Source organism: Streptomyces sp. IMTB 2501 (genome assembly GCF_001953885.1).
In the GTDB taxonomy this organism is placed as follows: Bacteria; Actinomycetota; Actinomycetes; order Streptomycetales; family Streptomycetaceae; genus Streptomyces.
The window spans coordinates 164320-383408 of the sequence record NZ_MQUS01000005.1; the positions used below are offsets into that span (position 1 = coordinate 164320).

The 219089-nt window shown below is 71.6% G+C and carries 201 protein-coding genes and 5 pseudogenes (1 of these 206 running past the window's edge); 112 read left to right on the forward strand and 94 right to left on the reverse strand.

The window, feature by feature from the left end:
- On the forward strand, positions 1-613 hold the 3' end of the coding sequence (locus tag AV521_RS11155) for a carboxylesterase/lipase family protein (RefSeq protein WP_076087097.1). 938 nt of this gene lie to the left of the window's left edge; the window shows 613 of its 1551 coding nt (coding positions 939-1551); its start codon lies beyond the left edge, outside the window; its stop codon occupies positions 611-613.
- 26 nt (positions 614-639) lie between these two features.
- On the opposite strand, the gene AV521_RS11160 is transcribed toward AV521_RS11155, so the two are convergent.
- Positions 640-1218: a hypothetical protein gene (locus AV521_RS11160; protein ID WP_076087099.1), complete on the reverse strand. Its 579-nt coding sequence runs from the start codon at positions 1216-1218 to the stop codon at positions 640-642.
- An 84-nt stretch (positions 1219-1302) separates the two neighbouring features.
- Here AV521_RS11160 and AV521_RS11165 point away from each other — a divergent pair, with 84 nt between their 5' ends.
- Entirely contained in the window at positions 1303-1980 is a 678-nt protein-coding gene (locus AV521_RS11165) for a bifunctional 2-polyprenyl-6-hydroxyphenol methylase/3-demethylubiquinol 3-O-methyltransferase UbiG (RefSeq protein ID WP_076087101.1), read from the forward strand.
- 18 nt (positions 1981-1998) lie between these two features.
- Here AV521_RS11165 and AV521_RS11170 read toward each other — a convergent pair whose 3' ends face one another.
- Genes AV521_RS11170 through AV521_RS11185 form a run of 4 tightly spaced genes read right to left on the reverse strand, consistent with a single transcriptional unit; the run spans position 1999 to position 5581 of the window.
- Entirely contained in the window at positions 1999-2229 is a 231-nt protein-coding gene (locus AV521_RS11170) for a hypothetical protein (protein ID WP_076087103.1), read from the reverse strand.
- A gap of 29 nt (positions 2230-2258) precedes the next feature.
- Positions 2259-3689: a PTS transporter subunit EIIC gene (locus AV521_RS11175; protein WP_076087457.1), complete on the reverse strand. Its 1431-nt coding sequence runs from the start codon at positions 3687-3689 to the stop codon at positions 2259-2261.
- Between the two features lie 16 nt (positions 3690-3705).
- Positions 3706-4629 carry an N-acetylmuramic acid 6-phosphate etherase gene (gene murQ, locus AV521_RS11180; protein ID WP_076087105.1) on the reverse strand — a complete coding sequence of 308 codons (924 nt, stop codon included), beginning with the start codon at positions 4627-4629 and terminating at the stop codon, positions 3706-3708.
- A gap of 46 nt (positions 4630-4675) precedes the next feature.
- On the reverse strand, positions 4676-5581 hold the full coding sequence (locus AV521_RS11185; protein WP_076087107.1) for a MurR/RpiR family transcriptional regulator: 906 nt from the start codon (positions 5579-5581) through the stop codon (positions 4676-4678).
- A 56-nt stretch (positions 5582-5637) separates the two neighbouring features.
- On the opposite strand from AV521_RS11185, the gene AV521_RS11190 reads away from it, so the two are divergent.
- Both AV521_RS11190 and AV521_RS11195 read left to right on the forward strand, forming a co-directional pair.
- The gene (locus tag AV521_RS11190; RefSeq protein ID WP_076087459.1) at positions 5638-6021 is read left to right on the forward strand and encodes a hypothetical protein; all 384 of its coding nucleotides are present in this window, start codon (positions 5638-5640) and stop codon (positions 6019-6021) included.
- On the forward strand, positions 6018-6296 hold the full coding sequence (locus tag AV521_RS11195; RefSeq protein ID WP_076087108.1) for a DUF4031 domain-containing protein: 279 nt from the start codon (positions 6018-6020) through the stop codon (positions 6294-6296). The genes AV521_RS11190 and AV521_RS11195 overlap by 4 nt, the downstream gene beginning before the upstream one ends.
- An 8-nt stretch (positions 6297-6304) precedes the next feature.
- Here the strand turns inward: AV521_RS11195 and AV521_RS11200 are convergent, their stop codons facing one another.
- Positions 6305-7372 (reverse strand): GNAT family N-acetyltransferase, encoded by a 1068-nt coding sequence (locus tag AV521_RS11200; protein ID WP_076087110.1) that lies wholly within the window; start codon positions 7370-7372, stop codon positions 6305-6307.
- A gap of 28 nt (positions 7373-7400) precedes the next feature.
- Complete coding sequence (locus tag AV521_RS11205) at positions 7401-8048, reverse strand: hypothetical protein (RefSeq protein ID WP_076087112.1); 648 nt, start codon at positions 8046-8048, stop codon at positions 7401-7403.
- Positions 8049-8094: 46 nt separating this feature from the next.
- On the opposite strand from AV521_RS11205, the pseudogene AV521_RS11210 reads away from it, so the two are divergent.
- Together AV521_RS11210 and AV521_RS11215 are read left to right on the forward strand one after the other, a co-directional pair.
- Positions 8095-8844 (forward strand): annotated as a pseudogene (locus AV521_RS11210) (maleylpyruvate isomerase family mycothiol-dependent enzyme).
- A 96-nt stretch (positions 8845-8940) separates the two neighbouring features.
- Positions 8941-9636 carry a copper homeostasis protein CutC gene (locus tag AV521_RS11215; RefSeq protein WP_076087114.1) on the forward strand — a complete coding sequence of 232 codons (696 nt, stop codon included), beginning with the start codon at positions 8941-8943 and terminating at the stop codon, positions 9634-9636.
- A gap of 17 nt (positions 9637-9653) precedes the next feature.
- On the opposite strand, the gene AV521_RS11220 is transcribed toward AV521_RS11215, so the two are convergent.
- Both AV521_RS11220 and AV521_RS11225 read right to left on the reverse strand, forming a co-directional pair.
- Positions 9654-10298, reverse strand: a complete 645-nt coding sequence (locus AV521_RS11220) for a hypothetical protein (RefSeq protein ID WP_076087116.1) — start codon at positions 10296-10298, stop codon at positions 9654-9656.
- Between the two features lie 50 nt (positions 10299-10348).
- Positions 10349-12421: a UvrD-helicase domain-containing protein gene (locus tag AV521_RS11225; RefSeq protein WP_076087118.1), complete on the reverse strand. Its 2073-nt coding sequence runs from the start codon at positions 12419-12421 to the stop codon at positions 10349-10351.
- A gap of 294 nt (positions 12422-12715) precedes the next feature.
- Between AV521_RS11225 and AV521_RS11230 the strand changes: the two genes are divergently transcribed.
- Positions 12716-12901, forward strand: coding sequence for a hypothetical protein (locus tag AV521_RS11230; protein ID WP_076087120.1), 186 nt, complete (start codon positions 12716-12718; stop codon positions 12899-12901).
- A gap of 124 nt (positions 12902-13025) precedes the next feature.
- Here the strand turns inward: AV521_RS11230 and AV521_RS11235 are convergent, their stop codons facing one another.
- Both AV521_RS11235 and AV521_RS11240 read right to left on the reverse strand, forming a co-directional pair.
- Positions 13026-14669: a DNA repair helicase XPB gene (locus AV521_RS11235; RefSeq protein ID WP_076087122.1), complete on the reverse strand. Its 1644-nt coding sequence runs from the start codon at positions 14667-14669 to the stop codon at positions 13026-13028.
- A 62-nt stretch (positions 14670-14731) separates the two neighbouring features.
- Positions 14732-17326: a helicase C-terminal domain-containing protein gene (locus AV521_RS11240; protein WP_076087124.1), complete on the reverse strand. Its 2595-nt coding sequence runs from the start codon at positions 17324-17326 to the stop codon at positions 14732-14734.
- Positions 17327-17487: 161 nt separating this feature from the next.
- On the opposite strand from AV521_RS11240, the gene AV521_RS11245 reads away from it, so the two are divergent.
- Positions 17488-18546 carry a hypothetical protein gene (locus AV521_RS11245; RefSeq protein ID WP_076087125.1) on the forward strand — a complete coding sequence of 353 codons (1059 nt, stop codon included), beginning with the start codon at positions 17488-17490 and terminating at the stop codon, positions 18544-18546.
- A gap of 445 nt (positions 18547-18991) precedes the next feature.
- Positions 18992-19603 carry an HAD family hydrolase gene (locus AV521_RS11250; protein WP_076087127.1) on the forward strand — a complete coding sequence of 204 codons (612 nt, stop codon included), beginning with the start codon at positions 18992-18994 and terminating at the stop codon, positions 19601-19603.
- 4 nt (positions 19604-19607) lie between these two features.
- On the opposite strand, the gene AV521_RS11255 is transcribed toward AV521_RS11250, so the two are convergent.
- Entirely contained in the window at positions 19608-19859 is a 252-nt protein-coding gene (locus AV521_RS11255) for a hypothetical protein (RefSeq protein WP_076087128.1), read from the reverse strand.
- 179 nt (positions 19860-20038) lie between these two features.
- Here AV521_RS11255 and AV521_RS52240 point away from each other — a divergent pair, with 179 nt between their 5' ends.
- Positions 20039-20422, forward strand: coding sequence for a cold-shock protein (locus tag AV521_RS52240; RefSeq protein WP_076087130.1), 384 nt, complete (start codon positions 20039-20041; stop codon positions 20420-20422).
- A 6-nt stretch (positions 20423-20428) separates the two neighbouring features.
- Here the strand turns inward: AV521_RS52240 and AV521_RS11265 are convergent, their stop codons facing one another.
- The 4 genes from AV521_RS11265 to AV521_RS11280 all read right to left on the reverse strand — a co-directional run bounded on the left by AV521_RS11265 (position 20429) and on the right by AV521_RS11280 (position 24567).
- The gene (locus tag AV521_RS11265; protein WP_076087132.1) at positions 20429-21280 is read right to left on the reverse strand and encodes a 1,4-dihydroxy-6-naphthoate synthase; all 852 of its coding nucleotides are present in this window, start codon (positions 21278-21280) and stop codon (positions 20429-20431) included.
- Positions 21270-21965 (reverse strand): futalosine hydrolase, encoded by a 696-nt coding sequence (locus AV521_RS11270; RefSeq protein ID WP_076087461.1) that lies wholly within the window; start codon positions 21963-21965, stop codon positions 21270-21272. The genes AV521_RS11265 and AV521_RS11270 overlap by 11 nt, the downstream gene beginning before the upstream one ends.
- Before the next feature lie 23 nt (positions 21966-21988).
- Positions 21989-22486 carry a DUF2771 domain-containing protein gene (locus AV521_RS11275; protein WP_076087134.1) on the reverse strand — a complete coding sequence of 166 codons (498 nt, stop codon included), beginning with the start codon at positions 22484-22486 and terminating at the stop codon, positions 21989-21991.
- 674 nt (positions 22487-23160) lie between these two features.
- Positions 23161-24567, reverse strand: a complete 1407-nt coding sequence (locus AV521_RS11280) for an MFS transporter (RefSeq protein WP_076087135.1) — start codon at positions 24565-24567, stop codon at positions 23161-23163.
- 259 nt (positions 24568-24826) lie between these two features.
- Between AV521_RS11280 and AV521_RS11285 the strand changes: the two genes are divergently transcribed.
- A complete protein-coding gene (locus AV521_RS11285; RefSeq protein ID WP_076087137.1) occupies positions 24827-25753 on the forward strand; it encodes a DUF3027 domain-containing protein in 927 nt (308 codons plus the stop codon).
- Between the two features lie 48 nt (positions 25754-25801).
- Here the strand turns inward: AV521_RS11285 and AV521_RS11290 are convergent, their stop codons facing one another.
- The 3 genes from AV521_RS11290 to AV521_RS11300 form a co-directional block, all read right to left on the reverse strand.
- Positions 25802-26428: a Uma2 family endonuclease gene (locus AV521_RS11290; RefSeq protein ID WP_023549370.1), complete on the reverse strand. Its 627-nt coding sequence runs from the start codon at positions 26426-26428 to the stop codon at positions 25802-25804.
- A 52-nt stretch (positions 26429-26480) separates the two neighbouring features.
- Positions 26481-27335: a helix-turn-helix domain-containing protein gene (locus AV521_RS11295; RefSeq protein ID WP_076087138.1), complete on the reverse strand. Its 855-nt coding sequence runs from the start codon at positions 27333-27335 to the stop codon at positions 26481-26483.
- Positions 27336-27474: 139 nt separating this feature from the next.
- Positions 27475-27999, reverse strand: a complete 525-nt coding sequence (locus AV521_RS11300) for an ATP-binding protein (protein ID WP_076087139.1) — start codon at positions 27997-27999, stop codon at positions 27475-27477.
- 111 nt (positions 28000-28110) lie between these two features.
- On the opposite strand from AV521_RS11300, the gene AV521_RS11305 reads away from it, so the two are divergent.
- From AV521_RS11305 to AV521_RS11320, 4 genes are all read left to right on the forward strand, one after another.
- Positions 28111-28956, forward strand: a complete 846-nt coding sequence (locus AV521_RS11305) for a helix-turn-helix transcriptional regulator (RefSeq protein ID WP_076087141.1) — start codon at positions 28111-28113, stop codon at positions 28954-28956.
- The gene (locus AV521_RS11310) at positions 28953-29153 is read left to right on the forward strand and encodes a DUF397 domain-containing protein (RefSeq protein WP_076087143.1); all 201 of its coding nucleotides are present in this window, start codon (positions 28953-28955) and stop codon (positions 29151-29153) included. Before AV521_RS11305 ends, AV521_RS11310 begins: the two co-directional genes overlap by 4 nt.
- A gap of 139 nt (positions 29154-29292) precedes the next feature.
- Positions 29293-30300, forward strand: a complete 1008-nt coding sequence (locus AV521_RS11315; protein ID WP_076087145.1) for a triacylglycerol lipase — start codon at positions 29293-29295, stop codon at positions 30298-30300.
- 202 nt (positions 30301-30502) lie between these two features.
- Positions 30503-33637 (forward strand): sacsin N-terminal ATP-binding-like domain-containing protein, encoded by a 3135-nt coding sequence (locus tag AV521_RS11320; protein WP_076087147.1) that lies wholly within the window; start codon positions 30503-30505, stop codon positions 33635-33637.
- A 288-nt stretch (positions 33638-33925) separates the two neighbouring features.
- Here AV521_RS11320 and AV521_RS11325 read toward each other — a convergent pair whose 3' ends face one another.
- Positions 33926-36322, reverse strand: a complete 2397-nt coding sequence (locus AV521_RS11325) for a cation-translocating P-type ATPase (RefSeq protein ID WP_076087149.1) — start codon at positions 36320-36322, stop codon at positions 33926-33928.
- A 109-nt stretch (positions 36323-36431) separates the two neighbouring features.
- On the reverse strand, positions 36432-36698 hold the full coding sequence (locus AV521_RS11330) for a DUF2530 domain-containing protein (protein ID WP_076087151.1): 267 nt from the start codon (positions 36696-36698) through the stop codon (positions 36432-36434).
- A 169-nt stretch (positions 36699-36867) separates the two neighbouring features.
- Here AV521_RS11330 and AV521_RS11335 point away from each other — a divergent pair, with 169 nt between their 5' ends.
- Positions 36868-38319, forward strand: a complete 1452-nt coding sequence (locus AV521_RS11335) for an NCS2 family permease (protein ID WP_076087153.1) — start codon at positions 36868-36870, stop codon at positions 38317-38319.
- 4 nt (positions 38320-38323) lie between these two features.
- Here AV521_RS11335 and AV521_RS11340 read toward each other — a convergent pair whose 3' ends face one another.
- Positions 38324-38506, reverse strand: coding sequence for a ribbon-helix-helix protein, CopG family (locus AV521_RS11340; protein ID WP_031225504.1), 183 nt, complete (start codon positions 38504-38506; stop codon positions 38324-38326).
- Positions 38507-38660: 154 nt separating this feature from the next.
- Between AV521_RS11340 and AV521_RS11345 the strand changes: the two genes are divergently transcribed.
- The 3 genes from AV521_RS11345 (at position 38661) to AV521_RS11355 (ending at position 41794) form a co-directional block, all read left to right on the forward strand.
- Positions 38661-39098, forward strand: coding sequence for a MarR family winged helix-turn-helix transcriptional regulator (locus AV521_RS11345; protein WP_076087155.1), 438 nt, complete (start codon positions 38661-38663; stop codon positions 39096-39098).
- Between the two features lie 27 nt (positions 39099-39125).
- Positions 39126-40475 (forward strand): MFS transporter, encoded by a 1350-nt coding sequence (locus AV521_RS11350; RefSeq protein ID WP_107480874.1) that lies wholly within the window; start codon positions 39126-39128, stop codon positions 40473-40475.
- Between the two features lie 134 nt (positions 40476-40609).
- A complete protein-coding gene (locus AV521_RS11355) occupies positions 40610-41794 on the forward strand; it encodes a TIGR03118 family protein (protein ID WP_076087158.1) in 1185 nt (394 codons plus the stop codon).
- 33 nt (positions 41795-41827) lie between these two features.
- Here the strand turns inward: AV521_RS11355 and AV521_RS46495 are convergent.
- Positions 41828-42074, reverse strand: a pseudogene (locus tag AV521_RS46495) (GNAT family N-acetyltransferase); the annotation flags it as partial.
- A 65-nt stretch (positions 42075-42139) separates the two neighbouring features.
- On the opposite strand from AV521_RS46495, the gene thpR reads away from it, so the two are divergent.
- Entirely contained in the window at positions 42140-42712 is a 573-nt protein-coding gene (gene thpR, locus AV521_RS11360) for an RNA 2',3'-cyclic phosphodiesterase (protein WP_076087463.1), read from the forward strand.
- 230 nt (positions 42713-42942) lie between these two features.
- Here the strand turns inward: thpR and AV521_RS11365 are convergent, their stop codons facing one another.
- Genes AV521_RS11365 through AV521_RS11375 form a run of 3 tightly spaced genes read right to left on the reverse strand, consistent with a single transcriptional unit; the run spans position 42943 to position 44954 of the window.
- Positions 42943-43938 carry an aldo/keto reductase gene (locus AV521_RS11365; RefSeq protein WP_076087160.1) on the reverse strand — a complete coding sequence of 332 codons (996 nt, stop codon included), beginning with the start codon at positions 43936-43938 and terminating at the stop codon, positions 42943-42945.
- A gap of 30 nt (positions 43939-43968) precedes the next feature.
- Positions 43969-44148: a DUF397 domain-containing protein gene (locus AV521_RS11370; protein WP_076087162.1), complete on the reverse strand. Its 180-nt coding sequence runs from the start codon at positions 44146-44148 to the stop codon at positions 43969-43971.
- Entirely contained in the window at positions 44145-44954 is an 810-nt protein-coding gene (locus tag AV521_RS11375; RefSeq protein ID WP_256725507.1) for a helix-turn-helix transcriptional regulator, read from the reverse strand. Before AV521_RS11375 ends, AV521_RS11370 begins: the two co-directional genes overlap by 4 nt.
- 83 nt (positions 44955-45037) lie before the next feature.
- Between AV521_RS11375 and AV521_RS11380 the strand changes: the two genes are divergently transcribed.
- Positions 45038-45469 (forward strand): hypothetical protein, encoded by a 432-nt coding sequence (locus tag AV521_RS11380; RefSeq protein ID WP_076087166.1) that lies wholly within the window; start codon positions 45038-45040, stop codon positions 45467-45469.
- 61 nt (positions 45470-45530) lie between these two features.
- Here the strand turns inward: AV521_RS11380 and AV521_RS11385 are convergent, their stop codons facing one another.
- Complete coding sequence (locus AV521_RS11385) at positions 45531-45725, reverse strand: hypothetical protein (protein ID WP_076087168.1); 195 nt, start codon at positions 45723-45725, stop codon at positions 45531-45533.
- 224 nt (positions 45726-45949) lie between these two features.
- Between AV521_RS11385 and AV521_RS11390 the strand changes: the two genes are divergently transcribed.
- Both AV521_RS11390 and AV521_RS11395 read left to right on the forward strand, forming a co-directional pair.
- Positions 45950-46906 carry a helix-turn-helix domain-containing protein gene (locus AV521_RS11390; RefSeq protein WP_305965158.1) on the forward strand — a complete coding sequence of 319 codons (957 nt, stop codon included), beginning with the start codon at positions 45950-45952 and terminating at the stop codon, positions 46904-46906.
- A gap of 97 nt (positions 46907-47003) precedes the next feature.
- On the forward strand, positions 47004-48794 hold the full coding sequence (locus tag AV521_RS11395) for an RICIN domain-containing protein (protein WP_079249206.1): 1791 nt from the start codon (positions 47004-47006) through the stop codon (positions 48792-48794).
- Between the two features lie 67 nt (positions 48795-48861).
- On the opposite strand, the gene AV521_RS11400 is transcribed toward AV521_RS11395, so the two are convergent.
- Together AV521_RS11400 and AV521_RS11405 are read right to left on the reverse strand one after the other, a co-directional pair.
- Positions 48862-49452 (reverse strand): Uma2 family endonuclease, encoded by a 591-nt coding sequence (locus tag AV521_RS11400; protein WP_076087173.1) that lies wholly within the window; start codon positions 49450-49452, stop codon positions 48862-48864.
- 88 nt (positions 49453-49540) lie between these two features.
- Entirely contained in the window at positions 49541-50224 is a 684-nt protein-coding gene (locus AV521_RS11405; protein ID WP_076087175.1) for a GDSL-type esterase/lipase family protein, read from the reverse strand.
- A gap of 133 nt (positions 50225-50357) precedes the next feature.
- Here AV521_RS11405 and AV521_RS11410 point away from each other — a divergent pair, with 133 nt between their 5' ends.
- A complete protein-coding gene (locus AV521_RS11410) occupies positions 50358-51350 on the forward strand; it encodes a hypothetical protein (RefSeq protein ID WP_076087177.1) in 993 nt (330 codons plus the stop codon).
- 86 nt (positions 51351-51436) lie between these two features.
- Here the strand turns inward: AV521_RS11410 and AV521_RS49235 are convergent, their stop codons facing one another.
- On the reverse strand, positions 51437-51796 hold the full coding sequence (locus AV521_RS49235) for a hypothetical protein (RefSeq protein WP_076087179.1): 360 nt from the start codon (positions 51794-51796) through the stop codon (positions 51437-51439).
- Positions 51797-52780: 984 nt separating this feature from the next.
- Entirely contained in the window at positions 52781-53899 is a 1119-nt protein-coding gene (serC, locus tag AV521_RS11420) for a phosphoserine transaminase (protein ID WP_076087181.1), read from the reverse strand.
- Positions 53900-54046: 147 nt separating this feature from the next.
- Here serC and AV521_RS11425 point away from each other — a divergent pair, with 147 nt between their 5' ends.
- The 15 genes and pseudogenes from AV521_RS11425 (at position 54047) to AV521_RS11495 (ending at position 73482) form a co-directional block, all read left to right on the forward strand.
- Positions 54047-57220, forward strand: coding sequence for an FAD-binding and (Fe-S)-binding domain-containing protein (locus AV521_RS11425; protein WP_076087183.1), 3174 nt, complete (start codon positions 54047-54049; stop codon positions 57218-57220).
- Between the two features lie 107 nt (positions 57221-57327).
- Positions 57328-57528 (forward strand): SCO3870 family protein, encoded by a 201-nt coding sequence (locus tag AV521_RS11430; protein ID WP_076087185.1) that lies wholly within the window; start codon positions 57328-57330, stop codon positions 57526-57528.
- 137 nt (positions 57529-57665) lie between these two features.
- Positions 57666-58445, forward strand: a complete 780-nt coding sequence (locus tag AV521_RS11435) for a metallophosphoesterase (RefSeq protein WP_076087187.1) — start codon at positions 57666-57668, stop codon at positions 58443-58445.
- A pseudogene (locus AV521_RS11440) lies at positions 58405-59169 on the forward strand (ATP-binding cassette domain-containing protein); the annotation flags it as partial. The gene AV521_RS11435 and the pseudogene AV521_RS11440, both read left to right, overlap by 41 nt.
- Before the next feature lie 79 nt (positions 59170-59248).
- On the forward strand, positions 59249-60214 hold the full coding sequence (locus AV521_RS11445; RefSeq protein ID WP_076087189.1) for a DMT family transporter: 966 nt from the start codon (positions 59249-59251) through the stop codon (positions 60212-60214).
- Positions 60215-60274: 60 nt separating this feature from the next.
- Positions 60275-62005 carry an NAD-dependent malic enzyme gene (locus tag AV521_RS11450; protein WP_076087190.1) on the forward strand — a complete coding sequence of 577 codons (1731 nt, stop codon included), beginning with the start codon at positions 60275-60277 and terminating at the stop codon, positions 62003-62005.
- Between the two features lie 91 nt (positions 62006-62096).
- Positions 62097-62891, forward strand: coding sequence for a TIGR03084 family metal-binding protein (locus AV521_RS11455; RefSeq protein WP_076087192.1), 795 nt, complete (start codon positions 62097-62099; stop codon positions 62889-62891).
- Complete coding sequence (locus AV521_RS11460) at positions 62888-64567, forward strand: acyclic terpene utilization AtuA family protein (protein WP_076087194.1); 1680 nt, start codon at positions 62888-62890, stop codon at positions 64565-64567. Before AV521_RS11455 ends, AV521_RS11460 begins: the two co-directional genes overlap by 4 nt.
- Positions 64564-66171, forward strand: coding sequence for an acyl-CoA carboxylase subunit beta (locus AV521_RS11465; protein ID WP_076087197.1), 1608 nt, complete (start codon positions 64564-64566; stop codon positions 66169-66171). Before AV521_RS11460 ends, AV521_RS11465 begins: the two co-directional genes overlap by 4 nt.
- A gap of 5 nt (positions 66172-66176) precedes the next feature.
- Complete coding sequence (locus tag AV521_RS11470; protein ID WP_076087199.1) at positions 66177-68024, forward strand: biotin carboxylase N-terminal domain-containing protein; 1848 nt, start codon at positions 66177-66179, stop codon at positions 68022-68024.
- A gap of 7 nt (positions 68025-68031) precedes the next feature.
- Positions 68032-69192 (forward strand): acyl-CoA dehydrogenase family protein, encoded by a 1161-nt coding sequence (locus AV521_RS11475; protein WP_076087200.1) that lies wholly within the window; start codon positions 68032-68034, stop codon positions 69190-69192.
- A gap of 29 nt (positions 69193-69221) precedes the next feature.
- Positions 69222-70793, forward strand: a complete 1572-nt coding sequence (locus tag AV521_RS11480; protein ID WP_076087202.1) for a 4-coumarate--CoA ligase family protein — start codon at positions 69222-69224, stop codon at positions 70791-70793.
- 28 nt (positions 70794-70821) lie between these two features.
- Positions 70822-71559 carry an enoyl-CoA hydratase family protein gene (locus tag AV521_RS11485; RefSeq protein WP_076087204.1) on the forward strand — a complete coding sequence of 246 codons (738 nt, stop codon included), beginning with the start codon at positions 70822-70824 and terminating at the stop codon, positions 71557-71559.
- A 4-nt stretch (positions 71560-71563) separates the two neighbouring features.
- Entirely contained in the window at positions 71564-72205 is a 642-nt protein-coding gene (locus AV521_RS11490) for a TetR/AcrR family transcriptional regulator (RefSeq protein WP_076087206.1), read from the forward strand.
- Between the two features lie 239 nt (positions 72206-72444).
- A complete protein-coding gene (locus AV521_RS11495; RefSeq protein WP_076087208.1) occupies positions 72445-73482 on the forward strand; it encodes an isopenicillin N synthase family oxygenase in 1038 nt (345 codons plus the stop codon).
- A gap of 98 nt (positions 73483-73580) precedes the next feature.
- On the opposite strand, the gene AV521_RS11500 is transcribed toward AV521_RS11495, so the two are convergent.
- Positions 73581-74681 (reverse strand): citrate synthase 2, encoded by a 1101-nt coding sequence (locus tag AV521_RS11500; protein WP_179023011.1) that lies wholly within the window; start codon positions 74679-74681, stop codon positions 73581-73583.
- Between the two features lie 219 nt (positions 74682-74900).
- Between AV521_RS11500 and pdxH the strand changes: the two genes are divergently transcribed.
- The 3 genes from pdxH (at position 74901) to AV521_RS11515 (ending at position 77932) form a co-directional block, all read left to right on the forward strand.
- The gene (gene pdxH, locus AV521_RS11505) at positions 74901-75587 is read left to right on the forward strand and encodes a pyridoxamine 5'-phosphate oxidase (RefSeq protein ID WP_076087210.1); all 687 of its coding nucleotides are present in this window, start codon (positions 74901-74903) and stop codon (positions 75585-75587) included.
- A 321-nt stretch (positions 75588-75908) separates the two neighbouring features.
- Positions 75909-76367, forward strand: coding sequence for a GNAT family N-acetyltransferase (locus tag AV521_RS11510; RefSeq protein ID WP_076087212.1), 459 nt, complete (start codon positions 75909-75911; stop codon positions 76365-76367).
- 125 nt (positions 76368-76492) lie between these two features.
- Positions 76493-77932 (forward strand): PAS domain-containing protein, encoded by a 1440-nt coding sequence (locus AV521_RS11515; protein WP_076087466.1) that lies wholly within the window; start codon positions 76493-76495, stop codon positions 77930-77932.
- 101 nt (positions 77933-78033) lie between these two features.
- Here AV521_RS11515 and AV521_RS11520 read toward each other — a convergent pair whose 3' ends face one another.
- The gene (locus AV521_RS11520) at positions 78034-78789 is read right to left on the reverse strand and encodes an SIS domain-containing protein (protein ID WP_076087214.1); all 756 of its coding nucleotides are present in this window, start codon (positions 78787-78789) and stop codon (positions 78034-78036) included.
- Positions 78790-78992: 203 nt separating this feature from the next.
- Between AV521_RS11520 and AV521_RS11525 the strand changes: the two genes are divergently transcribed.
- The gene (locus tag AV521_RS11525) at positions 78993-79685 is read left to right on the forward strand and encodes a metal-dependent transcriptional regulator (protein WP_076087216.1); all 693 of its coding nucleotides are present in this window, start codon (positions 78993-78995) and stop codon (positions 79683-79685) included.
- Between the two features lie 320 nt (positions 79686-80005).
- Positions 80006-80893 carry an alpha/beta fold hydrolase gene (locus AV521_RS11530; RefSeq protein WP_076087218.1) on the forward strand — a complete coding sequence of 296 codons (888 nt, stop codon included), beginning with the start codon at positions 80006-80008 and terminating at the stop codon, positions 80891-80893.
- Positions 80894-81017: 124 nt separating this feature from the next.
- Here the strand turns inward: AV521_RS11530 and AV521_RS11535 are convergent, their stop codons facing one another.
- From AV521_RS11535 to AV521_RS11545, 3 genes are all read right to left on the reverse strand, one after another.
- The gene (locus AV521_RS11535; RefSeq protein WP_076087220.1) at positions 81018-82604 is read right to left on the reverse strand and encodes a transporter; all 1587 of its coding nucleotides are present in this window, start codon (positions 82602-82604) and stop codon (positions 81018-81020) included.
- Positions 82601-83377, reverse strand: a complete 777-nt coding sequence (locus AV521_RS11540) for an ABC transporter ATP-binding protein (protein WP_076087222.1) — start codon at positions 83375-83377, stop codon at positions 82601-82603. The genes AV521_RS11535 and AV521_RS11540 overlap by 4 nt, the downstream gene beginning before the upstream one ends.
- A gap of 74 nt (positions 83378-83451) precedes the next feature.
- A complete protein-coding gene (locus AV521_RS11545; protein ID WP_076087224.1) occupies positions 83452-84117 on the reverse strand; it encodes a bifunctional DNA primase/polymerase in 666 nt (221 codons plus the stop codon).
- A gap of 266 nt (positions 84118-84383) precedes the next feature.
- On the opposite strand from AV521_RS11545, the gene AV521_RS11550 reads away from it, so the two are divergent.
- Both AV521_RS11550 and AV521_RS11555 read left to right on the forward strand, forming a co-directional pair.
- Positions 84384-85769: a transcriptional regulator gene (locus AV521_RS11550; protein ID WP_076087226.1), complete on the forward strand. Its 1386-nt coding sequence runs from the start codon at positions 84384-84386 to the stop codon at positions 85767-85769.
- Between the two features lie 210 nt (positions 85770-85979).
- A complete protein-coding gene (locus tag AV521_RS11555) occupies positions 85980-87671 on the forward strand; it encodes a hypothetical protein (protein ID WP_076087227.1) in 1692 nt (563 codons plus the stop codon).
- Positions 87672-87686: 15 nt separating this feature from the next.
- Here the strand turns inward: AV521_RS11555 and AV521_RS11560 are convergent, their stop codons facing one another.
- Positions 87687-89012, reverse strand: coding sequence for an ABC transporter substrate-binding protein (locus AV521_RS11560; protein ID WP_079249207.1), 1326 nt, complete (start codon positions 89010-89012; stop codon positions 87687-87689).
- A 117-nt stretch (positions 89013-89129) separates the two neighbouring features.
- On the opposite strand from AV521_RS11560, the gene AV521_RS11565 reads away from it, so the two are divergent.
- Entirely contained in the window at positions 89130-89630 is a 501-nt protein-coding gene (locus tag AV521_RS11565) for a hypothetical protein (RefSeq protein WP_076087228.1), read from the forward strand.
- A gap of 88 nt (positions 89631-89718) precedes the next feature.
- Complete coding sequence (gene purU / locus AV521_RS11570; RefSeq protein WP_076087229.1) at positions 89719-90600, forward strand: formyltetrahydrofolate deformylase; 882 nt, start codon at positions 89719-89721, stop codon at positions 90598-90600.
- Positions 90601-90620: 20 nt separating this feature from the next.
- On the opposite strand, the gene AV521_RS11575 is transcribed toward purU, so the two are convergent.
- Complete coding sequence (locus tag AV521_RS11575; RefSeq protein ID WP_076087231.1) at positions 90621-91133, reverse strand: EF-hand domain-containing protein; 513 nt, start codon at positions 91131-91133, stop codon at positions 90621-90623.
- Between the two features lie 191 nt (positions 91134-91324).
- The gene (locus AV521_RS11580) at positions 91325-91705 is read right to left on the reverse strand and encodes an STAS domain-containing protein (RefSeq protein ID WP_076087233.1); all 381 of its coding nucleotides are present in this window, start codon (positions 91703-91705) and stop codon (positions 91325-91327) included.
- 336 nt (positions 91706-92041) lie between these two features.
- Here AV521_RS11580 and AV521_RS11585 point away from each other — a divergent pair, with 336 nt between their 5' ends.
- Positions 92042-92611, forward strand: a complete 570-nt coding sequence (locus tag AV521_RS11585; RefSeq protein WP_076087235.1) for a sigma-70 family RNA polymerase sigma factor — start codon at positions 92042-92044, stop codon at positions 92609-92611.
- Entirely contained in the window at positions 92608-94062 is a 1455-nt protein-coding gene (locus AV521_RS11590; RefSeq protein ID WP_179023013.1) for a zf-HC2 domain-containing protein, read from the forward strand. The genes AV521_RS11585 and AV521_RS11590 overlap by 4 nt, the downstream gene beginning before the upstream one ends.
- A 42-nt stretch (positions 94063-94104) precedes the next feature.
- Here AV521_RS11590 and AV521_RS11595 read toward each other — a convergent pair whose 3' ends face one another.
- Positions 94105-94737 (reverse strand): acetoacetate decarboxylase family protein, encoded by a 633-nt coding sequence (locus AV521_RS11595; RefSeq protein ID WP_076087237.1) that lies wholly within the window; start codon positions 94735-94737, stop codon positions 94105-94107.
- Positions 94734-95672 carry an SDR family NAD(P)-dependent oxidoreductase gene (locus AV521_RS11600; protein WP_079249208.1) on the reverse strand — a complete coding sequence of 313 codons (939 nt, stop codon included), beginning with the start codon at positions 95670-95672 and terminating at the stop codon, positions 94734-94736. The genes AV521_RS11595 and AV521_RS11600 overlap by 4 nt, the downstream gene beginning before the upstream one ends.
- A 137-nt stretch (positions 95673-95809) precedes the next feature.
- Here AV521_RS11600 and AV521_RS11605 point away from each other — a divergent pair, with 137 nt between their 5' ends.
- From AV521_RS11605 to uppS, 3 genes are read left to right on the forward strand one after another with little or no spacing between them, the layout of a single operon-like run.
- The gene (locus tag AV521_RS11605; RefSeq protein ID WP_076087239.1) at positions 95810-96397 is read left to right on the forward strand and encodes a DUF6230 family protein; all 588 of its coding nucleotides are present in this window, start codon (positions 95810-95812) and stop codon (positions 96395-96397) included.
- Complete coding sequence (locus AV521_RS11610) at positions 96394-96855, forward strand: DUF6114 domain-containing protein (protein ID WP_076087241.1); 462 nt, start codon at positions 96394-96396, stop codon at positions 96853-96855. Before AV521_RS11605 ends, AV521_RS11610 begins: the two co-directional genes overlap by 4 nt.
- 1 nt (position 96856) lies before the next feature.
- Positions 96857-98806, forward strand: coding sequence for a polyprenyl diphosphate synthase (gene uppS, locus AV521_RS11615; protein WP_076087243.1), 1950 nt, complete (start codon positions 96857-96859; stop codon positions 98804-98806).
- Positions 98807-98895: 89 nt separating this feature from the next.
- On the opposite strand, the pseudogene AV521_RS11620 reads toward uppS, so the two are convergent.
- Positions 98896-99219 (reverse strand): annotated as a pseudogene (locus tag AV521_RS11620) (alkene reductase); the annotation flags it as partial.
- On the opposite strand from AV521_RS11620, the pseudogene AV521_RS11625 reads away from it, so the two are divergent.
- Positions 99204-99590, forward strand: a pseudogene (locus AV521_RS11625) (MarR family winged helix-turn-helix transcriptional regulator); the annotation flags it as partial. The pseudogenes AV521_RS11620 and AV521_RS11625 sit on opposite strands and share 16 nt — an antisense overlap.
- Here the strand turns inward: AV521_RS11625 and AV521_RS11630 are convergent.
- Positions 99573-101081 carry a class I adenylate-forming enzyme family protein gene (locus tag AV521_RS11630; protein ID WP_076087245.1) on the reverse strand — a complete coding sequence of 503 codons (1509 nt, stop codon included), beginning with the start codon at positions 101079-101081 and terminating at the stop codon, positions 99573-99575. The pseudogene AV521_RS11625 and the gene AV521_RS11630 overlap by 18 nt on opposite strands.
- A 102-nt stretch (positions 101082-101183) precedes the next feature.
- Between AV521_RS11630 and AV521_RS11635 the strand changes: the two genes are divergently transcribed.
- The 4 genes from AV521_RS11635 to AV521_RS11655 all read left to right on the forward strand — a co-directional run bounded on the left by AV521_RS11635 (position 101184) and on the right by AV521_RS11655 (position 105617).
- The gene (locus AV521_RS11635) at positions 101184-102377 is read left to right on the forward strand and encodes an amidohydrolase family protein (RefSeq protein ID WP_076087247.1); all 1194 of its coding nucleotides are present in this window, start codon (positions 101184-101186) and stop codon (positions 102375-102377) included.
- Positions 102377-103510, forward strand: coding sequence for an acyl-CoA dehydrogenase (locus tag AV521_RS11640; protein ID WP_076087249.1), 1134 nt, complete (start codon positions 102377-102379; stop codon positions 103508-103510). Before AV521_RS11635 ends, AV521_RS11640 begins: the two co-directional genes overlap by 1 nt.
- Before the next feature lie 120 nt (positions 103511-103630).
- Positions 103631-104506 (forward strand): acyl-CoA dehydrogenase family protein, encoded by an 876-nt coding sequence (locus AV521_RS11645; protein WP_076087474.1) that lies wholly within the window; start codon positions 103631-103633, stop codon positions 104504-104506.
- Between the two features lie 550 nt (positions 104507-105056).
- Positions 105057-105617: an ATP-binding protein gene (locus tag AV521_RS11655; RefSeq protein WP_076087253.1), complete on the forward strand. Its 561-nt coding sequence runs from the start codon at positions 105057-105059 to the stop codon at positions 105615-105617.
- 282 nt (positions 105618-105899) lie between these two features.
- Here AV521_RS11655 and AV521_RS11660 read toward each other — a convergent pair whose 3' ends face one another.
- Entirely contained in the window at positions 105900-106826 is a 927-nt protein-coding gene (locus tag AV521_RS11660; RefSeq protein WP_076087255.1) for a cyclase family protein, read from the reverse strand.
- Between the two features lie 86 nt (positions 106827-106912).
- Here AV521_RS11660 and AV521_RS11665 point away from each other — a divergent pair, with 86 nt between their 5' ends.
- The 3 genes from AV521_RS11665 to AV521_RS11675 all read left to right on the forward strand — a co-directional run bounded on the left by AV521_RS11665 (position 106913) and on the right by AV521_RS11675 (position 110200).
- Positions 106913-107827, forward strand: a complete 915-nt coding sequence (locus AV521_RS11665; RefSeq protein WP_076087257.1) for an SDR family NAD(P)-dependent oxidoreductase — start codon at positions 106913-106915, stop codon at positions 107825-107827.
- A 175-nt stretch (positions 107828-108002) separates the two neighbouring features.
- Complete coding sequence (locus AV521_RS11670) at positions 108003-109151, forward strand: acyl-CoA dehydrogenase family protein (RefSeq protein WP_076087258.1); 1149 nt, start codon at positions 108003-108005, stop codon at positions 109149-109151.
- Positions 109151-110200, forward strand: a complete 1050-nt coding sequence (locus AV521_RS11675; protein WP_076087259.1) for a Zn-dependent alcohol dehydrogenase — start codon at positions 109151-109153, stop codon at positions 110198-110200. Before AV521_RS11670 ends, AV521_RS11675 begins: the two co-directional genes overlap by 1 nt.
- Here AV521_RS11675 and AV521_RS11680 read toward each other — a convergent pair.
- Entirely contained in the window at positions 110122-111225 is a 1104-nt protein-coding gene (locus AV521_RS11680; protein ID WP_076087261.1) for a GlxA family transcriptional regulator, read from the reverse strand. The genes AV521_RS11675 and AV521_RS11680 overlap by 79 nt on opposite strands.
- 71 nt (positions 111226-111296) lie before the next feature.
- On the opposite strand from AV521_RS11680, the gene AV521_RS11685 reads away from it, so the two are divergent.
- Both AV521_RS11685 and AV521_RS11695 read left to right on the forward strand, forming a co-directional pair.
- Positions 111297-112616, forward strand: a complete 1320-nt coding sequence (locus AV521_RS11685) for an MFS transporter (RefSeq protein ID WP_179023015.1) — start codon at positions 111297-111299, stop codon at positions 112614-112616.
- 148 nt (positions 112617-112764) lie between these two features.
- Positions 112765-112947, forward strand: a complete 183-nt coding sequence (locus AV521_RS11695; protein ID WP_371917017.1) for a DUF397 domain-containing protein — start codon at positions 112765-112767, stop codon at positions 112945-112947.
- Positions 112948-112974: 27 nt separating this feature from the next.
- Here the strand turns inward: AV521_RS11695 and AV521_RS11700 are convergent, their stop codons facing one another.
- The 5 genes from AV521_RS11700 to AV521_RS46505 all read right to left on the reverse strand — a co-directional run bounded on the left by AV521_RS11700 (position 112975) and on the right by AV521_RS46505 (position 118485).
- On the reverse strand, positions 112975-113574 hold the full coding sequence (locus tag AV521_RS11700) for a flavin reductase family protein (protein WP_076087478.1): 600 nt from the start codon (positions 113572-113574) through the stop codon (positions 112975-112977).
- Between the two features lie 58 nt (positions 113575-113632).
- The gene (locus AV521_RS11705) at positions 113633-114424 is read right to left on the reverse strand and encodes an enoyl-CoA hydratase/isomerase family protein (protein WP_076087265.1); all 792 of its coding nucleotides are present in this window, start codon (positions 114422-114424) and stop codon (positions 113633-113635) included.
- Positions 114415-116637 carry an acetate--CoA ligase family protein gene (locus AV521_RS11710; protein ID WP_076087267.1) on the reverse strand — a complete coding sequence of 741 codons (2223 nt, stop codon included), beginning with the start codon at positions 116635-116637 and terminating at the stop codon, positions 114415-114417. The genes AV521_RS11705 and AV521_RS11710 overlap by 10 nt, the downstream gene beginning before the upstream one ends.
- Positions 116638-116770: 133 nt before the next feature.
- A complete protein-coding gene (locus AV521_RS11715) occupies positions 116771-117967 on the reverse strand; it encodes an NAD(P)/FAD-dependent oxidoreductase (protein ID WP_076087269.1) in 1197 nt (398 codons plus the stop codon).
- Between the two features lie 14 nt (positions 117968-117981).
- On the reverse strand, positions 117982-118485 hold the full coding sequence (locus tag AV521_RS46505) for a hypothetical protein (protein WP_179023017.1): 504 nt from the start codon (positions 118483-118485) through the stop codon (positions 117982-117984).
- A gap of 135 nt (positions 118486-118620) precedes the next feature.
- On the opposite strand from AV521_RS46505, the gene AV521_RS11725 reads away from it, so the two are divergent.
- Genes AV521_RS11725 through AV521_RS11735 form a run of 3 tightly spaced genes read left to right on the forward strand, consistent with a single transcriptional unit; the run spans position 118621 to position 120345 of the window.
- Positions 118621-119070 carry a DoxX family membrane protein gene (locus AV521_RS11725; protein ID WP_076087273.1) on the forward strand — a complete coding sequence of 150 codons (450 nt, stop codon included), beginning with the start codon at positions 118621-118623 and terminating at the stop codon, positions 119068-119070.
- On the forward strand, positions 119070-119465 hold the full coding sequence (locus AV521_RS11730) for a Zn-ribbon domain-containing OB-fold protein (protein ID WP_076087275.1): 396 nt from the start codon (positions 119070-119072) through the stop codon (positions 119463-119465). The genes AV521_RS11725 and AV521_RS11730 overlap by 1 nt, the downstream gene beginning before the upstream one ends.
- A 16-nt stretch (positions 119466-119481) precedes the next feature.
- Complete coding sequence (locus AV521_RS11735) at positions 119482-120345, forward strand: GNAT family N-acetyltransferase (protein ID WP_076087277.1); 864 nt, start codon at positions 119482-119484, stop codon at positions 120343-120345.
- Positions 120346-120591: 246 nt separating this feature from the next.
- Here AV521_RS11735 and AV521_RS11740 read toward each other — a convergent pair whose 3' ends face one another.
- The 3 genes from AV521_RS11740 to AV521_RS11750 all read right to left on the reverse strand — a co-directional run bounded on the left by AV521_RS11740 (position 120592) and on the right by AV521_RS11750 (position 123030).
- On the reverse strand, positions 120592-121257 hold the full coding sequence (locus AV521_RS11740) for a pyridoxal 5'-phosphate synthase (RefSeq protein ID WP_076087279.1): 666 nt from the start codon (positions 121255-121257) through the stop codon (positions 120592-120594).
- Positions 121258-121348: 91 nt separating this feature from the next.
- On the reverse strand, positions 121349-121774 hold the full coding sequence (locus AV521_RS11745) for a pyridoxamine 5'-phosphate oxidase family protein (protein ID WP_076087480.1): 426 nt from the start codon (positions 121772-121774) through the stop codon (positions 121349-121351).
- An 83-nt stretch (positions 121775-121857) separates the two neighbouring features.
- Positions 121858-123030 carry an acetyl-CoA acetyltransferase gene (locus tag AV521_RS11750; RefSeq protein ID WP_076087281.1) on the reverse strand — a complete coding sequence of 391 codons (1173 nt, stop codon included), beginning with the start codon at positions 123028-123030 and terminating at the stop codon, positions 121858-121860.
- Between the two features lie 76 nt (positions 123031-123106).
- Between AV521_RS11750 and AV521_RS11755 the strand changes: the two genes are divergently transcribed.
- Positions 123107-124360, forward strand: a complete 1254-nt coding sequence (locus AV521_RS11755; protein WP_076087283.1) for an acyl-CoA dehydrogenase family protein — start codon at positions 123107-123109, stop codon at positions 124358-124360.
- The gene (locus AV521_RS11760) at positions 124360-124842 is read left to right on the forward strand and encodes a nitroreductase family deazaflavin-dependent oxidoreductase (protein WP_076087285.1); all 483 of its coding nucleotides are present in this window, start codon (positions 124360-124362) and stop codon (positions 124840-124842) included. The genes AV521_RS11755 and AV521_RS11760 overlap by 1 nt, the downstream gene beginning before the upstream one ends.
- Before the next feature lie 650 nt (positions 124843-125492).
- Here AV521_RS11760 and AV521_RS11765 read toward each other — a convergent pair.
- Complete coding sequence (locus AV521_RS11765; protein WP_076087287.1) at positions 125493-125777, reverse strand: hypothetical protein; 285 nt, start codon at positions 125775-125777, stop codon at positions 125493-125495.
- Positions 125778-125844: 67 nt separating this feature from the next.
- Positions 125845-126465 carry a LysE family translocator gene (locus tag AV521_RS11770; protein ID WP_076087289.1) on the reverse strand — a complete coding sequence of 207 codons (621 nt, stop codon included), beginning with the start codon at positions 126463-126465 and terminating at the stop codon, positions 125845-125847.
- A gap of 82 nt (positions 126466-126547) precedes the next feature.
- Between AV521_RS11770 and AV521_RS11775 the strand changes: the two genes are divergently transcribed.
- Positions 126548-127000: an Lrp/AsnC family transcriptional regulator gene (locus tag AV521_RS11775; protein WP_023549490.1), complete on the forward strand. Its 453-nt coding sequence runs from the start codon at positions 126548-126550 to the stop codon at positions 126998-127000.
- Positions 127001-127121: 121 nt separating this feature from the next.
- On the opposite strand, the gene AV521_RS11780 is transcribed toward AV521_RS11775, so the two are convergent.
- The gene (locus tag AV521_RS11780) at positions 127122-127769 is read right to left on the reverse strand and encodes a TetR family transcriptional regulator (protein WP_076087290.1); all 648 of its coding nucleotides are present in this window, start codon (positions 127767-127769) and stop codon (positions 127122-127124) included.
- A 272-nt stretch (positions 127770-128041) separates the two neighbouring features.
- Here AV521_RS11780 and AV521_RS11785 point away from each other — a divergent pair, with 272 nt between their 5' ends.
- Entirely contained in the window at positions 128042-128716 is a 675-nt protein-coding gene (locus tag AV521_RS11785) for a VOC family protein (protein ID WP_076087482.1), read from the forward strand.
- 211 nt (positions 128717-128927) lie between these two features.
- Complete coding sequence (locus tag AV521_RS11790; protein WP_076087292.1) at positions 128928-131276, forward strand: serine/threonine-protein kinase; 2349 nt, start codon at positions 128928-128930, stop codon at positions 131274-131276.
- 116 nt (positions 131277-131392) lie between these two features.
- Here AV521_RS11790 and AV521_RS11795 read toward each other — a convergent pair whose 3' ends face one another.
- Genes AV521_RS11795 through AV521_RS11805 form a run of 3 tightly spaced genes read right to left on the reverse strand, consistent with a single transcriptional unit; the run spans position 131393 to position 133760 of the window.
- The gene (locus tag AV521_RS11795) at positions 131393-132181 is read right to left on the reverse strand and encodes an enoyl-CoA hydratase/isomerase family protein (RefSeq protein ID WP_076087294.1); all 789 of its coding nucleotides are present in this window, start codon (positions 132179-132181) and stop codon (positions 131393-131395) included.
- Positions 132166-132576: a Zn-ribbon domain-containing OB-fold protein gene (locus tag AV521_RS11800; RefSeq protein ID WP_076087296.1), complete on the reverse strand. Its 411-nt coding sequence runs from the start codon at positions 132574-132576 to the stop codon at positions 132166-132168. Before AV521_RS11800 ends, AV521_RS11795 begins: the two co-directional genes overlap by 16 nt.
- Positions 132577-132605: 29 nt before the next feature.
- Positions 132606-133760, reverse strand: a complete 1155-nt coding sequence (locus AV521_RS11805) for a lipid-transfer protein (RefSeq protein WP_076087298.1) — start codon at positions 133758-133760, stop codon at positions 132606-132608.
- An 87-nt stretch (positions 133761-133847) separates the two neighbouring features.
- Here AV521_RS11805 and AV521_RS11810 point away from each other — a divergent pair, with 87 nt between their 5' ends.
- Entirely contained in the window at positions 133848-135464 is a 1617-nt protein-coding gene (locus AV521_RS11810) for a FadD3 family acyl-CoA ligase (protein ID WP_179023021.1), read from the forward strand.
- A 129-nt stretch (positions 135465-135593) separates the two neighbouring features.
- Here the strand turns inward: AV521_RS11810 and AV521_RS11815 are convergent, their stop codons facing one another.
- Both AV521_RS11815 and AV521_RS11820 read right to left on the reverse strand, forming a co-directional pair.
- Entirely contained in the window at positions 135594-135818 is a 225-nt protein-coding gene (locus AV521_RS11815; protein WP_076087302.1) for a hypothetical protein, read from the reverse strand.
- 215 nt (positions 135819-136033) lie between these two features.
- Positions 136034-139000 (reverse strand): BTAD domain-containing putative transcriptional regulator, encoded by a 2967-nt coding sequence (locus AV521_RS11820; protein ID WP_076087304.1) that lies wholly within the window; start codon positions 138998-139000, stop codon positions 136034-136036.
- A gap of 212 nt (positions 139001-139212) precedes the next feature.
- On the opposite strand from AV521_RS11820, the gene AV521_RS11825 reads away from it, so the two are divergent.
- The 7 genes from AV521_RS11825 to AV521_RS11855 all read left to right on the forward strand — a co-directional run bounded on the left by AV521_RS11825 (position 139213) and on the right by AV521_RS11855 (position 147346).
- Positions 139213-140445 carry an amidohydrolase family protein gene (locus AV521_RS11825; RefSeq protein ID WP_179023023.1) on the forward strand — a complete coding sequence of 411 codons (1233 nt, stop codon included), beginning with the start codon at positions 139213-139215 and terminating at the stop codon, positions 140443-140445.
- The gene (locus AV521_RS11830) at positions 140427-141365 is read left to right on the forward strand and encodes an LLM class F420-dependent oxidoreductase (protein ID WP_076087308.1); all 939 of its coding nucleotides are present in this window, start codon (positions 140427-140429) and stop codon (positions 141363-141365) included. The genes AV521_RS11825 and AV521_RS11830 overlap by 19 nt, the downstream gene beginning before the upstream one ends.
- A gap of 10 nt (positions 141366-141375) precedes the next feature.
- On the forward strand, positions 141376-142146 hold the full coding sequence (locus AV521_RS11835) for an SDR family NAD(P)-dependent oxidoreductase (protein WP_076087310.1): 771 nt from the start codon (positions 141376-141378) through the stop codon (positions 142144-142146).
- A gap of 92 nt (positions 142147-142238) precedes the next feature.
- A complete protein-coding gene (locus AV521_RS11840) occupies positions 142239-143357 on the forward strand; it encodes an LLM class flavin-dependent oxidoreductase (protein WP_076087312.1) in 1119 nt (372 codons plus the stop codon).
- A 13-nt stretch (positions 143358-143370) separates the two neighbouring features.
- Positions 143371-145101, forward strand: a complete 1731-nt coding sequence (locus tag AV521_RS11845) for an amidohydrolase family protein (protein ID WP_076087314.1) — start codon at positions 143371-143373, stop codon at positions 145099-145101.
- Positions 145098-146549: an aldehyde dehydrogenase family protein gene (locus AV521_RS11850; protein ID WP_076087316.1), complete on the forward strand. Its 1452-nt coding sequence runs from the start codon at positions 145098-145100 to the stop codon at positions 146547-146549. The genes AV521_RS11845 and AV521_RS11850 overlap by 4 nt, the downstream gene beginning before the upstream one ends.
- 20 nt (positions 146550-146569) lie before the next feature.
- The gene (locus tag AV521_RS11855) at positions 146570-147346 is read left to right on the forward strand and encodes an alpha/beta fold hydrolase (RefSeq protein ID WP_076087483.1); all 777 of its coding nucleotides are present in this window, start codon (positions 146570-146572) and stop codon (positions 147344-147346) included.
- Between the two features lie 32 nt (positions 147347-147378).
- Here AV521_RS11855 and AV521_RS11860 read toward each other — a convergent pair whose 3' ends face one another.
- The 4 genes from AV521_RS11860 to AV521_RS11870 all read right to left on the reverse strand — a co-directional run bounded on the left by AV521_RS11860 (position 147379) and on the right by AV521_RS11870 (position 148988).
- Complete coding sequence (locus AV521_RS11860; RefSeq protein ID WP_076087318.1) at positions 147379-147774, reverse strand: nitroreductase/quinone reductase family protein; 396 nt, start codon at positions 147772-147774, stop codon at positions 147379-147381.
- 61 nt (positions 147775-147835) lie between these two features.
- Entirely contained in the window at positions 147836-148246 is a 411-nt protein-coding gene (locus tag AV521_RS11865) for a carotenoid oxygenase family protein (protein WP_305965162.1), read from the reverse strand.
- A complete protein-coding gene (locus AV521_RS50700) occupies positions 148150-148386 on the reverse strand; it encodes a hypothetical protein (RefSeq protein WP_256725510.1) in 237 nt (78 codons plus the stop codon). Before AV521_RS50700 ends, AV521_RS11865 begins: the two co-directional genes overlap by 97 nt.
- On the reverse strand, positions 148383-148988 hold the full coding sequence (locus tag AV521_RS11870) for a hypothetical protein (RefSeq protein WP_256725511.1): 606 nt from the start codon (positions 148986-148988) through the stop codon (positions 148383-148385). Before AV521_RS11870 ends, AV521_RS50700 begins: the two co-directional genes overlap by 4 nt.
- Before the next feature lie 57 nt (positions 148989-149045).
- Here AV521_RS11870 and AV521_RS11875 point away from each other — a divergent pair, with 57 nt between their 5' ends.
- Complete coding sequence (locus tag AV521_RS11875; protein ID WP_076087322.1) at positions 149046-149567, forward strand: PadR family transcriptional regulator; 522 nt, start codon at positions 149046-149048, stop codon at positions 149565-149567.
- Here the strand turns inward: AV521_RS11875 and AV521_RS11880 are convergent.
- Positions 149551-151077, reverse strand: coding sequence for a CehA/McbA family metallohydrolase (locus AV521_RS11880; RefSeq protein WP_076087324.1), 1527 nt, complete (start codon positions 151075-151077; stop codon positions 149551-149553). The two genes, AV521_RS11875 and AV521_RS11880, sit on opposite strands and share 17 nt — an antisense overlap.
- A 169-nt stretch (positions 151078-151246) precedes the next feature.
- On the opposite strand from AV521_RS11880, the gene AV521_RS11885 reads away from it, so the two are divergent.
- From AV521_RS11885 to AV521_RS11895, 3 genes are all read left to right on the forward strand, one after another.
- A complete protein-coding gene (locus tag AV521_RS11885; protein WP_076087326.1) occupies positions 151247-152092 on the forward strand; it encodes a TIGR03619 family F420-dependent LLM class oxidoreductase in 846 nt (281 codons plus the stop codon).
- A 157-nt stretch (positions 152093-152249) separates the two neighbouring features.
- On the forward strand, positions 152250-154835 hold the full coding sequence (locus tag AV521_RS11890) for a bifunctional FO biosynthesis protein CofGH (RefSeq protein WP_076087327.1): 2586 nt from the start codon (positions 152250-152252) through the stop codon (positions 154833-154835).
- Between the two features lie 145 nt (positions 154836-154980).
- Positions 154981-155550, forward strand: a complete 570-nt coding sequence (locus tag AV521_RS11895; protein WP_076087329.1) for a hypothetical protein — start codon at positions 154981-154983, stop codon at positions 155548-155550.
- Here AV521_RS11895 and AV521_RS11900 read toward each other — a convergent pair.
- Positions 155543-156061, reverse strand: a complete 519-nt coding sequence (locus tag AV521_RS11900) for a DUF2165 domain-containing protein (RefSeq protein WP_076087331.1) — start codon at positions 156059-156061, stop codon at positions 155543-155545. The two genes, AV521_RS11895 and AV521_RS11900, sit on opposite strands and share 8 nt — an antisense overlap.
- An 84-nt stretch (positions 156062-156145) precedes the next feature.
- Here AV521_RS11900 and AV521_RS11905 point away from each other — a divergent pair, with 84 nt between their 5' ends.
- Complete coding sequence (locus AV521_RS11905; protein WP_076087333.1) at positions 156146-159472, forward strand: ATP-binding protein; 3327 nt, start codon at positions 156146-156148, stop codon at positions 159470-159472.
- On the opposite strand, the gene AV521_RS11910 is transcribed toward AV521_RS11905, so the two are convergent.
- The 7 genes from AV521_RS11910 to AV521_RS47605 form a co-directional block, all read right to left on the reverse strand.
- Positions 159460-159648: a DUF397 domain-containing protein gene (locus AV521_RS11910; RefSeq protein WP_076087335.1), complete on the reverse strand. Its 189-nt coding sequence runs from the start codon at positions 159646-159648 to the stop codon at positions 159460-159462. The genes AV521_RS11905 and AV521_RS11910 overlap by 13 nt on opposite strands.
- The gene (locus tag AV521_RS11915; protein ID WP_076087337.1) at positions 159645-160457 is read right to left on the reverse strand and encodes a helix-turn-helix transcriptional regulator; all 813 of its coding nucleotides are present in this window, start codon (positions 160455-160457) and stop codon (positions 159645-159647) included. Before AV521_RS11915 ends, AV521_RS11910 begins: the two co-directional genes overlap by 4 nt.
- Positions 160458-160553: 96 nt before the next feature.
- Positions 160554-162428, reverse strand: coding sequence for an ABC transporter ATP-binding protein (locus AV521_RS11920; protein WP_076087339.1), 1875 nt, complete (start codon positions 162426-162428; stop codon positions 160554-160556).
- A complete protein-coding gene (locus AV521_RS11925) occupies positions 162425-162862 on the reverse strand; it encodes a lasso peptide biosynthesis B2 protein (protein ID WP_076087341.1) in 438 nt (145 codons plus the stop codon). The genes AV521_RS11920 and AV521_RS11925 overlap by 4 nt, the downstream gene beginning before the upstream one ends.
- Positions 162859-163113: a lasso peptide biosynthesis PqqD family chaperone gene (locus AV521_RS11930; protein WP_076087343.1), complete on the reverse strand. Its 255-nt coding sequence runs from the start codon at positions 163111-163113 to the stop codon at positions 162859-162861. Before AV521_RS11930 ends, AV521_RS11925 begins: the two co-directional genes overlap by 4 nt.
- 29 nt (positions 163114-163142) lie before the next feature.
- Positions 163143-164993, reverse strand: coding sequence for a lasso peptide isopeptide bond-forming cyclase (locus AV521_RS11935; RefSeq protein WP_076087345.1), 1851 nt, complete (start codon positions 164991-164993; stop codon positions 163143-163145).
- A 22-nt stretch (positions 164994-165015) separates the two neighbouring features.
- Entirely contained in the window at positions 165016-165129 is a 114-nt protein-coding gene (locus tag AV521_RS47605; RefSeq protein WP_107480877.1) for a keywimysin-related RiPP, read from the reverse strand.
- A gap of 613 nt (positions 165130-165742) precedes the next feature.
- Here AV521_RS47605 and AV521_RS11940 point away from each other — a divergent pair.
- Positions 165743-166855 carry an ADP-ribosylglycohydrolase family protein gene (locus AV521_RS11940; protein ID WP_076087347.1) on the forward strand — a complete coding sequence of 371 codons (1113 nt, stop codon included), beginning with the start codon at positions 165743-165745 and terminating at the stop codon, positions 166853-166855.
- Between the two features lie 182 nt (positions 166856-167037).
- Here the strand turns inward: AV521_RS11940 and AV521_RS11945 are convergent, their stop codons facing one another.
- Entirely contained in the window at positions 167038-168606 is a 1569-nt protein-coding gene (locus AV521_RS11945; protein ID WP_076087485.1) for a sodium:solute symporter family protein, read from the reverse strand.
- A 126-nt stretch (positions 168607-168732) separates the two neighbouring features.
- On the reverse strand, positions 168733-169521 hold the full coding sequence (locus AV521_RS11950) for an SDR family oxidoreductase (RefSeq protein ID WP_076087348.1): 789 nt from the start codon (positions 169519-169521) through the stop codon (positions 168733-168735).
- A 74-nt stretch (positions 169522-169595) separates the two neighbouring features.
- On the opposite strand from AV521_RS11950, the gene AV521_RS11955 reads away from it, so the two are divergent.
- Complete coding sequence (locus AV521_RS11955) at positions 169596-170435, forward strand: hypothetical protein (protein ID WP_076087349.1); 840 nt, start codon at positions 169596-169598, stop codon at positions 170433-170435.
- 11 nt (positions 170436-170446) lie between these two features.
- Here the strand turns inward: AV521_RS11955 and AV521_RS11960 are convergent, their stop codons facing one another.
- Together AV521_RS11960 and AV521_RS11965 are read right to left on the reverse strand one after the other, a co-directional pair.
- Positions 170447-172330 (reverse strand): MFS transporter, encoded by a 1884-nt coding sequence (locus AV521_RS11960; RefSeq protein WP_179023025.1) that lies wholly within the window; start codon positions 172328-172330, stop codon positions 170447-170449.
- A 198-nt stretch (positions 172331-172528) separates the two neighbouring features.
- The gene (locus AV521_RS11965; protein ID WP_256725512.1) at positions 172529-174976 is read right to left on the reverse strand and encodes a D-alanyl-D-alanine carboxypeptidase; all 2448 of its coding nucleotides are present in this window, start codon (positions 174974-174976) and stop codon (positions 172529-172531) included.
- 196 nt (positions 174977-175172) lie between these two features.
- Here AV521_RS11965 and AV521_RS11970 point away from each other — a divergent pair, with 196 nt between their 5' ends.
- The 3 genes from AV521_RS11970 to AV521_RS11980 all read left to right on the forward strand — a co-directional run bounded on the left by AV521_RS11970 (position 175173) and on the right by AV521_RS11980 (position 177441).
- Positions 175173-175928, forward strand: coding sequence for a GPP34 family phosphoprotein (locus tag AV521_RS11970; RefSeq protein ID WP_076087351.1), 756 nt, complete (start codon positions 175173-175175; stop codon positions 175926-175928).
- 274 nt (positions 175929-176202) lie between these two features.
- Positions 176203-177060: a helix-turn-helix transcriptional regulator gene (locus tag AV521_RS11975; RefSeq protein WP_076087353.1), complete on the forward strand. Its 858-nt coding sequence runs from the start codon at positions 176203-176205 to the stop codon at positions 177058-177060.
- A gap of 189 nt (positions 177061-177249) precedes the next feature.
- Positions 177250-177441, forward strand: coding sequence for a DUF397 domain-containing protein (locus AV521_RS11980; RefSeq protein ID WP_023549528.1), 192 nt, complete (start codon positions 177250-177252; stop codon positions 177439-177441).
- Between the two features lie 121 nt (positions 177442-177562).
- Here AV521_RS11980 and AV521_RS11985 read toward each other — a convergent pair whose 3' ends face one another.
- A complete protein-coding gene (locus AV521_RS11985; protein WP_076087355.1) occupies positions 177563-178429 on the reverse strand; it encodes a MerR family transcriptional regulator in 867 nt (288 codons plus the stop codon).
- A gap of 70 nt (positions 178430-178499) precedes the next feature.
- Positions 178500-178988 (reverse strand): glutathione peroxidase, encoded by a 489-nt coding sequence (locus AV521_RS11990; RefSeq protein WP_076087357.1) that lies wholly within the window; start codon positions 178986-178988, stop codon positions 178500-178502.
- A gap of 148 nt (positions 178989-179136) precedes the next feature.
- Between AV521_RS11990 and AV521_RS11995 the strand changes: the two genes are divergently transcribed.
- Positions 179137-179601, forward strand: a complete 465-nt coding sequence (locus AV521_RS11995; protein ID WP_256725513.1) for a nuclear transport factor 2 family protein — start codon at positions 179137-179139, stop codon at positions 179599-179601.
- A gap of 81 nt (positions 179602-179682) precedes the next feature.
- Here the strand turns inward: AV521_RS11995 and AV521_RS12000 are convergent, their stop codons facing one another.
- From AV521_RS12000 to AV521_RS12005, 3 genes are read right to left on the reverse strand one after another with little or no spacing between them, the layout of a single operon-like run.
- Positions 179683-180600, reverse strand: coding sequence for an MBL fold metallo-hydrolase (locus AV521_RS12000; RefSeq protein ID WP_076087361.1), 918 nt, complete (start codon positions 180598-180600; stop codon positions 179683-179685).
- A complete protein-coding gene (locus AV521_RS49240) occupies positions 180597-180752 on the reverse strand; it encodes a hypothetical protein (RefSeq protein ID WP_179023027.1) in 156 nt (51 codons plus the stop codon). Before AV521_RS49240 ends, AV521_RS12000 begins: the two co-directional genes overlap by 4 nt.
- 48 nt (positions 180753-180800) lie before the next feature.
- Entirely contained in the window at positions 180801-181586 is a 786-nt protein-coding gene (locus AV521_RS12005) for an SDR family NAD(P)-dependent oxidoreductase (RefSeq protein WP_076087363.1), read from the reverse strand.
- 268 nt (positions 181587-181854) lie between these two features.
- Between AV521_RS12005 and AV521_RS12010 the strand changes: the two genes are divergently transcribed.
- From AV521_RS12010 to AV521_RS12035, 6 genes are all read left to right on the forward strand, one after another.
- Positions 181855-182340, forward strand: a complete 486-nt coding sequence (locus AV521_RS12010; RefSeq protein ID WP_218639345.1) for an SRPBCC family protein — start codon at positions 181855-181857, stop codon at positions 182338-182340.
- Positions 182341-182659: 319 nt separating this feature from the next.
- Positions 182660-183571: a glucose-1-phosphate thymidylyltransferase RfbA gene (rfbA, locus tag AV521_RS12015; RefSeq protein WP_076087365.1), complete on the forward strand. Its 912-nt coding sequence runs from the start codon at positions 182660-182662 to the stop codon at positions 183569-183571.
- A 12-nt stretch (positions 183572-183583) separates the two neighbouring features.
- Entirely contained in the window at positions 183584-184186 is a 603-nt protein-coding gene (locus tag AV521_RS12020; protein ID WP_076087366.1) for a dTDP-4-dehydrorhamnose 3,5-epimerase family protein, read from the forward strand.
- Between the two features lie 68 nt (positions 184187-184254).
- Positions 184255-185430: a macrolide family glycosyltransferase gene (locus AV521_RS12025; protein ID WP_076087368.1), complete on the forward strand. Its 1176-nt coding sequence runs from the start codon at positions 184255-184257 to the stop codon at positions 185428-185430.
- A gap of 25 nt (positions 185431-185455) precedes the next feature.
- Positions 185456-185908, forward strand: a complete 453-nt coding sequence (locus tag AV521_RS12030; protein WP_076087370.1) for a nuclear transport factor 2 family protein — start codon at positions 185456-185458, stop codon at positions 185906-185908.
- Between the two features lie 38 nt (positions 185909-185946).
- Positions 185947-187035, forward strand: coding sequence for a DegT/DnrJ/EryC1/StrS aminotransferase family protein (locus AV521_RS12035; RefSeq protein ID WP_218639346.1), 1089 nt, complete (start codon positions 185947-185949; stop codon positions 187033-187035).
- Between the two features lie 86 nt (positions 187036-187121).
- Here AV521_RS12035 and AV521_RS12040 read toward each other — a convergent pair whose 3' ends face one another.
- Together AV521_RS12040 and rfbB are read right to left on the reverse strand one after the other, a co-directional pair.
- The gene (locus tag AV521_RS12040) at positions 187122-187436 is read right to left on the reverse strand and encodes an antibiotic biosynthesis monooxygenase (RefSeq protein WP_076087374.1); all 315 of its coding nucleotides are present in this window, start codon (positions 187434-187436) and stop codon (positions 187122-187124) included.
- A gap of 92 nt (positions 187437-187528) precedes the next feature.
- Positions 187529-188509 (reverse strand): dTDP-glucose 4,6-dehydratase, encoded by a 981-nt coding sequence (gene rfbB, locus AV521_RS12045; RefSeq protein WP_076087376.1) that lies wholly within the window; start codon positions 188507-188509, stop codon positions 187529-187531.
- 190 nt (positions 188510-188699) lie between these two features.
- On the opposite strand from rfbB, the gene AV521_RS12050 reads away from it, so the two are divergent.
- The 3 genes from AV521_RS12050 (at position 188700) to AV521_RS12060 (ending at position 192720) form a co-directional block, all read left to right on the forward strand.
- Positions 188700-189728 (forward strand): NADP-dependent oxidoreductase, encoded by a 1029-nt coding sequence (locus AV521_RS12050; protein WP_076087378.1) that lies wholly within the window; start codon positions 188700-188702, stop codon positions 189726-189728.
- Between the two features lie 72 nt (positions 189729-189800).
- Positions 189801-191273, forward strand: coding sequence for an alpha/beta fold hydrolase (locus tag AV521_RS12055; protein WP_218639347.1), 1473 nt, complete (start codon positions 189801-189803; stop codon positions 191271-191273).
- Between the two features lies 1 nt (position 191274).
- Positions 191275-192720 carry an MFS transporter gene (locus tag AV521_RS12060; protein WP_076087380.1) on the forward strand — a complete coding sequence of 482 codons (1446 nt, stop codon included), beginning with the start codon at positions 191275-191277 and terminating at the stop codon, positions 192718-192720.
- A gap of 95 nt (positions 192721-192815) precedes the next feature.
- Here AV521_RS12060 and AV521_RS12065 read toward each other — a convergent pair whose 3' ends face one another.
- Both AV521_RS12065 and AV521_RS12070 read right to left on the reverse strand, forming a co-directional pair.
- Positions 192816-193943 carry a winged helix DNA-binding domain-containing protein gene (locus tag AV521_RS12065; protein ID WP_076087382.1) on the reverse strand — a complete coding sequence of 376 codons (1128 nt, stop codon included), beginning with the start codon at positions 193941-193943 and terminating at the stop codon, positions 192816-192818.
- An 8-nt stretch (positions 193944-193951) separates the two neighbouring features.
- Positions 193952-195073 (reverse strand): epoxide hydrolase family protein, encoded by a 1122-nt coding sequence (locus AV521_RS12070; protein ID WP_076087384.1) that lies wholly within the window; start codon positions 195071-195073, stop codon positions 193952-193954.
- Positions 195074-195223: 150 nt separating this feature from the next.
- Between AV521_RS12070 and AV521_RS12075 the strand changes: the two genes are divergently transcribed.
- Complete coding sequence (locus AV521_RS12075; protein ID WP_143658598.1) at positions 195224-195682, forward strand: hypothetical protein; 459 nt, start codon at positions 195224-195226, stop codon at positions 195680-195682.
- 133 nt (positions 195683-195815) lie between these two features.
- Here the strand turns inward: AV521_RS12075 and AV521_RS12080 are convergent, their stop codons facing one another.
- Positions 195816-197111: an NAD(P)/FAD-dependent oxidoreductase gene (locus AV521_RS12080; protein ID WP_076087387.1), complete on the reverse strand. Its 1296-nt coding sequence runs from the start codon at positions 197109-197111 to the stop codon at positions 195816-195818.
- Positions 197111-197434, reverse strand: coding sequence for a 2Fe-2S iron-sulfur cluster-binding protein (locus AV521_RS12085; RefSeq protein ID WP_076087388.1), 324 nt, complete (start codon positions 197432-197434; stop codon positions 197111-197113). Before AV521_RS12085 ends, AV521_RS12080 begins: the two co-directional genes overlap by 1 nt.
- Before the next feature lie 180 nt (positions 197435-197614).
- Here AV521_RS12085 and AV521_RS12090 point away from each other — a divergent pair, with 180 nt between their 5' ends.
- The gene (locus AV521_RS12090) at positions 197615-199111 is read left to right on the forward strand and encodes an MFS transporter (RefSeq protein WP_079249215.1); all 1497 of its coding nucleotides are present in this window, start codon (positions 197615-197617) and stop codon (positions 199109-199111) included.
- A gap of 263 nt (positions 199112-199374) precedes the next feature.
- On the opposite strand, the gene AV521_RS12095 is transcribed toward AV521_RS12090, so the two are convergent.
- Entirely contained in the window at positions 199375-200598 is a 1224-nt protein-coding gene (locus AV521_RS12095; RefSeq protein WP_076087391.1) for a cytochrome P450, read from the reverse strand.
- 267 nt (positions 200599-200865) lie between these two features.
- Here AV521_RS12095 and AV521_RS12100 point away from each other — a divergent pair, with 267 nt between their 5' ends.
- The 10 genes from AV521_RS12100 (at position 200866) to AV521_RS12145 (ending at position 213223) form a co-directional block, all read left to right on the forward strand.
- Positions 200866-201888 (forward strand): CaiB/BaiF CoA-transferase family protein, encoded by a 1023-nt coding sequence (locus AV521_RS12100; RefSeq protein ID WP_107480887.1) that lies wholly within the window; start codon positions 200866-200868, stop codon positions 201886-201888.
- A gap of 798 nt (positions 201889-202686) precedes the next feature.
- Complete coding sequence (gene cimA / locus AV521_RS12105; protein WP_076087395.1) at positions 202687-204297, forward strand: citramalate synthase; 1611 nt, start codon at positions 202687-202689, stop codon at positions 204295-204297.
- Between the two features lie 31 nt (positions 204298-204328).
- Positions 204329-205381 (forward strand): ketoacyl-ACP synthase III family protein, encoded by a 1053-nt coding sequence (locus AV521_RS12110; protein ID WP_256725514.1) that lies wholly within the window; start codon positions 204329-204331, stop codon positions 205379-205381.
- Positions 205382-205497: 116 nt separating this feature from the next.
- Positions 205498-206511, forward strand: coding sequence for an aromatase/cyclase (locus tag AV521_RS12115; RefSeq protein ID WP_079249216.1), 1014 nt, complete (start codon positions 205498-205500; stop codon positions 206509-206511).
- Positions 206498-207127 (forward strand): antibiotic biosynthesis monooxygenase, encoded by a 630-nt coding sequence (locus tag AV521_RS12120; RefSeq protein WP_076087399.1) that lies wholly within the window; start codon positions 206498-206500, stop codon positions 207125-207127. The genes AV521_RS12115 and AV521_RS12120 overlap by 14 nt, the downstream gene beginning before the upstream one ends.
- Positions 207128-207244: 117 nt before the next feature.
- On the forward strand, positions 207245-207433 hold the full coding sequence (locus AV521_RS12125) for an acyl-CoA carboxylase subunit epsilon (RefSeq protein WP_076087401.1): 189 nt from the start codon (positions 207245-207247) through the stop codon (positions 207431-207433).
- Positions 207434-207531: 98 nt separating this feature from the next.
- Entirely contained in the window at positions 207532-209253 is a 1722-nt protein-coding gene (locus tag AV521_RS12130; RefSeq protein WP_256725515.1) for a fatty acyl-AMP ligase, read from the forward strand.
- Positions 209250-211016 carry an acyl-CoA dehydrogenase gene (locus tag AV521_RS12135; RefSeq protein ID WP_076087404.1) on the forward strand — a complete coding sequence of 589 codons (1767 nt, stop codon included), beginning with the start codon at positions 209250-209252 and terminating at the stop codon, positions 211014-211016. The genes AV521_RS12130 and AV521_RS12135 overlap by 4 nt, the downstream gene beginning before the upstream one ends.
- A gap of 46 nt (positions 211017-211062) precedes the next feature.
- Positions 211063-212322: an acyltransferase domain-containing protein gene (locus AV521_RS12140; RefSeq protein WP_076087406.1), complete on the forward strand. Its 1260-nt coding sequence runs from the start codon at positions 211063-211065 to the stop codon at positions 212320-212322.
- A 4-nt stretch (positions 212323-212326) separates the two neighbouring features.
- Positions 212327-213223 (forward strand): 4'-phosphopantetheinyl transferase superfamily protein, encoded by an 897-nt coding sequence (locus AV521_RS12145; protein WP_076087408.1) that lies wholly within the window; start codon positions 212327-212329, stop codon positions 213221-213223.
- On the opposite strand, the gene AV521_RS12150 is transcribed toward AV521_RS12145, so the two are convergent.
- From AV521_RS12150 to AV521_RS12165, 4 genes are all read right to left on the reverse strand, one after another.
- Positions 213161-213772: a DNA-binding response regulator gene (locus tag AV521_RS12150; RefSeq protein WP_076087497.1), complete on the reverse strand. Its 612-nt coding sequence runs from the start codon at positions 213770-213772 to the stop codon at positions 213161-213163. The genes AV521_RS12145 and AV521_RS12150 overlap by 63 nt on opposite strands.
- 48 nt (positions 213773-213820) lie before the next feature.
- Positions 213821-215062, reverse strand: coding sequence for a sensor histidine kinase (locus AV521_RS12155; RefSeq protein ID WP_076087410.1), 1242 nt, complete (start codon positions 215060-215062; stop codon positions 213821-213823).
- A gap of 87 nt (positions 215063-215149) precedes the next feature.
- Positions 215150-217441 carry a TOMM precursor leader peptide-binding protein gene (locus AV521_RS12160; protein ID WP_076087412.1) on the reverse strand — a complete coding sequence of 764 codons (2292 nt, stop codon included), beginning with the start codon at positions 217439-217441 and terminating at the stop codon, positions 215150-215152.
- Positions 217438-217743 carry a hypothetical protein gene (locus AV521_RS12165; protein ID WP_143658599.1) on the reverse strand — a complete coding sequence of 102 codons (306 nt, stop codon included), beginning with the start codon at positions 217741-217743 and terminating at the stop codon, positions 217438-217440. Before AV521_RS12165 ends, AV521_RS12160 begins: the two co-directional genes overlap by 4 nt.
- Before the next feature lie 292 nt (positions 217744-218035).
- Between AV521_RS12165 and AV521_RS12170 the strand changes: the two genes are divergently transcribed.
- Positions 218036-218848 carry an AfsR/SARP family transcriptional regulator gene (locus AV521_RS12170; RefSeq protein WP_076087416.1) on the forward strand — a complete coding sequence of 271 codons (813 nt, stop codon included), beginning with the start codon at positions 218036-218038 and terminating at the stop codon, positions 218846-218848.
- The last annotated feature ends 241 nt before the right edge of the window (positions 218849-219089 follow it).

A 219089-nucleotide genomic window follows, 5' to 3' on the forward strand; every position in this document is an offset into this window, starting at 1 on the left:
CGACATCGACCTCCTCGTCGGCCACAACCGCGACGAGTACCGTCTGTTCCTGGTCATGGCGGGCCTGTACGGCAAGGTCACGGACGACCTGGCGACGGCGGCCCTGCGGATGTACGCGCCGGGCGGCGAGACGGGCGAGAAGGCCTACCGCGCCGCCTTCCCGGACGCCTCCGCCGAGCAGCTCTTCGCACGCGTCCAGACCGACTGGCTGTTCGCGCTGCCGACCCTGCGCCTCGCGGAGGCCCAGCACGCGGGCGGCGGCCGCGCCCATGTCTACGAACTGACCTGGCCGGCCCCCGACAGCGGCGGCGAGCTGGGCGCCTGCCACGCCCTGGACATCCCGCTCCTCTTCGGCACGTACGGCGCGGACCTCGGCGCCCTTCTCTTCCCCGGCGGCAGACCCACACCGGAGGCGGAGCGGCTCACGTCCTTCTTCCACCGTGCCTGGCCGGCGTTCGCCCGGACCGGCGACCCCGGCTGGCCGGCCTACGACCCGCACTCCCGCCTGGTCCAGGTCCTGGACGCGGAGCCGGAGGTGGCGCCGTACCCGGAGGAGAAGAACAGACTCCTGTGGGAGGGGTACGACTTCCCGCCCTTGCCCCTGCTGGGCTGACGGCGGGGGAGAGGGACGGCGGGGCGCTACATGTTCCCCATGTTCCCCATGGGCTCGATGTCGACGTGCACCGGTGTGCCCCACACCCGCAGCACCTCGTAGTCGGTGAACTCGTGCACGAGCCGGTAGGCCATCGCGGGCCGGGACGAGCGCCGCTGGGCGGCGAGATACGCCTCGGCCTCGCGCCGGTCCCGCCGGGGCGTGCCGCACAGCTGCCACTCCTGCCCGCTCCACGCCTCCGGCAGCCAGCGCTGCTGCGGCTGGGGCCGGTCGGCGCGGACGCCGTACCGGGAGGGCGCGGTGGCGACGGGCGCGGGCTCGGCCCGCCCGCCCTGGAACTCGGAGCGGCGGGCGGCCCGCCGCCGGGTCTCGCAGAGCAGGCACAGATCGGGCGCGCTCTCGTCCACGGGCCCCTGCGGATGCTCGGCACACCGGGTGGCGGGCGCGCTGCTCCCGGCGCTCTCCTCCACCAGGTCGAGCGCCCGGCGCAGATCCGCCTTGATCTCGTGCAGCCGGGCGTCCGGGGTGTCGGCGGTGAGGGCCTCCCCGTGCTCCCCGAGGAGCCGGAGCGCCCTTCCGAGGGCGGCGAGCTGGGCGTGGTTCATGGTCAGCCTGCGTACACCCTTCCTGCCCCGGTGTCCAGCGGAGACCGTGGTGGCGCAGTCCCCGCTCGTGGTCGACTGGGCCGCGTGACGACACTGCCGAGCCCACTGGTGCAGGCCCTCCACCGCTTCAACGCCGCCCACCCCTGGGACCACAACGCGCACTATCACCCTTGGCTGCTACGGCAGTTGCCGCGCCGGTTCGGCAGCGCCCTGGACGTGGGGTGCGGCAGCGGGGACCTGGTGCGGCGGCTGGCCGGGCGCGCGGAGTCGGTCGTCGGCGTGGACGCGGACCCCCGGATTCTGGACAGGGCACGGGAGCTGACGGACGCATCGGCCCCGGTCACCTACGCCCGTGCCACCGCCCCCCACGGACTTCCCGCCGGCCCCTACGACGTCATCACCTGCGTCGCCGTCCTGCACCACCTCCCCTGTGCCGGCACCCTCACCCGCCTCCGGCGCGAACTCGCCCCCGGCGGCACCCTGGTGGTCGTCGGCTGCGCCCGCCCCCGGGGCGCCCTCGACCACGCGATCGGGCTGGCGGCCATACCGCTCAACCTGCTGATGGGGTGGGCGAAGAACCGGGGGCGGGCCACGGCGCACCGGCCGGTCTCCATGACCGCGCTCACGCATGACCCGGAGCTGACGCTCGACGAGATCGGCCGCGAGGCGGCCCGGCTGCTTCCCGGTGCCCGGCTACGACGCCGGTTGTTCTGGCGTTACACCCTCGTCTGGCGTGCCCCTGCCGCCCCGCGAGGCCGCTGAACAACCGGCGCCGGGTCGTCAGCCGTGGAGCTGGCTGAGGGTGCTGCCCGCCCCGCACACGGGGACGGCCGCGATGGCACCGGCCGCCAGCGCCAGCGGTGAGGTGGGCTGGAGAACGGGAAGTACGTTGAGGTTGCCGGTACAGGTCACGGAGTCGGTGTCCAACTCGCGGTCGTCGGCGTGGGCGGGGGCGGCCAGGGCGGCGACGGACAGGGCGAGGACGGCCGTGGCCAGGAGCTTCTTCATCATGCCCGGGGAACGACCGGTCGGGCGGGATGTCACGCGGGTGCGGCCACACGGGGACGGCGCGGGAAACCGAAGACGTAGGTCGCCGCGAAACCGACCGCGTACCCGGTGAGCAGCCCGCCCGCGTAGACCGCCACCGCCACCGCCGGGCCCCGGTTCCCGGTCAGCAGCGGGAACAGTGCCCAGCCCGACGGGCCGATCGCCGTCGCGCCCACCTTGGTGCCGAGCATCGCGAAGAAACCGACGAAGCCTCCGCCCGCCGCCCCGCCCGCGCAGGCGGTCAGGAACGGCCGGCCGAGTGGCAGCGAGACGCCGTAGATCAGCGGTTCGCCGACACCGAGCAGGCCGGCCGGGAGGGCCGAGCGGATCGTCGTACGCAGGGAGTCGTGGGAGACGTCGTGGCGCAGCCGGACGTACACCGCGAGCGCCGCGCCCACCTGGCCCGCGCCCGCCATGGCCAGCAGGGGCAGCAGCACGGTGTAGCCCTGCTGCTCGATGAGGGTGGTGTGGATGGGGATGAGGGCCTGGTGCAGGCCCAGCATGACCAGGGGCAGGAAGAGACCGCCGAGAAGCAGTCCGGCGGCCGCCCCGGCGGTGGCCAGCAGCCAGTCGGCCGCCGTGCCGATCGCGGTGGCCGCCGCACCGGCCGCGTACATCAGGCCGTACAGCGTCACCAGGCCGGACACGAGGACGGTGACCGTGGGCGTGAGCAGGACGTCCAGCGCGCCCGGCACCCGGCCCCGTACCCACCTCTCCACCCGGGTCGCGAGCAGCGCCGCGGCCAGCGCGCCGAGCACCCCGCCCTGTCCTGGCGCGAGGTGCGTCCCGAACACCGTCACCTTCGCCACGCCCGGGTAGACCACGACGGCCGCGACCGCGCCGCCCAGTACGGGGGTGCCGCCGAACTCCTTCGCCGCGTTGACGCCGACGAACACCGCGATCAGCGCCAGGAAGGCCGACGCGACGGCCGACAGGGCCGGGGTGAGGCCGGGCAGCCAACCGGTGTTCAGCAGCATCCCGTTGACGCCGGACAGGATGCCGCAGCCGATCAGGGCGGGGATGAGCGGCACGAAGACGTTCGCGATACGGCGCAGGGCGGTCTTGAACGGGGTGGCGTTACGGCGCCGCAGGGCTTCCCGTACGTCGGTGCTGTCGCGCATGACGGTGGCGTTTCCGAACTCGGTGCCGTGGGGGCCCTGTTGACCGGCCGCGACCCGTGTCGTCACCTCTGCCGTGACCTCGTCGACCACCCCGGGGCCGAGCACGATCTGCCAGGCGGGCCCGTCGGCCACCACCCCCACCACACCGGGCAGGGCCCGCAGCCCCGCCTCGTCCGCAGCCGCCGGATCGGCGAGGGACAGCCGGAGGCGGGTCATGCAGTGGGCCACGGAGGTGACGTTGGCCGGGCCGCCGACCCGGTCGAGGACGGCGGCCGCGGTGGCGGCGGGGTGGTCGTTGCGCACGCCCCGAGCGTGCGGGTCAGCGGGGCGCGTGCGCCAGCGCGGCACGCAGATGCCCGCCGGACTCCTCCAGAAGGCGGGCGGCCGTCGGGCCGTCGACGCCGGTGAGGAGGGCGAGGATGGCGTTCTTCACTTCCCCTCCGGACTCGGTGAGGGCCTTCTCGATCTCCGCGTCCGAGGCGCCCGTGGCCAGGGACACGATCCGGCGGGAGCGGGCCCGGAGCTTGTCGTTCGACGCCCGTACGTCGACCATCAGATTCCCGTAGGTCTTGCCGAGCCGGATCATCGTGATCGTCGAGAGCATGTTGAGGACCAGCTTCTGGGCCGTACCGGCCTTCAGCCGCGTGGACCCGGTGATCAGCTCGGGCCCCACGACGACCTCGATACCGTGCTCGGCTGCGGCCGCGAGCGCGCTGTCCGCGTTGCAGGACAGGCCGACGGTCAGGGCGCCCAGGGCGCGGGCGTGCTCGACGGCGCCGATCGCGTAGGGGGTGCGCCCAGAGGCGGAGATGCCTACGACGGTGTCGGCGGGGGCGAGTTTCAGGGCGTCCAGGTCCTGCCGGGCCAGCTCCCCGGAGTCCTCGGCACCCTCCACCGAGGTGACCATGGCCGTGGGTCCGCCCGCGATCAGGCCGACGACCTGCCCGGGATCGGTGTTGAAGGTCGGCGGGCACTCGGAGGCGTCCAGCACCCCCAGCCGCCCGGCGGTACCGGCACCGGCGTAGATCAGCCGACCGCCGTTCGCCATGCGTTCGGCCACGGCGTCGATGGCGGCGGCGATCCGGGGCAACTGGGCCGCCACGGCGGTGGGCACGGCGGCGTCCTCGCCGTTCATCAGGCGGGCGATGTCGAGGGTGGACAGACGGTCGATGTCGGAGAGTTCGGGACGGAAGGCTTCGGTGGTCAGGGAAGCCAGCTGACTGCGCAGCTCATGCGAGGTCATGGGGGGTGGCTCTCTCAGGTCCGGGTGCTGTTGTGCGTGCTGATGCTCACCTGCGGTCGGTGCGATGCCGGTGAGCCAGCGCCTCGTACGACGCGGCCAGCGCGGGCGCAGCCGTCTCGTACGTCCGCTGGGCCACTCCCACGAACAAACAGTCCACCACGAGCAGTTGACTCGTCCGCGAGGACATCGCGGCCGGTCGCAGCTCGCTCTCCCGTGAGGTGGACGTGGTCAGTACGTGGTCGGCGTACTGGGTGACCGGTGAGTCGGGCCGGCCGGTGATGGCCACGGTCGTGGCCCCGTGCTCGAACGCGACCCGCAGCGGCTCGATGACGTCCCCCGTCGAACCGGAGTGGGTGATCGCGATCGCCACGTCGCCCGACCGGAGCTGCACCGCGTTGGTCACCGCCAGGTGCGGATCGCTGTGGGCGTGGGCTATGAGCCCTATCCGCAGCAGCTTCTGCGTGAGGTCCTGGGCGACGAGCCCGGACGCGCCGATGCCGTACACATCGGTACGCCGGGCCCCGGCCAGCGCGGCCACGGCGGCGCCGAGCTGGCCGGTGTCGAGCCCGGCCGCCGTGTCGGCGAGGGTCTGCTGCTCCTCGTAGGCGAGCTTGGCGACGACGTCGGCGATGGGGTCGTCCACCGCGATGTCGGTGGTGATCGCGGGCGCGCGGCCCGACTGCTGCTGCGCGGCGAGCCCGGCGAGGGCGAGCCGCAGATCGCGGTAGCCGGGGTAGCCGAGGAGCCGGGCGGTGCGGACGACGGTGGCCTCGCTGGTGCCGGTGAGCTCGGCGAGGCCGGTGACCGTGAGGGCGGCGCAGCCGGCCGGGTCGTTCGCCACGGCCTCGGCGACGCGTTGCATGGACCGGGTCATGGAAGGGGCGAGGGTGCGCACCTTGGCGGCGAGCGAGCCGCCCGGACTGCCGAAAATTTCCTTCACGTCCTGGGTCACAGATGAAAGATATTTTCGGTTCGGTGTGGTGGTCAAGAGTGCGCACAATGGGTTCCATGGATCCCATCAGTCCCCTTGAGCAGGCCTTGCACGCTGCCCGGGCCCTCGTGCTCGCCGATCTGGTCGCGGGTGAGGTCGCGGAGGCGGACGTGGTCTCGCTGGTCGAGGACTCCGTCATGGAGCGGCGCTGGTGGGTCGAGCAGTGGCCGGAAGGCGTCGCCTTTGTCGCCGGGCTGATCGCCCAGGACGTCCAGGACGCACTGCTGGATCGGTACGGCCGCTGGCCGCTGTGCCCGGTGTGCGGCACCGGCGACCCGCACGCGCTGGACGTGGAGCCCGAGCTGGGCCCCGACCCGCAGTGGGTGTGCCACAAGGCGGGGGTGAGGGTCGCGGCGGTGGGCTCGCTGGGCTCGGCCACCGGCGGAATGACCTCGTCGTGACGCTGTACATCGACCCGCCCGCCTGGCCCGGCCACGGCCGTATGTGGTCGCACCTGGTGAGCGATGTGTCGTACGACGAACTGCACGCGTTCGCCGAGCGGTTGGGCGTGCCGAGGCGCGCCTTCGAGCGCGACCACTACGACCTTCCGGCGCACCGGTACGCGGACGCGGTGGCGGCCGGGGCGGTGGAGGTACGCAGCCGCGAAGTGGTGCGGCTGCTCAGGGAGTCGGGGCTGCGCAGGCCCAAGGGACTTGCGCGGCGGCCCGGTTCGTAGCCGCCGGCTCAGCGGTTCAGTTCGTAGGCCACGAGCTTGTCGTCGGCGCTGACCTGCTGGAATCCCGCGCGCGAGACCACGGCGCGGGACGCGGCGTTGTCCGGGTCGATCTTCGCCAGCAGCGTCCGTACGTCGTCGCGGGCCAGCGCCCACCGCGACAGGGCGCGCAGGGCCTCGGTGGCGTACCCCTGGCCACGGGCGGTCTCGGCGAGGTCGTAGCCGATCTCGACGCGTCCGTCCGCGCCCGGGGCGCCGTGGAAGCCCATGGCGCCGACGGCGCGGCCGTCCTCCGTGCGGACCAGGACGAAGACGTTGAACTCGGGCCGGTGCACGCCCGCCTCGTACGCCTTGAGCAGCAGACCGGCGGCGTCCCGGGTGCCCTCGTACGGCCCGCCCTCGACCCAGTCGAAGCCGCCGTCGCCGCCCAGGCGCAGCTGGTGGGCGGCGGCCGGGCGCAGGCCGGTGAGGGTGAGGCGTCCGGCGGGGATGACGAGGTTGTTGTGCCAGCGCCACTCGGTGACCGGGGCGCGGCCGGGCAGCTCGCCGCGGCCGGTGGCCCACAGCAGGGTCGGCCAGGGGGCGGGGCCGGGCTGGACGTGCGGGAAGAGGCAGGCCAGGACGGACTCGGCGAGGTCGGCCGGCGGCTCGTAGGGGATGCCCAGGCCCTCCGCCATGTCATGGGTGTGGAGCAGCACCTCGGCGACGCCCATCGCGGCGAAGCCCACCCGGTCGGCGCTGCGGAAGGGGTAGGGGTGGAAGGCGCGGACGCCGGGCGGGGCGGTGCGGACGGCGGCGGCGAGCAGGGCGCCGGTCGTCTCGATGACGTGCAGCAGGCTCGCGTTGTCGGTGCCCTCGTCGAGGGTCAGCTCGAAGGGGACGTAGGCGTCCTGTGCGCGTCCGGCCAGGTTGGCGGCGTAGGCGACGAGGTCGTCGGCGACATGGACCGCGGTGGTGTGGCAGTCCCACTCCAGCCGTCCGGCCGGGACGGCCCTCCAGTCCCGGTCCACCGCCGCGCGCAGCACCGTGGTGCAGCCGGTCACGGCCTCGATCACGTCATCCCCGTTTGTCGCTCGCATGGGGCGAACCCTAAGGGGGTCTCTTCCCTCAGGTCGACAGCATTTCCAGCTCGGCCGAGAGGTTGTAGCGGGCGGTGGCCTCCCAGTGCTCCTGTCCGTACGGGGTGCGGAACAGCCTTGGCAGGCCGAGGAGTTGACGCAGAACCGCCGCACGTCCCTCCCGGAAGGCGTCGTTGGGCACGAAGTGGTACTCCTCGCGCACTTCCGCCGTGTAGGCGGCGTACGCCGACGGGGGCGCGGCCAGGATCGCCAGGTCGGCGTCACACAGCACCTGGCCGTCGCGGTCGTCGTCGGCCGGGTCGTGCGTGACGGTGAGCCGCACCAGCCGGGCCACCTCGGCGGTCCTGTCCGGCGAGACCCCGGCCTCGGGCAGCGCACGCTCGGCGAGCCGGGCGGACCGCTCCTCGTTCGTCGACCGCTCGGGCAGATACACGGCGTCGTGGAACCAGGCGGCCAGCCGCACGACGTCCGGATCGGCGGCGTACTCCGCCAGCACGTCGACACGGCCGAGCACGGCCGCCAGGTGCTCCACGGTGTGGTACCGCCGCTGCGGCTCCTGCCAGCGGCGCAGCAGGGCGTCGGCGTACCGGTACGGGTCCGGGGCGCAGGAGTCGTCGTCCCGTACCGCGAGCAGAGCACGCAGCCAGCGGGAACGCAGGTCGTCAAGATCGGCCATGCCACCATTCTCCCGCCGGGCCACCCGATGCACCTGGCGTGGCCCCATGACTGACGTACAGGACGTACGGGATCCCCAACTCCCCGGTCGGCTGCTCGCCGTCGAGCGGGACGTGTTGATACCGCTGCTGCGGTCGCGTCCGGACACGGACTTCGCCCTGCCGACCGGTGCGTGTCCCGGATGGTCGGTGCAGGATGTGCCGGCGCACCGCTCGGCCGCGTTGACACGGGTGGTGCAGGGCCGCTTCGAGAAGGGCGTGTTCTCGCCGGAGTCCAACGACCGGGACATCGCCGAGCGGGCCGCGTGGCCGAACGCGCGGGTCGTGGACGAGCTGGAGCGCGGGACGACCGAGGCCGGGCCGGTGATCGCCGAGGCGGGCGGGGTGCTGGACATGATCGCGCTGGGGATGGGGGTCCCCCCACGCCTTTAGGGCAGTGGGGGAGGGTGCACGCGGGTGATGTGCGCGAGGTCTTCGGGGAGCCGGGGGCGTACGCGGGGGGGGGGGGGGGGGGGGGGGGGGGGGGGGGGGGGGGGGGGGGGGGGGGGGGGGGGGGCTGCCGGACGCGCTGACGCTGCTGGTCCGGGTCACCCGCGAGAAGGAGCACCTGCCGCTGCACGCCGACCTGGACGACGTGGACGAGCCGCTGCGGCTCGGCGCGGCGGTGGCGGCGGCCCGCCCGCGCGGTACATCGGCGACGCGGCCACGCTCGTACGGCTCTACGCGGGGCGGCCGGTCGGTGCGGGCGGGTACGAGCTGGCCGGCGCCCGGGAGGCGGAACTCAACATCTTCGGATGAGGGCGCCCCCGTACAGGCGTAGTCTTGGAATTGGACTAGACCTGTAGCCGCCGGCGGTACGCGTACGCGCCGGGGAACGCCGAGGAATGGGGTGCCATGAGCAAGCGTGCAGTCCTGGAGGTGATCGCGCTCGACGCCGAGGACGCGGTCGCCGCCCAGGCCGGAGGCGCGGACCGCCTGGAGCTGGTCACCGACATGGCGGCCGACGGGCTGACCCCGTCGGTGGCCGTCTTCGCCGGGATCCGTGCCGCCGTCGACATCGACCTGCGCGTGATGCTCCGCCTCGCGGACGGGTTCGCGGCCGGTGACGTGGAGCGGCTCGTGGGGGTGGCAGGAGAGCTGCGGGCGGCCGGCGCCGACCAGTTCGTGCTCGGGTTCCTCGACGCGGACGGCGGGGTGGACCTGGCGGCGGTGGAGCGGGTGGTCGACGCGCTGGACGGCTGCGCGTGGACCTTCCACCGGGCGATCGACCGGGCCGCCGACCGCGACGCCCTGCGCAAGCAGCTCGCCGACCTGCCGGGACTGGACACCTACCTGACCGCGGGTGCCGCCGACGGCGTGGACGAGGGGCTGCCCACGCTGGTCGCGGAGGCGGGACGGCGCGGGGAGCCGGGCTACGACCAGACGCTCCTCGTCGGCGGCGGCCTGCGCCTGGAGCATGTGAGGCCGCTGCGCAGCGCCGGGATCGACGCGTTCCACATCGGCGGTGCGGCGCGCCCCTCCGGGTGGGAGGGGCCGGTTTCCGAGCGGTTCGTGGCCGAGTGGCGGAGGGTGTTGGACGGGGAGCAGTAAGGCCTCGTCCGGTGTTCTCACGCCGTCGCGAGCACGACCAGGACGAACAGGAACACGATCCCGAAGCCCGTGAGCGGGAGCAGGCCGAACATTCCGGCCGGGCGGCGGAACACAGGGAGGCCCGGGTCCAGGCCGGGGCCCAGGGCGGCCGTCGGTGCGGGGAGCTTGCGGATCCTGGACAGGGTGAAGAGGTTGATCAGCAGCGTGACGGGCGTGATGAGCACCGACATCGGACCCCACCAGCCCTGCGCCAGCGTGTCCGACTGCATCTTCCGGAAGACGGCGAGCCCGCAGGTGTGGCAGAAGGTGCCCTTCCGCCACAGGTTCCTCATCACGATCAACATGCCCTGGTGGCCACGGACGGTCACCCGCGCGGCGGGCCCGGCGCCGCACACGTCGCACCCGGGACCGGCGGGCGCCTGCTGGGGCGCGACGGGCCGGCTGTGGTCGACGGGTGCCTGCTGGTACGGAGCCTGAGGACGACCGTAGCCGCCGGGCGCCTGCTGGGGCGGGTACGGCGCGGGCGCCGTCTGCTGATACGGCCCCGGCGCCGGTGCCGGCTGCTGGTACGTCCCGGGCGTCTGCGCGTACGGCCCGGGAGCCTGCTGGTACGGCCCGGGTGTCTGCTGGTAGCCGGGATACGGGGACGGCGGTGTGCTCAACGGAGGCCTTTCCATGGGGACGTGACGAAACCGGAGAGCACCTTAGGCCGTCAGGCCAACTGGGCCGGTACCGGGGCCGAGTGCGTCACGATCAGCCCCGACACCGCACGCGTCAGCGCCACATACAGCCGCCGCAGACCCGTCCGTTCGTCCGGCTCACCGTCCACCACCTCCTGCGGCTCGTCCAGGACCACGTAGTCGTACTCCAGACCCTTGGCGAGCGACGCCGGGACCAGGGTGAGGCGGGTCTCGCGGGTGGTCTCCTCACCGGGGGCGAGGTAGGTGATCCCCGCCGCCGTCAGAGCCTCGGACAGGGCCGGGATGCGGGCGTCGGCGGCGATCAGCCCCGTCGAGCCCTCGTTGCCCAGCAACTCCTCGCACGCGGCGATGACTTCGGCCGTCCCCGCGGTCGTACGGACCTCGAAGAAACCGGGGTTCTCACGGACGGAGGCCACCGGGGTGAGGCCGGGCGCGATGTGCGGGAGGAGCCGGGAGGCGTATGTGATGACGTCCGTGGGGACGCGGAAACCGGCCGTCAGCTCCTCGATCACGCCCTCGCGCTTGCCGAGATGGGCCAGCGCCTCGTCCCAGCTGCGGGTCGCCCACGGTGTCGTACCCTGCGCCAGGTCGCCGAGGACGGTCGCGCTGCCCGTGGTGCAGCGACGCCCGACGGCCCGGTACTGCATGGGGGAGAGGTCCTGCGCCTCGTCGAGGACGACATGGCCCAGCGAGTGCGTGCGCTGGACCAGATCCGCCGCCTCGTCGATCAACACCGCGTCCGCGGGCGACCACTTGGCCGACTTCACACCGCGCACCGGCTTGGCCCACAGGATCGTCCGCTGCTCGTCCTCGTCCAGGATCCCGGCGGCGTGCTCGGCGAGGAACCCGGCGTCCGTCAGCAGCCGCAGGACCAGCTTCGCCGGGTCCACCACCGGCCAGCTCGCCTTCACGGCCGCCTTCACCGCGCTGTTGCGGGCGACGGCGTCCTGCACCCGGTCGTCCGGGGCCTCCCCGGCCCGCTCCATCTGCACCAGCACCGCGTGCGCGATCCGCTGCGGCAGGGCCTCGCGGGCGGCGCCGTAACGGATGTCCCGCTGCAGCAACTCCCGGACGATGTCCTCCAGTTCGTACGACGGCACCCGCCAGCGGCGCGAGCCGCGCACCACCACGACCCCCTCCGTCGGCAGGGTCACATGGGAGTACAGGGCCCGGCGCAGCACCTCGGCCATCCGGGCGTCGCCCTTGATCACGGCCGCGGCCGCGTCGTCCGTGCCGCGCACCTCCACCTGCGCGACCAGGTCGTCCACGGTGGCCTGCTGCACGGCCAACTCGCCCAGTGCCGGAAGGACTTGCTCGATGTAGTGCAGGAAGGAGCGGTTCGGTCCGATGACGAGCGTGCCGGTGCGGGCGAGCCGCTCCCGGTGGGCGTAGAGGAGATAGGCGACCCGGTGCAGGCCGACGGCGGTCTTCCCGGTCCCCGGGCCTCCCTGCACGCACACGGTCCCGCCCAGCCCGCTGCGGACGATCTCGTCCTGCTCGGGCTGGATGGTGGCGACGATGTCCCGCATGGGGCCGACGCGCGGCCGCTCGATCTCCTGCTGGAGCAGCTTGCTGGCCTTCGCGGTCTCCTCCGGGTCGGACAGGTGCTCGTCCTCGTAGGCCGTGAGATCGCCGCCGGTGTAGCCGAAGCGGCGGCGCAGCCCGATGTCCATCGGGTCCTTCTTGGACGCCCGGTAGAACGGCTGCGAGACCGGGGCACGCCAGTCGATGACCATGGGGTCGCCGTCGGCGTCGTGCACATGCCGGCGCCCGATGTAGAACTGCTCGCCCTCCGCTCCCTCCGCCTGGTCCGCACCCGGTGCGTGCAGATAGTTCAGCCGGCCGAAGAACAGCGGGGTGTCGCTGAGATCGGCCAGCGCCTTGATCCGCTCGTCGATCTGGCGGGACAGCACCTCGGCGTTGACCCAGTTCGCGGTGACGTCCCGGATGTCCAGCGACTCCACGTCCTCACGCATGGCACGCAGCGCGGCACGGGAGGAGGCGAGGTGGGAACGCTCTCGGGAGAGGGGGTCGGCGAGGTCGCCGGCGGGGCCTTCGAGGGGTTCGTGGGCGGGCGCGGACAAGGGGGTGCCTCCGGATCTGCTCTCGCATGACGCGTGACTGGGCGTGGGGTGCACGACTGGGCATGGCTGGGGCCGTCCGGTTTCCGTGCGGACGGCGGCACTCCGTGGGGAGGCGGGCAAGAGCGGAGATTTTAGGCGAGTGGGCGGGACGGAGGCCAATGGATTTTCCGACCCCTAGGGGATACGAGGCCCCGAAGTAGGGGCCGCGGTCCACCCGGGGGCCTACACGGAACTGCCGGGAATTGGCTCCGGAGACCGATGCGGGTCTTATGCCCGGCGAGCCACCATGGAGGCATGAGCGCAGCAACCATCTCCCCCTCCTCCCCCGTCCGGCCTCCGTCCGGTGCCACGGCGACGGACGGCCCCCATCACCACCCGCTGGGCAACGCCCTGCGTGCCATCAAGGTGTTCGCGGAGGCCGCGTTCAGCGTGGTCATCCTCGGCGAGTACGGCGAGGAAGCAGGCATACGCCATAAGTGACGGCCCACCCGTGGCCGATCTGCTCGTCCACCGGGCCGAAGGCGCGGCCGTGGGCCACGGCACACCGCGGCCTTCCTCGCGGGCAACGCGCTCCTGCCCGCGACCCTCGTCGGGAGCCGTCGGCTCAGCTCTCCGTCAGGATGTCGTCGGCGTCCATGATCCGGTAGGCGTAGCCCTGTTCGGCCAGGAAGCGCTGGCGGTGGGCGGCGAAGTCCTGGTCGATGGTGTCGCGGGCGACGACCGAGTAGAAGTGCGCCTGGTGGCCGTCCGCCTTCGGGCGCAGGACCCGGCCGAGCCGCTGGGCCTCCTCCTGGCGTGAGCCGAAGGTGCCGGACACCTGGATGGCGACGGTGGCCTCCGGCAGGTCGATGGAGAAGTTGGCGACCTTGGAGACGACGAGCACACTGATCTCGCCCTCCCTGAACGCGTCGAAGAGCTTCTCGCGCTGGGCGTTGGAGGTCTCGCCCTTGATGACGGGGGCGTTCAAGTGCTCGCCCAGTTCGTCGAGTTGGTCGATGTACTGGCCGATGACGAGGATCTGCTGCCCGGCGAACCGGCGCACGATCGCCTCCGTCACCTTCCGCTTCGTGTCCGTCGTCGCACAGTAGCGGTACTTCTCCTCCGTCTCGGCGGTGGCGTACGCCAGCCGCTCGGAGTCGGTGAGGTTCACCCGGACCTCGACACAGTCCGCCGGCGCGATGTACCCCTGCGCCTCGATCTCCTTCCACGGCGCGTCGAACCGCTTCGGCCCGATGAGGGAGAACACGTCCGACTCGCGGCCGTCCTCACGGACGAGGGTGGCGGTCAGTCCGAGCCTGCGCCGTGCCTGCAGATCCGCGGTGAACTTGAAGACGGGAGCCGGCAGCAGATGCACCTCGTCGTAGACGATCAGCCCCCAGTCCCGGGAGTCGAACAGCTCCAGGTGCGGGTAGACGCCCTTCCGCTTGGTCGTCAGCACCTGGTAGGTGGCGATGGTGACCGGGCGGATCTCCTTCCGCGTCCCGCTGTACTCGCCGATCTCGTCCTCGGTCAGCGAGGTCCGTTTCACCAGCTCGTGCTTCCACTGCCGGGCGGAGACGGTGTTGGTGACGAGGATGAGGGTGGTGGACTTCGCCTGGGCCATCGAACCGGCGCCGACCAGCGTCTTCCCGGCGCCGCACGGGAGCACGACCACCCCGCTGCCGCCGTGCCAGAAGTTCTCCACGGCCTGCTTCTGGTACGGCCGGAGCGCCCAGCCGTCCTCCAGCAGCTCGATCGGATGCGCCTCACCGTCGACGTACCCGGCGAGATCCTCGGCCGGCCAGCCCAGCTTCAGCAGCACCTGCTTGATCTGCCCGCGCTCGGAGGGATGCACGACGATCGAGTCCGGGTCGATCCGCGCCCCCACCAGCGGGGCGATCCGCTTGGACTTCAGCACCTCCTCCAGCACCGGCCGGTCGGTGGTGGTGAGCACGAGCCCGTGCGCGGGGTGCTTGGACAGGGTCAGGCGGCCGTAGCGGTCCATGGTCTCGGCGATGTCGACCAGCAGCGCGTGCGGCACCGGATACCGGCTGTACTGCACCAGCGCGTCCACCACCTGCTCGGCGTCATGCCCGGCGGCGCGCGCGTTCCACAGCCCGAGCGGTGTGACCCGGTAGGTGTGGATGTGCTCGGGCGCCCGCTCCAGCTCGGCGAACGGCGCGATGGCCCGACGACAGTCGTCGGCCCGCTCGTGGTCGACTTCCAGGAGCAGGGTCTTGTCGGACTGGACGATCAGTGGACCATTCACGCGCGGTACACCCTTTCCCTACGGCCAAACGTCCAGTGTGCCCTATTGGCCGATGATCAGGGTCAGTCCTCCGCCAGCTCCGCGACCCCCGTGATCCGGTGCAGGGGATAGGTGCGGACCTCGTCCGCCGTGTGGTCGTAGGCCGTGACGAAGCCGCCCTCGACGCGGACCGGGGCGATGACGCGCTGGCTGGCGGTGCCCTCGGCGTTGACGTAGCCGATCCAGAGGGACTCGCCGGTCAGGACGGCGGCCTGCATGGTGGCCAGGGTCTCGGCGGAGGAGGTGCGCGGCAGTTCGCCGCCCGCGAGCGGGGCCCCGGGCCCGGCGGGCTTGCGCGGGGCGGTGGCGGCCAGGTCGCCCGCCCGGATCGCGCGGATCGCCGCCCCGAGCAGTGTGGCGTCGGGTGCCGGCGGTCCGTCGGGGACCGGTTCGGGGGCGGCGCGCGGCGGGGTGCGGTGGGCGTGTGCGCGGGCGATCAGGACGTCGCCCTCGGCGGACTCGGCGGCCGGTGCGTAGCCCATCGCGCGCAGGCCCTCCAGCAGCGCGGCCGGGTCGGTCTGGGCGGCCAGCACGGTCGGGGCGAGGCGGCGCAGCCGCAGGGCCGCGGCGCGCTTGTCGGCCAGGATCTCGTTCAGCAGGGTGTCGTCGTCGCAGCGGACGTACGCCGAGGCCGCGCCGACCCGGAGGTGACCGTGCTTGCGGGCCACGTCGTCGATCAGATAGGCGAGCGGCTGCGGGACCGGCGTACGGGAGTGCTCGGTGAGGAAGGCGTGCAGGTCGGTGGCGGTCCGGCCGGCGTCCAGGGCGCGCCGTACCGAGGCCGGGGTGAAGCGGTACACCGTGGCGCCGCCCTTGGACTCGACGTCCGCGAGTACGCCCAGCAGATCGGCGAGCGGCCGCCGCAGCGGTCCCGGTGCCACCGCCGTCAGGTCGGCCTGGAGCAGCACGTGGCCCAGCGGCTCGGGCAGCAGCGGCGCCAGCAGCCGCCCGGCGGCGGCCGTCGCCACGGCCTGCTCGGCCGGGGAGAGCGGAGCGGGGACGGCGGCCGGCCGATGGTGGTGGTGCACGGGCAGCTTGTCACCGGGGCCGACAGGCTCGGCCGGCACGTCCGACACGGCCGGCACAGACGTGGCCGACACGGCCGACGTGGCCGAGGAGCTTGAGGTGCCCAGCAGTGCCCGCCCGTGCTCCGACAGCGCGCCGCGCCCCGTGACGCCCAGCAGTTCGGCCTCGGACAGGGTCCAGCGGGCGAGCCTTGAGCGCAGATCCTCCTCGCCGGTCCCGTCCGTGTCCCGCTGGGGCCCGCGCAGCGGCCGTTCCCAGCGCAGCCGGGCCAGCACCGACTCGGCGTCGGGGGCCGCGCCCGCCGGCAGCCCGGACAGCAGGGTCAGCACCCGGTGCCGTACCTCGGGCGCGGCGGACCGGTCGAGTCCCGGGCCCAGCGCGGACAACGTACGGTCCTTCGCGTCCCGCCCGCCGACCAGCCCCGGCGTCCGCGTGGCCGCCAGCCAGGCCTCCGCGAGCTGGGCCCAGCGCTCGGCGGGGGGCCGCTCCAGCCACTCGTCGTAGGCGGGCGTGGCCGCGTACCGCTCGTCGGCCTCGCCGTCGGAGGCGACCAGACCGGCGGCGTACGCCAGCTCCACCCAGAACGCGGCGACCGGTTCCGACACGTCCAGGGCGACGGCTGTCCGTTTCAGATCGCGCACGCTCAGGCCGCCGGCCCGCAGCACGGCCGGGCCGCCCTCGTCCCAGTCCTTCAGCAGTTCCTCGACGGTGGCCAGCGCGGTGTACGCCTGCCCGGCCGCCGTCGCGTCCACCACCTGCGGACTGTGCGTCGTGGCGGGTTCGACGGCGGGCGGCAGCGGCTCGGGCGCGCGGTGGGCCCGGCCCTCGCGCAGATGCAGGGCCACCTCGCGCGGCAGGACGACCGTGCCGGGCGCGGCCGGCAGCAGCAGACCGCGGTCCAGCAGCCAGCGCAGATGCGCCGCCGGGTCCGCGGTGACCTGCCCGTACGGCGGCCCCCACACCAGCCGGGACAGCACCTCGCGGGACGGCTGCGGGGCGCCGTCGAGCAGTTCGGCCATCGCCTTCCGGTCGGCGAACAGCGCGGTGAGCGCGGCCATGGCCGACACCGAGTCATGGGTCGAGGGCAGCCCGGCCGCCGTGACGATCTCCTGGATACGGCCCGGAGACATGCCCGAGGCGGCCTCCTGCACGCAGGGCCCGAGCCCGGTCGGGGACGGGTGCTGCGGGGACGGCGCAAGGAGTTCACGAGCCGTGCGCACCAGCCGGAGCCGCTCGTCGTCGCCCCACACCAGCGCCTGCTCGCGCAGGGTGGCGAGGGCCCGCGGCAGCGCGGCGGTGACCGTCTCGTCCCCGGCGTCGCCCGCCATCAGCCCGAGCAGCGTGTCGTACGACGCCGGGTCCGGGGCCACGGCCAGCGCCTCCGCCGCCTGCAGCGCGAACCGGTCCAGCCGCTCCAGCGCGCGCAGCACCGAGGCGCGGGTGCCGGCGCGGGTGGCGAGCTGGGTGAGGTCGGTCGGGACGGGCGTGATGAGGTCGGGGCGGCTGCGCAGCAGCGCGGCCAGGGAGACGTCGTCCCGTGCGCGGAGCGCTTCCGCGAGGGAACGGGGGGCTGGGCGGGCCGCATGGCTCATCTGACCCACGTTAGCGGGTGAGTACGTTCCAGCCGAGTGAGTCGGGATGGGGGTCCCCCCGCGCGAGCGAAGCCGAGCGTGGGGGAGGGCGGGCAAGGACGCGGTACCGTCCTCACCGGGGTTTCATCGCCGTCATCGCCGTAGCCCCGGAGGGGTTTCCGTTGGGGATCGAGAGCGACCAGGTCGTCTACGAGTACCTGAGCCGTGTCGGGGACATCGCTCAGCAGCGGCAGCTGCCGTCGGGCACGCGGATGCGGCTCGTGTCGGAGCTGCGGGGCGAGATCGACCGGCACCGGGCCGGGGCGGCCGCCGACAGCCCCGCCGCGGTCCGCCGCATCCTGGACCGCCTGGGCACTCCTGACGAGGTGGTCGCGGCGGCGGGCGGTACGTCAGGTCCGTCCGGTACGTCCGGCACGGGCTGGGGTGCGCAGTCGTCCGCGGCCGCCGTGCCGGCACAGCCTGCGCCGCGCGAGCGGAAGCCGGATCCGGTTGACGGAGAAGGGGCGAAGGGCAGGGGCCTGCGCCGGGTCGTCCCCCGTTCCCGACCCCGCCCGCGCGCCGCCGGGCCCGAGCCCGCCGCCCCGCGCGACGCCCCGTCCCCGCCGCACCTCGCCGGGGCGCACGAACTCGGGGACAGCGCCGTACGGCCCGACTGGTGGCGGGTCGCCGGCAACCCCTTCGGCGGCGCCGCGGAGACGACCGACTCGGTGCCGGGGTTCGTCGGCGGCGTGGAGATCCCGGAGCTGCTCAAGCGGCCACCGCTGCCGGGGGAGGAACCGGCGAAGCCGGCCCCGGACACGGCCGAGCCGATCGCGGACGCCACGGAGGCCGCCGCCGAACCCGAACCCGCCCGGCGTCGCCGCCTGATGCCCCGTCCCGCCGCGGGCTGGACCAACCCCCTCCTGCTGCTGGCGGCCGCCGCGCTGGTCGCCGGTGCGGTGCTCGGGAACTGGTTCGCCCTGCTGCTCGGCTGGGTGATCGCCTACGGCTCCCGGCGGCTGACCCCCGCGGAAACCAGGCTGGCCGTCATGGTCCTGCCCGGCACCGCGGTCGCCGCCGGACTGGTCTGGCTGTGGGGCCGGGACAACGGCCGCTGGGGCACCCCGATCGCCCAGGGCCACATGAGCGACGCGATCGCCGGGACATGGCCATGGGTGGTCCGGGGCGCCGCGGTGGCCTCGGCGCTGTACCTGGTCTGGCGCTCCCAACGCCGCAGGTAGATCCCCCGGGTGACTCCGCTCGCCCCGCGGTTACGGCGCGATGCGACTGCGCCGGCTGCAACCCCCCAGGGGCGCGGGGAACCGCGCGCCCAGCCACCCCGCCCCCGCACCTGGCAGACAACAGTCCCCCACGGCGCATCCTCGCCCAGCCCTGGCCGCCGGAGGCACCCGCGCCCGGCAACGGAGAGGCCCCCCACGGCGCATCCCCGCCCAGCCCCCGGCCGCCCATGTACCCGCACTGGGCAACGCAGAGGCCCTCCACGGCGCATCCTCGCCCAGCCCTGGCCGCCGGAGGCACCCGCGCCCGGCAACGCAGAGGCCCTCCACGGCGCATCCTCGCCCAGCCCCCGGCCGCCCATGCGCCCGTACCCGGCAACGCAGAGGCTCCCCACGGCGCGTCCCCGCCCAGCCCTGGCCGCCGGAGGCAACCGGCACAATTGGGCATATGACTTTGACCGTCGGCTTCGACCTCGACATGACCCTCATCGACTCCCGGCCAGGGATCCGCGCCTGCTACGTGGCCCTGGCGGAGCGGACCGGGACGTACATCGACGCCGATCTGGCGGTGACCCGGCTGGGCCCGCCGCTCGTGGACGAGCTGAGCCACTGGTTCCCGGAGGAGGAGGTCCCCGCGATGGTCGGCCTGTACCGGGAGATGTACCCGTCGATCGCCATCGCCGCGACGCCCGCCATGGACGGCGCCCGGGAGGCGATAGCCGCGGTGCACGCGGCGGGCGGCCGGACCCTCGTGGTCACGGCGAAGTACGAGCCCAGCGCCAAGCTGCACCTGTCCCACCTCGGTATCGAGCCGGACGTGGTGGTGGGCGACCTGTGGGCCGAGCAGAAGGCGGAGGCGCTGCGCGAGCACGGCGCGGGCGTGTACGTCGGCGACCATGTCGGGGACGTGCGCGGTGCGCGTACGGCCGGCGCGCTGTCGCTCGCCGTGGCGACCGGCCCCTGCACCGCCGATGAACTGCGCGCCGCCGGGGCGGACGTGGTTCTCGACGGCCTCTCCGCCTTCCCGGACTGGCTGACCGGCTACCGGACGACCGGCTGACCGCCTACTCGGCCGCGGCGCGCGCCTGACGTCGGCCGGCGGCCACCGAGCGCAGCACCCCCGCACCGGCCAGCAGAAAACCGACGCCCATGAGCATGCTCAGGCAGTACATGTACGTCGGAAAAGCCTTCGCGCCCAGGAACAGCGGCGCCACCGTGACGAGCGTCGCCACGGCGCCGACGAAGAAGACGATCGCACCGGCACGGATCAGGTGGTCACCGGGCGCGGCGGAATTCGTTTGGGTTTTGTCACGCACCGGACCAGGGTAGTTCCCAGCGCGAGAGAACAACCGGGGGACGTCTTGTCAGCCGCCCCGAGACCATTACGCTTGGTAGCGGCGGGTCACGGTCGACCCGCCCCAGTGCTATCAAGAGCACTTTCCGAGCAGCAGAAGCAGTGGCAGTTCCCCAACTAGCACGAGGACGAGGACAGACGGTGCCGACCGGGCGTGTCAAATGGTTCAACAGCGAGAAGGGCTTCGGCTTTCTCTCCCGCGACGACGGCGGCGACGTCTTCGTCCATTCCTCTGTTCTCCCCGAGGGAGTCGATGCGCTCAAGCCGGGACAGCGCGTGGAGTTCGGCGTCGTGGCCGGTCAGCGTGGTGACCAGGCGTTGTCGGTGACCGTGCTGGAGCCGGCGCCGTCGGTCGCGGCCGCCCAGCGAAAGAAGCCCGACGAGCTGGCCTCCATCGTGCAGGACCTGACGACCCTTCTTGAGAACATCACGCCGATGCTCGAGAAGGGCCGTTACCCGGACAAGGCCTCCGGCAAGAAGATCGCCGGCCTGCTGCGGGCGGTCGCCGACCAGCTGGACGTCTAGGACCCGTCAGGGAAAAGCGAGCGCATCCGGGCCGAGGGGCGGCAGCAGTCCCTCGGCCGCCGCACGTGTGAGCAGCCCGCGGATCGCCGCGTAGCCGTCCTCGCCGAGGTCGGCGGTGAACTCGTTGACGTACAGCCCGATGTGCTGGTCGGCGACGGCCGGGTCCATCTCCTGGGCGTGGGCCATGACGTACGGCCGGGACGCCTCGGGGTCGTCCCAGGCGGCCCGTACGGAGTCGCGGATGGCGTCGGCGAGCCGCGTCAGCGCGTCCGCGCCCAGCGAGCGCTTGGCGACGATCGCGCCGAGCGGGATCGGCAGCCCCGTGGTCCGCTCCCAGTGCTCACCCATGTCGGCGAGCTTGTGCAGGCCGTAGTTCTGGTACGTGAACCGGGCCTCGTGGATGACGAGTCCGGCGTCCACCTTGCCGTCCCGCACGGCGGGCATGATCTCGTGGAACGGCATCACCACGATCTCACCCACCCCGTTGCCCGGCAGCGTGTCCGCCGCCCACAGCCGGAACAGCAGGTACGCCGTGGACTTCTCGCTCGGCACCGCGACCGTACGGCCCGTCAGATCGAGACCGGCCTCCCGCGTGAGCACCAGCGGCCCGCAGCCCCGCCCTAGCGCACCGCCGCACGGCAGCAGCGCGTACTCGCCGAGGATGTACGGCAGGACGGCGTACGACACCTTCAGCACGTCGAACTCGCCGCGCTCGGCCATGCCGTTGGTGATGTCGATGTCGGCGAAGGTCACGTCCAGCGCGGGGGCGCCGGGGACGCGGCCGTGGGCGAGGGCGTCGAAGACGAAGGTGTCGTTGGGACAGGGCGAGTACGCGATCTGCAGAGGCTCAGTGGTCATACGGTGTCCAACTCTCCAATGCGGGGGCGAGCTTCCCGACTGCCTCGGTGAGGGCGGTGAGGGCGTCGCCGATGCGCCAGGCGGCGCGGTCGCGCGGGCCGACCGGGTTGGAGACCGCGCGGATCTCCAGCACCGGCACCCCGTGCGCGGCGGCCGCCTCCGCCACCCCGAAGCCCTCCATGCCCTCGGCGAGCGCGTCGGGGTGCCGCGCGCGCAGGGCGGCGGCGCGGGCGGCGGTGCCGGTGACGGTGGAGACGGTGAGGATCGTGCCGGTACGGGCGCCGGCCGCCTCGGACACGGCGCGTACGGCCGATTCGGGCGGTCGGTGGGTGACGGCGCCGAAGCCGAGTTCGGTGACCGGGAGGAAACCGTCGGCGGTCTCGGCGCCCAGGTCGGCGACGGTGATCGCGTCGGCGACGACGAGCGAGCCGATGGGCGCGTCAGGCTGGAAGCCACCGCCGATCCCGGCGCAGACGACCAGGTCGTAGGGGGCGCCGTCGAGGGCGGCGGCGGTCAGTGCGGTGGCGGTGGAGGCGGCGGCGCGGGCCGGGCCGACACCGGCGGCGAGCAGGTCCCAGCCGGTGGCGGTACGGCACAGCGGTGCGCCGGGGAGCCGTACCTCGGTCACGGCGCCGGGGAACGCCCGTGCCACCGCGTCCCGTTCGGGCGGGACCGCGGTGGCCAGGAGAATGCGGACGGAGGGCGTGATCAGGCCTTCTTCAGCTTGAACGACCACATGCCCTGGTTGGACTTGTCGCCCATGCGGATCGTGACCGTGTTGGTGTCGCCCTGGGTGCCGTACTGCTGGTTGAAGAACGCGCTGCCCGGGATGGTGCGGTAGGTCTTCTTGCTGACGTCGGTGAACTGCTGGCCGTTCACCAGGAGGAACCAGCCGGCGTCCGCGATCTTCGGGTCGACACCGATTCGGACCGTCTCGTCCTGGTCGACCTTGATGGACTTGGACTTGTCGACGTTCTTGATGCAGTTCGTCAGCGACTTGGCGTCCAGCGCGTTGCCGTCGTTGTAGCACATGGCCTCGGAGTTGACCGAGCTCGTGCCGACGGAGACCGTCGCGACGGGCGTCGGCTTCTCACAGGCCGTCAGGACGAGCAGTCCGGCGGTAACGGCGCCGGCGGCGGCGACGGCGCGGCGGCGTCGCACAGCACGTGGTACATCAGCGGCTTCGCCGCGGGGCAGCGTGGTCATGGCCGAAGGCTATCGGGCGCCCGGAGCCGTCCGCCCACGTGGGGTGCGGCGTGCCCGGTTCGTTACGCCAGCCGTGCCCGCGTCCGGGAAAACGTGTCCGGTTCGTTACGCCAGGCCAAGCCAGGCCACCGCCGAGCCGACCGGGATGCCTGGGTTGGCGGGGATGCCGGGTTGGCCGGGGCGCCTGGGGCGGTGTGACGCCGGGTTGGCCGGGGCGCCGGGGTCGGCGGGATGTCGGGTTGGTCGGGATGCCGGGTTGGCCGGGGCGCCGGGGTTGGCGGGGTGTCGGGGTTGGCGGGGCGCCCGGGTCGGCGGGGTCGGCGGGGATGCCGGGTCGGTCGGGATGCCGGGGTCGGCAGGGCACCAGGTCGGCGGGGATGCCGGGGTTGGTCGGGATGCTGGGTCGGTCGGGATGCCGGGGTCGGCAGGGCACCCGGTTGGCTCGGATGCCGGGGTCGGCAGGGGGCCGGGTCGGTCGGGATGTCGCGTTGGCGGGGATGCCGGGGTCGGTCGGGGTGCCGAGGTCGGCGGGGCGCCAGGTTGGTCGGGATGCCGGGGTCGGCAAGGATGCCGGGTTGGCCGGGGCGCCTGGGGCGCCTGGGGCGGTGTGACGCCGGGTTGGCCGGGGTGTCGGGTTGGTCGGGGTGTCGGGTTCGGTCGGGGAGGCAGGTTCGTCAGGCCACGCGCGGGTGGGCGCGGCCGCCGTGGCGGGCCGAGGCGAGCAGGCCCTTCAGCGTGGTCAGCCAGCCGACGGCCACGAACGCCGCGCCGATCAGCAGGCCGACGGTCCCGTTGAGCGGCAGCACGATGCCGACGGCGCCGCCGAACACCCACGCCATCTGCAGCAGCGTCTCCGAGCGGGCGAACGCCGAGGTGCGCACCAGCTCCGGCACGTCCCGCTGGATCAGCGCGTCCAGCGCCAGCTTGGCCAGCGCCTGGGCGAACCCGGCGACGGCGGCCAGACAGGCCACCAGGAACGCCCCGAAGAACAGGGCGGCGACGATCGCCGTACCGAGCACCACCGCGACGACCGTCACGATGATGATCTCCGGGGCGCGTGATCTCAGCCAGGCCCCGACCGCCGTGCCCAGCGCGTTGCCCACCCCGGCGGCGACACCCACGATCCCGAGCGAGACCGCCGCGCTCTCCCCGGTCAGCGGATGCTCGCGCAGCAGGAAGGCCAGGAAGAAGATCAGGAAGCCGGACAGACAGCGCAGGGCCGCGTTGGCGCCGAGCGCGTGAGTGACGGCGGGCCCCACGGTCCGTAGCCCCGGCCGCCTCACCTGCTCCTTCCGCCGCTGCGACCCGTGCAGATGCTGCTCGTCGGCCGCGAGCAGTGCCCTGTCCTCGCCCTTGGCCGAGTCCACCTTGGGCGGCAGGGAGAACGACAGGAGCGTTCCCCCGACGAAGATCACGAAAGCGCCGTACAGCGGCCAGGGATCGCCGGCCTTGTGCAGCCCGGCCGCGACCGGCGCGGCGACACCGGTGGCCAGCAGCCCGGCCAGGGTGACCCGCGAGTTGGCCTTCACCAGCGAGAACCGGGGCGGCAGCAGCCGCGGTACGACCGCGCTGCGGACCACCCCGTACGCCTTCGACGCGACCAGCACCCCCAGCGCGGCGGGATACAGCTCCAGGCCGCCGCTCGCCACGGCGCCCGAGATCACGAGTGCGAGCAGGGCACGGGCCAGCATGGCCGCGGCCATCGCGGCGCGCCGCCCGTGCGGCAGCCGGTCGAGCAGGGGGCCGATCACGGGCGCGAGGACGGTGAAGGGCGCCATCGTGATGGCGAGGTACAGCGCGACCCGGCCGCGCGCCTCGTCCGTCGGCACCGAGAAGAACACCGTGGAGGCGAGCGCCACGGTGATCATGACATCGCCTGCGCCGTTCACCGCGTGCAGCTCGATCAGCTTGCCCAGCCCCGACTCGCCCGCGCCATGCGCGTGCGTGGCCTTGCGGATGCCCCGCGCGGTCCCGGTGACCGGAAAGTGCAGGGCACGCCCGACGGAGCGGACGGCGCCGCCGACCCGGCTCGTACCGCCACCCCGAACACCACGCCTGTCCGCGGTCACCACGTGCTTCATAGTGCCCCGAGAAGGCGGTGGATAGTGCGGTACGGCACGTACGTCATGGGTGCGCGGGTGCGAGAGAATGCCGAGTGGCGGTGACGAATCTCGTTCGGTGTAGCGTGCGTATCTCAGCCATAACGCAGAATGGATGGCAGAGGTGCGCCCGAGCGCGATCGGGAGCAGACGTCGATGCGGCCCCAAGGTCCGCTCCGTCCGCTTCACCGCTTTCAGGCAGCCGCACTCGACGAGACGGCGTAGGAGAGAAGCGATACCTGTGAGCGCAGCGACAACGCGAAGCCGCACCCCCGACCGTCTGTGCGCCGAGGCGGTCGATCTCGCCCGCGGTGCCGCCGAGGAGGCCGCCGCGCCCGGCGTGGTCGGCGAGCATGCCGGCCTGGTGTCCGAGGGCGACCGCGTTGTGACGCACTTCTTCGAGTGCAAGGAGCCGGGTTACCGCGGCTGGCGCTGGGCGGTGACCGTGGCCCGCGCCTCCCGCGCCAAGATCGTCACGCTCGACGAGGTGGTCCTCCTCCCCGGCCCCGACGCCCTGCTCGCCCCCGAGTGGGTCCCGTGGAGCGAGCGGTTGCGCCCCGGCGACCTCGGCCCCGGTGATCTGCTCCCCACCGACCAGGAGGACCTGCGCCTGGAGCCCGGCTACAGCGGCGAGGAGGAGCCGCTGCCGACCTCGGCGGTCTCGCACGAGATGGCGGAGCTGGCGGAGGCGGAGGACGCCGACGTCACCCCGGGCGCCCCGGCCGCCCAGCCCATGGTCCCCTCCCGGGGCTCGATCGCCTCCGTCGCCGAGGAACTGGGCATGCGCCGCGCCAGGGTGCTGTCCCGCTACGGCCTCCATGTCGCGGCGGACCGCTGGGAGGAGTCGTACGGCCCCAAGACCGCGATGGCCCAGGCCGCCCCGGCGACCTGTCTGACCTGTGGCTTCCTGAGCCCCATCGGCGGCTCCCTCGGCCAGGCCTTCGGCGTGTGCGCCAACGAGTTCTCCCCGGCCGACGGCCGGGTGGTCTCCCTGGCCTACGGCTGCGGCGGTCACTCGGAGGCCGCGGTCATGCCGAAGCCCCCGCAGCCGGCCCAGCCGGTCATCGACGAGACGCGGGTCGACCCCTTCCCCCTCCGCCCCGCCCGCGGCGCGGGCTCGGTCCCGGAGGCGGGCGACGAGGAGACCGCGGAACTGGGGCACTCGTAGTCGGCCACTCCAAAGCGACCGGCGACTGTCAACAGCGACCGGCGACTGTCAACGCTCGGATTGTGTGCCGCTCTGGTCCTTCTGGTCCTTGTAGAGCGGCAGGTTGTCCGTGGAGATCGTCCAGTCGCCGATCGTGACGTCCTCGCCGTAGACGAAGTCCTTGCGGGTCGCGTAGCGCGGACCGCCGGGGGTGGAGTGGATGTCGGTGAGGACGGCTCCGGTGCCGGTGCGGGGGTCGAAGACCGCGTAGACGGGGATACCCATGAGGGGGTAGTCGCGCATCTTGGTGACCCAGTCGTTGTCGGGGTTGGACTTGGAGACCACTTCGATGGCGGCAATGAGCGCGTGAGGGTCGATGGAGCCCTCGACGTCGAGGTCGGTCCACGCGATCACCATCACGTCGGGATGGCGCATGATGCCCTCTGGCTCGTCTTCCACATCGGGTGTACCGGTGTGGGCCAGCAACTCGTCCGGCATGATCCGTTCCAGACGGCGGCTGACGTGTGCTGCCGTGACCTCATGGGGCCCTCCCGGCGACATCATGTCGTGAACGATCCCTTCCTTGGTGATCTCGAACTTCCCGGGCAGGGCGTCGTCCATGGACTGAACGAAGTCCCGCAGGGTCCGGTACAGGTGGGAGCTGCCCTGCCGTGCGTTGTCCGGGGCGATGGTCATGGCGCTCGCTCCTCGTCGTCTGTGCCCAGGGGCAAGGATCGTCACGTTCATGCTAGGCGGGCGCCGGGAGACCGGATCGGCAGGCGAGGCACAGGCCGGGCTCGGGTGAGCGGAAGGCGCGGTCACAGCCTTCGCAGTTCCGGAGGGGGTGCCGGACCGTAGGCGGAGGTGCCGGGGCACGGAACGGGGGCAGAGGAGGCAGCTGCTCCGCCAGGCGGTGGGCCAGCAAGGCTGCCGGGCGGCACAGGGGCTCGGCTGGCAGGCCCGTGGTCAGGGCCCGGCGTACGGCCGTGGGCGTCACGTCCCGTTCCAGCCAGGCGGCGACGCCGGGCGCCAGGTGGGCCGTGTCGCGGACCGAGAGCAGGAGGCGGGAGTCGTGGCGGCGGAGGTCCGCGAGGAGGTCCGTGGCCTGCTGGATCAGGGCCGGGGAGGGGCAGGCCGGGCGCGGTAAGGGCGGGAGTGCCTTGCGGGGCGCCTTCTTCGGCCGCGCGGGCTTGGGCGCATGGTTGTCGGTACGGCGGCCCGGCTGGTTGCAGGAGACCGTGCGCGTGACGATACGGCCGCCGGGTCCGCGTTGGCGCTCGCGGCGCAGATAGCCGTACGTCTCCAGCTCCCGCAGGGCCGCCGCGATACGGGTCGCGCCCTCGGGGAAGCGGGCGGTGAGGGTCTTGATGTCGACGCGGGCGCCGGGCGGGAGGGACTGGATGTGCACGCCGAGCCCGATGGCGAGCGCCGACATTTTCGGGTGCTGGGCCAGGTGGTTGCCGACCACCGTGAAGTGGGAGGTGTGCCGGGCGTTGTCGTGGATCAGGCCGCCGGAGCCGGATTCACACCGCCGGTTCGGGTGGTTGTTGGCGACAATGCGGGACTGGGCGTGCACGGGCGCGCTAGGGTTCTGGGCATCCATCGGGAAGGGTTCGTCTTCCTAGGTGGTCAGGCCCTCGATCGGGATCGCTACTCCCGGCCGGGGGCCGTCGCTTTTCTGCGGTGGTCGCGCCGAGCGTAGAGCGCGGAACCAGGCACCACGCCAGCCGAGTTGGCGATGTTCACCCTCGTGAGTGAGTTTGCGCCGTGGGCGGGAGGGGTGGGGCTTGGTGAGGTGTTTTCTCCCTCGTGGTCCTTTGGCAAAGAGCGCCCCTTGGACCGCAGCACGGGTTTCCGCGTTGCGGTGGCAGAGCGACCTCGGCCCACACCGTCTTGCGCGGCGTCCGCCCCGGCGCGGTGCCCCAGCGGTCGGCCAGCGCCTCGACGAGGAGCAGCCCGCGCCCTGAGTCGGCGTCAGGGGCGGGTCGTCCGGTCCGGGGGAGTCGGTCACCCCTCGTGTCGGTCACCTCGATACGGAGGGTGTCGGCGACGACGTAGAGGGTCAGCCGGAAATCCCGTCCCGCCACCCGCCCGTGCGTGGCGGCGTTGGCCGCCAGTTCGGCGACGATCAGCTCCGCCGGGTCCAACGGGAAGCCCCAGGTGCGGAGTTGTTCCGTGGCGAGCAGACGGGCGAGGCGGGCGCCGCGTGGCGTGGCGGACAGCTGCGCGGTGAAGTTCGGGATGGGGGTGGAGATTTGCTGGTTCACATCACCGAGGGTGGCTGGGCGTGCGTACCGTGAACAGTGACGGAGTCGATACGTAGAGTGACTGTCTGAGTCTGTCCGGTCGTGTCCGGACTGTCGGGGCGGAGGTGTGCTGTGAACGAGGAAGAAGAGCCGGGCTGGGAGGTCGACCCGGACGACGAGTGGGGGCTCGCCGTTCTCGCGACGGTGGGGCGCCAGTTGAGGCTTAGGCGGGAGGCCGTGGGCATGCGCGCGGCCGACTTCGCCAAGGTCATCGGCTATAGCGAGGACATGGTCTATAAGGCGGAGGGCGGCAAGCGGATCCCTCGGCCCGAGTACCTGGACAAGGCGGACAGGGTCTTGAAGGCGGGCGGATTGATCGCCGCGATGAAGGAGGACGTGGAGAAGGTCCGGTATCCGAAGAAGGTTCGGGCGCTGGCGGGGCTGGAGGCGAAGGCGGTTGAGCTTCAGCTCTACGATCCGCTGAGCGTGCACGGGCTGTTGCAGACACCCGAGTACACCCGCGCGCTGCTCCTGATGCGGCGCCCTTCGTACAGCGACCAAGAAGTGGAGCGGTTCCTCGCCGCACGTGTAGCCCGTAAGGCCGTCTTCGAGCGGGACCCGGCGCCCGAGATCAGCTTCGTCCTGGAGGAGACGACGTTGCGACGACCGCTCGGCGGAAGGGCAGTACTGCACCGCCAGCTGGAACACATGCTTGAGGCGGGCGAATTGCGCAACGTCGAGCTTCAGGTAATGCCGATGGACCGCGAGGAGCACGCCGGAGTGGACGGGAGCATTGAGGTGCTGAAGTTCTCAGACGGCTCGGCGATCGGGCGTTCGCCCGCAGTTGCCAACGGCCGACCGGTCGACGAGCCCAGGCAGCTTCGTATCCTTGAGCTGCGGTACGGCATCATCCGGGCTCAGGCGCTCACTCCCCGTGAGTCGGCGTCCTTTATCAAGCAACTGCTGGGGGCAACATGATCCGCTGGTTCAAGAGCAGCTACAGCAGCGGCAGCGAAGGCGACTCCTGCGTCGAAGTTGCCCTGCACTGGGACATGGCCCCCACGCCCACCCCCGCCACCATCCACATCCGCGACTCCAAGCAATCCGACGGCCCCCGTCTCCACGTCGCCCCCGGCGCCTGGACGGAGTTCCTGGGCTACGCCGCCGGGCACTGAGTACAGATAACAGGCTGGACGGATGAACCGCACTGCTCCATAAGGGGGCCCGCGCCCAGTCGTTGAGCCCCGCAGGGACCCCGCTCCTCGATCATCGCCGCGTCGGCGCACGGCCGGCCTTGAGGCGAGGAGCGGCTCAATGGCGGATCGGAATGTCTCCCGGAAGCAGTCGAACCGGCGGCGCACCACGTGGGCCAGGGTCTGTGCGGGGGCCGCGGGCCTGGCACTGACCCTGGGGTTCCAGGGCACGGCAGCCGCGTCCGACAGACCCGCGCCTCCGCCGCCGAAGGGTGGGATCCTCGCCTTGCCCCTGGCGGGGGTCGGCGGGCTCCTCCACCCGGACGCGCCGCCGGCCGGGGCCGACGACTGGAGCTGCAAGCCCACGCGTGAGCATCCGCGCCCGGTCGTACTGCTGCACGGGACCTTCGCGAACGCCTACGACAACTGGGGCTTGATGTCCCCGTACCTGAAGCAGCTGGGCTACTGCGTCTTCGCTCCCGACTACGGCGGGGCGCCCGGCAACCCGGTCAAGGCCACCGCACACGTCCCGGTGTCCGCACAGCAGATCTCCGAGTACGTCGACCGCGTGCTCAAGGCCACCGGTGCCCGCCAGGTCGACCTCGTCGGGCATTCCCAGGGCGGCGGTCCCACGCCCCGCTGGTATCTGCGGTTCGACGGCGGCACGGATTCCGCGCACCCGGAGCGGAACAAGGTGCACAGCCTCATCGGTCTGGCGCCGTCCAACCACGGCACGACCGCCGACGGCGTCGGCACACTGGTCACCAAGCTGGGGCTCCGTGATCCCATGGGCCTCCTCCTCGGCCAGGCGGCCAAGGATCAGCTGGTCGGCTCCGAAGTGAACACGACGCTGGACCGGGACGGGGACACTCAGCCCGGGGTCGACTACACCGTCATCGCCACCCGGTACGACGAGGTCGCCACCCCCTACACGAACCAGTTCCTGAAGGCGGGACCGGGCGCGACCGTCAAGAACATCACGATCCAGGACATCTGCCCTCGGGACCTCGCCGAACACGTCGCGATGGCGTACGACTCCAACGCCGCCCAACTCGTCCGCAACGCCCTCGACCCCACCCACGCCCAGCCCGTCGACTGCAACCTGACCCTGCCGGTCCTCGGCGGCTGACCGGGCTCCGTCACCTCGGTTCCGTCTCGGTTCCGTCCTTGAAGGGGCTCGGTACACCCGGCCCGGCCAGGCGTACTGCCATGGTCGCCCTCGTCGCTGGTCATCGATCGACCCGCGGTCACTCCACCCGCCGCGCACCCGTCCAGGTTGCGGGCCTCCCCCGGCGCGGTACCTTCAGTCGTCGTCGACGAGGAGAGTGAACGTGAGCAAGTTCGTGCGGCCGGCGGCCGAGGGCGCCGACCCTTTCGGTACCGCCCGTCTGCGCCGTGGCGTGCTCGACGCCTGGGCGACCAGCCCTGCCCGGTTCCGTGAGGACGCCAACGCCGAGGAGGACCTGGTCCTCGGCGGCTACCGGGACCGGCTCGTCGTCGAGCTGGCCCAGAACGCCGCCGACGCCGCCGCGCGGGCGCGGGTGCCGGGGCAGCTGCGGCTCACCCTTCGCGACGGCGTGCTCGTGGCCGCCAACACCGGTGCCCCGCTGGACGCGGCCGGCGTCGAGTCGCTGTCCACGCTGCGGGCCTCCGCCAAGCGGGACACCGAGGTCGCCCAGGGTGCCGTCGGGCGGTTCGGGGTCGGGTTCGCCGCCGTACTCGCGGTGACGGACGAGCCGGCGATCGTGGGGCGGCACGGCGGTGTGCGCTGGTCCCTCGCCGAGGCGCGGGAGCTGGCCGCCGACACCGCCCGGCACAGCCCGGGGCTGGGGGACGAGGTCCGGCGCCGGGACGGGCATGTGCCGCTGCTCCGGCTGCCGTTCGCCGCCGAGGGCACCGCGCCGGACCCGTACGACACCGCGGTGATCCTGCCGCTGCGGGACACGGCCGCCGCCGATCTCGTCGAGCGGCTCCTCAACGCCGTCGACGACGCCCTGCTTCTCGCCCTTCCCGGCCTGCGGGAGGTCGTGGTGGAGGTCGGTGACGAGGCGCCGCGTACCCTCAGCCGCCGTACCGACGGCGCCTTCACGGTCGTGGAGGACTCCCGGAACGGCATCACGAACTGGCGTACCGCGTCCGGGCAGGGGCCGCTCACCCCCGATCTGCTCGCCGACCGCCCGGTGGAGGAGCGGCTGCGCCCGCACTGGACGGTGACCTGGGCCGTGCCCGTCGACGCCTACGGCGCCCCGGCCCGGCCCCGTACGGCCCCGGTCGTGCACGCGCCCACCCCCAGTGACGAGCACCTCGGCGTGCCCGCCCTCCTCATCGCCTCCTTCCCCCTCGACACCACCCGCCGGCACACGGCTCCCGGCCCGCTCACCGACTTCCTGGTGCAGCGCGCGGCCGACGCCTACGCCGGACTGCTCGCCGACTGGCGGCCGGTGAGCGAGGGGATCATCGACCTCGTGCCCGGGCCGCTCGGCAAGGGCGCGCTGGACGGGGCGCTGCGCCAGGCCGTGCTGGAGCGGCTGCCGAGAACCGCCTTTCTGCCGCCCGCCGTTCAGGGGCCGGGCGGCCCGGACGAGCTGCCGGAGGCCGTCCGGCCCCGGGACGCCGAGGTCGTGGAGGGCGCGGGGGCGGACACCGTACGCGTGCTCGCCGAGGTGTTGCCGACGCTGCTGCCCGCCGGTCTTGAGCGGCGGGCAGAGCTGCGCACCCTCGGGGTCGCCCGGCTGCCGCTCGCCGACGCCATCGACCGGCTCGCCGGGCTGGAGAAGGACCCCGAGTGGTGGTGGCGGCTCTACGACAGCCTCGCCGGGGTCGACCCGGACCGGCTGTCGGGGCTGCCGGTGCCGCTCGCCGACGGCCGGACCACCATCGGGCCCCGGCAGGTGCTGCTGCCCGCCCCGGACGCCGCCCGTATCGACCCGGACGTGCTCGGGCGGCTCGGGCTGAAGGTCGCCCACGAGGAGGCCGCGCATCCGCTGCTGGAGAAGCTGGGCGCGCTGCCCGCCACCCCGCGCGCGGTGCTCACCACCCCGCAGGTGCGGGCCGCCGTCGCCGTCTCGCTGGACGAGGAGGGCGCGATCGGGGGGTGGGAGGAGGACGCTCCGGACGCCGAAGAGCTGGCCGACACGGTCCTCGGGCTGGTGCGGGACGCGGGTCTGGAGCCCGGTGAGGAGCCCTGGCTGGGCGCCCTGGCCCTGCCCGACGAGGACGGGGAACTGGCCCCCGCGGGTGAACTCGTGCTTCCCGGCAGCCCCTTCGCCCGGGTGATCCGCGAGGACGAACTGGCCGCCGTGGACCACGACCTGGCCGAGAAGTGGGGCGAGCAGCCGCTGGCCGCCTGTGGTGTGCTCGCGAACTTCGCGCTCGTCCGCGCTACCGACGTCGTCCTCGACCCGGACGAACTGGAGCCCCGCGAGGGCGACTTCGCCGAGCCTGACGACGCCGGGCTGCTGGACGCCGTCGACGTGTGGAGCGAGGACCTCCTCGACCGCTTCCCGGACAGCCCGGTGCCGCCGGTCGCCACCGAGCTGGTCGCCGTACGCGATCTGGATCTGGTGGACGACGAGCAGTGGCCGCAGGCACTCGCGCTGCTCGCGCAGCCGCCGCTGCGGGACGCCCTCACCCAGCCCGTGCGGATCCTGCTGCCCGACGGCACCCACGAGGTCGTACGCCCCTACACGGCCTGGTGGCTGCGCGGGCACCCGGTGCTCGACGGGCGCCGGCCCGCCGGTCTCCTCGCGGCCGGCGGCGACCCGCTGCTGCGCGGTCTGTACGACGAGGCCGACGCGACCGGCTTCGAGGACGAGCAGGTGCTGCGGGCGCTGGGCGTACGGACCTCGGTGGCGGCCCTGCTGGACGAGCCCGGCGGCGCCGCCGAGCTGCTGGACCGGCTGGCCGACCCCGAGCGGCCGGTCACCCCGGCCCAACTGCACGGGCTCTACGGGGCGTTGGCGGAGCTGGACCCGGATCAGGTGACGCTGCCGGACGAGCTGCGGGCCGTGGTCGACGGGCGGGTGGAGGTCGTGGACGCGAGCGAGGCCGTCGTGGTCGACTCGCCGGACCTGCTGCCCTTCACCTCGGGAGTGCCGCTGCTGCCGGTCCGTCCGGCCCGCGCGGCTGAGCTGGCGGAGCTGTTCCAGGTGCGGCGGCTCAGCGAGTCCGTCACCGGCGAGGTGCACTCCGAGGGGACCGAGCACGAGGTGCCGGAGCCGGTACGGGCGCTGCTCGGGGCGCGCACGCCCCAGACGTACGTCGAGCACGAGGAACTCGTTGTCGACGCCGTGGAGATCGACTGGCGGCTCACCGACGACGGGGTGCTGCACGCGGCCACGCTGGAGGGTGTGGCGGCGGGGCTGGCGTGGTCGGCTGGTCAGTGGCCGCGGCGCTTCGAGGTGGCGGCCCTGCTGGAGGACCCGTCACGGACGGAGGAACTGGCCCGCGACCGCTGGTTCGACTGACGGCACGCCGCGGCCCCCGCCCAAGCGGGGCGCAACCTTCACGGTCTCGGGCAAGCTGACCCGCGCCGACTGGGAGAAGCACACGTACAGCCCGGTCGGCGGCCAGTCCGTCACGCTTCAGTTCCGCGAGGCGGGCAGCGGTTACTGGCGCTACAGCTACGCCGGTATCTCGACCGCCCCGGGCGTCAGCGCCACGGGTGTCTACGCCGGCGTGAAGTGATCTGACACCCCAAGGGGCGTGGGGAACTGCGCGGCCAGCCACAACGCACGCGCGGTTCCCCACCGGCCTCAGCCGGGAAACCGCCGGTCCACCCACTTCCACAGAAACTCCAGCGCGGCCGACCCCACCACCGCGATGCCGACGGCAGTCCACGGCATAGTGACCCCCACCAGCTTCAGCGCGAAGAAGCTCTGCAGCGCCGGCACGGCGAGGATGAACACGAACGCCAGGCCCATCGACGCCACCAGCAGCACCCGCCACCATGTGTAGGGCCGGGCGATGATCGCCAGGATCCACATGGAGATCAGGAAGAGCGTCAGGGTGGCCGCGCTCGTCTCGGCGCTCAACCGGACCGGCCCGGTGTAGTAGTCACGGGCGATCAGGTACGTCACGAAGGTCGCTGCTCCGGCCACCACGCCGCCCGGGATCGAGTACCGCATGACCCTGCGCACGAAGTGGGGTTTCGCCCGCTCCTTGTTGGGCGCGAGGGCCAGGAAGAACGCGGGGACGCCGATGGTGAGGGTGGACAGAAGGGTCAAGTGCCTCGGCAGGAAGGGATATTCGACCTGCCAGCAGACCACCAGCACCGCCAGCAGCACCGAGTAGACCGTCTTCACCAGGAACAGCGTCGCCACGCGCGTGATGTTGCCGATCACCCGGCGCCCCTCGCCGACCACCGACGGCAGGCTCGCGAAGCTGTTGTTCAGCAGCACGATCTGCGCCACCGCCCGTGTCGCCTCCGAGCCGGAGCCCATGGCGACCCCGATGTCGGCGTCCTTCAGCGCGAGCACGTCGTTCACACCGTCGCCGGTCATCGCGACCGTGTGCCCGTACGACTGCAGCGCCCCGACCATGTCCCTCTTCTGCTGCGGGGTGACCCGCCCGAAGACGGTCCCTTCGTCCAGCGCTTCCGCCATTCCGGCCGGGTCGGCGGGCAGCCGCCGCGCGTCCACCGTCGTACCTTCGAGGCCCAGCTTGGCGGCGACCGCGCCGACCGAGACCGCGTTGTCGCCGGAGATGACCTTGGCGCGCACGTTCTGGTCCGCGAAGTAGCGCAGCGTTTCCGCCGCGTCGGGCCGCAGCCGCTGCTCCAGGACGACGAGGGCGGTGGGGTGGGCGCCGTGCGCGGGTTCGGTGTCGTCCAGGTCGCGGCTCGCGCGGGCCAGCAGCAGGACCCGCAGCCCCTGCTCGTTGAGGCGCTCGGTTTCGGCCAGTGCCGGGTCGCGGTCGGCGAGGAGGACGTCCGGGGCGCCGAGCAGCCAGGTGCTGATCTCGCCGTCGGCCTCGCTGAACGCGGCCCCGCTGTACTTGCGGGCCGAGGAGAACGGCAGCGACTCGACACAGCGCCAGTCCTCGCTGTCCGGGTAGGCGTCGATGATCGCCTGGAGGGAGGCGTTGGGGCGTGGATCGGACTCGCCGAGCGCGCCGAGCACCTTGCGTACGTGCGTCTCGTCCGCCCCGTCCAGCATCCGCAGCTCGCTGACGTCCATGCCGCCCTCGGTGAGCGTGCCGGTCTTGTCCAGGCAGACGGTGTCGACGCGGGCCAGCCCCTCGATCGCCGGCAGCTCCTGGACCAGGCACTGTTTACGGCCGAGCCGGATGACGCCGATCGCGAAGGCGACGGAGGTGAGCAGCACCAGTCCCTCCGGGACCATCGGTACGACTCCGCCGACGGTCCGCGCCACCGCGTCCTTGAGTCCGTTGCTCTTGACGACGAGCTGGGTGATGACGAGTCCTACGGCCGCCGGGACCATCATCCAGGTGACGTACTTGAGGATCGTGGAGATGCCGGTGCGCAGCTCGGAGTGGACCAACGTGAAGCGGGAGGCCTCCTCGGCGAGCTGGGCCGCGTAGGCCTCGCGGCCGACCTTGGCCGCCTGGAAGGCGCCGCCGCCCGCGACCACGAAGCTGCCGGACATGACCTGGTCGCCGGGGCGTTTGACGACGGGATCGGCCTCACCGGTCAGCAGCGACTCGTCGATCTCCAGCCCGTCGGCCTCGGCGCACACACCGTCTACGACGATCTTGTCCCCGGGTCCGATCTCGATGAGATCGTCGAGCACGATCTCACTGGTGGCGACTTCGACGGCGGCCCCGTCCCTGCGCACCGTCGGCCGGGCCTCCCCGATGACCGCGAGCGAGTCGAGGGTCTGCTTGGCCCGCCACTCCTGGACGATGCCGATCCCGGTGTTGGCGAGGATCACGAAGCCGAACAGGCTGTCCTGGATCGGCGCGACGAACAGCATGATCACCCAGAGCACGCCGATGATCGCGTTGAACCGGGTGAAGACGTTCGCCCGGACGATCTCCCCGAGCGACCGGCTGCTGCGCACGGGCACGTCGTTGACCTGGCCGCGCTGGACGCGGTCCGCTACTTCAGCACCGGTCAGCCCTGCCGACCCGCTCGCCGGCAGGGCCACCGGATGAACGGGGTCGAGTTCCGCGCCCGCGTCTATGTGGGTCATGTAATCGACGGTACGTGCGGACTTACCGACCCGCCCACCCGACTCGGTCGGCGGGAAAGGGAACGTTCGGGGGGCGGAGCCCCGAGGGGCCCAACCGCAGCTGACCGCGCTATTCGGCCGACGTCGACCGAAGCTCCGCCGCCCTCTTGAGCGCGGCGTCCCGCTTCCTGACGTACCAGATGCCGATCAGCCCCAGCCCGCCCCCGGCCAGGCAGGTCCACAGCCACCACAGATGGCCGTGGTCGTCGAACCACCCGTAGAAGGGGAGCTGGATCAGGAAGAGGGCGAACCACCCGATCGTGCCGCCGGTGATCGTGGCGACCACGGGCCCTTCCAGGGGCTCCGGCGCCTCGTGCTTGGGGGTCCACTTAGCCATGCGCACAGCTTAAGCGCCCCGGTTCGCCCGCTGAGGAGCCGTTGTCTACGCGCGGAGATAGCGAACTCACAGTCATACCTTCATACTGAAACCGTTTGTCTTTGACCACTTCTGCTCGTATGAAACTCCAACAGGGCTCGGGGGAACCCCATTGGTGATGAGGTCCCGCATGTCCACCTCGGCCCCCGCCAAGGTCCCCACCCCCGAAGTGCCGGGCGGTACGCCGGCCCAGGGCGCGCTCGACCGCTACTTCAAGATCTCCGAGCGCGGCAGCTCCGTCGCCCGCGAGATCCGCGGCGGTTTCGCCACCTTCTTCGCGATGGCGTACATCATCGTGCTGAACCCGATCATCCTCGGCAGTGCGAAGGACATGTACGGGCACCACCTGGACAACGGTCAGCTGGTGACGGCGACCGTGCTGACGGCCGCGTTCGCCACGCTCCTGATGGGCGTCATCGGCAACGTCCCGATCGCGCTCGCCGCCGGCCTCGGTGTGAACTCGGTCGTGGCGCTCCAGCTGGCGCCCCGGATGTCCTGGCCGGACGCCATGGGCATGGTGGTTCTGGCCGGTTTCGTGGTCATGCTGCTGGTCGCCACGGGTCTGCGCGAGCGCGTGATGAACGCCGTGCCGTTCGGACTGCGCAAGGCGATCTCGATCGGTATCGGCCTGTTCATCATGCTGATCGGCCTGGTCGACTCCGGTTTTGTCTCCCGTATCCCGGACAAGGCGGACACCACCGTCCCGCTGCAACTCGGCGTGGGCGGTCATCTGCACGGCTGGCCGGTGCTCGTGTTCATCCTCGGCGCGCTGCTCACCTTCGTGCTGATCGTCCGCAGGACACCGGGCGCGATCCTGATCTCGATCGTCGGCATGACCGTCCTCGCGCTGGTCATCAACGCCGTCACCACGGTCCCGTCCTGGGGCCTGACGGTCCCGAAGTGGCCGGGCAACCCGGTCTCCACCCCCGACTTCGGCCTGGTCGGCCACGTCAGCCTGTTCGGCGGCTTCTCCAAGGTCGGCCTGCTGACCGGCATCCTCTTCGTCTTCACGGTCCTGCTGTCGTGCTTCTTCGACGCGATGGGCACGATCATGGGCGTCAGTGACGAGGCCAAGCTGACCGACGCCCAGGGCTATATGCCGGGCATCAACCGGGTCCTGTTCATCGACGGCCTCGCGGTCGCGGCGGGCGGCGCCAGCTCCTCCTCGGCCACGACCGCGTTCGTCGAGTCCACGGCCGGCGTCGGCGAGGGCGCCCGGACGGGCCTCGCGAACGTCGTCACCGGTGGTCTCTTCGCCGTCGCCCTCTTTCTCACCCCGGTCGCCACGATGGTCCCCTCGCAGGCGGCCACCCCGGCGCTGATCGCGGTCGGCTTCCTGATCCTGTCGAACTCGATCAAGGAGATCGACTGGGCCGACTACACCATCGCGATCCCGGCGTTCGTGACGATGCTGATGATGCCGTTCACGTACTCGATCACCAACGGCATCGGCATGGGCTTCATCACCTTCGTGGTGCTGCGCCTCGCGGCCGGCCGGTTCCGGGAGATCCCGGTCCCGATGTACCTCGTCTCGGCGGTCTTCGCCTTCTACTACCTGATGCCGGCCCTGGGCCTGACGTGAGGTCTCAGTTGACGCCGTAGAACTTTTCCGTCTCCTCGACGGCGGTCTGGAACCGCTGGTCGAAGTCGTCCCGAATGAGCGTGCGGACCACATAGTCCTGCACGCTCATTCCTCTTTTCGCCGCGTGATGGCGGAGCCGTTCGAGCAGCTCTCCGTCCATGCGCAGGCTGAGCACGCTGGTCCCCATGGACACGAGGGTCTCTGTACTTATCCGGCCAGTGCGTCACGTTCCGCGCATCGATCACCCATATGAGTGATATCCGGGTTCAGTGGCCAGGGTCACGGGCATACGGCGTGTTTTCCGTGGTCTTTAGGGAGAGTAATGAGTTACTCTAAACAACATGCCGGACCTTACCCATGGCGACGACGCTGCCGCCGTGAACTCCCTCCGCTCCGCCGTGATGCGGTTGTCCCGTCGGCTCAAGCACCAGCGGGTCGACGAGTCCCTGAGTCCCACCGAGATGTCGGTGCTCGGCACCCTCTTCCGCTGCGGCTCGGCCACACCGGGCGAGCTCGCTCGCAAGGAGCACGTCCAGCCGCCGTCGATGACCCGTATCGTCGCGCTGCTCGAAGCCAAGGGGCTGGTCCGGCTGGAGCCGCACCCCGAGGACCGGCGCCAGAAGGTCGTCACCCAGACCGAGCAGGCCGAGGCGATGCTTGAGGAGAGCCGCCGCAAGCGCAACGCTTTCCTGGCCGGCCTGGTCGAGGGCCTCGACGAGGACGAGTGGGCCGCACTGCGCGCCGCCGCCCCCGTGCTGGAGAAGCTCGCACACCTGTAAACCCCGCAACGAGGAGGCGAACCCACTTTGAGTACGGGACCCGGAGCACCTTCCGCCCCCGCACCGACCGCACCTACGACCCCCGCTTCCCGCAAGTCCTCGATGTTCAGCTCGCTGAAGGTCAGGAACTACCGGCTGTTCTTCATAGGCCAGGTCGTCTCCAACACCGGCACCTGGATGCAGCGCATCGCCCAGGACTGGCTCGTCCTCAGCCTCACCGGCTCCTCCGCGGCCGTGGGCATCACGACGGCCCTGCAGTTCCTGCCGATGCTCCTCTTCGGTCTCTACGGCGGTGTCCTGGTCGACCGCCTCCCCAAGCGCCCCACCCTGCTGATCACGCAGGCCTCGATGGCCGTCGCCGGCCTCGCGCTGGCCGCGCTGACCCTCACCGGCCAGGTCCAGGTCTGGCACGTCTACGTCGCCGCGTTCGCCGTCGGCCTCGCCACGGTGCTCGACAACCCGGCCCGTCAGTCCTTCGTCTCCGAGATGGTCGGCCCCGAGCAGTTGCAGAACGCGGTCAGCCTGAACTCGGCGAACTTCCAGTCCGCCCGCCTGGTCGGCCCCGCCGTCGCAGGGCTGATGATCACCAGTGTGGGCACCGGCTGGGCGTTCCTCGCCAACGGCCTGTCCTTCGCGGCGCCCATCGCCGGCCTGCTCCTGATGCGCTCCCGTGAGCTGCACGTCGTCCGGCGCGCCCCGCGCGGCAAGGGCCAGCTGCGGGAAGGCCTGCAGTACGTGGCCGGCCGCCCGGAGCTGATCTGGCCGATCGTCCTGGTCGGTTTCATCGGCACCTTCGGCTTCAACTTCCCGGTGTGGCTGTCGGCCTACGCCGAGCACGTCTTCCATGCCGGCGCGAGCGGCTACAGCCTCTTCAACACCCTGACGGCCGCGGGCTCCCTGGCCGGCGCCCTGCTGGCCGCCCGGCGCGGCACGGCCCGGCTGCGCATCCTGATCGCCGCCGCGCTGGCCTTCGGCGCGCTGGAGACCGTGGCCGCGCTGGCACCGTCGTACTGGCTGTTCGCGCTGCTCATGGTCCCGATCGGGATCTTCGGCCTCACGGTCAACGTCACGGCGAACACCGCGGTCCAGATGGCCACCGACCCGGCCATGCGCGGCCGGGTGATGGCCCTGTTCATGATGGTGTTCATGGGTGGTACGCCGCTGGGCGCGCCGGTCGTCGGCTGGATCACCGACACCTACGGCGCACGGGTCGGCTTCGCTGTCGGCGGCGTCGTGTCGGCCGCGGCGGCGGGCGTGATCGGTCTGGTCCTGGCCCGCATCGGCGGACTGCGGCTGGCGGTGGGCTGGCATCACGGCCACCCGCGGGTCCGGTTCGTCCCGCGCGGAGAGCGGGAGGAGTTGGCCACGGCGGCCTAGGAGCCACAGGAGAGGCGGTGGCGCATCCCCGTAGGGACGCGTGTCTGCGTGTCGATCGTGGGTGCGATTGACATCTTATGAGATGACTTCTGCGTATACGTCCCATTTGGAACGCGCGCAACAGGAGCATCCGCATGACATCGCAGGCATCACCGGCATCGCCCCCAAGACCCCGCTCCCGTGTACGACTGCTGGCGGCGGCCGCACTGACCCTGGGCGTGGTCGGTGCGCTCGCCGTCGCCGCGCCGTCCGGGGCCGTGGACGGGCCGCGCGGGCTCGACCACGGCTTCCGGGAGCGCGACCTCGTCTCCGACCTCCAGAACCGAGCGGAACGGCAGGACCCGAACCTGGTGAACCCCTGGGGGCTGGTGCGCACGTCGGACGGCGCGATCAGGGTCTCCAACAACGGAACCAGCACGTCCACGGTGTACGCGGGCGCCCGGGACGACCGGCCGGTCACCTTCCTCTCGCCCGTCGTGCAGCTCCCCGCCAACGCCGACCCGACCGGGGTCGTACGCAACGACACCGACGACTTCCGCTTCACCGCCTCCGGAAGATCCGGCCCCGCGCGCTTCATCTACGCCGGGGAGAACGGCGGCCTCTTCGCCTTCAACCCGCGGGTGCTCCCGACGACCGGCGTCCAGGTCGCCCAGGAGGACAACGCCGTCTTCAAGGGCCTGACGCTCGTGGACTGCGCGGACAGGGACACGAAGAAGGACCGGCGCGGCAAGGACGACGCGGGGGAGCGGCGGCACTCGCGCATCCTCGTCGCGAACTTCCGCGACGCGCGCATCGACGCCTTCGACACCCACTTCACCCTGGTGAGGCAGCCCGCCGGCGCGTTCCGGGACCCGAGCATCCCCGCGGGCTTCGCGCCCTTCGACGTCAAGAACATCGACGACAGGATCTTCGTCACCTACGCCCTCCAGAACGCGGAGAAGCACGACGACGTCGCCGGACCGGGCAACGGCTTCATCGACGTGTTCAGCACCCGGGGCAAGCTGCTCCAGCACTTCGCGCGCCGGGGCGTGCTCAACTCACCGTGGGGCCTGGAGGTGGCGCCCAAGGGGTTCGGGAAGTTCGCCGGCGACCTCCTCGTCGGCAACTTCGGCGACGGCCACATCAACGTGTTCGACCTGCGAACCGGCCGGTTCGCAGGAACCCTGGACCAGCCCAACGGGCAGCCGATCGTGATCAACGGCCTGTGGGGGCTGCAACGGGGCACCGCCAGGTCCGGCGGCGAGGACAGCGTCTGGTTCGCCGCGGGCATCAACGACGAGAACAACGGGCTGCTCGGCACCCTGCGCGCCGCGCGCTGACCCCTCACCCCACCCCGGGTGCTCGCCGGGCGGTCACACCCGCCGGGCGAGCACCCGGCCCGGCCAGTCGTTCTGCTCGCCGGAGGCGTACGTCTGCGTCGGAGCGAAGCCGTTGGCCTCGTAGAAGGCGACCAGCTTGCGGTCGTCACCGGCGTAACAGTCCACGCGCAGCAGACCGACCCCGGCCCGCCGGGTCACCTCGGCCGCGTGCGCGAGCAGGGGACAGGTAGTCGCCGGGCGCGTCGCTGAGGGTGAGGGTGGCGGCCGGTACGCCGTCGACCCACCTGCCATTCCCTGAGCGTCATGAAGGTCATCATGCCCACCGGTGTCTGCGAAGGTGAAGGCATGAGACTCTTCGCCGCGGTGCTCCCTCCGGAGAACGTCGTCCATGAGCTCGCCGTCGAGGTCGCCAAGCTGAAGAGGCTGCCCGACTCGGAAAGGCTGCGCTGGACCAACCGCCCCGGCTGGCACTTCACGCTGGCCTTCTACGGCGAGGTCGCCGACGACGTCGTACCGGACCTGTCGGACCGCCTGGCCCGCGCGGCCCACCGCACCACCCCCTTCGACCTGGCCCTCTCCGGCGGCGGCCAGTTCGGACACGGCAAGGCCCTGTGGACGGGCGGCTACGGCGACGTACAGGCGCTGCGGCTGCTGGCCGACCGGGCGGAGTCGGCGGGGCGGAAGGCGGGCGTACGGATGGGGGAGCACCGGCAGTACAAGGCCCACCTGACGGTGGCGCGGAGCCGGGACGGCGTCGACACCCGGCCCTACGTCCACGCGCTCGCGGAGTTCACCAGCAGTACCTGGACCGTGGGCGAGCTGGTACTGGTGCGCAGCAATCTGCCGCGGTCCGGGGTGGCGGGGGAGCAGCCGCGGTACGAGGCGGTTGCCTGCTGGCAGCTTGGCGCCGGCCGCTAGGCTCGACGGCGTGGAACCTAAGACTCGGAACCGGATCATGGCCGGTGTGCTTGTGCTGATGTTTGTGGTGGTGGCTGTTTCGGCGGCTGTCAGGTAGAGGTTTGTCGCCTCAGGGGCGGGGGACTGCGGCCGTCAGGCGGCTGCGGGCTGTCAGTGGCTTGTCGCGCCCCGCGGCGGGGCCGCATATTGAATGCGGCCCCGCGCCCCTGGGCGGGTCCGCCCCTCCGGCGTTACCAGGCGAAGGCCTCCGGGGACGGGCCCGGGCCCGGGAAGACCTCGTTCAAGCCGCTCAGCAGGTCCTCGTTCAGGTCCAGCTCGATCGCCCTGAGCGCGGAGTCCAGCTGGTCGGCCGTGCGCGGACCGACGATGGGGCCGGTCACACCCGGGCGGGTCAGCAGCCAGGCCAGGGCCACCTCGCCGGGCTGCAGGCCGTGCTTGTCGACCAGGTCCTCGTACGCCTGGACCTGGGCGCGGGCGACGGGGTCCTTCAGGGTGTCGGCGGCCCGGCCGGAGGCTCGGCGACCGCCCTGGACCTCCTTCTTGATGATTCCGCCGAGCAGTCCGCCGTGCAGCGGCGACCACGGGATGACACCGAGGCCGTACTCCTGCGCGGCCGGGATGACCTCCATCTCGGCGCGCCGCTCGGCGAGGTTGTACAGGCACTGCTCGCTGACCAGGCCGATGGTGCCGCCGCGGCGGGCCGCGATCTCGTTGGCCTGGGCGATCTTGTAGCCGGGGAAGTTGCTGGACCCCGCGTAGAGGATCTTGCCCTGCTGGACCAGGGTGTCGATCGCCTGCCAGATCTCCTCGAACGGGGTGTCCCGGTCGATGTGGTGGAACTGGTAGAGGTCGATGTGGTCGGTCTGCAGCCGCTTCAGGCTGGCGTCCACGGCCCGGCGGATGTTCAGCGCGGAGAGCTTGTCGTGGTTGGGCCAGGCGGCCTGGCCGTCGGGGGCCATGTTGGCGTAGACCTTGGTGGCGAGGACCACCTTGTCGCGGCGCTCGCCTCCCTTGGCGAACCAGTTGCCGATGATGGTCTCGGTCCGCCCCTTGTTCTCACCCCAGCCGTACACGTTGGCGGTGTCGAAGAAGTTGATGCCTGAGTCCAGCGCCGCGTCCATGATGGCGTGGCTGTCGGCTTCGTCGGTCTGCGGCCCGAAGTTCATCGTCCCGAGGACGAGCCGACTGACCTTGAGTCCCGTGCGTCCTAGCTGCGTGTACTTCATGGTCCACTAGCCAACGGCTTCAAGTGCGCTCTATGCAAGCGACGCGAGGGTCGTTATGAACGCCGTCCAGGTGGTGGGGGTGACTTCGAGGGTGGGGGCCGGGGCCTTTGAGTCGCGGATGTGGATGGTGGCGGGGGTGGGGGCGACTTCCAGACATTCGCCCTCGCCGTCGCTGTAGCTGCTCTTGCTCCAGTGGAGGTCCGTGGTCATAGCTCCCGTGCCACCTTTTCGATCAGCGTCGCGGACTCCTCGGGGGTGAGGGCCTGCGCTCGGAGAATGCCATATTTGCCGAACAGGTCACCTACGTCGGGCTGTTCGCTTACGAAGTAGCCGCCACGGTGGCCTTCGACGTAGGCGAGCCGGTGTCGATCGGCGGTCTCCAGCAGGCTCATGCGGCCGGCGAGCCCGGCGTGGTCCTGCCGGTCGTGCGGCATGACCTGAACCTCGACGTTCCTGAGCTCACCGATCGCGAGGACGTGGTGCAGTTGCTCCTTGAGCGTGTCGCTGCCGCCCAACGGGCGCGTGAGGATGCTCTCTTCGAGTACATAGCTGACGGTGGGTGGGGGTTTCCGCGTGTAGAGCTGCTGCCGCTCCTGACGGGATACGACCCGCCTCTCGATCTCTTCGTCCTCCAAGGTCGGGCACCGATTGGAGCTGAAGACCGCCCGCGAGTAAGCCGCAGTTTGAAGCGAGCCAGGAATCAGGTTGGTCTGGTACACGTGCAGCGCGGCGGCCTTCTTCTCCTCCACCAGGTAGTCCTCGGTCCACGGCGGAAGCCCGTCCTTCTTGAACTCTGTTTCCGCCACAACGAGCAGTGCACCTTGTGCACCCAGCACCTGGTCAGCGATCTCGACGAACTGCCCCCTCGGGGACCGCTCGCCCCGCTCCACCATCGCCACCTGCGACTTGGAGTAGCCGACGTGATTGCCCAGGCCTTCCTGCGTCATCCCGGCTCGCTCGCGATGGAACCGCAGCAACCCACCGAAGACCTTCGAGCCACGATCACCAGGACGCACACCGACCTCCCCAACTGCACATCCCCGCACCAACATTGCCTGACCCTGGTCACAGTATGTGAGCGGCCGGAAACATCACGTGCATGAACGACAGAATCTCCACCCCCTGGATCCCGGCCTGGATCCCCCACTCCGGTCACGCTCTTCGCCACGCAGGGATCCACTTCGACGCCGTACGTATCAAGGGCGCCGCAGGCAGCCGCGTAGCCTCGGAGCTGATGGTGCGGACCGGCTTCGAGGCGGGAGCCATCGTGCAGGGGGCGACAGGGGAGCGGTACATGTACTTTCTGCTGCCCCCGGAGACGGTGGGAACGTACGAATGGCCGCCCGGCGTACGGGTGTTGACGCGAGGCAGAGGCGACCGCACCTTGTCCTACGTGGGCGTACCCGCGCTGACCGGGGTCACCTGGCCGCTGGGCTGGAGGTCGGTGCCGACGGAGGAGAGGCTGTTCGTGGTGGGGAAGTTGCTGGAGGAGGTGGCGGGGCGGGTCCTGGTGGCCGGAGCCGTGAAGTGACGGGAACACCGGCAGGCACCACCCTCTGCCCGACGGGTGGTGCCTGCGGTGCTGTCGAGGCTCAGGCCTTCTTGACGCCCGTCGCGTGTCCGGGCTGGTCTACCTCGAACTGGACCTTGTCCCCTTGACGCAGGTTCCCGCGCTCGGCGGGGTTCTGGAGGTCACTCTGGGAGAATGCCAGCCTCTGACCCTTTTCGTCCTTGATCATGCCCTCGCCCGGGCCGGCGATCCACTGCTCAACCTTGCCTGTAGACATGCCTGCGTCTCTTTCGCTCGATGGGGGGTACGAGACCCGGTCACAAGCCGGGCTCCCTCCCATCGAAACCGGACCCGAGTACGACAGCGACCGCTGTGGGCCGAACGGGTGAGGGAACCGGGCTGTTCAGTTGCCCCGTCATCCCCCCGGGGGGCCTTTGACCAGCGGCTTAAGAAGTGGTGAAGAGACAGTTGTTGGACGAGATGGTGTTCCGGAGCGAAGACGTGTCCGCCGCGGACCGGTTCGACTACTGGACCGAGCTCCTGGGCCGTACCCACGCGCCCATGGACCTGCGCAGCGACCACACCGACGACTTCCGGGCCTCCCAGCGGGTGCTGGACCTCGGTGCCGTCACCGTGTGGTCCGCCACGTTCCAGCCGCTGGTGTTCCAGCGCACGCCGAAGCTGATCCGGCAGTCCGACCCCGAGGCGTACCACCTGTCACTCGTCGTTCGCGGGACCGGGGCGGGCGTGTGGCGGCACCGGGAGACCGCGTACAAGCCGTACGACCTGTTCATCAACTCGTCCTCGCTGCCGAACGACGTCTACAGCACCGGGGAGATGGTCCAGACAGTGGCGCTGGAGGTTCCCAAGGCCCTGCTGCCGCTGCCCCGTGACATGGCCGCCCGGATCGTCGGGGCGCCGGTGTCGGCCCGGGAAGGCATGGGAGCCCTACTGGCCCAGTTCCTCACCCAGTTGATAGCGGACCCGGCCGCGTACCAGCCCTCCGACCGGCCGCGGCTGGCCGCCATCGCGACCCCGCTGGTCGCCGCGCTCTTCGCCCACCTGATCGAAGCCGGTGACTGCCTGCCCCCGGAGACCCACCAGCGGGCCCTCACCCTGCGCATCCAGGCGTTCATCCGGGAGCACCTGCACGACCCGCAGCTCACCCCGAGCACCATCGCCGCCGCGCACCACATCTCCACCAGCTATCTGCACCGCCTCTTCCAGCACGAAGACGCCACAGTCGCCGCGTGGATACGCCGCCTGCGCCTGGAGGCGGCCCGCCGCGACCTCGCCGACCCGGCGCTCCGCACCCTCCCCATCCACGCCATCGCCGCCCGCTGGGGATTCCCCCGCGCCGCCGACTTCAGCCGCGCCCACCGCGCGGCCTACGGCACCACGCCCAAGGACCACCGGCACCAGGCTCTGGGACTCATTGCGAAGGGGAGTGTGGACTGATTGCTAACGACTCTTCGGTGGGATTCCGAGATCCTCCACCCATACGGCTGGTGCTTCGCGGGGGACAGCGCGAGCCACCGAACGAGAACGGGGAGACATGACTGCGAAGCAACGGGGCCGTCGCAGAGGACGGATCACAGCGGCGCTGGTCGCTCTGACGTCATTGGCGGCGCTGGTGTCGGGTACTCAGCAGGCGATCGCCGACAACACGCCCGTCCACGACAAGGACAAACCGTTCACGAGCGAGGACGCATCCCGCTTCGTTCTCCATCCGCGGGAGATGCCAGGTGTTGACGAGGGCGAGACAGCACGGTCGGTGATCGAGGGGGCCGAGGCGAAGGGCGTCGTGTCGAGGGTGTCGCCGCTGAGCGTGGCCCAGTCGCGGCAGCATGTCGGCCGCCCCCTGTGCCACACGACCGGGATCAACGGCACGCTCAAGTACAACGGCTTCTGCTGGGACGAGACGGACGACTGGACCAGCGCCTATGACCCGGCCGGGGGCTGGCACCCGCAGGGGTTCACCGCCTCGCACGACGCGGACCCGAGCGGCACGATCGACGGTCACCACCTGTACATGGCGACCTGGTACTACGGGCACGGCTCCTCGCAGAATGAGGAGGAAGACGCGAAACTGCGCAACCTAAAGGCTCGTATCTCCATCCTGGAGTCGACCGGCACGGACTGGAGTTACGGGCACGTGCTGCTCGTGAAGCCGACCGGCAGCCGGGCCAACCCCAACTTCACCTCGGTCAACGACGTACACGCCGACGGGATGGTCTGGTACGGGAACAGGCTGTTCGTGGCCAACGGCGGCGAGTTGCAGATCTACGACCTCAACCACCTGTGGATGGTGAACTCCATCTCCAAGGAGTCGGGCATCTCGGGCGGCACATCCTCGGCCGAGTACCACCAGTGGGCCCTGCCCATGGTCGCCCGCTACTCGAACCGCACCAAGGCAGAGCAGGACAACGCCAAGCCCAAAGAGCGCAGCAACATGTACTGCACGGGGCCCATCGCCTGCCTGAGTTCCTTGAGCCTGGACCGCAGTGTGTCACCGCCGCGCCTGGTCTCCGGACGCCACGGGGATGCCGATCGCACCACCCCTGTGGACGTGATCCGCTGGCCGATCGAAGACCTCGGCGAGGGCGGCACGTCCCCCGTCACGGCGACGGCGGCCTACCAAGCTCCTGTCCACGGCTTGCAGGGCGTGGCCACCGACGGCACGTACTACTACATGTCGGCCATGTGCGAAACGGACTACATGGGAGTCACCAACCCCACGGACCCGGACGCCTACTCCTGCATCTGGCGGGCCAAGCCGAACGGCACCGTGTCGATCCTCACCCGCGATTCGCCCCTCACCCAGAACCTGTCCTACTCGTTCTCCTCGGGCCGCCTGTGGGGCATGAACGAGCGCACCGGCAAGCGCGTCGTCTTCTCCCTGCTGCCGCGGAGAATCGATGATGCCCAGTACCTGTACAACGACTACAGCAAGCTGTGCGCGGGCGCCGGCAACAAGATCGAGAACAGCACACCGGTCATCCAGTGGGGCTGCACCAGCGCCCAGGACGAGCGCTGGGTGTTCGAGGAGACCAAGGACAACAACGGCAACCCCGCCTACATCGTCCAGAACGCGTACTCCGGCAAGTGCATGGGCCCGGCCTCCAGCCTGGCCAACGGGGCGGGCATGATCCAGTACACCTGCAACGGCGCGGTGGACGAGAAGTGGTGGTACGACCAGGACACCCACGAGCTGCGGAACGTCTACTCGGGCAAGTGCCTGGGCCTGGGCTCCGCCGCCACAAAGGGCTCTCAGCTCATCCAGTGGCCGTGCAACGGCGCCCAGGACGAGCGCTGGACCATCTCCAAGACCGCCCCCAACGTGTGACCTGAACACCCGCCTCCGACGGCCCGCCGGGAAAACCGGCGGGCCGTCGTCGCGTTCCGGACAGGCCCTAGTCGCGCGGGAACACGTCGGTCTTGAGGACGAGGTCGACGGCGGTGCCGGTGAGGTCGACGTCGGTGCCGAAGTCCACCGATGTCGTCATGGCGTAGTCGTCGCCCTTCGGGTGGGTGTAGATGTGGCACCGTCCCTGGTAGGGGTCGGCGATGAGGTAGACGGGGACCTCGGCGGCGGCGTAGGCGGTCTTCTTCGGGCCGTAGTCGTTGGCGGCCGTCCCCTGAGAGATGACCTCGGCGACGAACTCGACGTCCTCGTAGCGCCAGTGGCCCTTGTCGTCTTTCTTCGCCGACTCCTTGAGCATGGCGACGTCCGGGCAGAAGCCGTTGTCATGGCCCGGGAAGTCGATCCGGACGTCCGAGAACACCTTGTCCATCCCGAACTTGGCCGCGACAGCCGCCGCGATCCGGAAGATGATGTTCCAGTGAGTGTCCCGCTGTGGCGTCACATAGACGTAGCCCCCGACGATCTCGACCCTGAATCCTTCGGGGACGGGCATCCGCTCAAGGCGCTCGAACCACTCGTCCAAGCCCATGGTGTCGGCGTCGGCGTCGGCCATCTCGATCCTGTCTTCAAGGACGGTCATCGTGGCGCTCCTCCCCGGCTGCCCCACGGACAGGTGCAGCCGCGCAGTACAACGATACGCACCGTAACCGGGAGGCGCCGGAATCAAGTCAAGCTGTTCCAGCCGCGTACGCCTGACCGACCCCCCACGCCTCCCGCATCGCCCCCGCGAACGCCTCCGCGATCCGGTGCTCCCCGTTCGCGTTGGGGTGCGTGCCGTCGTAGGTGTCGACGTGGATGTCGTACGACTCGGGCGGCGAGGCCAGCAGCAGTGGCGAGCGGGGTTCGTCCAGGTCTGTGGCTGTTTTCGCCAGCAGGACGTTGAAGAGGTCCACCTGGTCGGCGAAAGACGCGTCCGCCTCGGCGCGGATGTTCGGGATCACCGGGAGCAGGACCATGCGGAGGTGGGGGTTGGCCTCCCGTGCGCCCGTCACGAACGCCCTCACGTTCTCCGCCGTCTGTTCGGCGTCGGTGTAGAAGCCCAGGTCGATCAGGCCGAGGGAGACGAGGAGCACGTCCGCGCGGTGTGTGCGTACCGCCTCGCCGATCAGCGGAGCCATGTGCAGCCAGCCCTCGCCCCAGCCCGCCAGGTGGCGGCGGGGGAAGGCGGGGTCGGCGTAGGCGTAGGACGTCGGGGCGTCGGCCGACTTGTCGTACAGCTCCTCGCGCGGGCCGACGAAGGTGAACGGGCTGTCGTACGTGTCCCGCAGATGCTGCCACAGCCGGTAGCGCCATGTGTGCTCGCCGGCGCTCCCGATCGTCATGGAGTCACCTACGGGCATGAACCTGAGCATCCGCTCATGATGGACGATCACGCGCCGTGGTGGGGTGTGAGGCCCGCCACGTCCGGTGCGGCCTCCCTGGGGCGCTCCCTGTGTACCCCTGCGCACTCCGGTGAACCCCCGGAGGGAGTGGCAGGCTTGGGGCATGCGTCGATCGTTCGCCGTCCTCGCCGGGGTGCTGCTCGTCGGCGCCTGCGCGCTTCCCGCCTCCGCCTCCGCCGCCGACGGCGACGGTGACGGCGACCAGGGGTTCACCCTCAAGGACCCGCGGATCACCGAGTCCAGCGGGCTCGCCGCCTCCCGTCTCCACCCCGGTGTCTACTGGACGCACAACGACAGCGGTGACGGTCCGTACGTCTACGCCGTGGACAGCCGGACCGGGAGGACCGTCGCCCGGATCACCCTGCGCGGCATCGGGTCCCCGCGCGACGTCGAGGCCGTCTCCATCGGGCCGGACAACGAGATCTACCTGGGTGACATCGGCGACAACCTCGGCGGTAAATGGCCGTATGTCTGGATCTATCGGCTGCCCGAGCCGAAGGAGTTGAAGGACCAGACGGTCACCGCCGCGCAGTACGTCGTGAAGTACGCGAACGGACCGCGCGACGCCGAGTCGCTGATCGTCCACCCGAAGACCGGGCGGGTCTACATCATCGACAAGAAGGAGGACGGCGGGCATCTGTACGAGGGCCCGGCCACCCTCTCCGGCTCCGGCGCGAACATCTTCAAGCCGATCGCCCCTGTCGACCTCTGGGCCACGGACGCGGCCTTCTCGCCGGACGGCCGACAGCTCGCCGTGCGCGGCTACTTCGGCGGGATCTCCTACGACTGGAACGGCGGCCGCATCAAACGCGCGGGCCAGCTCGACGTACCCCTGCAGGATCAGGGCGAGGGGGTCAGCTACTCCGCCGACGGGACCAAGCTGCTGTACAGCAGCGAGGGCGCCGACAGCGAGGTCGTGGCGAAGGACGTGCCCGGCCTGCCGCCCGCGTCCAAGTCGCCGTCCGCCAGGGGGAGTTCGGGTTCCGGGGGTTCCCTGGGTGTTTTGGGCGGCGGGAGCCTGAAGGCCGGCGCCGTCATCGTCGCCGCCGGGGCGCTCGCCCTCTTCGGGGTGCGACGGCTGCGGCGCCGGGGCTGAGCGGTCACTGGCCGGCGTGCCCCGCCCACCCCTTTTTTGGCGGGCGGGGCACGCCCGAGACGGGGCGCACGTTGCCTGTTGGGGCACTAGGTAACCGGTGTCACGTCGATGACGACCGCCCCGTTCCCGCCGGCGTTCCCGGCCGTGCCGTCTGCTCCGGCACTCCCGGCGGAGCCGTTCGTGGCGGAAGCGCCGCCGCTGGTGGCGCCGGTACCGCCGGTACCACCGTCGCCCCCCTTACCGCCGGCGCCACCACTGCCGCCCGCGCCGTAGGTGAGGCTGTCGGCGGTGATGGCTGTACCACCGGCCCCGCCGCTGCCGCCGTCGCCGCCCGTGCCGCCGCCTCCGCCCGCGCCGCCCGTGCCGCCCGACCGGCTCGCGCCACTGGTGCCGGCCCCGCCGGTGTTGCCTACAGCGCCGGCGCCGCCGTTGTCGCCGTTCGTCATGGCCTCCGGGACACCGGGAGCGAGTAGGCAGCGCGATGTTCCGCCACCCGAACCACCAGGACCGGTGATGGTGCCTCCGCCTCCGCCGCTGCCGCCGCCCCCGCCGGCTCCGCCGACCGGACTACCGGCAGCGCCGCCTCCGCCTCCCGCCCCGCCTGCCGCGCCTCTGCCGCCGGCGGTGCCTCCCGGAGCAAACGCCAGGTCCACGCCCGTAGTGACGGTCACCCTGCTGTCCGCACCCGCGCCACCGGGTGCGCCGGAGGTGCCTGCGCTGCCGAGACCGCCGCCCAAGGGACCGCCGGCGCTGCCGCCGCCCCCGCCGCCTCCGCCGGTCCCCGCGACGCCGCCGGTTCCCCCCGCTCCCACCACGACGGTCAGGGTCTCGCCGGCGAGAGCCACCTCGGTGCACTTCACGAAGCTTCCGGAGCCCCCGCCCCCGCCGGCGGCTCCTCCTCCGCCGCCCCCGCCCCCGCCTCCGCCTCCGCCGCCCGCCCCTAGAAGGGCGTTGCCTCCGCCTCCTCCGCCGCCCCCGCCGTCGGCACCGGCTCCACCGCCACCGCCTGCCCCGGAAGCCCAGACCCTGATGGTCAGGATGTTCAGCTCGCCCGAAGCGGGGTTGCCGGGAACCGTGAAGGTGGACTGGCCCGGAGACGTGAAGGTGAACCGAGGGTCCGGCCAGGCCGCGGCGCTGTCGGCTCCCAGCATCGGCGGGAGCAGCCCGCCCACCAGTGCTGCCACACCTACGCCGACCCATCTGCCCCGGCCCGAGTGTTTCTGCCGCTTCATCCGCCGTTTCATCTGCCGGCTCATCACCATGCGCTGCCTCCCCTGGCTCGTACGTGCACTCCCATGGGGATTGTTGGCGCGGCCGAATGACGCCAAATGCCGCGAGGAGGGGCGTGAAAGAGCAAACGAAGGGCGTCCGGTGGCCACCGGACGCCCTTCGTTGTCGTAGCCGGGACGGCTACGTCGTAGACGAGACGACTACAGCTTCTCGATGACGTAGTCGATGCACTTCGTCAGCGCCTCGACGTCCGCCGGGGCGATCGCCGGGAACATCGCGATGCGGAGCTGGTTGCGGCCGAGCTTGCGGTACGGCTCGGTGTCGACGATGCCGTTGGCGCGCAGGACCTTGGCGACGGCGGCCGCGTCGATGTCGTCGGCGAAGTCGATGGTGCCGATGACCTGGGAGCGCTTGGCCGGGTCGGTGACGAAGGGGGTGGCGTACTTGGATTCCTCGGCCCAGGTGTAGAGGCGGGTGGAGGAGTCCTTCGTGCGGGCCGTGGACCAGGCCAGGCCGCCCTGGCCGTTGAGCCACTTCAGCTGCTCGTTGAGCAGGAAGAGGGTGGCGAGGGCCGGGGTGTTGTAGGTCTGGTTCTTGCGGGAGTTGTCGATCGCCGTGGGGAGGCTGAAGAACTCCGGGACGTGGCGGCCGGACGCGTGGACGCGCTCGGCGCGCTCGATCGCGGCCGGGGAGAAGACGCCGAGCCACAGGCCGCCGTCGGAGGCGAAGGACTTCTGCGGGGCGAAGTAGTAGACGTCCGTCTCGGACACGTCGACCGGGAGGCCGCCGGCGCCACTCGTCGCGTCCACGAGGACGAGGGCGCCCTCGTCGGCCCCGGTCACCCGCTTGATCGGCATGGCGACGCCGGTGGAGGTCTCGTTGTGGGTGAAGGCGTAGACGTCGACGCCCGCCTCCGCCCGGGCCTCGGGGTGGGTGCCGGGGTCGGTGCTGATGACGGTGGGTTCGGCCAGCCAGGGGGCGAGCCCTGCGGCCTTGGCGAACTTGGAGGAGAACTCGCCGAAGCTGAGGTGCTGGGACTTGTTCTCGATCAGGCCGTGGGTGGCGATGTCCCAGAAGGCGGTGGAGCCGCCGTTGCCGAGGACGACCTCGTAGCCCTCGGGGAGCTGGAACAGTTCGGAGATGCCCTTACGGACCTCGCCGACCAGGTTCTTGACGGGCGCCTGGCGGTGGGAGGTGCCCAGCAGGGACGTACCGGTGGCGGCGAGGGCGTCCAGCGCCTCGGTGCGCACCTTGGAGGGGCCCGCGCCGAATCGTCCGTCGGCGGGCTTGATGTCAGCGGGAATCTGGATGTCGGCCACGGAAGGGAGGTTAGCCGGTGGGGGAAACCGGGGCGAAACCTCGTCCGTCGGGTGAGACGGGGTTCGTGTCGCCGTCCCAGGAGCCTCCGCCCCCCGGGATCTTTGCCCAGCTGCCCGCCGTCCCCGGATGGCTGGTTTGCTGGACGTATGACAGATCTTGCGGGCGAGCTTCGTAAGGTCGTCCGGGGTGACGTCGCTTTCGACGTCACCTCCCGGGCGCTGGTCACCATGGACGCCTCCAACTACCGGCGTGTCCCAGCGGGCGTGGTCGCCCCCAGAGATGCCGACGACGTGGCCGCCGTACTGGAGGTGTGCCGGGCGCGCGGGGTGCCGGTCGTGCCGCGCGGCGGGGGGACGTCGATCGCCGGGCAGGCGACCGGTGCCGGCGTGGTGCTGGACTTCACCCGCCATATGAACGGGCTGCTGTCGGTCGACCCCGAGGCCCGCACGGCCGTCGTACAGCCGGGGCTGGTCCTCGACCGGCTCCAGGAGGCCGCCGCCCCGCACGGCCTGCGCTTCGGCCCGGATCCGTCCACGCACAGCCGGTGCACGCTCGGCGGAATGATCGGCAACAACTCCTGCGGCTCGCACTCGGTGGCCTGGGGCACGACCGCGGACAGCGTGCTGGAGCTGTCCGTCCTCACCGCGCGCGGGCGCCGGCTGCGGCTCGGGCCGAACTGGGCGGGCGCGCCCGAGGGGCTGCGCGAGCTGGTGACGGGGGACCTGGCCCGGCTGCGTACCGGCTTCCCGGACCTGCCCCGCCGTATCTCCGGGTACGCGCTGGACGCGCTGCTGCCCGAGAAGGGCGCGGACGTCGCCCGTTCCTTCTGCGGCTCGGAGGGCACGCTGGGGGTGCTGACCGAGGCGGTCGTGCGGCTGGTGGAGGCCCCACGCGCGCGTGCCTTGGCCGTGCTGGGGTACGGCGACGAGAGCGCCGCCGCCGAGGCCGCCGCCGGTCTGCTGCCGTACGGTCCGCTGACCGTGGAGGGCATGGCGGCCGACCTGGTGCGCTCACCGGCCGGACTGCCCAAGGGGGGTGCCTGGCTGTTCGTGGAGACGGGAGGGGACTCCGCCGCCGAGGCACGCGCGCGTGCGGAGGACGTCGTCCGCGCGGCCGACGTGGTCGGTTCGCTGGTGGTGACGGACGCAGCCGCCCAGCGGGCCCTGTGGCGCATCCGCGAGGACGCGAGCGGTACGGCGACCCGTATGCCGGACGGCTCCGAGGCCTGGCCCGGCTGGGAGGACTGCGCGGTGCCGCCCGCCCGGCTCGGCGCCTATCTGCGGGACTTCCGCGCGCTGCTGTCGGCGCACGGCCTGCGCGGCACGCCGTACGGCCACTTCGGCGACGGCTGTATCCACGTCCGCATCGACTTCGACCTGCTCACCGAGGCCGGCATCGGCCGTTTCCGCCGTTTCTCCGAGCAACTGGCCGGCCTGGTGGTGGCGCACGGCGGCTCGCTGTCCGGGGAACACGGCGACGGACAGGCCCGTGCGGAGCTGCTGCCACGTATGTACGGCACGGAGACGGTCCGGCTCTTCGAGCGGGCCAAGGCGGTCTGGGATCCGGACGACCTGTTGAACCCGGGGATGCTGGTCCGTCCGGCGCGGCTGGACGAGAACCTCCGCTTCGCCGTACTGCCCCGTGAGCCGGTCGAGGTGGCCTTCGGCTACCCGGCGGACGACGGCGACTTCCGCGCCGCCGTGCGCCGCTGCGTGGGCGTCGCCAAATGCCGTACGACGACCGTGTCCGGCCCGGCCGTGATGTGCCCGTCCTTCCGGGCGACCGGCGAGGAGGAGCACTCCACGCGGGGCCGGGCCCGGCTGCTGCACGAGATGCTCGCGGGTGAACTGGTCACCGACGGCTGGCGTTCGACGGAGGTCCGCGACGCCCTCGATCTGTGCCTGTCCTGCAAGGGCTGCCGCTCCGACTGCCCGGTCGGCGTCGACATGGCCACCTACAAGGCGGAGTTCCTCCACCACCACTACGCCGGCCGCCGCCGCCCAGCCGCACACCTCAGCATGGGCCGCCTGCCGCAGTGGCTGCGCTGGATCGCCCTCACCCGCACGGCTCCACTGCTCAACGCCCTTGCGCGGGTGGGGCCGTTGGCGCGTGCGGGCAAGCGCCTGGGCGGGATCGCGGCCGAGCGGGAGATTCCTTCGCTGGCGACGCAGACGTTCACCACTTGGTGGCGCACCAGGAAGCCTGTCCGGGGTACCGGGGCACCGGGAGCCGACGGCTCGGGCCGGAGCGGCTCGGGTCCGGGCGGACTCGGGTCGGAGGGTTCGGGTCCGGGTGGACTCGGGTCGGAGGGTTCGGGTCCGGGTGGACTCGGGTCGGACGGTTCGGGTCCGGGTGGTTCGGGTGTGGGTGGTTCTGGGGCGGGTGGTTCGGGGGTGGGTGGTTCGGTCTCCGGTGGTTCGGGTTCGGATGGTTCGGGCTGCGGCGGGTCGGGAACGGATCGCTCGGGTTTGGATGGTTCGGGCTCCGACACGGATGGTTCGGGCTTCGGCGGCTCGGGGACCGGGGGCCTGGTCGTGCTCTGGCCCGACACCTTTACCGAGTATCTGTCCCCGGCCGTCGGCCGGGCCGCCGTCCGGGTGCTGGAGACCGCCGGGCTGCGGGTGGCCCTGCCACCGACGCTGCTGCTCCGCGGGGGAGGGATCGGCGCCGGGCGGACCAGGTCGGCCGCCGCGCTGCTCACCGCTCGCCGAGCCCGCGTCTGCTGCGGCCTCACCTATGTCTCCACCGGCCAACTCGACCAGGCCCGCGTGGTCCTGCGCCGCACACTGGACCTGATGGAGCCGGTGCTGCGGGCCCAGGTCCCCGTCGTCGTGCTGGAACCGAGCTGCGCGGCGGCCCTCCGTACCGACCTGCCCGAGCTGCTGCACGACGACCCGCGAGCCGCCCAACTCGCCTCGGCCGTCCTCACCTTCGCCGAGGCCCTGCGGCGGCACGCCCCGCACTGGACCCCGCCCGCCCTGAACCGCCCGGTCGCCGGCCAGACCCACTGCCACCAGCACGCGGTGCTCGGCGACACCGACGACCGGCGGCTGCGCGAGGCCGCGGGCCTCACCGGCGAGCTGAGCGGCGGCTGCTGCGGACTCGCGGGCAACTTCGGCTTCGAAAAAGGCCACTTCGAGGTGTCGAGGGCCTGCGCGGAAGAACACCTCCTGCCCTCGGTCCGTAAAGCATCGGAGGAGACCGTGATCCTGGCCGACGGCTTCTCCTGCCGCACCCAGCTCGACCAACTGGCCGGCGTACGGGGACGGCATCTGGCCGAGGTACTGGCGCAGGCGCTGGAGAAGGAATCGGGGAGTTGAGAGGTGTTCGCGGATGCGAAAAGGGAGTTGGCAGCGAACACATGGACCGGCAGCGCATACGTAGACTCGGTAGCGACCAGTCGTCTCGCAGCTCGGGGGTACTACCCATGGCAAAGGTCCCGTTCGTCTCCTTGTCCGCCGCGATCGCGGCGCTCGGCACGGTTCTCGCGTTCCTCGCGGTCCAGCTCCGCGCGGACGGCTATGAGCCGTACGTCGAATCCGTGGCCACCGCCAGCGTCGTGATGTTCGTCACCGCGGCTCTCGTTGTCGTGACGTGGGTCCGTGACGGTCGGCGGCACTCGAACTGAGCACGCCGACGAAAGCGGCTGCGGGCGTCAGGGGTGCCTCTGACGCCCGCAGCCGCTTTCGGAGCGGGCCGGGGCACGTCGCGGGCCCGGGGGGGATGCCGGCGCAGGCGCTGGAAAAATAAGCAGGGGGTGCTGAAGTGACGGTGGAACACACGCGCTTGGCGGTCCTGTCCGACATTCACGGGGTGCTGCCCGCCCTGGAGGCGGTCCTCGCGGAGCCGGAGGTGGCCGCCGCCGACCGGATCGTCCTCACCGGCGACATCACGGCGGGCCCCCAGCCGGCCGAGGTGCTGGACCTGCTGCGGAACCAGGGCGAGAAGGTGCTGTGGCTGGCGGGGAACGCCGACCGGGAGCTGGTGGAGTACCGGCGTGGCGGGCGGACCGGGATCCCCGACCCCATCGGCCCGTTCGCGGCCCGGCAACTCCGCGACGACCAGGTGGACTTCCTCGCCGGCCTGCCCCGCACGCTCACCCTGCGCGTCCGCGGCCTCGGCACGGTCCTGTTCTGCCACGCCACCCCGCGCGACGACGAAGAACTGGTCCTCGTGGACTCCCGCCCCGACCGCTGGGCGGAGGTCTTCACCGGCCTCGACCCCGGCATCGGCACGGTCGTCTGCGGCCACACCCACATGCCCTACGTCCGCCTCGCGCACGGCCGCCTGGTGGTCAACCCGGGCAGCGTCGGCATGCCCTACGGCCGCCCCGGCGCCCACTGGTGTCTCCTCGGTCCCGGCGCCGACCTGCGCATGACGCCGTACGACATACCGGCGGCCGTCGCCCGGCTCACCGCGGAGTGCGCCTACCCGGACATCGCCGAGTGGGCCGACTATTTCTTGTACGCCCGGGCGACGGACGCCGAGGTGCTGGCGGCGTGGGGGCCGAAGGCTGCGGGACTACCCGCTGGCCCGCCTGCGTGAGTACGTCACACTGCTTCCCCAGGAAACCCTGGTGCTGCACGACACAGTGCGCGCCAACATCGCCTGCGGCCGGCCCGGCGCCAGCGACCAGGCGATCGAGGAGGCGGCGCGGGCGGCCGACGCCCACGACTTCATCGTCCGCCTCCCCGACGGCTACGACACCAGGGTCGACCCCAACTCGGCCCGCCTGTCCGGCGGTCAGCTGCAGCGCCTGGCCATCGCCCGCGCCATCCTGCGCGACGCCCCCGTCCTCGTCCTGGACGAGCCGACGACCGGCCTGGACGCGATGGCCGCCCGCCGCGTCGTCAAACCCCTGCGCCGTCTGATGACGGGCCGTACGACCATCATGATCACTCATCATCTCAACCTCGCCCCCGACGCCGACCGCATCGTCGTCGTGGACCGGGGCCGGATCGTGGAGACCGGCCGCCATGACGAACTCCTCGCCCGGGGCGGCGCGTACGCACGGCTGCACCGCTCGCAGAACAACGCCGTGACGGACACGGGTGAGCTGCGCATGCCGCTGTGGGAGGAGGCACAGGTGCCGGCGCCGGTCCCGGCTCCCGCGTACGGCCACGGACCGGGATCCGGGCCGTACACACCCGGGGAGACCTGGGCCCGGCCCGCCTACGGGCCCGCCTACGAGTCGTTCGGGGACGTGCCCTCCTACCTCCCTGACGGCCGCCCCCTGTTCCGTGACGAGGAAGTCTGGCCGGGGATCTGATCCCACCATGCGGGACAGCTGTCTAAAGGGTTCACGCTCCTGTCGAAGTCCATTACCCTGGACCTGGTAGTCCATCGAGATGAACGAACCCGATCAAGCACCAGGACCGCCCGTGACCGTCACCCCCAGCACCGCCACGCCGCCCCAGGTCACGCCCGCAGGAGGGCAGCACCGCCTCGGCTCACTCGGCCCGGTGGGCCTGGTGCTGGCCGGCGGTATCTCGGTCCAGTTCGGTGGCGCCCTCGCGGTGACCCTGATCCCCCGGGCCGGCGCCCTGGGTGTCGTCGCCCTCCGCCTCCTCGCGGCGGCCCTGGTCCTCCTCCTGGTCTGCCGCCCCCGGCTGCGCGGCCACTCGCGCGCCGACTGGGGCACGGTGCTCGCCTTCGGCGTCGCGATGGGCGCGATGAACGGCCTCTTCTACTCGGCGGTCGCCCGTATCCCGCTGGGCCCGGCGGTCACCCTGGAGGTCCTCGGTCCGCTGGCCCTGTCCGTCCTGGCCTCCCGCCGTGCGGTCAACGCGGTGTGGGCGGGTCTGGCCCTGCTCGGTGTGTTCCTGCTGGGCGGCGGAGGCTTCGGCAACCTCGACCCCACAGGTGTCGCATTCGCCCTGGGCGCCGGCGCCATGTGGGCCATCTACATAGTCTTCAGCGCCCGTACGGGTCGCCGCTTCCCGCAGGCGGACGGCCTGGCCCTCGCCATGGCGGTGGCGGCGCTGCTGTTCCTCCCCATCGGCATGGCCTCGGCAGGCACCCGCCTTCTGAACCCCACCACCCTCGCCCTCGGTTCGGCGGTGGCCCTGCTCTCCTCGGTCCTGCCCTACACCCTTGAACTCCTCGCCCTGCGCCGCCTCCCCGCCTCCACCTTCGCCATCCTGATGAGCCTCGAACCGGCGGTGGCGGCAACAGCCGGCTTCCTCGTCCTCGGCCAGTCCCTGTCCCCGACGGAGGCCGCCGCGATCGCCCTGGTCATCGCGGCGAGTATCGGCGCGGTACGCACCCAGGTGGGCCGGGGCAAGGCCCGGGTGGAACCGGCACCGGAGGCCTGACGGTCCCGGCCCGCGGTCTCACGCCGAGAACCCGTACGGGGTTTGTGGAAGTCTGGTCCCGTGACCGGCAACAGGGACACCACCCCCCGTCCGCTGAAGATCACCGCCCGGGGCCGGGCCGTACTCGCCGACCCCCGGATCAATCGCGGTACGGCGTTCACCGAGGTCCAGCGCCGCGAGCTGGACCTCGTCGGCCTCATCCCGCCGCGCGTGCTCACCCAGGACGAGCAGGCCGAGCGCGCCTACGGGCAGTTCCGGCAGCAGCCGAGCGATCTGGCCAAGAGCGTGTATCTGACCGCCCTGCACGACCGCAACGAGGTGCTGTTCTACCGGCTGGTCGGCGATCACCTCGAAGAGATGCTGCCCATCGTCTACACGCCCACCGTGGGCACCGCGATCCGCCGCTACAGCACCGAGTTCCGCCGCCCGCGCGGCGTCTATCTCTCCGTGGACGCCCCCGAGGACATCGAGCGCTCCCTGCGCGCGAGCGGCCTCGGCGCCGACGACGTCGACCTGATCGTGGCCACCGACGGCGAGGGCATCCTCGGCATCGGCGACTGGGGCGTGGGCGGCATCGACATCGCCGTCGGCAAGCTCGCCGTCTACACGGCCGCCGCCGGCATCGACCCGCGCCGCACGCTGCCGGTCATGCTCGACGTCGGCACCAACCGCGAGGAACTCCTCGACAACCCGCTCTACCTCGGCAACCGTCACCCCCGCGCCGACCGCGAGAGGTACGACGCCTTCCTCGACGCCTACGTCACCACCGCGACCCGGCTCTTCCCGGACGCCCTGCTGCACTGGGAGGACTTCGGCCCCGGCAACGCCCGCCGCGTCCTCAACCGGTACCGCGACCGGGTGTGCACCTTCAACGACGACATCCAGGGCACGGGCGCCGTCAATCTCGCCGCCGTGCTGTCGGGTGTGCTGGCCGCCGGTGTGCCGCTGCCCGAACACCGGATCGTGGTCTTCGGCGCGGGCACGGCCGGTATCGGCGTCGCCGACCAGCTGCGGGACGCCCTGGTGGCCGAAGGTCTCACCACCGAACAGGCCACCGCGCGCTTCTGGTGCGTCGACCGCTACGGGCTGCTCACCACCGACCAGGGCGACAGGCTCCGCGACTTCCAGCAGCCCTATGCCCGCCCCGCCGCCGAGGCCGACGGCTGGGCCCGCGACGACGGCCTGCCGGGCATCCCCCTCGACGAGGTGGTCCGGAGGGTCCGTCCGAGCATCCTCATCGGCACCTCCGGCCAGGGCGGCGCCTTCACCGAGAGCATCGTCCGCGAGATGGCCGGGCACACCGCGCGCCCGATCATCCTGCCCATGTCCAATCCCACCGACCTCGCCGAGGCCACCCCCGCCGACCTGCTCGACTGGACGGACGGGAAGGCGCTCGTGGCCACCGGCAGCCCCTTCGCACCGGTCGAGCGGGACGGTACGACGTACGAGATCGGACAGGCCAACAACGCCCTGGTCTTCCCCGGTCTCGGCCTCGGCGCGATCGTCGCCCGTGCCTCCCGCGTCACCGACCGCATGCTCCGCGCGGCGGCGGACGCGGTGGCCCGTCGCACCGGTGACCGGACCGGCGACGGGGACGACATCGCCCGGCCGAACACGCCGGTCCTCCCACCGATCCGCGATCTGCGCGACACGTCGCAGGCGGTCGCCGTGGCCGTGGCCCGCGCGGCGGCGGAGGACGGCGTCGCCCGCGCCGCCGGCCTGGACGATGCCGAGGCGGCGGTGTGTGCGGCGCGCTGGGAGCCGGTGTATCCGCCGGTGGAAGCGGTGTGACGGACGGCGAGGGCGCCGCCGTGACCCTGATGTCTGCCAAATTAATGCAAGCACGCTTGATTGTTTCTGGCCCCGCTGCCATGCTCCCCCCATGGCCGACCCGACGCCCGTCATCGACGACCTGCGTGCCGAGAGCGAGGAACTCGCCCTGTTCGTGGCTGAGTTGAGCCCCGAACAGTGGGCATTGCCCACCCCCGCGCCCGGCTGGACCGTAGCCCACCAGATCGCGCACCTCGCCTGGACCGACCGCTCGGCCCTGCTCGCCGTCACCGACGCGGACGCCTTCCGGGTGCTGGTCGAGAAGGCGCTCACCGCCCCCGACTCGTTCGTGGACGAGGGCGCGGCGGACGGCGCCCGGCTTGCGCCCGCCGAGTTGCTGCGGACATGGCGTGAAGGACGCGAAGCCCTCGACCGGGCACTGCGTGCCGCACCGCCCGGTGCCCGTTTCCCCTGGTACGGACCGCCCATGTCCGCCGCCTCCATGGCCACCGCTCGCCTTATGGAGACCTGGGCCCACGGCTTGGACATCGCCGATGCGCTGAGTGCGGTCCGCGCACCCACCGACCGGCTCAAGCATGTGGCCCGGCTCGGGGTCCGTACCCGCGACTTCGCCTACACCGTCCACGGGAGCACACCCCCCGCCGAAGAGTTCCGTGTGGAACTCACCTCTCCCTCCGGTGAGTTGTGGGTGTACGGCCCCGAAGGCGCCGCGCAGCGCGTCACCGGCCCCGCCCTCGACTTCTGCCTCCTCGTCACCCAGCGCGCCCATCGCGTCGACCTCGCCCTGACCGCCGTCGGCCCGGACGCCGACCACTGGCTGGACATCGCGCAGGCCTTCGCGGGCCCGCCCGGTGCCGGCCGCGCGCCGCAAGGGGCCGAGCGGTGAGAGCGGCGCTGCGCATCGGCAACTTCTCCGGCTTCTACGGCGACCGCTTCGACGCCCTGCGCGAGATGCTCACCGGCGGCGAACTCGACGTCCTCACCGGCGACTACCTCGCCGAACTCACCATGCTGATCCTCGCCCGCGACCGGCTGAAGGACCCCCGCGCCGGATACGCCCGCACCTTCCTGCGCCAGCTGGAGGACTGCCTCGGCCTCGCCCACGAGCGCGGGGTGAAGATCGTCACCAATGCCGGAGGGCTCAATCCGGCCGGACTGGCCACCGGTGTGAGGGAGTTGGCCGACCGGCTCGGCATCCCGGTCGAGGTCGCGCACGTCGAGGGCGGCGACCTCACCGCCGCCCATCCCGGCGCGCTCGCCGCCCACGCCTACCTCGGCGGCTTCGGCATCGCCGAGTGCCTGCGCGCCGGTGCGGACGTCGTCGTCACCGGGCGTGTGACCGACGCGGCCCTCGTCACCGGGCCGGCCGCCGCCCACTTCGGCTGGCGGCCCAGGGAGTACGGCCGGCTCGCCGGCGCCGTCGTCGCCGGACATGTGCTGGAGTGCGGGACGCAGGCCACCGGCGGGAACTACGCGTTCTTCCGGGAGGGCGACGTGCGCCGGCCTGGTTTCCCGCTCGCCGAGATCCACGCCGACGGCAGCAGCGTCATCACCAAGCATCCCGGCACGGGCGGCCTGGTCGACGTCGGCACGGTCACCGCGCAGCTGCTCTACGAGACCGGCGGCGGCCGGTACGCCGGGCCCGACGTCACCGCCCGGCTGGACACCGTACGACTGAGTCAGGACGGGCCGGACCGGGTGCGGATCGAGGGGGTGCGCGGCGAGGCGCCGCCGCCGACGCTGAAGGTCGGTCTCAACCGGCTCGGCGGCTTCCGCAACGAGGTCGCCTTCGTCCTCACCGGACTCGACATCGAGGCCAAGGCCGGCCTCGTGCAGGCACAGCTGACCGACGCGCTCGCCAAGTCACGGCCCGCCGAGGTCCGTTGGGAGCTGGTCCGTACCGACCGGGCGGACGCCGACACCGAGGAGACCGCGAGCGCCCTGCTGCGGCTCGTCGTACGGGACGCGGACGAACGGCTCGTCGGACGCGCGCTGAGCGGAGCGGCCGTGGAGCTGGCGCTGGCCAGCTACCCGGGCTTCCATGTGCTGTCCCCACCCGGAAAGGGCGCCCCCTATGGGGTCTTCGAGGATGTGTACGTCCCCCATGGCGACGTAGACCATATGGCCGTCCTCCACGACGGACGCCGTATCCCTATGGAGCCGCCCCAGGACACCCGGCCCCTGGACGCCGTACCGGAACCGGCCCTCCCGGACCCGCTCCCCTCCGGCCCGACCCGGCGCGCGCCCCTCGGGCTGGTCGCCGGGGCCCGCAGCGGGGACAAGGGCGGGAACGCCAACGTCGGCGTGTGGGCTCGTACCGACGAGGCCTGGCGGTGGCTCGCGCAGGCGCTGACCGCCGAAAGGTTCCGCCAGCTGATCCCCGAGAGCCGGGACCTGCCCGTCACCCGGCACCTGTTGCCGAACCTGCGCGCGGTCAACTTCGTCGTCCAGGGCATCCTCGGCGCGGGCGTCGCCGCGCAGGCCCGCTTCGACCCGCAGGCCAAGGCCCTCGGCGAATGGCTGCGCTCCCGCCACCTGGACATCCCGGAGGCCCTGCTGTGACCACCCTGACCTCGGCCCTGGATCCGGGCAGCCCCGACCACCGCGCTCACCGCGAGGCCATGCTCGCCAAGCTCGCCGAACTCGACGCCGAACACGCCAAGGCACTCGCGGGCGGCGGCGAGAAGTACGTCCAACGGCACCGCGAGCGCGGCAAGTTGCTCGCCCGCGAGCGGATCGAGCTGCTCCTCGACCCGGACACGCCGTTCCTTGAGCTGTCCCCGCTCGCCGCCTGGGGCAGCGACTACACCGTCGGCGCCTCGCTCGTCACCGGCATCGGGGTGGTCGAGGGCGTGGAGTGCCTGATCACGGCCAACGACCCAACCGTACGCGGCGGCGCGAGCAACCCGTGGAGCCTGAAGAAGGCCCTGCGCGCCAACGACATCGCCCTCGCCAACCGCCTCCCCTGCATCAGCCTGGTGGAGTCCGGCGGCGCCGACCTGCCGTCCCAGAAGGAGATCTTCATCCCGGGCGGCGCCATCTTCCGCGACCTCACCCGCCTCTCCGCCGCCGGCATCCCCACCATCGCCGTCGTCTTCGGCAACTCCACCGCCGGCGGCGCCTACATCCCCGGCATGTCCGACCACGTGATCATGGTCAAGGAGCGCGCGAAGGTGTTCCTCGGCGGGCCGCCGCTCGTGAAGATGGCCACCGGCGAGGAGAGCGACGACGAGTCCCTGGGCGGCGCGGAGATGCACGCGCGCGTGTCGGGCCTCGCCGACTACTTCGCCGTCGACGAGCCGGACGCGCTACGGCAGGCGCGCCGGGTGGTCGCCCGCCTCAACCACCGCAAGGCGTACGACGATCCGGGCCCGGCGGCCCCGCCCAAGTACGACCCGGAGGAACTGCTCGGCATCGTCCCGGGCGATCTGAAGATCCCCTTCGACCCCCGCGAGGTCGTCGCCCGGATCGTGGACGCCTCCGACTTCGACGAGTTCAAGCCGCTGTACGGGACCAGCCTGGTGACCGGCTGGGCGCGCCTGCACGGCTACCCGGTCGGCATCCTGGCGAACGCCCAGGGGGTGCTCTTCAGCGCCGAGTCGCAGAAGGCCGCCCAGTTCATCCAGCTCGCCAACCAGCGCGACATCCCGCTGCTCTTCCTGCACAACACCACCGGTTACATGGTCGGCAAGGAGTACGAGCAGGGCGGGATCATCAAGCACGGCTCGATGATGATCAACGCGGTCGGCAACAGCCGGGTGCCGCATCTGTCGGTGCTGATGGGCGCGTCGTACGGCGCCGGGCACTACGGCATGTGCGGCCGCGCCTACGACCCCCGCTTCCTGTTCGCCTGGCCCAGCGCCAAGTCCGCCGTCATGGGCCCGCAGCAGCTCGCCGGGGTGCTGTCCATCGTCGCCCGCCAGTCGGCGGCGGCGAAGGGACAGCCGTACGACGAAAAGGCTGCGGACGCGGACGCCGCCCTGCGCGCCATGGTGGAGCAGCAGATCGAGTCCGAGTCGCTGCCGATGTTCCTGTCCGGGCGGCTGTACGACGACGGCGTCATCGACCCCCGCGACACCCGCACCGTCCTCGGCCTGTGCCTGTCCGCGATCCACACCGCGCCCTACGAAGGCGCGCGCGGTGGCTTCGGCGTCTTCCGGATGTGAGGTCCATGATCCAGACTCTGTTGGTCGCCAACCGCGGCGAGATCGCCTGCCGGATCATCCGCACCTGCCGTGAGTTGGGAATCCGGACGGTCGCCGTGCGCTCGGACGCGGACGAGAACGTGCTCCACGCGCGCGTGGCCGACACGGCGGTACGGCTGCCGGGCGTGGCGCCCGCCGAGACGTATCTGCGCGGCGACCTGATCGTGAAGGCGGCCCTGGCCGCCGGCGCGGACGCCGTGCACCCCGGGTACGGCTTCCTCTCCGAGAACCCCGACTTCGCCCGTGCCGTCCTCGACGCCGGTCTGATCTGGATCGGCCCGCCTCCGGAGGCCATCGAGGCGATGGCGTCCAAGACCCACGCGAAGGACCTGTTGGGGATCGCGCCCCTCACGGACGTCACCGAGGCCGACCTGCCGGTGCTGGTGAAGGCGGCCGCGGGCGGCGGGGGGCGCGGAATGCGGATCGTGCGCCGCATGGAGGAGCTGAGCCCCGCGCTGAAGAGCGCGCGCGCCGAGGCCGCGAGTGCCTTCGGCGACGGCGAGGTCTTCGTGGAGCGGTATCTGGAGCACGGCCGCCATGTCGAGGTGCAGGTCCTCGCCGACACCCACGGCACGATCTGGACGCTCGGCACCCGCGACTGCTCCCTCCAGCGCCGCCACCAGAAGGTCATCGAGGAGGCCCCGGCGCCCGGAATCTCCGAGGCGCTCACGAGCGACATGCTCGCGCTGGCCGTACAGGCCGTGTGCGCCGTCGCCTACGAGGGCGCCGGCACCGTCGAGTTCCTGGTCGCCGACGGCCGCGCGCACTTCCTGGAGATGAACACCAGGCTCCAGGTCGAACACCCCGTCACGGAGGCGGTGTTCGGCATCGACCTGGTCGCCGAACAGATCCGCGTCGCCGAGGGCCACGCCCTCGAAAAGGACCCGCCACGCGCGCGTGGCCACGCGATCGAGGCCCGCCTGTACGCCGAGGACCCCGCCCACGACTGGGCCCCGCAGGCCGGCACCCTGCACCACCTCGCCGTACCGGACGGCGTGCGCCTCGACACCGGCTACACCGGCGGCGACCCCGTCGGCGTCCACTACGACCCGATGCTGGCCAAGGTCGTCGCCCACGCGCCGACCCGCGCGGAGGCGCTCCGCAAGCTGGCGGGCGCCCTGGAACGAGCGGAACTGCGCGGCCCGCTCACCAACCGGGACCTGCTCGTGCGCTCCCTGCGCCACGAGGAGTTCACAAGCGGCCGTATGGACACCGGCTTCTACGACCGCCACCTCGACGAACTCACCGAGTCCGCCCCCGACCCCCTCGCCCCGCTGGCCGCCGCCCTCGCCGACGCCCACGGCCGCTCCCGCTTCGGCGGCTGGCGCAACCTGCCCGCGCGGCCGCAGGTCAAGCGGTACGAGCTGGCGGGGGAGGAGCACGAGGTGCGCTACCGGCACACGCGCACCGGGCTCAGCGCCGAGGGGGTCCGGGTCGTACACGCCGACGCGCATCTGGTCGTAGTCGAAGTGGACGGTGTGGAACGGAAGTTCGCGGTCGCACGCCACGGTGACCAGGTCTACGTCAACTCAGCCCGCCTCACCGCCCTGCCCCGCTTCCCCGACCCCACCGCCCAGCACGCCCCTGGCTCGCTGCTCGCACCGATGCCGGGCACGGTCGTACGCGTCGCCGAGGACCTGACGGAAGGGGCGACGGTTCAGGCCGGCCAGGGACTCATATGGCTGGAGGCGATGAAGATGCAGCACCAGATCTCAGCGCCGGTCACCGGAACGCTCAGCGCCTTGCATGCCAAGGCGGGGCAGCAGGTCGAACCGGGCATGTTGCTCGCCGTAGTGCAGGAAACCTCTTCCTAGGAGCCCCATGACCGCCGTCATCGAATCCGAAGAGCACAAAGCCCTCCGCACCGCCGTAGCCGCCCTCGGCAAACGCTTCGGCCGCGACTACCTGACGCGAACCGTCGCCGAAGGAAGGCCCCTCACCGAACTCTGGTCCGAGGCGGGCAAACTCGGCTACCTCGGCGTCAACCTCCCGGAGGAACACGGAGGCGGAGGCGGCGGCATCACCGAACTCTCCATCGTCCTGGAGGAGTTGGGTGCGGCGGGCTCCCCCCTCCTCATGCTCGTCGTGTCCCCGGCCATCTGCGGCACCGTGATCTCCCGCTTCGGCACAGAGGCCCAAAAGCAGACGTGGCTCCCCGGCATCGCCGACGGCACCCGCCTCATGGCCTTCGGTATCACCGAACCCGACGCGGGCTCCAACAGCCACCGCATCACCACCACAGCCCGCCGCGACGGCACCGACTGGCTCCTCACCGGCCGCAAGGTCTTCATCTCCGGTGTCGACATCGCGGACGCCGTCCTCGTCGTCGGCCGTACCGAGGACGCCCGCACCGGACGCCTCAAGCCCTGCCTGTTCATCGTCCCGACGGACGCCGAGGGCTTCCAGAAGCGCCCCATCGACATGGAACTCAACGCCGCCGAGAAGCAGTTCGAGCTGGTCCTGGACGACGTACGGCTGCCCGCCGACGCGCTGGTCGGCGACGAGGACGCCGGTCTGCTGCAGCTGTTCGCCGGACTGAACCCCGAGCGCATCATGACGGCGGCCTTCGCGATCGGCATGGGCCGCTACGCGCTGTCCAAGGCGATCGAGTACGCCCGCGACCGCACCGTCTGGAAGACGCCCATCGGCGCCCACCAGGCGATAGCCCACCCCCTGGCGCAGGCGCACATCGACCTCGAACTGGCCCGGCTGATGATGCAGAAGGCCGCCCATCTCTACGACGCCGGCGACGACATCGGCGCGGGCGAGGCCGCCAACATGGCCAAGTACGCGGCCGGAGAGGCCTGCGTGAAGGCCGTCGACCAGGCCGTGCACACCCTCGGCGGCAACGGGCTCACGCGCGAGTTCGGGCTCGCCTCGTTGATAACGGCGGCGCGTGTGGCTCGTATTGCTCCGGTGAGCCGGGAGATGATTCTCAACTACGTCTCCCACCAGACCCTGGGCCTGCCCAAGTCGTACTAGGCCACCACCGGCAGCCGCTTGGAGGAACCGTGTTCCGCAGCGAGTACGCAGATGTCCCGCCCGTAGAACTCCCCATCCACGAGGCCGTCCTGGGCCACGCCGCCGACTTCGGCGAGCGCCCGGCCCTGATCGACGGCACGGACGGCACCACACTCACGTACGCGCAGGTGAACCGGTTCCACCGGCGCATCTCCGCCGGTCTCGCCGACGCGGGCGTCCGCAAGGGCGACGTCCTCGCCCTGCACAGCCCCAACACGATCGCCTTTCCGGCCGCGTTCTACGCGGCCACGCGCGCGGGTGCCTCGGTCACCACGGTCCACCCGCTCGCCACGCCCGAGGAGTTCGCCAAACAGCTGGGCGACAGCGGCGCCCGCTGGATCGTCACCGTCTCACCCCTGCTGGGGACGGCCCGCCGCGCCGCCGAACTCGCGGGCGGGGTGAAGGAGATATTCGTCTGCGACAGCGCGTCCGGGCACCGGTCGCTGATCGACATGCTCGCCACCACCGCGCCCGAGCCGCAGCACGCCTTCGACCCGGCCGAGGACATCGCCGCGCTGCCGTACTCCTCCGGCACCACCGGCGTCCCCAAGGGCGTGATGCTCACCCACCGGCAGATCGCCACCAATCTCGCCCAGCTGGAGCCCGCCGTCACCATGGCACCCGGCGAGCGCATCCTGGCCGTGCTGCCGTTCTTCCACATCTACGGTCTGACCGCGCTGATGAACGCGCCGCTGCGCAAGGGCGCCACGATCGTCGTCCTGCCCCGCTTCGACCTGGAGACCTTCCTCGCGTCCATCGAGAACCACCGCATCACCGGCCTGTACGTCGCACCGCCGATCGTCCTCGCCCTCGCCAAACACCCGGCGGTCACCCGCTACGACCTCTCCTCCCTGAAGTACGTCCTCAGCGCCGCCGCCCCGCTGGACGCCCAGCTCGCCCGGGCCTGCGCCGAGCGGCTCGGCCTGCCCCCGATCGGCCAGGCCTACGGCATGACGGAACTGTCCCCCGGCACCCATGTCGTCCCCCTCGACCGCTTGCACGACGCCCCCGCCGGCACCGTCGGCAGGCTCGTCGCCGGCACCGAGATGCGGATCGTGTCCCTGGACGACCCCGGCAAGGACCTCGGCACCGGTGAGTCCGGCGAGATCCTGATCCGCGGCCCCCAGGTGATGAAGGGCTACCTCGGCCGCCCCGACGCCACCGCCGCCATGATCGACGCCGACGGCTGGCTGCACACGGGCGACGTCGGGCACGTGGACGCCGACGGCTGGCTGTTCGTCGTGGACCGGGTGAAGGAACTCATCAAGTACAAGGGCTTCCAGGTGGCCCCCGCCGAGCTGGAGGCCCTGCTGCTCACCCACCCCGGCATCGCCGACGCCGCCGTCATCGGCAGCTACAACGAAGACGGCAACGAAGTCCCGCACGCCTTCGTCGTCCGCCGGCGCGAGGCCGCCGACGACCTCACCGAGAACGAGATCCTCCTCTACGTCGCCGAGCGGGTCGCCCCCTACAAGCGCGTCCGCCGGATCACCTTCATCGACACCGTCCCGCGCGCCGCCTCCGGCAAGATCCTGCGCCGCCGGCTCAGGGAGCGCGCATGACCGTACCGACGCCGCTCAGGGAGCACACGTGAGCACACTGATCGGCCGCACACGCGCGCGTGCCGTCGAAACCCTCAGCCTCGACGCGACCGACACCCGCAACGCGCTCTCGGCGGCCCTCGTCGGCGACCTCGCCAAGGCCCTGGCCGACTGCGCCGAGGACCCGGAGGTCCGGGCCGTCGTCCTCACCCACACCGGCACCACCTTCAGCGCGGGCGCCGACCTGCGCGACCCTCCCGACCCGGACGTGCTGGTTGCCCTGCTCCGGCAGATCGTGGAGCTGCCCAAACCGGTCGTCGCCCGGGTCACCGGCCACGTCCGCGCCGGCGGCCTGGGCCTCCTGGCGGCCTGCGACATGGCGGCCGCCTCCACCGCGGCCACCTTCGCCTTCACCGAGGTCCGCATCGGGGTCGCCCCGGCGGTGATCTCCCTGCCGCTCCTCCCGCGCACCGACCCCCGCGCCCTGGCCCGCTACTACCTCACCGGCGAACGCTTCGCCCCGGCGGAAGCCGTACGGCTCGGCCTGCTCACGACGACCGCCGACGATGTGGACGAGGCCCTCGCCCCGATCCTCGACGGACTGCGCCGCTCCTCCCCACAGGCCCTGGCCGAGACGAAACGGCTGCTCACGGCTAGGGTGCTGGAAACATTCGACCGGGACGCGGCGGACCTGACCGCCCTCTCGGCCCGGCTGTTCGCCTCCGGCCAGGCCCGGGAGGGGATGACGGCCTTCCTGGAGAGACGGGACGCGGCATGGGTGGTGTGACCGGATGAGCACGACGGCGGAACGCGGCCGCGCGGCCGAGGAACGTGACCGTGCGCCCAGGGAGCGGGACCGCGCGCCCAAGCAGGACCGCAGCCGGGCCACCCGGCAGCGGCTCCTGGAGGCCGCCGTGGCCTGCCTGGCCGAACACGGCTGGGCGGGCTCCACCGTCGCCGTCGTCGCCGAACGCGCCGGGGTCTCGCGCGGCGCCGCCCAGCACCACTTCCCGACCCGCGAGGACCTGTTCACGGCCGCCGTCGAGTACGTCGCCGAGGAGCGCTCCACCGCGCTTCGGGCGCTCTTCCCGGGCGGCCCCGCCGACCGCCGGGCCGTCGTCGCGGCCCTCGTCGACCTCTACACCGGCCCCCTCTTCCGCGCCGCCCTGCACCTGTGGGTCGCCGCCTCCAACGAGGACCAGCTCCGCGCGCGTGTCACCGAGCTGGAGGCGCGCGTCGGCCGCGAGACCCACCGCATCGCCGTCGACCTCCTCGGCGCCGACGAGTCCCGCCCCGGCGTCCGCGAGACCGTCCAGGGCCTGCTCGACATGGCCCGCGGCCTCGGCCTCGCCAACCTGCTCACCGACGACACCGCCCGCCGCGCACGAGTCGTCGCCCAGTGGGCCGACCTGCTGGACCAGACGCTCGGCTGAGGGCGGGTTCTGAGCCGGTGGAGCGGGCCACATCCGTATCCGGTGGGGCGCAGTACCCTTGCCGCATGCTTCCGATGCTCGTTCGCCGCCGCCACGTGGACTACGTGCGCGTCACGAGCATGGGCTGTCGGCTTTCGGCCTGATTCAGCCCCCTTTTTCTCCCCCTTCTTACGGCATCCTGGGCGCCGCCCTACCCTCGGCGGCCTGCCCGTGGCCCACACACCCCTGTGGACGCACCCATGACTTCGCACACCCCGACGGCGACCCCGTCGTACGACCAGCTCCCCATCATCGACCTGTCGGCCGCCGACCGCGGCCCCCAGGCCCGCTCCCTGCTCCACGCCCAGCTGCACAGCGCCGCGCACGACGTCGGCTTCTTCCAGCTCGTCGGACACGGCGTGACCCCGGCCGAGACCGACGCGCTGCTCACCGCCATGCGCGCCTTCTTCGCCCTCCCCGAGGCCGAGCGGCTCGCCCTCGACAACGTGAACTCCCCGCACTTCCGCGGCTACACGCGTACCGGCGACGAACGCACCGCCGGTGCCCGCGACTGGCGCGACCAGCTCGACATAGGCGCCGAACGCCCTGCGCGCGTGCCCGGCCCCGGCGAGCCCCCGTACTGGTGGCTGCAGGGCCCCAACCAGTGGCCCGCCGCCCTCCCCGAGCTGCGCACCGCGGCCCTGACCTGGATCGACAGACTCAGCGCGGTCGCAGAGCGCCTCCTGCGCGAACTCCTGACCGCGATCGGCGCCCCCGCCGACTTCTACGCCCCGATCTTCGGCGACCGGGCCCATCCGCACCTCAAGCTCGTCCGCTACCCCGGCAGCGCGGGCGACGGCACCGACCAGGGTGTGGGCGCCCACAAGGACTACGGCTTCCTGACCCTGCTGCTTCAGGACACGGTCGGCGGCCTCCAGGTGCACCGCGAGGACGGCCGCTTCCACGACGTCCCGCCCCTCGACGGCGCCTTCGTGGTCAACCTCGGCGAACTCCTGGAGGTCGCCACCGACGGCTACCTCCTCGCCACCAACCACCGCGTGGTCAGCCCAGCCGGAGCGACGGAACGCTTCTCGGTCCCGTTCTTCTACAACCCCCGCCTGGACGCCCGCATAGCCCCCCTGCCCTTCCCCCACGCCGGCGAGGCTCCCGGCATCACGACCGACCCGGCGAACCCCCTGTACGCCGAGTACGGCTACAACGAACTCAAGGGCAAGCTCAGGGCGCACCCGCTGGTGGCGGAGAGGCACCACGGCAACCTGCTGACACCGGCGGCGTGAAATCCCGAGGGGCGCGGGGCCGGATCGACATGCGGCTCCGCCGCCTGGGCGCGAGAAGCCACATCGCCCGCAGCCGCCCGCGCTCCTCAGACACCCCTTCAGTGGGCGATATCGGCATACCCCTCGACGTCCTGCGGACCGCGCACCCCCGGCCCCACATACCGAGCCGACGGCCGCACCAGCCTTCCCGTCCGCTTCTGCTCAAGAATGTGCGCCGACCACCCAGCGGTACGCGCACACGTGAACATCGAAGTGAACATGTGCGCCGGCACCTCAGCGAAGTCCAGCATGATCGCCGCCCAGAACTCCACGTTCGTGGCAAGCACCCGATCCGGCCGACGGTTGTGCAGCTCCTCCAGCGCGGCCTTCTCCAACGCCTCGGCGATCTCGAAGCGAGGCGCCCCCAGCTCACGCGCCGTACGCCGCAGCACCCGCGCCCGCGGATCCTCGGCCCGGTACACCCGGTGCCCGAACCCCATCAGCCGCTCACCCCGGTCCAGGGCCTGCCTGACGTACGCCTCCGCGTCCCCGGTCCGCTCGATCTCCTCGATCATCCCGAGCACCCGCGACGGCGCACCCCCGTGCAGCGGTCCGGACATGGCCCCCACCGCGCCCGACAGCGCGGCGGCGACATCGGCGCCGGTGGAGGCGATGACCCGCGCCGTGAACGTCGACGCGTTCATGCCGTGCTCGGCGGCGGACGTCCAGTACGCGTCCACGGCCGCGACATGCTTGGGGTCCGGCTCCCCCCGCCACCGGATCATGAACCGCTCGACGACCGACTTCGCCTTGTCGATCTCCCGCTGCGGCACCATCGGCATCGCCTGCCCGCGCGCGGACTGGGCGACGTACGACAGCGCCATCACGGCGGCCCGCGCGAGATCGTCCCGCGCCTGGCGCTCGTCGATGTCGAGCAGCGGCTTCAGCCCCCACACCGGCGCCAGCATGGCGAGCGCCGACTGCACGTCCACCCGGATGTCCCCGGAGTGCACCGGGATCGGGAACGGCTCGGCGGGCGGCAGACCGGGGTTGAAGGCGCCGTCGACCAGCAGCCCCCACACGTTCCCGAACGAGACGTGCCCGACCAGGTCCTCGATGTCGACGCCCCGGTAGCGCAGGGCGCCGCCCTCCTTGTCCGGCTCGGCGATCTCCGTCTCGAACGCGACGACTCCCTCGAGTCCGGGTACGAAATCGGACATCAGGCGGCTCCTAGTGATGTGGTGGGGGCGGTCACCCCGGTGATGCCCCGATCGGCCGGTGGTCACCCAAATCGCAGGGGAACCAGCACGATAACCCCCGGTGCCAGACCTGGGGAGCCCCCACGGCACTGAGTGCCAGCCCTGTTCGTACGCTGTGCGACGTCGCTTCGGCCGATATGACCTGCACGGGAGGGGTGGCCGGTACGGCAAGATGACCGCGTGACCGACCGCGACCCGCTCCTGGACCCCGAACTCGATCCCGCCGCCATGCGCAAGCAGTACCGGGCGGAGGGCCTCGCCGAACAGGACCTCGCCAGCCACCCCATGGACCAGTTCGCCCGCTGGTTCGAGGACGCCGCCCGGGCGGCGCTGCACGGCACGGTGTACGAACCCAACGCGATGGTCGTCTCCACGGCGGACGCGGCCGGCCGCCCCAGCTCGCGCACCGTCCTGATGAAGCAGTTCGACACCGACGGCTTCGTCTTCTTCACCAACTACGGCTCCCGCAAGGCCCGTGACCTCGCCGAGAACCCGCACGTCGCCCTGCTCTTCCCCTGGCACCCGCTCGCCCGCCAGGTCATCGTCACCGGCACCGCCCGCCGCACCGGCCGCGACGAGACCGCCGCCTACTTCCGCATCCGCCCGCACGGCTCCCAGCTGGGCGCCTGGGCCAGCGCCCAGTCCTCGGTGATCGCCTCCCGCGCCGAACTCGACGCGGCCTACGCCGACCTGGAGGCCCGCTATCCCGAGGGCGAACAGGTCCCGGTCCCACCGCACTGGGGCGGCTTCCGCATCACCCCGGAGACCGTCGAGTTCTGGCAGGGCCGCGAGAACCGGCTCCACGACCGGCTGCGCTACGTCACCCAGCCGGGCGGCCGCTGGAAGGCGGAGCGCCTGAGCCCCTGAGCCCCTTGAGCTCCCTGAACCCGTTGAGACCCCTGAGACGCAGACGACCCGCGAGCTCGGGTCCTCCGCCTGTCGGCGGAGAAGCCGGCCGGACGTGCCGGCGAGCTCGCGGGTCGGGTGACTGCTTGGGATTGGGCCGGCTGCACGCGTCTGTCACGTGCTGGTCCGGCACCGCACTGGATGTGGTGGCGGACCGCTAGCCCGCAGCCACCTCACGCGTCCGGTATTCATACATCTGCCGAACCACCTCCCTTCTCGTGTACCCCACACCCTAGGAAGCCGACGGAAGCGGCTCAACTGTTTTTCGATACGTTTCCCGGCATGACCGAACTCAGGATCGTGACCGTCGACGGCGAGGCGATGCTGGAGCAGTGGCGGTACGTCCACAACGTGACCGTTCCGCCGGCGGCCATGTCCCCGGCCGAGGCGAGGGAGCGCAGTGCGCGGTACCGGCTGCGGAACGCCTATCTGGGGGACGTGCTCGTCGGATGTTCCACCGTGCGGCCGCCGGCCGGCGAGGAGGGCGTGGCGACCGTCATCGCGCGCGTGCTGCCCGGGTTCCGGGGCCGGGGGTTCGGGACCGCGCTCTACGAGAACGGGCTGTCGCACGCGCGCGTGCTGGGTGCCGAGGTGATCGAGACGTGTGTGCTGGCGGTGAACGAGGACGGGCTGCGGTTCGCCGAGCGGCGGGGGTTCAGGGAGATCGACCGGTATGTGCTGGGCGGGGAGCGGGACGAGTGGGTGGACCTGCGGCTCGCGCCGGCCGCTACGGGGCATTGATTCCTGCAATCTTGTGGGAACAGGATGTGGGCTGGGTCACGTTCCAGTTGAATGAAGGCCAGTGAGAGGCCAATGAGCGAGCCGTGCGCCGGATGCGCGGCCGACGCAGCCTGCAGGGGGTCCAGGTGAGTGCTTCCCGGCGGAGTGGGACCACTGAAGAGCTGGGGCCGGACGATCCCGGTGAACCCAGTGAATCCGGGGGGTCCGATCTGCTCGCCGCGCTGCTCGACGGCATGGACGCGGCTTTGTGCGCGTTCGACGCCGACGGGGTCGTCACGCACTGGAACCGGGAGGCCGAGCGGATCCTCGGCTGGACGGCCGCCGAGGCGGTCGGGCGGCACGGGTTCGCGGGGTGGGCGGTGCGCAGCGCCGACGCCGAGGAGGTGCAGTCCCGGCTGATGTCGGCGATGCACGCGACCGGCCGGCAGGTGCACGAGTTCGCGCTGGTCACGAAGGACGGCGGCCGGGTGCTCGTGCGCACCCAGTCCGCCGCCGTACGAGGCCCCGACGGCAAGCCCGCCGGGCTCTACTGCGCGTTCAGCGAGGTGCACGCGCAGATCGATCTGGAGCGGTCGATCGCGCTGAGCGAGGCGCTGTTCGAGGACGCCGCCTGGGGCGTCGTCCTCATCGACGCCGATCTGCGGCCCGCCGTCGTCAACGCGCACGCGGCCCGGGTCCTCGGCATCGGGCGTACGTCCGCGCTGGGCCGGCCGCTCGGCGAGCTGCTCGCGCAGGGCGTGGAGGAGCTGGAGGCCGCGCTCACCCATGTGCTGGCCGAGGGCGCGCCGCCCGCGCCCGCCGAGATGTGGGTGAGCCTGCGCACCGCGGAGGGCGAGAAACGGCGCTGCTGGCGGAGCGGGTTCGTACGGCTGGCCTCGCCGCTCGCGGAGGAACCGGTGCCGCTCGGCGTCGGCTGGCTGTTCCAGGACGTCACCGAGGCCAAGCAGACCGAGCAGGAGGCGGCCCTGCTGCGGTTCCGCACCAACCAGCTGCACCGTGCCGCGCGGGCCGCCGCCGAGTGCGAGGACCCGGCCGAGGCGGCCACCGTCCACCTGGACTTCGCGCTCGCCGGCTTCGCCGACCACGCGTTGATCGACCGGCTGGTGCCCGCCCCGAGGGCACAGGCACGCGAAGACGAGCGCGAGGAGCGGGCCGAGGCCACCGTACGGCTCGTCCGGCTGGCCGCGACGCCCGCAGGCGCGCCCGGGCCGAGCCTGCTCACGGGGGCGGCCGGGCTGCCCGTGCGCTACGAGACGGGGCATCCGGCGCTGCAGTGCGTCGAGCGGGCCGGTGCCGTGCGCGCGGACGCCGGGTCGGTCCCGGCGGAACAGGCGCGGGAGTGGGCGCTCGCCCGGCAGTGGCCCGGCGACGCGGTGCACGCCCTGTGCGCGGTGCTGCGCAGCCGGGGGCGGACGCTGGGCGTGGTGACCTTTCTGCGCGGTTCCGGCCGGCACCGCTTCGAGCGGATCGACACGGCCTACGCGGAGGACGTGGCGGTCCGCATCGCCGCGGCGATGGACCTGGCGGCCGCGGTTCGAGACGACAACGGGCCCAGGGGAGCCTAGGGCCTGCACGCTCGCCGCGTTGCCGAATCGCCTACGTGCTCCCGCGCTCGGCTCCGCTGGGCCCGCCCTCCGGGCGGACGACGGGAACCGGCGGACAGGCCCTAGTGCCGGTAGAAGATCCGGTCGCCGTACTCCCGCAGCACGCGGTCGTTCCACTCGTGGCCGCCGTCGACGTTGCCGGAGCGCAGCAGCGGGGGTTCGATGCCGCGGTCGGCGAGGGTGGCGGCGGTGGTCGCCATGACGGCCTGCAGCAGGGCGGTGGTGACGACCGTGGAGGCGGGCGCGAAGGGCGCCGGGATGGTGTCGAGGGTGAGCTCGGCGTCGCCGACCGCGATCTTCGAGTCCAGCACGATGTCGCAGTGGTCCTTCAGGAAGGTGCCGGAGGAGTGCCGGGACCTGGTCTGCGAGGCGTAGGCCACCGAGGTGACGCCGATGACCTTCAGGCCGAGGGCGCGGGCGCCCCGGGCCATCTCCACGGGCAGGGCGTTGCGGCCGGACAGGGAGATGATCACGAGGGCGTCGCCGGAGCGGACCGGTGAGGTGTCCAGGACGGCGCTCGCGAGGCCGTCGACGCGTTCGAGGGCGGAGCCGAGGGTGGCCGGAATGACGTCGACGCCGAGGACGCCCGGGACGGCGAGCAGGTTCATCAGGGCGAGGCCGCCGGCCCGGTAGACGACGTCCTGTGCGGCCAGCGAGGAGTGCCCGGCGCCGAAGGCGAACAGGCGGCCACCGTCGGCGACGGTGTCGGCGAGCAGGGTGCCGGCCGCGGCGATCGCCTCGGCCTCCTCCTCACGGACCCGCCGCAGCAGGTCGATGGCGGCGTCGAAGAACAGGTCGGCAGGCGTGCCGTCGCTCATGCGGTGCCCCTTCGCAACGTCTGTGTCGCGGATCACCGTGCGGTCTGGACCAGTGCGGTGTCAATACGGCGCCCAGCCGGCCGACGGCGCTGCAGTTGCCTCCATTTCTTCCGCGGCCCCCGCTTGTCGGTGGGATCCGGCAGAATTGGTGCCAGGGCCAGCGCACGCGCCGGGCTGCCGGCAGAGGTAATCGAGGGGCACGTATGTCCGGACTGATCGACACCACGGAGATGTATCTCCGCACCATCCTCGAACTCGAAGAGGAAGGCGTCGTGCCCATGCGCGCCCGCATCGCGGAGCGGCTGGACCAGAGCGGGCCGACGGTGAGCCAGACGGTGGCGCGCATGGAGCGCGACGGCCTGGTGTCCGTGGCCAGCGACCGCCATCTGGAGCTGACCGACGAGGGCCGCAGGCTCGCCACGCGGGTGATGCGCAAGCACCGGCTGGCCGAGTGTCTCCTGGTCGACGTGATCGGCCTGGAGTGGGAGCAGGTGCACGCGGAGGCCTGCCGGTGGGAGCACGTGATGAGCGAGGCCGTGGAGCGCCGCGTCCTGGAGCTGCTGCGGCACCCCACCGAGTCGCCGTACGGCAACCCCATCCCCGGCCTGGAGGAACTGGGCGAGAAGGACGGCGCCAATCCGTTCCTGGACGAGGGCATGGTCTCGCTGGCCGACCTCGACCCGGGCTCGGACGGCAAGACGGTCGTCGTCCGCCGGATCGGCGAGCCGATCCAGACGGACGCGCAGCTGATGTACACACTGCGGCGCGCGGGTGTGCAGCCCGGCTCCGTGGTGAGCGTGACGGAGTCGCCCGGCGGTGTCCTGGTGGGCAGCGGCGGTGAGGCGGCCGAGCTGGAGGCGGACGTCGCCTCGCACGTCTTCGTCGCCAAGCGCTGACAGCGAGAAGCCCCGGCGCCTTGCGGCGCCGGGGCCTGTCCTCCCCTGTGCTGACCCGGAGCCCCGAGCTCTCAGGGTCATCCCCTCGGACCGTTTTTCCCCGAGCGGTCCGCCTCCCGCCAGTACAGATCCCCTGCGCGGCGGCGATCATGCCTTGAGGGGTGTCACTCGAATGAGGGGTGTTGTCCGCAGAGGCAGCGTTTTCGAATAGACATTCGATAGTCTGCGGCGGCAAGACGAGCACGACAGCGACAGCAGCGAGTACGAGCGAGTACGGCAGTACACCGGTACGAGGCAGGCGGAGCTGGGGGTGCAGGCCCATGGCGCGGCGGATCGACGTGACGGGAGCGGACGGGGTGCGCCTGGCCGCCTGGGAGTTCGCCGACCCTCCCAAGACGGGTCTCGACCCGGCGGAGGGCCGGACGGGCCCGGCGGCCGGCCCACCGGGCGTGCTGTTACTGCACGGCCTGATGGGCCGCGCCTCCCACTGGGCCTCGACGGCCCGCTGGCTCGCCGCACGCCACCGCGCCGTAGCCCTCGACCAGCGCGGGCACGGCCAGAGCGAGAAGTCCGCCCGGGCCGCCTACACCCGTGAGGCCTACGTCGAGGACGCCGAGGCCGCCCTCGAACAGCTCGGCCTCGCACCTGCCATCCTCGTCGGCCACGCCATGGGCGCGCTGACCGCCTGGCAGCTCGCCGCGAAGCGTTCCGACCTCGTCCGGGGTCTGATCATCTGCGACATGCGGGCCTCCGCGCTGGGGGCCGCCTCGCAGCGGGAGTGGGCGGAGTGGTTCAAGGCCTGGCCCGCCCCCTTCGCCACGCTGGCCGACGTACGCAAGTGGTTCGGCGAGGACGACCCCTGGGTGGAGCGGCCGAGCCCGGCCCGCGGCGCGTTCTACGCCGAGGTCATGCACGAGTCCGCCGACGGCTGGCGTCCCGTCTTCGAGCCGGAGCAGATGCTCCGGACCCGGGAGAGCTGGGTGTACGACGCGCACTGGGAGGAGCTGGCGCAGGTGCGCTGCCCGACGCTGGTGGTGCGCGGGGTGGACGGTGAGCTGGGGCGGGCGGAGGCGCAGGAGATGGTGCGGGTGCTTCCGGCGGGGGAGTACGCGGAGGTCGCTGATGCCGGGCACCTCGCACACTATGAGCTGCCGCTGGCTTGGCGGGCTTCTGTCCTGCCGTTTCTTGATGGGTTGCTCGGGGATTGAGCGCCTTTTCGTCTGCCGGGTTCCCTGTGCGTCGGCGGGTGCGGGGTGTGTGTGGTTGATCGCGCCCACGCGGCGGAGCCGCATACCGATACAGCCCCGCGCCCCTCAGGGGGTTGCAGACCACCTACCCCTTACTCACCGCCGTCAGGATCTCCGGCAGTCGTGCTGCCGTTCTCGGAGCTGCCAGGCGCAGGCCCAGGAAGGTCACGCACGCGCCGTACACGGCGCCCACGGGGAGCAGGAGCCAGGTCCAGCCCTTCCCGTTCCCGCTCACGTGGAGCCAGATGGTGAGGGTGAGGACCGGGGCACAGAGCAGGGCCGCGGAGATCATGCCGCCGAAGATGGCGATCCAGGCGAGGCCCGCCTGGCCGGGGGCGACGTTCTTGTGTCCCTCCTGGGGGATGGAGTACGGGAAGCGGGCCGACGTCCAGGCGCCGGTCGCGAGCATCGCGCCGAGCAGGGCGAAGGACAGCCCCAGCACCTCCGGCAACTGCGACCACGCGCCCAGCACGCCCGCCGTCACCGCCGTCACGAGCGCCGCGTAGGGCAGGGTGACCAGCAGCAGGGCCAGGGCCCGGCCGCGCAGTTCGGCGTAGGCGTCCCGGGGCGCGGAGATGGTGGTGGCCACCATCCAGAACGCGGAGGTGTCCTGCCCGAACTGGTTGTACATCTGGACGCCGAGCATCCCGGCGGCGAAGCATGCGAAGTAGATCGACCCGGTGCCCTGCGCCGCGTTGAACACCGGCACGATCAGCCCGATCGCCAGCGAGGTCACCCAGGCGGCCTTGGTCTTCGGATCCCGCCATATGTAGCGCAGGCTGCGCTCCATGACCGTACCCGTACGACCGCCCGGCAGCAGCCGTCCCAGCCCGCCCGGGGCGCGATCCCGTACCCCGGCGTCGGCGGCCTGCAGCGTGGACCCGTCGGGCGCGGTCATCAGCCGGGTCAGGCTGCGCGCCCATACGGCGACCAGTGTCCCCAACCCGGCCACGGTGAGGGCGAGTTGAGCGACGGCCGTGCCGTACGACCCCTCGGTCGCCGACCGCACCGCCGCCACCGCCGAAGCGGGCGGCACCCACCCCAGGGCGTCCGCGACCGGCTGCAACTGCCCAAGCCCCGCCGAACCCAGCTGCCGGGCAGCGAAGTTGACCAGCTGCGCCCCGATCGCGATCACCAGCCCGCTCAGCACCGCCAGATCGCGGCCCTTCCTGCTGGTCAGCAGCCGTACGTTGGCGGCGGCCACGGCCCGTGCGAGCGCCACACAGACCAGTAGCGCGAGGGCGACGGCGAGCACCGCGACGGCGTACCCCGCGGCCCCGTGCGCCACGGCCAGTGCGCACCCCACCAGTACCAGCAGCGTGTACAGCGGGCCGATGCCGACCAGGGAGGCCGCGAGCAGTGCCCGGACCAGCGGCCGGGGCCGCAGCGGAACCAGCACCAGCCGGGTCGGGTCCAGCGTCTCGTCGCCGGTCGGGAAGAACAGCGGCAGCACCGCCCAGCCCAGCGCCAGCACGGCCGTACCCGGCACGACGACGGCGTCGGCATGCGCGTGCCCGCGCAGCGCGATCAGCCCCAGCAGCTGCAGCAGCGCGAACAGGACCGCGATGACGGCCGAGACGACGAACGCGGCCCGCCGGCCCCCGGACTGCCGCAGCCCGTTCCGCAGCAGTGACAGTTTCAGCCGTACGACGGTGGAGGTGAGGTTCGTCATCGGGCCGCCCCGCCGCCCAGCCAGTCCAGATCGGACCCGGCGTCCCGCCCGCTCGCCCCGACCAGCTCCAGGAACGCCCCCTGGAGAGTCGGATGAGTGCCGCGCACCTCGGTCAGCGTCCCGGTCGCCCGGATCCGGCCCGCCGCCAGCACCGCGACCCAGTCGCACAGAGACTCGACCAGCTCCATGACGTGCGAGGAGAAGACGACCGTGGCACCGGAGGCGGTGTACCGCTCCAGGACGCCCCGGATGGTCTGCGCGGACACCGGGTCGACGCCCTCGAACGGCTCGTCCAGGAAGAGCACCTCGGGGTTGTGCAGCAGCGCGGCCGCGAGCCCGATCTTCTTGCGCATACCCGTCGAGTAGTCGACGACGAGCTTGTGCTGCGCCCCGGCCAGGTCGAGCACGTCCAGCAGCTGAGTGGCCCGCTTGTCGACCTCGGCCCCCGGCAGCCCGCGCAGCCGCCCCGAGTAACCGAGCAACTCCCGCCCCGACAGCCGCTCGAACAGCCGAAGTCCCTCGGGCAGCACCCCGATGCGCGCCTTGACGGCCACCGGATCCCGCCACACGTCGTGCCCGACGACCTCCACGGTGCCCTCGTCGGGCCGCAGCAGCCCGGTGACCATGGAGAGGGTGGTGGTCTTCCCGGCCCCGTTCGGCCCGACCAGTCCTATGAACTTCCCGGCGGGCAGCTCAAGATCGATCCCCCCGACAGCGACTTGCTGCCCGAACCGCTTCCAGAGCCCACGCACGCGTACTGCAGCTTCGGTCATGCATGCACAGTAGGTCCTCAGTGGCGCGGGACTGCGCCCGATGTGCGGCTGACGCCGCGTGGGCGCAGGTCAGGTCACCGGTCCCGGCCGCACGCATAAGCGAGCGCGGAGATCAATTCCTCCGCATCCGGCAACCACCGATTCGCCGGCGTCGGCCGGCAGGCCCACTGCACAGCCCCACGAGACCCGAACCGGGTCGGAGGAGCGGCCACATACGCCCCCTCACCCAGAGCCACGAGATCGAGAGACGCGAGCGACCACCCGAGCTTCCGCACCAGGTCCGGCACCTTCGCGGAACCTCCCGGCAGCACGAAGAACTGCATACGTCGGTCGGGAGCCAACGTCACAGGCCCGAGCGTCAGCTCCATCCGCTCCATACGGGCGAGCGCCAGGAACCCGGCACTCTCCGGGACGGACAGCGCGTCGAAGGTCCGCCCCGTCGGCAGCAGGATCGACGCCGTCGGCTGCTTCTGCCACATCCGGCGCGCGACGGTCGCGCTGCCCGTCGCCTGCGTCGCCCAGTCGGGGCGCGCGGGGTGCGCACCCGGCGCAGGGCAGGAGGCATCGCCGCACGAGCAGCGCTGCATGCCGGCGACCGCTTCCAGCCAGGTGCCCGGGAACACGTCCCAGTGCCGCTCCTCGGCGTAGCGTACGGCGGTCTCCAGCAGCGATTCCCCGCGCTGCTGCGGAATCTGACCGGCAATCTGAGTGTTTCGGGCGCCCGCGATCGTCTCTTCCACGCTCCACTCAACTCCCGCGCCCACCTGGAGTTACGGCTATAGCGTGCGCGGGGGAGGAGCATCGGTTCGGCAGCCGGGGCGCATGGGTGCACGTCCGGGGGCGCGCAGGGGGAAGCACGGCGTGAGGTGGGTAGCCAGGGATGGGGTGGGCATCCGTTGTTACCCCGGCAAACGGCACATGTCGCGCATTGGCGGTATCTCAGCTGGGCAGTGATCTTCCTGAACTGATCGTCTGCTCCAGGGGATCGCAACGCAGGGGGTAGCACATGGCCGCAAGGCCTCTCGTGGCGAGGCAGCCGAACGAACGGCTGCAGGCACTCATCCAGGAAGCGGGGTGCTCGAACGCCGGGCTGGCCCGGCGGGTCAACATGTGCGGCGCCGAGCACGGACTCGACCTGCGCTACGACAAGACGTCCGTGGCCCGCTGGCTGCGCGGACAGCAGCCGCGGGGCCGGGCCCCGGCGATCATCGCGGAGGCGCTCGGGCGCAAGCTCGGCCGTACGGTCACGATCGACGAGATCGGCATGGCCAACGGCAAGAACCTCGCCTCGGGGGTCGGTCTCCAGTTCTCGCCGACGGTACTGGGGGCCATCGAGCAGGTCTGCGAGCTGTGGCGCAGCGACGTGGGCCGCCGGGACTTCCTGTCCGGCTCCTCCGTCGCCGCCTCCGCGCTGGTCGAGCCCAGCCGCGACTGGCTGATCTCGGCGCCGGACGCCCAGGTGGCCCGGCAGGCGGGCCCGCGCGTGGGGCAGGCCGACGTGGCGGCCGTACGGTCCATGACGCAGGCGCTGACCGAGCTCGACCACCAATACGGCAGCGGGCATGTCCGCCCGGTGGTCGTGCACTACCTCAACAGTGTCGTCTCCGGGCTGCTCGCGGGCTCGTACCGGGAGACGGTCGGGCGGGAACTCTTCGCCGCGGTCGCCCGGTTGACCGAGCTGGCGGGCTACATGGCCGTGGACACCGGGCAACCGGGGCTGGCCCAGCGGTACTACATCCAGTCGCTGCGGCTCGCCCAGGCCGCAGGGGACCGCGGATACGGCGGGTACGTCCTCGCCGCGTCCATGAGTCACCTCGCCGCACAGCTCGGAAACCCGCGCGAGATCGCCCAGTTGGCGCGGGCGGCGCAGGAGGGGGCGCGTGGACAGGTGACCCCGCGCGTGGACGCGATGTTCCACGCGGCGGAAGCGCGCGGGCACGCCCTGCTCGGCGACGTACGCGCCGCGCAGGCGTCCACCGGGCGGGCGGTGACGGCGATGGAGGGGGCGGACGACTCCTCCGGGGACGACCCGGTGTGGATCCGGCACTTCGACGAGGCCTATCTGGCCGACGAGTTGGCGCACTGCCACCGCGATCTCGGGCAGCCCGAGCAGGCGGCAAGGTACGCCGAGCAGTCGCTGGCCGGGCATCCCGAGACCCGGGCCCGCCGGCGCGCCATCGGCTATGTGCTGCTCGCCACGGCCCAGGTGCAGCAGCGGGAGGTCGAACAGGCCTGCAGCACCGGCCTGAAGGCGGTGGAGCTGCTGGAGACGCTCCGCTCCAACCGCGGCGCCGAATATCTGGAGGACCTTCAGCAGCGCCTGGAACCGTTCCGGGAGGAGGCGGTGGTACGGGAGTTCGGGGCGCGCCTCGAACTCCAGCAGGCAGCCTGAACACCGGCCCCGCGGTTGCGTGAACGTGCGGCGAACGGCATCTGGAGGCGCGAGGGGCGCGCGAGGATGCCATAGAACAGCGCGCCGCGGGACGGTTTTGTTAGCCCTGTCACAGGCGAGAAAATCGCGCCCTGAGCTGCCTCGCACCCGGCTCGGGGGACCCGGTAGCGTGAGCGCGATTCACAAGGTCCCCCATTAGTAGGAGTCCCGGTGACGCAGAGTGGACAGGGCGAGGAGCCCTCGGCGCAGCCCGCGCGCGAAGGCATCGTGCTGCCCTCCGACGGAGGCGAGCCCTTGCTGCCGGGCATGAGCGGCGCGCCCGCCCCCGCCGCCCCGGCCGGCGGGCAGGCCTGGGGCGGTTCGTGGGGGCCCGATCAGCAGCCGCCCGAGGCGGGCCAGGGCTGGCCCCCGGCGGCGGCCCAGCAGTGGCACACCCCGGACGCCCCGAGCCGTCCGCCGTCCGCCGCGAACCCGGGCCCGCTGCCTCCTGAGGGCGCCCCGGCGGCCCCGTCGTACGGCCCGGCCCCGTCGTACGACCAGCCCGGCGGCCAGAGCGCGGTCCAGGGCGGCGGCTACGGCGCCGGGCAGCAGCCCGGGTACGGCGCGGGACCCGACCCGTACCAGCAGCACCACCAGTCACACCAGCATCCCGGCTCCGCCGCGCCGCTTCCGCCCGCGCTGCCGGAGGCGTATCCGGCCGCCGGTGCCCCGCTGCCCCCGGCGGCCGACGGCGTCGCCCCGTACGTCCCGGCGGTCCCAGCGGTCCCGGCCGCCCCCGCCGACGAGGGTGCGACGCAGTACATACCGCCCATACCGGCGGCCTCCGCCGACGGCGCCACCCAGTACATCCCGCCCGTGCCGGCCGCCCCCGCCGCGGCCGAGGGTGCGACGCAGTACATCCCGCCGGTGGCGTCCGGCGCGCTGCCGCCCGAGTCGGCCGGCGAGGAGACGCGGTACCTCGGCCAGGCGCCCCAGCAGCAGGCGCCGGCGCCCGCGTCGTCCGACGCGGAGGCCACCCAGTACATCCCGCCGTACGCCGCGCAGGCCCAGGCGCAGGGAGGAGACCGGCAGCCGCCGGCCGAGTTCGACAACCTCTTCCGCGGCGGCCCGGCGGGCGGTGACGGCCCGGCCGGGGCCACCCAGCAGATGCCGCGCGTCCCGCAGCCGGACGCCTACCCCGGCGCCGCGCAGCCGACGTACGGCCGCCAGCAGCAGCCCGCGTACGGCGCGCCGCAGCCGAAGTACGAGCCCACTTACGACGACGACCCGCCCCGCGGCAAGTCGCGGGTGCCGCTGATCGCCGCCGTCGGGGTCGGCATCGTCGTCGTCGGGGTGGGCGCCGGCGTGCTGCTCAGCGACGGTGGCGGCAACGACCAGGGCAACGACAACAAGACCGTCGCGGCCACGTCCCCGGTGCCGGGCTCGTCCTCGCAGGGCGCCGATGCGGCCCGGGCGCAGGCCGTCGAGCTGGACAAGCTGCTCTCCGACAGCGGCGGCAGCCGCGCCTCGGTGATCAAGGCCGTGGCCGACGTCAAGCAGTGCGCCAACCTCGACGGGGCCGCCTCCGACCTGCGCGCGGCGGCCAAGCAGCGGGGCGAGCTGGTCACCCGGCTCGGCCAGCTGAGCGTCGACAAGCTGCCGAACAACGGCGACCTCACCGATGCGCTGACCAAGGCCTGGCAGGCGTCCGCCGCGGCCGACAACCACTACGCGGCCTGGGCCGACCAGGCCAAGGGGCACGACAAGGTCTGCCGCAAGGGCCACGCCCGCAGCACGAACGAGGCCCAGGCCGGCAATCAGGAGAGCGGCATCGCCAGCGCGCAGAAGGTGAAGGCCGCGGCGCTGTGGAACGCGATCGCCCGGAAGTACGGCCTGACCGAGCGCCAGCCCGTGCAGCTGTGACCGGCGGCGCCGGCGTCACTGCACGTCGGCGCCGTCCAGTGTGTCGGTCATGTCGCTGATGCCCCTCCGGCCGCCGATGCCCGTGCGGGCCGCGACCAGCTGGCCGTCCTGCACCACCTGGAGGGTGACGTCGGCGTTGACCATCCGCGGGAAGCCGACCGAGGCGAGCTTGCCCTCGTAGGGCCACTGCAGGGTCGGGGTGAGACCGCCGGTGGAGACCCGCAGACCGCCGTCGAGGGCGTGCCGCACGCTGTCGGCGGTCACGTCGCCGTCGCCGATCTTCTCCAGGACGGCCTTGAGCACGGTGTAGGCGATCCAGGTCGTCTGCACTCCGGCGTCCGCGGGGTCGATGCGGTTGTCGCCGAAGGCCTCCTCGTTGATCACCTTCTTCATCGTGTCCCAGCGGGCGTCGGACGCCGGCGGATACCAGCCGGTGATGTACGCGCCCTCGTACGGCCCGCCCGCGCCGCCCGTGGCGTTGATCACCGTCTGGTCGACACTGCCGAGCACGGTCCCGAGCCGTACGGCGGGGTAGGTCTCGCGGGCCCGGCGGAAGGAGTCCATGAAGGTGTCGGTGCGGTCCCCGAGCGCGGGCACCACACAGCCCTTCTTGAGCGCGCTCTTGGTGGCGTCCGCCAGCGCGTGATCGGACGGGTCGCTGTACTCGGTGGCGTCCTCGGCGGCGAGGTGGTCGTCCGCGGTCGCGTGCCCGGCCGCCTTCAGTCCGGAGTCGAGCAGCACCGGCAGCTCGTCGCCGGCGATGCTGTCCGGGCGGACCAGGGAGACGGTGCCGCAGGCGGCGCCGAGGGCCTTGCCGAGACCGGCGAGCAGGGCGGGCTGGCCGCCGTTGACCGGGTACGACATCTGGCCGGTGAACTCGGCGTTGGTGACGCCGTAGCCGCCTATGTAGGGGATGCCGGCGCCCTCCAGCGGGGCGAGGTAGGAGTCGCCGAACTGGCTGTAGGAGCCGACGACCGCGACCACGTTCTCGTCGGCCGCGCGCCGGGCGCACTTGGCTGCGTCCACGGCGTCGTTGCGGTCGTTGCAGGTCAGGACCTGGAGCTTGTGGCCGTTGATGCCGCCGTGCGCGTTGATCCACTTGGCATAGGCGAGGGCCATCGCCGGCATGCCGGGCTTGTTGGTGGAGTTGGTGTCCTCCGGGGCCCACGTCATGACCTTGACCGCGTCATCCCCGGAGCCCCCCGTGGCACCGGGGATGACGCCGCATCCGGCGGTGAGCGACGCACAGAGAGCCACGGCGCCCGCGGCCAGGGCGGTGGCTCTGCCGGGGCGGGAGGTGGGATGGAGGAAGGTACTAATGGTGCGTCGCCTGCCGGTCATGCTCCCGCACGATTCCCTCACACCGCGAACCGAGGAGTGACCTAGGATCAACTAAAGGTGACACCCGGGTGAATTACGGGGGTCGGTGAGGCCGGTGTGACGGGGAACGTACGATCGATGACTGTGCAAGGTTCGGAGAACTCTTCCCGTCGCGGCCGTCGCTCCTCCACCATGGGCGGCATGCCTCTAAGCGACATGCCGTGGTGGCGCTGGCGCAGCAATGTGCGCTCGGCGCTGCACATGCTCTCCGACCAGGACTTCCAGCGGAACGTCTGGCTGGCCGGCGTGGACGGGTACGGCGACGTCACCGACGCCGTCTACCGGCTGGTGGAGGACACCTGGCTGGACAACTGGTCCGCCGAGAAGTACGTCGGCACGATCTTCCGCGACTCGCAGGAGGCGGCGCTCGTGGACACCGCCGTGCTGCGGGTGCTGCGGATCATGCACCAGGTCGGCCCCGACGCACCGGTCGCCGCGTACCTTGAGCACCAGGGGTGGCCGGATGCGGTGCGGGCGGCGCGGGACGCGCACATGCGCCTCGCGGCGAGTGACGGCGACGATCCCGACACACCGCCGCGCAGTCTGGAAGTACTGCAGATCATGACGCGGACCGCGTAGGCGGGGCCCTTCCGGGGGCCGTGGCGGCCCGTCCCGCCCTGCGGGACGATCGCCCACGGCGGGCGGTCGCCATGAGAACCTGTAGTGCATGAACGAGCAGTCCGCGGCCGCCGCCGCACCGGCCGACCAGTACGTCCTCACCCTCTCCTGCCCGGACAAGAAGGGGATCGTGCATGCCGTGTCGAGCTACCTCTTCATGACCGGCTGCAACATCGAGGACAGTCAGCAGTTCGGCGACCACGACACGGGTCTGTTCTTCATGCGCGTCCACTTCTCGGCCGAGGCGCCGGTGACGCTGGACAAGCTCCGGGCGAGCTTCGCGGCGATCGGCGACTCCTTCCACATGGACTGGCAGCTCAACCGGGCCGACGCGAAGATGCGGATCGTGCTGATGGTCAGCAAGTTCGGGCACTGCCTGAACGACCTGCTGTTCCGGGCCCGGATCGGCGCGCTGCCGGTGGAGATCGTGGGCGTGGTCTCGAACCACACCGAATTCGAGGAGCTGGTGGGCTCCTACAACATCCCCTTCCATCACATCCCGGTGACGAAGGACACGAAGGCGGACGCCGAGGCCCAGTTGCTGGAGCTCGTCCGCGAGGAGGGCGTCGAACTGGTCGTCCTGGCCCGCTACATGCAGGTCCTCTCGGACGATCTGTGCAAGCAGCTCAGCGGCCGGATCATCAACATCCACCACTCCTTCCTGCCGAGCTTCAAGGGCGCGAAGCCGTATCACCAGGCGCACGCGCGCGGTGTGAAGCTGATCGGTGCCACGGCCCACTATGTGACGGCCGACCTCGACGAGGGGCCGATCATCGAGCAGGAGGTCGAGCGGGTGGGGCACGGCGTGACTCCCGACCAGCTGGTGGCCATCGGGCGCGACGTGGAGTGCCAGGCGCTGGCGCGGGCCGTCAAGTGGCATGCGGAGCGGCGGATTCTGCTCAACGGCCGCCGTACGGTCGTTTTCGCCTGAGAGCAGCTGCGCGGTCGCGGCTACTCGGCGATGGTGAAGTAGCGGGCGATGGCCGGGACCAGGTCCGCTTCCGTGATCGTGCCGTCGGTGTCCGCGTCCAGGGACTCGGCCGCGCTGCGAGCGATGTCCGCCTGGACGTGAAGGGCGCGGAGGACGCGGGCCGTGTCGGCGACGCCGATCCGGCCGTCCCCGTCCTCGTCCGCCACCGCCAGTGCCGCGTGCAGGAACGGGCGGGCGATCTCGGCGAAGCGGCCCGGGTTGTCGCGCAGCCGCTTGACCGCGCCGCTGACGAACTCCTCGCGGGTGATCCGCTGGTCGCCGTCCCGGTCCGCGATCCCGGCCATGCCCTGCCAGAACGCCTCCGCGCCGGCGTACAGCGCCTGCCCCTTGTCGGAACGGGCGGTCACGGCGAACTCGGCGAGGAGTGCCTTGGCCGCCGCGCTGAAGTCCTCGCGGTCGATCCAGCCGTTGCCGTCCTGGTCGAAGGTGGCGAACCGGGCGGCGATCCTGCGCTCGTACTCGGTGCTGACCATGTGTGTTCGGACCGCCTTACGTATGCGTCGTACGGGTGTGGCCTACGTGTGCGTGACTCACCTGGCAGGGAGCGTATGACGCGGGTGGCCGTCCGACGGCGGAAATCCGGCGGTTGTGCCAAGACCGGGGGAATTCTGCGACAACAATGTGGCCTTGTCGCGAAGGCGCGGGCTCCGGTCGGGCGCCGCGGTCAGGCGGAGAGCGGGCCCGCCTCGTCGGCCGTCGCGGCCTCGACGTCGGGGCGGACGTCGAAGAGCCGGCGTACGCCGAGCGCGCCGAGGACCCGGTTGACGTGCGAGCCGTCGTCGGCGCCCCGGTCGGGCAGGATGAGCCGGAGCCGGCCCTGACAGGAGCGGATCAGCCGGCGGGCGGCGACGAGGACGCCGACTCCGCTGGAGTCGCAGAAGAACACGTCCGAGAGGTCCACGACGAGGCTGTGGTGCCCCTCGGCGACGACGTCGTGCACACGTTGACGCAATATCGGCGAGGTCATCAGGTCCAGTTCCCCGGACACCCGGAGCACGGCCCACTCGCCCTGTTCGACGCCGGTCACGTTGAATGCCACGGCCATGCCCCTCCGCTCGCCGGAACTCACGGAACCGCCAGGAAACGGAAGCGGTTCCTACGTTTGCTTTCGCGCGGCTGCCCAGCGGCGGTTCCCTGAAACGTCGGGCAGCAAACTGGACGTGATCGACAAGGGGCTTGTTTCGGTCACTACCGATCCTGTTCGATCAGACCTGCACACTCCTTATGTGCAGGTTATGTAAAGGGGGCACTATCACCTGCGGCGCATCGGGGAGCGCACATTGACACAAAGGGGCGTGCACTGTCAGAGGTGCCGACTACATTCGAGAAGACGGTGCAGACAGGCTGGACGGACCGGACACGGGTGAGGGGAGGGGACCGCATGGCCAAGAAGGACGTACCGCCCCGCTGGGACCGCAAGATGCAGCAGCGGCTCGCCCGTGGCGAGGCAGCCGCCCTGGGCGAGCTGTACGACCGGTTCGCCTCGCTCGTGCACGGCCTCGCCCATCGCGTCCTCGGTGAGGAGAAGGCCGCCGACACCCTCACCCGCGAGGTCTTCGCCCACGTCTGGGAACACCCCGAGAGCTACGACCCGAAGCAGGGCCCGCTGCGCACCTGGGTGGCCGGGGTCACCCACCGGCTCGCCGTGGAGCGGCTGCGCGCCAGCGAGACCGCCGCGCTGCCGGCGGGCGGCGGCTCCCTGGCTGACCTGGAGCGCAAGGTGCGCCACGCCTCGGTCGCCGCCCGCGCCGACTACATCGTCCACTCCATGCCCGCCCCGCTGCGTGCCGCCCTCGACCTCGCCTACTTCCAGCGCCGGGACTACCGCCAGACCGCCGTCGACCTCGGTGTGACCGAGGACGAGGCCCGCCGCCGGCTCCGCCTCGGCCTGCAACTGCTCTCCACCGCCCACGACGCCGCGGCACCGCCGGAACCCGGAGGTGCGGTGTGAGCGGAGCGGGACGGTTCGAGGCATCCGACGAACACGAGGGGCAGGGAGAAGGGCACGGAGAAGGGCACGGAGAAGGGCACAGGGACGGACCCGGAGACGAGGGGCGCGAGGGGCCGCCGCACGAGGACAGCGAGCGGCACGCGGGTCCCGGCGGCCGCAGTGGATACGGCCGCTTCGGCGACGGTGGCGGCGACGGCTCGGGGCGGACGCCGGCCGGGACCGGCGGGCCCGAGCCGGACCGGCCGGCGCGCATACCGACGCCCCGCGCCTCCGTCGAGGACACCGGGCTTCCGCTGCCCGACCTCGCCGACCTCCCGCCCGTGCCGCTCGACCTACCGCACGACGTCCTGAAGTCGCTGCTCGGCGCCTGGGCGCTGGCCGCCTGTTCGTCGGCCGAGACGGCGGCCGTCGAGGAGCACCTGGGCACCTGCGGAAGCTGCGCCGACGAGGCCCGCCGGCTGCGCGAGGCGGTCGGCCTGCTGCACCAGCCGGAGAGCCTCGACCTGGACCCGGGACTGCGCAACCGCGTCCTGGAGAACTGTCTGGAGCGTCGGCCGCCACGCATCCCGGTCCCGGAGTGGGCGGCGGCGTACGACGCCGAGACCGCGCGACTGGACGCCCTGCTCCAGGACTTCGGGGACGCCGAGTGGCATGCGCCGGTGCGGCTGCGGTGGTTCGAGGCCGACGAGGCGAGAAGCCGGCGTACGACCGTGGCCGGCGTGATCGCGCATCTGCTGTCCGTGGACGGGCTGATCGCGGTCGCACTCGGCCTGGAGGACCCGCTGGCCGAGGTCACCGGGGCGGCGAAACAGCAGGCGGCGGGCCCGGCCGGGCGCACCGAGGCCTTCTGGAGCACCTCCCACTTCCCGCCGACCCGCTCGGTGCGCGGGCCCTGGCGGGAACAGAGCCACAGCCTGGTGCGCACGGTGTCCTTCACGGGCGGCCACGCGGGCGGACTCGCGGTGTCGTACGGCGACTTCGAACTGCCGCTGCACGACGCGATGCTGGACCGGGCCTTCGCCTGCTGGGCGCACGCCGAGGACATCGCGGAGGCGGTCGACTATCCGTACCGGCCACCCGCGCCGCGGCATCTGAACAAGATGATCGACCTCACGGCCCGTATGCTTCCCGCCGCGCTCGCCAGACGCCGGCAGTCCGGGCTGGCGTCACCGGCGCGCGGCCGCCACCTCAGCCTGGCCGGCGAGCCCGGCCGCAGCCTGCGCCTGGAGATCGAGGGCGCGGCGGGCGGCGAGTGGCTGATCCCGCTGGACTCACCGGCGGCGGTCGCCTCCGCGGACCTTGAGGTGGCCCATGTGGCCCTCGACGACACGGAGTTCTGCCGGCTGGCCGCGGGCCACATCCCTCCGGAGGAGGCCGCGGCGGGACAGGTCGGCGACCGTGAGGCGATCCGGGATGTCCTGTTCGCCACGGCCGGGTTGAGCCGGATGTAGGGGCGGGCTCGGACGCGGCGCACGGCCGACTGCGTGTCGTCGTCACGGGCGGCCGACGGTGCCGCGGAAGCCGCGCATGGTCAGGGACACAAGGGGCCGGTGGCCGTCGAGAAAGGACACCGGCGTCGACGGCCCGGTCGTCAGCCTGGTGCGACCGATACCGGGCCGCCCGCTGATCCGCAGGGGCACCCGGCAGGCGGCCCCGCCGGGCAGTTGCTGGACCAGATGAGCGCGAGCCGGGATGCGGACCGGCAGCTGGAGTGCGGTGCGGTGGACGGCGCGGACGGGTGGGGCGTCCGTGAGCAGCAGCTCGGCGTGTGTCCGACCGGTGCCGGCGCGCAGGTTGATGGTGCCGAGCTGTTTGGGGATGCCCCACAGGGCGCGTCCACCGTGGAGGGCCTGTTCGTCGTCGACCCAGGCGGCGACGGTGCTGGCCGCTGTCCGGCGCCCATGCCGTACGGCCTGGGCGATCAGGAACTCACGGTAGGAGAGGACGCTTTCGCCCCGGTAGTCGACCCAGAAGGTGACCAGGGTGCTGCGTCGCCGGGTGATCCACGGGCGGCTGCCGGGCGGGAGCGGCCAGGGCGGCAGTTCGGCGGCGGGGATGCGCCACACAGAGATGATCATGTCGCCGGTCAGATACCAGGGCGCAGGAGGGAAGACGGGGGCGGTCACCGTGCGCCCGCCCGGCGGTGCAGTTCGGCGTCGTAGCGGCTACGGGCGGTGCTGTCGGCGCGCAGGGCGATCTCGTCCACTTTCAGGAGGCGGTCGGCAAGGTCCTGGGCCCACTGCGGGGCGAGCGTCATCCAGGACAGCAGACGCCCGGCCCGCGGGACGAAGACGCGTGGCCGGGGATGACGGATGACCTGTGCGACCGCGTCGGCCACGTGCTCGGGGCGCAGCGCGGGCAGCAGGCGGGGCCGCAGACCGGCGGCCGCCGGGGTGTCGGCCATGTAGGGCAGCACGGTGGTGATGTGGATGTCCCGGCCGCGCAGTTCGCGGCGCAGGCCGTCCGACAAGGCCAGCACACCGGCTTTGGTGGCGCTGTAGGCGGCAAGGCCCGCCAAGGGCTTTACGGCGACGAGGCTCGCGATGTTGACGATGTGGCCGCGGTGCCGGGGGCGCATCCGGGCGAGGGCGGCTCGGCAGCCGTGCATGACACCGGTGAGGTTGACACCGCAGGCGTAGGCCAGTTCGTCGTCGGTCAGTTCGCCGAAGGGGCCCAGTGGTACGACTCCGGCGTTGTTCACCCAGACGTCGAGCCGCCCGAAACGGCTGACCGCGGCCGTGGCCAGGGCATCCGCCGAATCCGGGCGTGTGACGTCGGCTTCCAGGGCGAGGTGGTGCGGGGCGAGGTGGTGCGGGGCGAGCGCGGCCGCGGTCTCCCGCACGGCGGAGCCGTCGATGTCGCCGAGTACGAGGCGGTAACCGCCTTGGGCGAGACGGTCGGCGATGGCCCGTCCCAGACCGCGCCCCGCCCCGGTGACGACGGCGACCGGCGCCGCCGGGACAGGAGCAGCGACTGCTCGTGTGTCCCGCGGCCGGGGCAGGCCCGCCGGGCCGACAGCGGGAAGAGGACGTGGGTCGGCGGGCGATCCGGGTACGCGCACGGTTGATCAACGAGGCCGGGGTGTGAACGTCACCTCAGCTGAAAGTGGGCTCGCCGGGTGGGGTTATCCGGTGGGCGGGTTGTCCGATACTTCTGCCGCAGACGGTCGTTGGGCCGCGTGTGATCGATGACGAGCCCGTGACGACGCGTGAGGGGCGGACCAGCAAGACGCGGTTCGCGCTGGCTTTGCTGTCCTTGCTGGCGGGCGGCTCCGTGCTGCTGGCCGGCAGCGCCGTGGGGGCGGTCGCCGTGGCGTTCGCGGGGGAGGTACCGATCACGGTGCATGCCGCGCGGGTGTCCGGATCCGGTGTGTCCGTCGCGCCGGGGACCTCGGGCCGCGGCGGGCTGATCCCGGCGCTGGCCACCCGGCTGGACAGGGCCGGTGTGCAGGACGCGTGCACCACCGCCACCGCCGACCTGCCGGGAGCCGGTGCGGTGACCGTCGTGGTGCGCGTCGCGCGGGCCTCGGCCACCGGGCTGACCGTGGAGGCGGGGAAGGCGACGGCCGAGTCGGTGACGGTCTCGGGGGCGAGCCTGACCGTCCCGCAGGCCTCGCTGAGCCGGCCCACCGGGTTGTTCCGCGTCGGCGCGGACAAGGTCAGCGGACGGGAGGTGACCACACAGCCCCACGCGTTCACGGCCGGCACGGTCACCTACCAGGGCGTGAGCATCGACGTGCACGGCGGCTCCGGCGGCTGCGCGACCGAGACCGAGGGGCGCCGGTGAGCGCGCTGCCCGGTGTGGGAGAACAGGTGCCGGTGCGCGTACCGCCCGCGGTCGGCGCAGCACCAGTGAACGCGCCGTCCCTGGCGGGAAGCTGGCGCGCGTGGCGGCGCAGCCGCCCGTTCGCGGCGGGGGTGTTGCTGACCCTCGGCGGGCTGGAGCTGATCGGCGTCTCCTGGGTCGGCCTGGGGTTCCTGCGGCTGACGGGAACCGCGGGGGCCGCCTCCTGGGGGCTGGGAAGCCTGCTGGTGGTGGCGGGGGCGACCACCTGGCGCAATCCGCCGCTGCGCCACTTCTGCGGTGTCCTGGCCGCGGTGGCCTCCCTGGTCAGCCTGGTCGCCGCCAACCTCGGCGGCCTGCTGCTGGGATTCCTGCTCGCTGCGACGGGCAGTGCCCTGGCGCTGGCCTGGATCCCGCGGCCCGCTCCCCTTGCCGGATTCTCAGACCGCACGGAGGTGTGAAGTGCGGCCCCGATTCCTGTCGTTCGCCACCGCTCTGCCGTACGCCACCGCCAGCATGTCCCGGGCCGGCTTCTACCGTCGTAGCGGCCTGCACGATCCGGGGCTGCGCCGGGGCTTCGAGACGTGCCGGCGGGCCACCCGCGCCACCGGAGAGATCGAGTACGCGGTTTCCCTGCTGCTGCCGCCACCGCTGCGGATCGCGGCCTGGGCGTTGTACGGCGCGGTCCGGGCGGTCGACGACCTCGCCGACGACCCGGGGGTGAGCGAGGCGGAGCGGGCCGGGCGCCTGGAGGAATGGGCCGACGCGTTCGACGCCGAGCTGCGCGACGGAGCCAGCGCCGACCCCGTGCGGCAGGCACTCCTCCACACCCTGCACACCTGGAGCATCCCCCACGGCTTCCTGTACACGCTGTTCGAAGAACTCCGCCGCGATGTGCACGGCCGCCGGTTCACCAGCTGGCAGGAATGGCGGCACTACAACAGCCTGATCAACACGCCGCTCGTACTGCGCACCGCCTCACTGCTCCTCAAGGCCACAGGCGTGTCCACCGAGCCGGAAACCCTCGCCGCGGGCCTGCCGGAGACGGCCCTCGCCTGGCAGACCATGGTCGAGGCGATCTACCTCACCGACGCCCTGGTCGATCTCGCCGACGACCTCGCCCGCGGACACGTCCCGCTCCCCCAGGAGGCCCTGGACGAGGCAGAGGTGCGGCAGGCCGACCTGCTGGCCCGCCGCGGCACCCCGGAGTTCGAGGCCATGGTGCGCCGCCTGGCCGGCCGGGCGCGTGCCGGGTTCGACGCGGCGGCCGTTCCGGGCGTCGTACATCCGGTGATCGGCATTGCCCTGGACGCCTGTGCGGGCCTGTACCGGCTCCGGCTGGAGGCCGTCGACGGCGACCCGGCCGCGCTGCTGCACCGCCGGCCGGCGCTGCCGCGGAGCGCGCGCCTCCGGCTGCTCGCACCCGCACGGGCCCGGGCCGCCCTGGCCTGCACGCTGTTCCCCTTTCCCCTCCAGCCCGGTGCGCCCGCCGCTTCGAGCAGTCCCACGCGGACCGATGCGGTGAGCCTCGCCGACGACGTACGCACGCATGTCAGCAAGGCGATCGCGCGCCCCACGCCCCATCCGTCCGGTGCGCGGCCGCCCCGACTGCCCGACCGGGCCATGCCGCGCCATGTGGCCGTCATCATGGATGGCAACGGCCGCTGGGCCACTGCCCGGGGCCTGCCCCGCACCGAAGGCCACCGGGCCGGCGCCGACGCCCTGATCGACATGGTCCACGGCGCCCTGGAGATCGGCCTCAAGTACCTGACCGTGTACGCGTTCTCCACCGAGAACTGGAAACGCCCCGCCGACGAACTGCACTCCTTGATGTACGAGATCCCCCGGCTCCTGCGCACCCTGCTGGACCAGTGCCGGCCGCTGAACGTACGGGTGCGGTGGGCCGGTTCGCCCTCGGGGCTGCCGCCCGACGTCGTCGACACCCTGACGGCGGCGGAAGAGAGCACCCGTGACTGCACGGGCCTCACCGTGACCGCGTGTGTGAACTACGGCGGCCGTGCGGAGATCACCGCCGCCGCCATGCGCCTGGCCCAGGAAGCGGCCGCGGGCAGGATCAGCCCCGGTTCGGTCTCCGAGCACACCTTCGCCCGCTACCTGCACGTCCCGGAGCTGCCCGACGTGGACCTGCTGCTGCGCACCGGAGGAGACCAGCGCACCTCCAACTTCCTTCCCTGGCAGGCCACTTACGCCGAACTCGTCTTCCTGGACACCCCCTGGCCGGAGGCGGACCGCCGGGATCTGTGGCGCGCCGTGCGGCAGTTCGCGTCCCGCAACCGCCGCTACGGCGCCGTACCACGCGAGCCGCTCACGCGACCCACGGAAACGCCCCACGAGTCCGTGGACGTCCAGTGGCCCGGATCACGGATGAGCTCTGCGGTCCGGGCCGAGTGACGACCGGTGTCAGGCGCTGTGCCGGTCGAGGAAGGTGGTGATGACCTTCTGCCGTTCCTGGTGTACGGCCGTCTCGGCGGCCTCGCCGCTCAGGCGGTGAGGGTGGGGTAGTCGGTGTAGCCGCGGTGATCGCCGCCGTAGAAGGTGGACGGGTCCGGGGTGTTGAACGGACCGCCGGCGGCGAGGCGGCGCGGCAGGTCGGGGTTGGCCAGGAACAGGGCCCCGTAGGCGATCATGTCCGTGCTGCCGTCCTCGATCAGCTTCAGCGCGTCGGGGCCGGTGGCGTCGGGGTGCGTGAACGGGTTGAGGACGAACGTGCCGGGCCACGCCTTGCGCAGCGAAGCGGTCAGGCCGCGGTCCGGCCCTTCCAGCAGGTGCAGATAGGCAAGCTCCAGGCCGGCGAGCCGGCCCAGCGCTGCATCCGGGCCAGGAGCTGGTCATGATGCATCTGTGGGAGCTGGGTCCCCAGCGGCAGGCTGCCCTGGTGCGCCTGTTGGACTCCGACGCGGCCACCATGACCCGCACCGTCCGGCGCCTGGAACAGGCCGGCTTCGTCCGCCGCCGCCCCGACCCCACCGACAAGCGCGCCTCGCTCATCGAGCCCACAGCGGCGAGCCACGCCCTGCGCCGCGAGGTCGAGCGGGTCTGGAGCCAACTTGAGGACCTCTCGACGGCGGGCCTCTCGGACGACGAGCGCACCGCGGCCCTGCTCACTCTGGAACGCCTGGAGCAGAACCTCGTACGGGCCGCCGCCACTCCGGGCGGCCTAAGCGAACGGTCGTGAAAACCGCTCCCTCAGCTCGTACTTGAGCACCTTGCGCAGCGTGTCGTTGCGCGGCAGCGCCTCCACCACCTCCAGCCGCTCCGGCAGCTTGTGGACGGACAGGCCCGCCGAGCGTAGGTAGGAGACGATCTCCGGCAGCGTCAACTCGCCCGCACCAGGCGGCTGTTCCAGCACCGCGCAGACCAGTTCCCCTCGGTCGGCGTCCGGCAGGCCGATGACCGCCGCGTCCGCTATCGCGGGATGCGCGGCGAGCAGGTCCTCGATCTCCTTGGCCGAGATGTTCTCGCCCTTGCGGATGATCACGTCCTTCAGCCGGCCGGTGAGGAGCAGATGCCCGGACTCCGTCACCCGGCCCAGGTCACCGGTGCGCAGGAAGCCGTCCGCGTCGAAGGCGGCGGCCGTCTGGGCGGGGTCCAGATAGCCCTGGCAGACGGCCTCCCCGCGCAGGCGTATCTCGCCGTCGACGATCCGGATCTCCATGCCGGCGGGCGGGCGGCCCTCGGTCGTCGCCAGGTTCTCCGGGGTGTCCTGCGGATCACCCATGGTGATCATCGGGACCTCGGTCATGCCGTAGCCGTGGGTGAGCTGGACGCCCATCTCGCGGACCACGGAGTGGTAGACCTCCGGTGGCTTGGGCGCGCCGCCCCCGGCGAGCAGGCGGAGGGACGGGATCACCTTCTCGCCCCGCCGTTTGCGCTGCTCGGCCAGGAACAGGGAGTAGAAGGCCGTGGAGCCGCCGGCGACCGTCACCCGGTGCCGCCGGTACTCCGGCAGCGCGTCCGGCAGCGCGAAGTGCTCGAACATCACCGCCGGGAAGCCGTACAGCAGGAGCATCACCAGGTAGTCGGGGCCGCCTATGTGGGCGTACGGGAAGGCGATCGAGCCGACGTCGTCGGCCGTCAGTCTCAGCGCATGCGCCAGGCAGGAGCCGCCGGCGATCAGGGAGCGGTCGGTGTGCAGTACGCCCTTGGGGTCAGAGGTGGTGCCCGAGGTCCAGTAGATCCAGCGGACCGAGGTGCCCTCGGCGGGCGGGGCGGGGAGCGTCGACGGATCGCCGTCCGGCAGGGTGTCGTACGCCTCGAAGATCCCCTTGGCGCCCAGGCGGCGGGCCATCTCCGTGTGGTCGTGGCCGCGCCACACGCCCGGTACCGCGAAGAACTCCGCCTTCGACTCCCGGAGTGCGAAGCCGGCCTCCCGGTCCCGGTAGAAGGGGATCACCGGGGACTGTACGGCGCCCAGCCGGGCCAGCGCGAAGGACAGCAGGGCCGTCTCGATGCGGGTGGGCAGCTGCCAGGCGACCACCGTGCCGGGGCGCACGCCCATGCCGTACAGGCCGGCCGCCACCCGCTCGGCGTGCGCGCGCAGTTCGCCGAAGGTGAGCCGACGGTCGCCCTGGAGGAGGACCGGGCGGTCGGGGGTCAGGGCGGCGCGACGGACGACCAGATCCCACAACGTGCGGGCGGAACTCAGGGAATGCGGGGTCTCGTTCACGTATGCCCCCTGCTGGCTTGGCTGACGAACCGTCAGGTGCCATGCTATCTGACGGGTCATCAGATAAGTACTGTCCGGCGGCAGGGAACGCGGAGGGGAACCATGACCGAACTGCCCCGCATCATCAGCGTCGACGACCATGTGATCGAGCCCGCCCACCTCTTCGAGACCTGGCTCCCGGCCAGGTACCGGGACCGTGGGCCCAAGCCGCTGACCGCCGGTATCGGGGAGCTGGCCTACGTCGGTGGCAAGTACCAGATCACCATGGACCCGGCGGGCCAGCCGACGGACTGGTGGATCTACGAGGACCTGAAGTTCCCGTACAAGCGCAACATCGCCGCCGTCGGCTTCGACCGGGACGAGATGACGCTGGAGGGGATCACCCGGGAGCAGATGCGGCGCGGCTGCTGGGATCCCGTCGAGCGTCTCAAGGACATGGATCTCAACCATGTCGAGGCGAGCCTCTGCTTCCCGACCTTCCCGCGTTTCTGCGGGCAGACCTTCGCCGAGGCGCACGACAAGGAGGTCGCCCTCGCCTGCGTACGCGCCTACAACGACTGGATGGTGGAGGAGTGGTGCGGGGGCAGCGGCGGCCGGCTGATCCCGCTGTGCCTGATCCCGCTCTGGGACGTGGAGTTGGCCGTCGCCGAGATCCGGCGCAACGCCGAGCGCGGGGTGCGGGCCGTGACCTTCTCGGAGATCCCCACCTACCTCGGGCTGCCCTCCATCCACTCCGGCTACTGGGACCCGTTCTTCGCCGTCTGTCAGGAGACGGGCACGGTCGTCAACATGCACATCGGCAGCAGCTCGCAGATGCCGGCCGCCTCCCCGGACGCCCCGCCCGCCGTCCAGGCCTCCCTCAGCTTCAACAATGCGATGGCCTCGATGATGGACTACCTCTTCAGCGGGGTCCTGGTGAAGTTCCCGCGGCTCAAACTCGCCTACTCCGAAGGCCAGATGGGCTGGGTGCCGTACGCCCTGGAGCGTGCCGACGACGTGTGGGAGGAGCACCGGGCCTGGGGCGGGGTCAGGGACCTGATCCCCGAGCCGCCCTCGACGTACTACTACCGGCAGGTCTTCTGCTGCTTCTTCCGTGACAAGCACGGAGTCGCCTCGATCGACGTCGTCGGCCGTGACAACGCCACTTTCGAGACCGACTATCCGCACGTCGACTCGACCTTCCCGCACACCAAGGAGGTCGCCCTCGACCATGTGAAGGGCCTGGACGACGAGACCGTGTACAAGCTGATGCGGGGCAACGCCATCCGCATGCTCGGCCTGGACCTCGACAAGTGATGGACCTCTCCTGCACGCCCGAGGAGGAGGAGTTCCGGGGTCGGCTGCGGGAGTGGCTCGCCAAGGTGCTGCCCACTCTGCCCGCGGGGCCGTCCCCGGACGACTGGCCCGGCCGCCGCGCCTACGACCTCGGCTGGCAGCGGATGCTGTACGACGCCGGGTACGCCGACGTCCACTGGGACGCCTCGCCGACCACCCGGCTGATCTTCCTGGAGGAGACCGAGAGGGCGGGCGCTCCCTATGTGGGCGCGGGCTTCGTCGGGCTGCTGCACGCCGGGCCGACCATCGCCGCCGAGGGCACCGCCGGGCAGCGGGCACGCTGGCTGCCGCCGATCCTGCGCGGCGAGGAGGTGTGGTGCCAGGGGTTCAGCGAGCCCGGTGCGGGCTCCGACCTCGCCGCGCTGCGCACGCGCGCGTGGCGCGACGGCGACGACTACGTGGTGAGCGGGTCCAAGATCTGGACCTCGCACGCCGAGGTCGCCGACTGGTGCGAACTGCTGGTCCGCACCGACCCGGACGCGCCCAAGCACAAGGGCATCACCTGGCTGGCCATGCCCATGGACGCCGACGGCATCACCGTACGGCCGCTGCGCACGCTCGCCGGGTCGGCGGAGTTCGCCGAGGTGTTCCTGGACGAGGTCCGGGTGCCGGTCGGCAATCGGGTCGGCGCGGAGAACGACGGGTGGCGCGTGACCATGGTGACCCTGTCCTTCGAGCGCGGCACGGCCTTCGTCGGCGAGGTCGTCGCCTGCCGCCGGGTACTGGGTGAACTCGCCCGCGCCGCACGGGACAACGGCCGCTGGGACGATCCCGTGCTGCGGCGCAGGCTCGGGCGGCTGGAGGCGGAGTTCCGGGCGCTGTGGCGGCTGACGCAGTGGAACGTGAGCGAGGCGGAGGCGAGCGGCGGGGTGCCGGGTACCGGGGGTTCGGTTTTCAAACTCCGCTACTCGCAGGCCCGTCAGGAGCTGTACGACACCGCAGCCGACGTACTCGGCCCGGGCGCCCTCGACCTGGACCGGCCGTGGGTCCTCGACCGCCTGTCCGCTCTGTCGTACACGATCGCCGCCGGCACCTCCCAGATCCAGCGCAACATCGTGGCCGAGCGGATTCTGGGCCTGCCGAAGGGGAGATGAACGCGTGCGCCGGCCGTTCGCGGTGTGGTCGGCCGGGGGCGCGCCGCGGACGGGGCGCCGATCCGGTCCGATGACGTCATGGCCGGGCGTGTTCTCGGCCTGCCCGAAGGGGAGATGAGTGTGCGGTTCCAACTCAGCGAGGATCAGCGGGCGTTGCGGGCGGGCGTACGGGAGTTGCTGGAGCGGCGGTTCGGGCGGGAGGCGTTGCGGGCGGCCGTCGACGCGCCGGGGCGGCTCGACCGGGAGCTGTGGCGGGCGCTCGGGGACGCCGGGTTCTTCGCCCTGCGGCTGCCCGAGGCGGACGGTGGGGTCGGGCTGGGGCTGCCCGAAGCGGTGCTGGCCTTCGAGGAGGCGGGGCGTGCCCTGCTGCCCGGACCGCTCGTGGCGACCCACCTCGCCGCCGGGACCGTACCGGGCGCGGCCACCGGGGAGACGGTCGTGGCGGCGGCCGACGGGGAACTGGTGGAGTGGCTGGAGGCGGCGGACGTCGTCCTCGGGGACACCGGGGGCGCCGTACCGCTGCGTTCACTGGACCCGCTGACGCCGCTGCACCGCATCCCCGCCGCGCGCGATGCCTCCGCCGCGGCCCCCTTGGCCGGCCTGCTCACCGCCGCCGAGCAGCTGGGTACCGCCGTACGCGTAGGCGAGCTGGCCGTGCAACACTCCCGGACACGAGAGCAGTTCGGGCAGCCGATCGGCGCCTTCCAGGCCGTCAAGCATCTCTGCGCGGACCTCCTCGTGCGCACCGAGACCGCGCGTGTCGCCGTCTACGCGGCCGCCGTCACCGCCGACCCCGCCGACATCGCCGCCGCCCGCCTGCTCGCCGACGAGGCCGCCGTGCGCGGCGCCCGGGACTGCCTCCAGGTGCACGGCGGCATGGGTTTCACCTGGGAGGCGGACGTACACCTGCATCTGAAACGGGCCTGGGTGCGAGCCCGTCGTGGTGGCGGGAGCACGGAGAGTGAGGAACTCCTCGCGGCGCGGCTGGCCGTCTGAGACGCCGGCAACCCCCTGGGCTGCGGTGGCGGCAAAGCCCTGGCCCAAGATGTCGCGGATCGTGGCATGCCGGTATCACTTTGCGTCGATACCCGGTTGTGTCCTTCGCGAGACTCGTCACGGCCCGGAGTCGGCGGTCCCCTCCGGTACCTTGTGTGGGATGCGAGTGGCTGCGAGCGCGGGCCGGGCCGGCGATGCCCCTGGGGCGGTGCCGGGTCGTGCGGTGCGCGGCGCTGCTCGCGGTGCGGGGGCGGCCCCGGCCGTCGCCTGTTCGATGTCCCGGCACGAGCGTCGCACAGTATGCCTCACGCGTACTCCTTCGCGCTGGAATATGCCCGAAGCCCTTGTTGGGGTGACTGTACGTCAACCATGCTGGCTCCAAAGGGAATCACGTTCCGTGACCCTTGCTCTGGCTGTTGTTCTGGCCATGCAGAAAATGGCTACGATCGTGGCTCTCGTGATCGTCGTCGCGGCTTCGGCCGTGGCGGCCTGGTGGCGTGGGGTCATGTGTCCGCCGGTTCGGATGGTGTGAGCGGTGCAGGTGCTTCAAGTGCAGCTGGAGATCCGGCCCGACCCCACGGAGGTGGGGCGAGCGAGGAGGTGGGCCCTCTCGCGACTCGCCGGGCTCGGGATAGCGGCCGACGAGCCGCTGGCCGAGACCCTGATCCTGCTCGTCTCCGAGCTGGTGACCAACGCGGTGGTGCACACCGGCCGTACGGCCGTGCTGCGGCTTTCCCTGCCGGGCGCGGAAGCGGAGGTGTCGGCGGAGGCGGAGGCGGAGGCGTTCGAGAGAGCCGAGGCTCTTGAGAGGGCCGAGCGGGCCGAGGCGGTCGAGGAGGCCGACCCGCCCGTGGCCGCCACGGTGCGCGTCGAGGTGGCCGACTGCAGCTCCCGCGCCCCCGTGCCGCGCTGCGCCGGCGGTGACGCCACCGGCGGCCGTGGCCTGGCCCTCGTCGACTGCCTGGCCGATCGCTGGGGCTGGAGCCCGGAGGGCGCCGGCAAGAGCATCTGGTGTGAACTGGACCGCTGTTCGAAGCCCCGGGAGAGCGCAACGATGGCGTACGGGAGCGGACTGTCCGCGTACGAGGGGCTCGCCTTCGAGGCGGTGTAGCGCCCGGCGCGGTGGTGCGCCGGGGATGCCTCCGTGCGCGGGTGCCCCGAACAGGGTGTACGTAACAAATCCCCGTACCGGCGTTGACGACCCGTGACCGCCTGAACACGCTTGTGGGCGACGATTCGCCGCGAGGGGACGGCGAGGGCCCGGGCGACGGCGGTCCTCGCCGAGTGTGGGTCGCACCCGGTGGGCGGCGCGTGCGCGTGACGGTGGGGGAGGGCGCGCCGCCGGCCGGCCGACGCCCCCGGGCGGGGCCCTCGGGAAACGGCGACGGGGCCCTCAGAGGATGGCCACGGGGGCCACCGGGCTGCCCGTCGCGCCGACGAACGGTTCGGGCGTCGCCGACAGCAGGAACGCGTACCGCCCCGTTTCTCCACAGGCTGTGGACAACTCTTCGAGATTCCAGTTCTGGCCCTGCGGCATCCCCATCTCCACCAGGTCCAGGGCATGTACGGGCAGCCAGAGATTCTCCGACTCGGGTGGAAATATCTCAAAAGTGAGCGTGTCGTTCGCGACCGCCGCGACATCGCGCGCATGGAACCACTCCGGTGTACGGATGGACAGCCCCGGCGACGGATAGCCGTACCCGTGCCTGTCCCCGGCCAGATACGCCTGCACCTGCCCGGTCCGGATCAGTGCGACGTCACCGGCCCGGACCCGGACTCCGCCGAACTCCTCGGCCTCCTCCAGGTCCTCCGGGGTGACCGCGTGCTCGCCGCCCAGCCGGTCCGCGCCACGCGCGCGTGCCACGTCCAGCAGGACCCCGCGCGAGACGATGTGCCGCGCCTTGTCGATCCCGCCGAACTCCGCGCCGCCGTGCGCGGTGACCGTGTGCGCCGGGCGGCCGTTGTAGAGCTTCCCCGAGTGCGAGACATGGGTGAGCGCGTCCCAGTGCGTGCCGGCCTGCAGGCCCATGGTCACCATGTCGTCGCTGCACGCCACCGTCCCCGACCCGAAAAGCTCCTGGTTGATCTGGACCATGGCGTGGAGGGGGTTGACCCGGCCGGGGATCACACCGGTCTGTATGCCGTCCTGCCGGAGCGGCAGGGCCAGCGGGATCCGGCGCCCGGTACGGACCTCGGCGGCGGCCGCGCGTACGACCTCGTCGGTGATGAGATTCAGGGTCCCGATCTCGTCGTCCGCTCCCCAGCGCCCCCAGTTGTTCACGCGCCCCGCGATCTCGTGGAACTCCTCCGGCAGTGCCATCCGGTGCCTCCCCGGGGCTTGTGTCCGCGCATCCGACGCGCCATAGAATCTAACGGACCGTCAGAAACCGCGGGAAGGGGCCGGGCGTGGGGAACTTCTTGGCAGGAAAGGTCGTCGCCGTGACCGGTGCCGGACGCGGTATCGGCCGGGCGGTCGCGCGGGCGGCGGCCGCCGAGGGGGCGAAGGTCGTCGTCAACGACTACGGCGTCGCCATGGACGGCGCCTCGCCCACCAGCGAGGTCGCCGAGGCCGTCGTCAAGGAGATCGAGGCGGCGGGCGGCGAGGCGGTCGCGGTGGCCGACGACATCTCCACGATGGCGGGCGGTCAGCGGGTCGTCGATGTCGCCCTGTCGTCGTACGGCCGGCTCGACGGGGTCGTGTGCGTGGCTGGGATCCTGCGCGAGCGGATGCTGTTCAACATGACCGAGGAGGAGTGGGATCCGGTGATCGCCACCCACCTCAAGGGCACGTTCACCGTCTTCCGGGCGGCGTCCGCGGTGATGCGGGGGCAGCGCTCCGGCACGCTGATCGGTTTCACCAGCGGCAACCACCAGGGATCGGTGTCCCAGGCCAACTACAGTGCGGCGAAGGGCGGGATCATCTCGCTCGTCCGCAGCGCCGCGCTGGGCCTGCACAAGTACGGGGTGACCGCGAACGCGGTGGCACCGGTTGCTCGTACGCGGATGTCGGCGAACGTGCCCATGGAGCTGGCGGAGATCGGCGAGCCGGAGGATGTGGCGGCGCTCGTGGTGTACCTGCTGTCCGACCGGGCTGCCGCGCAGGGCATCACCGGGCAGGTGTACACCGTCGCCGGGCCGAAGATCGCGGTGTGGGCCCAGCCGCGGGAACTCCGTTCGGTTCAGGGGGAGGGGGCCTGGACGCCGGAGCGGATTGCCGAGGTTCTGCCGGGCGAGGTGGGGGTGGATCCGATGCCGATGCTGTCCCAGCTCTCGGCGATGGAATCGGCGGCGCGGGCTGGTTCTCGGCCGAACGCCCAATAGCTCAGGGCGCGTTGTGGTGCTGCGGCTGCGGCTGCGGCTGCGTGGTGGGCTGATCGCGCAGTTCCCCGCGCCCCTGGGGGGTGCGGTGCCGTCGGCTTCGCAGTGCACGCGCGGACAAGTGTCCCCGCCCCCGGCCAGCGACAGCACCGGGCACCGAATCGGAGGTGGTCCCACCGTGGACTTCGGGTTCAGCGAAGAGGATGAGGCGTTCCGGGCAGAAGCCCGCTCCTGGCTGGCGGCGCACGCCAACCCCGCGACGGACAGACGCACTTGGGAGCGCGCCCTCGGCAAGGCCGGCTGGATAGGGCTCGGCTGGCCGGAGTCCGGACACGGCAACCGGACCGCCACGCTCACCCAGCAGGTCGCCTGGGCCGAGGAGTACGCCCGTTCGCCCGCGCCCCCGCGTTCCGGGCACATCGGTGAGAACCTGCTCGCCCCCACGCTCATCGCGCATGGCACCGATGAGCAGAAGTCGCGCTTCCTGCCCCCGATCGCGGCCGGTGAGGAGTTGTGGTGCCAGGGCTACAGCGAGCCCGGAGCCGGTTCGGACCTGGCCGGGGTGCGGACGGCGGCGGTGCGGGAGGGGGAGGGATACCGGATCAGCGGCCAGAAGATCTGGACCTCGCTCGCCCACGAGGCCGACTGGTGCTTCGTACTGGCCCGCACCGACCCAGGCTCTCGCCGCCACCACGGGCTCAGCTTCCTGCTCGTCCCCATGGACCAGCCCGGCCGTATCGAGGTCCGCCCCATCCGGCAGATGACCGGCACCAGTGACTTCAACGAGGTCTTCTTCGACGGGGCGTACGCGCGCGCGGAGCACGTGGTCGGGGGAGAGGGGCGGGGGTGGCGCGTGGCCATGGGCCTGCTCGGGTTCGAGCGGGGGGTGTCGACTCTTGCCCAACAGGTCGGGTTCGCCGAGGAGTTGGCGAGTGTGGTGCGGGTCGCCGTGGAGACGGGGGCGGTGGGCGATCCCGTCGTACGGGAGCGGCTCGTACGGCAGTGGGCCGAGCTGCGCACCATGCGCCGGCATGCCCTGCGCACCCTCGGCGGCTCGGCCGACCCCGGCGCGCCCAGCGTGGCCAAGCTGCTGTGGGCGGGGTGGCACCAGCGGCTGGGGGAGCTCGCGATGCAGGTCCGGGGCGCGGCGGCGACCGTCGGCCCCATGGACTGGTCGCCCTCGGCGCCGTACGAACTCGACGCCGGCCAGCACCTGTTCCTCTTCTCTCGGGCCGACACCGTCTACGGCGGCTCGGACCAGGTCCAGCGCACGATCATCGCCGAGCGCGTGCTCGGTCTGCCCAGAGAGCCCAAGGGGGCCGTGTGATGCGTGGTGTGGTGTTCGACGGCAAGCAGGTCCAGGTGGTGGAGGACCTGGCGGTGCGCGAGCCGGGGCCCGGCGAGGTGCAGGTGGCGATCGCGGCGGCCGGGCTGTGCCACAGCGATCTGTCCGTGGTGGACGGCACCATCCCCTTCCCGGTACCGGTGGTGCTGGGACACGAGGGGGCCGGGGTCGTCGAGGCGGTCGGCGCGGGGGTCACCCATGTCGCGCCCGGCGACCATGTCGCGCTGTCCACGCTCGCCAACTGCGGCACATGCCCGGAGTGCGACCGGGGCCGGCCGACGATGTGCCGGCAGGCGATCGGGCGCCCGGGGAAGCCGTTCACGCGGGGCGCGGGGCTGGTCCATCAGTTCGCCTCCAACTCGGCGTTCGCGGAACACACGGTCGTGAAGGCCGTGCAGGCGGTACCCATCCCGAAGGACATCCCCCTGGAGTCCGCCGCGCTGATCGGCTGCGGGGTGCTCACGGGGGTGGGCGCGGTGCTGAACCGGGCCCGGGTGGACCGCGGGGACAGCGTCGTCGTCATCGGTACCGGCGGCATCGGACTGAACGTGCTGCAGGGGGCCCGGCTCGCCGGCGCGCTCAGGATCGTCGCCGTGGACGCCAATCCGGCCAAGGAGGAGGCGGCCCGGCAGTTCGGTGCCACCGACTTCCTGACCTCGGCGGAGGGGGTGCGGGACCTCCTGCCCACGGGAGCCGACCACGCCTTCGAGTGCGTCGGCCGGGTGGAGCTGATCCGGCAGGCCGTCGACCTCCTCGACCGGCACGGCCAGGCGATCCTGCTGGGCGTCCCGCCGGCCACGGCGGAGGCGTCCTTCCAGGTCTCCTCCCTCTACCTGGACAAGTCGATCCTCGGCTGCCGCTACGGCTCCGCACGCCCGCAGCGGGACATCGCCCTGTACGCCGAGCTGTACCGTCAAGGGCGCCTGCTGCTCGACGAGTTGGTGACGGCCGTCTACCCGGTCGAGGACTTCGCCAAGGCCCGCGCGGACGCGGAGGCGGGCAGGGTGGCGCGGGCGGTGCTCACGTTCTGACCGCCGGGCCTCATGTCCTTACTCCTTACACCCGCCCGGAAGGTCCGCCGGTACGCCGTCGGCGTCACCCCGAGCGCCTGCTGGAGGTGCTGGCGCATCGACTGGGCCGTGCCGAAGCCCGTCTCGCGGGCCACCTGGTCGATGGACAGGTCGGTGGTCTCCAGCAGATGGCGGGCGCGTTCGACGCGCTGCTGGGTGAGCCACTGGCCGGGGCTGACCCCGACCTCCTCGCGGAAGCGGCGGGTGAAGGTGCGTACCGACATGGCCTCCTGCTCGGCCATGTGCCGCAGCTGGATGGGCTCGTGCAGCCGGCCCAGCGCCCAGGCGCGGGCCGCGGTCGTCGTGGCCAGCTGCGGGTCCGGGACCGGGCGGTGGATGTACTGGGCCTGGCCGCCGTCGCGGTGCGGGGGTACGACCGTGAGCCGGGCGACCTCGTTGGCGACCGCCGTACCGAAGTCGCGGCGCACCATGTGCAGGCACAGGTCGAGCCCGGCGGCCACGCCGGCCGAGGTGAGCACGTCGCCGTCGTCGATGAACAGCACGTCCGCGTCCACCTTGATCTTCGGGAACATGCGCTGGAACCGCTCGGCGTCCCGCCAGTGCGTGGTCGCCGGGCGGCCGTCGAGGTATCCGGCGGCGGCCAGGACGTAGGCGCCGGTGCAGATGGAGGCGAGCCGGGTGCCGGGGCGGATCCGGGCGAGGGCGGTGGCCAGTTCGCCAGTGAGCCGGCCCTCCTCGAAGACCGGGCCCAGCTCGTACGACGCCGGGACGATCACCGTGTCGGCCTCCGCCAGCGCCTCCGGGCCGTGCGGGACGTGCACGGCGAAGTCGGCGTCTGTCTCGACCGGGCCGGGCGGCCGTACCGAGCAGGTCACGACCTCGTACAGCAGTCGCCCCCGCTCGTCCTTCGGCCGGCCGAAGATGCGGTGCGGGATGCCCAGTTCGAAGGGGAGCAGGCCGTCGAGGGCGAGGACGACGACCCGATGCGGCCGGAAGTCCTCGGATCCTTCAGCTACGACACTCATGGCCCGATCCTAGCGAATACTGTCCCTCGGGCCACTCGATGCGCGGGACTGGAAAACGGACGCTTGATGACGTGACTCAGACAAGCCCAGCCGCAGCCTCGTCCGCAGCCCCCGTCCAGGCCGCCCCGCCCGCCCGGCGTCACCGCGTGCACCGCGCCTGGTTCGTCGCCGCCGTCACCTTCGTCACGATCATCGGCGCGGCGGCCTTCCGCTCCCTGCCCGGCCTGCTCATCGACCCCCTGCACCAGGAGTTCGGCTGGTCGCGCGGCACGATCGGCGCGGCCGTCTCCATCAACCTCGCGCTCTACGGCCTGACCGCACCCTTCGCCGCCGCGCTGATGGACCGCTTCGGCATCCGCCGGGTGGTCGCGGTCGCGCTGATCGTGATCGCGGCCGGTTCGGGCCTGACCGTGTGGATGACGGCGGCCTGGCAGCTGTGGCTGTGCTGGGGTCTGCTGGTGGGCCTGGGCTCCGGTTCGATGGCGTTGGCCTTCGCGGCGACGGTCACCAACCGCTGGTTCACCGAGCGGCGCGGGCTGGTGAGCGGCATCCTCACCGCCGCGTCCGCCTCCGGCCAGCTGATCTTCCTGCCGCTGCTGTCCTGGATGGTCGAGCACCACGGCTGGCGCCCGGCGGCCGTGACGGTGTCCCTGGCCGCCCTCGCGGTGGTCCCCTTCGTCTGGATCCTGCTGCGGGACCATCCGGCGGACATCGGCCAGAAGCCGTACGGCGCGCGGGAGTTCATACCCAAGCCGCCGCCGGTGACGGGCGCCGCCCGCCGCACGCTGAAGATCCTCTCGACCTCCGTCCGCACCGGCACGTTCTGGCTGCTCGCCGGCACCTTCGCGATCTGCGGCGCCTCCACCAACGGGCTGATCCAGACCCACTTCGTGCCCGCCGAGCACGACCACGGCATGCCCGTCACGACGGCGGCCTCGCTGCTCGCGGTCATCGGCGTGTTCGACGTCGTCGGCACGATCGCCTCCGGCTGGTTCACCGACCGCTTCGAACCCCGTCGCCTGCTGGCGGTGTACTACGCCCTGCGAGGCCTCTCCCTGCTCTTCCTCCCGATGCTGCTGGGCCCCGCCGTACACCCCCCGATGCTCTTCTTCATCGTCTTCTACGGCCTCGACTGGGTGGCCACGGTCCCGCCCACGCTGGCCCTGTGCCGGGAGCAGTTCGGCGAGGACAGTGCCATCGTCTTCGGCTGGGTACTCGCCTCCCACCAGGTCGGCGCGGCCCTCGTCGCCTACCTCGGCGGCCTCGCCCGCGACGTCTTCGGCTCCTACGACCTCGTCTGGTACGCCTCCGGCACCCTGTGCGCGGCAGCGGCCCTGATGTCCCTGGTGATCAGGCGACGACCGGTGGTTCCCGTGCCGGCGGCGGCCTGAAAGGGGAGCGAGGGGCGTCGGTCCTCGAAGGCCCTGAAGACCTCACCGCTTACGCCAATATGTACGACCTACTACGATCGTCGGCACTGGCACCGGACGCGAGCGCGAATCTCATCCGTGGCGTACAGCGGAGCTTGAAGGAAGACCCATGGTGACCGAGGTTGTAGGCCCCTTCCGAAAGTCGTCGTACTCAGGAGCCGAGAGCAACTGCGTAGCGGTCGCCGACACCGCCGACAACGGCCGAGCCGTCCGCGACAGCAAGCGGCCCGCCGGTCCCCTCCTCGCCGTCTCCCGCGACAGCTGGCAGGCCTTCCTCCAGCAGTTCGCGTAGGCCACGCACGCGGCAGTGAAGGGCGCCTCACGCCTGGGGAGCAAGCCGGGCGAACCGCCCCCGGTGGAAGAGGAGCGGATCGGCCGGCTCCTCCGTGCCGAGGGCGGTCACCCGGCCCACGACGATGAGGTGGTCGCCGCCGGTGTGTACGGCGTGGATCGTGCAGTCGATCCAGGCGGCAGCGCCGGTCAGGCGCGGGGAGCCGGAGACCGGCGCCGCGTCGTACGGCACGCCCGCGAACTTGTCCGCGCCGCTCACCGCGAAGGCCCGGCACAGTTCGCCCTGGCCGGCGCCGAGGACGTTGACGCAGAAGACGCCCGCGCGGGCGATGCGGGGCCAGGTGGCCGACGTACGGCCGACCATGAAGCAGACCAGGGGCGGGTCGAGGGAGAGGGAGGCGAAGGACTGGCAGGCGAAGCCGGCGGGGCCCGGTTCGCCCTCGGCGGCCGGGGCGGTGACGACCGTGACCCCGGTCGCGAAGTTCCCCAGCACCCGCCGGAACTCGGCCGGGTCGACCGGGGCTCGCTCGTCCTGCCGTACGCATCGCAACTCCGGCCGCGGCAAAGGCTCCACGGCCCTCGGCCTCAGATACCGGACGGCGGCGGCCGCCGCCCCTGCGTGTCCCATCACGTCTCCCATTGAACCTGACGGTATGTCAGATTGGAAGCCCGGCGACCGGTGCCCCTCACCGGCCCCGGAACTCCGGCCCGCGCCGTTCCGTGAACGCCCCCAGGCCCTCCTGGGCGTCCTCGGTCGTCATGTTGATCTCCTGGGCCCAGGCCTCCGCCGCGAAGGCGGTGGCGCGGTCCGTTTCCAGGGAGGTGTTCAGCAAGTGCTTGGTCAGGGCGAGGGCACGGGTGGGGCCGGAGGCCAGGCGGGTTGCCCATGCGTGGGCCGTTTTCCGCAACTCGCCGTCCGGGACGGCCCGGTTGACCAGGCCCAGGCGTTCCGCCTCCGGCGCCGGCAGGGCGTCGCCGAAGAACATCAGCTCCTTCGCCCGGTGCGGGCCCAGCAGCCGGGGGAGGAGGTAGGCGCCGCCGGCGTCCGGTACCAGGCCCCGCCGTACGAACACCTCGATGAAGCGGGCCGACTCGGCGGCCAGGACCAGATCGCAGGCGAACGCCAGATGCGCGCCCAGGCCCGCCGCCGTGCCGTTCACCGCGGCGAGCACCGGCTTCTCGCAGTCCAGGACGGCCGCGATCAGGCGTTGGGCGCCGAGGCGCAGCATCCGTGCCACATCGCCGGGGATCCGCTCGCCGGAGCCCGCTCCACCGCGCAGGTCCGCGCCCGCGCAGAAGCCGCGACCCGTGCCGGTCAGGACCACTGCCCGGATGCCCGGGTCCGCCGACGCCTCCGACAGGCGGTCGACGAGGGCGTCCCGCATGTCCGGGGTGAGGGCGTTGAGGGCGTCCGGGCGGTCCAGCGTCAGGTACGAGACCTGTTCCCGCACCTCATGGCCGATCCCGCTCACCTGCACACCACCAGCGCGTCCAGCGCCACCGCGCCCTGCCCCCGTGGCAGGACCATCAGCGGGTTGATGTCCAACTCGGCGACAGACTCACCTAGTTCGAGGGCCATGCGCTGGACCCGGAGCACGACCTCCACCAGGGCGTCCCGGTCGGCCGGTGGGCGGCCGCGGACGCCGTCCAGCAGGGCCTGGCCGCGTAGTTCGGTGAGCATCGCGCGGGCCTGGTCCTCGCCGAACGGGGGGACGCGGACGGCCGCGTCGTGCAGGACCTCCACCAGGACTCCGCCGAGGCCGACCGTCACGGTCGGGCCGAACAGGTCGTCGTGCGTCATGCCGACGACCATCTCCACGCCCTGTTCGACCATCTGGCACACCAGGATGCCGTCCAGCGAGACTCCCTCGTAGCGGGCGATGTCCGTCAGCTCGCGGTAGGCGTCGCGGACCTGGCTGGCGGAGGTCAGCCCGATCTTCACCAGGCCCAGTTCGGTCTTGTGGGCGATCTGCGCGCCGGAGGCCTTCATCACCACCGGGTATCCGACCTGGGCGGCGGCGCGTACGGCCGCTGCCGCGCTGGTCACCAGCTGTTCGCGCGGGACCCGGATGCCGTAGGCGCGGAGCAGTTGTTTGGCAGCGTGCTCGCTGAGCTGCTGGCCGGGACGCATCAGGGCCTCCGCCTTGCGGAAGGAGGGGGAGGGGGTGCGCGGGGCCTCGTCGAAGGGGGAGTGGTAGTCGCTCACGAACGTGTGGTGGTCCAGCCAGGCCCGGACCGCCGTCAGGCAGTTGCCCACCGTGCGGAAGGTGGCCACCCGGGAGGAGCCGAGCAGGGTCTCGCGGTACGCCGGCTCCGTCCCCACCGGTGAGCCCCACACCACGCACACCAGCTTGTCCGTCTCCTCGGCCGCCGCGACAAGGTCCGCCACGAGCTTGTCGCTCAGAGGCGGGAAGGGTCCGGTGATGGGGCAGATCAGGACCCCGACCGACGGGTCGGCGAGCAGCGCGTCAATGATCTTGCGCCCGCGCCGGTCGCCCACCGGATGGCCGCCGTTGTCCACCGGGTTGGCCACGCTCAGATACTCGGGGATCCACTGGTGCAGCTCCGCCTGCCTGGCCTCGGACAGGCGGGGCAGCCGCAGTCCGGCCGCCGTGGCGAGGTCGGCGGCATGGGCGCCGGTGCCGCCGGAGATCGAGTAGACGGCCACACCGTCCGCCAGGGGAGCCCGGGCCCGCGCCAGCAGGGCTGCGGTGTCCTGGAGTTCGTCGAGGCCGTCGACCCGTACCACCCCGAACTGGCGCATCGCCGCGTCCACCACGTCGTCGGCGCCGGTCAGCTTGCCGGTGTGCGAGGCGGCCGTACGGGCGCCGGCCTCGGTGCGGCCCACCTTCACCGCGACCACCGGCACCCTGCGCCGGGCGGCGCGGTCGGCGGCCAGCAGGAAGGCGCGACCGTCCTTCAGGCCCTCCACGTAACAGGCGATGGCGCCGACCTCGGGCCGCTCGGCGAACCAGGAGAGGAAGTCGGCGGTCTCCAGGTCGGCCTCGTTGCCGGTGGGTGCCCAGTGCGAGAGCCGGATGCCCAGCTCCTGGAGCGAGAACACCGGGCGGCCCTGGTGGCCGGACTGGGTGATCAGGGCGATCGCCGGGCCTTCCAGGTCCTCCCGGAAGTGCTCGAAGGCGTTCAGGTTGGTGTTCGGGCCGAGCAGGCGCAGACCCGAGCGGCGTACGGCCTCCGCGAGCCGCCGCTGGGCCTCCGCGCCCGCCTCGCCGGTCTCGGCGAACCCGGAGGCGAAGGCGACCGCGAACTTCACCTTGGCGTCCGCCAGTTCCTCGATCACCGGCAGCGGGTCGGCCACCAGCAGTACGGCCAGGTCGATCTGTCCGGAGGGCAGGTCGGCGACGGAGGCGGCGCAGGGGATGCCGAAGACCGACGGGCGGGTCGGATGCACCGGGTACACCCGCGCACCCACCCGCTCGGCCCAGTCCAGCAGTTGCCGGGTGATCCCGGTGTTCGGCCGTCCCTCCGCGTCCGAGGCGCCGATCACGGCGACCGACTCGGGCCGGAAGAAGCGGGTCAGGTCCGGTACGTCCCCGTACAGCGGCCGCCCGCTGACGTCCAGGTCGTCGACCTGGTCATGGACGACGGGTCCGGGCCGCTGCTCGCCGCAGGCGATCACGCGGGCCCGGCGGGAGTCGGTGGTGAGGGTGCCGTGGGTTGATCCAAGCATCGGTCCGCCCGCTCCTGTGAGACAGCACAAGTAAACTGACGCACTGTCAGATTACTGAACTGACGCAATGTCAGGAACGGGTCGGACGTCCAAAGTTACCGACGGGTGCGAGCGCCCCCGCGACTGGTGCCGGTCACTTGTGGGTGCGCAGATACCCGGCCGCCGCCTTCGCGATCCTCCCGGCGTCCAGCGCCATCTCCCGGAGCATTCCGCTGATCGGGTTGGTGAAACCGGTGAAGTACAGACCGGGCGCCTCCGTGGCCGTACGGCCGCCGTGCGCCACCGGCCTGCCCCGGTCGTCCAGTATCCCGAGATGCCCGACCAGGCCCTCCAGCGCTCGTACATACCCCGTCGCCGCGATCACGGCGTCCGGCTCGATGCGGCTGCCGTCGGCGAGGACGACCTTTCCGGGGTGCCCGCCCTCGAAGGACTCGACGGCGGCCACGACCTCCACCTTCCCCTTGCGTACGGCGTCGATCAGGCCGACGTCCTGCACTGGGACGGCGCCCTCCAGGACCCTGCTGTACAGGCCGGTGTCCGGGCGGGGCAGGCCCTGGACGGACAGGTCCGGCACGGCGACCTTCGCCTGGATCCGGCACAGCCGGTCCACGAACCGCACCGGCAGCCGTCGTACCAGCACGCCCGAGTACTGCGCGGGCCAGCCGAGCGTCGAGCGGCGCACGAGGTGCGGGACGGTGCGGACGGCCAGCCGCACCCGTGCGGCCCCGCCCTCCACCAGGTCCACGGCGATCTCGGCGCCGGTGTTGCCGACCCCGACGACCAGGACGTCCCGGCCGGCGTACGGCTCGGCGTTGCGGTAGCCACCGGCGTGCAGGAACTCCCCGCCGTAGTCCGCGAGGCCCGGCCAGTCGGGGACGTGAGGGGTGTGGTTGTAGCCGGTGGCGACGACCACCGCGCTGCCGGTCAGCTCGCGCCCGCCGGAGGCGTGCAGCAGCCAGCCGTTGCCGTCCTCGGCGCGCTCGACGCGGAAGACCTCCACGCCGGTGACGATCTCCAGCTCGTGGTGTTCGGCGTACCTCTCCAGATAGCGCACCACGTTGTCCCGGGAGACCCAACGGCCGAACCGCCGGGGGAATGCGAGACCCGGCAGGGCGGACAGCCGCCGGGTGGTGTGCAGTTGCAGGCGGTCGTAGTGCCCGCGCCATGAGGTGCCTACGCGATCGGCTTTCTCCAGCACCACGGCCCGTATGCCCCGTGCCCGCAGCGCGTACGCGGTGGCCAGACCGCCCGGACCGGCGCCTATGACGTAGACCGGGCGGTCGGCGGGCGTGGCGGAGAGATGCACGGAGGCACAGCGAGAGACGGCCATGTTCCGGAGCGTAATCACCCATCCGGTTGATGGGTCTCGGTCAAGACCGGAATTGGTTGCGGATTGATCACGCGTGTGGAGAAGTATGCGCTGCAAGTGACGTAGCCCACGCGGATAAGGCGAAAGTGCGCGCTACTTCTGCTTCCTCGCGCGGTGGCCGCTGATCTCGCCGATCCAGGTGATGAAGGCGCTTCGGAGGCGTCCACGGCGGCGCCGTCGATCTCGACCGGGACGCTGACGATCAGGCTCTGGTACTTCGCGTCGACGGGGTCGGCGACATAGGTGATCGCCTTCCAGAAGTGGTACCTCACCGAGTGCGTGCTGCCGTCGGTGCCCGTGACGCTGGTCGTGAACTCGGTGTACGCGTCTGGGTCGAAGACGAGTGAGGGCGAGGAGAGCGAGGGGGACGAGGGGGACGAGGAGGGCGACCACTCGGGCGCCGCCGAGCCGCTCGACGCCTGCGCGCTCAGGGTGATACCGCCGACCGCGGCGGCACCGGCGGTGGCGCCGATGCCCATGACGACCGTCCTGCGCTCGACTGCCCTGTGCCTCACCTTGCTGCCTCTCGGCCGCCGGGCTCCTGACCTTGCGCTTGCGAACGTATGTGGACCCGCAGGTGGGCTTCATCGGCTATCTGACGTACCGTCAGATCCATGGACTCCATATGGCTCGGCGGCGCGGAATGGCTGGCGGTGCTGCGGATCGGCCTCGGTCTGTGGTGGCTGGAGAGCTGGCGGCACAAGGACAAGAAGGCCTGGTTCGAGCGTGGCAGCGGCATCGCCTGGGCGGCGGGGGTGGCGGAGAAACACCGCTGGGCGCCGGTGCGGACCGGCTTCGAGACGATGGTGAAGCCGCATCCCAGGCTGATGGCGTACATCGTCGCCTACGCCGAACTCTCCCTCGGCCTCGGTCTGATCCTCGGCTTCCTGACCCCGATCGCGCTGCTGGGCGGCCTGCTGCTGAACGCGATCTACTTCGTCCTGATGATCCACGACTGGGCGGAGCAGGGCCAGAACTCGATGATGGCGCTGATCTCGCTGGTCGGGTTTTTCGGGATGGCGTGGCAGTCCTGGTCGCTTGATGCCTGGCTGGGGTGGTTCTGATGGGGGCGGTACGGTACGACGTCCCCGAGCCCGACGCCTTCACGCGTCCCTACTGGGAGGCTGCCGCGCGGGGCCTGCTGCTGATCCGCCGCTGCGGGGCCTGCGGCCGGGCCCACCACTACCCCCGCGAGTTCTGCCCGCACTGCTGGAGCGAGCAGGTGGCCTGGGAGGAGGCGAGCGGCCGGGCCGCGCTCTACACCTGGTCCACCGTCCACCGCAACGATCTGCCGCCCTTCGGGGACCGTACACCCTACGTGGCCGCGGTGGTCGATCTGGCGGAGGGGCCGCGGATGATGACGGAGGTCGTGAACTGCGCGGAGGGATCCCTGGCGGCCGGGATGGCCCTGCGGGTGACGTTCCGGGACGGAAAACCGGTGTTCGAGCCCGGCGGTTGAGCCCGATCATGGGCGAATGCGCCCAGAGAACTGGCACCTCACCGAAGACCTCGACGAGTTCCTCTCCCACGCGGGCGCCTTCCTGCACTCCCAACCGGCCCTGCACACGGTGACGTTGACGGTGACGGACACGCTGCGCCGCCGTGGACTTCACCTCTACGGCGCCGAGGCCCCGCTCTTCGGTGTCCTGGACGACGGCACGGTCCGCGCGGCCCTGCTCCACACGCCGCCGTTCCCCGTCCACGTCGGCCCGCTCGCCCCGCCGGAGGCCGAGGCCCTGGCCGTCCGGCTCACGGAGCTGGGCCGCCCGACGCCCGGGGTCTCCGGCCCGCGGGAGACGGCGGAGGCCTTCGCGACGGCCTGGCAGCGGCTCACCGGTACGGCGGGTACGGTCCACCAGCGGCAACGGCTGTACCGGCTGGGTGAGTTGACCTCCCCTGAACCTGCGCCGCGGGGCCGGGCGCGGAGCGCGGGCCCCGCGGACCGCGAGCTGCTGGAGCGCTGGTATCTCGAATTCAACGAAGGAGCCGGACTCGACGTCGGGCTCGACCCGGCCGAGTGGGCCGACGTCCGCCTCGCACACGGCGGCGTGACCCTCTGGGAGGAGGCCGACGGCACGCCCGTCTCCATGGCAGCGGCCACCCCGGTGGTCGCCGGCCAGGCCCGGATCGCTCCCGTCTACACCCCGGCCGAGCTGCGCGGCCGCGGCTATGCGGGCGCGGCCACGGCTGAGGCGAGCCGGGCCGCGCGCGAGCGGGGCGCCTCGGAGGTGGTCCTCTTCACGGACCTCGCCAACCCGACCAGCAACGGCCTGTACCAGCGGATCGGCTACCGGCCGGTGGCGGACTTCACGGTGTGGCGCTTCGGGGAGCGGCGATGATTCCGGTGACCGGCGCGAGCGGGGGAAGGCCGGCGGGGCTCTCCTGGAGTGTCTTCATGCCGCCGGTGCGGCCACGGGGGCGGCATACCGCGATCCGCGGACCACGTGCCACGGACCGGAACCGGACCCGCCCGGACGACGCTCGGACTCAACATGGTGGACCTCACCGGCCGCGCGCCCCTGGGTCTCGCCGATTCCGTACGACGGAACCGCCACGTCTTCGAGTGACCGAGGGCGTGGCTCGGCTCACGGCCAGAGCAGCCCCCGGCTCCAGCCGAACTCCGTGCTGCGGTACTCCAGGCGTACGTGCCGCCGGTCCGGGTCGCCCTGGAAGAACTCCACCGTCTGCGGGTGCAGCCGGTACAGGGTCCAGGTCGGGGACGGTTCGGCCGGGTTCTCGCGGGCCCGGTCCCAGGCCGTCTCCGACGCCTGCCGCAGCTCGTCCAGCGAGGACAGCTCCTCGCTCTGCCGGCCGGTGAGCGCGGCGGCCAGGGCTCCGGTGGAGCGGGCGCGCAGATCCGCCTGGCTCTCCTCACAGGGCGCGGATGTCACCGGTCCGCGCATCCGTACCTGGCGGCCCAGCGCCGGCCAGTAGAAGGCCAGGGCCGCGTGCGGGTGGGCGGCGAGGGCCCGGCCCTTGCGGCTCGTGGCGTGCGTGGCGAAGGACCAGCCGTCCGCGTCGGCGCCGTGCAGCATCACGATCCGTACGTCCGGCTTCCCCTCCTCGTCCACCGTGGCCAGCGACATCGTGTGCGGCTCCGGCTGCCCGGCCGCCACCGCGTCCGCGAACCAGCTGGTGAACAGGGCCAGCGGGGTCGACGGGGCGGTGTCCGGGGCGAAGACGGGCAGCGTCGTCGTCGCCGCGTCCCACACCCGCAGCGACCTCAGCAGCGCCGGGAGATCAGTTCCCATGCCCCCATGGTCACATCCGCCCCGCAGGCTCACATCCGGCCTCGCACGCACGTACACCTGGCCTCCTATGCTCAGACCCGGCCTCGCGTGCTCACACCTGGCCGAGATCCGACGAGACCCACCTCTCGGGACGCATATGGACCACCACCTGCTCCCCGTGGTTCTTCCAGGCGAAGTCGACGTAGCCGTCCACCTTCTCGGCCGGCAGATAGCGCGCCGAGATCTCCCGCAGCCCTTCGAGCGTCGCCGGAGCCGTGTTCACCACCGGTCCCTCCACCGACACGTACCTGACCGTCGGCTCCACCCGCTCGACCATCAGCGTGAACCGGCCCGCCGCGCTGATCAGGGCGTACTTGCGGGACTCCCGCCCGGTCATGATCCACACGTCGCCGCCGGGCTCGTACCAGTACCAGATGGGCACGGCCAGCGGCGCGCGCCCCGGACCCGCGTCCACCGCCAGCGCGGCGATGTGCGGCTCGGCCAGGAACGCCTCTCGCTCTTCGCGGGTCAACGCCATGTCGGTCTCCTCCGGCGGCTCGTCCGTGGCCGGTGACAACACCGGCCGGTACGAGCCGTCTTCCCGTACGGCTCCCCGGCCGATCAGTTCCGGCCGAGCACCACCGTCCCGGACGAACAGAACCAGCCTCCCGTCCCGGACGCCACGGCCAGCCGTGGCACGTCTCCGTCCCGCCGCCGCACCTGCCGTTCCCCGGCCTCCCCGCGCAGCTGCCGCACCGCCTCGACCAGCAGGAACAGCCCCCGCATTCCCGGGTGTTGGGCCGACAGCCCACCCCCGTCCGTGTTCACCGGCAGGTCCCCACCCCGCACCAGCAGCCGGCCCTTCTCCACGAACGCCCCGCCCTCGCCCTTCCCGCAGAAACCCAGGTCCTCCAGGGTCACCAGGGTCATATAGGTGAAGGCGTCGTAGATCTCGGCGAAGTCGATCTCGGCCGGGCGTACGCCTGCCCTTTCGAAGGCGAGGCGGCCGCTTACCGCCGCCGGGGACACGGTGAAGTCCGGCCACTCGGACATCGCCGCATGTGAGACATGCTCGCCGGTGCCGAGGATCCAGACCGGGGCCGTACGGCAGTCCCGTACGTACTCCTCGGCCGCCAGCAGGACCGCCGCGCCGCCGTCCGAGCGCAGGCAGCAGTGCAGCTTGGTGAAGGGGTCGGCGATCACCGGGCCGGCGAGGACGTCGTCGACCGTGACCGGGTCGCGGAACATCGCCTCCGGGTTCAGTGCCGCGTTGGTCCTGGCCTGGACCGCCACCTCCGCCAGCTGCTCGATGGTCGTACCGTGCTCGATCATGTGCCGGCGGGCGGCCATCGCGTACTTGGCGATCAGGGTGTGGCCGTAGGGGACCTCGAACTGGAGGGGCCCGCGGGCGCCGAAGGACAGGTCGCCGGTCCTCCTGCCCGCCTTGATGTCCGCGCGGGCGGTGGAGCCGTAGACGAGGAGGACGGCGTGGGCATGCCCCGCCGCGATCGCGTCCGCCGCGTGCGCCGCCATGACCTCCCAGGTCGAGCCGCCGACAGAGGTGGAGTCCACCCAGGCGGGGCGCAGGCCCAGATACTCGGCCACCTCCACCGGGGCCAGCGTGCCGAGCCCCGCCGAGGCGAAGCCGTCGACCAGTGCGCGGTCGAGACCGGCGTCCGCGAGGGCGCGGCGGGCCGCCTGCGCGTGCAGGGTGTAGGCGGTGGCGTCGTCGACGCGTCCGCAGTCGGAGAGGGCCACGCCGACCACGGCGACTTTCCGGCTCACGCGCGTCATGAGAGGCCTCCTGCCCCTGGGCATATCGTTCAGGCCCTCCTAATATGACGGATCGTCAGATCTGGAGGGAAGAGCCATGGACACGTGCCTGACCGCCGAGCAGGACGAGATCCGCCGCACCCTGCGCGAGCTGCTGCACAAGCGATGCGGCCCGGTGGAGCTGCGGACCGCCGTCGGCAGCCCGGCCGGGCACGACCCCCTCCTGTGGACCGCCCTCACCGACCAGCTCGGCCTGCCGGGGCTCGCCCTGCCCGAGCGGTACGGCGGTGTCGGCTGCTCGGTCACCGAACTCGCCCTGGCCTGCGAGGAGACCGGCCGGTCCCTCGCCCCTTCCCCCCTGCTCGCCACGTCCGTCCTCACGGCCCCGCTGATCCTCGCCCTCGGGACACGGGCGCAGCGCGCCGAAGTGCTGCCCGGGCTGGCCGCCGGCGCCCGCACCGCCGCGCTTGCCGTCCCCGGTCCGAACCTCGCTACGGCCTTGGCTCTGACCTGCTCAAATGCCGGGTTCGCGGCGGGCGGCGGGCGTGCCGGCGGGGTCCAGGCCCGGCGTGCCGACGGTGACTGGCGGCTGTACGGGCAGGTCGACCAGGTGCTGGACGGGCACAGCGCGGGGCTGCTGCTCGTCGCCGCGCACACCGGTGGCTTCGCCCGGTCCCGGACCCGGCTGTTCCTGGTGGCGGGGGACGCGCCCGGTGTCGTACGGACCCGGCAGACCGCGCTCGACGCCACCCGGCCGCAGGGTCGGGTCCAACTCCGGGATGTCCGGGCCGAGTTGCTCGGTGAGGAGGAGGCGGAGGGCGAGGCCGTGTCGTCGGCGCTGGCCGCCCTCGGGGAGTCGGTCGCCGCCGTGCTCGCCTGTGAGGCCGTCGGGTCGGCCGAGCGGGTGCTGGAGCGGACGGTGGAGTACGTCGGGCAGCGCGAGCAGTTCGGGCGGCCCGTCGGCTCCTTCCAGGCGGTGAAGCATCGGCTGGCCGACGTGTACGTGGGGGTGCAGGCGGCGCGGTCGGCGGCGTACTACGCGGCCTGGGCCTCCGGGGTGGGGGCCGGTTCCGCCTCGGCTTCGCCGTCGGCGTCCGAGCCGTTCTCCCCGGGGCTGGAGGCGCGAGGGGCCGGTGGGCTGGCTCTTGCTCAGGGGCTGGAGGCCTTGCGGGGGGCCGCTGCCGAGGGGATTCAGCTGCACGGTGGGATCGGGTTCACCTGGGAGCACGACGCGCATCTGTACTTCAAGCGGGCGGCCGGGGACGAGTTGCTGTTCGGGCCGGTGCACCGGCTGCGGGACCGGGCCGCCGAGGCTGCCGGTCTCTTCGCGGGCGGCGCGGTGGCCGTCTGATGGCCGGCCCCGGTGTCCGCCTCGTGCAGCGGATGTCGTCCACCCGCGCCTTCGCGAAGGTCGCCCCGCATGTGATCCCGGTGCTCGACCGGACCGTGCACCGGCTCACCCGGGGCCGCTTCCTCCTCAGCGCCCAGATGCTCCCCGGCGTGATCCTCACCTCCACCGGCGCCCGCAGCGGCCTGCCCCGCCGCACCCCGCTGGCCTGCATGCCGGAGGAGGACGGCAAGAGCTGGATCCTGGTCGGCTCCAACTTCGGCCGCGCGGCCCATCCGGCCTGGACACACAACCTCCTCGCCCATCCCGACGCCTCGATCAGCTGGAAGGGCCGGGACATCCCCGTCACGGCCCAACTGCTGGAGGGCCAGGAACGGTCCGCCACCTGGACGGCACTCCTGGCATTCTGGCCGCCGTACGCCACGTACCAGGCGCGGGTGAACCGGGAGATCCGCCTCTTCCGGCTGACGCGCGTGGGGGGCTAGGCCTGTCGGACGGGGCGGCAGCACGTCGGCCGCTGGGCGGGAATACCTCCCCGTGCGGTGCTCCCGATCTGGCGCCGCGCAGGGAGGTGATCCCGGTCCTTTCCCCGGCCGCGATCGCGAAATCCCAGCGGCTGCGTGGAATTTCCTGCTCGTACCCGAGAAGCTTCGTCAGCGTCTTGTGCGCCTCGTCCTCCGTCGCGTCGTGGTCACGCATGTCGGTGTAGCGGCAGGCGGTGACGGTGAGGATGCGCCGAAGCGCTGTCACGTCGTCCTCGCGCGGTTCGCGCAGGGCCACGGACGAAGTCACCATGCGGCGATCTCCCGGGCCGTGGGACGCCTCGGCGCGCAGACGTCGAGGCGGGAGATCAGCAACTCCTCGAACTCCGGCCACGGTCAAGGGCGTACGCGGTCCCGAACCTGGGGTGTGTCCTTCTCCCGCGCGCCCGCGAACGCCTCCCACACCGGCCGTCCCGAAAACCACGCCACCGCCGGCCAGGGGGAGCCTCCGGCATATCCGGATGCGACGGGGGAGGAAGGGTCGAGCGCGCCGGCTGGGGGGAGGAGCGGGCGGCGGCCCGGAAGGTGTGGCTCGCCCTCCGGCCGCCGTACGCCACTCAGGTTCTCCCTGCCAGTCCGCGGTCAGTCCGCGGTCAGTGCGACGAGACCTGGGCGCAGGCCACGTCGTACTGCGAGACCGAGTGGGCATTGGTGGAGTTCTGGGGCTGTTGGCCCGCGTAGTGGGTGCCGGCCGTGCCGGCGGGGTCGAAGGCGGAGCCGGGCGCGGACTCGGCCTGTCCGGGGCGGGAGGGCTGGTCCTCGCAGGACTGGTTCGGTTGGCCGCCGCTCGCGAAGGCGGGGGCTGCGGCGATGCCGCCGGTGGCGGCCACCAGCGCGGCGGAGGCGACGGCGAGCGCGGCACGCTTCAGGATCGTCATGACGGGCTCTCCTTTCATGGCTCACCTGGTGATACGTGCGCGGACCGGGAAAGGATCGCCCGCGCGGTCACAACGTCGCCAGCCGCTCCAGCAACAGGAACGCACCGATTCCGAGCATCGCCGCGCCCGAGGTGCGGGTGACGGCGCGGGCCGCCGCCGGGCGGGCCGCCAGCAGGACGCGGGCCAGTGCCCCGACGCTGAGGTACACCGCCGCGCAGCACGCCATGTGGAGCAGGCCCAGGGTTGCCGTCTGGGCGGATATGGGCAGGTGGGTGCCCTTGAGGGTGAGGAACTGGGGGAGGACGGAGAGGTAGAGCAGCAGGCCCTTGGGGTTCAGGCCGCTGATCGTGGCACCGCGGAGAAACAGCCGTCCCTCACCGGCCGTGGGGGTGTCGTCCGCACCCGGCACCGCCGGGCGGCGCAGGACGCCCCAGCCGAGCCAGAGGAGATATCCCGCGCCCACCGCCGTCAGGGCCGTCAGCAGTCTCGGGGAGCCTGCGACCAGGACCGCCAGGCCCGCTGTCGCGAGGGCCGTGTGCAGGGCGTAGCCGGAGACCAGGCCGGCCACCGCACGGGGCACCGAGCGGCCGCGCAGGGCGGTCGCGATGACGTACGCCCAGTCGGCGCCCGGCACGCACACCAGCAGCAGGTCCACGGCGAGGAAGGAAAAGAGCAGTCCCGAGTCCATGCTGGGGACATTAGGCGGGAATGGCCCGAAAGTGTTCCCGAAGTTTGCCCACAACCGGGCCATCTGGGGGAAGATCTACCCTATGGATGACGTCGACAGAAAAATCCTTGCCGAGCTGCAGCAGGACGGGCGGCTGACCGTGACCGAGCTGGCCGCTCGCGTGCGGCTCAGCGTCTCGCCCTGCCATCGGCGGCTGCGTGAGCTGGAGCGCTCCGGGGCCATCCAGGGATACCGGGCGGTCGTGGACGCGGCCGCGCTCGGGCTGAACTTCGAGGCGCTGGTCTTCGTGTCCATGCGGCAGGAGGACCGGGACACGGTCGCCGAGTTCGAGCGGGCCGTCGGCGAGCTGGAGTACGTCCTCGACGCCCAGCGGCTGTTCGGCGAGCCCGACTATCTGCTCCGGATCGCCACCGCCGACCTCGCGGCCTTCCAGCGGCTGTACGACGAGCGGCTCGCGACCCTGCCCGGAGTGCAGCGGCTGACCTCGACGCTGGTGATGAAGCACGTCGTACGGGACCGGCCGCTGCCCGCATGACAGCGCGTGGCGGCGTGTGACAGCGCATAGCAGCGCAGGCGGTGGCTCTACCGCTGCCGCGGATGAACCACCGCCTGCCAGACAGGACTTGGGGAATGGAGCGCCCGGAAAGGAGCGTCTGTTACTTGGTCGGCTTCTTTCCGGTCACGCCCAGGTGTACCAACAGCGCCAGGTTCGGCTTCAGTTCGGCCTGTTTCACACCCCAGGACTGGAAGCCCTTCTGGTGCGCCGCCACCGCCGCGAGCATCGCGACCAGCGAGCCGGCCACCGCCGCCGGGTTCACGTCCTTGTCCACCCTGCCCTTGGCCTGCAATTGGGCGATGGCGTCTGCCAGGGAGTTGTTCACCGAGTTCAGGATCTTCATACGGAGCTTGTAGAAGCGTTTGTCTCCCTCGGCCGCGCCGAGGTCGACGACTCTGAGGATCGCGTCGTTCTTGCGCCAGAACTCCAGGAAGCCGTCGACCAGTTCCTGGGCGGTCTGCCATCCCGATTTCCCGGCCCAGGATCTGCCTTCGAGCAGTTCGGTCAATCCGGCGCCCTCGGTCGCCATTTGCTCGGCGACCTCCAGGACGGCGCCTTCGACATCTGGGAAGTACTGGTAGAAGGTCGCGGGTGAAGTTCCCGCCTTCCGGGCGACATCGATGACCTTGACGTCCCGGTAGGGGGAGGAGCTGAGCATCTCGCTGAGGCAGTCGAGCAGCTTCTGCCGGGTCGCCTGCCCACGCCGGCCGGCCACGCGGCCGTCGACGGTACGCACTTGTCCTGTCATGCCGTCAGCTTACCGAGGGGTGATCGGAGCGCGATTCGGCCGAGTGCAAATGGGGTGCACGGGTGCTCTGAGGGTGGTGTGCCTGGTCTGCGCGGTGCGCGTGGCGCGGTTACTTTGGCGGCATGGCCGAAAACAGGGCATCCGCGAACGAATACGCGGAAGACGCTGAAGACGCGGAAGCGGCAGAAGAGGCGATAGGGGCTGACGAGGTGGTCGAGGGGGAAGTGGTCGTAGAGGGGGAGGAGGTGTACGGCGAAGGTGTGCCCTGCTGGGTGGACGCCCAGCTGGCCGACGTCGAGGCGGGCAAACGGTTCTACGGTGAGCTCTTCGGGTGGTCCTTCGAGGACGCGTACGGCTCCTCGGTGTGGGCCCTGCTGGGCGGGGCACACGTCGCCTCGCTGGCACCCAAGATGGATGGCCGTATGCCGACCGTCTGGACGGTCTCCTTCGCCACCCCGGACGCCGAGGCCCTCGGCCGGCGGATCACCGCGGCCGGCGGCCGGGTGGTCATGGCCCCGTTCCCGGTGGGCGACCTCGGGGTCGCCGCCCTCGCCACCGACCCGGAGGGTGCGGTGTTCGGGCTGTGGCAGGCCGGCAGCCACCGCGGCTTCGGGCGCCGGCACGAACCCGGCACCTTCGTCTGGGCCCAGCTGTACGCCCGGGACACAGCCACCGCCAACACCTTCTACGGCGGTCTCTTCCACGAAGCCCTGTTCGGCGAGGGTGCCCGGCCCGACTTCGGCCGGGCCGACGTCACCGACGTCTTCCCGGCCGAGATGCCCCCGCACTTCCTCGCCCACTTCCGGGTCGCCGACCTCGACGGCGCCGTGGGGGCCGTACAGAGGCTCGGCGGCCGGGTGCAGGCGCCACCCTTCGAGACGTCGTACGGATTGGTGGCTGTCGTCACCGACAATCAGGGGGCGTCGTTCGCACTGCTGCAGCGCTGATTCGGCACCCATGCGTCGCCCATACGCCAGAGTTTTGTCCACTTTGCGGTGATTGGGTATGAGACACCCCGATCATCACCGGGTTCGCAACCGGGCGCCCGGCCAGGAAGAATCGGGGTGCGTGCCGCCACGGCGGTGCGGTGGTGAGACGCTGCACTTCGGCCGTGTACATAGATGGGTGGCGCGGCTCGTACGGGGAGGTGGCAGGCAAGTGGTGGATCAGCTGACACAGCACGATCCGCGGCGGATCGGGCCGTTCGAGGTGCTGGGCCGGCTGGGCGCCGGCGGCATGGGGCTGGTCTATCTCGCCCGCTCGGCGTCCGGCCGGCGCGTGGCGATCAAGACGGTGCGCACCGAACTCGCCGAGGACCAGCTGTTCCGGGTCCGCTTCACCCGTGAGGTGGAGGCGGCCCGCGCGGTCTCCGGCTTCTACACGGCCGCCGTGGTCGACGCCGACCCGCGCGCCGCCGTGCCGTGGCTCGCGACGGCGTACGTCCCCGCGCCCTCCCTGGAGGAGATAGTGAACGACTGCGGGCCGCTCCCGGCCCCGGCCGTGCGCTGGCTCGCCGCGGGAGTCGCGGAAGCCCTCCAGTCCATCCACGGCGCGGGGCTGGTCCACCGTGACCTCAAGCCGTCCAACGTGCTCGTGGTCGAGGACGGCCCCCGGGTGATCGACTTCGGTATCGCCTCCGGCGTCTCGAACACCCGCCTGACCATGACGAACGTCGCCGTCGGCACCCCCGCCTACATGTCCCCCGAGCAGGCCAAGGACTCCCGCAGCGTCACCGGCGCCAGCGATGTCTTCTCGCTCGGCTCCATGCTGGTCTTCGCGGCCACCGGCCACCCGCCCTTCCACGGCGCCAACCCGGTCGAGACGGTCTTCATGCTGCTGCGCGAGGGCCCCGACCTCACCGGGCTGCCCGACGAGCTGCGCCCGCTCATCGAGGTCTGTATGCAGATGGAGGCCTCCGCCCGGCCCACCCCGGCCGACCTCCAGGCCCAGCTCGCGCCCCATCTCTTCGGCTCCGGCTCGGACGACAGCGGCACCGCCTCCGCCTGGCTGCCCGAGAAGGCGGTCGCCCTCATCGAGGCCCGCCGCGGCGGCCGCCCCGCGGCCAAGCCCGCTCCGGTCACCAGCGGCGGTGGCCCGCGCAGCGGCGGCCGCTCGGCCGTCCCCCCGCCGCCCCCGTACGACCCGCCCGTCCCCGTCGGTGCCCCCGACAACGGCCCGGTCCGGCTGGCCGGCGCCCAGGTGCCCATCGGCCCCGGCCCGCGCGTCGCCGACGCCCGCGCCGCCGCCGTCAAGGCGCCCCCGCCGGAGGCCGGCCTGGTCGCCAGCTGGTCCCGCCCGCGCCCCGGCGTCGCCGGCACAGACCCTGCCGTAGGCCCTGCCGTACCGCCCGTCCCGTCCGCGCCCCCGGAGACGGCGAGCGGCTGGCGGCCCTGGCGGTTCCGCATGTCCAACGAGGTCTGGGGCACCCCGGCCGTCGACGGCGACCTGGTCTACGTCACCTCCTTCGAGGTGCACGCGCTGGACGTGGCCACCGGCCGGCGCCGCTTCAAGACGCGGGACGTCGCCTGGTCGATGGCGGTGGCGGACGGCCGTATCCACGCATCCGACGGCCCGACCCTGTTCGCCCTCGACGCCCGCGAGGGCACCGACCTGTGGCGGCTGTCCACGGACGCCTGGGTGTACTCCCTGAAGGCCGACCACGGCACGGTCGTCACCGGTACCCGTGGCGGCGGTGTGCAGGCCTGGGAGGCCGCGAACGGGCAGAAACTCTGGGAGATCGCCGGCTGCCAGACCGACTTCGAGTCCCCCGAGGCCGGCCCCCTCGTCCACGACGGCACGGTCTACGTCTGGCAGGACGCCCGGCTGCGCGCCCTGGAGGCCCGCACCGGCGAGGAGCGCTGGTCGTACCCGGTCGGTGACGCGGCCTCCTGCGGTGGCGTGCCCGTCCGGCTCGCCCCGGCCCCCGACGGCTATGTCTACGTCTCCGCCGGCACCCGCGTCCTCGCCATCGAGGCGGCGAGTGGGATGGTCCGCTGGCACTTCGAGGCACCGGCGGTCTTCCTGTCCCCGCCCGCCTTCACCCCGGGTCCGGCGGTGACCGGCGGCGGGGTCTACCTGGCGGACTACCTCGGCACGGTCTACGCCCTCGACGCCACCGACGGCCGCGACCGCTGGCGCATCGCCACGGAGGCCCGCTCCTCCATCGAGCCGGTACTGGTGGCGGCCGGCCATGTGCACGTCGGCAGCGGCAAGGGCCTGTACACCCTGGACGCGGTCACCGGCACCCCCAAGTGGCGCTTCCAGGCGGGCGGCGACGTCGTGGGCGCCCCGGCCGTGGCGGAGGGCCGTATCCACTTCGGCTCCACCGACCATCTGCTGTACACCCTGAAGTCCGACGACGGCCGACTGCGCTGGAAGCTGGCGACCGGCGGCGAGATCACCGGTTCCCCGGTGGTCAAGGACGGCGTGGTGTACGCGTGCAGCAAGGACCGGTGCGTGTACGCGCTGGACGCGGAGAAGGGAACGGGCACGGCCCGCACGGCGTGAGGGCGTGAGGAGAGTGTGCGACGGCCGTCGTACCGGTGTGTCACGGAAGGGCTCCAGACGGCGGCCGTCCCAGGGCTGACGCTACCCCCGGTGCGCGTTCCTCGCCACGCGGTCACTCATCGTGTCCGTGGTTCGGTACGGTCCCTGCTCCGGAACAGCTCCGCCTGCCGCCCGGCCGGCAGATTGCCGAGGGCGATGAGCTGCGGGGCCTGCGCGAACGCCTGGGCCCGGCCCGCCTCCTGGGCCGCCCACAGCGCCCGCACGGTCCCCTGCACTCCCTCCGGCGGATACCCGGCTACGACGGCGGCACAGCGTACGGCGCCGGCCAGCGCCCCGCCCTCCTCGGTGACTTCGGAGACGAGCCCGATCTCATGGGCCCGCCGCGCGGAGATCCGCTCGGCGGTTCCCATGAGCATCATCCGGGCCACCTCGCCGTACGGCATCCGCGCCGCCATCAGCATGGACTCATAGGCGCTGACCATGCCGTACGAGGTGTGCGGATCGAAGAAGACGGCCGTCGGATCGGCGACGACGAACTCACACTCCCCCAGCAGATAGAAGGCACCCCCGCAGGCCATCCCGCGCACGGCGGCCACGACGGGCTTCCACAGGTCGTTCGCCTTCGGCCCGACGGTCAGCAGCGGATCGTCCAGCATGTACGGCGACGAGGGCTGCGGTACGACGACGTCCCGGTCGATCCCGGTGCAGAACGCCCGCTCCCCGCTCCCGGTGAGCACCACGGCTCGCACCGAGTCGTCGAACCGCAACGCCCGCCAGATGTCGGTGAGTTCGCGAGCCATGTCCAGGTCGATGGCGTTGAGCCGGTGCGCCCGGTCGAGGGTGACGACGGCGACCCCGCTGTCCTTGTCGGCCTCCAGCCGCACGGTGCTCACGCGAGCACCCACTGCGGCAGCCCGCCGTCACCGAAGACGACATGCACCCGTGCGCCGATCCGCAGACGCCCCGGTTCGAGGGAGCCGAGGGGTGCGCCCGCGTGACGGACCACATTGCCGACGAGCCGGATCCGCGGCGCGTCCTCCAGCTCCACCACGACCACGTTGTACGGCGCCTGTTCGGCGTACTCGGGCAGCAGCGGGGGATGCGGCACGACGTACGACCACACGCGCCCGCGCCCCGACACCGGCCGCCACTCGCTCGCGAAGGACTGGCAGTGCGGGCAGCAGGGCCGGGGCGGGAACCGCGGCTCACCGCAGTCGCCGCAGGCCTGGACGCGCAGTTCACCACGGGTCGCGTACTCCCAGAAGGGGGCGCCGTCGGTGTCGGTGACGGGGTTCAGCATGATCAGCTCCTCCTCAACTCCTTGACTCCTCAACTCCGCAGGAGAAGGGCGGAGGTGGGCACGCCCTCACCGGCGGTGACCAGACAGGTGGCGGCGCCGGGCACCTGGGCGGTGCTGGTCCCGCGCAGCTGCCTGACGCCCTCGTTGATGAGGTTGAAGCCGTGCACATAGGCCTCGCTGAGCCCGCCGCCGCCGGTGTTGACGGGGAGCCGCCCCCCGATCTCCAGCGCCCCGCCCTCGGTGAAGGCACCCCCCTCCCCCCGCCCGCAGAAGCCGTACCCCTCCAGGGAGAGCGGGACGAGGGCGGTGAACGCGTCGTAGATCTGTGCCACGTGCACGTCGTCCGGGGTGAAGTCGGCGTGCTTCCACAGGTGCCGGGCGGCGGTCCAGGCCGGGCCGGTGAGGGGGTCGTCGTTCCAGTAGTTGACCATGCCGTGGTGCTGGGCGGGCAGCCCCTGGGCTGCGGAGTGGACGTAGACGGGTCTACTGCGGCAGTCCCGGGCGCGTTCTGCGGACACGAGGACACATGCGAGAGCCCCGTCCGTCTCCAGGCAGTTGTCGAAGAGGCAGAGCGGCTCGCTGATCCACCGGGAGGTCATGTACATCTCGCGGGTCAGGGGCCGTTCGTACATCACGGCGGCCGGATTCTGGTTGGCCCGGTTGCGGCAGGCGAGGGCGACGTTGAAGAGATGGTCGCGGGTGGCACCGTACTCGTGCATGTACCGCCGGGTCAGCATGGCGATCTCGTCGGCGGGCCGGAGCAGCCCGAAGGGCCGGGTCCACTGGGCGGGAGTGGGCAGTTGGACCGTGGTGTTGGTCCACGGCCGGGCCCCGCTGCCCCGCTTGCGCGACCGCCAGGCGACGCCGACACTCGCTTGCCCCGCGGCGATGGCGGCGGCGAGATGCGCGACGGTGGCACAGGACCCGCCCCCTCCGTACCCGACCTTGCTGAAGAAGGTCAGATCCCCGAACCCGACGGCCTTGGCCAGCTCGACCTCGTCCGTCTCCTCCATGGTGTAGGAGGCGAGGCCGTCGACCTCGCTGGGCGCGATCCCCGCGTCCTCCAGCGCCGCGAGCACGGCCCGGCAGGCGAGCGTCTTCTCGTCCTCCGGAAGGTGCTTGGCGAACGAGGTCTGCCCGATCCCGACGACGGCGGTGGCGTCCTTCAGCCCGGTACCTGCCATGGCCTCCCCCTCTCCTGACAGTACGTCAGATTACAGCTAATCTGACGGTCAGTCAGCTGGGTGTGCTCTGTGTTCGGGAGGTCTGCTGTGGGCGAGTGGAACACCATCCCGGAGCTGGTGCGGTGGTCGGCCGGGCGGTACGCGGACACCGAGGCCGTGGCCGAGGGCCGGACGAGGGTCACGTACGCCGAACTGGGCGCGCGGGTGGAGCGAGCGGCGGCGGCCTGCCTGGCGAGCGGGTTGGAGACCGGTGACCGGGTGGCCGTCTGGGCCCCCAACTCCCTGGACTGGATCGTGTCGGCCCTGGGTGCGGTGACGGCGGGCGCGGTCCTCGTTCCGCTCAACACCCGCTTCAAGGGGGCGGAGGCGGCGGACGTACTGCGCCGCAGCGGAGCCCGGCTGCTCTTCGTCACCGGCACCTTCCTGGGCACGTCGTACGTGGCGGGCTTGCGCCGGGCGGCGGGGGAGGCGGAGTCGGGGTCCCCGGACGGCCGGGGCCCGCTGCCCCGGCTGCCGGACCTGGAACAGGTGGTGGTCCTCTCGGAGGACGCGCCCCCGGACTTCCGCACCTGGAAGGACTTCCTGGCGGGAGGGGAGGGGGTGGCGGAGGCGGAAGTGCGGGACAGGTCGGCCGAGTTGGAAGGCCGGTCCGTGTCGGACATCATCTACACGTCGGGCACGACGGGCCGCCCGAAGGGCGCGGTGATCACGCACGAACAGACCCTGCGCGCCTACGAGATCTGGTCGGACCTGGCAGGCCTGCGTCCCACGGACCGCTACCTCATCGTCAACCCCTTCTTCCACACCTTCGGCTACAAGGCCGGGGTGATCGCCTGCCTGATGCGCGGGGCGACGATGATCCCGCAGCCGGTGTTCAACGTGGACACGGCACTGGCGAACATCGCGGCGGAACGGGTGTCGGTCCTGCCGGGCCCACCGACCCTCCACCAGTCCCTGCTGGACCATCCGTCCCGGGACACGCACGACCTCTCGGCGCTGCGGCTGGTGGTGACGGGAGCGGCGGTGGTCCCGCTGCGGCTGGTGGAACGCCTGCGAGGCGAACTCGGCGTCGACACGGTCCTCACGGCCTACGGCCTCTCGGAGGCGAGCGGCATCGTCACGATGTGCCGGCGCGGCGACGCCCCGACCGTGATCGCGTCGACGTCGGGCCGGGCGATCCCCGGCACGGAGGTGCGCCTGGCCGACGCCTCGGGCACCCCGGTGCCCACCGGCACGCCCGGCGAGGTGCTGGTCCGCGGCTTCAACGTCATGCGGGGCTACTACGACGACGCCGAGGCCACGTCCGAGGTGATCTCCCCGGACGGCTGGCTGAGCACGGGCGACGTGGGCGTCCTGGACGAGGCGGGCGACCTTCGGATCACGGACCGTATCAAGGACATGTTCATAGTCGGCGGCTTCAACGCGTACCCGGCGGAGATAGAGCAACTGCTGGGCGTGCACCCGGATGTGGCCGACGCGGCCGTGATCGGTGTACCGGACCCCCGCCTCGGCGAGGTCGCCAAGGCGTTCGTGGTGCGCAGGCCGGGCGCGACACTGACGTCGGACGACCTGATCGCCTGGTCCCGGCGCGAGATGGCGAACTACAAGGTGCCGAGGTCGGTGGAGTTCGTGGGTGAACTGCCCCGCAACGCGAGCGGGAAGGTGGTGAAGGGGGTTTTGCGGGGGCGGGAGAGGCTCCACTGAGCAGGGAAAACAACCGAGGGCCGTGGAACGGATCTGCCGGTCTCCGGGTCAGGGGTGGCGCGGACGCGCGTCGGCCGCGACGGCTCCCCCTCGGTGCCGTCGCGGCCGGGTCCCCCGTCGGTCTTTGGATCAGGCAGGGTCGGACGTGATGTGGGTGTTGTCCGGGGTCACCGTGCCGTCGGCGGCGGCCGCCGGGGCGTCGGTGATGTGGGTGTTGAGCGGCGTGACGCCGGAGTCGGCCTTGGCGTCGGTGATGTGGGTGTTGAGCGGCGTGACCTCGGTGCCGGCCTTGGCGTCGGTGATGTGCGTGTTGTCCGGCGTGACGACCGGCTCGTCCTTGGTGATGTCGCTCATCAGGTGCTCCCCTTGGAGATTGCGTTACAGCTGTGGTGGGCCCATCCGGACACTCCCCCGAGTGTGGCCGGATGGGCCACTGGAGCCGCCCACTCTAGATCGCGAGTACTGCGGCCTCACCGGCTGGTCCGTCTGCCCCCCGACACGACGGCCCGGTATCGATGAGCGTGGCGCAGGGCGATAAACGATCGATGAACGTCGGGACAGTGCCCGGCTCAGGCCGCGGCGGCCGGCGCCAGGAGCGTCTGGACCTCGGCGGCCTCCGGGGAGTTGAGCCGCTCGTAGATCACCAGCGCCTCTCGCCAGCAGACCTGTGCCCTGCCGGTCTGGCCGATCCCGTTCAGCGCCTTGCCCAGTACGGTCAGCACGTTGCCCCGGCGCCACTCGCCGCCGATCTCCTTGAGCGGTGTCAGGGCCATCTCGGCGTTGGCCGCGGCCTGGGCCGGGCGCTGGGCGAGCAGGTCCACCTCGGCGAGACGGAAGAGGGTCATCCCTTCCCACAGGCGCTGCCGGCTGGCGCGGAACACGTGCAGGGCCTGGCCCAGATGAGCCCCGGCGTCGGCCAGCCGTCCGCTCTTGCCGAGGGCGAGCCCGAGCGCGTAGTGGCCGTTGGCCGCCTTCAGGGAGTGCCCCAACTCCTCGTACATCTCGGTGCCCTGGCGCGCGAGATGCACCGCGCTGTCGGCCCGGTCCGTCTGCAGATGCAGACGCGACAGGTTGCACAGCGCCGCTGCCGCGCCGGAGAGGTCGCCGCGAGCGCGGAAGTCCGCGATGGCACGCTCCAGGAATTCCTCGCCCTCGGCGTACCGGCCCTGGTAGTACGCGAAGACTCCGAGGATGTTCGCGGCCCAGCAGCACGGCAGGGGATCGTGGGCGGCTTCCGACAGGGCAAGGGCCTGTCGTGCCTCGTCGTATGCCTGGGTGAACTGCCCGGACCAGTGCCGTGCGTTGGCGAGTACCAGCATGGCCCGGCCCTCGGCCCGGGTGTCGGACGCGGCGTGCGAGGCGTCGCGCAGGGCGGTGCCGGCCGCCTCGTACTCCCTGAAGTTCGCCCCTGACTCCGCGAGGTCGACCGCCGCCCACAGCAGGTCGACGGCGCGGCGCAGGGTCGCGCCGCGCGACGACTGCCGTACGCAGGCCAGCAGCGGTACGGCCTCGGAGTAGAGCCAGTCCCGGGCGGCGCGGCGGTCGGCGAAGACCAGCCCGGGGACAGCGGTCTTCTCCAGATGGTCCACCAGCCGGTCCCCGGGCCGCTCCATCGCGTACACCTGAGCCGCTGTGGCCAGATAGAAGTCCAGCAGCCGCGACATCGCGGCCTCCCGCTCGCTCGGCGGCTGTTCGTCCCGTTCCGCGCACGCGCGTGCGTAGAGGCGGACCAGGTCGTGGAAGCGGTAGCGGCCGGGCGCCGCGGACTCCAGCAGCGACGTGTCCACCAGGGACTCCAGGAGGTCCTCGGTGTCCTCCGTGGGGAGGTCCAGGACCGCTGCCGCAGCCGCCAGGGAGATGTCCGGGCCGTCGGCCAGGCCCAGCAGACGGAACGCCCTGGCCTGGGCCGGCTCCAGCTGGCCGTAGCCCAGTTCGAAGGTCGCCTTCACGGCCAGGTCCCCGGCCTGCAACTCATCGAGCCGGCGGCGCTCGTCCGCCAGCTTCGCCGCCAGGACCGAGACCGTCCAGGTGCGCCGGGCGGCGAGGCGGGAGGCCGCTATGCGGATCGCCAGCGGCAGGAAGCCGCAGGCCGCGACCACGTCCAGGGCCGCTTCCCGTTCCGACGCCACGCGCTCCTCGCCCACTATCCGCGTGAAGAGCGCGAGGGCCTCCTCCGGCGACATCACGTCCAGGTCGACCAGGTGCGCGCCGGCCAGGTCGACCATGCGGACGCGGGAGGTCACGAGGGCCGCGCAGCCCCCGGTGCCGGGCAGCAGCGGGCGTACCTGGGCCGCGTCCTTCGCGTTGTCCAGCAGGAGCAGGACCCGGCGGCCGTCCAGGACCGAGCGGTAGAGGGCCGCCCGCTCGTCCAGGGAGTCGGGGATCGCGGAGTCCGCCGTGCCCAGCGCCCGCAGGAACGAACCCAGTACCGTCTCCGGCTCCGCCGGGCGGGGGCCCGCTCCCTGCAGGTCGACGTACAGCTGGCCGTCCGGGAAGGCTCTGCGCGCCCGGTGGGCCACATGCACCGCCAGGGTCGTCTTGCCCACGCCGCCGATGCCGGCCAGGGCCGAGACGGCCATGACCCGGCCTGCCGCCTCCGACGCCGACGTCAGCACCTCGCTCAGCTCTTCCACGAAGGCCGAGCGGCCGGTGAAGTCCGGGACCGACGCCGGGAGCTGGGCCGGGCGGACGGCCACCACGGGCGATTCCGTGGCCGGAGACGACGGTTCCGCCAGTGCCGGGTCCGCCTGGAGGATGCGTTGCTGCAGCTCGCGCAGGCCGGGGCGGGGGTCCACGCCCAACTCCTCGGCCAGCAGGCGGCGGGTGTCGGCGTAGACGGCAAGGGCCTCCGCCTGGCGGCCGCTGCGGTACAGCGCCAGCATCAGCAGCTCGCGCAGGCGTTCACGCAGGGGGTGTGCCGCCGTCAGGGCCGTGAGTTCCGAGACGGCCTCCGCGTGGCAGCCCTGCTCCAGGTCCATGTCCAGCCGGGACTCCAGCAGGCCGAGGCGCCATTCCTCCAGGCGGACCCGCTGGGTCTCGGCGTACGGGCCGGGGACGCCGGCCAGCACCTCGCCCTCCCAGAGGGTCAGTGCCCGGGTCAGCAGCGTGCGGGCCCGGCACAGGTCGCCGGCGGCCCGTGCCTTCTCCGCCTGTGCCGCGAGGTCCTGGGCGCCGGCCAGGTCCAGGGCGCCGTCGCGCAGGCCCCGGATCGCGTAGCCGCCGGACTCGCTGACCAGGACACCGGCGTCCAGGATCTTGCGGAGGCGGGACGCGTAGGTGCGCACCGCCGCCAGCGCCTGCGACGGGGGCTCGGCGCCCCACAGGGCGTCGATCAGCTCCGCCGCCGTCGCCGTACGGCCCTCGCGCAGCAGCAGGGCGGCCAGCAGGGCGCGCTGCTGGGGGGAGCCCGTGCTGAGCTGCTCCTCGCCGCGCCAGGCCCGCACCGGACCGAGCACGCCGAACCGCAGCGCCTCCGGTTCCGTGACGGTCACGGAACCGGGACGCCGCTGCTCAGGCACTCGCGGCCCACCGTCCATGCGTTCGTCCCCCTCGGCTTAACGAACAACCCCGTCAGTTTGCCTTGTTCCGGCCGGTTGCGTCAGCCGTGGGAGACGCCGATCACAGGGAGGCGCATTTCAGTACACAAAGCCCTCACACCTCGATCCGCAAATCCCTCACACCTCTTCGCACGCAGTCGTCCGATACGCGATAGCTGACGGACCGTCAGATCGGCGCTACCGTGAGGGCCATGGAGACCACACAGTTCCCGCTGATCATCTCCGTCGACGACCACACCGTGGAGCCCGCCACCGTCTGGCGGGACCGGCTGCCGAGGAAGTACCTGGACGTCGGGCCCCGCATCGTGCGCGCCCCCGTCAAGGAGATGACCTTCCTGGGCGGGCGATTCCGGCCCGTCATGGGCGAACCCGGCAGCACCGACGGCCCCGTCGGCGACTGGTGGGTCTACGGAGACCTCCGCCGCCCCCTCACCCGGCTCGACACCGCCGTCGGGTACGCCAGGGACGAGGTCAAGCTGGAGGTCATCACGTACGAGCAGATGCGGCCGGGGTCGTACGACGTGTCCGCCCGGCTCGCCGACATGGACGTCAACCACGTCCAGTCCGCCGTCTGCTTCCCCACCTTCCCCCGCTTCTGCGGCCAGACCTTCGCCGAGGCCGCCGACAAGGACCTCGCCCTGCTGTGCGTGCGCGCCTACAACGACTGGATGGTGGAGGAGTGGTGCGGGCCCAAGGCGCAGGGCCGGCTGATACCGCTCCCGCTCATACCCCTGTGGGATGCCGAGCTGGCCGCCGCGGAGGTACGGCGCAACGCCGCGCGGGGCGCACGGGCCGTCGCCTTCTCCGAGATACCCCCGCACCTCGGCCTGCCGTCCATCCACGGCGACGACTGGGACCCGTTTCTCGCGGCCTGCGACGAGACCGGCACGGTCGTCGCCATGCACATCGGCTCCAGCAGCAGGATGCCGTCCACCTCCGCCGATGCCCCGCCCGCCGTCGGCTCCACCATCACCTTCGCCAACTGCTGCTTCTCGATGGTCGACTGGCTGATGAGCGGCAAGTTCGAACGCTTCGCGAACCTCAGGGTCATGTACGCCGAGGGCCAGATCGGCTGGATCCCGTACATCCTGGAGCGCGCCGACGTGGTCTGGGAGGAGAACCGGGGCTGGGGCGGGGTCGCCGACAAGGTCACCCGGCCGCCGTCCGAGCTGTTCGCCGAGCACGTCTACGGCTGCTTCTTCGACGACGCCTTCGGCCTCAGGAGCCTCGACTCCATCGGCGTCGGCAACGTCCTGTACGAGACCGACTACCCGCACTCCGACTCCACCTGGCCCGAGTCCCGTGCGGTCGGCGAGCGGCAGATGGGGCATCTGCCGGCGGACGTGGTCGAGCGGATCGTCCGCGGCAACGCCATCGAGCTGCTGGGGCTGACCAAGGACGGCCTGTGGCGGGGGGCGAAGTGAGCCTCGCGTACGGCATCCAGCTGCCCGTCCAGGCGCAGAGCGCCCTGTTCGCGGAAGGCTGGGAGGCGGGCGCCGGGCCGGCGGACCTGGTGGCGCTCGCGCGGGCCGTGGACGGCGCCGGGTTCGACTACCTCGCCGCCTGCGACCACGTGGCGGTCCCGCGCCGGCTCGCCCCGGCGATGAGCACGGTCTGGTACGACCCGGTCGCCACCCTCGCCCACCTCGCCGCCGTCACCGAACGCGTCCGGCTGCTCAGCCATGTGGCCGTCGTGGGGCTGCGGCACCCGCTGCTCACCGCCAAGCAGTACGCCACCCTCGACCACCTCTCCGGCGGCCGGCTGATCCTCGGGGTCGGGGCCGGGCACGTACGGGAGGAGTTCGAGGTGCTCGGGGCCGACTTCGAGCGGCGGGGGGCGGTGCTGGACGAGACGATCGACGCGCTGCGGGCCGCCCTCGGGCCCGAGGAGTTCCCCGAACACCACGGCAAGTTCTACGTCTTCGGCGGGCTGGGCCAGCGGCCGCGGCCCGCACAGCCGGACGTCCCGCTGTGGGTCGGGGGCTCCTCGCCCGCCGCCGTACGCCGGGCCGCGCTGAAGGGCGACGGCTGGCTGCCCCAGGGGGATCCGCGGGAGCGGCTGCCCGCACAGATCGCCCGGCTGCGGCGGCTGCGGGAGGAGGCCGGCGCCGAGGGGCCGTTCACGGTCGGCGCGATCGTCGAGCCGCTGTACGTCGGACGGGCCGGCTGGGAGGTCGGGCGGCGGACCCTCACCGGGTCGCCGGAGGAGATCGCCGAGTCGCTTCGGGCCTACCGGGCCATGGGCGTGGACCAGATCCAGGTGCGGTTCCGCAGCCGGAGCCGGGCCGAACTCATCGAGCAGATCGGGCTGTTCGGGGCGGAGGTCGCACCCCGGCTCCAGTGAGGAGGAAGTCATGGGCAAGCTGGACGGGCGGGTCGTCATCATCACCGGGGCGGCCCGCGGGCAGGGCGAGCAGGAGGCACGGCTCTTCCGGGCGGAGGGCGCCCGGGTGGTCGTCGCCGATGTACTGGACGACCAGGGGGAGGCCCTGGCCAAGGAGATAGGCGCGCTGTACGTCCATCTCGACGTCGGCACCGAGGACGGCTGGCGGGAGGCGGTGGCGGCCGCCAAGGCGGCGTACGGGCATCTCGACGGGCTCGTCAACAACGCGGGGATCCTGCGCTTCAACGCCCTGGTGGACACCCCGCTGGACGAGTTCATGCAGGTCGTGCAGGTCAACCAGGTCGGCTGCTTCCTGGGCATGAAGACGGTGGCACCGGAGCTGGCCGACGGGGGCACGATCGTGAACACCGCCTCCTACACGGCCATGACCGGCATGGCCGCCGTGGGCACGTACGCCGCGACCAAGCACGCCGTGCTGGGGCTGACCCGGGTGGCCGCGCTGGAGCTGGCGGACCGGGGCATCCGGGTCAACGCGATCTGTCCGGGCGCCATCGACACCGCGATGTCCAACCCGGCGCGCCTCGACCCGGACGCCGACCCGGAGGAGATGAGCCGGGCCCTGGACGAGCTGTACCGCAAGCTCGTACCGCTCGGGCGGGTGGGGCAGCCGGAGGAGGTGGCGCGCCTCGCCCTGTTCCTCACCTCGCCGGACTCCTCGTACATCACCGGGCAGCCGTTCGTGATCGACGGCGGGTGGTTGGCGGGGGTCTCGGTCATCTGACGATCCATCAGGTATTGACCCGCCCTGCGGGCGATGCCACAGTCATCAGAACTGACGCTCTGTCAGAAATCTTCAGGGGACGGTGAACCGCCTTGGAATTCGGGCTCTTTGTACAGGGATACGTGGGCAAGCGCGCCGAGACCGACCCGCTCGCCGAGCACAAGGCGCTGATGGAGGAGACCGAGTACGTCATCCAGGCGGACAAGTCCGGCTTCAAGTACGCGTGGGCCTCCGAGCACCACTTCCTGGAGGAGTACTCGCACCTGTCGGCCAACGACGTCTTCCTCGGGTATCTGGCGCACGCGACCGAGCGCATCCACCTGGGCTCCGGGATCTTCAACCCGCTCGCCCAGGTCAACCATCCGGTGAAGGTCGCCGAGAAGGTCGCCATGCTGGACCACCTCAGCGAGGGCCGCTTCGAGTTCGGCAGCGGACGGGGCGCCGGGTCGCACGAGATCCTCGGGTTCATACCGGGTGTGACCGATATGAACTACACCAAGGAGATCTGGGAGGAGACCATCGCAGAGTTCCCGAAGATGTGGCTCCAGGACGAGTACGCGGGCTTCCAGGGCAAGCACTGGCAGCTGCCGCCGCGCAAGGTCCTGCCGAAGCCGTACGGGAAGTCGCATCCGGCGATGTGGTACGCGGCCGGGTCGCCGCCGTCGTACGCCATGGCCGCGAAGAAGGGGCTCGGCGTGCTCGGCTTCAGCATCCAGAAGGTCTCCGACATGGAGTGGGTGCTGGAGCAGTACAAGACGGCGGTCGTGAACGCGGAGCCCGTCGGGGACTTCGTGAACGACAACGTGATGGTGACGACCACGGCGATCTGTGCGCCCACGCATGCCGAGGCGATCGACATCGCCGTGCACGGGGGGCTGCACTATCTGCCCTCGCTGGTGTTCCGGTACCACGACACGTTTCCCCGGCCGGAGGGCTTCCCGGTGTGGCCGGAGACCCTGCCCCAGTACACGCCGGAGTTCGTGGAACTGCTCATCGAGGAGGAACTGCTGATCTGCGGGGATCCGGACGAGGTGCTGCGGCAGTGCAAGCGGTGGGAGCAGGCCGGGGCGGATCAGCTGAGCTTCGGGTTGCCGGTCGGGGTGCCGAAGGCGGAGACGCTGCGGACGATCCGGCTGATCGGTGAGCACGTGATTCCGAAGATCGATACGGATCCCGTTCACCGGACGTCACGGTTCCGTCAGGCTGTCTGAGGAGGTTCCAGGCATGTTGGATCACCTCATCAAGGGCGTCACCGTCGTTGACGGGACCGGGGCGCCCGCCTGCGTCGCCGATGTCGGCATACGCAACGGGCGGATCGCCGTCATCGGCTCCGTCACCGAAGACGCCCGTACGACCGAGGACGCCACCGGGCTCGTCCTCACCCCCGGCTTCGTCGACCCGCACACCCACTACGACGCCCAGCTCTTCTGGGATCCGTACGCCACGCCCTCCCTCAATCACGGGGTGACGACGGTCGCGGGCGGGAACTGCGGGTTCACGCTCGCGCCGCTCAATCCCTCCCGCCCCGACGACGCCGACTACACCCGGCGGATGATGTCCAAGGTGGAGGGGATGTCCCTGGTGGCGCTGGAGGAGGGGGCGCCCTGGAGCTGGAACTCGTTCGGGGACTATCTGGACGCGCTTGACGGGCGGATCGCCGTCAACGCGGGATTCATGGTCGGCCACTGTGCGCTGCGCCGGTATGTGATGGGGCCCGACGCCGTCGGTGGGCAGCCCAGTGAGGAGCAACTGACCGAGATCGTACGGCTGTTGCACGAGGCGATGGACGCCGGGGCGTGGGGGCTGTCCACCACGCAGTCCCGTACCCACTCCGACGGGGACGGGCAGCCGGTCGCCTCCCGGCACGCGCTCCCCGCCGAACTGCTCGCCCTGTCCAGGGCGGTCGGGGAGCACGAGGGGACGCAGATCGAGGGGATCGTCGCCGGGTGTCTGGACCAATTCAGCGACGACGAGATCGATCTGCTGGTGGAGATGAGCGCGGTGGCCGCACGGCCGCTGAACTGGAACGTGCTCACCATCGACGCTGCCGTCCCGGAACGGGTGCCCCGGCAGCTGAGCGCGAGCGAGCGCGCCCGGAAGGCCGGCGGGCGGATCGTGGCGCTCACCATGCCGATCCTCACCCCGATGAACATGTCCCTGGGGACCTTCTGCGCCCTCAACCTCATCCCGGGCTGGGGGCCGGTCCTGGGGCTGCCCGTGCCGGAGCGGATCGCCCGGCTCCGGGACCCGGCCGTCCGGGCGGAGATGCTGCGGCGGGCCCAGTCGAAGGAGGCCGGCGTCTTCAGGCGGCTCGCGAACTTCGGACGGTATGTCATCGGGGACACCTACAGCGAGGCCAACCGGGGGCTCACCGGCCGGGTGGTGCGGGACATCGCCGAGGAGCGGGGGCTCGACCCCTTCGCCTGTCTGGTGGAGATCTGCGCCAACGACGAGCTGCGTACGGTGCTGTGGCCGATGCCCAGCGACAACGACCCGGCGTCCTGGGCGCTGCGCGCCGAGACCTGGCAGCACGAGGACGTGCTGCTCGGCGGGTCCGACGCCGGGGCGCACCTGGACCGGATGTGCGGGGCGCCGTACACGACGCGCTTCCTCGGGGACTGTCTGCGGGGGCGGAAGCTGCTCGGTCTGGAGCAGGCGGTGAAGATGCTGACCGACGATCCGGCCCGGCTCTTCGGGCTGCGCGAGCGCGGGCAGGTGCGGGAGGGGTGGCATGCGGACCTCGTCCTGTTCGACCCGGAGCGGATCGACGCCGGGCAGGCCCGGCTGGTGCACGACCTGCCGGGTGACAGTCCGCGCCTGGACTCCAGGGCGATCGGGGTGCGGGCCGTGTGGGTCAACGGGGTCGAGGCGATCCGGGACGACGTGGTGACCGGGGCCGTACCGGGCAAGGTGCTGCGCTCGGGGACCGACACCCGCACGGTGAGCACGCGGTGAGCGAGGGGCGGCGGCTGTTCGTCGGCGGCGCCTGGGTGGAACCGGACGGCGGGCGCTACCCGGTGACCGACCCGGCCACCGAGGAGACCGTCGGCTGGGCACCGGAGGCCTCGCCGGCGCAGGTGCGGGAGGCCTGCGCGGCGGCACGGGAGGCGTTCACGGCATGGTCGCGGACCCGGCCGGAGGAGCGGGCGGCGGTGCTGGGCCGGGCGGCGGAGATCATCCGGGGGCGGATGGAGCCGTACGCCGAGCTGGCCCGCGCGGAGACCGGTGCGACCACGGGGACCGCCCGAGCGATGCAGGTCGGGGTGGCCGCCGCCCGGTTCCGCCGGTACGCGAGCGTGGAGCCCGCCGAGTGGGCCGTCGCCCCGCAGATCAACGAGGCCGGGCCGATGGGCAGGGCCGGGGTGATGGGCGCCCTGGCGATACGGCAGCCCGTCGGCGTCGTCACCTGCATCACCTCCTACAACAACCCCTGGGCCAACCCGGCCGGCAAGGTCGCACCGGCGCTGGCCATGGGCAACACGGTGGTGGTCAAGCCGGCCCCGCAGGACCCCCTCTCCGTCTACCGGATGGCGGAGGCGCTGGAGGCGGCCGGTGCGCCGCCGGGCGTGGTGAACGTCGTCTCCGGGCGGGACGTGGCCGTGGGCGAGGCGGCGGTGGCGTCCGACGACGTCGACATGGTCAGCTTCACCGGCTCCACGGCCGTCGGCCGGCGGATCGCCGAGGTGTGCGGGCGGGACATGAAACGTCAGCTGATGGAGCTGGGCGGCAAGGGCGCCGCGCTCGTCTTCGACGACGCCGACCTCGCCTCGGCCGTCGCCGGCATCGGCACCACCTTCTCCTTCTACAGCGGGCAGATCTGCACCGCACCGACGCGGGTGCTGGCGCAGCGGGGCGTGTACGACCGCCTGGTCGGGCAACTGGCCGTATACGCGGGCCGGTTGAAGATCGGGGACCCACGGGAGCCGGACACGGTCGTCGGCCCGCTGATCTCGGCGGAGCACCGGGCGCGGGTCGAGTCGTACGTGGAACTGGGCCGCAAGGAGGGTGCGTCGCTGGTCGCGGGCGGTGAACGCCCCCCACTGGAGGCCGGTTTCTACGTCTCGCCCACCCTCCTGGCCGACTGCACCAACGACATGCGGGTGGCACGGGAGGAGATCTTCGGGCCGGTGGTCGTGGTGGTTCCCTTCGACGACGAGGAGGAGGCCGTGACCCTCGCCAACGACTCCGACTACGGCCTCATCGACTACGTCTGGTCCGGTGACGTGGCCAGAGCCTTCCGGGTGGCCCGGCGGCTGCGGGCCGGCGGGGTCGGCATCAACACGGTGGGCCGGAACATGGAAGCGCCGTTCGGGGGATTCAAGAAGAGCGGTGTGGGCCGTGACGTGGGCTCCTATGCCCTGCACGCCTACAGCGAGGTGCAGGCCGTCGTGTGGCCGGGCTGAGTTCTGGCACCGTGGGCTCCATGGAGCAGACGGTGAAGGTCGAGGGCGGCGAGGTCTGGGCGGACGACTCGGGAGGTGAGGGGCTCCCCCTGGTGCTGCTGCACCCGGGGATCGCGGACTCGCGGGTGTGGGAGCCGGTGCTGCCCGAGCTGACCGCGTGGTACCGGGTGATCCGGTACGACGCCCGGGGCTTCGGCAAGTCGCCGGCCCCGGCAGGGCCGTACACGCAGACCGGGGACCTGCGGCGGGTGCTGGATCACTTCGGGGTGGACCGCGCGGTCCTGGTCGGCAGCAGCATGGGCGGCAAGTCCGTGATCGACTTCGCGCTGAGCGATCCGGAACGGGTGGCCGCCCTGGGGCTGCTGGTGCCGGGCATCACCGGTTACCCGAAGCTGGAGTCCCCGGACCTGAGCGCGGAGATCGTCCGGTTGGCACAGGCGGGAGACATGGACGGTCTGCTCGCCCTGTCCCTGCGCACCTTCGCGGCGGCGGGCAGCGCGCCGGACGCCCGGGCCGCCCAACTGGTCCGGGACTCGTTCCGGGGCTGGTTCTCCACCTATGGCTACGAGCAGCCGGAGCAGCCCGCCTTCGAACGGCTTTCCGAACTTCGCGTGCCCTGCGTGCTGTTGCTGGGTGAGCAGGACACACCCCGGCTGGTCGCCTGCAACGAGGCGATGGCCGCCGCCATCCCCGGCTGCCGGCTCGTCCGCGTCCCGCACAGCGACCATCTGCCCACGCTGCGCGCTCCGGAGACGGTGGTGCGGGTGATCAGCGACCTGTTCGAGCGGGTCGGCTGAACCGACTGCGGGTCTCCCGGGGGCGGCAGCCGTCAGTCCTCCAGATCCACCCGGACCGTCAGCAGGTCCGTGCCGAAGGCGCGTACCGCCGTGCTGTTGAAGCGGGGCAGGGAGCGCAGCCGGGTGATCGGGTCGTCGTCGGGGAGGAGGTGGGCGGTGCCGTGGTGCCAGCGGCCGGCGACGCGGACGCGGACCCTCGGGTCGGCCTGGATGTTGCGCACGTACTGCGACTTGTAGCCGAACTCCGAGACCAGCCAGAAGGATTCGCCGGCTCTGCGCCCGCCGACCGGCGTCAGCCGGGGCAGTCCGGAGCGGCGGCCGGTGGTCTCCAGCAGGACCTGGAACGGCAGCCGCCGGTTGAGCGGATTGGCGAGATGCCGTTGGAAACGGGTCACGAGGCGGTGCTTGAGGTCGCTGCGGCCTGCCATGTCTCTCGCTCTCCTGCTCTGCTGTGATCCGACACCCGGCAATCAATGATCCAGCATGACGTCATGCGCCGCCGGTCAGCCAGTCGCCGTGGAAGCCGAAGGGGACCCGGGCCGTCAGGTGGATCGTGGCGACCGGCGGGGCGGCGAGATGGCCGGCGTCCAGGACGCCCAGGTCGCTGCGGTCGGTGGCCGCGTCGTACACGTTGACGAGGAGCCGGCCAGGGCCGCCCGGTGTGCCGTCGGCGGGGGCGAAGGCGGCCTCGCCGGCCCTGCGGCCGGGGCCGAAGCCGTGGGCGGTGGCCGTGTGGGAGGACAGGTCGTAGCGGACCAGTGCGGTGCCGCTCGTCAGGTGCCCGTGGCCGGAGGTGCGGCCGGTCAGCCGGTCGTCGACACGCGGGAACTCGCCGGGGCGGTCGTCGCACTGCTCCTCGCGGACCGTGCCGGTCGCCGGGTCGGTGGTCCACTTCCACAGCGGGGCCTGCTGCGGCCGGGCCTCTTGCGCAGATACCAGCCGGACGGCTCGGGCGGGACCGTGCCGGTCACCGGGAGGTCGTGCGCGGGGAGTTCCTCGGTGACCTGGGCGTAGTCGCCGGAGAGGTGCTTCGGGGTCACCGGGTCACCTGCGCGGCCTTCGCCTGGACGTGGGCGACGTAGCGGACCGTGAAGACCATCGGGACGGCGAAGCCGGCGATCTGCACGACGGCCGCGGGCGTCGAGTGGGCGTTCCCGGAGTGGGCCAGCACGGCGAGGACGACGGCGGTCACCACGAAGGCGGCGGTCCACGCGGCCGTGATGACGACGTTGACCCGGACGAAGGGCTTCAGCTCCCAGTACTCGCGCGGGGTGGTGCGCTTGGCGATGCCCAGGGTGAAGGGGCGGCCGACGGCCAGCGACACTCCGGCGATCACGGCGAGGGTGCCGGAGGAGAGGGCGGCGGAATAGTCGTGCACTCCCGAGTGCGGGTCGGCGAAGGCGATGGCCGCGAGGACCGCGAAGAAGACCGCCGAGCCCGCCTCGATGACCAGCGCGTCGAAGCCGGTCCCGGCCGCCTTCTGCTGGGCGGTGATCGCGACGGCCACCACCAGGGCGGCCAGGGCACCCCACTGCCAGTCCCCGGAGGGGATGACGGCGAAGACGATCCACGGCAAGAACGTGCGCAGGTAGGACATGGGGTTCCCCCGGTCGGTCCGCGTTTCGAATTCCTGTTTTGACATGTCTAAACTAGAAGGTCAATCCTCGACATGTCAACAGTGGAAGGTAGGGTGGAGGGCATGAGCCTCAAACACGCACTGCTCGGCCTGCTCTCGGACCGTCGCGCCAGCGGCTACGACCTGCTGAAGATCTTCGAGACCTCACTGGCCAACGTCTGGCCGGCGACCCAGAGCCAGATCTACACCGAGCTGACCAAGCTGGCGGGCTCCGGGCTGATCACGGTCGCCGCCGAGGGGCCGCGCGGCCGCAAGGAGTACGAGATCACCGACGAGGGCATGGCGGAGCTGCGCCACTGGCTGACCGAGGTCGCGCCCCAGCCCGTCACGCGCAGCGACGTCCTGCTGCGCGTCTTCTTCCTCGGCGTGCTGAGCCCCGAGCAGGCGCGCGGCTATCTGGCTGCCCTGACCGACATGTCCCAGGCGGGCTACGACCAGCTGCGCCGGCTCCACGACTCCATCGACTGGGACGACGGCAACCTCTCGGTCCACGGCCGCATCGCGCTGGAGTACGGCCTGCGCTTCAACGCGATGCGGCGGGAGTGGGCCGAGTGGGCGGCGGAGCAGATCACGCGGAGCGAGTAGCCCCGAGGAAGACCGGGTTGGTGAAGGCGGCCAGCGCCCCCGGTACCGGTCCCGCCGCCGTCTCGTGCCGCACCTCGGCGCGCACGTACGCCGCGTAGGCGGGCGTCGTACGCCACTCGACCGTGCCCGTGCCCGACACCGGCAGCGGATCGCTGGTGAACAGCACGCCCTGGTCGGTGACGAACCGCACCGAGCAGCGCGGCGCCCCCGAGACCTCCAGCCGTACGGTCACCGGAGTGTCGGCGGCCGGCTCCAGCCGCTCCCCGATGCCCGCCTGCTGCCCGCGCCCGCCCGTCACGGTGAAGCCGAGGACGACGTTCTTCGACTCGGCCACGTACGAGCGTCCCGCGCGGATGCCCTCCTGGATCGCCTCCCGGGTCAGGTCGTCGGCGAGGACGACCGTCTGGGGGCTGCCGACCACGTCCGGGTCGCGGTGGGCGTCGCTGTTGCCCATCGCCGGGAGCCAGGCCCGCCCCTGCCGTACGGAGGCGACCAGCCGGTTGTCCCAGTCGGCCAGCGTCACCTCGTCGTCCGGCGTGTACGGGCCGTTCCACACCTCCACGGCGTCCGCCTCGCCGAAGCCGAACTTCCAGCCGCAGCCGACGCAGGTGGCGTGCGGGTGGGCGGGGACGACCAGGCCTCCGGCGCCGCGGATCTCCCGTGCGAAGCGGGCCCAGCGGTTGTCCCGGGCGCGGTAGCGCCAGTCCACGAAGGTGCCGGGCTCGGTGCCGAGCGCCACCACATGGCCGTTGCGGGTGGTGACCTCCTCGCCGAGCATGATCAGCAGGTCGTCGCCCGCCTGGTCGGCCCAGTGGGGGTGGGACGAGTGGGTGTTGTGGTCCGAGGAGTTGATGAAGTCCAGGCCCGCCGCCCGCGCCAGGGCCGCGATCTCGGCCGGGGTGCGGCGGCCGTCGGAGTACCAGGAGTGCAGATGGCAGTCGCCCCGGTACCAGTCGCGGCCCCGGCCCTTCGCCCGGGAGGGCGGATACACCGGGTGCGGGGTCTCGCCCGCTTCGCCGTAGGTCAGCGTGATCGTCAGCGCGTACGTCAGGCCCTGCGGCGCCACCGTGTAGGGGCCCAGCGCGACGTACCAGGTGCCCTCCCGCACCGGGCCGGGGATGTAGCCCGGGGTCGCGTCGTCGGCGCGGACGAAGAACTCCGTGCGGGCGCCGCCCGACCAGCCACGGAAGCCCCGGCCGCCCAGCTCGGTGCCGTGCTCGTCGAAGAGGCCGATGTCGAGGGCGTTGCCCATGGTGCCGGCCGGGACCGCGGGCTTGTCGTAGGTGTAGGAGACCTTGATCTCCTGTACACCGGCGGGGACTTCGACCGGTACGTACACGAAGTCGGGGGAGCCGGGCGGCAGGGTGCCGTTCACCGTCCGGGTCTCCTGATGCTGGCCGTCCGCGGCTGCGAAGCTCACGCTTCCCAACGTAAGGGCAGCGGCGGCGCCCGTCACGAACAGCGCGCGTCTGCCGATTCCCTGGGCTTGACCGTGCGTGTCGTCACACATGGTGGTGATTCTCCCGTCTCGACGTGAACTCCCATGAAAGGCAAGGGGATTGGGAAGCGGGAGTTGGTAAACGGCCGCATGTCGTGCGCGCGACACCATGGCCGGGAGAGTCGGCTGATGCCGACCAGTCGGTATGGACAGTGGAGTTCCGGCCCGGTACAGATGGGACATGCGTATCGCCGTCACCATCTTCCTCACCGACGAGACCGTCGCGCCGGTCCGACTCGCCCGCGAACTGGAGCAGCGCGGCTACGCCGGCCTGTACCTGCCCGAACACACCCACATCCCCGTCGAGCGGACCACCCCGTACCCGGTCGGTGGCGAGTTGCCGCGCGAGTACGGCCGCACCCTCGACCCCTTCGTCGCCCTGGGCCAGGCCGCGGCCGTCACCGAGCGGCTCGGCCTCGGCACCGGCATCACGCTGGTGGCCCAGCACGACCCCGTCGCCCTCGCCAAGCAGATCGCCACCCTGGACCATCTGTCCGGCGGCCGCTTCACGCTCGGCCTCGGCTATGGCTGGAACGTCGAGGAGGCCGCCGACCACGGCGTCACCTGGCGCACCCGCCGGGAGCTGGTCCGGGACCGGGTGCGGCTCATGCAGGCGCTGTGGGCGCGGGAACCGACGGCCTACAAGGGTGAGTTCGCAAGCGTACGGGCCAGCCATGCCCACCCCAAGCCGGTGCCGGGGCCGCGCGGCCCGGTGACCGGCCCGCGCACGCTCGTCGGCGGCGCCGCCGGGCCGAAGCTGTTCGCGCACATCGCCGAGTACGCGGACGGCTGGCTGCCGATCGGCGGCCGCGGCCTCACCGAGTCCCTGCCGGTACTGCGCACGGCATGGACGGACGCGGGCCGCGACCCGGCCGCCCTCCAGATCGTCCCGTACGCGGTCCTGCCGACCCCCGGCAAGCTCGCGCACTATGCCGAGCTGGGCATCGAGGAGGTGGTGCTGCAACTGCCTTCGGCGGGAGAGGCGGAGGTGCTGCGGGTGTTGGACGGATACGCGCCGCTCTTGTAGCCAAGGGCCGGCGCACCTGCCCAAGGGGGCGGGGCTGTGTTGACATGCGGCTCCGCCGCGTGGCGCGGCAAGCCACGACGGACCCGCACCCGGCAACGTACAGCACTTCCCGAGATGCCCCCGACCTGGCTGAACCGGCGGAGCCTATCGTTGAGAGATGACGACTTCCGCGACCTCCGGAACCGGCCCGACCGAGAACTCCATGCGTCGCGCCCTCAAACGTGCCCGGGACGGTGTCGCCCTCGACATCGCCGAGGCGGCGGTGCTGCTCCAGGCCCGCGGCGAGGCCCTGACCGACCTCGCCGCGTCCGCCGCCCGAGTGCGCGACGCGGGCCTGGAACAGGCGGGCCGGCCCGGTGTCATCACGTACTCGAAGAGCGTCTTCATCCCCCTCACCCGGCTGTGCCGGGACAAGTGCCACTACTGCACCTTCGTCACCGTCCCCGGCAAGCTGCGCCGGGCCGGGCACGGGATGTTCATGTCCCCGGACGAGGTGCTGGACATCGCCCGCAAGGGCGCCGCCCTCGGCTGCAAGGAAGCCCTGATCACCCTCGGGGACAAGCCGGAGGACCGCTGGCCGGAGGCGCGCGAGTGGCTCGACGCGCACGGTTACGACGACACCATCGCCTATGTCCGCGCCATCTCCATCCGCATCCTGGAGGAGACGGGGCTGCTGCCCCACCTCAACCCGGGTGTGATGACCTGGACGGACTTCCAGCGGCTCAAGCCCGTCGCGCCGTCCATGGGCATGATGCTGGAGACGACGGCGACCCGGCTGTGGTCCGAACCCGGCGGCCCCCACCACGGCTCCCCGGACAAGGACCCGGCCGTACGCCTGCGGGTGTTGGAGGACGCCGGCCGCTCCTCGGTGCCCTTCACCTCCGGTCTGCTCATCGGTATCGGCGAGACCTACGAGGAGCGGGCCGAGTCGCTCTTCGCGCTGCGCAAGGTCTCCCGGGCGTACCACGGCATCCAGGAACTGATCATCCAGAACTTCCGCGCCAAGCCGGACACGGCGATGCGCGGCATGCCGGACGCCGAACTGGACGACCTCGTCGCCACGGTGGCCGTGGCAAGGCACATCATGGGCCCGTCCGCCTGTCTGCAGGCCCCGCCGAACCTGGTCGACTCGGAGTACGAGCGGCTGATCGGCGCCGGTATCGACGACTGGGGCGGGGTGTCGCCCCTGACCATCGACCACGTCAATCCCGAACGCCCCTGGCCGCAGATCGAGGAACTCACCGAACGCTCCCGGGCGGCCGGTTTCGAGCTGCGTGAACGCCTCTGTGTCTACCCGGAGTTCGTCCGCCGCGGAGAGCCCTGGCTGGACCCGCGGCTGCGCCCGCACGTGGGCGCGCTCGCCGACCCGGAGACCGGGCTGGCGCGCGAGGGCGCGGTGGTCGAGGGCCATCCGTGGCAGGAGCCGGAGGATGCCTTCGTCCCGGCCGGCCGTACGGACCTGCACCGCACGATCGACACCGAGGGCCGCACGGCCGACCGGCGCGACGATTTCGACGAGGTGTACGGCGACTGGGAGGCGCTGCGCGAGGCGGCCGCCCCCGGCATGGCGCCGGAGCGCATCGACACGGACGTCCGGCAGGCGCTGCGCACGGCGGCCGACGACCCGACGCGGCTGACCGACGCCGAGGCCCTCGCCCTGCTGCACGCGGACGGACCGGCGCTGGACGCGCTGTGCCGGGTGGCCGACGACGTACGGAAGGCGGCGGTGGGCGACGACGTCACCTACATCGTCACCCGCAACATCAACTTCACCAACGTCTGTTACACGGGCTGCCGCTTCTGCGCCTTCGCGCAGCGCAGGACGGACGCGGACGCGTACACCCTCTCCCTGGAGCAGGTCGCCGACCGCGCCCAGCAGGCCTGGGACGTGGGCGCGGTCGAGGTGTGCATGCAGGGCGGCATCCACCCCGACCTGCCGGGGACGGCGTACTTCGACATCGCGAAGGCGGTGAAGGAACGGGTCCCGGGCATGCATGTGCACGCCTTCTCGCCGATGGAGGTCGTCAACGGCGCGACCAGGACGGGGATGTCGATCCGGGAGTGGCTGTCCGCCGCCAAGGAGGCCGGCCTGGGCTCCATCCCGGGGACGGCGGCGGAGATCCTCGACGACGAGGTCCGCTGGGTGCTGACCAAGGGCAAGCTGCCGACGGCCACCTGGATCGAGGTGATCAGGACGGCCCACGAGGTGGGCATCCGCTCGTCCTCGACGATGATGTACGGCCATGTCGACCAGCCCCGCCACTGGCTCGGCCATCTGCGCACACTGGCCCGGATCCAGCGCGAGACGGGCGGCTTCACCGAGTTCGTGACGCTGCCGTTCATCCACACGAACGCGCCGGTCTATCTGGCGGGTATCTCCCGCCCGGGTCCGACGACGCGGGACAACCGTGCGGTGACGGCCATGTCCCGTCTCCTCCTGCACCCCTGGATCCCCAACATCCAGACAAGCTGGGTCAAACTGGGCGCGGAGGGTGCGGCGGAGATGCTCCGCTCCGGGGCGAACGACCTGGGCGGCACACTGATGGAGGAAACGATCTCCCGGATGGCGGGCTCGTCGTACGGCTCGTACAAGTCGGTCCGCGACCTGGTGGCCGTGGCGGAGGCGGCCGGCCGTCCGGCGAAGCCGCGCACCACGCTCTACGGCGAGGTCTCCGCCGAGCGGCAGCGGGCGGCCGAGGCCTCCGACGGGCACCTGCCGGAACTGTTGCCGGTCCTCGACTGAGTACGATGATCCGACCCCGGACCGGGAAGGGGCCCCAGGGCCTCTCTTTCGGATCAGGCCGGCTTCAGGCGACGGCGCCTTGCGGCCGACCCCGGCAAGGTCCGAAAGAAGGGCCCAGCGCCCCTAGCGGAGGAGATGCGAACCCGTGGCTGCCCGACTGCCCTCGTGGGCCTGGGTCACCGGTCTGACGGTGGGAGCGACCGCGGCCGTCGTCGCCCTCGCCGTCCAGGCGGACCACGGGCCGCACCCCACGGCCGCGGCCGCCGTGGCGAGCCCCAGCGCATCGGCGTCCGCGGGCGCCCACGCGTCCACGGGCCCGAAGCCCCCGGCCCCGCCCGCGCTGCCGGCCGCGTCGGGCGTGGGGCGCCGGATCGTCTACTCGATCGGCGCGAAGCGGGTGTGGCTGGTCGATGCGACGGGCAGGGCGACACGTACGTTCACGGTGTGGCCGGGCACGGTGAACCCGCAGCCCGGCCGGTACTCGATCATCAAGCGCATCCAGTCCATCAAGGGCTCGGACGGCGTGGAGATCGAGCACGTCATGTACTTCACCGTCGCGTCCGGCGTGAACATAGCCTTCTCCAACGCCCTGGACGGCTCCTCGCCGCCACCGGCGGACGGCAAGAAGCTGGGCGGTATCCGCATGCACAAGGAGGACGGCGCCGCTCTGTGGTCCTTCGGTGATCAGGGCACCGGCGTGGCGGTCGTCAACTAGCGTCCTCGTGGGCCTCTCCCCGGCGGGAGGGAAGCTGGTTGACGATCAGGGCGACCCCGCTGAGGGTGAAGATCCGGGTCGCCGCTTCCAGCCCGTTCCAGGTCTTGGACTGCCACATCGAGAACCACTCACCGCCGATCGCGATGAACCCGGCGCCGAAGAGCAGCAACAGCATCAGCAGGCCGTAGGTGGAGATGCGGCGGGCGAGGTCGTCCTTGCGCCATGCCCACAGCCAGGTCCCCCAGATCAGCACGAGGGCGGACGCGGTCTCCCACACGATGACGAGGACATACGCGGTGTCCTGAAGACCGGTACTGGTGACGGCCCGCCACATCAGATCGTGGTCCTTGAACGTCGTGTCCATCGCCAGCACATGCCGTACGAACTGCTGGTTCGTCCCGAAGTCGGTGATGTTCCCGAAGGCGACGAGGGCGATGTAGAGGGCGAGTATGCCGGTGAGCACACCGGCGGCCAGTCTGAGGCCCGAGTGACGTGTGGGGGTGGTGGTCATGGCTGAATTCTCCCTCACCACAGGCCAGGTCAGCGCGTGGCCATTGCGCCAGAATGGGAACGCCGACTGGGGAGGGGCGTACGGATGGCGCAGGCACGGCCGTCGATGCAGGAGCTGATCGGGCGGCGCAGACGGGCGGGGTTCATCGGGCGCGGCGACGAACGGGCCGCGTTCCGGGCCAACTTGGACCTTCCGCCCGAGGACGAGCGGCACCGCTTCCTCTTCCACATCCACGGCAACGCCGGTGTCGGAAAGACCTTCCTGGTCCGGGAGCTGGAGCAGATCGCGCGGGAGCGCGGGGCGCTGACGGCGTATGTGGACGAGGGTGTGGGGACCGTACCGGAGGCGATGGCGGTGATCGGGCGCGAATGCGCCCGGCAGGGAGTGGAGTTCAAGAGACTCGATCGCGCGCTGGCCTCGTACCGGGAGCGCCGTCATGAGGCCGAGGCGGTGGCTGCCGGGCTGGAGTCCGCACAGGACGGTCCGTCGCCGGTGACTGCCACGGCGGTCCGGGCCGGGCTGGCGGGCCTGGGGCTGATACCCGGCGCCGGCCCGTTCGTCGGCGCGGTCGACCCGGCGCAACTCGCCCAGTACGCGGACCGTTTGCGCCGAGGGCTCAGTGCGAGGTTCAGCAGCCAGGACGATGTGCAACTGGTGCTGTCCCCCGAGCGGGCGCTGACCCCCAAGCTGCTGGAGGAGCTGGCGGACGTGGCGTCCGCCGTGCCGTGGATCAGCCTGTTCTTCGACACGTACGAGCGGACCGGGCCGTTCCTCGACGACTGGCTGCACAGCCTGATGACCACCGACCGCTACGGAGCCCTGCCCGCCAACCTGGTCATCGTCACCGCAGGGCAGCATCAGTTCGACAGGGGGCGCTGGGGCGGTTTCGCGGACTTCATGACGGAGATACCGCTCGGGCCGTTCACGGAAGCGGAGACACGAGGGCTGCTGGCCGAACGCGGCGTGGTGGCCGAACCGGTGGTGGCGGAGATCCTGCGGCTGACCGGGGGACTTCCGGTGCTGGTGTCGACGCTGGCCGAGCAGCGTCCAGCCGACCTGGACGACATCGGTGACCCCAGCGCGACGGCGGTCGAGCGCTTCCTGAAGTGGGAACCGGAATCCGCCCGACGGGCGGTGGCACTCGCCTGCGCGCTGCCCCGGGGGCTGGACATGGACGTGTTCCGGGCGGCCGTGGACAGCCCGGACGAGGAAGCGGACAGCCTCTTCGCCTGGCTGCGGGGGCTGCCGTTCGTGGACGACCGAGGTGACCGGCTGCGCTACCACGACCTGGTGCGGGAGACGATGCTGCGGCTGCTGCGCCGAAGGTCTCCACAGGGGTGGAAGGAACGCCACGAGAGGCTCGGGGCGGTCTACGGCCGCTGGTGCGAGGAGGCGGCCGACGGCATCCGCCCCGCGTACACGTGGGAGCACGAGCGATGGCGCGAGCTGCGGCTGGAGCAGGCGTATCACCTCGTGTGCGCCCGCCCGCGTACGGAGCTGGCCCAGACGTTGATGAGTGTTGTCGAGGCCTGTTGGTGGGACCAGGTGGACGGCCGCCGCTGGGCGCGCATGCTGGAGGAGGCGGGCACCGTGGCGGACGACGCGGATCTGCGGGACTGGGGCCGGCGGCTCCGGGACGCGCTCGCCGACGACCAGCACGGGGTGAGCAGGACCGTGGACCTGCTCCTGTCCCGCCCCGGGCTCGATGTCTCCGGGCGAGCGCTGGCCCACGGGTTGCGGGGAAGGCAGCTGAGGAGAGGCGGTGAGCACCGGCGGGCACTGGCCGAGTACGACAAGGCTGTCGCACTCAGCGAGCGCGCTTCCCTCCCCGAGATGCACCTGGCCTCACTGTATTTCGGTCGTGGCGTCACCTGCCAGATGCTGGATGACTTCCCGGCAGCGATGGCCGACCTGGACCGGGCGGATGCCCTGTGTCCCGACGACGCGGAGATCCTCTACGGGCGTGGGGAGACCCATCGGCTGGCCGGCCGGCTGGAGGAGGCCGTCACCGAGTTCGACCGCGCCCTTGCCGTGGACCCGGCCGACCCCGACTCGCTCTCGTCCAGAGCAGCCTGTCTGCATGCGCTCGGCCGCCTGGACGAGGCGCTCGCCGACTTCGACCGAGCGCTCGGTCTCGCGCAGGGGTTCCTGTGGGCACTGGTCCGCAGGGCACGGCTGCGTCGTGACCGTGGGGAGTGGGAGGAGGCGTTCGCGGATCTCGACAGGGCTGTAACCCTCGCGCCGGAGTCGGCCTGGGTGGCGTCCGAGCGAGGCGACGCCTACCGGCTGGCGGGCCGGTTCGAGGAGGCGGTCACCGAGCTGGGCCGCGCCCTCGAACTGAAACCGGACTACGCCTCGGCCCTGGCAGGCCGTGGTGTGGCCCGCCGTGAGCTGGGCCGGATCGAGGAGGCACTGGCCGACTTCGACCGCGCGGTGGAATTGATACCCGAGTACGCCTGGGCGCTGGGGCACCGCGCCATCTGCAAGCAACAACTCCAGGACGAAGAAGGCGAGTTGACCGACCTGCGCCGGGCCGTCGCGGCGGATCCGGATCTCGGCTGGATCCACACCGCGCTGGGCGATGCGCATTGGCGCGCCGACCAGTACCGGGAAGCACTGCCCTTTCTCCAGCGGGCACTGGAACTGGGTCCCGACGACGCCTGGGCCCTGGCCCTCCTCGGCGCCGCGTACCGCGGTCTGGGGAACCACCCGGAGGCCTTCCGGTGCCTGGACCGGGCGGTGGCCCTGGACTCCGGGTACGGCTGGGCACTGAGCCAACGGGCGATGGCCGCCATGGCGGTCGGCCGCACGGGGCGGGCCCTGGCCGACCTGGACCGGTGCATCGCCCTGGAGACGCGCGTGGACTGGGCCCGGGAGCAGGTCGTGGACCTGCTGATGTGGTGCGGTCGATGGCCGGAGGCCATGGAACGGCTGGCCGAGGCGGACCGCTTGGGGCTTCCCGAGGAAGCCCTGGAGGAGCAGCGCGCGGAAGCGTACCGGCACACCCGTCAGTGGGCGGCGGCCAGACGGCAGGCTGAGCGGATGCGACTGCGGGATCCGGTCAGGGGCGTCTTCCAACTCGCCCTGATCGCCGGCGGATCCGACGGCGCCCGTGCGGCGCAGCCACTATGGCGTGAGGTCGAGCGATGGCTGCCGTCGGCTGACCTGGATGATTCGGCCCGCGCCTTCCTTCAGTGTGTCGTGGGCTGTGCCCTGGGTGATTGGCGCATCGCCGACGCGGCGCTGACCCACCTGCTGGCCGAGGAGCAGGACTGGGACGACCTGGCGTCGCTGGCATCCCTGCTCACCGAACTGATGGCCGCCCCAGGAGCGGACCGAGCCCGCATGGCGCCCCGGCTGGCGGCGGTGGAGGCGGCCCGGGACGGCGTCCAGGCGCGCTATGCGGAGTGAGCGGCGAAGCCGACGAACTCCGTCCACGTGGCGCCGGTGACGGTGAGTTGAGCGCGGTCCTTGTCCTTGGAGTCGCGGATGTGGATGGTGGCGGGGGTCACGGCTATTTCGACGCAGTCGGGGCCCTCGTTGCTGCTGTAGCTGCTCTTGAACCAGTTCAGTGGGGTGGAGGTCATGTCACTTCTCCGATCAGCTTCTCGATAAAGGCCAGCGACTCCCGGGGCGAGAGAGCCTGCGCCCGGATAATCCCATAGCGCATCTCGACGAGTTGTACCTCCCGCGGATCACTGACCACACGGCTGTAGGTCTGTCCCTCTTCGTGGGCCACTGTCTTGCCGTTCCGGAGCTTCAGCAGGCGGATGGGCCCGCCCATTCCCGCGTGATCCTCGCGGTCGTTTGGCATCACCTGGATCTCGACGTGCCTCAACCTCCCGATGGCCAGGAGGTGTTCCAGTTGCCTTTGCAGCACGGGCCAACCGCCGATGGGCCGCCGCAGGGTCACCTCCTCCTGGACGAAGGTGAGAGTCGGACGTGGCACTCGCTCGAAGACTTCCTGCCGTGCCAGGCGTGCACTGACATGGCGGTCGATTTCGTCCTCGGTATACGACGGGCGTCGCATCGTGTACAAGGCCCTTGCGTACTCGGGGGTCTGCAGCAGGCCGTGCACGTAATGGTTGGCGTAGGCCCCGAGTTCGATGGCCTCCGCCTCCAGCTTGGCCAGATCCCGAACCTTCTTCGGATACCGAGCCTTCTCCACGTCGGCCTTCATCGCGGCCAACTTCCCGTCGGCGCCCAGCACTTCATCGGCCGTGTCCAGAAACTCGGGCTGCGGAGTGCGTACCGCGCGTTCAACGGCCGAGATCAGGTCCTCGCTGTATCCGATGGCGGCCCCGAACTCCCCCTGCTTCAGCCCGGCGGCTTCCCGCCACAACTTGATCTGCCGCCCGACCGCCCTGAGTACGGCCTCGGCTTCCTCGTCCTCCACGCTGCCCCCTTGTGACGTACGACAGTCACAGAGTACGTACAGGCAGCCACGCTGGGTGACATGAAAGAACCGAACCCACCCCCACCGCCCCGTCGCTCACTCGCCGGGGTGAATACGCCCAACACCACTGGCGTGGCGGGGAGGTGGTGGGCCTGGCTCGCCCGGACGGAGCATCTGGCTCGCCGCCAGTTCGCGGTAGAGGGCACTGCCGGTGAGCAGCTCCTCGTGGCGTCCGACGGCCGTGGTGCGGCCGTCCTGCAGCACCACGATGTGGTCCGCGTGCTGCACGGTGGACAGACGGTGGGCGATGACGAGCAGGGCGCACTCCTGGGCGACGTCCTTCATGACGGTGGTGAACGCCGCCTCGTTGATCGCGTCGAGGTGGGAGGTGGGTTCGTCCAGCAGGAGCAGTGCGGGTCGGGCCAGCAACGCGCGGGCGAGGGCGACGCGTTGGCGTTCGCCGCCGGAGAGTGTGCTGCCGCGCTCGCCGATGACGGCGGCCAGGCCGCCGGGCAGCCGGTCGACGACCTCGTCCAGCCGGGCCAGTTCGACGACGCGCCGGATCTCCGCTTCCGGGGCGTCGGGCACGGCGTAGGTGATGTTGTCGCGCAGGGTGCCGTGGACGACATGGGTGTTCTGGTCGACGACGGCGATGCCCCGTCGGCATGCGTCACGGGTGAGTCCGGCCGCGGGCCGCCCGTCGAAGAGCACGGCGCCCGCGTCGGGCTCGTAGAACCTCGCGACCAGGGCGAACACGGTGCTCTTGCCGGCTCCGGAGCGGCCCACCAGGGCCACGTGCCGGCGCTGCGGGACGGAGAAGGAGACGCCGCGCAGGACCGGCCGCCGCGGGTCGTAGCCGAAGTGGACGTCGTGCAGGGCGAGGGCGGGCCGTTCGCGGGTGATGGACGGTCCGGTCGGTCGCGGTGCGGGTGTGCGGTCCGCCGGGATGAGGAGCTCGGTGGGCTCCACCGGCAGGCGCAGTGCCTCGTCGACGCGCTGGTAGGCGCCCATCCCGCGCTGGACGAGGCCCACCGCACGGAAGACGGAGGACAGCGGCAGGACGAGGTACGAGGCGTACAACAGGAAGGCGACGAGGTCACCGAGGGAGCCGGCGTGGCCGCTCACGCGCAGGCCGCCGACGACCAGGACGATCAGGAAGGAGCCCTGGACGGCGAGTTCGACGGCGGAGCTCATGACGGAGGCGAGCTTCGCGGCGCGTACGCCCGATCCGTAGGCGGCGTCGACACGGGCGCCGATGCCGGCCGCCTCGCGCTGCTCGGCGCGGTGCACACGGACCATCGGCAGCGCACCGAGGGCCCGTTCCAGATCGGCGGCGACGGCACCGACCGCCTCCTGCATGTGCGTGGACGCGCCCCTGATACCCGTGAGCAGGGAGGCGACGACCACGGCCGCCGCTGCCACGGTGACGGCCACCAGGAGCAGCAGCAGGGGGTCGAGCCACGCCATGAGAATGATCGCCCCGGCGGAGACCACGCTGCCCGTCACCAGATCGACCAGGGCCTGGGACACGACCTCCCGGAGCACGGTGGTGTCGGCCGTCACCCGGGAGATGAGGTCGCCGCCCCGGTGGCGGTCGTACTCCCTCATCTCCAGCCGGAGCAGCCTTCCCACCAGCCCGTGGCGAAGCTGCCGTACGACGCCTTCGCCCATCCGTTCCAGCAGGAAGCGTCCCGCGGCTCCCGCCGCCGCCTCGACGACGAAGAGCGCCCCCAGGAGTCCCAGCAGTGGCCAGATCACCTGTCCGTGGGCGCTCGCGTCCACGACGTCCTTGGCGACGAGCGGCTGGGCCAGGCCCAGGGCGGAGCCCACCAGGGTCAGTACGGTGGCGACGGCGATGGCGCCGCGGTGCCCGGCGGTGAGCCGGTACATCGTGGCCACCGCCGCCAAGGTCGACCCGTCACCCCCGGCGGCATCGGCCCGTTCGGCGTGCGGGGCCGTCGGGCCGGTCATCGGTCCGTCGGCCGGGGCAGCGGGCCGACCGCCACCAGCCGGGCGAAGTAGCCCTCCGGCACACCCTCGCCGACGGGACCGCCCTCCGCCTCGATCCAGGCGTGCGCGGTGAACGGCGGGACGATGCGGACCCCGGTGCACCAGGTCGGCCAGGTTCCGCCGAGCCGGCACAGCAGCGCGGCTCCCAAGGAGCGCGGCAGGCACCCCTTCGGTCCGGCGCAGCGCAGACTGGCGGCGCACATGGCGTCGCGCGCGTTCTGGGCCTCCGCGGCGGTGGCGGGTCTGGCGCCGCGCCGCAGGATGCCGAGTACCGTGCGGATACGGCGGGGCGGCAGCAGGGCGACGGCGAGGGCGGGGAGCAGGACGAGGCGGGCGGCCAGGCGGCGGGGCAGGGGCACACCGGTCGGCCGCTCCAGCGCGCTGGGCGTCGTCATGAGGCGAGCCCCGAGTCGCGCAGCTGCTCTACGAGCGCCTCGACGTCCCGCAGGGCCTGCGCCTCGTCGATGTCGAACTCCCGGACCAGGGCGGCGGCCGCGTCCGACTCCTCGCCGCCGTCGAGCAGGGTCCGCACCACCAGGGTGGCCGTCGGGTTCAACTCCCAGTAGGCGCCGCCCCGTTCGTCCAGCAGCACGGTGCCGTAGTCGGTCTGGGCCGTGGAGACGTTGTCGCCGAACCGCAGAGGCATGTGAGGGCCTTTCTGATGGGGGGATGCGGTCAGGGGTGTGCGGCACGGGTGCGGCTGCGGTCCAGTCCCCGCAGCCACACCTCGGCGGCGATCGTGGAGTACAGAATGGCGTCGGACAGCCCCTTGGAGGCGGGCCGCTGGGCGAGGCGGCGCAGCTCGGCGCCGTCCACCAGGCCCAGCTCCGCCAGCCGTGAGTCCTCCCACAGGGCCAGCAGGTCGGCTCGGTGGTCGCGCAGTCCGTTGGCGGCGTCCATGGCGGCCGTCGCCTTGTTGGCCCGCCGCAGACAGTCCTCGGGCACGATCCCGCGCATCGCGGCGGTCAGGACGGGCTTGTACCGCCAGGGCGTGACGCGCTCGCTCGGGCGTACGGCGAGACACGCCTCGATGACCCGGTCGTCGAGGAAGGGCGAGGCCATCGGCAGGCCCGCGAGCGCCGCCATCCGGTCCCACTGCCGGATGACGCGGGTGCACGAGCGGATCTGCTCCAGGTCGGTGTGGAGTCCACGGTCACTGTGCAGCGGCGAGACCGTCGCCGCGGCGGCGAGCAGTGCCCGGCGGGCTATGTCCTCGGCCTCCGGAGTCACCCAGTCGAACAGGCGCGGGGCCATGCCCCAGCCGAGACCGCTGGCGACGGACGGGGGCAGCGGTCCACGCAGCCGGCCGGCGGCGTCGGCGAGCCACTTCCCGTACGGCCGGGAGTCGGCGAGAGCCCGGACCGTGCCGCCGAGCGGCCAGTGCCACAGCGCCCGGCACCCGCGCAACTGGCGAAGGGCGAACAGCGGACGGGTGCGCAGCAGCCGGTGGTAGTACGCGTCGGAGCACCACGCCACGTGGTCGCCGCCGATGCCGGTCAGGTGCACCCGGCTGCCGCGCGCGGCGAGGCCGGGCAGGTGGTGCAGGGCCCGGGAGCGGTCCATGACGCCGATGGTGGGTTCGTCGAGGAGGTCGTCGATGCCGAGCAGGTCCTCGTAGACCAGCGGCGAGGCGTCGGCGTCCCAGACCACGTGCTCGACGTCCGGGAGGTGCCCGATGGCCCGCTCGGCCCAGTGCAGGTCGGTGTCCGCCGGATCGCGTCCCGGCCAGGTACTGGCCACCACGTGAGCGGGGGAGCGGTCGGCCAGGAAGCAGACGGAGGTCGAGTCCAGGCCGCCTGACAGGTCACAGCTCACCACGCCGCCCTGCCGGGTACGCGCGCCGACGGCCTCCTCCAGCGCCGCCCGGATCAGGGGCGCCGCCTCGGCGAGCGGCCGTACCGGCTCCGGCGGCGTCCACCACCGGGTGTGCCGTACGGTGCGCCCGTCCGCGGCGACGACCACGGCGTCCTGCGGGGCGACGGCGGTGACCGGCCGCCACATCGATGTCTCGAACAGCGGATACGGGGCGGGCCACAGCAGCCGTACGGCCAGTTCCTCGATGTCGGGGTCGAGGCCCAGGGCGGCGGCGAGTGTGTCGGCGCGGGTGGCGGCCACCCGCACTCCGTCGATCTCCGCGTGGAAGACGAGCCGTAGTCCGGAGGCGGTGCCCTGCACCCTGATCCGTCCGTCGAGGGCGCCGACGAGGTGGAAACTGCCGGGGAGGGATCGGGCGAGGGCGTCGAGCTCGGCGAGATCACGCAACCGTGCGGTACGGCGCCGCAGTTCGTCGGCGTCGGCCGGGCAGCAGCCGACGACGGCGACGCGGGCGCCACCGGCGTAAGCCGTGCGGATGTCCTCGTCGTGCCAGTGGCCGACCAGCCAGGGCCGGCCCGACGCATGCGCGAGGGTCCGGCTACCGGGGCGGGCGAAGGAGCGGGCCACGGCGGCCGCGTCCGCACGGTCCGGAAAGACCGCGAAGTGCGCGTCGCCGGAGCCCGTCCCCGCACTTTCGTGCAGTTCAGTCATGACGTCGGGGCAAGGCCGTCGGTCAAGAGTTCTTGCTCAGGATCAGCCGGTCGTTGCCGTGTTCCCCAAGGAGCCCCGTCTGATTCCGGAAGGTACCGAGCCGGACGAGCGTCGGCGCCTCATAGGCCTTCTTCATGACTACTCCTCACATGCGGGTTTCCGCCCACTTCCCCTGAACGACGGCCCGGGCTCGTCGGGAGCCGAGCCAGGAAGTGGACGCAGCACATAGCTAGCTGCAGAGCGTGAGGCGAAGGCAAGAGCCCGGGTGAAGGTCGGATAATAGGCACAATCCGTACGCCTCGGGTTGTGCGCCCCCGCTCGTTCTGGCTGTCGCCTGCGCGGCATTGGCGGGCGGCCTCGGTATGCGCATGCTGAAATAAACGTTTTGACATGCCGCCCGGCAGCTGCTGACGGCACCTGCCGGAGGCACCTGACGGCAGCCGCGGACAGGCGCCGCCGGGCGCACTCCACGCCGGGGCGCACCTCTCGGCGCCGGGATGACGGGGCGAACCGGCAGGAGATCGACTCCAGCAGCGGCTTGCGCTTGGTGTCCTTGAGGTAGCCCCAATGGGCCGGAACGGGAACGTTCCGTTCGAATTCGGGCCCGGTCGGATTCCCGGTGGGGCCGAAGCGCTGACGGCTGGCCGGGAATGACCCGTACCGGGTGATTTGCCCCCGTGAACGCGCCGTTCGCTGTCGATTACAGTGCTGAACGTCGTACGGACGGACGGTGCCGTGAGGAGGTCTGCGTGGGTGCGACATCCGGCGCCGTCTGGGGCCGTGCCGAACAACAGGACTTCCGCAGCAGGGTGCGCGGCACCCTGCTCGGGGCCGCCGTGGGCGATGCGCTCGGCGGGCCCGCCGACCCGCTCTCCCTGGAGGAGATCCGGGCGGCGTACGGCCCCGAGGGGCTGCTCGATCTGGCCTTCGGGCAGGGCCGGCGCGGCACGGTCACCCACCACACCCAGCTGACCCTCTTCACGGTGGACGGGCTGATACGCGCCCAGGTGCGCCGCGACACCGGCGCCTGGCATCCGCCGACCGATCTGCACCGGGCGTATCTGCGCTGGGCGGCCACCCAGCGGGACTGGGGGCCCGACGAGCGCCGCAAGGACGACGGCTGGCTCGCCCGCGAGGAGTGGCTCTACGCCCGCCGCGAGCCGACCCGGGCCCTGCTCGTCGGCTTCGGCGACGACACGCTCGGCACCCTGGAGTCACCGAAGAACCCCGGCGAGCTGGGCCCGGAGGCCGTGGCCCGCTCCGCGCCGTTCGGGCTGCTGGTCGGCTGGGAGCCGCAGCTCGTCGCGCAGCTGGCGGTGGAGTGCGCGGCGCAGAGCCACGGGCACCCCATCGCCTACCTCTCGGCGGGCGCGTACGCCGTGATCGTGCATGCGCTGGCCCGGGGCGAGAGCCTGGACGGTGCCGTGCAGCGGGCCCTCGCCCTGCTCGCCGCCCGCCCCGGCCACCAGCCCGTCTCGGACGCCCTGCAGCATGCGCTCGGGGCGGTGCGGCAGGGGATACCCAGCCCGACCCGGGTGGAGGAGCTGGCCGGGGACGGTACGGCGGACGGGCTGCTGGCGGCGTCCGTGTACTGCGCGCTGGTGGGGGAGGACGTACGGCACGGGCTGTGCCTGGCGGTGAACCAGAGCGGGCCGTCGGCGGCGGCGGGCGCGCTGACCGGCGGGCTGCTCGGCGCCCTGCACGGCGAGACGGCCCTCCCGCCGGGGTGGCTGACAGAGCTGGAGGGCCGGCCGACGATGCTGGAACTCGCCGACGACTTCGCGATGGAAATGACCCAGGGACCGGCGCTGCACGGTCCGGCGGGGTCGTCGCCGGGGTGGCTGGCGAGGTACCCGCGCTAGCAGGCACGGGGCATCCGCCGCGTCCCCTTTTTCTCGACGCGCCAACTCCTGTGCGGGCCAAGGGCTTTATCCGGCTCCGAACACCGAGGAGCACACGACATGGGCAGGAAACGCGATCCGGACGAGGACCCCTTCGACTCCGCCATCGACCCTCTGTCCTGCACTGCCCCGCCGGACACCCCCTACTCCGCTGCCGGTGCTCCGATCACGTCGTCCCCGGCGTTCGCGGGCACCGGCACCGCCGCCACCCCGTCCCCATCGGTGTTGACCTTCTCGATGATCGCCAGCCTCTCCGGTGTCTCCTCCGGCTTCACGTAACCGATGACGATGTACAGGACCAGGGAGACCGCCAGCGGCACCGAGACCTGGTACTGCAGGGGCACTCCGCCGGAGACGTTCCAGTTGATGGGGTAGTTCACCAGCCAGAACGCCAGCAACCCCGCCGCCCAGCTGGTCAGCGCCGCCGTAGGACCGGAGCGGCGGAACGGCCGGAGCAGGCCCAGCATCATCGGGATCGCGATCGGACCCATCAGACCGGCCACCCACTTGATGACGACGGTGATGATGTCCTTGAACGCCGGGGAGTTGACCTGGGTGGCCACAGCCATCGACAGGCCCAGGAAGACGACCGTCGTCACGCGCGCCGCGATCAGACCCGAGCGCGCACCCCAGGCCCGCGCGCGAGCGGACAGCACCGGCGCCACGTCCCGCGTGAACACCGCCGCGATCGCGTTCGCGTCGGAGGAGCACATGGCCATGGTGTGGGAGAAGAAACCGACGATCACCAGGCCCAACAGCCCGTGCGGCAGCAGCTGTTCGGTCATCAGGCCGTAGGAGTCGGAGCCGTCCGGCTTCTGCGCGTGGACCAGGAGCGGGGACATCCACATCGGGAAGAACAGCACCACGGGCCAGATCAGCCACAGGATCGCCGACAGCCGGGCGCCGCGCTCGGCCTCGTGCGCGCTGCCCGTCGCCATGTACCGCTGCGCCTGGTTGAGCATGCCGCCGTTGTATTCGAAGAGCTTGATGAACAGGAACGCGAGGAGGAAGACGGTGCCGTAGGGGCCCACCAGCGGCTTGCCGTGGCCGTGCAGGGCCGGCTGGTTCCAGGCGTCGAAGAAGCCGATGTGCTTGTCGTTCAGCTTCAGTACGACCGCGACGAACATCGAGACCCCGGCGAGCAACTGGATGACGAACTGGCCGAGTTCGGTCAGCGCGTCCGCCCACAGGCCGCCGATCGTGCAGTACACGGCCGTGATCGCGCCGGTGATGAGGATGCCCTGGTTCAGCGACACACCCGTGAACACCGACAACAGGGTGGCGATGGCCGCCCACTTGGCGCCCACGTCCACGATCTTCAGCAGCATGCCGGACCAGGCGAGCGCCTGCTGGGTGGACACGTTGTAACGGTTCTTCAGGTACTCCAGCGGGGAGGCCACATGGAGCCGGGAACGCAGCCGGTTGATCCGGGGCGCGAACAGCTTCGAACCGATGGCGATGCCGAGCGCGATGGGAAAGGACCAGGTCACAAATGAAGTAACGCCATACGTATAGGCGATGCCCGCGTACCCCGTGAACATGACCGCGCTGTAGCCCGACATGTGGTGCGAGATGCCGGACAGCCACCAGGGCATCTTGCCGCCGGCCGTGAAGAAGTCGGAGACGTCGTCCACGCGCTTGTGCGACCAGACGCCGATCGCCACCATCACACCGAAGTAGCCGATGAGTACGGCCCAGTCGAGACTGTTCATGTGCTCGATCGTGAGTGCGGTCACATGAACGCGACAAGCAAGCGTAAGGTCAAAGCGAAGTAAAAATGTTCGTTTGGGTGATCCGAGTTCACTTACCTGAACATGTGCATGGAGGCGCGGACGGGGTCACCGCATCAGTTCCCCCGCGTTGACCAGCAGCGACTGCCCCGTGATGGCCCGCGCCCGGTCCGAGGACAGGAACACCGCCGCGTCCGCCACGTCCCCGTCCGTCGCCAGCTCCGGCAGTGCCATCCGCTCCGTCAGCCGCCCCAGCACCTCCACCTCCGGCACCCCTTCCGTCTGCGCGGTGAACTGCACGTAGGCCTGCACCGGCGGCCCCCACATCCAGCCCGGCAGTACGGTGTTGACCCGGATCCGGTGCGGCCCGAGTTCCCGGGCCAGCGAGTACATCGCGCTGGTCAGCGCCCCTTTCGACGCGGCGTAGGCGGCCTGCTTCACCTGTGAGGGCGCCGCGACGGCCGACTGCGTCCCGATGAAGACCACGGAACCGCCTCCGCCGGCCTTCAGTGACGGCAGGCACGCCCGGGTCATCCGCAGGGTGCCCAGCAGGTTCACGTCGATGACCGACTGCCAGGTCGCGAAGTCCGCGTCCTCCAGCCCGCCGAAACAGGAGTCCCAGGCCGCGACATGGACCACGGCGTCGACGCCGCCGAACCGCTCCCGCGCCAGCTCCGCAAGTGCCGCGCACTGCCCTTCGTCGGTGATGTCCGTCGCCCGGTACGCCGTACGCGTGCCGTCCGGGTCGATCTCGGCCGCGCTCTTGGCGAGGTTCGCCTCGGTGCGCGCCCCGAGCACCGCGTTCCCGCCGTCCCGTACAACGGCCGCGGCGACCTGGTGACCGAGCCCGGCCCCGACTCCCGAGACGACGACGGTCTTGCCGGTGAGCAGAGACATTGCGGCCTCCCTGGCTATGGCACTCCATCTGACGGAGCGTCAGAGTACGGGTGACCGCAGGAAAGGGGAACCGCATGAGCGACGACACCCGCAGCGAGACGTACGCCGAGCTGGCTGCCGTAGGACCGTACGGCGTCCGCCCCGGCCACGCCCTGATCACCATGGTCGAGCCGCACCCCGGCCACGAGTACGCCTACAACCGCTGGTACGAGGACGACCACTACTACGCCGGCGCGATGGCCATGCCCTGGATGTACGCGGGCCGCCGCTGGGTGGCGACCAGGGAACTGCAGCTCCTGCGGTCTCCCGAGAAGTCGGCCGTCGCCCAGCCGGTGACCGCCGGCTGCTACCTCTCCACCTACTGGATCACCGACGGCCGCTACGACGACCACATGAAGTGGACCGTCGCCATCAACAAGCGCCTCAACCGCGACGCCCGCGTCTACCACGACCGCACCCACGTCTTCACCTCGTTCCAGGACCACGAGACGACCGTGTACCGGGACGGCGCGGCGGGCCCCAGGGACTTCCAGGCCCTCGACCACCCGTACGCCGGGCTGGTGCTGGAGGTGATCGACAGCGAGTCGGCCGGGCAGCGGGCGGAGCTGCTGCGGTGGCTGCGCGGCCGGCACCTGCCGAAGCGCCTCGCCGGCTCCCCGGCCGCGCTGGTGACCGTGTTCCGGCCCACCCCGCTGCCCGGCGACCGGATGACCTATGTCAAACAGGTCGAGGGCACGGACACCCGGCTGACCCTGCTGTGGTTCCTGGAGCGGGACCCACGGGAGTGCTGGGAGGAGCACTTCACCGGGCTCGATGCGGACGTCTCGGACTCCGGGCTGGGCAGGGTGGAGCTGGTGGCGCCGTTCATCCCGACGATCCCGGGCACCGACACCTACGTGGACCGGCTCCGCTGAGGGTCACGGCCTCAGTGCTTCTTGAACGCGTCCGGGCAGGGCGTGCCCCGGGGAAGCTGGTACGGGGCCGCCAGCCGGTAGGTGCCCGCCTTCGGCGCCAGCAGCATCGTCCACTTGTCGCCCTTGGCGTCCTGAGGCGTCTCCATCAGGCACCCGTTGGTGTTGACGTACGTCTTCGCCGGCGTCTGCTGCGGAGCCTTCAGGCTCTTGCCGTGCTCGTCGACGATGCTCAGCCACGGCGAGTACGGGATCCTGATCAGGATCCGCCCGGCCTTGCGCACCTGAAGCGTCATCTCGCCCTGCCCGGCGTGCTCCACCACCGCGTCGGGTTCGGCGAGCGGCGTCGCATCGGTGACCTGGAACAGCTGCCAGTTGGCGTCGCCCCAGACCTGCTTCAGATACGGCATCCCGCGCCGCAGCAGCTGCCGCTCGCGCTCTCCGCCGTCGCCGTCCGGGTTGTCCTTCGGCAGGACGACGAAGTGGACGGCCCAGCGCTGGAGCCACTCGTGGTAGTTCGCCGAGTTGAGGGTGTCGTCGTAGAAGAGCGGGTTGCGCTCCATGTCGGCCTGCCGGTTCCAGCCGCGCGCCAGGTTGACGTACGGCGCGAGCGCGGACGCCTCGCGGTGCGAGCGCGCCGGGACGACCTCGACCCGGCCCTTCTCGGCGCCGGCCTTCTGCAGCTGGTGGACGAGCGGGGCGAGTTCACGCGCCCAGGACGCGGCCGGTGTCGTGTGCACGATGTCGTCCACCGACTTGAAGCCGATCCAGCCGGCGAAGCCGAGCAGCGCCAGCACGGTCACGTACCACCTGCGCGACTTCCGCACGGTGAACGGCAGCGCGGCCACCAGCGTCGCACCCGCGAACAGCATCGGCAGCCGGGAGATGTTCGAGCCGATCTGCGAGTTGATCAGCCAGACCAGGACCACGCCCAGGCTGTACACGCCGGCCGTCAGCCGGACCGTCACCCACTCCTTCGGGACCAGGAACAGGCACAGCAGGCCGTAGGCCAGGGGCAGGATCACCGAACCGATCGTCATCGGCTGGGTGCCGGAGAACGGGAAGAGGAAGTACGAGGCGGCGACCACCACCGTCGGGGCGAGCCCCAGCGCCCAGGCGCCGGGCCGTCGTTTCTGCAGGAACAGCGCGGCCGCGACCAGGCCGACGAACAGCCCCGAGACGGGCGAGGCCATGGTGGACAGACCGGCCAGCGGGGCGGCCACCGCCGCCTTCGCCCAGCGTTTGTGCCGCCAGCGGTACGGCCAGCAGAAGACGGCCGCGACGGCGCCGAGCGCGAACATCGTGCCGAGTCCGAAGGTCACCCGGCCAGAGATCGCGTTGCACAGCAGCGCGACGACCCCGGCGAGCGACGCCCACAGCGGGTTCCGTACCGCCCGGCTGCGGATCAGGACCAGCGTCAGCAGGCCCGCCGAGACCGTCCCGGCGATCATCATCGTCGTACGGACGCCGAGGACGGCCATCAGATACGGCGACACCACGCTGTACGACACCGGGTGCATACCGCCGTACCACGCGAGGTTGTACGCCGAGTCCGGGTGCCGGCCGACGAACTCCGCCCAGGCGTCCTGCGCCGCGAGATCGCCACCACTGTTCGCGAACGTGAAGAACCAGAGGATGTGCAGGACCCCCGCGAGGGCCGTTATGGACAGCACGGGGTGCCGCAGCAGCCGTCGGCGCAGAGGCTCGGCGGCGACGAGCAGGCGTGCGACTCGACCCGGGTGTTCACTGTCGGTAGGCCCGTTCGAGGGGCCGGTGGGACCCGTGGGACCGGTGTGACCCGTGTGCCCCTCCGGGCCGGCTTCGGACACGTGTATTCGCGGGCCGGATCCCGGGCCCGGATCGGCGTCGTCAGCGCGTGTCGGCTCCGCTGTGGCCACCTGAAGGCACTCCCCGTGTCCCGTCTTCTGTTCTCGGTCGTGTTCCATGGTGTTCCCGGCCGCTTCCCGTTCAGTTCGCGGCCCAGTCCCGTGACCGGCGACCTGCCCCGATTCGCGACGCTAGCACGCACCCCGCCACGGGGCTCCCGGGTGGGGCCTCCGGCGTCGGGGTGCGTGGGCGGATCAGAGGTGGCGCGGTCAGCCCAGACGGGTCAGCTTGGCGCCGTAGCCGGGCTCGGACAGGTCCTGCTGCAGGGCCACCGGGATCTTGATGGTGCCGCCCGTACCGTCACCCACGGTGAGCGAGCCGACCTTGGTGCCGGCCTTCGCGGTGTGCGGCACCTCACCGGAGGCGAAGGACAGCTTCACGTTCAGCCCCGACCAGCCGACCGCGACGACGTCCTGGGTGACCACGACGGGGGTGTGGCCGCCGAGCTGGTCGTCCACATAGCCGACCACGTCGCCCTTCTTCAGGAGCTTCGACGAGGTGAGCGCGTCCTGGGCGCCGGTCAGCGCGGTCCTGCTGACCGCGTTGACTGTCTCCAGGATCTTCGGCTTGTGCTGGCCGAGGATCGCGCCGACGAGGGTGACCGTCTGCCCGCCGACCTGCTTGCGGGAGGCGAAGAGCAGATTGCCGCCGGCCGCGGTGGTGCTGCCGGTCTTGATGCCGATCGCGCCCATCTTGTACGGCAGCTCGTTGTAGTTGTTCCAGTAGTGGCCGGAGGGATCGGTCCAGCTGGCCGCGCCGGTGATGGCGACCAGGGCCGGGTTCTTGACGACCGCGCGGCCGAGCTTCACCTGGTCCTCGGCCGTGGAGACGGTGCTCTCCTTCAGGCCCGAGGGGTCGGTGTACGTCGTGTCGTTCATCCCCAGCTCCTTGGCGGTGTCGTTCATCTTCTTGACGAACGCCGCCTCCGAGCCCGCGTCCTTCCGCGCGAGCAGCCGGGCGATGTTGTTCGCGGACGGGATCATGACCGCCGACAGGGCCTGCTTCTCGGTGAGGAAGTCACCGGCCTTGACGGTGTTCAGCGTCGACTCGCCGGCCTTGTCGTAGCCGCCCTCGGTCTCCGCCTTCGAGTCGATCTGGATCTTCGGGCCTTCCTCGCCCGGCTTCAGCGGGTGGTCCTTCAGGAAGATGTACGCGGTCATGGTCTTGGCGACCGAGCCGATCGCCACGGGGGTCTGCTTGCCGAAGTGGCCTATCGTGCCGATGCCGTCGACGTCGATCCAGCCCTGGCCTTCGCCCGGCCAGGGCAGGTTCGCCGTGCCGCCGTCGAACGTGTACGTGTCCTTGCCGGACAGCACGAGGGTGGGGGACGGCAGCGGGCGCACCGCCTGTACGACCGCGAAGATGATCACCAGGAGCAGGGCCAGGGGAGTCCAGATCTTGACCCGGCGCACGATCGTGCGGACCGCGGTCTCCGGGGGCGGGGGCGTGTTCGTCAGCTCCGCCAGGAGGTCCAGCGGGGGCTTCGGGGGGAGGGGCTGCTGGGTGGTGCGCTCGGGGCCGACCTGGGGGACGGGGGTGGTGACGTCCGGCTTGGTGGCCGGCTTGGCGTCCGGCTTGGTGGCCGGTGCCATGTCGTTCTTGAGCGCGACGAACTTGCTGGTGCGCTCGGAGTCGGACTCGGGGGTCCTGGGTTTGGGTTTGCCGCCGAGCTTGAGCATGGTCGTCGGCTGATCGACCTGCTTGGGCGTTACGGCCTTGAAGACGGCGGTGGGCTGATCAACGGCCGCCTCGGCTTCGCCTTCGGCGTCCGTGCTCCCACGGGGTGCCTGCGGCGCTTCGGCGCGGGGAGCGTCCGCCTCGGCTTCGCCTTCGGCGTCCGTGCTCCCACCCGCACCACCCGTGCGGCTCTCGTTGTCGGCTGCGGGTGGCCCCTGTGGGGCGTCCCCACCGTCGGCGTCCTCGGATCCGTCCTCGCTCCCCGACCTGACGTCGGCCTTCGGCTCGTCCTTGGCTTCCTCCGCCTCGGCTTCGGCTTTCGCCTCTGCCTCAGCCTTCGGCTCCGCCTTGGCGTCACGGTCCGAGTCGGCCTCAGTCTTCGGCTCCGCGTTGGTGTCATCGTCCGAGTCGGCCTCGGAGTCCGCCTCAGCCCTCGCCTTCGGCGCTGCCGTCTCGTCGGCCGTGTCGGCCTTCGTACCGGCGTCAGCGTCCGCGTCTGCCTTCTCGCCGTCGTTGTCGGCCTTCGCGGCCGCGTCAGCCTGCGCCCCTGCCTTCACTTCGGCGTCCGTCTTCGCGGTCGCGTCCGTCGTGTCGGGCTCGGCCTTCCCCTCCTCGGCCGCGCCGTTCTGCGCCCCGGCCGCCTCCGCCTCGGTCTCCGTGTCGGCGGTGGCCGTCGGATTCGTGGGAGGGGTGTTTGCAGGTGTGTCGGAGCTGTTTGCGGGAGCGGCGGTGCGGACCCAGGCGGAGACCGCCTTGCGGAGGGCCGCGTCCTCCGCCGGGGTTTCCTCGGTGTCCGGCTTCGGCGCGTCAGGTATCGAGAGGATCTTTGTCGCGGTGTCCGCACTCGCCGGCGCGGAATCCTTTTCCCGGGAGACCGCGAGCCGCGGATCGCGCGCCTCGGGAACCGGACCCGCGCTCCCCGACGTCGGTTCTGCCGACGACTCGCGCTGCTTCGACCTGTCGGGGGACTCGCCCGCCACCGATGCCTCCTCCATGCGCCGCACGCCCACGCGCGCGCCCTGTCCGAACCATGTACCAGTGTCCTGTGTGAGGGCTTGGCCCCTGCGGTAGACGAGAACGACATACCTACCGGTTCCCTCACGAACCGGTCACGCACCCTCGACAGACCGATGTGAGAGGGGTCACCCTGTCATTCATCCACGCGGGGAGGCATGGATGGGCAGGAGCCGCAGAACACTTCCGGAGGAGCTTCTGCTGCTGGCACTGGACCCGGCCACGGGTACCACTGCACAGCCGCAGTCGCTCGACCTCGGTCTGGCCGGTGCACAGCTAGTGGAGCTGGCGCTGGCCGGACGGATAGCCCCAGACGGGGATCGTATCGCCGTGGTGGTGCCACGGCCGACAGGAGATCCGACTCTGGACTGTGCCTTGGAGTTGCTGCGAAGGCGCGGCGCTCCGGTACGGGCCGTCCACTGGATCGGCGGGCCCCGGTTGGGGCTCAGGCAGATCTACCTCTCGCATCTGGAGCGGTGCGGCATGGTTGCCGCCGTACCGGGGCAGATGTGTGGGGTGCTGCCGACCACGCGCTATCAGGCGACGGACACCGCCATCAGCCGGGAGATCCGATCCCGGCTGGATTCCGCGATCCGCACCGGCGTACCGCCGGACCCGCGGACCGCGGCGCTCGCCGCCCTGGCGCACGCCGTCGGACTCGGCAAGCACCTGTATCCGGGGAACGAGGGCCGGTCCTCCAGGTCCCGGTTGCGGGATCTGATCCGGCACGACCCCATGGGCGGCCTTGTCGCGCATGCCGTGATGGACGTGCAGAACGGTGCGGTCGCGCAGCCGCGCCGGGGCCCGGCCGCCACCGGCCGGCAGGGCGCGGCCGCCGCCCGGTCCGCGGCGGAACCCGCACGCGGGGTTCCGATGCAGCCGCACCGCGGATCCATGGCACGCGCCGTAGCCCACTGAGTCATAGGGCCGGTCCGACGGGCCCTTGACCCAGGTCCCCCAGACCCGGTTCGGGAGCCGCTGGTCAGAGCGGGGCGGTGAGATCCCTGTGGTCTCGCCGCCCCGCTCGACTGCGTCCACGGCACCCCATCGGGTGGCGTGCCGTGGCGAACTGACGCGTACGCGCCGCATATCCACCATTTCCCAGCGGTAGAAAGCACCTTGGTGGCAGTCTGCTCAACAGCAGATACGGAAAGTGTTAAGCAACAGGCAGGCAGCCGGAGGTGCACGTCCCGTGGCGTCCAATGTCAATCCCACCGTCAGGCGACGCCGGCTGGGCCAGGAGCTGCGCAGGCTCCGCGAGCTCAAGGGCATGACGGCCGAAGAAGTGGCGGAACGGCTGCTCGTGTCGCAGTCGAAGATCAGCAGGCTGGAGAACGGCCGCAGAAGTATCAGTCAGCGCGATGTGCGAGATCTGTGCGGCGTCTACGAGGTCGAGGACCAGCGGATCGTCGACTCGCTGATGGAGATGGCCCGGGACTCGCGGCAGCAGGGCTGGTGGCACACGTTCGGCGACATCCCGTACAGCGTGTACATCGGGCTGGAGACCGATGCCGAGTCGCTGCGGGTGTACGAACCCCAGCTGGTGACCGGTCTGTTGCAGACCCACGCCTATGCGGAGGCCCTGGTGCAGGGCGCGCTGCCGGAGACGTCGACGAACGAGATCGAGAAGCGTGTGCAGGTGCGCATGCGCCGACAGGAACGTATCACCGCCGAGGGCAACCCGCTCCGGCTGTGGGTGGTGCTCGACGAGGCGGCGCTGCGCCGGGTCGTCGGCAGCAAGCTGGTGATGCGTGAACAGCTGGACCATCTCATCGAGATGTCCCAGCTGCCGCATGTCACCGTGCAGGTGCTGCCGTTCGAGGTGGGCGCCCATCCGGGGCTCAACGGCCAGTACGCGATCCTGGAGTTCACCGACGCGGCCGACTCCAGCGTGGTGTACCTGGAGGGCGTCACCAGTGATCTGTACCTGGAGAAGGCCCAGGACGTACAGAAGTACGCCGTGATGTACGAGCATCTACGGGCACAGTCCCTCAACGTGGAGCAATCCCGGCAATTCATTGCGAAGGTGGCCAAGGACTACGCGGAATGAGCTCCTGTCGCAGAGGGCGCCGGATCATACACCGTCGGTCCGCCTCAGTGGAAGGCCCCTCTGGAATATGCCATCCGGTCGAGTGAACGACTACTCCAGCAGAGGCAGTTGCCAGGTAGCGTCGATCACGCCAATCAGACGACAAGGTTGGCGTGAACCGCACTACCGCAACTCGCAACAGGAGTGGACATGGCACTGATTCAGGGCGCTTCGGAGACGTGGATGAAGTCCTCCTATTCCGCGGGCAACGGCGCCTGCGTCGAGGTCAAGTCGCCCACCGCCGCCGAGCTCGCCGTCCGCGACTCCAAGGTCACCGAGGGCCCGATCCTGGCGTTCCCCGCCGACGCGTGGAACGCCTTCGTCACCTCGGTCAAGGCCTAGGGGGTTCTCCCTGACCCTCGTCCGTAAAGAACCCCCGACGAACACAACTTCACAAGCACCACCAGAAGAGCCCTCTCGACCAGTCGCCGTCCTTGCCGAGGGGGCTCGGCCGTGCGGTCGGCTACTTCACCGGGAACGCCACGTCGCACACCGGATCCTGCGGGCCCGCCGCATCCCAGTCCGCGAAGTAGATCTCGCGGCAGGGGCCGGCCATCTCCAGACCCTCGCCCGCCATCCACTGCTCCACCGCCTCGAAGGCGGCCAGGATCTGCGGGTGGGCCACCTGGGCCTTGGTGATCCGGGTGTACGCCAGCCGGGCCGCCGGCTCCACCCGTACCGCCGTCTCCCACGCCCGCCCGTGCTCGGCGGCCCACGCCCGGGCGGCCGCCTCGTCGGCCACCGGCACACAGGACTCGGCCGGGCCGTCGCTCTCCATCGACACCTCGGAGTGGTACACCACGAACGGTGCGCCCGTGACGCCCCCGCACTCCCGGGCGGCGCCCGTCAGCCGGTCCAGCGACGCACCGATCCAGGTCGGCAGCTCGTCCGCCAGCGTGTGCCGCGACTCGGTGATCACCACCTGCGCCGGCACGTCCACGGTCTCGATCACGAACTTCTCGTACATCTCGGAGCTCCTCCCCGACAGCCGTCCACGGAGGTACTCGGCGAGCGTCCGCTGCCCGGCGACCCGGCTCTCCACGTCCGCCCAGTAGGCGGCGAGCCGGCCGGCGGCCTCGGGGCCCTCGGCCCCGAGCACCTCGGCGATCCGGGCCAGCGGCATGTCCAGCTGCCGCAGCAGGGCCACCAGCCGGGCGCGCTCGACCTGGTCGGCGCGGTAGTAGCGGTAGCCGCTGGTGTCGTCGACATGTGCCGGTGCCAGCAGGCCCAGCTGGTCGTACAGGCGCAGCGCCTTGGCCGACAGCCGGGCCCGTGCGGCGAACGCGCCGATGGTGAGCAGGTCGTCGTCCACGATGCCATCCTCCGTCACCGGGCGGATCCTTGTCCCGCCCGGTGACAGGGAGGCTCGGCCCTGCCCCAGGGTCAAGGTCAAGCGACGCTCAGGCCAGCTGGCCCTCGATGGCCGCCACGACCTCGGCGGACTCCGGCTCGGTCTGCGGCGAGAACCGGGCGACGACCGTGCCGTCCCGGCCGATCAGGAACTTCTCGAAGTTCCAGCGGATGTCGCCGCTGTGCCCCTCGCCGTCGGCGAACCCGACGAGCCGTTCGTACAGCGGGTGCCGCCCCTCCCCGTTCACCTCGACCTTCTCGGTGAGCGGGAAGGTCACGCCGTACGTCGCCGAGCAGAACTCCGCGATCTCCTCGGCGGAGCCGGGCTCCTGCCCGAGGAACTGGTTGCAGGGCACGCCGAGCACGGTGAAGCCCTGCGCGCCGTACCGCTCCTGGAGCTGCTCCAGGCCTGTGTACTGCGGGGTCAGGCCGCACTTGGAGGCCACGTTCACGATGAGGACCGCCTGGCCGGCGTACTGGGCGAGGTTGGCGGGGCCGCCGGTGAGGGCGCCGATTTCTACATTCAGCACGTTCGTCATGAGCCGGATGCTATGCGCTTCGCGGGGAGGGGCGCGAAGGCCGTCGGACGGCTGACCGGGCCTCCAGCGGGCCTGGAGCGGGACCGGGCAGCGTGGGGGTAGTCGGGCCGCCGCAGCCGGGTGGCCGTTGTCAGTGAGGGGAGACGCCGTGTCCCAGGCGGTCAGGAATACGTATGCGAAGGTCTCCGGGGAGGTCTACGCCGAGGTCCGGACGTTCTACGCATGGCAGATGCGCCGGGTCGACGCGCTGGACATCGAGGGGTTCGCCGCCACGTTCACCGAGGACGGGCAGGTCGTGCACGCGGGAGGGGCGGTGCAGCGCGGGCGGGAGGAGATGCTCGCGGGGATGCGGGCCGCGCTGCCGCGCTACCGCGACATCGCGGTACGGCACTGGTTCGACCACGTGCTGATCGAGCCGGACCCGGTCGACGAGGACACCCTGCACGTGTCGTACTACTCGCTCGTCACCCAGACCGACCGCGAGGGCAATGTCGTCTTCGAGCCGACCTTCACCGTCGAGGACGAGCTGGTGCGCCGCGACGGCGCGCTCTACACCAGGCGCCGGGTGATCCACCGCGACACCCCGGTGGAGCCGCCCGTGCACACCGGCTGAGCCCGGACGAGAAGCGGGGATGCGCCGGACGGTGTACGACCGTCCGGCGCATCCCCGTGTTCTCGCCGTGTTCAGGGTGGATCAGGCGTGGCAGGCGGGCAGGCCGCCGTGGAAGGCGACCATTTCCTTGAAGGAGGCCACGACGTCGAGCCGGGCGCCCGGAGGCAGGCCCTGCTGCTCGGCGTAGGCGCGGTGCAGATTGCCCACCAGACGCTCGGCGTCCACCAGACCGGCGAACTCGCCGAGATGGGCGCGATCCGCGGCCTGAAGCGGGGTCAGGCCGTCCCGCAGGCCGTCCGCGGCCAGACGCTCCAGCAGGCGCAGATACCCCTCGGTGAAGTCCAGCAACTCCGGTCCGCCGACCGGTCCGTGGCCCGGGACCACGGTGCGCGGGCCCAGCGCGCGCAGCCGCCGCAGGGCCTGGAGCGAACCGGTGACCGACCCCATCAGGACGTACGGGGTGACACCCGACCACACGACGTCGCCGGTGAACAGCACCGCCCGCTCGGGGACCCACACGACCACGTCGTTCGCGGTGTGCGCGGGGCCCACATGGAGCAGCTCGGCCCGCGCGCCGCCCGTGTGCAGCGTCAGCGTGTCCTCGAAGGTGAGCGACGGCAGGGTGAGCGGTGTCTCGCCCCACTCCACCTGCGGCCACAGCCCCCGCAGATGCAGACCCGCCTCCGCGCTGTCCGCCCGGGTCCCGGTGTGGGCGACGACCAGCGCCCGGGGGGTGAACTGGCCGTTGCCGAAGGTGTGATCGCCGTGGAAGTGGGTGTTGACCACGAAGTCCACCCCGTCGGGCACGACCTGCTCGACGGCCTCGCGCAGCCGCCGGGTACGGGCCTCGGTGGCCGCCGTGTCGACGAGGACCGCGAAGTCCTCGCCGACCACCAGACCCGCGTTGTTCACGCACCATCCGCCGCCGGGCTGCACATACGCGTACACCCCCTCCGCCACCTGTTCGAGCGACGGCGGCGCCTGGACCGGAGCGCTCATGCCGCCCTGCCCCGGTCCACCGCGGCCGGCGCGGCAGCGGTTGCGTTCGGACTGTTGAGGGCCATGACAGAGGGAAAGCGGCCCGTCGCGGCCCGGAAGGCGGCGACGTCGGTTGTGGGTTCGGCGAGCAGAGTGCCACCGGTGTCGGTCATCGTGCAGGCTCCGTCTCTCGTAGCGGGGTCGGCGGCGGTCGGCGGGAATCAGTAGTTGCCCAGGCCGCCGCAGACGTTGAGGGCCTGGGCGGTGATGGAGGCGGCGGTGTCCGAGGAGAGATAGCCGACCAGGCCGGCCACCTCCTCGGGAGTGGAGTAACGGCCCAGCGGGATCTTCGCGTTGAACTTTTCGAGCATGTCCTGCTCGCTCACGCCGTAGTGGTCGGCGTAACCCTGGCGGACCCGCTGTGCCATCGGGGTCTCGACGTAGCCGGGGCACACCGCGTTCACCGTGATGCCGCTCTGCGCCAGCTCCTTGCCGACGGCCTTGGTGAAGCCGACGACGCCGTGCTTGGACGCCGAGTAGGGCGCGGCCAGCTCGACGCCCTGCTTGCCGCCGGTGGAGGCGATGTTGATGATGCGGCCCCAGTCGCCGTCCCGCATCCGTCCGGTGCTCAGCACCTCGCGGGTCACCCGGAACGTGCCGTTCAGGTTGGTGTCGATCACGTCGAGCCACAGCGCGTCCGGCAGCTCGGCGGTGACGCCGCCGCCGCCCCGGCCCGCGTTGTTGACGAGGATGTCGATCCGCCCGTACGCGGCCACCGCGGCCTCGACGGCGGCCTTCACCTGCTCGCTGGAGGTGACGTCGCAGACCGCGCCGGAGACCTCCAGGCCCTCCTCGCGCAGCCGCTTCACCACCGCGGTGACGCTTTCCTCGGCGCGCGCCACACCGAACACCGCCGCCCCCTGCCGGGCCAGCAGTTCGGTCACGGCCAGCCCGATCCCGCTGGTCGCGCCGGTGACGAAGGCAACCCGTCGTCCCGCTTCTGTCATCGTGCTCTCCCAAGAGGTCGTGTGGCCGGGTACGGGACGACCGTGACCGGGGGGCCTAGGACGCCGGTCGCCTCCGGCCGGAGCGGACGCGGCGCGGTATCCGATGTGCGGCTCCGCCGCGTGGGCACGACAAGCCATGACGGTGCGGCAGACGCCGGACGCCACCACACGGCGCCCCCTATCGCGGCACTACCACCGGTCCGGCACCCATCGAGCCCCGCACGTCAGCGTGAGCGAACCTGTGCAGACGCCTGACGAGGAGGGGCCCGTGCCCGAGCAGACGCAGACCATCCCCGACGTACGGAAGTCGGTGACCGTCGAGGCCAGCCCCGAGGACAGCTTCCGCGTGTTCACCGAGCGGCCGGCGGACTGGTGGCCGCCCTCCCACGTGCTGGTCAAGAAGGAGCGGGCCGGGCTCGCCTTCGAGCCCGGAGTGGGTGGCCGCTACTACGAGTGGGACGTGGACGGCACCGAGATCGCCTGGGGCAGGATCCTTGAGTGGGAGCCGGGCCGCAGGCTCGTCATGACCTGGCGGATCGACGGCAACTGGCAGTCCGTCCCCGACGACGAGCGGGCCAGCGAGATCGAGGTCGACTTCGAGCCCGTCGACGCCGGGCACACCAAGGTGTCCCTCGCGCACGTCAAGCTCCACAAGCACGGCGAGGGCGCCGAGCGGATCTTCCGTGCCCTGGACGGGCCGAGCCCCGGGGAGACCCTGGAGCGCTTCGCGGCCGCGGTCGCGCGAGCCGTTTGAGGAATCGCTGAGTCCGACCGAGTCGTGATTCTCCGCGCTGCCGAGGAGCACGTACCGCGCCGACGAAACCAGGGTCAGCTGCTGAGGGAGTGCGGCTCCCGGCCCGAAGACCCCAGCCGCCACGTGCCGTTCCAGGCCGTGGCGGCTTTCGTCTGCCCATCGGCGCCGCGTACGAGGACGGCGGCCCCCCGGCGGTCGTCACGCCGCGGTGGGCTCCGTCGCGCGTTCGTGCCGCCTCCGGCCCCGTCGATCGCACGGGTGGGAAGGCCCCCACCCGGCCTCGATCGGCTCTCCAGCCGCCGGTCCTAGCTTCCGGGACATGCGAGGAATCATCCTGGCCGGCGGGACCGGCTCCCGTCTGTGGCCGATCACCCAGGCTGTGTCGAAACAGCTCATGCCGGTGTTCGACAAGCCGATGATCTACTACCCTCTGTCCACTCTGGTGCTGGCGGGCGTGCGGGAGATCCTCGTCATCACGACGCCGTCCGACCGGAGCTCCTTCGAGCGGCTGCTGGGTGACGGCGCGCATCTGGGTCTGCGGATCCAGTACGCGACGCAGTCCAGGCCCGGGGGCATCGCGCAGGCGTTCCTGATCGGCGCGGACTTCATCGGTGACGAACCGGTGGCGCTCGTCCTCGGCGACAACATCTTCCACGGCGTCGGCCTCGGGGAGAAGCTGAAGGCGCACTCCTCCCCGCGCGGCGGTCACATCTTCGCCTACCCGGTGGCGAACCCGAGTGACTTCGGTGTCCTGGAGTTCGACCGCGAAGGGCGCGTCCTCTCCCTTGAGGAGAAACCCGCACACCCGAAATCGCGATACGTGGTACCGGGGCTCTACTTCTACGACAACCGCGTGGTCGACATCGCCAGGTCCCTGCGGCCCAGTGCGCGCGGCGAGTTGGAGATCACCGGGGTGAACCAGGCGTACCTGCGCCGCGGTGAGCTCACCTTCACCATGCTCGACCGCGGCACCTCGTGGCTCGACACCGGAACCTTCGCCTCCCTGGTGCAGGCGTCGGAGTTCGTCCGGGTGGTCGAGGAGCGGCAGGGACTGAAGATCGGCTGCGTCGAGGAGGCGGCCTGGCGCAACGGGCTCATCAGCAACGACCGGCTCCGTGAGCTCGCGCAGCCACTCCTGTCCAGCGGCTACGGGGCGTATCTGATCGGGCTGCTCGACGCCGCCGAAGAGATCCGGCTGCCGGTCCCGGTCGGCGCCGGCGCCCTAGGGTGACAAGGAGACCTGATGAACTTCGAAGAACTCGGCATCGAGGGCGTCCACCTGGTCAGGCCGCGGATATTCGGCGACCCGCGGGGTGCGTTCCTGGAACTGTTCGTCGGCCACCGGCTGTCCGCGGCGACCGGCCGTCCGATGGACGTGGCCCAGGTCAACTGCTCGGTCTCACGACGCGGCACGATCCGCGGAATCCATCTCACGGCAACCCCGCCGGGTGAGGCGAAGTACGTGACGTGCGTGAGCGGCGCGATCGTCGACGTCGTCGTCGACGTCCGCGTCGGCTCGCCCACCTACGGCGCGTCCATCGCGATCCCGCTGGACGACGAGCAGCGGCACGCCGTGTACATCCCCGCAGGGCTCGGCCACGGGTTCGCGGCGGTCAGCGACACCGCGGTGGTCACGTACCTGTGCGACAACGTCTACACCCCCGGGAAGGCGATCTCGATCAACCCGTTGGACCCGCGGCTCGCCCTGCCGTGGCCCGCCATGGACGACGTCGTCCTGTCCGACAAGGACAGGACCGCGCCGACGCTGGCGGAGACGGAGGCCCTCGGCGTGCTGCCGCAGTACGCGGACCTCAGCGTCAGGACACCGATCGGGCCGCGCGGGTGACGCGGCGGTCATCCCCGAGTGAGCGGTCATCCCCGAGTGAGTCGACGACATCAGGAACAGGAGTACCCATGAAGAGGCATATCGCCTTCCTGAACATCCCCGCCGCCGGTCACGTCACGCCGACGCTGGGCGTGGTCGAGGAGCTGGTCAAGCGCGGCCACAAGGTCAGTTACCTGGCCGCCGACGGCTTCGCCGAGCGCATCGCCTCGACGGGCGCCGAGGTCATCCCCTACACCACGACTCTCGACCCGCGGACGATCGCGCCGACCGGCGCGGAGGACTGGCTGGCCCGCGTCCTGCTCGGCGCGGTCCGGGAGGCGGCCGCCACGGCGCCGTCGCTGGAGGCCCACTTCGGTGACGATCTGCCGGACTGCCTGGTCTACGACATCTCGATGCAGTTCCTCGGCCGCGTGATGTCGCGCAAGCTCGGCGTGCCGGGTATCCAGCTCTACCCGGTCCTGGCGTCGCACCAGTACTTCTCCGACGCGGAGGAGGCCGCCGAGGGGATGTTCGGCGATCTGACGCGCGAGCTGCGCGCGTTCGCCGACGAGCACGGCCTGCAGGACGTCCCGCTGAAGGAGCTGATGGCGGACGCGCCCCGCAACATCTCCTTCATGCCGCGCGAGTTCCAGACCGACGCCGACTCCTTCCCCGAGGACCGCTACACGTTCGTCGGGATACCGCTGCGGGAGAGTGACCTCAAGGGCACCTGGCGGCCGTCCAGCGACAAGCCCGTGGTGCTGATCTCCCTGGGCACGACCTTCAACACCCAGCCCGAGTTCTTCGCGATGTGCGCCAAGGCGTTCGACGGGCTGCCGTGGCACGTGGTGATCGCCGCCGGCCCCGGTGTGGACCTGGAGGCGGTGGGCGAACTGCCCCCCAACGCGGAGATCCACGCCTGGCTGACGCTGCAGGCGGTGCTGGAGCACGCCGGCGCGTTCGTGTGCCACGGCGGCGCGGGCAACACCATGAACGCCCTGTACGCGGGCGTGCCGCTGGTGTCCGTACCGCACAACGGCGACTCCGAGATGATCGCCGCGCGGACGGGCGAGCTGGGCCTCGGCCGCGTCCTGGCCCACGAGGACGTCACCGCCGAGTCCATCCGGGAGGCCGTCCTGGCGGTCGCCGCCGACGAGACCGTGCAGGCGAACCTGCGCGACATGCGCCGGTACATGCAGAAGGCCGGCGGCGCGCCGCGCGCGGCCGACACGATCCTCGGTCACCTCGACGCCGTGTCGAAGTGACCGGCCGACCCAACGGGAGAAGACCATGAACACGCACGACCTGACCACCCAGCTCGTCCCGGGCGACCTGTACCTGGAGATCCAGCAGTTCTACGCGGTGCAGCTCAAGATCCTCGACCGTGGTGACGGCGAGCAGTGGGCGCGCACCTTCACGCCGGACGGCATCTTCCAGGCCGCCGACATGCCCGAGCCCCTGGTCGGCCGGGAGATACTCACCAAGGCGATCGAGCTGCAGACCACCAAGCACGAGGGCCTCGTCCTGCGGCACTGGCTCGGGCAGCTGACCGTCGAGCAGATCGACGAGAACACCTTCCGCGCGCAGAGCTACGTCATGGTGTACGTGACCCCCGACCGCACGCTGTTGAGCGGCGAGGTGCACTTCCGCCACCACACCCTCTGCGACGACGAGCTCGTCCGTGTCGACGGGTCCTGGCTCGTGCGGAAGCGTTACGTCGAGACCGACGGCGAATACAAGTAGGCCGGGCGCACCGCATGATCCCCCTTTTCAAAGTGGCGATGTCCGAGAAGGCGTCGGCGCTGGTCGGCCGGGTTCTGGACAGCGGCTACATCGGTCAGGGCGCGAAGGTCGACGAGTTCGAGCGCGCTCTGGCCGACCGGCTGGACAACCCCCGGATTCTGACCGTCAACAGTGCCACGTCCGGGCTGCACCTGGCCCTGCATCTGGTCGCGACGGAGTCGGGTCGGGACGGCGAGGTCCTGGCCACCGCGCTGACGTGCACGGCGACCAACTGGCCGATCATGGCGAACGGGATGCGTATCCGGTGGGTGGACACCGACCCGGCGACCCTGAACCTGGACCTCGACGACCTGGCCAGGAAGATCACCCCCGCGACACGGGCGATCGTCCTGGTGCACTGGGGCGGCTACCCCGTCGACCTGGACCGTCTGGCCCGCATCCTCGACCAGGCCGAACGCGTCCACGGCGTGCGGCCCCGGGTCATCGAGGACTGTGCCGACGCGTGGGGCGCCACCTACAAGGGCGTCCCGCTCGGCGGGCACGGCAACATCAGCGTCTACAGTTTCCAGGCGATCAAGCACCTCACGACCGGTGACGGCGGACTGATCGTGCTTCCCGACGACGAACTGCTGGCCCGGGCCCGCCTGCTGCGCTGGTACGGCATCGACCGCGACGGTGGTGCGGCCCGGTTCAAGAACGACATCCCCGAGTACGGCTTCAAGTTCAACATGAACGACATCAACGCGGCCATCGGCCTGGCGAACCTCCAGATCGTCGACGACCTCGTCGCACGTCACCGTGAGAACGCGGCGTTCTACGACGCCGAACTGGCCGGGGTGGACGGTCTCGAGTTGACGGAGCGGGCTCCCGACCGCAATCCGTCGTTCTGGTACTACTCCATCAAAGTGGACAACCGCGACGCCTTCGTCCTGCGCATGAAAGAGGCCGGAATCGCCACGAGCGAGGTCCACGAGCGCAACGACGTCTACGGCGCCACCCGGGACTACCTGGCGGTCCTGCCCGGGCTCGACAGCGTCGCCGGGCGCCAGATCGCCATACCGGTCGGCTGGTGGGTGTCGGACGAGGACCGGGCCCACATCGTGAGGACCGTCAAGGCCGGCTGGTGACCGCCGCCGGACGGCACGGCATATGAGGAGGCGGGGAGCCGATCGGCTCCCCGCCTCCTCGCTGTGGCTGACGACGGCGGACGGTCTCAGGCGGTGAACCCGAACCGCTCCACGTAGGTGTTGGACACACTCGTGGCGTTCGCGCGCAGCGCGGCGGCGTGGGCGGGAAAGTCCGGGTGCTGGACGGCCGTCCGCAGCGCCTGGTAATCGGTCCACCGCGCGATGTTGACGTACTTGTTCGGGTCGTCCACGTGCTTGTGGAGCGTGTACGTCAGCAGTCCCGGCTGTTTCCGGAAGAACTCCGCGGTGTCGCTGAACGCCTTCTCGAACGCCTCCGGAGCCCCGCTGAGCGTGAACTGGTTGACGAAGGTGATCGGGCCGTCCGGCTTGTCCTGTGCCATCGTGCGTCCTCCTCGGTCGTGCTGCTGCACGGCATGCTGTCGCGCAGCAGCTTCGGGGACGGTCCTCGGCGGGCTCTCGAACCCGGCTGTAGTCAGATGCCCGGATCGCTCTCCCGCAGGGGCTTCCACCAGCCCGGGTTGTCCCGGTACCAGGCGACGTTGTCCGCGAGGCCCTGCATGAACGGGACCGTGGGCTCGTATCCCAACTCCTCGCGGATCTTGGTGTCGTCGAGCGCATACCGCAGGTCATGGCCCTTGCGGTCCGTGGCCCGGCGTATCAGGCCCGGGTCGGCGCCGACGAGCGTGAGCAGCCGGTCGGACATCTGACGGTTCGTGAGGGCGTTGCCGCTGCCGATGTTGTAGATCTCTCCGGGCCTGCCCTTGTCCAGCACGAGCTGGATGGCCCGGCAGTGGTCGTGGACGTGCAGCCATTCGCGGACGTTGGCACCGTCGCCGTACAGCGGAACGCTCTCCCCGCTCAGCAGACCCGTGATGAAGCGTGGGATCAGCTTCTCGACGTGCTGGTACGGGCCGTAGTTGTTGGAGCACCGGGTGATGCGGACGTCGAGCCCGTGGGTGCGTCCATAGGACCGCGCGATCAGGTCCGCGCTCGCCTTCGACGCCGCGTAGGGGGAGTTGGGGGCCAGGGGCCACTCCTCCGTCCACGCCCCTTCGTCGATGGTCCCGTACACCTCGTCGGTGGACACATGCACGACCCGCCGCACGCCGGTGCGCAGACACGCTTCGAGGAGAGCCTGGGTGCCGAGCACATTGGTGCGGACGAAGTCCGCCGCCGCGTCGAGCGAGCGGTCCACATGTGACTCGGCGGCGAAGTGCACCACCTCGTCGTGCCCGGGCAGCACCTTGAGCAGCAGCGGGAGGTCGCAGACGTCGCCGCGGACAAAGGTGAGCCGTGGATGTTCCATCGGCAGGTTGGCCAGGTTGCCGGCGTAGGTGAGCTTGTCGAGGACCGTGACCTGGACACCGTCCCGGCCGGGGTAGCCACCGGCGAGCAGGGTGCGTACGTAGTGCGAACCGATGAATCCCGCGCCTCCCGTCACCAGAACGCTCATCAGGCGGTCACCTCTTCCCGTACGTGGAACTGTGCCTTCATGGTCGGGTTACCTCCTCGTTCCGGTCCGGACGTGCAGAGCGTGTGGCCGCGAACTCGAAGCCCGGTGGAGCACGCGGGCCCCTTCTGCTCCAGTACGACTCGAGGTCGCACGAGGATGCTGGACCGCGACACCCAAGAAGGAGATCGGCATGATCACCCCCAAGATTCCAGCGAAGTGCCTGGAAGTCCGCCTCGCCAAGCATCTGGAGGGTCCGCTCACGCTGGACCACTTCGACGTCGTAGAGGCGGACCTTGCTGAGCCCGCCGACGGCGAGGTCGTCGTCCGTAACGACTTCATGCAGCTGACTGCGGTCATGCAGGATCTGATGACCCCCCACCCTGATCTCCCGATGCCCCCCTACCAGGTCGGTCAGCGCCTGTGGGGCGGCGGCATCGGCACCGTTGTGCAGTCGAACAGCCCGGACCTCGCGGTCGGCGACCTCGTGCAGAACATGGACGGCTGGGCCGAGTACTCGGTCGGGCCCGCCGGTCAGTACTACAAGGCGGACCCCACCCTGTACCCCTCGCCGGAGTACTACCTGACGCAGGGCCCGACCGCCTACCACGGCATCGCGGACGTCGCCGAGGTCGGCGAGTCGGACGTGGTCTTCGTGTCCGGTGCGGCCGGAGGCGTCGGTTCGCTGGCCGGCCAGATCGCCAAGTGCCGTGGCGCGAAGCGTGTGATCGGCAGCGCCGGGAGCAAGGCCAAGGTCGAGTACCTGGTCAACGAGCTCGGCTACGACGCGGCCTTCGACTACCACGACGGCCCGGTGGTGGACCGCCTGCGGGAGCTGGCTCCCGACGGCATCAACGTCTTCTTCGACACGGTCGGCGGCGAGCAGTTCGAGGCCGCCGTCCAGGTCGCGGCACAGGATGCCCGCTTCGCGCTGTGCGGAGCGCTGTCCGGACAGGTCGGCAACAGCGAGGGCGCGTTCCCGCGCCTGGACATCATGACGGCGATCGTCCGGCAGATCGTCCTGCGGCCGTACGCCACGTTCCACACACCCGAGCAGATCTGGGCTTGGCACCAGCACTTCAGCCAGTGGCTCAAGGAAGGGAAGTTCGTCCTGCCGGGGACGACCCTCAAGGGCGGGCTTTCCGAGGCCCCCGCCGGCCTTCTCAATCTGCTGGCCGGAAAGTACCAGGGGAATGTCGTGGTGAAGCTCTCCGAGAGCTGATCCTGCGGCCTGCCCGGGGGACCGAGTTGCCTCCGGGCAGGTTCCAGCTCTCCTCAAGGAAGCCGACCGAGCATGTCGTACATGACACTGGAAACGCGAGGGCTGCGCACCTTCTCCACGCAGCAGCCAGATTGGTCTCCGAGTTCCTCGGACGACGGCCTTGAGTTCGCATTCATCGAGGCCCCTCTCGACTACGCCGATCCGGCTGGCCCGAGCATCTCCCTGGCGATCAGCCGGCTCCGGGCGAGCGACCCCGGCCGGCGGCGAGGAACGCTCCTGTTCCTCAACGGCGGCCCGGGCGGGGACGGCGGCCTCGGCCGGCTTCTGCCGGCCCGCCTCCGCCGGACCCCACTGCATGAAATCTATGATCTCGTCGGCTTCGACCCGCGCGGTACCGGCGTCTCCACCCGCATCGAGGGGGAGAACAGCCCGACGACCACCGCGTTCGACTCCCGGCCGCCGGACTCCGCGTTCGTCGCCATCACCGCCGACATGCGAGAGCGCGATCAAGGCTGTGTGCGGGCCGGCGGCGAACTGCGCCGTCACATCACCACCCGCAACACCGCCCGCGACATGGACCTGATCCGTGAAGTCCTCGGCGAACAGAAGATCAGCTTCGTCGGCTGGGCCTACGGCACGCTCGTCGGAGCCGTCTACGGCACCCTGTTCGGCGACCGTCTGGACCGCAGCGTGCTCGATTCCTGTGTGCACCCGGACTGGGACTGGCGCCAGCAGTTCAAGTCGCAGGCCGACGCGGTGCGGGAGAACGTCGACAAGTGGGCGGACTGGACCGCCGAGCGAAACGAACGCTTCGCCCTGGGCACCACCCCCGCCCTTGTCCTGGAGAGCGTCGAGAAGACGGCCGCCGCGCTCGCCGCGATGTCGGGCAACGCCGCGGCGCGCACCTCCTTCGACGGTGCCGTCGGCAATCTCAGCCCCGTTCGCCCGAAGTGGGCCGAACTGGGCGATCTCGTAGCGGAGTTGGGTGCGGCCGCTGAGGCGGGGGACACGGACCGGGTCCAGACCCTGCTCGGCGGCCAGGTCAAATGGCGGCCCGGACACGCGGCGGGGGAACTCCGTGAAGCCGTGCTCGAAGCGGTGACCTGCGAGACGCTGTGGCCGACGGATCTGGAGATCTACTACCGCGACATGCGGGACCTCCGGGAACGCTGCCCCTACGGATTCGGGGTCATGCGCGCCCAGCCGTGGGTGGGCACCTTCCGGACCGTGATTCCGCCGGAGCCCGCCACCCGCGTCCAGCGTGCCGGTTACCCCACGGGCCTCATCGTCCAGGCGGACGGTGACCCCCTGGACCACCATCCCGGCGGTCTCGCGATGGCGGAGCGCCTGGGCCACCACCTGATCACAGTCGTCGACTCCGGTGATCACGAGATCTACGGGCTCTCCGGCAACGAGCACGTGGACGGTCTCGTCAACGACTACCTCATGAACGGGGTTCTGCCACCCGAGCGCGTCAGCTGCCCCGGGGAGCCCCGCCCGGACATCGCCCCCGACGGAACGAGGAACGTCTCCGATGGACACTGAAATGACTCAGCCCTCCGTGCTCACGCGCGCGGACCGGGCCCGTCCGGCCAGGCCGGGTCTGGTCCTGGCCGCCTGCTGCCTCAGCCAGCTCGTCGTCGTGCTCGACGGCTCGATCATGAACGTCGCCCTGCCGGCGGTCCAGCACGACTTGTCGTTCGACCAGAACAGCCTGCAGTGGGTGCTCAACGCGTTCATGATTCCGTTCGCCGGGCTGCTCCTTCTCGCCGGACGCATGGCTGATCTGTTCGGCCGCCGGAGGCTCTTCCTGACCGGGATCGCGCTGTTCACCGTGGCCAGCCTCCTGGGCGGGCTCGCGGTCAACTCGGGATGGCTGATCGCGGCCCGCGCCGTACAGGGCGTCGGTGCCGCGATCATCGCTCCCGCCACTCTCTCCGTGCTGAGCACCGCGTTCGTCGAACCCAAGGAGCGGGCCAAGGCGTTCGGACTGTGGGGTGCCGCGGCCGGCAGCGGCGGCGCGATCGGCGTCCTCGCCGGTGGCGTCATCGTCGAATGGCTGTCCTGGCGTTGGGTGCTCCTGGTCAACATCCCCCTGGGAGCAGTCCTCATGTTCATGGTGGCCTCCGCGGTCACCGAGTCCCGTGATCCGGACGCCCGCCGCAGGCTGGACGTCGCCGGTGCGCTGTCCGTGACCCTGGGCCTCGCGGTCCTCGTCTACGGCATCGCCGAGGGCGAGCGGTACGGCTGGGGAGCGCCCCGGATCGTGACGGCCCTGAGCGCCGGTGTGGCGCTCCTCGTCTTCTTCCTGGTGGACCAGGCGAAGCTGGCCAAGCAGCCGATCATGCCACTGAGCATCTTCCGGAGCCGTTCGGTCAGCGTGGCGAACGCAGTGGCGTTCGTGGCCGGCGCGGCCATGCTCAGCACCTTCTACTTCATGACGCTGCAGCTCCAGATCGTCCTGGGGTACAGCGCCTTGCACACCGGCGTCGCCTATCTGCCGGTGTCCCTGGCGACCTTCGTAGGTGCCGGTGCCTGCTCGGCCGTGGTGGCCAAGACCGGGCCCCGCCCGGTGCTGCTCGTCGGCCTGGCGCTGGCCACGGCAGGCCTGCTGTGGCTGAGCCAGGCGGACGAGACGGCCACCTTCGCCGCTGACCTGCTGGGCCCGACCGTCGTCTTCGGCATCGGCCTCGGCCTGCTCATCACCGGCACCGCCAACGCGGCGACCGCGGATGTGCCGGAGAGCCAGCAAGGCCTCGCCTCCGGTCTGCTCAACACCAACCAGACGCTGGGCAGTGCCGTCGGCCTCGCGATTCTCGTGGCCGTCGCCAACTCCCACACCGCGGGGGCGATGAAGAGCGTGAATCCCGCGAATGCCATGGCGCGCGCCCATGCCCTTTCCAGCGGCTACCAGCTGGCCTTCCTCGTCACCGCCGGGGTCCTGGCTGCGAGCATGCTCATGGCACTCGCGGCTCCGAAGGCCCGCAGGTGACGGTGTCCCGTCGTCGGGAAGGGGCCGCGGGGAGAGATCTCCCCGCGGCCCCTTCCCGTTCTCGCGTTCCGTCCGGGTACGTGGCTCAGCCGGCGTCACAGGGTGGCAGCCACCCGCACATGGTGGGTCTCGGCGCCGTCCGCGGCGAAGGTGAGAAGCCGTGCGCCTTCCTCCTCAAGCTCCGCACGCCGGGCCGCCGGCAGCGGCCTGAAGGGCTGCACGTGCAATGTGGCGGCCGACCGCTCCTGTTCGACCCGCCAGACCCCGTGGACGAACCCGTCCACCAGGATGGTGCCGGGAATGACGGCGTTCTTCGTCGCGATCGCCCTGCGGTCCTGGTCACTGATGATCCGGGTGCGGTCGGCGTGCGAGAGGATCGCGTTGTCGTACGGTGCCAGGTACCGCACGGGGGCAGGTGTGTCCGGATCCGGGCGAGGGGCGTCGGGCAGGTCGAACAGCTCCGCACCCGAGGAGTCCCGGAAGGTCACCAGACGGGGCCGGAGCCGCTCGGTCACCTCACGCAACCGCGTCAGGCCCGACCACGCCTGGATGTCCTTGACCGTAGCGGGGCCGAAGGCCGCGAGATAGCGCAGGACCTCGCGGTCGGGGGCGGGCTCGGGCTCCAGCGGCGCACCGAGCCACATCTGGGCGGTGGCATAGGTGGTCTGCCCGCTGGCGCCCCAGATTCCCCGGGGCGGGACCTGGACCAGCGGCAGCAGCGCACGGACCGCGTTGACGAGGGTGGAGGCCGTGCGGTCGGGCCACCTCTCCTGGAGGAGCTTGCCGAGTTCCGCGGTGCTGCGCGGCTCCTCCTCGACGAGTTCACGGCCGGCGGCGGCGAGTTCACCGAAGTCGATGTCGCCCAGGTCCTTGCCGAAGGTGGTGCGCAACGAGCGCTCCATGAAGGGCTGCACCCAGGGACGGATCGCCAGGCAGTCGCGGGCGGTGACCAGATGCACGGTTCCCCGCATCAGGGCGATGCGGACCGCGTCCCGGCCGGTGAGCAGGGCGGCCAGCTCGTCCTGCCGGAAGTCCGTCAGCCGGGTCCACAGGCCGTAGTAGGGCGGCGTCGGGGCCTGCGCCTGCAGGCCCACGAGGTGCTCGATCGCCTCCGGTACGGACATGGTCCGGCGGCGCAACAGCATCTGCCGGTCCAGAAAGGCCCGGTTCAGAGCCTCACGGCTCAGTGTCTCGCCGGCTCTTGCTGTGGATCGTGTGGGCATGTGGCTCCTCAGCGCACGAGGCGGAAGAACGTGCGCAGTTCGTCCGCGAGAATGGCAGGCTTCTCCAGGGCCGGGAAGTGACCGCCGCTGTCGAGGTCCCGCCAATGGCGCAGGTCCTTGAAGCGCTCCTGCGCCCAAGCCCGGGGCAGCCAGGCGTCCTTGGGGAAGACGGAGCACCCGGTGGGCACCGAAGTCGGGTTCATGGGTTCCTTGCCGAAGCTCTCCCAGAACAGCCGGCCGGACGACGTGGCGGTCCCGGTCAGCCAGTACATCATCACCGTGTCGAGCAGGCGGTCACGGGACACGGCCTTCTCCAGGTCGCCGTCGTGGTCGGCCCAGCTCCAGAACCTGTCGACGATCCAGCCCAGTTGGCCGCTGGGGGAGTCGCTCAGCCCGTAGCCGATGGCCTGCGGCTGGGTGGACTGGATCACCGCGTATCCCGAGCGGCTCTCGCTGAAGCTCCTCATCCGGGCCATGGCCGCCTGGTCGCGCGCATCCAGCTCCACCTCCTTCTGGGGCGCCTGGGCCAGCGGCATCGTCAGATGGATTCCGGAGAGGTGTGCCGGGTCGGTGCTGCCGAGGGCCGCGCTGATCCACGAGCCCCAGTCCCCGCCATGGGCGCCGTAGCGGGTGTATCCGAGCCGGGCCATCAGGACGGCCCAGGCCGACGCGGTCCGGGCCACGGACCAGCCTGTGCTGTCGGGTTTGTCGCTGAAGCCGTGGCCGGGCAGGGACGGGCAGACCACGTGGAAGGCGTCGGCCGGGTCCGGTGGGTCGATGAGCAGGTCGATGATGTCGAGGTACTCGACGACACTGCTGGGCCACCCGTGGGTGAGCAGCAGCGGCGTGGCGTCCGGATGCGGCGAGCGCACATGCAGAAAGTGCACCCCGAGGCCGTCGATCGTGGTGCGGTACTGGGGCAGTGAGTTCAGCCTCGCCTCGGTCGCCCGCCAGTCGTAGTGGTGCTGCCAGTACGAGCACAGCTCCTTCATATAGGCGAGCCTGGGGCCCTGTGACCAGTCGTCGACCGTTTCGGCATCCGGCCAGCGGGTCTCCGCGAGGCGCCGGCGCAGATCCCGCAACTCACTCTCCGGCACCTCGATCCGGAACGGTGTGACGTCCGCAGTCATGCGAGAACCTCCTGGTTGAAGCGGTGCGGTTGCACGGACTTCGAGGCTAGGGAACCGCGCTACAGCTGGAGTCGAGCCCCGTCGCGCCCCGCGGAAAGGGTGCATTGGTTCTCTAGTAGGGCTAGAGGCATTTCGGCCAGTCTTCCTCCCATGAGGAAACTGCCGATAGCCGCTACGACGGCCGCCATGACCGCACTGCTCGCGCTGCCCGCGTCGGCGCAGGGCGCGGAGGACAGGGTCAACGCTCCCGTGGGTAGCTGGGAAGCCACAGTGACCCGACCGGGTGCCACGGACTACGTCCAGATGTTCTTCACCCGCAGTGGGAGGGCCTGCCTGATCAGTGACGGCGGCACGAGTCTGGGCAGCTGGGTGCCGACCGGTCCGAACGCGTTCAACTACCGGATCAAGGAAGCCCTGTCCGACGGACATGGCACACAGACCGGCTGGGTCTACATCAATCAGTACGCCGCACAGACCAGCAGCAACCAGTTCGACAGCTCCGGAATCTCGACCATCTACGACCTGAGCGGCAACAAGCAGGGAGCCGTGACCGCCAAGGTCGTAGCCACCCGTGGGACCGCCACCCCGCCGGCATACTGCAGTCGCTAGCCCGCATTCATCAGCTCCGAGGGCCCGCGGTGGCGGGCCCCGGCAGACCGTGCCGTCCTGCGAAGTGCCTTTTGGCCGGGATGGCGAGACGCCCTGAGCGTCCCGCCATCCCGGCCAAAAGGCACTTTCCGTGTCAGGCGGGCGTGGACAGCCGGTCCTGGCCCGGCACGTGTGCCGGTGCCGAGCCGTGCGAACCCGGCCCGGCGACAAACGCCTTCAGGTCGAACCCGGGGCTGCGTGCCTCGGCGGGGGAGGGTCCCGTGCCCGCGGCGAGCAGCCGCCGCGCGATGCCGTGATCGGCCGGCCGGCCGACCGACTCGACACCGATCAGCCGGCCCTGAAGGAAGCAGAGCACCGAGAAACGGGCCCCGTCCGGATCACCGACGGTGACTGTCTCGTCGTGGCCCGCGGTCAGCCCGGCCATCTGCAGCCGCAGCTCGTACTGCTCGGACCAGAACCAGGGGACCGCGGTGTACGGCGCGCTCTCGCCGCAGATCGCGGCAGCCACGTACCGGGCCTGGTCGGACGCGTTCTGCACCGATTCGAGGCGGATGTGACGCCCCGACCCGGGGGCGGGGAAGCGGGCGCAGTCACCGATCGCGTAGACGGCCCTGTCGGACGTCCGCAGCCACCGGTCGACGATGACGCCGTCGCCGACCAGGAGCCCCGCATCGGCGGCGAGCCGGGTGTTCGGCAGGGCACCGGCGCCCACGACCACCAGGTCGGCGGGCAGCCTCCGGCCGTCGCGCAGTTCCATGACCTCGACGTTTCCGTCGGCGCCGCCGTGCAGAGCGGCCACCTCCTGGCCGAGCAGGAGGCGCACCCCGCGTTCCTCGTGCCGCCCGGCGAGCCACGCCGACATCTGCGGGGTGAGCGCGCGGGCGAGCGGGCGTGACTGGACCTCGACCACCGTCACCCGGTGCCCCCGCGTGTGTGCCGTGGCCGCCAGTTCGAGTCCGACGAACCCGGCGCCGATCACGCAGACGTGGCGCGGCGGTCCGTCGAGATGCCCCCGCAGCGTCTCGGCGTCGGCGAGGCTCCGAAGCGTGAGCACTCCGCTCAGGTCCGCACCGGGCAGGGGGAGAACACGGGCCCTGGCGCCGGTGGCGAGGACCAGCTTGTCGTAGGCAAGGATGGTGCCCGACGCCAACTCGACGCGCTGGCCGTCGAGTTCGACGCGCTGTGCGCGGTCACCTGATACGCGGGAGATGCCCTGCGCCTCGAAGAACGACTCGGGGCGCAGGAGCAGGTCCTCGTGCGCGGTGGCGCCGGTCAGGAAGCCCTTGGACAGCGGCGGCCGGTGGTAGGGCGGTACGGGCTCGTCGCCGACCAGGGTGACCGGGCCGCTGTACCCCTTGGCGCGCAGTGCGGCTGCCGTGTCGAGGCCGCCCTGTCCCGCGCCGATGACGACGACTCCGCGGGCGGCCATCAGCTCTGCGCCTCGGGCAGATGCACCAGAAGCCCGTCGAGGGCTTCGGTGACCGGCAGTTGGCAGCTCAGGCGGCTTGAGTTCCGGCGCGGGCACGCTGTTCCGTACAGGACGTCGTCCTCCACGGAATCCATCGGCGGCAGGGGCACGGTGCTGTCGTCGTCCACATAGACATGGCAGGTCCCGCACTGTGCGGAGCCGCCGCACTGGGCCTCGATGCCGTCGATGTTGTTCAGCTTCGCGGCCCGCATGACCGTGTTGGGTGCCTGGGCATCGACGACGGTGGTGGTGCCGTTCGGGTGCTTGAAGGTGATCTTGGCCATGGCGCTCTCCTCGTGGAATGTCGTACCGCCCCGCGGTGGTACGGAATCCGGCCTCGCCCGCATATGGAGAACGACTGTGACCACCTGGTCTGGAGGCGTCCTTGAGTGCTCCTCAGGCAGCTCCGCGCGGCTCGACCGGGCTGCGATCACCGGTCGATCGCCGCGGCACAGCGTGGCGGCATGACTGCTTCCACCGTGCAGGGCGCCGCGCCGCCCACCGCCGTCTCCCACCGGCTCGGCCTTGTCCTCGCCGTCTGCTGCCTGGGCCAGTTCATGAACGTCCTGGATGCCTCAGTGGTCAATGTGGCGCTGCCCGCCATCGCCCACGACCTGCGCTTCGACCGGCACAACCTGCAGCTGGTCAACAACGCGTACACAGTCGTCGTCTGTGGCTTCCTGCTGCTCGGCGGCCGGCTCGCCGACCTGTTCGGGCAGCGCAGGATCTTCCTGGCCGGGGCCGCTCTGTTCACCCTCGCCAGCGCCGTCGGAGGCGCGGCGGACGGCCCGGCGACGCTGATCATGGCCCGGGCCTTCCAAGGCCTGGGCGCCGCCGTCATGGCGCCCACGACGCTGACCGTGCTCAGCACCACGTTCACCGGGCCCGAGATGCGCGCCAGGGCGTTCGGCTGGTGGAGCGGGGTGTCGGGGGCGGCGGGCGCGATCGGGGTGCTGGCCGGCGGTGTCATCACCGAGTGGCTGTCCTGGCGCTGGATTCTCCTGGTCAACGTGCCCATCGGCGTTGTCCTGCTGACAGCCGTGGCCTGTGTGGTGCCCACCGGTCCGGCCCGCCGCGGACCGCGCCCGGGCCTCGATGTGCCCGGTGCGCTCACCGTCACGCTCGGCCTGATGGCGGTGGTCTGGGCCGTCGCCGAGACGCACGCATACGGGTGGGGTTCCGTCCGGGTCCTCGTGCCGCTCGCCGCGGGCACGGTGCTGCTTGCCCTGTTCCTGCTCATCCAGACGCGGTTCGCACGCCATCCGCTGGTGCCGCTCGGCATCTTTCGCATCCGCGTGGTCGCCGCCGCCAACCTGGTCGCCTTCTTCGGCATCGCGGCGCTGTTCAGCACCTTCTACTTCTTCACGCTTCTGCTGCAACAAGTGCTCGGCTACAGCCCGGTGCGCACAGGGCTGAGCTATCTGCCGCTGACGGCGGGCATCGCGCTCGGCGGCTGGGGCGTGTCCTCGCTGATCCCGCGCACCGGTGCGCGTCCCGTGCTGCTCACGGGCCTGACGACGTCCTGCCTCGGCCTGTTGTGGCTGGCGCGTGTCGGCCCGGGCGCCGGCTTCGTCACCGATGTGCTCGGCCCCGTCGTGCTGGTCGGTTTCGGCATGGGCGCGGTGCTCAACGCGACGACGAACGCGGCCACCGCCGACCTGCCGGCCCATCAGGCAGGGCTCGCTTCCGGGCTGCTCAACACCACACGCCAGCTGGGCAGCGCACTGGGCCTGGTGACCCTCGCGGCTCTCTCCGCGCACCGCACCGACGAGGCGTCCGGGCAGGGTGCGGCGGCCTCCGCCCACGCGCTGGCCTCCGGTTACGGCCTCGCACTGAACGGGGCCGCGGTGTTCGCGGCCGCCGGCCTGCTCGCCGCGCTCGCGGTGCCGGCGCGGCGCTCCGGGCAGGCCGGGCAGGGAGAGGTCCAGAGCTCCACGGGGAGTGCCGAGGCGCCGGCCTGAGTGCGGACAGGACAGCAGGGGCCCCGGTACCCATCGGTACCGGGGCCCCTGCTGTGTCACCGTACCCGCGCCGAACGACGGGCCGGCCGTGGCGAGTTCACCCTCCGTCTCGCCACGGCCGTCGTCCCCGGGAGCAGCCTGATGCGCCGGGCCCGGTACGCCCATCGCCGGACCATCCGACCCACCAGCTCGCGCATCAGACAACCCCAGTTCAAGACCTGCTGACGGACGCTCCAGGAGCATGCGTACGCATACCCCGGGCGTCACCAGACGACCGGCAGTTCCCACAGTCCGTAGATCACGGCGCCTTCCTTGCGCGGGATCTCCAGGAACGGCTTGGCCAGCCGGAGGGTGGGAATCCGCTGGAACAGCTTGCTCCACACGATCTGCAGTTCCAGCCGGGCGAGGTCCGCGCCGATGCAGTGGTGCACTCCGTGCCCGAAGCCCAGGTGCTTGCGGCTGCCGCGGGTGATGTCGAGCTTCTGCGGCTCGGGGAAGACCTCGGGGTCGCGGTTGGCGGCGAGCCCCAGGCACAGGATGCCGTCCCCCTTGCGGATCACCTGGCCGCCGATCTCGATGTCCTCAAGGGCGACGCGCGGCACGGCCGTGTCCCCGATGGTGGCGTAGCGCACCAGCTCCTCGACGGCCGACGTCACCAACGAGGGGTCGTCGAGAAGGAGTTGGAGCTGATCGGGGTTTTCCAGGAGAGCGGCGGTGCCCAGCGAGATCTGGCTGGCGGTGGTCTCGTGGCCGCCGTTCATCAGCAGCCGCACCATGTTGAAGAGATCCCGGTCCGTGTAGTCCTCGCCGGACTCCTCGTAGTCGGCCATCGCCCGGCTGAGCAGGTCTTCGCCCGGCTCGCGCCGCTTGAGCTGGATCAGCTCCTCGACGTAGGCGTTGACCTCGACGATCGCCGCCTGCCGCTCCTCGGTGGAGCTGTGCCCGCCGAGCAGCGCCGTGCCGTGCTTGATGAAGAAGTCGTGCTGGTCCTGCGGGATGCCGAGCAGTTCGCAGATCACCGTCATCGGAACGGCGAGGGAGAACACCCGGTGGAAGTCGGCCGGCGGCTCCAGCGCCAGGAGCTTGTCGAGGTGCGCGTCGACGATCTCCTCGACCCGCGGCCGAAGACGCTGCACCTGCCGGTTGGTGAACGTCAGCGCCGCCTTGCGCCGGGTGGAGCTGTGCTCCTTGCCGTCGTAGCCGATGAAGGACGTCTCGGTGCGGTACTCGGGCGGGGCGATGAAATAGAACGGGAAGTTGTCGTGCTTGCGCGAGGCACTCACCCGCGGATCGGTGAGCAGCTCACGGATGGTCTGATAGCCGGTGATCGTCCATATGCGCAGGCCCGACCCGGTCAGGGTGACCTGGGAGACGTCCTTGTCCACCATCTCCGCGTACTGGGTGGGCGGTGTGAAGGGGCAGGTGCGCGCGTAAGGGAAGGTCTGTGCCTCGGCCGGTGCGTCCGCCTCGGTGGCGCTGGTGGTCACAGTGGTTCCTTTCGCCGTGGGTGAATGCGTACGGAAAGTGCCTACTGGCCGGCGATGCCCATGCGGCCGCTGACCGTGCCGCCTCCCGTGGCGACGACGGGCTGATCCGCAAACGAAGCCAGTAGACCGGGACCTTCTTGGGCCGTGGTCGAGTCCGCGCAGAGCTATTCGCGGCCGAGCCGGAACCGAGCGCCCCACGATCCGCCCTCCACCGCCGCCCAGGGAGCTCCCCGCAGCGTTCGGCTCCGGATGGAGGAGGAGCCGCAGATGGCGACGGATACAGGACCACTGCACGGCCTGAGGGTGGTGGAGCTCGCGGCGATCGGGCCCGCCCCGTTCGCCTGCATGATCTTCGCGGATCTGGGGGCCGACGTGGTGCGGATCGACCGGTCCGACGGCGCCCGGTCGTTCGCGGACTGGCACGGGGAACTCGACCGTGGGCGACGGTCGGTGGAGCTGGACCTCAAGGACCCCGGCGATGTCGACTGGCTGCTGCGGCAGCTGGAGCAGTCGGACGTCCTGGTGGAGGGGTTCAGGCCGGGTGTGGCGGAGCGGCTCGGTATCGGCCCGGACGTCTGTCTCCGGCACAACCCCCGCCTGGTGTACGGCCGGATGACCGGCTGGGGCCAGGACGGGCCGCTCGCCCGTACCCCGGGTCATGACATCAACTACCTCGCGCTGACCGGCGCGTTGCACGCCATCGGAGAGGCCGGCGGTCCCCCTGTGCCGCCGGTCAATCTGCTGGGCGACTTCGCGGGTGGCGCGATGTTCCTGGTCGCCGGGGTGCTGGCCGCGCTGTACGAGCGGCAGCACTCCGGCCGGGGACAGGTCGTGGACGCCGCGATCGTGGACGGGGCCGGGGCGATGCTCGGCATGCTGACCGCGATGGCCGACAGCGGTCAGTGGCGGCATGAGCGCGGGGTCAATCTGCTGGACGGCGGCGCGCCCTTCTACACCTGCTACGAGTGCGCCGACGGCGGACATGTGGCCGTCGGCGCGCTGGAGGAGCGGTTCTACCGGGCGCTGCTGGCGGGTCTGGAGCTGGACCCCGAGCGGTTGCCCGACCGGAGTGATCCGATCAACTGGCCTTCGCTGCGGAGGGTGTTCGCCCGCCGGTTCCTCACCCGGAGCCGAGACGACTGGGCCCGCCGCTTCGAGGAGACGGAGGCGTGTGTGACGCCAGTCCTCAGCGTCACGGAGGCCGCCGCACACCCGCACCACCAGGCCAGAGGCAGCGGACCCGCCACCCCGGCGCCGCGCTTCAGCAGGACGCGAGCGGAATTCCACTGACCGCGATCATCCTGCCCGGTGGGCGACAGATCCGCCCGCCATCGCCCCGTAACCCCGTACCGTTCCCCCGAACACCGCCCCCAAGTACGAGGAGAGGCCACATCATGGCCGTTTCGTCCGAACAGGCGCCGTCCATCGAGACGGAGGTGGACAGCGGGACGACGGGCGCGGATCAGACGGCGGGGGACAGGCCGCCGCTCAACCCCCGGCGCTGGGCAGCCCCGCTGGAGCCGCTGCGGGAGCTGGGCGCCGGGTACTCGGCCGTCCAGTGGGCCCTGGTGGCCTACCCGGGTCACCCCGGGCCGGGCGGACCGGATCGCCACGGCCCACCGGACCCGCGCCATCGACCGGGCGGGCGAGAAGGACGCCTCTGGCGTGCCGGTCAGGTGTGCCGTGGAGCCGCGCGACGCGAAGGTGGCGCAGGTCGGTGACTCCTTCACCGACAGCTTCCAGACGCTGCTCAAGGCCTTCACCGGGGTCGTCGGCGAGCCCGAGGCCGCCCCGGCCTCCCGAGAAGGCGCACAGCACGAGATCGCAGGGGCCGGACGGCACACCAGCCGTCCGGCCCCTTACGGGTGTCTCGGCGTCAGCGCCGAAAACGGGCGCGGGACCGTGTCCGTATGCGGCTCCGCCGCGATGGGGGAGCGACCAGCCACAACGAACCCGCAGCCGCCGGACAACCCGTCACACAACCCCCGGCGCGTTCTAGCCCCACTCCGGGCCCCTTCGAGCCACCGGCCGGACTCTTGGCGCAAGCCGCGCAGCGAACCCGCTGCAGGCCGACAGGAAGGAGGGGCGATGGCGCAGCAGAGCTTCCAGCTCTACGACACGACCCTGCGCGACGGCACCCAGATGGCGGGCCTTGCCCTCACCGTCGAGGACAAGCTCGCCATTGCGCGCAGCCTGGACGCCCTCGGCGTGGGATTCATCGAGGGCGGCTGGCCCGGCGCGATACCGAAGGACACCGAGTTCTTCCACCGGGCACGTACCGAACTCGACCTCAGGGCCGCCCTGTTGACGGCCTTCGGCGCCACCCGAAGGCCCGACGTCGCCGTCTCGCAGGACCCGCAGGTGCGGGCGCTGCTTGAGGCGGAGACGCCTGTGGTGACGCTCGTCGCCAAGAGCCACACCGGGCACGTGGACCGGGCGTTGCGCACCACGCTCGCCGAGAACCTCGCCATGATCCGGTCCACCGTGCAGCACCTGGTGCTCGCCGGACGCCGGGTGTTCCTGGACGCCGAGCACTACTTCGACGGGTACGTCACCAACCGTGAGTACGCCCTGGAAGTGGTGCGCACCGCCGCGGAGGCCGGCGCCGAGACCGTCGTGCTGTGCGACACCAACGGCGGTTCGCTGCCGGAGGAGGTGAAGGCCGTCGTCGCCGACACCATCGCCATGACCGGAGCCGCCATCGGCATCCACTGTCACGACGACACCGGCTGCGCGGTCGCCAACACCATGGCCGCCGTGGACGCGGGCGCCGTGCACGCCCAGGGCACCGCCCACGGCTACGGCGAACGCTGCGGCAACGCCAACCTGTTCACCGTCATGGCGAACCTCGTCCTCAAACGGGGCCGTGAGGTGATCCCGCTGGAGCGCCTCGGGGAGCTGGAGCCCACCGGCCGGGTCATCACGGAGGTCACCGGGATCCCTGGCGTCCCCGCGGCCCCCTACGTCGGCGCGGCGGCCTTCACCCACAAGGCGGGCCTGCACGCCTCGGCGCTGCGCGTCGACCCGAGCCTGTACCAGCACATCGAACCGGCCCGCGTCGGCAACACCATGCGCGTCCTGGTCTCCGACATGGGCGGACGGTCCTCCGTGGAGCTGAAGGCCCGCGAGCTGGGCTACGACGTCGGGGCCGGCTCCGAGGCGGTGGGCCGGGCCGCGGCCCGGGTCAAGGAACTGGAGAGCCGCGGCTACAGCTTCGAGTCCGCCGACGCGTCCTTCGCGCTGCTGCTGCGTGCGGAGCTGGCCGGGGACACCCCGCCGACGCCGTTCGGCGTCGAGTCCTGGCAGGTGGCACTGGACGGGGAAAGCGGCGCACGGGCCTCGATGCGGGTGCGTGTCGCGGCGGCGCCGCACACCGCCACCGGCCTCGGCCGGGAGCCCGTGCACGCCCTGGACGCCGCCCTGCACCAGGCCCTGGACCCGGTCTTCCCCGAACTGGCCGGACTGCACCTGACCGGGCACACGGTCCGGGAACTCGCCGGGGACCGTACGACACCGCCCGCGGTGCGGGTCCTGCTGTCGTTCCGGTGCGGCGAGCGGTGCTGGGGCACCGTCGGCGTGGACCGGCACGCGACGGGGGCGGCCCTGATGGCCCTGCTGGACGCCGTCCACTACGTCCTGTCCGACGCGCCGGAGCGGCGCCAGGACGCCGAGAGCCTGGTGGCCGCACCGGCCGGCTGACCTCTTCGAACCCTCTGGAGCGGCTGTGCGTGTGGAAGACATCTACCTGCGGGGGACCGCCGTACGTCTCCCGTCCCGATTGCGCGTCGACGACGCCGTGGCCTCGGGTGAGTGCCCGCCCGGCCTCGTCGCCGCCACCGGCACCGTCTCGGTGGCGTACTCCCCGGACGAGTCCGCCGCCGAGATGGCGGCGCACGCCGCCCGGGCGGCACTGGCCCGTGCGGGCAGCGCCCCGGCCGACGTCGACCTGGTGCTGCACGCGGACACCTACCACCAGGGCCAGGACCTGTGGCCCGTGGCCTCGTACATCCAGCGGGAGGCCCTGGGCAACAACTGCCCGGCCATGGAGATCAGGCAGATGTCGAACGGAGGCCTCGCGGCCCTCGACCTGGCCGCCGCCTACCTCACGGCCGGCCACGGGCACGGTGACGCGCTGCTCACCAGTGCCGACCGCTTCTGCACCCCGGGCATCGACCGCTGGCAGACCGACCCCGGCACGCCCTACGCCGACGGCGCCGCCGCGCTCGTGCTGTCCCGGCGCGGCGGCTTCGCCCGCCTGGTCTCCCTCGCCCTGCACGCCGACCCGTCGCTGGAACCCCTGCACCGCGGCGACGAGCCGTTCACCAGGGCCCCGTTCAGCAACCGGATGCCCGTGGACTTCGAGGAGGCCAAGCGCGCCTTCGTCGGCCGGGTGGGGATGTCGTACGCCATCACCCGGGCGCACGCCGGGCAGCAGACCGTGCTCAAGCAGGCGCTCGCCGACGCGGGCATGGAGCTCGGCGACGCCCGGTGGGTGGTGCTTCCGCACTTCGGGCGGCGCCGGCTGCAGTCCATCTACTACAAGCCATTCGGCATCGAACCGGCCAGCACCACCTGGGAGTTCAGCCGGACCGTCGGCCACCTCGGCGCCGGTGACCAGTTCGCGAGCCTCGATCACCTGCTGGTCTCCAGCAAGGCCGCCCCCGGCGACCGCTGCGTACTGGTGAGTGTCGGAGCGGGATACAGCTGGGGCTGTGCCGTCGTAGAGATCACCGAACGTCCTGACTGGGCCGAGGTCCGGGAAGAGAGTCCCGACGGGTCCTGAAGCCGTGCCCGGCCTGATATGGCCGGTCTCCACCCGCCGTCGAGGTGCGCTCGAGGCGGCTGTGCCACTCTGCTGATCGCCGTCACGGACGGCACGATTCGAAGGAAGGACCCGCCGTGGCGACGACCGTTACGAGCGAGACACCGGACACCGCCCCCCTCGCCGGCACGCATCTGACGGAGCACTCCATCACCGTGGCGGCGCCACCGGAGGCCTGCTACGCGCTGGTGGCGGACGTCGCCTCCTGGCCCCAGGTGTTCGGGCCCACCGTCCACGTCGAGGTGGTCGAGGAGAGCCGGGACGAGGCGGGCACGGGCGAGCAGCTGCTGCGCATCTGGGCGATCGCCAACGAGCAGGTACGCACCTGGACCTCGCGCCGCACCCTCGATCCGCACTCCCGGACGGTCACTTTCCGCCAGGTGGTCTCGGCGGCCCCCGTCGCCTCGATGGGCGGCACCTGGCGCATCGAGGCCCTGGAGAACGGCACGACACGGGTGGTGCTGTTGCACGACTACCGTGCGGTGGGCGACGACCCGGAGGCCGAGCAGCTCATCGAGCGCGCCGTCGACCGCAACAGCGTCGCCGAACTCGCGGCCCTGAAGAACGCGGCGGAACTCGGCGAGTCCACCGACGAGCTCCAGTTCACCTTCAGCGACTCGGTGACGGTCGCCGGGGCCGCCGGTGACGTGTACGCCTTCCTGGACCGCGCCGACCTGTGGCCCGAGCGGCTGCCCCATGTGGCGCGGCTCGCCCTCACCGAGGACGAACCGGGCATCCAGCACATGGACATGGACACCCGCAGTCCGGACGGCTCCCTGCACAACACCACCTCGTTCCGTGTGTGTTTCGAGGACCGCAAGGAGATCGTGTACAAGCAACTGCGGGTACCGGTGGCCATGCGGGTGCACACGGGACGCTGGACCATCGAACCGTCGGGTGACGGGGACACCCTCACCGTCACCTCCTGGCACACGGTGGTGCTCGACCCCGAGGGCGTGCGCGCCGCGCTCGGCGCCGACGCCACGCTCGCCGAGGCCAGGGCCCGGGTCCGCAAGGCCCTGGGGACCAACAGCTCGACCACTTTGCGCCATGCCAAGCAATTCGCGGAGGACCTGCATGCCGGGACGTGATCTCACCGGACCCGTCACGATCATCAACCGTTTCGAGGTCAAGGGCGACACCGACAGGTTCGAGCGGATGTTCCGGGAACACTCCCAGTTCCTGCGCCGGCGCACCGACTTCGACTTCCTGGTGACCGTACGCCTCGCCGACCATCCGCACGTGTACGTCCACCTGGGGCACTGGCGCACCCTGCGTGCCTTCCGCGACACCGTGCACGACGAGACGTTCCTGGGCCATGTCGAGCGTCTGGAACCGCTCGTCGAGACGGAGGTCGACCAGGCAGTCAGCGTCGGCCGGTTGCTGCGGGACAACGCGGGGGTCGGCACCGAGAGCGTCGTCCTGCTGCGCGCCCGGGTCGGCGGGGACTGGCGCGCCTTCGAGCGGCGGTTCGCCCGTCTCACCGACTGTCTCGGCGAGGCGGACGGCTTCGGCGGCAGCGACCTGCTGCGCTCCTTGCTGCGCCCCGCGCTCTACACCGGCGTGCTGTGGTTCCTGGACGCCGAGTCGCTGGAACGGGCCCTGGACAGCGAGCCGGTCCAGTCCGCCCGGCAGGAGCTGGAGCGAGGCGCCGAGGTCGTGCTGGAGCGGACCCGGCACGTGGCCTACGAACGCGTGATCGACTGATCGCAACCCCCAGGGGCGGGCGCCCCAGCGGTAACCGAGCCGAGGACTCCCTGGTCCTCGGCTCGGTCGCGTTCGGGACGCGAGGGCGGCTCTAGGTGGTGCATGCACGCTGGTGGCATGACCGACGAGACGCACATCACCGTGGTGCGCGGCCGGCCCGATGCCGCCGAACTGGCAGCGGTCACCGCCGTGTTGCTCGCCCTGTCCCGCCGTGACCGGGAGCCGGACCAGGAGGCGAAGACGGCGTACGCGGACTGGACCGTCCGTAACGCGGGGCACCGGGTGCCGCCCTGGCCGGGGAGATGACCGGCGGACCGCGACCACCTGTCGCCCCGGCGTACGCGAGCGACATCACCACACGAAAGGGGAGGGCGTTGACCGGCCAACGGACATTCACCGACATCGTGCGGAGCAGAGTCGTCGAGTCACCCGACCGTGAGGCGCTGATCCTCCTCACCGAGCAGGACGGAACGCTGCGGCCGGAGACGCTCTCCTACGCCGAACTCGACCGGGCCGCACGGACGGTGGCCGCCCGGATCGGACGCCACGTGGCGCCAGGCGAACGGGTCCTGATCCTGCACGAGTCTCCCAGGCTGTTCGGCATCGGCTTCCTCGCCTGCCTCTACGCGGGCGTGATCGCGGTGCCCGCCGCGCCCCTCGGCGCCCTCGGCCGGCCCGAGGAACGCATCACGGGCATCGTCAAGGACTCCGGCGCCGGTTGTGTGCTCACCTCGCTCGCGGAGGCCCTCGACGTCACCCAGCTGCTGGCCCGCACCGGACACGGGCGCGTCACCTGCATCCCCACCGACGCCGACATCACGGACGCCGTGGATGCCGTGGACGGCGGGCAGCCCTGGCAACCGCCGCGGCGGGAACCCGACGACGTGGCGTTCCTGCAGTACACCTCCGGCTCGACCCGCGAGCCCCGCGGGGTGATCGTGACGCACCGCACGCTGCTCGCCAACCACCGGGCGATCCACGCGGCGCTCGGCACGGTGCCGGGCAGCCGGATCGGCGGATGGCTGCCGCTGCACCACGACATGGGCCTGATCGGCCAGTTGCTGCACGCCCTGTGGCTCGGCGGCACCGCCGTCCTGCTCTCCCCGGTCGCCTTCGTCAAGCGCCCGGCGCACTGGCTTGAGACCATCTCGCGCTACGGACTCACCGTGAGCGGCGCCCCCGACTTCGCCTACGACCTGTGCGTGCGCCGGGTCAACGACAGCCAGCTCGCCGGGCTCGACCTGTCCGGCTGGCAGGTCGCGGTGAGCGGCGGCGAACCCGTCAACTCCGCCACCATGCGGGCCTTCGCCGACCGGTTCGCCGCCGCGGGCCTGCGCGCCGAGGCGCTCGTGCCCGCCTACGGCCTGGCCGAGGCGACGCTGTTCGTCAGCGGTGACCGCGCCACCTGCGCGTTCGGAACCCACGCGCTGCCCGCGCCGCCGGCCGCCGCCGCGCCGGAGCGCGAGGCCGTGGCCTGCGGCCGGCCCGCGGGCGTCGAGGTGCGCATCGTCGACCCCGGCACCGGCAGGGCGCTGGAGGACGGCCGGGTCGGGGAGATCTGGGTGCGCGGCGAGTCGGTCTCGCCCGGCTACTGGGGCAGCCCCAGGGACAGCGCCGACGTCTTCGACGGGCGGATCAAGGACGGCGAGGGCGGCTATCTGCGCACGGGCGACCTCGGCGCCCTGGTCGGCGGGCGGCTGTGCGTGACCGGCCGGATCAAGGACGTGATCGTGGTGGCGGGACGCAATCTGTATCCGCAGGACCTGGAACGCACGGTGCGCGAGGTCAGCGCCCTGTTCGGCTCCGGCACCGCGTTCGGGGTGCCCGGCGAGCGCGAACACGTCGTCGTGGTCCAGGAGTTGCGGGGCCGCAGCCGCTACGGCGTCGACCTGGCCGAACTCACCGCCGGCGTGCAGCGGCGGCTGAGCGAGCAGTACGACGTCGTCCCGAGCGGTGTCCTCCTGGTCCGCCCCGGCACGGTCCGGCGCACCACCAGCGGCAAGCTGGAACGGGCCGCCATGCGCCGGATGTTCCTCAACGGTGAACTCACCGCACTGCACCAGTGGGTCGACCCGGAGGTCGAACGGCTGGTGCGGCGCGGCACGCCACGAAAGGGTCCGCGATGACGACGCCGCCCGGCCCGCAGGGACGGATCGACGCTCTGGAGGCCGCCCTCGGCCCCCTCGACGATCCCGCGAACCCGCTCGGCGCCGCCGCGCTGCTCGCCGCCGACGCGGCGGGTGAGCCGGTGTCCGGTGCCGAGCGGGTGCTCGACGTGTTCGGGCTGAACGCGGAGTTCGTCCCCGCCGAACTGGGCGGGCGGCTGTGGCGCATGGACGTCCTCGGCCGGCTCCTTCGCCCGCTGTTCCGCCGGGACGCCTCTCTGGGCTTCGGATACGGCCTGAGCTGCTTCTTCGCCGCGGTGCCGGTGTGGACCGCGGGCAGCGCCGCACAGCGCCGCTTCGTCGCCCGGCTGCTGCTGGGCGGCGACCGTGTCGCCGTCGCACGGCACGAGGTGGCGCACGGCAACGACTTCGTCCGCGACGAGCTGACCGCCCGGCCCGCCGCCGGCGGCCTGTCGGTGAGCGGCAGCAAGACCGCGATCGCCAACGCGGCCCGCTCCCGCGGTCTGGTGGTCTTCGCCCGCACGGCGGCCACGCAGAGCGGCGGCCGCAGCCACTCGGTGCTGCTCCTGGACCGTGCCGCCCTGCCCGCCGACCGGATCACCGACACCGGGCGGCACTCCACCACCGGGATGCGCGGGGCCGAGTTCGGCGGCCTCGCCTTCACCGACTGCACCGTGCCCGACGACGCGGTGCTCGGCCGGGTCGGCGACGGCTATGAACTGTCGCTGCGCTCCTCCCTGTTGATCCGCGGGCTCATCCCGTCGATCGTGCTCGCCGGTGTCGACACCGCGCTGCGCACGGTGGCCGCGTTCGCCACCCGGCGCCGCGCCGACGGCCGCTCCTCCCTCGACGTACGGCATGTGCGGGACGTGCTCACCGGCGCCTTCCTCGACCTGCTGCTCATCGACTGCCTGGCCCTGGTCGCCACCCGGGCGCTGCATCTGCTGCCGCACCAGATGAGCGTGTACGCGGCGTCCGCGGCCTATCTCGCGCCGCGGCTCGCCGCCGAGACGATGGACGAGATGGCGGCGGTGCTCGGCGAGGAGAGCTTCGCGGTGAGCGGCACGTACGGGATGTTCCAGAAGCAGCTGCGCGACCTGCCCGTCACCTCGCTCGGCCACGCCGGCAGCGCGGGCCGCCAGGTCAGCATCCTGCCGCAGCTGCCGCACTTCGCCCGGTACGCCTGGTTCGCGGAACGGGAGGCGCCCGCCGCGCTGTTCCGGCCGCACGAGGACCTGCCGCCGCTGGACCTGCCACGCCTGTCCCTGCTCTCCGGCAGTGATCCGCTGGCCGCGACCCTGGTCGCCTGCACCGAATGGCTGGAGTCGGCCGACCTCACCGTGCCGGGACGCGAGGACTGGCCGCTGCTGCGCGCGCTCGCCCGGGCGTTCACCGGTGAACTGCGCGAGCTGGCCAAGGCGTTCGGCGAGATCGAGCCCGGCGACCGGGCCACGCTGGCCAGCCCGCACAACTTCGCGCTCGCCGACCGCTACACCCTGGTCGTGGCGGCGGCGGCCTGCCTGGGGACCTGGCGCGCGCAGACCGGCGCTCCGTCCGACGCGTTCCTGGCCAATCCGGCCTGGGCGTCCGCGGTGCTCCACCGCCTCGCCCGGCGCCTCGGCCTGCCCATGCCCGATCTGCCCCAGGACCGGGCGGGCGGGGGCAGCCCCGTCGCCGCGTGCGAACAGCGCGTGCTCGCCGAGGCGCTGGACCGCCTGCACGGCCGCCGCAGCTACGACTTGTACGGCTCCGCGCTGGCCTGATCCGCCGGCGGAGGTATCCACCCGAGCCCGAGATGGAGCACCGACCATGTCTGAACCCCAGCACGACGACGCGCACGACGACTCCTTCGGCGCGACCCAGCGCGAATGGCTCACGGAGCGGCTCACCCACTACCTCGGTGTGCCGGTGGACGAGAGCGTGCCGTTCCACGAGTACGGAGGCTTCGACTCGGTGGCCGCGCTCAGCCTCTACGGCGACATCGAGGAGGAGTTCGGTCCGGTGATCGACCCCACGGACATCGAGACGTATCCCACCGTGCGCGAGCTGGCCCGGTACATGGCCCAGCATGACCCGCGTCCGGCGGGCGGCGGCCTGGTCCGGGCGGCCTTCGTGTTCACCGGACAGGGCTCCCAGCACCCGGGCATGACCTCCGGTCTGTACTGGAACTGCACGGGCTACCGCGCCCATCTCGACCAGGCCGCCGCCGAGTTGCTGCCCTACACCGGGACGTCCGTGGTGGAGCTGATCCTCGGCAACGACCCGCGGATCCACCAGACCGCGTTCACCCAGCCCGCGCTGTTCGCCGTCGAGTACGCCCTGGCGCAGACCCTGCGGGAGGAGGGCGTGACTCCGGTCGCCGTCCTGGGCCACGGCATCGGCGAGTTCGCGGCGGCCGCCGCCGCGGGCGCCCTGTCGTTGCCCGACGCCGCCAAGCTGGTCGCGCTGCGCGGCGCCTTCATGCAGTACCTGCCCTCCGACGGCGGCATGATGGCCACCTGCGCGGCCCCGTTCGAGGCGGCCGAGCTGGTCGCGTCCGAGCCGGGCGTCGGCATCAGCGCCATCAACGCCGCCAAGGCCACCGTGCTCTCCGGCGATCGCGCGGGGCTTGAGCGCATCCAGGAGCAGTTGGAGAGCCGGGGCATCGCCTGCCGGCATCTGACGGTGACCCACCCCTTCCACTCGCCGCTGATGGCCCCCATGGTGCCGAAGTTCGACGCCGTGGCCCGCCGGGTCGCCGGCGGCGCCGCCCGGGTGCCGTTCTACTCCACCCTGTACGGCCGGCTGACCACCGAACCGCTCTACGGGGCGTACTGGAGCGAGCAGATCACCTCGCCCGTCCGCTTCGCCGACGCCGCCCGGGCGATGCTCGCCCAGCAGACCCCCACCCATGTCGTGGAGATCGGACCCCGGGTGGTGCTCACGCCGTTCCTGCGCCGGATGGGCGGCAGCGAGGGCCCGACCTGCCTGGCGGTGTGCCGCGGTCCGGAGAGCGACGCGGTGGATCTGGCCGGGGTGATCTCGGCACTCGACGCGGGACCGCTGGCGGCGGCGCTGGCGGGGGCGTGAGCCGATGACGACGATCGGCCGGCCGCTGTGCGCGCCGGGGCCGGAGAGCCCTTGGGAGCGGGTGCACGAGGAACTGGTACGTACTGGCAGCGTCCTGGTGTACGGCAGGATGCCCGGCTGGCAGCCGGAGGCCGGCGCGGCGGACCTGCGTCTGCTCCTCGGCCGTGACTGGGCTCGTTACGAGAAGTTCGGCCGGGCCGGCATGCGAGAGCGCTTCCTCGCCTCCCGGCTGTTTCTGCGGTACACCGCCGCGGCGGCCGTGCAGACACTGCCGCACCTGGTGGACGTGGCGTATCTGCCGGGCGGCCGCCCCTATGTGCGCGGTCTGGACCAGATCGACATCAGCCTGAGCCACACCGACGAGACGATGGTCGTCGGCGTCACCCGCCGGGGCCGGATCGGGGTCGACGTGGAACGCGCGGACCGGCGGCTCGCGCACACCGGTTCCGAGGCGCAGGCCTGCACCCCGTTCGAGAAGCGGCACCTGGACCGGGACGCGGAGAGCGCCCGCAACGACACGATGGTGCGGCTGTGGACCCTGAAGGAGGCCTACAGCAAGGCGCTCGGCCAGGGCCTGCGGTTCCGTTTCACCGAGTTCGGATTCGCCCTGCACGGTGCGTCCGGCGCCCGGCTGGTGCGTCCCGACGGTTCCGCCACCGATGACGGCGGCTGGACGTTCGGGACCTTTGACGTCGGCGGCAGCCATGTGGTGAGCGTCGCGGTGTTCGACGACGGGTTCGGGGAGCTGTCGGACGTCTCGGTGGGGACGACGCTGCACGAGGGGCTGCTGGACGCGCTGTACGGGGCGATCGGCGAGGAGCTGCCCGGCCCGGCCGGTTCAGGGAATCCAGCCGGCGTCCTCGGCGATGCGGATGGCGTCGACACGGTTGCGGGCGCCTAGCTTGCCGACGACCGAGGTGAGGTAGTTACGGACGGTGCCCTTGGTGAGGTAGAGACAGCCGGCGATCTCGGCGGCATCGGCTCCCCGGGCCGCCAGCCGCAGCACCTCCATCTCCCGGCGGGACAGCGGATTGTCCGGGTAGTCCCAGGCGGTCAGGGCGAGTTGGGGGTCGACGACACGTCCGCCCATCGCCACGGAACGCACGGCGCTGGCGAGCTGGTCCGGAGGGGAGTCCTTCAGCAGGAAGCCGGACACATGGGCCGACATGGCACGGCGCAGGGTGCCGGGCTTGCCCAGGCTGGTGAGGATCAGGGAGCGGCAGCTGGGGAGTTGTTCATGCAGGTCGGCGGCGGCCGTCAGACCGTCCATGCCGGGCAGGTCGACATCGATCACCGCCACGTCGGGCCGGACCTCGAGTGCGGTGCTGACGATCGTGTCGCCCCGCTCCACGGTGGCGATGACCTTGAGATCGGGCTCGAGTTCCAGCAGGGCGACCAGCGCGCCGCGGATCATGTGCACGTCCTCAGCGAGCAGGACAGTGATGGACAGCACCTGTTACCTCCCCCAGGCAGCGGTGGCTCGTCTGATCAGCCCTGTTCAGGCTGCGGACCTCTCGGCGTCCGGCGCGTCGGCGGCCGTGCCCGCGGGGGCCTCGCCCTTGCGCGGCTGGAGCGGGGCCCGTGCCACGAGGCGGAACAGGCCCTCCTCGTCGACGCCGGCCGTCAGCTCCCCGCCGATGGCGGTGAGCCGAGTCCGCAGATTGCCCAGACCGCTCCCCCCACCGGAACGCGTTTCAGGCTCCCCCCCGTTCGCCACTCCGTCGTTGACCAGCGTGAGAAAGACCGCTTCCGTCTCGCTGGTGGCCTTGATGGTACATACCTCGGCCTTGCTGTGCCGAAGGATGTTGGTGACTCCTTCCCGCAACGCGGTCGCGAGGACCGTGTCGACCACAGGATGCAGCCGTTCGACCCGCACGTCGACCTCCGTGCGGACATCGGCCGACATCAGAACCCCCGCGGCCGATTCTGCCTCGTCGCGCAGCGACATGTCCCGGTAGCCGCGCGAGACCAGGCGTACATCGGCCAGGGCCTGCCGCGCGACGAGCAGCAGGGACGTGGTCTCGTCCGCGGCCAGCTCCGGCCGGGTGGGTATCAGCCGGTTCACCAGCTCGCCCTTGAGCGTGATGGTGGACAGGCTGTAGCCGAGCAGGTCGTGCAGGTCCCGGGCGAAACGGAGGCGTTCCTGGGTTACGGCCATGCGGGCCAACTGCTCGCGGGTGTCGTGCAGTTCCGTGACGAGGTCGGTCAGCCGGGTGAGGCCGTAGATGACGAGCCCGGCCAGAGTGACGGAGCTGAAGACATAACCGCTGTACAGGCCGCCCGAGCCCTTCAGGAGCGGATACACCGGGGAGGCGGCCACGACCGCCCCGAACATCGGCCATGCGACACGGTTGGGCAGGGTGAGCAGGATGGTTGCGGCGAGCGGCCCCTGCATGCTGCCCCAGTCGAGGCCGAACCAGGCGGCGGGCAGGTACGTCAGGACGGCCTGCACCCCGAGGGTGACGAGCCGCCACCGCAGGGGCCAGGTGCGGGCCGCGGGCGAGGCGAGGGCGAACTGCACGCCGAACTCGAGCAGGACGATGCAGACACAGACCGTCAGCTTGGTGGTGCTCGCCCCTCCGGTCTGCAGCACGTTCAGGATGATGATGGAGCAGTAGCAGATGAGCACGAGCAGCACGATCGCGCGAGCGAGGCGAGGAGCCAGGGCCAGACGGCTCGATGTCGGCGGGGAATCCCCTGCGCCCCCGCTACTTTCCATGCTCCGGAAAGTGTCCGGCATCGGTGACCTCCTTGCCCGGGGACATGGCGCAAGGCATGGTATGGGCATGACTGGACAGCGGCCAGTGATGGCTGTAATTAGCCGGTTTCACACGAACAACGGAATCGGATTGAGGTCATCGTAACGCGTCGCGCGCGTGACGTGGCCGAGTGCCACGGGGACGTCGTAGAGACGTCCGGGCGCGAACCTGGCCCAGAAGTGACGCATCCCTGGAACGATCACCTTGACCACGGGAAGCCGCACGTCAGGTCGGGTCTGATCGAGGACGAGCAGTTCCATGCCCCGCTCACGCACCAGACCCTCGGCCACGGTGAGGTCGCCGAGCAGATCCTGGCGCGGTTCGCACACGTAACTCGCGGGCGCAAGCGGCGACTCGGCCGGGTCCGGCATGAGATATGGCTGATTCCGGGTGGTCGCTTCCGTCCACCAGGAGGCCAGCTCCGGGTGGACGGAAGCGAAGTCGGTGTCCACTTCCGCTTCCACGTCCGGCGGTGGCAGCAGCTGTGCCATCTCGGTCACCGCGCGACGCAGTGCCGTACGCGCGTCGAAATGCGCGCCGAACCCGAAGCAAATGCGCCGTGGCGTTCCGTCGTCGCGGTTACGGCAGGAGACGGCCGCCATGACCGGAATGCCGAAGTCCGCGGTGAGGTCGAGGACCCACAGGTCTCGGCCCAGCCTCGCGTACGCCGCTCGGACCCCGGCCAGCCAGGGCTCGTCGAAGGCGTCCAGGTCGACGGCGGGCCGACGGGTGCGGTTGTACCACCACAGGGCCACCGCGTCGCGCTCGACCACTTCGAGGAAACCCTGCAGCGTGGCGTCCTCGAGACTGCTTCCGGCCGCGTTGCCGTTGGAGTCCGCCCACGGCACCGACGGCCCCGACGGCCGCCGGCCGGGTGCGGAGCCGAAATACAGCATCGAGGTGGGCAGCAGACGGTGGGTGCCCGCGGTCACCGACCACACGGGCGTCCACTCCGTAGGGGCGTGCGGGTCGAAAGGCGGCGGTACCTGCTGGAACGCGGCGGCCGACCGGTTCCAGCGCTCTCGCTGAGCGAACTGCCGATCCGCGTACAGCTGGCAGGCGTTGGGATGCAGTGCCTTCTCGCCGAGCCCCGCGAGGGTGTCGACGACGACCGGCTCGTCCCCCTGGCGGGTCGCGCTGTAGCGCTCGACCGCCTCGCACAGCGCGCCGACCTCGGCCTCCAGCGGCGTGATCCCCTTGCCGCCGCTGTGGCTGCGCAGCCCGTGCCGCAGCGCGGCGAGCGAGTCGGCGCGCAGCGCGGGATTGCGCCCGGCGACATAGTGGTTGAGGCCCTCGGGAGTGGCCGGGGCGGGCCGCAGCTCGGGCACCACACCGGTGAGCGGATCGACCAGGTGCCGGTAGCGGGAGAGCACGCTCTCGGGCGGCAGGGCCCGGTGGCCGCCGCCCGCCGTGGCCGATTTCAGGCGCGAGACGAAGACCACCGGGCGTCGCGCGCTCGCCGCCGCCAGACCGGGATCCCCGCACGCGGGGCACTGGGGGCGCCGGGTCACCGGGTGGTGGCGCGTGCGCAGGGCGCGGGTGTCCAGCGTGCACAGGGCGGCCTGCTCGGCGTAGCGCATCCCGGCGACCCACTTCATCGTCTCCAGCACGGCGCTCTGCAGCCCCAGTGTGCGCACGGACGCCAGGTAGGCCCGCGGAAGCGGCACCGGGCCGGGTAGCCCGAGTACCCGCTGCACCGGCGCCTGAGTGGCGCGGTGTCCGCGCAGCCGGTGCGTGAGGCACCACCAGCAGGCCTGGTCGGGGATGCCGAACACCGGGCCCACCCAGGCCTCGACACCGCACGGCTTGGCGAGCAGCCAGGGCCGCCCCGCGGCCCGGTGCCGTGCGTCCACGTCGGCCAGCGCCGGGTCCAGATAGTCGTCGCACATGACCAGCGTGAACGCGGCGGACGCATCGTCGTCGGCCAGGGTGAGACCGGAGGCGAGGCACTCCTCGCGGACGGGACCGGGATCCGTTCCGCCCAGCACCAGCAACTGCACCGGCGTGCCGCGCAGCGCCGCCTCCGCACCGGCGCCGCTCAGACCCGACAGTTCCCAGTACGCCTCGGCAGCGGCATCCGCCGACGGAGCGCGGTACCCGATGAGTTGGGCTTCCGCGAGGGCGGCGATCGTCCGGCCCGCCGTGGCGACGTCCACCACGGCCGCGGCCTCCCGGATGACGGCCTCCAGGGTCCGGGTCCCGTCGAGCAGCGGGGCGATGGCCTCGACATGCGGCCCGTGCAGGGCGGTCGTGCCGCACTCCGACAGCAGATACACGGCCTCTCCGCCGACGACCTCGACGCGCAGGTGAGGCTTGAATCCCACCTGCGGTTCCGCGGCGGGCAGCGGGGATCGGCTCATGCGGTGGCGGCCGCGGAGCCGGCGAGCGGGTGCTGCTGGCCGCACAGCCAGCTGTTGTAGCTGACGGTCGTGTCCCCCCGGTCAAGGTCCTCCAGCACAAACGGCTTTACTCCGGCCTCTGCCAGGTAGACGGGTTCCGACGCCACCACCCCGAACTCCGCGAGGACCGAGACGGGGTCGGTGAGGTAGCGCTCGGCCAGCTCGGGTTCGAGCCCTGCCCGGGCCGTGAGGAGTGCGATGCGGTGGTCCTGCGCGGACGTTCCGGCCAAACGGGCCGGGGCGGGGATGGTCAACGTGCTCATGGAACCCTCCAGAGTCATGAGTGTTGAGAAGCGCTGCGAATCGGGAATTCGTTCGGCGTCCCGCGTCATCGAATTCTGGAGGGCGCTGTTTCAAGCCGCACAGTGTGGCGGTCACCACCGCGGTATGACATTTTCATAGGCCTCTTCATGACCCGCACACTGTGGCTCGAACCCGGCTGCTGCGAAGCTTTTGCCTTGCTCGGGAGGCGGTGACCGCCGGCCCGTCGGCCGACGGCACCGCCCGCGTAAGACGGGGGCGGGCACCGCCCGCGCGAGACGGGAGAGTGATCACATGGACATCAAGGTACTGGGTCGGCTCACTGCGGAACTCAACGGCGTGTCGGTGGTGCCGAGTGCCGCCAAGCCGCGGCAGATTCTCGTCCTGCTCGCCCTGCAGACCGGACGCGTCGTCACCGTGCCGACGCTGATGGAGGAGATCTGGGGCGAGGACATACCCCGCAGCGCCGCCACCACCCTGCAGACCTACATCCTCCAGCTGAGGCGCAAGATAGCGGCCGCCCTGGAGGGCGACACGAGCCGGCAGCCGAAGGACATCCTCGTCACCCAGCACGGCGGCTACCTCCTGGAGGTGCAGCCGGGGCAGATCGACGTGCAGGAGTTCGAGCAGCTGTGTGCCTCCGGCCGGGACGCCCACGAGGCGGCCGACTACCGGACCTCCGCCGAACTGCTGCGCAGGGCCCTGGACCTGTGGCAGGGGCCGGCGCTCGTGGACGTACCGGTGGGCAGTGTGCTCGAACTGGAGGCGCTGCGGCTCGAAGAGGACCGGATGGCGGCGCTGGAGCTGCGTATCGAGGCCGACCTGCGCCTCGGACGGCACGCCGAGATCGTGCCCGAACTGCGGGTACTGGTGGCCAAGCACCCCATGCACGAGAACTTCTGCGCGCATCTGATGACCGCGCTGCACCGGTCGAACAAGGCCTGGCGGGCCCTGGAGGCGTACCAGCGACTGCGCGGTTCGCTCGTCGAGGAGCTCGGCCTGGAGCCGTCGCCCCGACTGCAGCGGCTGCACCAGTCGATCCTCTCGGCGGACCCGGCACTGGACACCGACCTGCACCACCCGGTCCCCTTCTCCACAGCAGGCTGAGCCGACGGCCCCCGTCCGCGGCTCCTGCCGATGGCAGGCCCGGTCGGTCGAATCCGCGGCACCTGCGAGTGGCATGCCGGGTCGGCTGTCCGCTCCCGGCGGTCGGCCGGGTCCGCGCCCCGCGGCTCCTGTCCGTGGCCGACACGGCCGGCTGCCGCCCTTCCCACAACCGGCCCAGTCCGCCCGCCCTTCCCGGCGGTCGGCTCAGTCTGCCCGCCTCTCCCGGTGGTCGGCTCAGTCT

Excerpts from the sequence above, each read along its gene's own strand:
- AV521_RS12160 (WP_076087412.1), bottom strand. The coding sequence starts at position 217,441 with ATGAGCCGATCCCCGCTGCCCGCCGCGGAACCGCAGGTGGGATTCAAG.
- AV521_RS49235 (WP_076087179.1), bottom strand. The coding sequence starts at position 51,796 with ATGACGAACGGCGACAACGGCGGCGCCGGCGCTGTAGGCAACACCGGC.
- AV521_RS12145 (WP_076087408.1), top strand. The coding sequence starts at position 212,327 with ATGACGACGATCGGCCGGCCGCTGTGCGCGCCGGGGCCGGAGAGCCCT.
- AV521_RS11855 (WP_076087483.1), top strand. The coding sequence starts at position 146,570 with ATGGAGCAGACGGTGAAGGTCGAGGGCGGCGAGGTCTGGGCGGACGAC.
- AV521_RS11400 (WP_076087173.1), bottom strand. The coding sequence starts at position 49,452 with ATGACCGTCCTTGAAGACAGGATCGAGATGGCCGACGCCGACGCCGAC.
- AV521_RS11695 (WP_371917017.1), top strand. The coding sequence starts at position 112,765 with ATGGTGACCGAGGTTGTAGGCCCCTTCCGAAAGTCGTCGTACTCAGGA.
- AV521_RS11905 (WP_076087333.1), top strand. The coding sequence starts at position 156,146 with ATGGCGCAGGCACGGCCGTCGATGCAGGAGCTGATCGGGCGGCGCAGA.
- cimA (WP_076087395.1), top strand. The coding sequence starts at position 202,687 with ATGGCGCAGCAGAGCTTCCAGCTCTACGACACGACCCTGCGCGACGGC.
- AV521_RS11700 (WP_076087478.1), bottom strand. The coding sequence starts at position 113,574 with ATGGGACACGCAGGGGCGGCGGCCGCCGCCGTCCGGTATCTGAGGCCG.
- AV521_RS11265 (WP_076087132.1), bottom strand. The coding sequence starts at position 21,280 with ATGACCACTGAGCCTCTGCAGATCGCGTACTCGCCCTGTCCCAACGAC.
- AV521_RS11425 (WP_076087183.1), top strand. The coding sequence starts at position 54,047 with ATGACAGATCTTGCGGGCGAGCTTCGTAAGGTCGTCCGGGGTGACGTC.
- AV521_RS11560 (WP_079249207.1), bottom strand. The coding sequence starts at position 89,012 with ATGACCGGCAGGCGACGCACCATTAGTACCTTCCTCCATCCCACCTCC.
- AV521_RS11955 (WP_076087349.1), top strand. The coding sequence starts at position 169,596 with ATGAGCGACGACACCCGCAGCGAGACGTACGCCGAGCTGGCTGCCGTA.
- AV521_RS12140 (WP_076087406.1), top strand. The coding sequence starts at position 211,063 with ATGTCTGAACCCCAGCACGACGACGCGCACGACGACTCCTTCGGCGCG.
- AV521_RS11190 (WP_076087459.1), top strand. The coding sequence starts at position 5,638 with ATGGATCCCATCAGTCCCCTTGAGCAGGCCTTGCACGCTGCCCGGGCC.
- AV521_RS12000 (WP_076087361.1), bottom strand. The coding sequence starts at position 180,600 with ATGAGCGCTCCGGTCCAGGCGCCGCCGTCGCTCGAACAGGTGGCGGAG.
- AV521_RS12055 (WP_218639347.1), top strand. The coding sequence starts at position 189,801 with ATGTCGTACATGACACTGGAAACGCGAGGGCTGCGCACCTTCTCCACG.
- AV521_RS11930 (WP_076087343.1), bottom strand. The coding sequence starts at position 163,113 with ATGCCTCTGCGGTTCGGCGACAACGTCTCCACGGCCCAGACCGACTAC.
- AV521_RS11710 (WP_076087267.1), bottom strand. The coding sequence starts at position 116,637 with ATGCTTGGATCAACCCACGGCACCCTCACCACCGACTCCCGCCGGGCC.
- AV521_RS11335 (WP_076087153.1), top strand. The coding sequence starts at position 36,868 with ATGTCCACCTCGGCCCCCGCCAAGGTCCCCACCCCCGAAGTGCCGGGC.
- AV521_RS12020 (WP_076087366.1), top strand. The coding sequence starts at position 183,584 with ATGAACTTCGAAGAACTCGGCATCGAGGGCGTCCACCTGGTCAGGCCG.
- AV521_RS11510 (WP_076087212.1), top strand. The coding sequence starts at position 75,909 with ATGACCGAACTCAGGATCGTGACCGTCGACGGCGAGGCGATGCTGGAG.
- AV521_RS47605 (WP_107480877.1), bottom strand. The coding sequence starts at position 165,129 with ATGAAGAAGGCCTATGAGGCGCCGACGCTCGTCCGGCTCGGTACCTTC.
- murQ (WP_076087105.1), bottom strand. The coding sequence starts at position 4,629 with ATGACCTCGCATGAGCTGCGCAGTCAGCTGGCTTCCCTGACCACCGAA.
- AV521_RS11520 (WP_076087214.1), bottom strand. The coding sequence starts at position 78,789 with ATGAGCGACGGCACGCCTGCCGACCTGTTCTTCGACGCCGCCATCGAC.
- AV521_RS12165 (WP_143658599.1), bottom strand. The coding sequence starts at position 217,743 with ATGAGCACGTTGACCATCCCCGCCCCGGCCCGTTTGGCCGGAACGTCC.
- AV521_RS12125 (WP_076087401.1), top strand. The coding sequence starts at position 207,245 with ATGACCGACGAGACGCACATCACCGTGGTGCGCGGCCGGCCCGATGCC.
- AV521_RS11780 (WP_076087290.1), bottom strand. The coding sequence starts at position 127,769 with ATGACAGGACAAGTGCGTACCGTCGACGGCCGCGTGGCCGGCCGGCGT.
- AV521_RS11500 (WP_179023011.1), bottom strand. The coding sequence starts at position 74,681 with ATGTCCGATTTCGTACCCGGACTCGAGGGAGTCGTCGCGTTCGAGACG.
- AV521_RS11750 (WP_076087281.1), bottom strand. The coding sequence starts at position 123,030 with ATGACGCGCGTGAGCCGGAAAGTCGCCGTGGTCGGCGTGGCCCTCTCC.
- AV521_RS12030 (WP_076087370.1), top strand. The coding sequence starts at position 185,456 with ATGAACACGCACGACCTGACCACCCAGCTCGTCCCGGGCGACCTGTAC.
- AV521_RS46505 (WP_179023017.1), bottom strand. The coding sequence starts at position 118,485 with ATGGGCATCGGCGCCACCGCCGGTGCCGCCGCGGTCGGCGGTATCACC.
- AV521_RS11760 (WP_076087285.1), top strand. The coding sequence starts at position 124,360 with ATGGCCGGCCCCGGTGTCCGCCTCGTGCAGCGGATGTCGTCCACCCGC.
- AV521_RS11575 (WP_076087231.1), bottom strand. The coding sequence starts at position 91,133 with ATGGTCAGCACCGAGTACGAGCGCAGGATCGCCGCCCGGTTCGCCACC.
- AV521_RS12090 (WP_079249215.1), top strand. The coding sequence starts at position 197,615 with ATGACTGCTTCCACCGTGCAGGGCGCCGCGCCGCCCACCGCCGTCTCC.
- AV521_RS11370 (WP_076087162.1), bottom strand. The coding sequence starts at position 44,148 with ATGACCACGGACCTCCACTGGAGCAAGAGCAGCTACAGCGACGGCGAG.
- AV521_RS11740 (WP_076087279.1), bottom strand. The coding sequence starts at position 121,257 with ATGGGAACTGATCTCCCGGCGCTGCTGAGGTCGCTGCGGGTGTGGGAC.
- AV521_RS12060 (WP_076087380.1), top strand. The coding sequence starts at position 191,275 with ATGACTCAGCCCTCCGTGCTCACGCGCGCGGACCGGGCCCGTCCGGCC.
- AV521_RS49240 (WP_179023027.1), bottom strand. The coding sequence starts at position 180,752 with ATGACCGACACCGGTGGCACTCTGCTCGCCGAACCCACAACCGACGTC.
- AV521_RS11170 (WP_076087103.1), bottom strand. The coding sequence starts at position 2,229 with ATGATGAAGAAGCTCCTGGCCACGGCCGTCCTCGCCCTGTCCGTCGCC.
- AV521_RS11345 (WP_076087155.1), top strand. The coding sequence starts at position 38,661 with ATGCCGGACCTTACCCATGGCGACGACGCTGCCGCCGTGAACTCCCTC.
- AV521_RS11275 (WP_076087134.1), bottom strand. The coding sequence starts at position 22,486 with ATGACCACGCTGCCCCGCGGCGAAGCCGCTGATGTACCACGTGCTGTG.
- AV521_RS12080 (WP_076087387.1), bottom strand. The coding sequence starts at position 197,111 with ATGGCCGCCCGCGGAGTCGTCGTCATCGGCGCGGGACAGGGCGGCCTC.
- AV521_RS11230 (WP_076087120.1), top strand. The coding sequence starts at position 12,716 with ATGAGCGCAGCAACCATCTCCCCCTCCTCCCCCGTCCGGCCTCCGTCC.
- AV521_RS12075 (WP_143658598.1), top strand. The coding sequence starts at position 195,224 with ATGAGGAAACTGCCGATAGCCGCTACGACGGCCGCCATGACCGCACTG.
- AV521_RS11290 (WP_023549370.1), bottom strand. The coding sequence starts at position 26,428 with ATGACCATCGCCCCGGACAACGCACGGCAGGGCAGCTCCCACCTGTAC.
- AV521_RS11775 (WP_023549490.1), top strand. The coding sequence starts at position 126,548 with ATGGATGACGTCGACAGAAAAATCCTTGCCGAGCTGCAGCAGGACGGG.
- AV521_RS11815 (WP_076087302.1), bottom strand. The coding sequence starts at position 135,818 with ATGAGCGACATCACCAAGGACGAGCCGGTCGTCACGCCGGACAACACG.
- AV521_RS11730 (WP_076087275.1), top strand. The coding sequence starts at position 119,070 with ATGGGGGCGGTACGGTACGACGTCCCCGAGCCCGACGCCTTCACGCGT.
- AV521_RS11550 (WP_076087226.1), top strand. The coding sequence starts at position 84,384 with ATGGCCGCAAGGCCTCTCGTGGCGAGGCAGCCGAACGAACGGCTGCAG.
- AV521_RS11890 (WP_076087327.1), top strand. The coding sequence starts at position 152,250 with ATGACGACTTCCGCGACCTCCGGAACCGGCCCGACCGAGAACTCCATG.
- AV521_RS11910 (WP_076087335.1), bottom strand. The coding sequence starts at position 159,648 with ATGACCTCCACCCCACTGAACTGGTTCAAGAGCAGCTACAGCAGCAAC.
- AV521_RS11660 (WP_076087255.1), bottom strand. The coding sequence starts at position 106,826 with ATGGCACTGCCGGAGGAGTTCCACGAGATCGCGGGGCGCGTGAACAAC.
- AV521_RS11885 (WP_076087326.1), top strand. The coding sequence starts at position 151,247 with ATGCGTATCGCCGTCACCATCTTCCTCACCGACGAGACCGTCGCGCCG.
- AV521_RS11295 (WP_076087138.1), bottom strand. The coding sequence starts at position 27,335 with ATGGATGCCCAGAACCCTAGCGCGCCCGTGCACGCCCAGTCCCGCATT.
- AV521_RS11385 (WP_076087168.1), bottom strand. The coding sequence starts at position 45,725 with ATGTCTACAGGCAAGGTTGAGCAGTGGATCGCCGGCCCGGGCGAGGGC.
- AV521_RS11310 (WP_076087143.1), top strand. The coding sequence starts at position 28,953 with ATGATCCGCTGGTTCAAGAGCAGCTACAGCAGCGGCAGCGAAGGCGAC.
- AV521_RS11825 (WP_179023023.1), top strand. The coding sequence starts at position 139,213 with ATGGAGACCACACAGTTCCCGCTGATCATCTCCGTCGACGACCACACC.
- AV521_RS11250 (WP_076087127.1), top strand. The coding sequence starts at position 18,992 with ATGACTTTGACCGTCGGCTTCGACCTCGACATGACCCTCATCGACTCC.
- AV521_RS11325 (WP_076087149.1), bottom strand. The coding sequence starts at position 36,322 with ATGACCCACATAGACGCGGGCGCGGAACTCGACCCCGTTCATCCGGTG.
- AV521_RS11240 (WP_076087124.1), bottom strand. The coding sequence starts at position 17,326 with ATGAGCCATGCGGCCCGCCCAGCCCCCCGTTCCCTCGCGGAAGCGCTC.
- AV521_RS11160 (WP_076087099.1), bottom strand. The coding sequence starts at position 1,218 with ATGAACCACGCCCAGCTCGCCGCCCTCGGAAGGGCGCTCCGGCTCCTC.
- AV521_RS11805 (WP_076087298.1), bottom strand. The coding sequence starts at position 133,760 with ATGGCAGGTACCGGGCTGAAGGACGCCACCGCCGTCGTCGGGATCGGG.
- AV521_RS11675 (WP_076087259.1), top strand. The coding sequence starts at position 109,151 with ATGCGTGGTGTGGTGTTCGACGGCAAGCAGGTCCAGGTGGTGGAGGAC.
- AV521_RS11680 (WP_076087261.1), bottom strand. The coding sequence starts at position 111,225 with ATGAGTGTCGTAGCTGAAGGATCCGAGGACTTCCGGCCGCATCGGGTC.
- AV521_RS12100 (WP_107480887.1), top strand. The coding sequence starts at position 200,866 with ATGGCGACGGATACAGGACCACTGCACGGCCTGAGGGTGGTGGAGCTC.
- AV521_RS11340 (WP_031225504.1), bottom strand. The coding sequence starts at position 38,506 with ATGGGGACCAGCGTGCTCAGCCTGCGCATGGACGGAGAGCTGCTCGAA.
- AV521_RS11445 (WP_076087189.1), top strand. The coding sequence starts at position 59,249 with ATGAACGAACCCGATCAAGCACCAGGACCGCCCGTGACCGTCACCCCC.
- AV521_RS11735 (WP_076087277.1), top strand. The coding sequence starts at position 119,482 with ATGCGCCCAGAGAACTGGCACCTCACCGAAGACCTCGACGAGTTCCTC.
- AV521_RS11875 (WP_076087322.1), top strand. The coding sequence starts at position 149,046 with ATGAGCCTCAAACACGCACTGCTCGGCCTGCTCTCGGACCGTCGCGCC.
- AV521_RS12120 (WP_076087399.1), top strand. The coding sequence starts at position 206,498 with ATGCCGGGACGTGATCTCACCGGACCCGTCACGATCATCAACCGTTTC.
- AV521_RS11430 (WP_076087185.1), top strand. The coding sequence starts at position 57,328 with ATGGCAAAGGTCCCGTTCGTCTCCTTGTCCGCCGCGATCGCGGCGCTC.
- AV521_RS11530 (WP_076087218.1), top strand. The coding sequence starts at position 80,006 with ATGGCGCGGCGGATCGACGTGACGGGAGCGGACGGGGTGCGCCTGGCC.
- AV521_RS11835 (WP_076087310.1), top strand. The coding sequence starts at position 141,376 with ATGGGCAAGCTGGACGGGCGGGTCGTCATCATCACCGGGGCGGCCCGC.
- AV521_RS11820 (WP_076087304.1), bottom strand. The coding sequence starts at position 139,000 with ATGGACGGTGGGCCGCGAGTGCCTGAGCAGCGGCGTCCCGGTTCCGTG.
- AV521_RS11925 (WP_076087341.1), bottom strand. The coding sequence starts at position 162,862 with ATGACGACGCCCAGCGCGCTGGAGCGGCCGACCGGTGTGCCCCTGCCC.
- AV521_RS11365 (WP_076087160.1), bottom strand. The coding sequence starts at position 43,938 with ATGAAGTACACGCAGCTAGGACGCACGGGACTCAAGGTCAGTCGGCTC.
- AV521_RS12025 (WP_076087368.1), top strand. The coding sequence starts at position 184,255 with ATGAAGAGGCATATCGCCTTCCTGAACATCCCCGCCGCCGGTCACGTC.
- AV521_RS11405 (WP_076087175.1), bottom strand. The coding sequence starts at position 50,224 with ATGCTCAGGTTCATGCCCGTAGGTGACTCCATGACGATCGGGAGCGCC.
- AV521_RS11640 (WP_076087249.1), top strand. The coding sequence starts at position 102,377 with ATGGACCTCTCCTGCACGCCCGAGGAGGAGGAGTTCCGGGGTCGGCTG.
- rfbB (WP_076087376.1), bottom strand. The coding sequence starts at position 188,509 with ATGAGCGTTCTGGTGACGGGAGGCGCGGGATTCATCGGTTCGCACTAC.
- AV521_RS11970 (WP_076087351.1), top strand. The coding sequence starts at position 175,173 with ATGGGCAGGAGCCGCAGAACACTTCCGGAGGAGCTTCTGCTGCTGGCA.
- AV521_RS11205 (WP_076087112.1), bottom strand. The coding sequence starts at position 8,048 with ATGGCCGATCTTGACGACCTGCGTTCCCGCTGGCTGCGTGCTCTGCTC.
- AV521_RS11935 (WP_076087345.1), bottom strand. The coding sequence starts at position 164,993 with ATGACTGAACTGCACGAAAGTGCGGGGACGGGCTCCGGCGACGCGCAC.
- AV521_RS11330 (WP_076087151.1), bottom strand. The coding sequence starts at position 36,698 with ATGGCTAAGTGGACCCCCAAGCACGAGGCGCCGGAGCCCCTGGAAGGG.
- AV521_RS11395 (WP_079249206.1), top strand. The coding sequence starts at position 47,004 with ATGACTGCGAAGCAACGGGGCCGTCGCAGAGGACGGATCACAGCGGCG.
- AV521_RS12065 (WP_076087382.1), bottom strand. The coding sequence starts at position 193,943 with ATGCCCACACGATCCACAGCAAGAGCCGGCGAGACACTGAGCCGTGAG.
- AV521_RS11495 (WP_076087208.1), top strand. The coding sequence starts at position 72,445 with ATGACTTCGCACACCCCGACGGCGACCCCGTCGTACGACCAGCTCCCC.
- AV521_RS11215 (WP_076087114.1), top strand. The coding sequence starts at position 8,941 with ATGAGCAAGCGTGCAGTCCTGGAGGTGATCGCGCTCGACGCCGAGGAC.
- AV521_RS11900 (WP_076087331.1), bottom strand. The coding sequence starts at position 156,061 with ATGACCACCACCCCCACACGTCACTCGGGCCTCAGACTGGCCGCCGGT.
- AV521_RS11770 (WP_076087289.1), bottom strand. The coding sequence starts at position 126,465 with ATGGACTCGGGACTGCTCTTTTCCTTCCTCGCCGTGGACCTGCTGCTG.
- AV521_RS12170 (WP_076087416.1), top strand. The coding sequence starts at position 218,036 with ATGGACATCAAGGTACTGGGTCGGCTCACTGCGGAACTCAACGGCGTG.
- AV521_RS11845 (WP_076087314.1), top strand. The coding sequence starts at position 143,371 with ATGTTGGATCACCTCATCAAGGGCGTCACCGTCGTTGACGGGACCGGG.
- AV521_RS11410 (WP_076087177.1), top strand. The coding sequence starts at position 50,358 with ATGCGTCGATCGTTCGCCGTCCTCGCCGGGGTGCTGCTCGTCGGCGCC.
- AV521_RS11535 (WP_076087220.1), bottom strand. The coding sequence starts at position 82,604 with ATGACGAACCTCACCTCCACCGTCGTACGGCTGAAACTGTCACTGCTG.
- AV521_RS11715 (WP_076087269.1), bottom strand. The coding sequence starts at position 117,967 with ATGGCCGTCTCTCGCTGTGCCTCCGTGCATCTCTCCGCCACGCCCGCC.
- AV521_RS11565 (WP_076087228.1), top strand. The coding sequence starts at position 89,130 with ATGACTGTGCAAGGTTCGGAGAACTCTTCCCGTCGCGGCCGTCGCTCC.
- AV521_RS11800 (WP_076087296.1), bottom strand. The coding sequence starts at position 132,576 with ATGCTGAACCCCGTCACCGACACCGACGGCGCCCCCTTCTGGGAGTAC.
- AV521_RS11860 (WP_076087318.1), bottom strand. The coding sequence starts at position 147,774 with ATGGCAGGCCGCAGCGACCTCAAGCACCGCCTCGTGACCCGTTTCCAA.
- AV521_RS11585 (WP_076087235.1), top strand. The coding sequence starts at position 92,042 with ATGGCCAAGAAGGACGTACCGCCCCGCTGGGACCGCAAGATGCAGCAG.
- AV521_RS11490 (WP_076087206.1), top strand. The coding sequence starts at position 71,564 with ATGAGCACGACGGCGGAACGCGGCCGCGCGGCCGAGGAACGTGACCGT.
- AV521_RS11990 (WP_076087357.1), bottom strand. The coding sequence starts at position 178,988 with ATGACGAACGTGCTGAATGTAGAAATCGGCGCCCTCACCGGCGGCCCC.
- AV521_RS11755 (WP_076087283.1), top strand. The coding sequence starts at position 123,107 with ATGGACACGTGCCTGACCGCCGAGCAGGACGAGATCCGCCGCACCCTG.
- AV521_RS11765 (WP_076087287.1), bottom strand. The coding sequence starts at position 125,777 with ATGACGATCCTGAAGCGTGCCGCGCTCGCCGTCGCCTCCGCCGCGCTG.
- AV521_RS11870 (WP_256725511.1), bottom strand. The coding sequence starts at position 148,988 with ATGTCAAAACAGGAATTCGAAACGCGGACCGACCGGGGGAACCCCATG.
- AV521_RS11980 (WP_023549528.1), top strand. The coding sequence starts at position 177,250 with ATGGCACTGATTCAGGGCGCTTCGGAGACGTGGATGAAGTCCTCCTAT.
- AV521_RS11540 (WP_076087222.1), bottom strand. The coding sequence starts at position 83,377 with ATGACCGAAGCTGCAGTACGCGTGCGTGGGCTCTGGAAGCGGTTCGGG.
- AV521_RS11725 (WP_076087273.1), top strand. The coding sequence starts at position 118,621 with ATGGACTCCATATGGCTCGGCGGCGCGGAATGGCTGGCGGTGCTGCGG.
- AV521_RS12050 (WP_076087378.1), top strand. The coding sequence starts at position 188,700 with ATGATCACCCCCAAGATTCCAGCGAAGTGCCTGGAAGTCCGCCTCGCC.
- AV521_RS11200 (WP_076087110.1), bottom strand. The coding sequence starts at position 7,372 with ATGCGAGCGACAAACGGGGATGACGTGATCGAGGCCGTGACCGGCTGC.
- AV521_RS12070 (WP_076087384.1), bottom strand. The coding sequence starts at position 195,073 with ATGACTGCGGACGTCACACCGTTCCGGATCGAGGTGCCGGAGAGTGAG.
- AV521_RS11580 (WP_076087233.1), bottom strand. The coding sequence starts at position 91,705 with ATGGCCGTGGCATTCAACGTGACCGGCGTCGAACAGGGCGAGTGGGCC.
- purU (WP_076087229.1), top strand. The coding sequence starts at position 89,719 with ATGAACGAGCAGTCCGCGGCCGCCGCCGCACCGGCCGACCAGTACGTC.
- AV521_RS11635 (WP_076087247.1), top strand. The coding sequence starts at position 101,184 with ATGACCGAACTGCCCCGCATCATCAGCGTCGACGACCATGTGATCGAG.
- AV521_RS11455 (WP_076087192.1), top strand. The coding sequence starts at position 62,097 with ATGGCCGACCCGACGCCCGTCATCGACGACCTGCGTGCCGAGAGCGAG.
- AV521_RS11315 (WP_076087145.1), top strand. The coding sequence starts at position 29,293 with ATGGCGGATCGGAATGTCTCCCGGAAGCAGTCGAACCGGCGGCGCACC.
- AV521_RS12085 (WP_076087388.1), bottom strand. The coding sequence starts at position 197,434 with ATGGCCAAGATCACCTTCAAGCACCCGAACGGCACCACCACCGTCGTC.
- AV521_RS11525 (WP_076087216.1), top strand. The coding sequence starts at position 78,993 with ATGTCCGGACTGATCGACACCACGGAGATGTATCTCCGCACCATCCTC.
- AV521_RS12040 (WP_076087374.1), bottom strand. The coding sequence starts at position 187,436 with ATGGCACAGGACAAGCCGGACGGCCCGATCACCTTCGTCAACCAGTTC.
- AV521_RS11475 (WP_076087200.1), top strand. The coding sequence starts at position 68,032 with ATGACCGCCGTCATCGAATCCGAAGAGCACAAAGCCCTCCGCACCGCC.
- AV521_RS12035 (WP_218639346.1), top strand. The coding sequence starts at position 185,947 with ATGTCCGAGAAGGCGTCGGCGCTGGTCGGCCGGGTTCTGGACAGCGGC.
- AV521_RS11945 (WP_076087485.1), bottom strand. The coding sequence starts at position 168,606 with ATGAACAGTCTCGACTGGGCCGTACTCATCGGCTACTTCGGTGTGATG.
- AV521_RS11355 (WP_076087158.1), top strand. The coding sequence starts at position 40,610 with ATGACATCGCAGGCATCACCGGCATCGCCCCCAAGACCCCGCTCCCGT.
- AV521_RS11470 (WP_076087199.1), top strand. The coding sequence starts at position 66,177 with ATGATCCAGACTCTGTTGGTCGCCAACCGCGGCGAGATCGCCTGCCGG.
- AV521_RS11880 (WP_076087324.1), bottom strand. The coding sequence starts at position 151,077 with ATGTGTGACGACACGCACGGTCAAGCCCAGGGAATCGGCAGACGCGCG.
- AV521_RS12155 (WP_076087410.1), bottom strand. The coding sequence starts at position 215,062 with ATGCCGGACACTTTCCGGAGCATGGAAAGTAGCGGGGGCGCAGGGGAT.
- AV521_RS11950 (WP_076087348.1), bottom strand. The coding sequence starts at position 169,521 with ATGTCTCTGCTCACCGGCAAGACCGTCGTCGTCTCGGGAGTCGGGGCC.
- AV521_RS11280 (WP_076087135.1), bottom strand. The coding sequence starts at position 24,567 with ATGAAGCACGTGGTGACCGCGGACAGGCGTGGTGTTCGGGGTGGCGGT.
- AV521_RS11745 (WP_076087480.1), bottom strand. The coding sequence starts at position 121,774 with ATGGCGTTGACCCGCGAAGAGCGAGAGGCGTTCCTGGCCGAGCCGCAC.
- AV521_RS12005 (WP_076087363.1), bottom strand. The coding sequence starts at position 181,586 with ATGACAGAAGCGGGACGACGGGTTGCCTTCGTCACCGGCGCGACCAGC.
- rfbA (WP_076087365.1), top strand. The coding sequence starts at position 182,660 with ATGCGAGGAATCATCCTGGCCGGCGGGACCGGCTCCCGTCTGTGGCCG.
- AV521_RS12135 (WP_076087404.1), top strand. The coding sequence starts at position 209,250 with ATGACGACGCCGCCCGGCCCGCAGGGACGGATCGACGCTCTGGAGGCC.
- thpR (WP_076087463.1), top strand. The coding sequence starts at position 42,140 with ATGAGACTCTTCGCCGCGGTGCTCCCTCCGGAGAACGTCGTCCATGAG.
- AV521_RS11380 (WP_076087166.1), top strand. The coding sequence starts at position 45,038 with ATGAACGACAGAATCTCCACCCCCTGGATCCCGGCCTGGATCCCCCAC.
- AV521_RS11920 (WP_076087339.1), bottom strand. The coding sequence starts at position 162,428 with ATGACCGGCCCGACGGCCCCGCACGCCGAACGGGCCGATGCCGCCGGG.